We start from the raw sequence: 225481 nt of genomic DNA on the forward strand, positions 1-225481 counted from the left end.
GTCGGCGCCGACCTTGACGAGCTGCCACTGCTGGTTGGTGCCGCCCCAGTCGTCGTACTGGACGATGTTCGCGTTGTCGGCGGTGGAGGCGCCCTGCACTTCGAGGGCCTTGTTGGTGTGGCGCGAGATGAGTCGTACGTAGCCGTCAGAGCTGTCGGCCAGCCGCCATTGCTGGTTGGTGGCGTTCAGGTCGGTCCACTGGACGATCGAACCGCCGTTCGCGGTGGACCAGTTGTAGAGGTCCAGCACCTTGCCCGAGTGGCGGGACTTGATGCGGTAGTAGCCGTCCCCGGAAGCGACGAACTGCCACTGCTGCTGGGCCTGGTCGTTTCTCGTCCACTGGGTGATGCGGGCACCGTCGTTGGTCGCCAGGTTGTAGACGTCGAGGGCTTTGCCGCTGTTGCGGTTGACCAGTACGTACGAGGCGTTGGGATCGACGGTCGCCGCGTGGGCGGGCTGTGCGCCGAGGAAGGTCGCCACGAGCAGGAGCGGCGAAAGGACGGCGAGTAAGCGTCTGAGCGGGGCCGTGAACGGGTGGCGCAACCACATCTGAGGGCCTCCTTGGCGTGCGGGGCGAGGTGGCGTCGGCGAACCGCGGAGCGGCAGGGCCGGGAAGAATGAACTCCTCGAAACTTTCGAGGAGTTCACTGATCTTTCGACGCCACAACATAGAAATGCGGGGTCCCTCGGTCAAGGTCTGCGGCTGTTCTGGCTGCAAATAGTTCCGCACCTCCATGGACCAGGGGGTGCGGACCATTTCGAATGTTTCGAATAACCGAAGGAAACTTTCTTTGCGGAATGCCTTGACGATCCACCGTCAATGCCTCAATCATCCGTCACCAAGGGTCGACCAAAGTTCGAAATATCGAACCCTGTGCCTCCGGCCGAGCCGCGTCGGAGTGCCCCTGATGTCGATTTTGGAGACACAGCCATGAGCTTGTACGCCCTACCAGGCCCCGGTGTCCGCCGGAGAATCCGCAGCTTGCAGCTGGCACTGCTCATCGGCGTCCTCAGCGCGGTCGCCGCTCTGGTCACGCCGCCGCCGGCGCACGCCGCCGAGAGCACACTCGGCGCCGCGGCGGCCCAGAGCGGCCGCTACTTCGGCACCGCCATCGCCTCCGGCAGGCTGGGCGACTCGGCGTACACCACGATCGCGGGCCGCGAGTTCAACATGGTGACGCCCGAGAACGAGATGAAGATCGACGCCACCGAGCCGCAGCGGGGCCAGTTCAACTTCACCGCCGGTGACCGCGTCTACAACTGGGCGGTGCAGAACGGCAAGCGGGTCCGCGGACACACCCTGGCCTGGCACTCCCAGCAGCCCGGCTGGATGCAGAGCCTCAGCGGCAGCACCCTGCGCCAGGCCATGATCGACCACATCAACGGCGTGATGAGCCACTACAAGGGCAAGATCGCCCAGTGGGACGTCGTGAACGAGGCCTTCGCCGACGGCAATTCGGGCGCCCGGCGCGACTCCAACCTCCAGCGCACCGGCAACGACTGGATCGAGGTCGCCTTCCGCACCGCGCGCGCCGCCGACCCGGCCGCCAAGCTCTGCTACAACGACTACAACACCGACAACTGGACCTGGGCCAAGACCCAGGCCGTGTACAACATGGTCAAGGACTTCAAGCAGCGCGGCGTACCGATCGACTGCGTCGGCTTCCAGTCGCACTTCAACAACGACAGCCCGTACAACAGCAACTACCGCACCACCCTGCAGAGTTTCGCTGCTCTCGGCGTGGACGTGGCCGTCACCGAACTCGACATCCAGGGCGCCTCGGCCACGACGTACGCCAACGTGACCAACGACTGCCTGGCCGTTGCGCGTTGCCTCGGCATCACCGTGTGGGGCGTGCGCGACACCGACTCCTGGCGTGCGGAGCAGACGCCGCTGCTGTTCAACGGCGACGGCAGCAAGAAGGCCGCCTACACCTCTGTGCTCAACGCGCTCAACGGCGGCACCACCACGCCGCCTCCGTCGGGCTCCGGGCAGATCATCAAGGGGGTCGGTTCGGGTCGCTGCCTGGACGTTCCCAACGCCGGCACCGCCGACGGCACCCAGGTCCAGCTGTGGGACTGCAACAACGCCACCAACCAGCAGTGGACGTCCACCAGCGCCGGTGAACTCAGGGTCTACGGCAACAAGTGCCTGGACGCCGCCGGCACCGGCAACGGCGCCAAGGTCCAGATCTACAGCTGCTGGGGCGGCACCAACCAGCAGTGGCGCCTCAACTCCGACGGATCCATCGTCGGTGTCCAGTCCGGTCTCTGCCTCGACGCCGTCGGGAACGGCACCGCGAACGGCACCCAGATCCAGCTGTACAGCTGCTCGGGCGGCAGCAACCAGCGCTGGACCCGCACCTGACACACCCCGCGACAGACAAAGCGGCCAGGAGCTGGGCGGTGTGCTCAGCTCCTGGCCCTCTTGGCCTGTGTCACCGGGAATCAGGCGGCGACGAGCTCCCGCTCGCGGTCCGGCGTGGTGACCTCGGGCTTCTTCTTGTTCGGCAGCGAGAGCCGGACGACCTTGCGCCACGCGGAGAAGACCTGCTTGGGCAGCGGACCGGTGACGTACTCCAGCTCGTACTTCTCGAACAGCGCGCGCACCTTCACCGCGACCTCGGCGTACCGGTTGCTCGGCAGGTCCGGGAAGAGGTGGTGCTCGATCTGGTGCGAGAGGTTGCCGGTCATGAAGTGCATGGCCTTGCTGCCGCTGATGTTCGCCGAGCCCATCATCTGGCGCAGGTACCACTGACCGCGCGTCTCGCCCTTGATCGACCGGCGCTCGAAGACCTGCACGCCCTCGGGGAAGTGCCCGCACATGATCACCGAGTGGGACCAGAGGTTGCGGACCACGTTCGCGGTGAAGGTGGCGGCGAGCGTGGGGAGGAACGACGGGCCCGACAGCAGCGGGTGGATCACGTAGTCCTTGAGCACCTGCTTGCGGATCTTGCGGCCCACGGCCCTGGCCCGCGCGCGGAACTCCGGGTTCTTGCGGCGGCTCTTGCGCAGGTTCTTGCCGAGCTCCAGGTCGTACGCCGCGATGCCGTACTCGAAGAAGCAGGCGTTGATGAAGTTCCACAGCGGCTGGCCGAGGTGGAACGGGTACCAGCGCTGGTCCTCGTCGACGCGCATGATGCCGTAGCCGAGGTCGTTGTCCTTGCCGATCACGTTGGTGTACGTGTGGTGCAGCTCGTTGTGCGAGTGCTTCCACTGGTCGGCCGGCGAGACGTGATCCCATTCCCAGGTGGTGGAGTGGATCTTCGGGTCCCGCATCCAGTCCCACTGGCCGTGCAGGATGTTGTGGCCGATCTCCATGTTGTCCATGATCTTGGCCACGGACAGGCCGGCGGTGCCGAGCACCCACGCGGGCGGGAAGAGCGAGAACAGCAGCACACCCCGGCTGACCAGCTCCAGCTTGCGCTGCGCCGAGATGACCTTGCGGATGTAGGCGGCGTCCTTCTCGCCGCGGCCGGCGATCACCTCGTCGCGGATCGCGTCCAGCTCGCGGCCGAGCTCCTCGATCTGCTCCGCGGTCAGATGGGCGGTGGGGTCGATGGCGGTCAAGGTGCTCCTACCGTTCGATGTCGCAGGGGCCCGCCGCGGCGGACACGCAGGTCTGGATGAGGACGCCCGGCTCGGCCTCGGTGATCTCGCCGGTGCGCAGGTCGCGGACGACGCCCGCCTTGAGGGGCGAGACGCAGCCGAAGCAGATGCCCATGCGGCAGCCGGAGGGCATGAGCACGCCGGCCTCCTCGCCGATGTCGAGCAGCGGCGTGGCGCCGTCCGCGTCGACGGTCTTGCCGGTGGCGCTGAAGGTGACCTCGCCGCCGTCACCGGCGGCGACGATGGTGGGGCGGAAGCGTTCGGTGTGCAGGCGCTCCGGGATGCCGTGCTCGCTCCAGTGCTTCTCGGCGGCGTCGAGCAGGCCCGCGGGCCCGCAGGCCCAGGTCTCGCGCTCGGCCCAGTCGGGCACGAGTGCGTCGAGACGGGCGATGTCGAGCATGCCGTCCGTGTCGGTGTGCAGCTCGGTCAGGCGCAGCTTCTCGGCCGCGACCAGGTCGTGGAGTTCCTTGCGGAAGATCACGTCGTGCGGCTGGGGCGCGGAGTGGACCATGACGACGTCGTCGAACTCGGTGTCGCGCAGCATGCCCATCACGGGCGTGATGCCGCTGCCGGCCGTCAGGTAGAGCACCTTGGCGGGCTTGGCCCGCGGCAGTACGAAGTCACCGGTCGCCTGGTCGAGCTGGATGAGCGTGCCCGGTGTGGCCCTGCGGACCAGGTGGTTGCTGACCTTGCCGTCCGGGATCGCCTTCACGGTGATCGTGACGCGGCCGTCCTGGCGGTCGGTCGGCGAGGTGAGGGAGTAGGCGCGCCACAGGCGCACCCCGTCCACGTCGACCCCGATCCGCACGTACTGACCGGCGGTGTGGCCGCGCCAGCCCCGTCCCGGCCTGATCACGATGGTCGCGGCGTCACCCGTCTCGGGGTGCACGGCCTCGATGCGCCCTCGCAGGTCGGCGCCCGCGCGCAGCGGGCTGACCAGGTCGAGGTAGTCCGACGGCAGCAGCGGCGTCGTGACCATCTCCAGCAGTTTCCACGCCCTTGTGCGGAGGGCTGTACTCGTCATGGCTTCAGCTTGCTGTGTCCCAGGGCGTAAAGTCCTGACCGCAGGACGTGAATCTGGTCGGCTGAATTGTTCGCAGGGAATAAGAGACGTGAGCCATGCCATGCGGAGGGTCAGCGAACTGGCCCTGGATGAGACGACGGTCACCGCGCTGCGGGCCGCGCTGAAGACCACCGCCGACGAGGTCGTCCAGGCGATCATCGACGAGGTCCCGCCCTACGCCAACGCCCTGGCGGGCCACATGGGCGCCACCATCCGCCGGGCCGTCCGCACCGCCCTGGGGCACTACCTGGACCTCGCCAGCGGGAACGCCACAGGCGGCGACGCCAGTGACGCTGCCTACGAGCTGGGCCGCGGCGAGGTCCGCGACGGCCGCTCGATGGACGCCCTGCTCAGCGCCTACCGCGTCGGCGCCCGCGTGGCTTGGCGCTGTCTGGCGGCGGGTGCCGTACCCGCGGGCCTGCCCGCCGCCGAGGTCGCCAAGTTCGCCGAGCTGACCTTCGCCTACATCGACGAGCTCTCCGCCGCGAGCGCCGCGGGCCACGCCGACGAACTGGCCGCCCGGGGCCGCGCCCACGAGCGCCACCTGGAACACCTGGCCCGCGACCTCCTCGCCGGCGCGAGCCCGGACGTACTGCTGGCCTCCGCACAACGGGCCGGGTGGCAGCCACCGGTCTCACTGACCGCGGTCCTGCTGCCCACCGCCCAGGCCCGGCCCGCCTACCGCACGCTCGACCCGAGCACCCTCGTCCTCGACGACCTGCCGGACGCCACCGGTGTGCTGCTCGTCCCCGACGCCGACCGCTCCCATCTCCTGCGGCAGCTCACCGACCGCACCGCCGTGGTCGGCCCGGCGCGGCCGTGGACCCGCGCGTCCGCCTCGTACGAACGCGCCCTGCGCGCGCGCTCCCTCTCCTCCGACATCCGCGACACCGAGGACCACCTGCCCGAGCTGGTGCTGACCGCCGACGCGGACGCGTTCGCCGACCTGCGCGCCCGTGCCCTGGCACCGCTGCGGACCTTGCCTGTCGGGACCGCGCGGCGGCTGGAGGAGACGTTGCGGGAGTGGCTGCTGCACCAGGGCAGGCGGGACGAGGTGGCGGCGGCGTTGTTCGTCCATCCCCAGACCGTCCGGTACCGGATGTCGCAGCTGCGGGAGCTGTTCCCGGATCTCGCGTCGCCGCAGCGGGTCCTCGAACTGACGCTGGCGGTCGGTCTCCGGGCCGGCTGACGCGTCAGGAGCTGACGCCACGCGGTTCGAGTGCCGCCGAATCTAGGCCGTGGGCGCTCCCGTGCTCCGGCGGGCCACGAGTGTGGGGGAGAGCCTGATCTGCACGGACGCCTTCTGACGGTCCGCGAGCCGCTCCATGAGGAGGCGGGCGGCATTGCGGCCGATCTCCTTGCCGGCCTGGTCGACGCTGGTGAGCGAGATGGGGCCGAGCGCGGCGAGGGTCGTGTTGTCGTATCCCACCACCGAGAGATCACCGGGGACCGTCAGCCCGGCTTCGGCGAACGCCTCCAGCACTCCCATGGCGACGATGTCCGCTCCGGCGAAGACCGCCGTGGGCCGGCGGGCGCGCGTGAGCAGCTCCTTCGCGCCCTCGTAGCCGCCCGGCTGGCTGTAGGTCGTGGAGACGACGTCGATCTCCTCGTCCAGGCCGTGCTCCCGCATGGCCCGCCGGTAGCCGTCGGCGCGCTGGGCGTTGGGCATCTCGACGCTTCGGATCGGATCGGTCTCGCGGTGTTCGATGTGGGCGATCCGGCGGTGCCCGAGTCCGACGAGGTGGCCGACGACCAGGGCCGCGCCGGCCACGTCGTCGTCCGCGACGGTGTCGTACACCGAGGAGTGCCCGTGGCGGCCGACCACGACGGTCGGGACGAGCGAGGCGACGTGCTCCAGGTGGGCGCGGGGCGACACCGGGGCGACCAGGACGAGACCGTCCATGCCGCGGTCGATCATGGCTTCGGTGACCCGGGCTTCCGCCTTCTCGCCGTTGCAGCCCGGGCCGAGGAGGACCTGGTAGTCGGTGTCCTCCAGGTGCGCGGTGATGCCGTCGAGGATCTCCGGGAAGAAGGGGTTGCGGATGTCCGGGAGCATCACGCCGATCGTGTACGTCTGCCCGCGCAGGCCCCGCGCGGCCGCCAGAGGGCGGTATCCCAGCTCGTCGATGGCGCGCCGCACCTTGGCCCGCATCTCGGGGCTCGCCCCGTAGGCGTTGCGCAGCACCTTGGAGACGGCGGTGGTGGACACCTGCGCATGGCGCGCCACATCGACGATGGTCACGCGACGCGGCGGCTTGGGCGGTGCCATGCGGCTTCCTCCGGTCCCGTGGGCAACGTTGGCGGAAAGTGTACGGAGAAAGTCCCCGTCCGGTAAGTGGGATCACGGGTGCGCGGACCGGCGCCTGAGGACTTCGCCGTAACAATCGTGCAGCGTGCGCGGCATCTTGACGACACGCATGGGGCTCTCTAGGGTCTGGCACCACCCGATGGAGAACGTTACCCAACGGCGGGAATCGTAGTGCCCGTCCCGCTGTCGTTCGCAGCCCACAACCCGACAACCCGGCAGGTGCCCTCCCTCCGCCGATCCGCCCCAGCCCGTACCAGGCGTGCTTTGAATCGTTTCAAGGAAGCAGGTCCGTCGCCGTGACCCTTGCACCGAACGCTCAGCTCCCGGATCGCGACCACTCTCCGGACCGCTCCCCGGCGCCACGCGTCCGCCCCGCACGCACCGCGCCACCGTGGTGGTTCATGGCGCCGGCCCTGCTGCTCTTCGCCTTCGTCGTCCTCGTCCCCAGCGTGCGCGGGCTGTACTACGCGTTCACCGACTGGGACGGCCTCGATCCCGACTTCTCCTTCGTCGGCCTGGACAACTTCGCCGACATGTTCCGCGACGAGGACGCGCAGCAGGCCATCTGGCACACCCTGCTCATCGCCGCGTCGATCACGGTCGTGCAGAACGGGGTGGGCCTGCTGCTGGCCCTCGGCGTCAACTCGGCCATCAGGTCCCGCAACGTGCTCCGGGTGCTCCTGTTCGCCCCGGCCGTGATCACCCCGATCGTCACCGCCTACCTCTGGCGCAATCTGCTCGGCCCGGACGGCGCGGTCAACAGCATGTTCGGCGCCGTAGGTCTCGACGGCTGGCAGCAGGACTGGCTGGGCAGCCCGGACCTGGCCCTGTGGACGATCGTCGGAGTGATCGTCTGGCAGTACGCGGGCTACTCGATGGTCATCTTCCTGGCCGGACTGCAGTCGGTCCCCCAGGAGATCCACGAGGCGGCCGCACTCGACGGCGCCGGCCCGGTACGCCGCTTCTGGTCGGTCACCAGGCCGCTCCTGGCCCCCGCCTTCACCATCAACCTGATGCTGTCGATCATCGGCGGACTCAAACTCTTCGACCAGGTCTACGCGCTGACCGGCGGCGGCCCCGGACACGCGACCGACACCATCTCGACGCTCATCTACAAGGACGCCTTCACCCTCGGCGAGTTCGGCTACAGCATCGCCCTCGCCGTGATCCTGACGGTCATCGTCGCCGTCGTCTCCACCGGCCAGTACGCCATGCTGGCCCGCAGCGAGAGGGCCGCCTCGTGAGCCGCTACCGCCCCCGCACCCTCGCCCTCGAACTGTCGATGATCGCCATCGCCCTGCTCGTCGGCTTCCCGGTCTACGTCCTGGTCAACCTCGCCCTGCGACCGGCCTCGGACACCTCGTCCCCGATCAGCCCGACCAGGTCGCCGACCCTGGACAACTTCACCCAGGCCTGGCAACAGGGCGCACTCGGCGGCGCGCTGGCCAACAGCCTGCTGGTGACGGCGTGCAGCGTGGTGATCGTCCTGGCCGTCTCCTCGCTCGCCGCCTATCCGCTCGCCCGCATCACGGCCCGCTGGTCCCGCGGCACATACCTGCTGGTCCTGCTCGGCCTGGTGCTGCCCTTCCAGCTCGCCGCGCTCCCGCTGTACCAGACCATGCGCGACCTCGGCCTGCTCGGCACCCCCTGGGCGCTGGTCCTGTTCTACTCCGGCCTCCAGGTCCCGTTCACCGTCTTCCTCTACGTCGGCTTCCTGCGCGCCCTGCCCCGCGACTTCGAGGACGCCGCACTCATCGACGGCTGCACCCCCCTCCAGGGCTTCCGGTACGTCGTCCTGCCCATGCTCAAGCCCGTCACCGTCACCGCGCTGGTGCTCAACACGGTCGCCGTCTGGAACGACTTCTTCACCCCGCTGCTATACCTCAGCGGCAGCGCCCAGCAGACCATGCCGGTCGCGATCGCCGGCTTCGTCGGCCAGTACGTCACCGACTGGAACCTCATCTTCGCCGCACTCGTGATCAGCATCCTGCCGGTCCTGCTCGTCTACTTCCTCCTGCAACGCAGCATCATCAACGGCTTTGCCGGAGGCCTGCGGGGATGACGCCTCGCCCGCGCCCCGCCTTCCGCTCCGCAAGGGAGACACGATGAAGACACGCACACTCACCGCCCTGGTCGCCACGACGACGGCCGCCGCTCTCCTGGCCGCCTGCAGCGGCGGCACCAAGTCCGCCTCCGACAGCGGCGGTTCGAAGACCCTGACACTCGCCTCGGTCGACCAGGGCTCCATCGAGGACGTCGTCAAGGCGTTCGAGAAGGCCAACCCGGGCGTCAAGGTCCGCTACACCACCAGCGGCGCCGACCAGTACCAGCAGCAGATCCGCACCCAGCTCGCCTCCGGCACCGCACCGGACGTGATGTCCGTGTGGCCCGGCAACGGCAACCCCGGCGCCACCCACGTCCTCGCGAAGCCCGGCTATCTGCGCGACCTCTCCGACCAGCCCTGGGCCGCGAAGATGCCCCCGGCGATCAAGTCCGTCGCCCAGTACGAGGGCAAGACGTACAACGCGATCTTCGGCCAGAACGGCATCGGCGCCGTCTACAACGAGCAGGCCGTGCAGAAGGCCGGCCTCACGCCACCCGACACCTGGACGAAGCTGCTCGCCTTCTGCCGCGACGCCAAGGCCAAGGGCACCCCCGCCTTCGCGCTGGGCAACCAGGACAACTGGGTCACCCAGCTCGTGCTCTACGCGCTCGTCGCGACGACCGTGTACGGCCCGGACCGCAACTTCGACCAGAAGATGCAGGCGGGCCAGGCCACCTTCGCCCAGTCCGAATGGGCCACCGCCCTGGACAAGTACCTGACGATGGAGAAGACCGGCTGCTTCCAGAAGAACCCGCTGGGCACCAACTACGAGGCCAGCCAGCAGCTCGCCGCCACCGGCAAGACCCTCGGCATCGTCCAGGGCAACTGGGTCATCGCCCTGCTCAAGGGCAAGAACCCGCAGGGCACGTTCACCCTCAAGGCGCTGCCCGCGACCGACACCCCGTCCGAGACCCTCATCCCGGCCGCGGCGGGCGCCGGGTACGGCGTCAACGCCAAGGCGAAGAACCCCGAACTGGCGCTGAAGTTCGTGAACTTCGTGATGTCTCCCCAGGGCATGAACCTGTTCGTCAAGAAGCAGGGCGGCCTGCCCTCCCTCCCCGACACGGGGTTCGCGGCCGACGCCTCGCTCACCGAGCTGTCGACGTTCATCACCTCCAACCGCACCGTGCCGTTCATGGACCAGCTGTGGCCCAACGCCAAGGTGCAGCAGACCATGCTCAGCGGCCTCCAGGAGATCTTCAGCGGCCAGAGCACACCGCAGGCCCTCCTCAAGGACATGGACAGCGACTACAAGGCCGGCTCCTGACCGTGGTGCCGGCGCCCGAAAGGACTCCACGGAGTGACCCATGCAGCACCTGAGAACCGAAGGAGTGGCGATGCCGAAGGACAGGCGGGACCCCGCCGCCGCACCGTGCTCGCGGCGAGCGCCGGCGCGGTGCCAGTGATGGCCGGCGTATTGGGCGGGACGCCCGCCGGGGCCGCACCGCAGCGCCCCGTGGAGGAGGGCGAAGTGTACGGACTGACCGTGGAACACCGCACCGACCCGCTCGGCGTGGACGCCGCCCACCCCCGCTTCGGCTGGCGGATGCGGTCCGCCGGCCGCGGCCGCAGCCAGGGCGCCTACGAGATCCTCGTGGCGAGCTCACCGGGCAAGCTGGCCGGGGAGCGCGCCGACGTCTGGAGCAGCGGCCGCATCCCGTCCGCCGACTCGGTGGCCGTCCGCTACCGGGGCAAGCCGCTCGACGCCGCGACCCGCTACCACTGGACCGTCAACGTCTGGGACACCGAGGGCCGTTGGATCGGCAGCGGGCCCGTGGCCTGGTTCGAGACGGGCCTGATGAGCACCGACGGCGTCACCGGCTGGGACGCCGCCGAGTGGATCGGGATGCGCGGCAAGGCGCCCCACTCGCCCGGCGCGCCCATGCTGCGCACCGAGACCCGGCTCAAGGGCCGGGTCCGCGAGGCCCGGCTGTACGTCTCCGCCCTCGGTGTCTACGACGCCTACGTCAGCGGCCACCGGGTGACCGTCCCGCAGGACGGCGGCACCACCCTCGAACTGCTGCCGTCCGGCTGGACGAACTACGACGTGCGCGCCAACTACCTCACCTACGACGTCACCCACCTCGTGGCCCGGGAACCGGTCGTCACCCTGGCGGCCGTCCTCGGCAACGGCTGGTACAACGGCCGGATATCCGAGGGGAGCACGTACTACTCCGAGGACGGTAACGCCCTCGCCCTCAAGGCCAGGCTGCTGATCCGCTACGCCGACGGCACGAGCGAGTCCGTCGTCACCCGGCCGGACGGCACCTGGAAGGCCACCGACACCGGCCCCTACCGGGCCGACGACATCTACGACGGCCAGACCTATGACGCCCGCAAAGAACTGCCGGGCTGGACCTCCTCCGGGTACGACGACTCCGGCTGGTCCGACACCGAAGGCATCCCCTACACGGCCAAGTACCCGGACGCGCGACTCCTCGCCTACCCGGCCGACACCGCCCGCCTGATGAGTCGCTGGGACCGCCGACCGCAGTCGATCACCGTGTACACCGGCGTCACCGGCGAGGGCAGGGGCCGTATCGTCGTCGACCCCGACCGGACCGTGACCGACCCGCACCGGGCGGCCTCCGCCCACGTCACCCTCGGCGCCGGCGACACGGCTGTCTTCGACCTGGGCCAGAACATGGTCGGCGTACCCCGCTACAGCGTGCGCGGCCCCGCCGGAGCCCACGTCACCTTCCGGTTCGGGGAGATGCTCAACGACGACAGCGCCGGCGCGGACGGCCCCGAGGGCTCGGTGTACCGGGCCAACCTGCGCAGCGCCGAGGCCACCAGCACCTACATCCTCAAAGGTGACCGCGACGGTGAGACCCACCAGGACTCCCTCACCTTCTACGGCTTCCGCTACGCGTCCGTCACCGTGACCGAGACGGTCACGATCACCCGTCTGACGGGCAAGGTCGCCACCTCCGCCGTCCAAGAGACCGGCACCCTCACCACGAACGACCCCGACACCAACCAGCTGATCAGCAACATCCGTTGGGGCCAGCGCGGCAACTACCTGTGGGTGCCCACCGACTGCCCCCAGCGCGACGAACGCCTCGGCTGGACCGGCGACACCCAGGTCTTCGCCACCACCGGCCTCTACAACGCCGACGCCGCCCCTTTCCTGACCCACTTCCAGGACACCGTAGTCGACTCGGCGGTCATCTACGGAATGGACAAGGCCCAGTTCACCGGAGTCGCCCCCGGCGGACGCTACAACTTCCCCGGCGGCGGCAGCGGTTGGGCCGACTGCGGAGTCGTCCTGCCCTGGACACTGTGGCAGATGACCGGCGACCCGACGGTCATCGAACGCAACTGGCCGGCCATGACCCGCTACCTCGACTGGATCCGGCAGCAGACCGGCGATACCTTCGCCGGCCAGGGCTCCCTCACCGGCGACTGGCTCGCCCCGCAGAAGACCAGCGCCCAGCTCATGAGCGACGTCTACTACGGCTACGTCGCCCACCTGATGGCCCGGATGGCCCGCGCCGTCGGCCGCCCGACCGAGTCTGAGGCGTACGGGCAGCTGTTCGCCGACATCAAGAAGGCATTCATCGGGAAGTACCTCAGCACCGAGAACGGCACGGTCACCGTCAAGTCCAGCCTCGGCGAGGCGTCCCCGATCGAACCGGGCGCCGACCCGAACCAGAAGACCGAGGACAACACCCAGTCCGCCCTGCTGTGGGTACTCAAGCTCGGCCTCTACGAAACGGAGGCCCAACGCCGGGCTCTGGTAGGCCACTTGGCGGACAACATAGGCAATAACGCGGCCTACAAGGCGGCCCACCCGACCAGCAGTCGGGTCAAGTACGCCGAGAACACGCTGTCCGTGGGCTTCCTCGGCGTCAACGTCCTCGCCCCCGTCCTCAGCGACGAGGGCCGCGCGGACCTGGCGTACCGGCTGCTCCACCAGGACGCCATGCCGTCCTGGCGGTACTCGGTGAAGAACGGCGCCACCACGGTCTGGGAGCGCTGGAACTCCTACTCCAAGGACGACGGCTTCGGCCCGGTCAGCATGAACTCCTTCAACCACTACGCCTACGGCGCCGTGATGGAGTGGATGTACGCCTACATGGCCGGCATCGCCCGCGACCCCGACAGCCCCGGCTTCAAGCACTTCGTCCTCCAGCCGCACCTGGACCCCACGGGCCGGATCACGCGGGTCGCGGCGGCGTACGAGTCGCCGTACGGGCGGATCAAGAGCGAGTGGACGGTCACCGACGCGGGCGCGGCCTTCTCGTACGACGTCCAGGTGCCCGCGAACAGCGAGGCCACCCTGCGCGTTCCGGCCGCCTCGGCCGACACCGTCCGCGAGGGGCGCACCCCGCTGGCCCGCGTCGACGGGGTGCGCTTCCTCGGACATGCCGAGGGGGTGGCGTCGTACCGGCTGCCGTCGGGCTCGTACCGGCTCACGAGCGGGCTTCGCTGATCCCGCACGGACTCTGCACGCGCATGGTTGAAACGTTTCAAACATCCCACTTCAATTCCGGAGATCTCACATGGCAGACAAGACGAACGGCACCCCGAGCCGCAGACAGGTGGTAGGCACCATGGCCGTGTCCGCGGCGGGACTCGCCCTCCCCCTGACCCCCGGGCTCGCCGCACAGAACGCGTACGCCCAGCCGCAGGACGCCGACGCCGGCGGAACCCAGGTCGTGGGCCTCGCGATCGACGGCCGGGAGGACCACCCGCTCGGCGTCGACGACCCCGCACCCCGCCTGAGCTGGCGGGTCGTCCACACGGACGACGGCTGGCTGCAGAGCGCCTACCAGATCCGGGCAGCCCGCACGGAACGCGACCTCGACGCCGGGCGCCTGCTGTGGGACAGCGGCAAGGTCCGCTCGGCCGCGCAGACCGACATCGCCTGGCGGGGGCCCGCGCTGGGCTCACGGGAGCGTGTCGTGTGGCGGGTGCGGGTGTGGGGCGAGAAGGGCGGCGCGACGCCGTGGAGTCGCCCGGCCTCGTGGGAGATGGGGCTGCTGCGGCGATCCGACTGGGGCGAGGCGCGCTGGATCGAGCACGCCGGACGCACCGTCGACCAGCCGCTGCCGGTGTTCGCCCGCGCCTTCCGGGTGGACGGCCGCGGGGGAGAAGTCACCAAGGCCAGGCTGTACGTCTCCGGCGTCGGACTCCAGGTGGCCCGGCTCAACGGCCGCCCGGTCACCGACGAGGTGCTCGCCCCCGGCAACTCCAACTACCAGCTGTCCGTCGAGTACCGGGCCTACGACGTCACCCGACTCGTCAGGAACGGCGACAACACCCTCGGCGTCGAACTGGGCCACGGCACCGCACTGGTGACCCGGTCGGTGACCAACCCCGCGACCGGGCGCGGCGCCCCGTACAGCTGGTGGCAGAGCCAGTTCAAGGGCACCGGCAGCCTGGTCGAGGCCGCCGCCCGGGGCGCGTCCACCGTCAAGGTGAGCAGCGTGGCCAACTACCACGTCGGCGGCACGGTCAACATCGACACCGGGGACGGGGGACAGCGGCTGGAGTCACGGACGATCACGGCGCTGGACACCGTCGGCAGCACCATCTCCTTCCAGCCCGCACTGTCCTCCGACCACGCCGCCGGCGCGGCCGTCTCCGCCTCGGGCAACTCGCTGGCGAGCACCGACCCCAGCGCGGGCGCCGCCGTCACCCCGCGTCTCATCGCCCGCCTGGAGCTGACGAAGGCCGACGGCACCGTCCGGACCATCGTCAGCGACCCCTCCTGGAAGACGGCCCTCGGCCCCACGACCACCGCCAACTGGTATTCCGGCTCCGACTACGACGCCCGCCGGGAACAGCCCGGCTGGACCGCCCCGGGCGCGGACCTGAGCGCGACGGCCGAGCGCCGAGACGGCACTCCCACGGGATGGGCCGCCGCCGGCATCGCCCCGCCGCCCAACCTGACCACCGAGCTGGTCTGGCGGACCGCCGAACCCCTCAAGGTCGTCGACAAGCTGCGGCCCGTCAGCGTCACCCAGCCCCAACCCGGTGTCTGGGTCTTCGACTTCGGGCAGAATTTCGCCGGCTGGCCCCAACTGAACCTGGACGGCCCGGTACCGGCCGGAACCACCGTGAAGCTCCAGCCCGCCGAGTCCCTGAACGCGGACGGCACCGTCAACCAGGCCTCGATCCGAGGCGGCGGCGCGGCCCGCGGAACCGACATCTTCGCCACCTACACCACCCACGGTGAGGCCCCCGACGAGACCTGGCACCCGCGGTTCCACTACTTCGGCATGCAGTGGCTCCAGGTCACCGGCCTGCCCGAGGGCTACACCGCCACCCAGGACACCATCACCGGCCTGCAACTCCACGCGGATGTACCGCCCGCCGGATCCGTGCGCACCTCGAACGACCGCATCAACCGCATCCACCGCATGTCCCGTTACTCGGTCATGAGCAACGTCATGTCGACCTTCACGGACTGCCCCGGCCGCGAGAAGCTCGCCTACCCGGCCGACTACCTCCAGCCCTTCGCCTCGCTGCACCGCATCTTCGGCTATGGCGCCTATCTGCGCACCATGGAACGGCACTTGGCGGAGGGCCAGTCCAAGGCGGGCGACACCATCGGCAACGTGGCGCTCAAGGCGCCGGTGTACGACTGGGGTTACACGGGCCGCTTCGGCGACGAGATCAACTGGGGCGACGGCATCGTCCTGACGCCGTGGTTCCTGTACGAGACGTACGGCGACACCCAGACCATGGCCCGCTACTACCCCCAGATGCAGGCCTTCCTCGCCTACATTCGCACCAAGAAGGCTGGCACCGGCCAGGACGCGTACATCGTGGACGCCGCCCTGGCCGACTGGATCTCCAGCGAGCAGACCTCCGGCCGTATCACCGGAACCTGGGGCTATCACCAGGTCGCCGACCGGATGGCCCGCATGGCCGAACTCCTCGGCCGTACGGCCGACGCCGCCGAGTACCGCAGCCTCGCCGCCACCATCAAGAAGGCCTTCAACGACGCCTTCTACAACAGCACCCTCGGCCGCTACACCGCGCAGGGCGAGCAGGGCAGCAGTGGGGCGACCCAGGCCGCACAGGCTCTGGCCCTGGACGAGGGACTGGTGCCGGAAGGCGAGCGGGAAAGGGTCCTCGACGCGCTGGTGGAACTGGTCCGCGCCCATCAACCCTTCGGCGGGGGCCCGCACTTCAGCGGCGGCACCATCGGACTGGCGCCCATCGTCAGAGCGCTCCACGAAGGCGGCCGCGACGACGTCCTGTGGGACGTACTCCAGGAGGACACGCGCCCGAGCTACGGCTACTTCATGCAGCCGACGACGGCCAACCCGGGCGGCCTGACGACCCATCCCGAACAGTGGGACATGGGCAACTCCAAGAACCACATGATCCTTCTCCAGATCGAGGAGTGGTTCCACAGCGGCCTCGCCGGAATCCGTCAGCCGCGCGGCGGCGTGGGCTACCGCGAACTCGTCATCGACCCGAGGCCGGTGGGCGACCTGACCCACGTGGAGGGCGCCTACCGCACCCCCTACGGCGAGGTGTCCTCGGAGTGGACGCGCAAGGGCGGCGTCTTCCGGCTGCGGGTCGAGATCCCGCCCAACACCACGGCGGAGATCCGGATCCCGACAGGGGGCGCCAAGCCGGAAAACATCCCCGACGGGGCGAAGTTCGAGCGCGTCGACGGGAACCGGGCCGTGTACCGCGTCGGTTCCGGCACGTACGTCTTCCTCGCGCGCGAGCAGCGGTAGCCGACGCGGCTCCTGTATGAGGGGAGAGGGTTCCGGAACGGAAGCCCTCTCCCCGACAGGGGTTCTGGAAGTAGACGTCCTCAGACGGAGTCCCAGAACACCCTTTCGGCCTTGTCCGGATCATCGACGATCTTGCACTCGGCGTCGAGCCACATCGTGGAGCGCCTCTGCGGCGTGTAGGGCGGCCATGCCGGTACCCCCGTCGCGGTGGGACGCCCCCGGTGGGCGAAGCCCGCCCACAGCCCGCTCATGTGCCGTGCGGTCGCGAGGCGTTGGGGCGACTGGTCCTTGTTGAGGATGTAGTCGAGGTTCTTGTCGGTGTTGGCGAACTTGAGGTTGATGTCCGACGCGTGCGGCGAGCCGATCGGAAAGTCGGTGCCCGGCACCAGGGTAGGGCTCGGGTAGGCGAGCTGGTACATGAACACGGGTGCCGCGTGCTGTGCCGCTTTGGCTTCCGCGATCTTGAGCGCGTCGCGCCAGATCGGTGAGGTGGTGATGGCGAAGTAGAGCTGCGCGGGCGTCGCTCCCGGCCGCGATCCGCGGAAGACGTCGATGATGCGGTCGAGTTGGGCGCCCTGGTACGTCCGGCTCAGTTCCCTGCGCAGGCCGGCCTCGTCGATGCGGAAGATGTCGGGCGGCCCGAAGAGGCTGAAGAACACCGTCTCGTCGCGGCAGGTGCCGCACATCAGCGGCTTGCCGGCCGAGAAGGGCGCGGCGCCGTCGGCGAAGGGATGCCGGGGGATGACGGTGCCGTCGACGAAGGCGCCGAAGCCGGGGAGCGGGCCGGGGTCGCCCCAGGGCGGAGCGCCGTTCGCGGCCTCGGACTGCTGGATCGCGAGCAGCCGCTCGGCGGGTATGTCGCGCAGCCGGGGGATGTCCGCGGTGGTCAGTCCCAGGAGCTCCAGCGTGCGCTCGGCGCGGGCGGTGGCGCCTTCACGGGTGGGGAAGCGCAGCGGCGCGGCGCTCTCGATGGAAGCCTTGTGGAAGAGGTGCGTGGCGTCCGGCATGGTGTAGATCGCGGCGGTCTTGGCGCCGCCACCGCTCTCGCCCCAGACCATGATGTTGTCGGGGTTGCCGCCGAAGTTCTCTATGTTCTCCCGGGGCCAGCGCAGGGCCGCGAGGATGTCCAGCATTCCCTGGTTGGCGGCGTAGTCGCCGCCGGTCAGATCGCCCAGGTACAGGTAGCCCAGCAGGCCGAGCCGGTGGTTGGACTCGACCACCACCACGTCGTAGAGCTGGGCGAGACGGGTGCCGTCCTGGCCCGTGGCGGAGCCGGAGCCGATCATGTAGCCGCCGCCGTGGTTGTAGAACATGACGGGCCGTCGTCTGCGGTCCGCGGCCGGGGTCCAGATGTTGAGGTAGAGGCAGTCCTCGGAGGGCGCCGGCATCCGGCCGTTGCCGTTCGGACCCATCTCGCCGCCCGGTACCTGGAAGGCCGGGTTCGGGAAGTCCACCGCGTCGCGTACCCCATGCCAATTTCTGGGCGGCCTCGGGGCTTTGAAGCGCAGTTCGCCGAGCGGCGGGGTGGCGTAGGGCACGCCGAGGAACTTCACGATGCCGTCCTCGCATCGCCCGCGCACCCTGCCGTAGCGGGTGGCCGCCTCGTCGGTGTGCCGCGCGCCTCGCGCGACGGCCTGCGACGGCATGCTCATCCCGGCGACGGCGGACAGCGCCCCGCCGATCACCGTCCTGCGGGTCATCCTCGAACCTGGCATCGGACCTCCTCCTGAGGAGCGCGCGCAGGGTTTGCCACGGGTGCTCCGCTGCGCGCCTCACCTGTTCTCGACTCGGACCTCGTGCAGATGCCGCGACCCTTCACTGGAACGTTTCAATGCATGGCTGCGACAGCTCCGTTCGAGCTGCGCGGTGAAGGTTCCCGGCCGTGCGGGTGACGCGTGTCGGTGCTCGGCGGCGGCCTGCGCGTACCGACTGGGAAACGTTATCCACGGGTGCGGGCCGGCACAAGAAGTTCGTCTGAGACGGCGTCACGGGCGCGGATTCCGGCCCGGTCCTCAGAGAAACACCACCCCGATCGTCGCCGTCGCCGCCAGTAGCGCCACGATCGTCAGGACGCTGACTGTCACGTCCTGATTCCGCGAGCGGTTTTCGGCCTCGCTGGATGAAACGCGCTGAGGCGAAGTCGCCCTATCGGTGCGGGTCTCCGGGTTGTGTCGGCTGATCAGCTGTGTGCTGGGAGCGGTCTTGGCGCCGGGTGGCGTGGAGGGAGCCGAGGAGGTGGAGGGAGTGGGCGCTGGGGCTGCCCGGTTCGGCGTGGTAGATGACGAGCTGCTGGCCGGGGGCCTCACGTACGTCGAACGCCTGGTAGGTGAGCGTGAGCGGGCCGACATCCGGGTGGAGGAAGTGTTTGGCGTCCCGCGTCTTGCCTCGCACGGTGGGGGACTGCCACAGGCGCGCGAAGTCCGCGCTGTGCTCGGTGAGGGTGCCGACGAGTTCGCGCAGCCGCGGGTTGTCCGGTTCGAAGCCGGTCGCCTCGCGGAGGTTGGCGACGGTGGCTTGTGCCGCCCGGTTCCAGTCCGCGTGGAAGGTGGGGCCGGCCGGGTCGAGGAACGTCATACGGGCGAGGTTGTCCGCCGGGGTGAACGCCGAGTAGAGGGCTTGGGCCAGCGCGTTGACCGCGAGGAGGTCGAGGGTCCTGTTCATGACGAACGCCGGGGTGTCGGTGTAGCCGTCCATCAGCTGTCGCAGGGCGGGGCTGACGCGCTCGGTGCGGCGAGGCGACAGCCGGTCGGCGGGAGCGGCCCCGGCCAGCCGGTACAGGTGCGCCCTGGCGTCCTCGTCGAGGTGCAGCGCATGACTGAGAGCGTCGATCACCTGGGGCGAGGGGTTGCGTTCGCGGCCCTGTTCCAGGCGGGTGTAGTAGTCGGCGTTCACTCCGGCCAGGACGGCGACCTCCTCGCGGCGCAGCCCGGCGACTCTGCGGGTCCCGTGGCTCGGCATCCCGACGTCGTGCGGGCGCAGGGCGGCGCGGCAGGCGCGCAGGAAGTCCCCGATGCGGTTGTCGTCCATGCCCTCAGGCTAGGCGGCGCGCCGCCGCGCAGCCTGGGTGTGGTGCACCCAGGCAGGAAGCGTCCTGGTCGGTCATCGCTGACCTGCGCAGACTCGGTGGAGCGGGAACGACCGCACCGTTCGAGCAGAGGAGGCCGCCATGGCCGCGATCGAGGACGGCCACGTGGACGTGGTCGGCATGTGGGTGACCGAGGACGGGCACATCCGGCAGGAGCTGCTGCCGGACGGCCGTTACGACGAGGCTCGCGGCGAGCGGGCCAGTGCGTACACCGGCCGCTACACGGTCACCGGTAGTCACCTGGACTACGTCGACGACACCGGGTTCACCGCCACAGGGGACATCCGCGACGGAGTGCTCTACCACGAACACCTCGTGCTGTACCGGGAGTCGAGCCCGTCGTAGCGGGGCGGCGAGCGCAGCGGGACAACGGGGGTTGGGGCAGCAGCTGCTCCGGTCGGGGAGACCGACTCCTCGTGGGGAGCGGACCGACTGGCCGACGGCGGCCCCACCGCACACTGAACAACCCGCCCCGGCCGCGGTCCGCGCCGACGGCCGAACGAGCCCGACCTCGTCGTAGTGATGCAGCCTTCGGGCCCTACAGCGATGAGTTTTGCCGTGACCTCTTGTCTGAATCCAGGTACCCGCCGCACCACACCCGAGGAGCGGCGGCCGAGCGGCCCCGCCGGGAACACCCGGTCCGGTCGGCGAGGTTGCACCGGTCGGGGACCGGCGCCGCACGGTCGGGGAACACGGAGGCCATACGGTCGTCCGCTCCGCCAAGATCGGTACCCCAGGACCGCGGCACACCCGCCGCACCGCTTGGACCAAGACGTATTTCGCAGGAGGACTCCTTCATGACCGATCACCGCCCCTTGACGCTCATGGCCGTGCACGCCCACCCCGACGACGAGGCCACCGGGACCGGAGGAGTTCTCGCGCGGTATGCGGCGGAAGGCATCCGCACGGTGCTCGTGACGTGTACCGACGGCGGTTGCGGTGACGGACCGGGCGGCGTCAAGCCGGGCGATCCCGGGCACGATCCGGCGGCGGTCGCCCTGATGCGCCGTGAGGAACTGGAGGCGAGCTGTGGCGTCCTGAAGATCAGCGACCTGGAGATGCTCGACTACGCCGACTCCGGGATGATGGGCTGGCCGAGCAACGACGCCCCCGGATCCTTCTGGCAGACGCCGGTGGAGGAAGGCGCGGCCCGGCTTGCCGAACTCATGCGGTACTACCGGCCTGATGTGGTCGTCACCTATGACGAGAACGGTTTCTACGGCCACCCCGACCACATCCAGGCCCACCGGATCACGATGGCGGCGCTGGAGATGACCGAGCTGACACCGAAGGTGTACTGGACGACGATGCCCCACTCTGCGATGCGTCGGTTCGGCGAGGTCATGCGCGAGTTCAGTGAGGACATGCCGGAGCCGGACCCCGCCGAGGCTGCCGCGATGGCCGAGATCGGCCTCCCCGACGACGAGATCACCACGTGGGTGGACACGACCGGGTTCAGCGACCAGAAGTTCGACGCGCTGGCCGCGCACGCCAGTCAGGGCGAGAACATCTTCTTCCTCAAGATGGGCAAGGAGAGGTTCGGCGAGTTGATGGGCATGGAGACCTTCCTCCGCGTCCAGGACCCCACCGGCGCGCCCGTACCCGAGAACGATCTCTTCGCCGGGCTGCGCTGATCCACCCGTGCGTTCCTGGGGGAGTTAGTGCTCTGACCGCAGATGTTCGCCGGATCCGGTGGCTCGACGGTCGGCGTCCGTGGTGTGAGGATCCGCGGATGCCGGCTGGCGGCGGTAGGCGCCGGGGGTCAGGCCGTGCTCCCGTTTGAAGGCCGTGCTGAACGCGAACTCGGATGTGTATCCGACCCGGTTGGCCACAGTCTTCAGCGGAGCGTCGTAGGTGCGGAGGAGCCGGGCCGCGGTGGTCATGCGCCACCACGTCAGGTACGACAGCGGTGGCTGGCCCACGAGGGTGGTGAACCGGCGTGCGAAGGCCGCGCGGGACAGCCCGGCCAGTGCTCCCAGCTCTTCCACCGTCCACGGCCGGTGCGGGGCGCCGTGAATGCCCTGGAGCGCGGCGTGGATGGCCGGGTCGTGCAGCGCCGCGGTCCAGCCGGTGGCCGCCTCGTGCCGGGGCCGCTCGTCGAGCCAGGCCCGCATCACGTACAGCAACAGGGCGTCGAGCAGTGCGGGCAGCAGGGCGTCACTTCCGAGACGGGGCTCCGCCAGTTCCGTCGCGAGGAGTTCGGTGGCTCCGCGCAGTGACGAGTGCTGTCCGAGGTGGGCCGGCAGATGAACGAGCTCCGGGAACTCGCCGAGCAGGGGGTGGGGCCGGGCGCGGTTCATGAGGTACGCGCCGCAGAGCATCACCGTCGGGGACCCCGCCCTGGCGTCGTCGGGGTGATCGTCCTGATGGGGATCGGCGAGCGGCGAGGAGGGGAGGTCGGTCGGCAGCACGGTGGGATCGGCGGCCACGGCGTGGGCACTGCCGTGCGGGAGGAAGGCGAGGTCCCCGGCCCGGAGTTCGATCGGTGAGCCGTCCTGAGGGATCAGCCAGCTCCTGCCCTCCAGGACGAGGTGGAAGCCGGCACCGTCGAAGGGCCGGTGGCGTACCGCCCACGGCGCGCGCCGCTCGGTGCGCGCGTAGTGCGGCTGTCCCCTGCGCATGGCCGTGATCACGTCACTGAGCAAGTCCACTCGGCCAGCGTATGCGAATCCTCGGTGCCCGAGACGATTGCGTATGTAGAGGGGACGCTGACGCATTAACCGTCTTGTTCTGGAGCCATACGCTGCCTTCGGAGCGCGTGGAAAGGACTTCGGACATGCGGATCGCCGTATACGGCGCCGGTGGCTACACCGGCAAGCTCGTCGTCGCCGAATTGGCCCGGCGGGACATCGAGACGGTGTTGGTCGGCCGGAACGTCGAACGCCTCAGCGAGGCAGCCGCCCGAGCCGGCCTCGCCCCAGTCGACGGCGCCGCGATACGGCGCGCCGAATCCGGCGACCACGCCGCACTCGTCCATGCCTTCCAGGACTGCGCCGCGGTCATCAACTGCGCGGGGCCATTCGTCCTGTCCGGCGAAGCGGTCGTGCGGGCCGGCGTCGCCGCCGGATGCCATTACGTCGACATCGCTGGTGAACAGCGCCACCTCGACCGCGTCTTCAGCGACTTCGCCGCGCCCGCCGCGGCGGCCGGGGTGACAGTCGTCCCGGGCGCCAACGACGATGGCCTGCCCAGCGACTTGCTCGCTCACCTCGTCGCCGCGCGTGTCCGTCCCGTACGGGAAGTCGTCATCGGCCTGGAACTGGTCCGCACCGGCGCGATGCCGTCCCGCGGAACTCTCCGGTCGGCGTTGGAGAACATCGACACGTTCACCGGCGGCGGCCTCGGCTATGAAGACGGCCGCTGGCATCCCGATATCGCCGCAGGGCGTACGGCACTCACCTTTCCGGACCGCTCCGATCCGGTGCCGGTGGTGAAGTTCCCTCTTCCGGCGCTGGTCACGGTTCCCCGGCACGTCGTGGCACGGCGGGTCGAGGGCGTGGTCCGTGCGGAACTGGCGGCCGCATTCGCCGACATCACCCCCGCGCTCATCGGCAGCGTTCCCGAAGGACCGCCCGCGGACAACCGCCGTACCGCGCGCTGGATCATCGTCGTTGAAGCGACCAGTGAGGACGGGCGGCGCGCTCGCGGCATTGTCCAGGGCGTCGACATGCAGGGGACCACAGCGGTCATCGCGGTCGAAAGCGCGCGTCGGCTCGTTGCCGACGGTGCCAAGCCCGGTGTCCTTGCCCCGGCCCAGGCCTACTCGCCCGCCGACTTCCTGGAGTTCCTCGTCCGGCACGGCGTCCACTGGAGTGTCGATGCCACGGGCGGTGCCGCCGACGCCCGTCAGATGCCGTGACGGCACAGGCTCGCCGCACTCGGAGGGGCTACGGCTTTGAGGGGCCCGTCCATCTGCCTGCCGAGGCGCCACTACGGCAGGGCGCGCTCGTCGCCGTCTCCCGGGGCCTGCGCAGCAAACGATTGAGGATGGCTGCTGCCGCCCTCGTCCGGTCCGGGGGCGCCGGAGGTAGCTTGGTGGTGAAGGCCTTCGAAGGAGGGCGATGGGATGCCATGGTTCGTATGGCTGCTCCTTGCCGCGGCGCTGGGCGTCGCGGAGTTTTTCACCCTGACACTGGTTCTGGGGCTGTTCGCGGGCGCGGCCCTGGTCGCCGCCGTGGTCGCCGGGGTGGGCGTCGGGACGCTCGGACAGCTGGTGGCGCTCGGCGTGACGGCGGCGGCGGGTCTGGTCCTCGCCCGGCCTGCCGCACTGCGGTACATGGCACAGCCGCCGGTGATGCGCGACGGCAGCGACGCGCTGATCGGCAGACGCGCCGAGGTGGTGCAGGAGGTGACCGCGACCCGCGGCCTGGTCAAACTCGGCGGCGAGGAATGGACCGCCCGGGCCTTCGACGAGAGTCATGTGATCCCGGTGGGGGCACTGGTCGACGTCATGGAGATCCAGGGTGCCACCGCCGTCGTCTACCCCCGCGAGCTTCTTCCATGAGCGGCTGAACGCAGAGCTGCGGCTGAACGCAGAGCTATGGAGGCACTGTGGAACCCGTTGTCATCAGCATTGTCGTGGCGGCCATCGTCATCGTCTTCCTCGTCGCCTCCACGGTGCGGATCGTCCCGCAGGCGCGCCGCTACAACATCGAGCGGTTCGGCCGGTACCGCCGCACGCTGCAACCCGGGCTGAACCTGGTGCTGCCGGTGGCGGACCGCATCAACACCAAACTCGACGTGCGGGAGCAGGTCTATTCGTCCGACCCGCGGCCGGTGATCACCGAGGACAACCTCGTGGTGAACATCGACACCGTGCTCTACTACCAGATCACGGATCCGCGGGCGGCCGCCTACGAGGTCGCCGACTACTTGCAGGCGATCGACCAGCTCACGGTGACGACGCTGAGGAACGTCATCGGCAGCATGGACCTGGAGGAGACGCTCACCTCGCGTGAGGAGATCAACTCCCGGCTGCGGGCCGTCCTCGACGACGCCACCGGCAAGTGGGGCATCCGGGTCAACCGCGTGGAGATCAAGGCCATCGACCCTCCGCACACCATCAAGGAGGCGATGGAGAAGCAGATGCGTGCCGAGCGGGACAAGCGCGCGGCCATCCTGCACGCCGAAGGGGAGCGGCAGGCCAAGATCCTCACGGCGGAGGGCACGAAACAGAAGGACATCCTGGAGGCGCAGGGCGCCCAGCAGGCCATGATCCTGCGGGCGGACGGCGAGGCGAAGGCGGTGGAGCTCGTCTTCCAGGCCGTGCACCGCAACAACGCCGATCCGAAGGTCCTGGCCTACAAGTACCTGGAGACGCTGCCGCACCTGGCGAGCAGCGACAACAACACGTTCTGGGTGATCCCGGGGGAGCTGACCGAGGCGGTACGGACCGTCACCCGCGCCTTCGGAGACGACGGGGCGTCGACCGCTCCCGCTCCCTCCGCGGAACCCTCCGCCGGTGCCGAGGCAGCGCCGGACGAGGCCCGCAGCCCCGAGCTGGAGGCGGGCTCGTCGCTGCTGCTCGACGCCGCCGCGGCCGCCGACGAGGCCGAGAAACAGGCCGCCGCGGCGGTGAGCGACGCCAAGGCGGAGGCCGAGGCAGCGCAGTCGCCGCAGGTGCCGCGCCGGGCGTAGCGGTACGGCGGTCCGGCGCGGTCGCCCCCCGGGAATGAACCGCCGGGGGGCCGCGTTACAGACACTGCATGACATGACCGGGTCAATCGGCCCGGTGGTGGTGGAAGGAGAACCTCATGGCACGCAGCACCGCGCGGCCCGTGGTCAAGCTCAGGTCGACAGCCGGTACCGGAGTGACCTATGTGACCCGCAAGAGCCGTCTGAACGACCCCGACCGACTGGTCCTGCGCAAGTACGACCCGGTGGCCGGCCGGCACCTGCTGTTCCGCGAAGAACGATGACCACCGCCTCGGCCGCCGAGTCGAGGCACACGAAGGAGGCACCACCCATGAGGCCCGGCATCCACCCCGTCTCCCGCCCGGTCGTCTTCCGCGACCGCATGGCAGGCTTCCGACTGCTCACCCGATCCACCCTCGACGCCCAGGACACGGTCGAGTGGGAGGACGGCACCATGTACCCGGTCGTGGACGTGGACATCTCGTCCGCGAGCCACCCGTTCTACACCGGCACCTCGCGGGTCATGGACACCGCGGGCCGGGTGGAGCGTTTCGAGCGGCGCTACGGCCGTACCGCTCCCGCCCGCCACTGACGGCGCCCGAGCCATCACACTCCCTCCCTGGAACTCTCTGGAAGGAGACCGCCGTGAAGGTACGCAAGTCCCTGCGTTCCCTGAAGGCCAAGCCCGGCGCCCAGGTGGTCCGCCGACGCGGGGTGACCTTCGTGATCAACAAGAAGGACCCCCGCTTCAAGGCCCGCCAGGGCTGACGCCCCACCACACCGCATCCCCTGATCACCTGATCCCCGCAGCCCGGCACCGCACCAGCGGTGGCGGGCTGCTGTGCCTGCCTCCAGTGTCGAGAACGTGCCGTCGGCTCCGTCCCCGGTACATCAGCGGCCACCACCGGCCGCACGACGAAGGAGGAACCACCATGGCGATTCAGCGGATGGACAACGTCGGCATCGTCGTCGAGGACATGGACGCCGCCGTCGCGTACTTCATGGAACTCGGTATGGAGGTGGAAGGCACGGCGCAGGTCGAGGGCCTCTTTGCCGACCAGTGCACGGGACTCGACGGCGTCCGCTGTGACATCGCGATGCTCCGGACCCCGGACGGTCACGGCCGACTCGAGCTGGCCAAGTACCGGAGTCCGGCGGTGATCAGTGACCTGCCCCGCGACCGGCCGCACAACATTCTGGGCACGCACCGTGTGATGTTCGCCGTCGACGACATCGAGGACACCGTCGCCCGCCTGCGCACCCATGGCGCAGAACTCCTCGGTGAGATCGCCCGGTACGAGGACAGCTATCTGCTCTGCTACGTCCGCGGCCCGGAGGGGATCATCGTCGGACTGGCCCAGCAACTGAAGTGAGAAAGCCGCAGGCCCACCCTGCTTCGGTACTCAGTGGTCGTCGGACCGCCACGACCAGCGCAGGGCATCGGGCAGCAGGACGCCGCCGTGGTTGGGACTGTGGCCGCCGTCGCCCAGCACGAGGCGGAAGTCGTATCCGGCCTCGGCGAGCGCGGCCGCGACACGCAGGTTGTGGGCGAGCCAGTTCGCTTCGGGCTCGTTCCAGCGCAGGTCGCGGTGGCCCGCTTGCAGGAAGACGCGCAGCGGCTTACGGGGGGTGCCGGGGATCAGTTCGGGGTAGGGATTGCCGCCCGGCATCTGCGTGAAGCTGGACAGGTACCCGATGACGCGACGGAACCTGTCCGGGCGCAACCACGCCGCGGTGAAGGCGCAGTTGCCACCACTGCTGCCACCACAGATGCCCCATCGGTCGGGATCCGTGGTGATCGCGTACCGCCGCGTGACCTCGGGGATGATTTCGTCCAGCAGGAAAGTGACGTAGCGGTCGTCGAAGGCGTCGTACTCGGTGTTGCGGTTCTTGGGGTTCTCGGCGTCGAGGAAGACGCCGGGGTCGACGAACACGCCGATGGTGACCGGGATGTCGCCGCGATGGACGAGATTGTCCAGGACGATCGCGCCGCGGACCTCTCCGTCGGGGTCCAGGTACCACCACCCGTCCTGGAAGACGATCAGTGACGCCGGCTGTGCGGGGTCGTAGCCGGCGGGTACGTGGACCCAGAACTTCCGGGACGTGCCTGGGTAGATCGCGCTGTCGTTCCAGTCGAACGCGATCGTCTCGCCAACTGGCACGCCGGGCTGGACAGTTGAGTCGGGGCCGTGGGCGTAGCGGACGTCCGATTGGTCAACCGGCAGCGACTGGTAGGGCACCTCGATCGTCATGCGGGCCAACCTAGGAGAAGATCACAAGCCCTCTCAAAGGCATTTGGTGACCGTGCCCCAATAGGCCCCTCAGGGCGTTTCGGGCTTGCGGGCCAGCAGGCAGGCGTGCGGTCGGTTCACGCGGCCGCCGGGCTCCTGCTCCAGCTTCGCGGTGACGACGAGTCCGGCGTGTTCCAGTAGGCCGATCACGCGGTCCAGGGGCAGGAGGTACGACTCGTAGGACACCGGAAGGCCGTAGCCGTGGGTCGGCTGGAGGCGTTCGTCGCCGGCGTAGTTTCCCCAGAGCAGGTAGCCGCCGGGTGCGAGTGCGCGGTGGAACTCGGCGAACACCGCCGGGAGCCACTGCGGGGGCGTGTGGTGGGTGGAGTACCAGGCCAGGATGCCGCCGAGTTCGTCGTCGCCCGTCTCCAGCGCGGTCATCGAGCCCTCCGTGAACCGCAGGTCCGGGTAGGCGTGCCGGGCCAGCCCGATCATGTTCGGTGACAGATCGACGCCGAAGGCGGGCACTCCCAGACCGGCCAGGTGCGCGGTCACGAGGCCTGGGCCGCATCCCAGGTCCGCGACCGGTCCCAGACCGGCTGTGCGCACGAGTTCGGCGAACCCGGCCAGCATCGCGCGTGACAGGGGGTCCATCTCGCCGGGACGCGGGACGCGTTCGAGATAAGCGGCGGCGACTGTGTCGTACGACTCGCGCACGGCGGTCAGGAAGGAGGGCTCGGTCATGCGGGCGACCCTAGAGCAGGCCACTGACAGGCCGAACGTCACTGGCGTCCGGCGTCCGGCGTCCGGTGGGGCCGTGGCCCTGCCGGTGTGCGGCTTCAAGCCTGTGCCGGTACGGCGGGGCGCTCCAGGCGGATGATGACGCTCTTCGACGTCGGGGTGTTGCTGATGTCGGCGACGCTGTCGAGGGGGACCAGGATGTTGGTCTCCGGGTAGTAGGCGGCGGCGGAGCCCGGGGGAGTGGGGTAGCCGACGACGCGGAAGGCGTCCGCTCGGCGTTCGACGCCGTCGGACCAGATACTGACCAGGTCGACGACACTGCCCTCCGCGAGCCCGAGGTCGGCCAGGTCGGCCGGGTTGACGAGGACCACGCGCCGGCCGCCCTTGATGCCCCGGTACCGGTCGTCCATGGCGTAGGGGATGGTGTTCCACTGGTCGTGCGAGCGCAGGGTCTGCAGGACGAGATGGCCCTTGGGCGCTTGCAGCAGCGTGAAGTCGTTGACCGTGAAGACGGCCTTGCCGCTGGGCGTGCGGAACACCCGGGAGTTCACCGGGTTGGGCAGGCGGAACCCGCCGGGGCGGCGTACCCGCTCGTTGAAGTTCTCGAAGCCGTCGACGACGCGGGCGATGCGGTCGCGGACGAGGTCGTAGTCGGTCTCGAAGTCCGCCCAGGGGATGTCGGGTGTGGAGCCCAGCACCTTGCGGGCGAGGCGGGTGATGATGGACACCTCGCTCAGCAGGTGCGGGGACGCGGGGGAGAGGCGGCCGCGGGTGGCGTGGACCTCGCTCATGGAGTCCTCGACCGTCATGAACTGCTCGCCGCCCGCCTGGAGGTCGCGGTCGCTGCGGCCCAGCGTGGGCAGGATCAGCGCGGTGCGTCCGCACACCGCGTGTGAGCGGTTGAGCTTGGTGGAGATGTGCGCGGTCAACCGGCAGTTGCGCAGGGCCTGTTCGGTGACGTCGCTGTCGGGCGTGGCCCGGACGAAGTTGCCAGCGACCCCGAGGAAGACCTTCGCGTGTCCGTCGCGCATGGCCCGGATCGAGTCCACGGAGTCCAGGCCGTGGCGGGTGGGCGGAGTGAAGCCGAACTCGCGTTCCAGGGAGTCCAGGAAGGCCTGCGGCATCCGCTCCCAGATGCCCATCGTGCGGTCGCCCTGGACGTTGCTGTGTCCGCGCACCGGGCACACGCCCGCGCCCGGGCGGCCGATGTTGCCGCGCAGCAGAAGGAAGTTGACGACCTCGCGGATGGTGGGCACGCCGTGCTTGTGCTGGGTCAGGCCCATCGCCCAGCAGACGATCACGCTCCGGCTGGCCAGCACCCGCTCGTGGACCCGCTCGATCTCGTCCCGGGTCAGCCCGGTGGCCTCCAGTACGGCGTCCCAGGAGGTCTCACGGATGTGCTCGACGAAGGCGTCGTACCCGGTGGTGTGCGCCTCGATGAACGCGCGGTCCAGGACGGTGCCCGGCTCCTTGTCCTCGGCCTCGACCAGCATCAGGTTCAGCGCCTGGAACAGGGCGAGGTCGCCGCCGGGCCGTATCTGAAGGAACTGGTCGGCGATGTCGGTGCCGCGGCCGATGATGCCGCGGGCCTTCTGCGGGTGCTTGAAGCGCAGGAGTCCGGCCTCGGGCAGCGGGTTGACGGCGACGACGTGGCCGCCGCGGCGCTTGGTCTCCTCCAGGGCGGACAGCATGCGCGGGTGGTTGGTGCCCGGGTTCTGGCCGACGACGAAGACGAGGTCGGAGTCGTAGAGGTCGTCGAGGCTGACGCTGCCCTTGCCGATGCCCAGGGTCTCGCCCAGGGCCGAACCGCTGGACTCGTGGCACATGTTGGAGCAGTCGGGGAGGTTGTTGGTGCCGAAGGCCCGCGCGAACAGCTGGAGCAGGAAGGCGGGTTCGTTGGCGAGGCGGCCGGAGGTGTAGAACAGCGCCTCGTCCGGGTGGTCCAGGGCGCGCAGTTCGGCGGCGAGGAGGTCCAGTGCCTCGTCCCAGCCGATCGTCTCGTAGTGGCTCGCGCCCTCGCGCAGCACCATCGGTTCGGTGAGGCGGCCCTGCTGGTTGAGCCAGTAGTCGGACTTCCGGGCGAGCTCGTCGACGGAGTGCTGCCGGAAGAAGTCGGCGGTGACCCGGCGGGAGGTGGCCTCGTCGGCGATGTGCTTCGCGCCGTTCTCGCAGTACTCGTTGCGATGGCGCTTCCCCGGGGCGGGCTCGGGCCAGGCGCAGCCCGGGCAGTCGAAGCCCTTCGTCTGGTTGATGTTCAGCAGGGTCAGCGCGGTCCGCTTCGGCGAGGTCTGGCCCAGCGCGTACTGCAACGCGTGGACGACGGCGGGAGCGCCGGTGGCCCAGGTCTTGGGGGCCGACACCGACAGCCCGTCCTCACCCGGTTCGTCGTTGTCGAAGTCCCGCATCGCGCCACGCCCTTTCCGCCCCGTCCTCCCGCCCACTCTTCGCCCGACGTCGGGCCAGGTCAAAGCGGAAGTTCCGATCACGTGAGAGGTGTAGCCGATCAACCCCGCGAAACGGCGGCCCCCGATGCTGCCGCGCCGCAGGCCATGGATCATGGGTGGGTGCTGCTGCGCCAACTCGAATACCTCGTCGCCCTCGCCCGCGCCCGCCATTTCGCGAAGGCGGCCCAGGCCTGCTACGTCTCCCAGCCGACCCTCTCCGAGGGCATCCGGAAACTGGAGGACGAACTCGGCGTGCCGCTCGTGCAGCGAGGACGCAGATTCGAGGGCTTCACACCGGAGGGCGAGCGGGTCGTCATGTGGGCCCGGCGCATCCTCGCCGACCGGGACGCGATGCAGGGCGAGCTCCAGTCCCTGCGGGCCGGGCTCAGCGGGCGGCTGCGCATCGGCACCGTTCCCACCGCCGCCACGGCGGTCGCCCTGCTGACCCAGCCGTTCTGCGCCGCCAACCCCCTCGCCACCGTCCAGGTCTTCGCCGACCTGCGGTCCGAGGACATCATCAACCGGCTCAGGACGTACGAACTCGACGCCGCCGTGACCTACCACAGCACCGTCGCCGAACACGGCTTCACCTTCGTACCGCTGTACCAGGAGCGGTACGTCCTCCTGATCCAGCGCTCCGTCCCCGAATCGGGCCTCGCGGAGATTGCCTGGGCGGAGGCCGCCCAGTACCCGCTGTGCCTGCTGCACCCCGGGATGCAAGGGCGTCAGGTCATCGAGGCGGCGTTCGACTCGGTGGGTGTCCGAGTGACCCCGAGAGTGGAGACCGACTCGATCGCCTCCCTGTTCGCACAGGTCAGGGCCGGCCACTGGGCGAGCGTCGTACCGCACGCCTGGCTGCACGTCTTCGGCGTCCCGCCCGGCATGCACGCCGTCCCGCTCGTGGACCCGGTACGCACCGAACAGATGGGCCTGGTGCTCCCCGCCCGCGAACCGGTCTCCCCGATCGGCCAGGCACTGCTCGACGTCGCGGACCGAGCCGTGATCGCGACGACGCTGGAGGCGCTGCCCGGCTGACGGCGCCCGCTCCCGTGGGTCCACGAGCGGGTGCCGTCCGGTACATCGTCGGTCCGTCACGCCAGGCCGGTACACGCACTGCGACCGTGACGAACCCGTACGACTCGATCGGCCCCCGGGTCCCTGACCCGGGCGGCTCACAAGGCGTCGATCAGCGCCTTGGTGACGTCCTCCGTGGCGGCGGTGCCGCCGACATCGTGGGTGAGGATGCCGGCGGCCGTCGTGGCCTCGATCGCCTTGTTGAGGCGGGCGGCCTGGTCGTGCAGGCCGAAGTGGTCCAGCATCAGCGCGGCGCTGCCGACCGCGCCGATCGGGTTGGCCAGGCCCTGCCCCGCGATGTCCGGGGCGGAGCCGTGGACGGGCTCGAACATGCTGGGGAATCGGCGTTCGGGGTTGAGGTTGGCGCTGGCGGCGAGCCCCAGACTGCCGGCGAGGGCGCTGCCGAGGTCGGAGAGGATGTCGGCGTTGAGGTTGGAGGCGACGACGACGGAGAGGTCTTCAGGCTTCAGCACGAACTTCGCGGACATCGCGTCGACGAGGACGCTCTCGGTCTCGACGTCCGGGTAGTCGGCGGCGACGCGCTTGAACACGTCGTCCCACAGGACCATGCCGTACTGCTGCGCGTTGCTCTTGGTCACGGACGAGACCTTGCGGCGGCTGCGGGTGCGGGCCAGGTCGAAGGCGAAGCGCATGATCCGCTCGCAGCCCACCTCGGTGAACAGGGCGGACTGGACGGCGACTTCACCGCCGGGGCCGCGGCCGCCGAGGTTGCGGCCGCCGAGGCCCGCGTACTCGCCCTCGCTGTTCTCGCGTACCACGACCCAGTCGAGGTCGGTGTCGTCGGCCTTGCGCAGCGGGCTGGTGACGCCGGGCAGGAAGTGCACAGGGCGGACGTTGGCCCACTGGTCGAAGCTCTGGCAGATCCGCAGCCGCAGCCCCCACAGGCTGATGTGGTCGGGGACGCTGGGCCAGCCGACGGCGCCGAAGTAGATCGCGTCGAAGTCCTTGAGGCGGTCGAGTCCGTCCTCGTCCATCATCGTCCCGGTGCGCTCGTAGTACTCGCAGCCCCAGGGGAACTCCTGCCACTCGAAGGCGAAGGCCCCGCCGGAGCCCTCGGCCAGGGCGTCGAGGACGGCACGCCCTGCGGCGACGACCTCCTTGCCGACGCCGTCGGCGGGGATGGCGGCGATACGGAAGGTGCGGGGTGCGGTGGTCATGAAGTGCCTCCGGCCGGCTGTGTTTCGGGGTTGCTTCGAGGTCGGTTCGAGTCAACACAGCAGCCTGGTGGTGCGTCCAAGACGTGGATTCGATACGACGTATAGGCGGGGCCGATCGGTCGTGCGCCCCCTCGTCGGTACGTCAGGTGTCGCGGACCCGGCGTTGCGCGAGTGACTTGGTGAGGGTCAGGAACGCCCGCGCGGCCGGCGTCAGATGTGCGGGCAGACTGACCATCGCCACGTGGAGGTGGGCGGTCGGTTCGATGGGCGCCACCACCGCCCCGCACCGGCGGGCCAGACGGGTCCAGGAGGAGGGCAGCACGGCCACGCCCACGCCCGTGAGGACGAGCGGCAGGATGGAGGTGCGGTGGTCGACGATGGTCACGATCTCCGTGCCGGTGCCGCCCGCGGTGATGTCGTCGACGATGGTGCGCATCAGGCTGCCCGTGCGCGAGGCGATCAGCTTCTGCCCGGCCAGGTCCTCCGGCCGGATCGGCACGTCGTCCTCGATGGCCCCGCCGGGGGCGGCGACGACCACGAAGGGCTGGTCCTCGACGTGCAGGACGTCGATCCCGGACGGGTTGACCGGACTCGCGGAGCCCAGCAGGCCCAGCTCGCAGGCCCCGCTGCGGACCAGCGAGACGACCTCGTCGGGGGTGAACGCGGCCTGCGTGCTGACCGTCACGGACGGGTGCAGTTCGGCGAACCGGTGGACGAGGGTGGTCAGCGGTTCGATGCCGGGGGAGGGCATGGTGGCGACCTCGACCGTGCCGCCGTGCAGTCCGGCGAGCGCGGCGGCGGTGTCGCGGACGGCGGCCAGGTCGCGCAGGACGCGGCGGCTGGGCTCCAGCAGTTCGGTGCCGGCCTCGCTGAGGACGACACCTCGGCCCACCCGATGGAAGAGGGCGACCCCCAGGTCGGCCTCCAGGTTCGCCATGGCCTGTGACAGCGACGGCTGGGCCACATGGAGCGCGGCGGCGGCCTTGCTGAAGCCGCCGTGCTCCACGATGGCCAGGAAGTACTCCAGCTGCCGCGCGTCCACGGTGCCTCCGCCGCTCGCATCGTCCTAGGTCAGGGTCAACCTAGCCGCCGGGGCCGCCTCCTCCCCGCAGCCGATGATCCAGCGCTCGGCGAGCGCCCGGCCGTACCGCGTGAGCAGCCGTGCGGACAGTGCGCTGTCGGTGGCGCAGTCCTGATCGGTGAGGTCCGTCAGGGCCTGGACGGAGCGGAAGTGGGCGGCGGTCTGCTCGGGGGACAGGGCGCACCGGCCCGCTACGGCATGCACGGGAACGCCTTGGCGACGGGCGCGCCTCGCCAGCGCGACCGGCAGTTTGCCGGACAGGGTCTGCTCGTCGAGGCTGCCCTCCCCGGTGACCACGAAGTCGGCGTCCGCGAGCAGTCGGTCGGCGTCGAGGAGGGTCAGGAAGTAGTCGGCTCCGGAGCGGATGCGGCCGCCCAGCAGCATCCCGGCGTACCCGAGCCCGCCGGCCGCCCCGGCTCCGGCGGTACGGGCGAGGTCGGCCGCGTCCCGGACGCCGGCCGCCTCCAGCCGTCGTACGAACCCCGTCAGCGCCGCGTCCAACTCGCGTACGTCGTCGGCGGCCGCCCCCTTCTGGGGCCCGTAGACGGCGGCGGTGCCGTGGGCCCCGAGCAGGGGGTTGTCCACGTCGGTGGCGAGGACCAGGTCGACTCCCGCGAGCGCGGCGCGGGCCTCGGTGAGGTCGACGTGGTGGAGGTCGGTGAGACCGCGGCCACCGGGGCCGACGGGGGTGCCGTCCGCGCGGGCGAGGACGGCACCCAGGGATTGCAGCAGACCCGCGCCGCCGTCGGTGGTGGCGACCCCGCCGAGGGCGAGGACGATCGTCTCGGCCCCGCCGGCCAGCGCGTAGTGGAGGGCCTGCCCGATGCCGCGGCTGGTGGCCGTCAGCGGGGCCGTGCGGCCGTCCGGCAGGACGCCCAGACCGCAGATGGCGGCGGCCTCGACGAGGACGGTGCGGCCGTCGACCGCGACGGCGGCCGTGACGGGCCGCCCGGTGGGCCCGGTGACGGTGACGGTCTCCGGCTGGAAGCGGCCCGTGCAGGCGGCGGCCACGCTGCCCTCGCCTCCGTCGGCGAGGGCGAGTCGGGTGACGCGGGTGTGCGGAGCGGCCGCCAGGATGCCGTCGGCCACGGCGCGGGCCACGGCGCCGGCGGTCAGGGAGCCCTTGAACTTGTCCGGAGCGATGAGGACGGCCGGCATCAGGACGTCACCTCGGCGGGCTGTACGGCGGCCGGCCGCTGTTTGTCGAGTGCCACCTGGGGCTCGGACTCGGGCTCGGTGTCGAGCGACGGCTCACCCGCCCGACCGGCCAGCACCGCCCGGGCCCGCTCCAGATCCAGGCCGTCCTCCCACTTCGCGACGAACAGCGTGGCGACGGCGTTGCCGAAGAAGTTCACCAGGGCCCGGCACTCCGACATGAACTTGTCGATGCCGAAGATGAGCATGATGCCCGCGGCCGGCACCGACCCGACCGTCGACAGCGTCGCGGTGAGCGCGATGAACCCGCCGCCCGCGACGCCCGCCGCACCCTTGGAGGTCAGCAACATGACGGCCAGCAGCCCGAGTTGCTGGCCCAGGGAGAGGGAGGTGTCGGTGGCCTGGGCGATGTAGAGGGTGGCCAGCGAGAGATAGATCGCCGCGCCGTCCAGGTTGAAGCTGTAGCCGGTGGGCACGACGAGGCCGACCGTCGAGCGCTCGGCGCCCATGAACTGGAGCTTGCGCATCAGCCCGGGCAGCGCGGGCTCGGCGGTCGAGGTGCCGAGGATCAGCCAGAACTCCTCCTTGAAGTAGCGGAAGAGCTGGAAGATGTTCAGCCGCACGTACAGGGCGAGCACCCCGCCGAGCACGACCACCACGAACAGCGCCGAGGTGACGTAGAAGAGGAGGATCAGCGAGCCGAGGCTGGTCAGCGTGGACAGGCCGAACTTCCCGATGGCGTACGACATCGCGCCGAAGGCGCCCAGCGGTGCCGCCTTCATCACGAAGGACAGGACCTTGAAGACCACCTCGGTCAGGCGTCCCACGGCCGCGATGATCGGCTCGCCCGTCCTGCCCACCAGCTTGATCGCGATGCCGAAGACGACGGCCAGGAAAATCACTTGGAGGATCTTCCCCTCGATGAACGGGCCGAAGAAACTGTCCGGCACGATGTTGGTGAGGAACTCCCACCAGTGCTGGTGCTCGCCCTGCTCGACGTACTGGCTCGCGTCCCCCGTGGTTCGGAGAGTTGCCGGATCGGCGTGGACCCCGTCCCCGAGCCGGAAGACGTTGATCGCCACCAGGCCCGTCAGGAGGGCGACGATCGTGCCCACCTGGAAGTAGGTCAGCGCCTTGATTCCGGTGCGGCCCACCTTTTTCAGATCCGCGACGCCGGCGATGCCGCCGATGATGGTCAGGAAGACGATCGGTCCGATCAGCATCTTCATCGCGGTGATGAACGTCGTGCCGATCGGCTCCATGTCGGTGGCCAGATCCGGCCACTTCCAGCCCAGCACGATGCCGATCACGATCGCCACCAGCACCTGGACGTACAACTGCCGGTACCACGGCTTGGCCGCGATACGCGCGGCCTGCTCGGCTCGTCCGTTGCCCGGGGTATGCGTCATTGCAGCCTCCCTGATCGCGCGCCACCGAGCCCGATCGGTCCGCGCCAGCTTTGGGCCACAGTGAACCCGCGCCCGGAGCCGGGGGTCCACGACCAAAAATCGATGCCCCGCATAGGCATGGCCTATCGGTCTGCGCCCCCGCGGGACCCGACGGACCTCCTACGCGACGGGGAAGTCGAAATAGGTGTCCGGATACGGTTCGTCGTCGAGCGTGTAATGCCACCATTCGCGCTCGTACGCGCTGAAACCGCAGCTCTCCATCAGGCACCGCAGGTGTTGGCGGTTCCGCGCTTCGACGGGCTCGATCCCTGGTGCGCCATGGTGCGAAACGGGGTCCATCAGGTCGTGATCGCCGCCCATGGGAACGAGTTCACCCAAGGCCAGATCGAAGAGCGTGAGGTCGACGGTGCTGCCCCGGCTGTGGCCGGACCTGGCGGCCACATATCCCTGCTCGAACATCTCGGCCCTGGCGATACGGGGATAGTGCCGATGCTTCGTCCGGCCGTCCTCCGGCTGTTGCGACCAGCGCAGAAAGCAGTCGACCGCGTGCTGCGGGCGATAGCCGTCCCAGAGCAGCAGACCGAAACCCAGTGACGCGGCCTTCTCCTGCGCGTTCTTCAGGGCCGCGCAGAGAGCGGTCGTGCCGACGACTCGATTGACCAGGTATCCGTCCACCGGTTTGCCGGTGAAGTTGTCCCACGTGGCGTACTTGGCGTCCCAGCGTATTCCGGAGGTCACGTCGTCCACGAAGACGAAGTCGTCCTTCATCGACTCCGTCATCCCCATCCGCTTCATCGGATCTTCCCCGTCAGGGCGAGGGACACCATCCGGTCGATCACCTCGGAGAGCGGCAGGCCGGCGGCCGCCATCATCCTCGGGTACCGGCTGTAGGAGGTCATGCCGGGGAAGGTGTTGACCTCGTTGAGGACTATTTCTCCGTCCTCCTTGAGGAACATGTCCACCCGCGAAAGACCGCTGCACCCCAGGGCGCGGTACACGGTCTTGGCCGCCTCCTGGACGCGTAGCCGTGACTCTTCCGGGATGTCGGCGGGCACGATCGCCGTGGAGTTGTCGGAACCGGCCTCGGGGGTCTCCTCCTGGTGGATCCTGAAGAATCCGTGCGAGAGCGCGATCCGGTCCACCTCGCCCGCCACGAGATCCGTTCCGTTCCCGAGAATGGCGCAGCCGATCTCGCTGCCTACGACAGCCTTCTCGATCAGCACCTTCGAGTCGTACCGGCGTGCCGATTCCACCGCGCTCGGAAGTTCCTCTTCCCGGGAGACCTTGGTGACGCCGAAGGATGATCCCGACCGGGCCGGCTTCACGAAGACCGGATAGGTGAGCTGGGCCGGATCGATGGTCTCGTCCGCCGTGACGGTCCAGAAATCCGGTGTGGTGATTCCCGCGCTTCTGGCGATGACGTAGGCAAGCGATTTGTCCATGGACACGGCGGAGCTCTGGACGTCGCAGCCGACGTAGGGGATGCCGGAGAGTTCCAGCAGTCCCTGCATCGCGCCGTCCTCGCCGAGTGTGCCGTGCAGTACGGGCAGTACGACGTCCAGCCGGATCGTTCCGTAGCGCCCCTGCTCCAGCGTGAGCAGTCCGTGCATGTCACTGTCCGGAGACAGCACGACGGGGCGGCAGTCGCCGTTCTCCCACTCCGCGTCGGGCCCGTCGCAGAGTTTCCAGGAGCCGCTCTTCGTGATCCCGATGTAGAAGGGTTCGTACTTCTCGGGATCGAGGTTGCGGGCCACCTCGCGAGCGGACTTGACGGAGATGGGGTGTTCCTCGGAGCGGCCCCCGAATATGATGCCGAGCTTCAACTTAGCCATTCTGGTTCCTGCTTTCGAATGTCAGGCAGTTGGTGAGCGAGTTCTCCACGGCGTCGCGCAGGGCGTGGTCCGTGTAGTACGCGGTGTGCGGGCTGATGACAGCGTTCGGCAGTTCCTGCAACCGCAACAGCGCTTTGCTTTCCAGAGGTTTGTACCGGCAGTCGCAGTAGAAGACGCCTTCCTCGCCCTCGACGACATCCAGCGCCGCGCCGCCCAGCTTGCCGATTTCCAATTCCTGGACGAGGGCCTCGGTGTCGATGAGCCCCCCACGCCCGGTGTTGACGATCAGCGCGTCGTTCTTCATGCGTGCCAGGCGCTGCCGGTTCAGCAGATGGTGAGTCGCGGTGGTGAGTGGGGTATGCAGCGTGACCAGATCGCTGCGCCGCAGCAATTCGTCGAGCGGAACGTACTCGACAGCGGAACCGGGGAGGTTCACGGGACGATGATCATGGGCCAGGATGCGGCAGCCGAAACCCCGCAACCGGTCCATGACGGCGGCGCCGATACGGCCCGTTCCGATCACTCCGACCGTCAGATCGCGCAGTTCCCTCCCGCGCACCTCACTGAGTCGGTAATCGTGCATGTCGGTGCGGCGGACGGTGGATTTCGCATCCCGTAGCGCCATCAACATGAGCATCAGCGTGTAGTCGGCCACGCTGTCCGGCGAGTAGGAGACGTTCTCGACGAGAATGCCGATGCTGTCCGCGTATTCCACGTCGATGTGGTTGCAGCCGATGCTTCGTGTGGATATGTATCTCACGCCTGCTCGACCGAGCGCACGCAGTGTGGCAGGGCTGATGGGCGTCTTGTGGCCGACGCTGATGCACCGGCTGCCTGCGGCGAGTTCGGTATTGGATTCGGACACCGGCGCGGTGGTGATGGTCGGCCGCACACCGAGGCCGGGCGCCAACTCGCGGAAAAGAACAGCTTCGTCCGGGCCGCACCCGTACATGGTGATGCGGGTCGTTTCGCTGTAGGTCATGCCGTCAGTCAAGGCTGCGCGCTGTTGCCGGAACGTATGCGGTTTTCGATATGCCCGCGATACGTCCAACTGTCTTGACTGAGGGCATGACTTGCACACCTTCAGGCACGACCTCCGGGGAGGCCGCGTGATTCCGCTCAGCCTCGGCGAGATCGCCGAAATCGTCGGCGGAAAGGCCGAGGGCGACAGCTCGGTGACCGTGACCGCGCCGGCCGTGCTCGACAGCCGGCAGGCCGAGGCGGGCGGCCTCTTCGTCGCCTTCACCGGCGCACACGTCGACGGCCATGACTATGCGGAACAGGCCGGGCGCGGCGGCGCGGTGGCCGTGCTCGGCTCCCGGTCCACGCCGCTGCCCACCGTCGTCGTCGTGGACGTCCAGAACGCGCTGCAGATGCTCGCCGCCCACGCAGTGGCCCGGCTGCGCGATCAGCTGACCGTGGTCGGGGTGACCGGCTCGCAGGGCAAGACCGGCACCAAGGACCTGCTCGCGGCCGTGTTTTCGGCCGCGGGGCCGACCGTCGCCACGGCCGGCTCGCTCAACAACGAGCTCGGTGTGCCGCTCACCATGCTGCGCGCCGACCGGGCCACCCGGTTCCTCGTCCTGGAGATGGGAGCCCGCCATGTCGGCGACATCGCCGAGCTCACCGGCCTGGTCGCGCCCGACATCGGGGTCGTCCTCAACGTCGGGCTGGCCCACCTCGGCGAGTTCGGGTCACGCGCCGCCATCGCGCGGACCAAGGGCGAACTGGTGCAGGGGCTCGCGCCCGGTGGCACCGCCGTCCTCAACGCCGACGATCCTCGGGTGGTCGCGATGCGCGCGCTCACCGACGGCCCCGTGCTGACCTTCGGCCTGGCGGCCCATGCCGACGTACGGGCCATCGACCTGACCCTCGACCGGCTCGGCCGACCGTCCTTCACGCTGCGGACCGGCGCCGCCTCGGCTCGCGTCACGCTGCCGCTGCTCGGCGCCCACCAGGCGCTCAACGCGTCGGCTGCCACGGCGGCAGCACGTGCGGCCGGTGTACCTCTCGACCTGGCCGGGGCGGCGCTGACCACCGCCTCGCTGTCCCCCTGGCGGCTGGAGCCGCGCGACCTCGCCTGCGGGGCGACGCTGCTCAACGACTCCTACAACGCCAACCCCGACTCGACCCGCGCCGCCCTGGACGCACTGGCGGCCGTGGAGGGCGGGCGCCACATCGCCGTACTCGGCGAAATGCTCGAACTCGGCGACGACAGCGAGGCCGAGCACCGCGCCGTCGGGGCGTACGCCGCCGCCCGGGCCGACGTGGTGGCCGCCGTCGGCGAGGCCGCCCGGTCGATCGCAGACGGCGCGGGCGAACGGGCGGTGATCCTCGCCGACAACGACGCGGCCGTCCACTGGCTGCGCGAGCGGCTCGCCGCCGGCGATGTCGTGCTGGTCAAGGCGTCACGCGGAGCCCACCTCGACGAAGTCGCCGCCGGACTCGCCTAGTTCAGCGCCCGCGTCGTCTCATGTAGAGGCCGAAGGCCCGGTAGACCATCGGCCGCAGCGGCAGGTCCCACTCGCCGACGTACCGCACTGCCCGGCCGCCGGTGCCGACCTTGAACCGGACCAGGCCGACATGCGGGTCGTCGGCGTCGAGGGTGGGCGTGATGCCGCGCAGGTCGTAGACATCGCATCCCGCCGTGAGCGCGTCGCGGATCATCGCCCACTGGCAGGCGTTGGAGCCACGCACCTCGCGCTTTTCGGTGGCGGAGGCGCCATAGGCGTACACCGCGTGGGCTCCGACGCGGACCAGGACGGTGGCGGCGACCAAGTCGCCCTGGTGGCGGGCCAGGTAGAGCCTGATCCTCTCAGGATCCTCGGCGCTCAGCGCCCCGAACATGGTCTCGAAGTAGCGCAGCGGGCGGGGTGTGAAGCGGTCGCGCTCGGCGGTGTGGACGTAGAGGTCGTGAAAGGCCTTGAGGTCTTCCGCGCTGCCGTGGCCGACCGTGACCTCGACGCCCTCCTTGGCCGCCTTCCTGATGTTGCGGCGCCACTGCTGGCTCATGCTGCCGAGCAGTTCGTCCTCGGTCCTTCCTGCCAGCGGCACCTGGTACTTGAACTGCGGATGCCCGACCCCGAATCCGTCCTGCGGGTTCTGGGGCAGCCACCCCGCGTCCCTGAGCCTGCTGCTCACGTGGGCGCCGGCCAGGTCGCCCCACTGCCCCGGCAGGTCGGTCAGCCGCCGGACGTCCGGGGCGGCGATGCCCTCCTTGACCTGGGCGGCACTCCAGGCGTCCGTGACCACCGGCGGGCCGAGGCGGATCGCGAACGCGCCGTGCGCCTTGAGGTACGCCGCCAGCGGATCGAGCCGCGCACCGATGTCGCCGCTCCAGTCGATGACCGGGCCCTCGGGCAGATACGCCAACGTGAAGCGGTCGAGCCGCGGCACCGGGCGGTGCAGGACGAGCCCGGCACCGACCATGCGCCGCCCGTCGAACCAGCCGAGGGACTCGCTGCGCCACTCGGTCTTGACGCGGCCCCACGCCGGGGTCTGGAGAAAGCTGACCGACCGCTGGGCCCGTACGAACGCCAAGTGCTCGGCGGCGCTGATCGGTCTGACGGCCGGGATTCCGGCTGGTGCTCGTAATGGTTCGCTGGAGGAGTTGTCGGAGCTGTAGGACATGCGACGAGCCAAGGCGGCGGGGTGTTGTCCGGGCGTATGCAGTTCTTGATACGCGGACGATATGGGCCGCCTCATAGCTTCGATGTATGTGTGTCTTGCAGCCGGCACCAGGCATGGGGGTGGTGACCATGGACAGACGGCAGCCCGGCCTGAGCGTCCGTCTCAAGCTCACCCTCAGCTACGCCGGATTCCTCATGCTCGCGGGTGCCCTCCTGCTTGTCGCCGTGGGGGTCTTCCTCCTGCGACAGGGGTGGTTGCAGACCAATGAGGCGGGGGCCGTGAGGGTGACTCCCGGCACCCTCTTCTTGCGCGGTTTCGCCCCGACGGCAGCCGTAGTGGTGGTCTTCCTGCTGGTGTTCGGCCTGTTGGGAGGATGGATCCTCGCCGGACGCATGCTCGCCCCCCTGGACCGGATCACCCAGGCCACCCGCACGGTCGCGGCCGGATCGCTGTCCCACCGGATCCGGATGCCGGGCCGCGAGGACGAGTTCCGCGAACTCGCCGACGCCTTCGACATGATGCTCGCGCAGCTCGAAACGCACGTCGCGGCACAGCAGAGATTCGCCGCCAACGCCTCGCACGAGCTGCGTACCCCGCTGGCGATCTCGAAGGCACTCATCGACGTCGCCCGCGCCGATCCGAACCACGACACCGGTGAACTCGTCGACCGCCTTCACACCGTCAACACCCGGGCCATCGACCTCACCGAGGCACTGCTCGTGCTCAGCCGCGCCAACCAGCGGTCCTTCGCACGAGAACAGGTCGACCTGTCCCTCGTCGCAGAGGAGGCGGCCGAGACACTCCACCCGCTCGCGGGGAAGCACGGTGTCACCCTGGAGACGAGCGGTGACATCGCCCCCACGACCGGTTCCCCCGCGCTCCTGTTGCAGCTCACCACGAACCTCGTGCACAACGCGATCGTCCACAACCTGCCGCAGCAGGGCACCATCTGGGTCCACACCGGTGTCCGCCCGCACACCGTGGTGCTCACCGTCGAGAACACCGGCGAGCAGCTCACCCCACAACTGGTCGCGACCCTCACCGAACCCTTCCAGCGCGGCACCGAGCGCATCCACTCCGACCAGGCAGGCGTCGGCCTGGGCCTGGCCATCGTCAAGACCATCACCGAGGCACACGACGGAACCCTCACCCTCACCGCGCGCCCGGCCGGCGGTCTCCGCATCACCGTGGAACTGCCGGTGGCGTCAGGAGGGTGAAACCCGGGCCGTGCTCCGGTCCGCACGACACCGCCAAGAAGCTGCGGCCGGGCTGGAGTTGAGTCAGCCCAGTCGCACCGGCAGTGCGGCCAAGCCGCGCAACAGCGTGCTCGTGCGCCAGGTGAGTTCCGTCGGGTCGGTCGCGAGGGCGAGTGCGGGGTGGTGGTGCAGGAGCCGGCGGACGGCGACGGAGGCCTCCAGCCGGGCCAGCGGGGCGCCGAGGCAGTGGTGCAGGCCGTGGCCGAAGCCGAGGTGGCCCTGGGGGCGGCGGGTGATGTCGAAGCGGTCGGGGCCGGGGAAGTGCAGGGGATCGCGGGAGGCCGCAGCGAGCGAGACCAGGACGGCGTCACCGGCGGCGATCGGGGTGTCCGCGAGATCCAGCGGCTCGGCGGCGAACCGGAACGCGGTGGTGTGCACCGGCGCGTTGTGGCGCAGCGTTTCCTCGACGGCGGCCTCGGTCAGTTCCGGGGCGCCGTGCAGGAGTTGGAGCTGCCCGGGATGGGTGAGCAGGTTGTGGAGGACGGCCGAGATCAGGTTCACGGTGGTCTCGTGGCCGGCCACGAGGAGCAGGAAGGCCATACCGAGGAGTTCCTCGCTGTCGGGCGCATCGGGTCCGAGGGCGAGATCGCCGAGCAGGGTTCCCTCGCGGCCGGTCAGCTCGGTCAGGCAGGCGGTCAACGCGGTCGCTGCTGCGGTCGCGGCCTCCTGCGAGGTGGGCATGACCAGTTCGGCTGACCAGGCATGGAAGGCGGCGCGGTCCTCGGCCGGGACCGCCAGCAGGTCGCAGATGACGGTGACCGGCAGCGGCAGCGCATACGAGGCGACCAGGTCCGCCGTGCCCCGTCGCGGGAGTACGGCGATCAGCTCCTCGGCGATGTCCTCGATCCGCGGCCGCAGCCCGGCGATGCGCTGCGGCGTGAAGTGCCCGGCGACCAATCGGCGCAGCCGGGTGTGCTGGGGCGGGTCGCTCTGCAGCATGTTCCGCCCGAGGGCGTGGCCGCCGTCGCTCTGCCAGGACGCGGAGTGCCGGATGTCGTTGCACAGCCGCGGATCGGTGAGCGCGGCGCGGGCGGCGTCCCGGCTCACGACCAGCCAGGCCTCACCGCTGCCGGGTACGCGGATGCGGTGCACGGGGCCTTTGCCGCGCAGCGTCGCGTAGACGGGGTACGGGTCGGCCGCGAAATCGTGGCCGGTGGGAGAAAGTTCCTCGAGGGTCAGGACGGGCACGGGCACCTTCCGTTCGTCGTGGTCGGTCTCTGACGTGGCCGCGCAGGGCCGTGGCCGCACAGGACCGTGCGCGCTCCCTCGGGATGTGCTCCTTCAGCCCTGCAGCCCATCAGCCCTGCCACGCCGTCCCCACCGCCTCCGCGGCCCTGGTCGCCTGCGCGTGGCCCGCGAGCGCCGCGCCCACCCGGTGGGCGTCGGACGTCAGGTCGCGGCCCATGGCCCGGCGGGATGCGGCGTCCGGGACCAGCAGGCTGACGAGGGAACCCTCGGCGGTGAGGTCCATGGCCTGCTGTGAGGCGCTGGGGTGGGGGCCTACGGCCTTGTCGATCGGGGCGACGGCCAGTACGCGCTCGTAGCCGCGAGCCAGGTGGAGGTTGGCGGTGGAACGGGCGCCGCCGTCCATCCAGTGCTGCCCGGCGGCGGCGACGGGGGCGAGGACCAGGGGGACCGCGCAGCTGGCGGCGACCGCCTCGACCATCGTGAGGCCGGAGTCGGAACCATGGGCGGCCACGACCCCCGTACGGGCGTTGACGGCGGCCAGGCGAAGATCGCGGGCGGGCCAGTCCTCGGCGCCGCGCAGCACCTGCCGTACGAGCATGCGCGCGTCGGGACCGGAGCGTGCCCCCAACGCCGCGCGCCCGAGGCGCCGTATCGACCGCTCGGGGTCCCGGGAGCCCAGCGCCGCCCACAGGAAGCGGAGCGTCTGCGCGGCGGTGACCTTGAGGAGCAGCCGGTCGGCACCGGCGAGTTGGCGTACGTACAGCTCACGAGGCGGTTCGCCGTGCGCGAGCCGGGTGCCGAAGACGGCCCCGGCGGAGGTGCCGATGAACACGTCGGCACGGGCGAGGTCGACGCCGGCGTCCGCGAGCCCGGCCAGCACCCCCGTGAGCCACGCCCCGCCGACCGGACCTCCGCCGCCGAGCACCAGTGCCGCCCCGCCCATGCCACGCCCCCTCATCAGAAGTGGGGAGCGCTCCCCACTTCGTGATCCGACGATAACATGCGGACCGGGGAGTACTCCCCACTTGGGGCTGGAGGACGACGATGAGCGCACTGCGGCGCGACGCGCGACGCAACCGGGAGCTGCTGATGGAAGCAGCCCACGAAGTCTTCGCCGAGCAGGGCCTCCAGGCACCCCTGGACGTCATCGCCCGCCGCGCGGGCGTGGGCAACGCGACCCTCTACCGCCACTTCCCGACCCGAGCCGCCCTCATCGACGCCGTCTTCCACGACCAGCTGACCGACACCATGACCGCCGGCGCACAGGCCCGCAGCGCACCGGACGCCTGGACCGGTCTGACCGCCTACCTGGAGACGGTCTTCACGACCCTGGCCGCCGACCGCGGCACCAACGACCTCATGACCACCCGCCTCGACGGCGTCGACTCCCTTCAGGCGGTGCACGCCCACAACCGCGAGACGGTGGAACTCCTGTTGCGGCGAGGCCAGAAGGAGGGCACGGTCCGCGACGACGTCCCCGTCGAGGACGTCCTGTTCACGCTGGCCGCCCTGGGCCGCGCGGTCCCGGCCCTGACCACCACGACCACGCCCGACGCCTGGCGCCGCCCCCTTCACCTGTTCCTCTCCGGCCTGCACACCGCGCCGACGCCGCAGCCCCTGCCCGGCCAAGCGCTCACCGCCGCCGAACTGGCCGACGTACTCCAGGACTTGGGCCCCCAGCGCATGGCGTGAAGGCGGCAGAGGAACGACAGGAGCCGCTCCACGTCCGTGACTGACTGACAATCAGGCTGACGTTGTTTGGCGCCTATCCTGGTCCCCATGACTGCCTTGGGGGACGGTGTCGATGCGCTGGCACGCGAGAGCGGGTTCAGCGGGGTCGTGTCAGTGGAGCGGAGCGGCGAGCCGGTTTTCGCCAAGGCGTACGGCCTGGCCGACCGACGCCACCAGGCTCCCAACACGCTTGCCACCAGATTCGCGATCGCCAGCGGAACCAAGGGACTGACCGCACTGACGGTGGTCAGCCTGATCGAGCACGGTGCGCTGAGCCTGTCCACGACCGCCCGTTCCGTGCTCGGCCGGGACCTGCCGCTCATCGGCGAACAGGTCACCGTGGAACAGCTGCTCGGTCACCGCTCGGGCATCGGCGACTACTTCGACGAGGACGCCGGGCAGGCGATCACTGACTACCAACTGAGCGTCCCTGTACATGAGTTGTCGAACACCGAGGCGTATCTCGCGGTGCTGGACGGCTATCCGGCCAAGTTCCCGCCCGGCGAGCGGTTCTCGTACTGCAACTCCGGGTACGTGGTGCTCGCACTGATCGCCGAGCGCGTGGCGGGGCGGCCGTTTCACGAACTGGTGCGTGATCGGGTCTGCACGCCCGCGGACATGCGGGGCACCGAGTTCCTGCGCTCCGACGAACTCCCGCGGGGCACGGCAACCGGGTATCTCTCCAATGACGGGGTGAGCCGGACGAACGTGTTCCATCTGCCGGTGCTGGGCAGCGGCGACGGCGGGATCTACTCCACCGCCGACGACATCAGCGCACTGTGGCGTGCCCTGTTCGCCGGGAAGATCGTGTCGCGCGACTGGGTCGCCAAGATGACGCGCCCGTGCAGCGACGTGCCCTCGGAAGGCAAACGGTACGGCCTGGGCTTCTGGCTGCACGCCACCAACGACACGGTGATGCTGACGGGATACGACGCCGGAGTCTCGTTCCGCAGCGTGCACGATCCCCGCGCCGACCTGACCCACACGGTGCTCTCCAACACCTCGGACGGCGCGTGGCAGCTCACCCGATACCTGGAACAGAATCTCGGCCCCCACCCTGAGTAGCGTCTCCAACGCACCAAGCTCCCGGCGAAAACCGCGGCTCGCTCAGCTGCGCCTGCCGACGCTTTCTCGACGCGGCTCCCAACACCGCTGCCCAGACGGGGCGTTGAGAGGCTGCGTGGTGTCAGTGGTGGCTGCGACCATGACCTGTTGTGCGGGGAACACGACGAGGGGGGCAGCGCAATGCCATGGATCGACCGGTACAAGCGCTGGGGAGTCGGCCGGTGAACCGGCGGCGGTCGCGACGGAGCCGTCGCAAGCGGCAGGACGAGGATCTCCTCGTCGCGTTAGGCGCCATCGCCGTGGCGGTGTGTGTCGTGGTGGCGGTGGTCCATTGGCTGATCGTCCACTGGTGGGTCCTGGTCCTCGGCACCGCGCTCACCACGGTCGCCGGTGTGGGCTGGTGGCAGCACCGCACACAGCAGGCGGCTTGGAGAAAGGTGAAAGACCGCGCGGTGCGGTACGGACTGGGACAGCTGGACGCGCTGACGCACCGGCAGTTCGAGTATGCGGTCCGTGACTTGATGCACCGCGACGGTTGCGCGAACGCCGTGCAAGTCGGGGGCAGGGGCGATCTCGGCGCGGACGTGAAGGCCGTCGACCCGTTCGGGCGGCGCTGGGTGATCCAGTGCAAACATCGAAGGAACGGTGAGCAGGGTGCGCCGGTGGGTACTCCGGAGTTGCAGGTGCTCAACGGCACCGGCCGGCCGGTGCGCAGGGCGGACGTCGTGGTCCTGGTGACGAACGGCAGGATCACTCAGCCCGGCCGTGACTTCGCCGCACAGCAGCGACTGCACCTGGTCGACCGGGATCTGCTGGGGGAGTGGGCGACGGGAGCGCACCCCTTGTGGGAGTTGCTGCGGGCCCTGCCGCCCCCGGGTAAACCGTCGGCGCTTCCCTGATATCGCGTGCGCTCGTCGTTATCCGGGATGGCGGCCCGCGGCGATGGACTGCGGGTTGCGGAAGAGGCCGGTGGGGTCGTAGCGGCGCTTGATCTCGCTCAGGCGGTCGTAGTTCGCGCCGTAGTAGGCGTGCTGCCAGTTCCTGAGGTCCGGGTCGGGGAAGTTGACGTAGGCGGTGTCGGTGTCCAGGCGGTGGCGGAGTGTCCGGTGCACGGTGCGGGTCTGTGCGAGCAGGTCGTTGACCGTGCGCTGCCCGGTGCCGGGTTGCCAGTGGGTGCCGATGTCGATGACGTACGTGGCGTCGCGGTGGGGGTAGGCGGTCTCGTCGGGCCGGAGCCGGTCGCTGGTGCCGCCCATGGCGAAGAGCGTGACGTAGCCGGTCGCCTTCGCGGGCCCGGGGCGCCAGGCGCGGGTCCATTCGGCGATGTGCGTCACGGTGTCGGGGCTCAACCAGGTGTCGGGTACGAGGGACTTGGAGGCGTAGGAGTCCTTCGCGCCGGGCTTCTCCATGAGGTAGTCCTGGGCGGCCCAGAAGCCGCGTTCCTCGACGAGGGAACGGGTGGGCTCGAGCGCGATCAGGGGTGCCAGGAGCCGACGCAGCGTGTCCTCGGAGCCGATGCGCTGACCGAGCACCCACAGGCTGGTGGTGCCGTCGCCCGCGTGCTTGAAGCCGACGCGGACATCGAAGTCGCCCGTGTGGTCGCGGACGAGGATGTCCTGGACCTCCTGGACGACGTCCACGGCTGATGCCAGGTTGAAGGTGAGGTCGAAGACGGTGGCCCGCAGCGACCCCACGGGCACGGCGTCGAAGGTGAAGGCGGTGTTGATGCCGAAGTTGCCGCCCGCCCCGCCGCGGCACGCCCAGAACAGGTCCGGGTTCTCGTCCTCGGCCGCGCGGACCAGTGTGCCGTCGGCGAGCACGAGGCGCGTCTCGGCCATCCGGTCGCAGGTCAGTCCCCACTTGCGGTCGTTGAAGCCGAGGCCGCCGCCGAGCGTCAACCCGGCGACACCGACCCCCGGGCAGCGCCCGCCGGGGAAGTACAGCCCGGCGTCGCGGGCCGCGTAGACATCGGAGTTGGTGGCACCACCGCCCAGATGCAGTCGGCGTCCCCGCGCCGCCACCTCCTTCATCGCCCGCAGGCTGATGACGAGACCCGTGCTCGTGGAATGGCCGGCGTAGTTGTGTCCGCCGGAGCGGGGTACGAAGGGCACGCCGTGCTTCGCGGACCACCGCAGCGCCGCCCGTACGTCGCTCTCGGTTGCGCATGCGACGACGCCGGCCGGCAAGGTCATGGCGTACCGCTGATTGTCGGCCGTCGCCTGGGAGACGTAGCCCTGGTCACCGGGCCGGTAGAGGCGCGCGGCCGGGCTCAGGCTGCGGCGCAACTCCCGCCACGCGGCCCGATCAGGACTCTGCGCGGCGCGGAACGCCGGGGCTGCCTCGGCTCGGTGGCCCGCGTACGCCGGCGGGAGTGCGGCCCCGGGGGCGAGGGCACCGGAGCGAAGAACGGCTCGACGGGTGAGCGGCATGGCGGGCCTCGTTCCAAGGGGTTGGTGCGGGCCGGCCCCGCAGCGCGTCGTGCCAGCGTGGGCTGCCGCGACCTCGCTGACCTGCCCTGACACTCCGAACGCGTGCACGGTTCACGCAAACGCCCGACCGGGCCGACGTTTCTGCCGTCCCGTCTCAAGCGCTCCGGTGTGCGTACAGCGGAAAAACTCAGTTGATCTGAAACCTGGCCCATGAAGACTGGCTGTCGGGCCAGTTGATCCGGTCCGCTTCCGGCGTATTGAACCGGACCAGGGAAAGGGCCCGCGGGAATGACCATGCACGATGACCAAGTGGACGTGACCACCGACATCGTGGCGACCTTGATCCGAGAACAGTTCCCCGAGTGGAGCGGCAAGCCGATCCGACTCCTGTCCTCGACCGGGACGGTCAACGCCATCTTCCGCATCGGTGACGACCTCTGCGCGCGTTTCCCCCTGCGTCTGACCGATGCCGCCGAGGCGCTGGCGGTTCTGGAACAGGAAGCCCAGGCGAGCGCGGAGCTGGCACAGGTGTCCCGGTTCCCCGCACCGGAACCCGTCGCCTTGGGCAAGCCTGGAGCGGGTTACCCCATGCCGTGGTCGGTCCAGACATGGCTACCGGGAACGGTCGCCTCTGATGCCGACCCGAGTGGTTCGGACGCATTCGCCGAGGACCTCGCGCTCTTCATCGTGGCCCTGCGGGGCGCCGAGACGCGGGGGCGGCGTTTCAGCGGCGAAGGCCGTGGCGGCGTTCTCGCCCATCACGACGAGTGGATGGCGGAGTGCTTCACGGAGAGCGAGGGGCTGCTCGACGTGCCCCGGCTGCGCCGGATGTGGAGCCGCTTTCGGGAGCTGCCCCGCGCGAGCGCCGACGTGATGAGCCACGGCGACCTGATTCCCGGCAACGTACTGGTCGCCGGAGACCGGCTCACCGGCGTACTCGACACCGGCGGCTTCGGCCCCGCCGACCCGGCGCTGGATCTGATCAGCGCCTGGCACCTGTTGCAGCCGGGCCCGCGGGACGTACTCCGGCGGACACTGGCCTGTGACGATCTGGAATGGGAGCGCGGCAAGGCGTGGGCGTTCCAACAGGCGATGGGCCTTGTCTGGTACTACGCCGTGACCAATCCGGCGATGAGCGGATTGGGGCGCCGGACACTCGACCGCCTTCTGGAGTCATGACGGTGATCGCTGGCCGATCCCGCCTCGGCGAGCGGAGCTGTCGAGCCCGGCCTGACCTCGCCCGCGCCTTCCGCTCTGCGGGTCCCGCCACGGAGAGCTCTTTCGGCGTCGGCGTTCGGTCGGCAGGCTCAGGGGTAGAGGCCGGCACGGAAGGTGAATGAGACGAGTTGCGCTCGGTCCCGTGCGCCGACCTTCGTCATGGCCCGCACCGCATGCGTCTTCACGGTGAACGGCGACACGGACATCTGGGCCGCGATCTCGTCGTTGCCGAGACCGCTCGCGACGAGAACGACCACGGCCCGCTCCCTGGGCGTCAACGCGTCGAAGCGCCGTAGCAGTTCCTGGTCGATCACCGGGGGCGGGTTGTCGGTCATGTGGCCGATGAGCGCGGCCGTCGCGGCGGCGGACAGCGCACCGCCACCGCCGACGACCTCGGTGATACCGGCGACGAGTTCGGCGGGGCTCACGGTCTTGCTCAGGAAGCCGTTGGCGCCCGCCCGCAGCGCGGCGAGAACGATGTCGTCCTGGTCGAAGGTGGTCAGCACGATCACCCGCAGCTCTTCGGGCGGGTGGTCTTTGCGGATGCGGCGGGTGGCTTCGACGCCGTCGATGCCGGGCATCCGGATGTCCATCAGGACCAGGTCGACGGGATGGTCCCGGAGGTAGGGGGCGACCTGGAGTCCGTCGGAGAGGTCACCCACGACCACGAGACTCGGGTCGAGTCGGAGCATCGTCCGGATCCCGGCCCTGATCTCGTCCTGGTCGTCGACGATCAGAATCCGCGTCGTCATACGACGGCTCCCAGGGGGCTGAACTCCGCATGGACCCGGAATCGCCCGTTGTCGCTGTCGATCGTCAGCCGCCCGCTGGAGGACTCCACGCGTTCGCGCATTCCCACCAGTCCGAGTCCGCTGCCCGAGCCGGTGCCGTGCGTGCCGTGAGGTGAGCGACCGACGCGGTTCTCGACGGTGACGCAGATCCTGCCGTCGCGTTCGCGTACTTCGACCGTCGTCGGCCCCTCTCCGTGCCGGTGGGCATTCGTGAGTGCTTCCTGCACGACGCGGTAGACCGTCACGCCGACGCTGGGCTCCACGAAACCGGTGGGGATGTCGAGGGAGGGCCGGACGTCGAGGCCGATGCTCTGGAAAGAGGCGACAAGGCCTTCCAGGCCGCTGAGGGCGGGGGTCGGCCGGAGCGCCTCGTCGTCGCGGATGCCGTCTGCGAGGCGGAGGAGTTCGAGGATCCGTTGCGTTTCCACGACGACGGTGCGGGCGCTGGACCTGGCCGAGACGAGGGCCTGCCGGGCGGGCTCGGCGCCTTCGGGCAGCCCGATCTCCGCGGCACCGAGATGCATGCTCAGCATCGCGACCTGGTGGCCGATGACGTCGTGAAGGTCCCGGGCGATGCGGAGCCGTTCCTCGGTCACCCGTCGGATGGCTTCGATCTCGCGGGTGGCGATGGCGCTTTCGGCCCGCTCCTCCAGGGTCCGCCAGTGCTCTCGATGGATGCGCAGCGCGGCCCCTGTCGCCCCTCCTGCCACGGCCGAGAAGATGGCGGCGGCTCCTACGACCGCGCCGCCACGGAATCCTCCCACCGTCATGAAGGCCCCCAGGAAGAACGCCGCCACGATGCCGGTCGCGGTCAGCGGCTGCTTTCCCCTGAGGGTGACCGAGAACAGCACGAGCACCGCCATCATCCACACCGACAGCGGGTCGTGGCCCACCGCCGTGACGGCGAAGGACGCGGCGCTCGCCACGACCAGTCCCGCCCACGGCCTCCACCAGGAGAGGGCGACACCGCCGCCGGCGAGGAGGACGGAGAGGGCCGTGGGCCAGTCCGCTCCTCGCAGGAGCACTGCCACGACCTGGCCGGTGAACACCAGAGCGGCCACCGAGTACGCGGCGAGGTGCAGCGCCTCGGGGCGGCGGACCCACAGAGGTGCCACGGGACCGTCGTGATGGTTCTGCGCCTTGCCCATGGACTGATTCTCGTGCACGGCTGCTGCGGCCGTGTACTTCGCTCGAAGTACGCGGCCCTTCCAGAAGCCGCTCAGACTCCTCATCGAGGCGACCGTCTCACACGATCACCATCACAAAACGGGACAGCCCATGACTCAGACCATCGCGACATCGAGCAACAACACGACCACGACAACGGCCTCCGGGCTCCGCTCGCTCCACCTGATCCGAGTCGCCTTCTCCCTGATCTGGGTGGCACTCCTCGCCACGACCTCCGCCTCGCTCGTGGCGGCGGACAGGCCCACGGCGATCGCGGCCGTGCTGCTCGTCATCTACCCCCTGTGGGACGTCGTCGCCACGCTCCTGGAGCGCCGCATGGCCGGCGCCGGTCCCAGGGATCGCGTCGGTACGGCCAACATGGCTCTCGGCCTCGCCACCACCGCCGGGATGATCATCGCCGTCTTCTCCACCATCGGGACGGCCCTGCTCTTGTTCGGCGTCTGGGCCCTCCTCTCCGGAGCGATCCAGCTCGTCGTGGCGATCCGGCGCCGACGCACGGTCGGTGCCCAGTGGCCCATGATGATCAGCGGCGGACTGTCCGTCCTCGCCGGTGTCTCCTTCGCCGCCATGTCCGCCTCCGCGACGAGCGGCCTGTCCTCCATCGCCGGATACTCGGCCTTCGGCGCCTTCTGGTTCCTTGTCTCCGCGATCGCCCTGAGCATCCGCAGCCGACGCGAAGGGCGTTGACGACGCCGTCCGAGTCACCGCCCCTCCGGGAGGCACGGGCCCTTTCGACCCGTGGACACCGCACCGGGCCGACGCCGGTCAGGAGTTCCTGTTCGCTGGGCTTGCTGAGACGTGAACGGGAACGGGCGTCGGCTTCGCAGCGGTGTGAGTCCTTCGTGCCGGGAGCGCCGTCGGGAGCCCGGCGGCGGTCAGGCAAGCACGCGGTCAGGCAAGCACGCGGTCAGGCAAGCACGCGGTCAGGCGAGCACGCGGTCGGCGGTGAGCTTGCGGGAGGTTTCGGCGAGGAGCGTGCGCAGCTGTGCCGCGGGCAGCGGGGCACCCGGGTCGTCGGAGGGCGGCATCTCCATCGGGGCACCGGAGCGGATGGCCTCGGCGAGCTTGGCCCAGCCGGCGCGCGTGGCGTCGGGGTCGGTGAAGTACGGCGCCGTGTAGGGGTCGGTCTCCGGTTCGAAGCGCCAGCTTTCGGCCAGGGGGCCGGCGTCGACGGTGTCGAAGCCCAGGCGGCTGATCAGGTCGGCGGCACTGGCCTTGGCCTGCGGATCGTCACCGGCGATGGGCAGGGCGGTGCGGTCGGCGGCGTCGACGGGGCGGGCGAGTGCGGGGATGTGGAAGTCGCTGATGTTGTTGAAGGCCTTGACGAGCTTCGCGTCGGCCAGGTGTTCCTGGACGAGCTCGCTGGTGGTGGTCTCGCCCGAGTCGAGGACCTCGAAGTTCCCGTCGCGCATCGGGTAGTAGTTGCTCGTGTCGAGCATGACCTTGCCCGCCAGCGCGGCGGCGGGAAGCTTGCGGTAGGCGGCCAGCGGGACGCTGACGATCACCCAGTCGCCCGCCCGGGCCGCCTCCTCGGGCGTCGCGGCGCGGGCCCGCTCGCCGAGCTCGGCCACCGTCTCGGCGAGGGTCTCGGGGCCGCGGGAGTTGGACAGGACGACGTCGATACCCGCCGAGACCGCGAGCCGGGAGAGGGCCGTGCCGATGTTGCCGCTGCCGATGAAGCCGAGTGTTGCCATGGAAGGGATCTCCTCGTTCCGCGGACCGTGCGGTCCGCTGTGGATATGCGGGGGAACCGGTTCGGGCGGAAACAGGCAGGCGAAGGCCAGGGCCTCCCCACCACAGAACCGGAGCGAGTGCTCCTCTTGAACGTAGCACAACCGGAGCGAGTGCTCCGCAATGGTGGGGATCGCTGTACCCTGAGGGGCGTGACCCTCGCCGACCAGTCCACTCCCGCACCCGAGCAGCCCGCCCGGCGTGGCCGCCGCGCCGACGCCGAACGCAACCGTGCCGCGATCATGGAGGCGGCGGGCGCCGTCTTCGCCGAGTACGGCGGCACTGTCGACGTCCGGGAGATCGCCCGCCGCAGCGGCGTGGGCATGGGCACGCTCTACCGCCACTTCCCGACCAAGGACGAGCTGCTTCTGACCGTCCTGGAAGAGCAGTTCGGCTCCTGGCTCACCGAGGCCCATCAGCAGGCCACCGCCACCGAAGACCCGTGGCAGGCGCTGACCGGGTTCTTCGAGCAGATGCTCACCACCCAGGCCCGCAACCGCGCCGTCGTCGAGAGCTACACCACCAACGGCGGCCCCACCGCCTCCTGCGCCCAGCGCTGCTACACCTTCATCGACGAACTGCGCACCCGCTGCATGGACGCCGGCCTCCTGCGCCCCGGCGTGACCACGGAAGACCTGGTCCTGCTCAGCGGCTCCCTGAGCCAGGCCGTCCTGACGACCGGCGACAGCCATCCGGGCCAGTGGCGCCGCCTCCTGCGCATCTCCCTCGACGGCCTCACCAGCCGCAACACCGAACCCCTGCCCGCATCCGAGGCCTAAGCCGACGCACCCGACAGCGACGAACCGAGACGGCGCTGATCGGGGCGCTGACGGCGTGCGCCCCCGGTCGTCGAGCAGGGCCGGTGCGACACGGACGACCCGCTGTGCCGCTTCCGGCGGGGCGATCCCGGCGACGCCGCATTCCGTCCGCGTCAGCCCACGCACTTTGTCCTCTGTGTGGAAAAAGAAGTGCCCAGCTCCTGCACAAGTACTTCCCAGTCCGGAAAATCGTTGTTACGTTCCTCTCCGACAAGCCAGGCGCCGGCGCCCCGGCCGCGGACTCAGGGAGAGGAGGGAACATGCGACGGATGACTGCTCGACCTGAGAACGCGCATCAGGCACGGCTGTTGCGCCTGCTGCGGGACAACGGGTCCAACTCCCGTGCCCAGCTGGGCGATCTGGTGGACCTGTCCCGTTCCAAGCTCGCTGTCGAGGTCGACCGGCTGCTGGAGACGGGCCTGGTCGTCGCGGACGGGCTGGCCCCCTCACGGGGCGGTCGGCGGTCGCACAACATCCGACTCGCGCCGACGCTGCGTTTCCTCGGGGTGGACATCGGCGCCACGTCGATCGATGTCGCCGTGACGAACGCGGAGTTGGAGGTCCTCGGGCATCTCAACCAGCCGATGGACGTCCGTGAGGGCCCGGTCGCGGTCTTCGAGCAAGTCCTGTCCATGGCCGCCAAGTTGAAGGCGACGGGGCTGGCGGAGGGTTTCGACGGCGCCGGTATCGGTGTCCCGGGGCCGGTCCGTTTCCCCGAGGGGGTTCCGGTGGCGCCGCCGATCATGCCGGGCTGGGACGGTTTCCCGGTGCGGGAGGCGCTCAGCCAGGAACTGGGCTGTCCGGTGATGGTCGACAACGACGTGAACCTGATGGCGATGGGGGAGCAGCACGCGGGCGTGGCGCGCTCCGTGGGTGACTTCCTGTGCGTGAAGATCGGCACCGGTATCGGGTGTGGCATCGTCGTCGGCGGTGAGGTGCACCGCGGGGCGACGGGCAGCGCGGGCGACATCGGGCACATCCAGGCCGTGCCCGACGGCCGCCCCTGCGCCTGCGGCAACCGGGGGTGCCTGGAAGCCCACTTCAGCGGCGCCGCACTGGCCGCTGACGCGGAACAGGCCGCGCGCGAGGGCCGGTCGGCGGAACTCGCGGCCCGGCTGGAGACGGCCGGGCGACTGTCCGCAGAAGACGTGTCGGCGGCCGCTGCGGCGGGGGACACCGTAGCTCTGGAAATGATCAGGGAGGGCGGAAAACGCCTGGGCCAGGTCATCGCCGGGCTCGTCAGCTTCTTCAATCCGGGACTGGTGGTGATCGGCGGAGGTGTGACCGGACTCGGACACACGCTGCTGGCCAGCGTCCGGACACAGGTGTACCGGCAGTCGTTGCCGCTGGCCACGGGCAACCTGCCGATCGTTCTGGGCGAGTTGGGGCCGGCGGCCGGAGCCATCGGCGCCGCCCGGCTCATCAGCGACCACGTCTTCTCGCCCGCCTGACCGCTGCTCGACGCCGTCGGCGACCCCGACGGCGTAGAACAGCACGGCACACCGCCGTAACTCCACGGCGCTTCTTCGAGCACGTGTCATCGCCACCCGACGGCCACGCCTTCGGCGACCGACCCCACCAGACCCGGCCACCGGGCCATCAGCCCTGCTCTGCCTGTTCCGCCTGCTCTGCTCTGCTCTGCCCTGCCCTGATGTGCCCGGCCCTGCTCCCTCCTGCCACGCTCCGTCCTGCCCGCTCACGGCCCGCATCCGCCGAGGGGATTCCTCATGGCACCACAACCACCCCTGCTCACCATGTCCGGCATCACCAAGTCGTTCCCGGGCGTCCGCGCCCTGGACGGTGTGGATCTGGAGGTCCAGGCCGGTGAAGTCCACTGCCTCCTCGGCCAGAACGGCGCCGGCAAGTCCACCTTGATCAAAGTGCTCGCCGGAGCCCATCAGCCGGACGAGGGCGAGATCACCTGGCAGGGCGAGCCGGTGACCCTGGGCTCGCCGATCGCCGCGATGCGGCTCGGCATCGCCACCATCTACCAGGAACTCGATCTGATCGAGGGCCTGTCCGTCGCGGAGAACGTCTTCCTCGGCCACGAACCCACCTCCGCCGGATTCGTCGTACGCGGCTCCGCCGCCCGCGCCGCGACCGCGCGGCTCCTGGAACGGCTGGGGCACCCGGAGATCGAACCCGCGCGGCTCGTCGGCGAGTTGTCCGCGGCGCAGCAGCAGATCGTCTCCATGGCCCGCGCACTGTCCCACGAGGTCCGGCTCATCGTGATGGACGAGCCATCGGCGGCACTCGACCCCGAGGAAGTGGACAACCTCTTCAGGATCGTCGCCGATCTGACCGCCGACGGCGTCGCCGTCATCTACATCTCCCACCGCCTGGAGGAGATCCGCCGCATCGGCGACCGGGTCACGGTCCTGAAGGAGGGCCGGTCGGTCGCGGGCGGTCTGCCCGCAGAGTCGACGCCGACCCAGGAGGTCGTCGCCCTCATGACCGGGCGGAACGTGGAGTACGTCTTCCCCGAGCGCCCCACCGCCGGGTTCGCCGCGGAAAGGGCACCGGTGCTGGCGGTCCAAGGGCTGACCCGGCGAGGGGAGTTCGCGCCCGTCGATCTGGAGCTGCGGCCCGGTGAGATCGTGGGTCTGGCCGGGCTCGTCGGGTCCGGGCGAAGCGAGATCCTGGAGACGATCTACGGGGCGCGCAAGCCCGACGGCGGCCGTGTCCTCGTCGACGGCACGCCGCTGCGCCCCGGCAGTGTCCGTGCCGCCGTCCGCGCCGGCATCGGCCTGGCGCCCGAGGAACGCAAGGCGCAGGCGCTGCTCATGCTGGAGTCCGTCAGCAGCAACGTCTCCGTCTCCACCCTGTCCCGGTTCGCGCGTGCGGGCTGGATCGACCGGCGTACCGAGCGGACGGCGACCCACCAGGCGGTCCGGGAACTGTCGCTTCGGCCGGACAACCCCGACACCGCGATCAGGACGCTGTCCGGCGGCAACCAGCAGAAGGCGGTCCTCGCCCGCTGGCTGTTGCGGGGCTGCAAGGTGCTGCTGCTGGACGAGCCGACCAGGGGCGTCGACATCGGAGCCCGGGCGGAGCTCTACGCGGTGATCCGCCGGCTGGCCGACGAGGGCCTGGCCGTACTGCTCGTGTCCAGCGAGGTGCCCGAGGTCCTGGGCCTTGCCGACCGGGTGCTGGTGCTGCGGGAAGGCAGCGTCGTGCATACGGCGGACGCCCGGGAGCTCGACGAGCACCGTGTACTCGATCTTGTGATGGAAGGGAGCCCGACGCCATGACGCAGCCGGTCACCGCGGCGCAGCAGGAAGCGCCGACGTCCGCCGCCAAGTCCGCGGGGGAGCAGGGGAGTTCGCGCCGACCGTGGCTGCGGTGGGATGTACGCACACTGTCCCTCCTCGGCGTTCTCGCGGTCCTCGTCGCCGTCGGCGGGATCACCGCGCCGGACGAGTTCCTGGCGACCAGCAATCTCCAACTCGTGCTCACCCAGGCGTCCGTGATCGGCGTCGTCACCGTCGGCATGACGTTCGTCATCACCAGCGGCGGCATCGACCTGTCGGTCGGCGCGATGGTCGCGCTCGCCTCGGTGTGGGCGACGACCCTGGCCACCCAGGACTTCGGCTTCGCGGGCATCCTCTTCACCGCCGTGATTGTCGGCGTGGGCTGCGGTCTCGTGAACGGCCTGCTGATCGCCTACGGCAGGATGGTCCCGTTCATCGCGACGCTCGCCATGCTCGCCTCCGCCCGGGGGCTGGCGTTGCAGATCACGGACGGCAGCACCCAGGTCGTGACCGTCCAGTCGGTGCTCGATCTCGGCGGCCGCGATGCCTACGTCCTCGGCATCCCGCCCCTGGTGCTGATCTTCGCCGCGGTCACCGTCATCGGCTGGCTGCTGCTCAACCGCACCACCTTCGGCCGCCGCACCGTCGCGGTCGGCGGCAACGCGGAAGCGGCCCGCCTGGCCGGCATCGACGTCCGCCGCCAGCGCCTGTATCTGTACCTGCTGTCCGGACTGTGCTGCGGCATCGCCGCGTTCATGCTGATCGTGCTCGCCGGCTCGGGCCAGAACACCAACGGCAACCTCTACGAGCTGGACGCGATCGCCGCGGCGATCATCGGCGGCACGCTGCTCAGCGGCGGGCGCGGCACCATCGTCGGCTCCGTCCTCGGGGTGCTGGTCTTCACCACGATCACCAACATCTTCGCCCTGAACAACCTGGAGACCGCTGTCCAGCAGATCGCGAAGGGCGCCATCATCGTCGCCGCCGTGCTGGTCCAGCGCCGCTCGCTGCACGGCGGCGACGCCTGACGCCGTGCAGCGCACCGCCGGACGGCGGCCCCTGACACCGCCGTCCGGCACCCGCCCCCGCTTCCTCCATCTGACGCACACTGCCCAGTCGAAGGGTCGATCCGCCATGCCCAGAACCCCCAACACCAGCCGCAGAGCTCTGCTGTTCGGCACCGCCGCCGTATCCGCCGGCGCCCTGCTGACGGCCTGCACCAGCAACGAACCCAAGGACCAGGGCCAGACCGCGGACAACGCCGCCCCGGTCGCCGACGACAAGCCCGGCAAGCAGGTCACCATCGGCTTCGCCGGACCGCAGGCCGACCACGGCTGGCTCAACGCCATCAACGACAACGCCAAGAACCGGGCGAAGAAGTACTCGGACGTCACACTGGAGATCACCGAGGGCTCCAACGACACGGCCGCGCAGATCGGCCAGATCCAGACGCTGATCAACAAGAAGGTCGACGTCCTGGTGATCCTGCCCGCCGACGGCAAGGCGCTCACCCAGGTCGGCCTCCAGGCCATGCGGGCGGGCATCCCCGTCGTCAACCTGGACCGGGTCTTCGCCTCCCCGCAGGCCTACCGCTGCTGGATCGGCGGCGACAACTACGGCATGGGCCTCAACGCCGGGCACTACATCGGCGAACAGCTCAAGGACAAGAAGAACGCCAAGGTCGTCGAACTCGCCGGACTCGACAACCTGGAACTGACCCAGCAGCGCACCAAGGGCTTCGACGACGCCCTGAAGAACTACCCGAACATCAAGAAGGTGGCCCGCCAGGCGGCCGACTTCACGGTCGAGTCCGGACAGGCCAAGATGGCCCAACTCCTTCAGGCCCAGTCGCAGTTCGACGCGCTGTGGAACCACGACGACGACCAGGGCGTCGGCGCGCTGCGCGCCATCGACCAGGCCGGGCGCGACGACTTCCTGATGGTCGGCGGCGCGGGCGCCAAGTCCGCGATGGATGCCATCAAGGCCGGCGACAGCGTGCTCAAGGCGACCGTCCTGTACCCGCCGACGATGGCCGCCTCCGCCATCGACCTCGCCCGGGCGCTAGGCCAGGGCAAGGGTGTCGGCGGTCTCGCCGAGTTCGAGATCCCGTCCTCGCTGACGCTCTACTCGGCCGTGGTCACCAAGGACAACGTCGACCAGTACCTGCCCACCGGCTTCATCTGACCGGGCCGGGCCACGGGCCCCGCGAGACAGCGAAGAGTCAGTGACTCTCCAAGACACTCCGACTCTCCAAGACGCTCCGACGAGGAGGATTCCGTATGGACCAGAGGGACAGCCGCACCGCACCGCCGACCCTCGGCGTGGGCATGGTCGGTTACGCGTTCATGGGCGCCGCGCACTCCCAAGGGTGGCGCACCGTCGGGCACGTGTTCGACCTGCCGCTGCGGCCGGTCCTGGCCGCGATCGCCGGCCGCGACGCGCACGCCGTACGGGCGGCGGCCGACCGGCACGGCTGGGCCGCGGCGGAGACCGACTGGCGCGCCCTCATCGCCCGCGACGACGTGCAGCTCGTCGACATCTGCACCCCGGGCGACAGCCATGCGGAGATCGCGATCGCGGCGCTGGCCGCGGGCAAGCACGTGCTGTGCGAGAAGCCGCTGGCCAACTCGGTCGCCGAGGCGGAGGCCATGGTCGCGGCCGCCGAAGCGGCGCGCTCGCGCGGGCAGTTGACCATGGTGGGCTTCAACTACCGCCGGGTGCCCGCCCTGACCTTCGCCCGTCGGCTCATCGGCGAGGGCAGGCTCGGCGCGCTGCGCCATGTGCGGGTCAGCTACCTCCAGGACTGGCTGGTCGACCGGGACTTCCCGCTGACCTGGCGGCTTCAGCGCGAGCACGCGGGGTCGGGGGCGCTCGGCGACCTCGGCGCGCACATCGTGGACCTCGCCCAGTTCCTGACGGGGGAGGTGCTGGTCGGTGTCTCCGCCCAGATGGAGACGTTCGTCAAGGAGCGCCCCCGGCTCGACGGTGCCTCCTCGGGCCTGACGGCCTCCGGAGGCGACCGGCGCGGACCGGTGACCGTCGACGACGCGGCGGTCTTCACCGGCCGGTTCTCCTCGGGGGCGCTCGCCGTGTTCGAGGCGACCCGGATGGCATCGGGGCGCAAGAACGGTCTGCGGCTGGAGGTGAACGGCGAGTTCGGCTCGCTCGCCTTCGACCTCGAACGCCTCAACGAACTCTCCTTCCACGACCACCGGGAGCCCGCCGCGACGGCCGGGTTCCGCAGGATCGACGTCACGGAGCCCGAGCACCCCTACCTGGAGGGCTGGTGGCCGCCGGGCCACGGCCTCGGCTACGAGCACACCTTCGCCCACCAGGCGCGCGACCTCATCGAGGCCATCGCGTCCGGCATCGACCCGATGCCGTCGTTCGCCGACGGGCTGCAAGTGCAGCGGGTGCTCGCCGCGGTGGAGGAGAGCGCCGAGAAGAACTCCGTCTATACGCCCGTCGACGTCTGAGGAGGGTCTCCGAGATGCCACGGCAAGGCCCTGATGGACCCGTCCTGTTCGACCCGCCCTCGGCATCCTTCGGTACCGCTTTCGCAGGCGGCGACAACTAGCAGGCTGCGAGCGGGGGTTGCCTTCGCCCCGCTTCCTTTGTCCTGATCCTGGAAGAAGTTCGTCTTCTTCGTGCACAAGGGGTTCCCGCCACAGACGAACGGGGCTACGGTCCCTTTCGTGCACAGGAACCACACAGTGGTTCGAGACTGACGGCGCAACAAGGGCGTACCGCACTGCGCCCCAAGAGACCGACTTAACCAGGACGTCCCCGCGTACCGCAGGGCCAACAGCCCCAGGTATCCCGCATTTCTCATCGGCGGCCCCCCAACGCCGCCCACTCGCACACGCCGTAGCCGCCCCCCTCGGGAGCAGCCCTCCCGGGCCACGGCCGAAGACGACGCCCCAAGGCCGGCGGTGGGCGGGAGGCACCCGAGCCCCGCCCACCGTCCTCCAACCGCATCGGCACCCCTACATGGCAGGGAGGCAGCCCGTGAACAACGACGGGAACGCAGCGCAGCCCCGGATCGGCGAGCGGACCGCACGCACCGGTGTCTGGTTCGTCGGAGCCCGCGGATCGGTGGCCACCACCGCCGTCGCCGGATGCGCGGCCGTCGCCGCCGGACTGCATCCGCCGACCGGCATGGTCACCGAAACCCCGCCGTTCGACGGCACCGGCCTGCCGCCCCTGTCCTCGCTCGTCTTCGGCGGCCACGACACCGCCCACGCCCCGCTGCCCAAGCGGGCCGAACACCTCACCGACGCGGGCGTCCTGCCGCACGGGCTCGCCCCCGCCGTCCGCGCCGAACTCCAGGCCGCGGACGAGGAGATACGCCTCGGCGGCCCCCTCCCCGACGACGCGCGCGACGACGAGGAACTCATCGCCGACTTCGCCGCCGACCTCATCTCGTTCCGCACCCGCAACGCACTGGCACGGGTGGTCGTCGTCAACGTCTCCTCCACGGAGGCACTGCCCGCGCCCGACGCCGTACGACTGCCGCCCAGTTCCCTCTACGCGGCCGCCGCCGTGCGAGCCGGCTGCCCCTACGTCAACTTCACACCGTCCACCGGACTGCGCACCCCGGCCCTCACCGACGCCGCCGCGGCCCGCGGACTTCCGCACGCGGGCCGGGACGGCAAGACCGGCCAGACACTGCTGCGCGCCGTGCTCGCCCCGATGTTCGTCCAACGCGCCCTGGAGGTACGGGCCTGGTCGGGCACCAATCTGCTGGGCGGGGGCGACGGGGCGGCGCTCGCCGACCCCGGCGCGGCCGCGGCGAAGAACGCCGGCAAGGAACGCGTCCTGGCCGACACCCTCGGGCACACACCGCAGGGCCAGGTGCACATCGACGACGTACCGGTGCTCGGCGACTGGAAGACCGCCTGGGACCACATCGCCTTCGAGGGCTTCCTCGGCTCGCGCATGATCCTCCAGACCACCTGGCAGGGCTGCGACTCGGCCCTGGCCGCACCGCTGGTCCTGGACCTGGCCCGGCTGGTCGCCCGCGCCCACGAGGCGGGCCTGTCCGGCCCGCTCCCGCAACTGGGCTTCTACTTCAAGGACCCCGACGCGGGACCGTCGGGCCTCGCGGAGCAGTTCACCGCGCTGCTGTCGTTCGCCGACCGCCTGCGGGACGCCCCCGCTCCCCGTCGTACCCCTTGATCCCTCACCTCTGACTTTCTTGGTCCCTCCCTTTTGAGCGGCGGCCACGGCCGTCTCCCCACGAGCGTCGACGAAGGTCCGCTCGTCCTGAACTCCACCCCCCGCGCGCAGTGTCCGGCCGCACCGCGGCCACCGAAGTGAAGTCCCTGCGCCTGCGGCTCACCGGCCTCCGCGAAGGCCGCGTCCGTCAGGCACCCGCAGCACGCTCGCGACAACGAAAGAGAGAACCACTGTGACCGCGTTCAACGACGAAGCCGTCACCGGCGACGCCCTGCGCCGCACGCTCGGCGTCAGCCGCCGCCGTTTCCTCAGCACCTGCACGGCCGTGTCCGCCGCGGCGATCGCCGCACCGGTCTTCGGCGCCGCACCCGCCCTGGCGCAGGACAGAGCCGAGGCGGCCGCCGGTGACCGGGGCCGTTCCGCGCTGGTCCCGCCGGACAAGCGCGGCATCATCCTCTACACCGTCCGCGACGCCGTCGGCCGCGACCCGCTCGCCTCCGACCTGCCCTCCGGTTTCCGCGAGGTGTTCCGGCAGTTGTCCCGCTTCGGCTACCGCCAGGTGGAGTTCGCCGGCTACGGCCAGCACGCCAACGCGCCCGGCGGCGCCGACCTGGGCACGGTCGCGGGCGCGAAGCTGATGCGCTCCTGGCTCGACGAGTACGGCCTGCGGGCGCAGGGCAGCCACGGCTACATCCCGCCGTCCTGGCCGCTGACCTCCTCCGACCTGGACACCTTCAAGCGTTTCCTGGAGATCGCCAACATCCTCGGCATGGAGCACATGGGCACCGGCGCCGACCCCACCAACACCCGCTACCGGGCCGACTGGGACGTGGCCGCGGAGAAGTGGAACACGCTGGGCGCCATCGCCCGCGGCGAGGGCATCAAGCTCTACACCCACAACCACGACGCGGCCTACGACTTCCTCCTCGATGGCGGCCCGCTCGACGCCCAGGGCAAGCCGACCCGCAGCTCCGGCATCCGGAAGCTGGAGTACTTCCTGAAGGTGACGGACCGCAAGAACGTGTACCTGGAGCTGGATGTCTTCTGGGCGCACGTGGCCCAGTACAAGTTCCACACGTACACCGCCCACGACGGCTCGCAGCAGGAGAACGTCTTCGACCCGGCCGCGCTCGTGGTGCGCAACACCAACCGCTACCCGCTCTTCCACGCCAAGGACGGCGTCGTCAACCTCCAGAGCGGCCTGGGCTACGACATGGTGCCGTTCGGCACGGGCGACATCGACTACCGCAGGTTCTTCACCCGGGTGGGTGCGAAGAACTACCACAACCCGATGGTCGAGCAGGACAACGCACCGAGCACGACCGTGCCCGGCCAGTCCCTGGACTTCGCCAAGATCGGCTACGACAACCTGGCGGCCCTGCGCGCCTGCAACTGACGTCCTGTCACCCGCTGGTCAGATCAAAGGAGTTCTGAGTGCGTAACAGACGGATCGTCACCCTCTTCGGGGCGGCCGCGTTGGCCGGAGCCATCGGGCTGCTGCCCCTCCCCGCAGCCCAGGCCCACCCGTCGGACCCCACCCCGCCGACTTCGTCGGACTTCCAGAAGGTCACCCTCAACGATCGCCCGGGCGAGCCCATGGCGCTGGCCGTCCTGCCCGACCGGCGCGTGCTGCACACGGCACGCACCGGCGAGGTCCGCATCCACGACCCCAAGAGCGGCGTCAACTTCCTTGCGGCGGACATGAAGAAGAGCCCCGCCGGGCTCTACCAGCACGACGAGGAAGGCGTGCAGGGCATCGCCATCGACCCCGCCTTCGCCAAGAACCACTGGGTCTACCTCTATTACTCGCCGCGCCTGGACACGCCCATGGACGACCCGGCCACGCCGGGCGTCAACGAGGGTGATGCCCCGCAGTTCGGCACGGCCGCGGACTTCGCCAAGTACAAGGGTTTCACCCGGCTTTCGCGGTTCAAGCTCGTCGGCAACAAGCTCGACTACAACACCGAGCAGAAGATCATCGACGTACCCGCCGACCGCGGCATCTGCTGCCACGTCGGCGGCAAGATCGACTTCGACCACAAGGGCAACCTGTTCCTGTCGACCGGCGACGACTCCAACCCGTTCTCCTCCGACGGCTACGCCCCGCTCGACGACCGCGCCGACCGCAACCCGGTCTACGACGCGCGGCGCACCGCGGGCAACACCAACGATCTGCGCGGCAAGGTCCTGCGCATCAAGGTCAAGCGGGGCGGCGGCTACGCGATACCCGACGGCAACCTCTTCGCCCCGGGCACCGCGAAGACCAGGCCCGAGATCTACGCCATGGGCCTGCGCAACCCCTTCCGCTTCGGCGTGGACGACAAGACCGGTGAGGTCTACGTCGCCGACTACTCACCCGACGCCCGTACCGCCAACCCGGGCCGCGGCCCCGCCGGCCAGGGCCGCTGGATGGTCATCGACCGCCCCGCCAACTACGGCTGGCCGTACTGCGTGACCACGGACCAGCCCTACCAGGACTACGACTTCGCCACCCAGACCTCCAGCGGCGCCTTCAACTGCGCCAAGCCGGTCAACGACTCGCGCCACAACACCGGCCTCAGCGAGCTGCCCCCGGTCGAGAACGCGGAGATCGTCTACGGCTACGGCGCCTCCACGCAGTTCCCCGAGCTCGGCACCGGCGGCATCGGCCCCATGGGCGGACCGGCGTACCGCTACGACAAGCACAACAAGTCCGCCAACCGCTGGCCCGAGTACTTCGACGGCAAGCCGCTCTTCTACGAGTGGACCCGCGACCAGATGAAGGCACTCACCCTCGGCAAGAACAACGAGGTCCAGAAGATCGAGGACGCGATCCCCGGGATCGTCACCGACGGCCCGATCGACGCCGAGTTCGGCCCCGACGGCGCGCTGTACGTCCTGGAGTACGGCACCGGCTACTTCGCCGAGCTGCCCGAGGCCCAGCTCTCCCGCATCGACTTCGTCCGGGGCAACCGCACCCCGGAGCCCAAGGCCGCCGCGGACGTCGTCAACGGCACCCGTCCGCTGACGGTCCAGTTCTCCAGCGCCGGCACCAAGGACGCCGACGGCGATGCCCTGCGCTACGCCTGGGACTTCGACGCCGACGGCACCGTGGACTCCAGGGAAGCGAACCCCCAGCACACCTTCACCGAGAACGGCGTCTTCGACGCCACGCTGAAGGTCACCGACAGCACCGGGCGTTCGGCCTCCGCCTCCGTTCCCGTCGTGGTCGGCAACAAGGCGCCGGTCGTGTCGCTGACCACCGACCCGGCCCCGCACGGCGGCACCCCGTTCCACTGGGGCGACACCGTCACCTGGCAGGTCACCGTCACCGACGACCAGCCGGTGGACTGCTCGAAGGTCAGCGTCTCGTTCATCCTCGGCCATGACACCCACGGCCACCCGCTGTCCACGAGCAACGGCTGCTCCGGATCGTTCGTGACCTTCGTCGACGGCGGTCACTCCGGTTCGGACAACCTGAAGGCGGTCTTCAACGCCTCCTACACGGACACGCCCCCCGCGGGCCTTCCGGCTCTCTCGGGCAGCGCCGAGGTCGCACTGACACCGGCCGACTGACCGTCGTCGACACCACTGAGGCAGGGGAGCGCCATGTGTGACGGCGCTCCCCTGCCCCGGCATGTCCCGGAAGGTTCGTCAGGTGGCGGAGGGCCGTGGCTGCTCGGGCGGCACCGACGTCTCGGCCAATGCCATCCACTGGTCGAGGTCGGCTTGGGTGAACTCCGTCCAGGGCGGAATCTCCGGCAGCCGGCGCAGAAGATCGAACGCCTCCGCGATACGGGGTCCGCGGAGCACCGGCGAGTGGCAGCCGGCGACTACCTTGGCGTCCAGCCGCTGGAACTCATCCACCACGGTCCGGAACTTCTGGCCGTCCAGCAAGGCCACCCACGGCGAGACCAGCCGCCCGCCGAAGAACTGCCCATCCCGGAATTCATCCGCCGACAGGTCGGCGATGTCGGGCAGGGGAGTGGGCACATTCGTCGCGAAGGTGTCCACCGACCACAGGACATCGGTCTTCGTGTCGAAGAGGGCGCGGGTCGTCGGGTTGTCGTACAGCGGTGGCCGTTTGGCCACCAGAGTGCGGTCACCGATATCCACCGTGTCGCCGTCGACCATGAAACGGCACCGGTTGATCGGTGTCTCCCACTCCTCGGCCATGCGTCCGATCGAGAACCAGGTCGTCAGCAGGGTCGCGTTCGGGCATTCGGCGAGGGCCGCCAGGAGATTGCCGGCGTGATCACGATCGTCATGGGTGAGGAAGATCCACCGAACGTCCAACGGATCCACCACCGACCACGCGGCCTCCAGCCACTGGGACCGCACCGCCGGCGCCCCGGTGTCCACCAGCACCGGTTCGGCTCCCCGGATCACCATCGAATTCATCGGGAAGTGGCCGACCGGCGGAGCCTCCAAGGCCCACGGGATGACAAACGTCTCTTCGGCGATCTTGTACGGCTCGAGAAGCTTGAAGGTTTCCGTAGTAGTCATCGCTGCCCTCCTCGCCATGGAGTCCGGCCGCAGCGCCCCATTAATCCAGTCCAGCCCCATCCGGCGCCTACGTCAAACGCAGGGCGGGCACGTCGGCGACGGACACGCCTCCCGTCGGCGGCCCAGGACCCGGATCGCTCGGTACTGCTGCTGGAGGCGGGACCCGACTTCGAGCGGGCCCGTGCGCGCCGGGCCTGTCCGTCCGGCGCCGGGGTGTGGAGGCGTACGGCGGACCGGTGTGAACGGCAGGCGGACTGTGGTTGAGATCCAGGGCAACGATCGGGCCGGTTGGGTGGTCGTAGGAGGTGACACAGATCCGACTTTCCGTGCTTGTCCGTCAACTGCCGTCGTTCGAGCAGTGGTTGGGGGCATGGCGTGTTTCCCGTGGAGGATTGATGAGCCGAAACGTCGTGCTGATGGGCGACAGACAGACCGGCGGCGACGAGGACTCCTCGCCGGCCCGTACCGGGAGCACCTCGTGGCACCGGCCCGTCCGGAGCGCAGCGAGGCGCGGTGCCGTGGTGGGAGCCGTCGCCGTCGTCCTGGTGGGAGTGGGGGCTTCGGCCGACGCCACGTCCGCCGCCTCGACCGACGAGCCGGTGGTCAGTGGCGCGGTGGTCAACTCCGGACACGACGTCATCGTGGGGATCACGCGCGACGTGGTGTTCCCGGTCACGGTCACCGGCTCGGATGACTCCGGGCTGTCCTACGTCGATGTGGACCTGAAGGGACCTCACGGAGGCTTCTACACCACCGACGCGTTCTGCGAGACCCCGACCTCCTGCACGACGGCGTTCACCGTCAACGCCCATCTGGCACCGGGCAGTGACGATCCGGTGGACCTGGCCAACGCCAACGCGGGCACCTGGTCGGTGGACGCCTTGGCCGACGCGGTCGACGGCGATTCCGTCTTCGCCCCCGGCGCAGGGTCGTTCGCCCTCAAGCGTGCCGCGCGGCTGACCGTCAACGCGGCACCGGAGCCGGTGGCGAAGGGCGCGCAGATCACCGTCACCGGCAAGCTGGTTCGGGCCAACTGGGACACCTACCGGTACGCGGGATACGCGGGCCGGGCGGTGAAGCTGCAGTTCCGCCCCAAGGGCAGCAGCACCTACACCACGGTGGCCACGGTGAACACCAGCAGCACGGGCACCCTGCGCGCCACCGTCAAGGCGGTCAAGGACGGCTACTGGCGCTGGAACTTCACCGGCTCGTCCACGACCGGCCCCGCCAAGGCAGCCGGTGACTACGTCGACGTACGCCCCTGAACCACCCGGTCATACCGAGCCGTTCATCTTCAGTCCGGCCGGGATCGCCCTCGGTGCCGTGCGCCCGGGGTCGTACCGGCGGGCTGGGGGTGTTTGGGGGCGGCGTCGACCGTGTCGCGGATCCGGGCCAGCAGGGTGCGCAGGGTGGCACGGTCCTCGGCGGTGAGGGTGCCGGTGGCCGTGCTGAGGGCCTCTCGGTCCAGGTCCTCCGCCTCCTGGTGGCGGGTGCGGCCCGCGTCGGTGAGGGCGAGCAGATGGGCGCGGCGGTCGGTGGGGTGCGGCAGGCGCGCCACCAGGCCGTCCCGTTCCAGGGCGTCCACCAGGCTGGTCGCGGTGCGGGCGGCGATGCCGAGCATGTCGCTGAGGTCGCGCATCCGCATCGGCTCGGCGGTGTGGGCGAGGAGGCGCAGGGCGCGCAGCCGCGCCACGGAGGTGCCCTTCTCGGCCAGCCGTCCGTCGACGTAGGACCGCAGCCGGTGGGTGGTGGCGAACATCTCGTCGATCAATGGATCGCTGCTGCCCGGTACGTCCCTCACCGTGGCGCTCCCGTCCTCGTCGGCGTGTCTTCACAGGCCACAACTGCTGTGCCCCGCGTGTCCGTTCCTATCGCATACGGGCGGCGGGCTGTCGGGCGACCGGCCGTCCCGGTGCGGCGGTAGGACTCCAGGAAACATTGAGGTTACTCAAACTGAGTATGCTCAGTATGTGTCTGTACGTCTCAACCAGCGCATCGTCGTCCCCATCGTCTGTGTGGTCACCGCGTTCATGTCCATCGTGGACGGCGCCGGAACCACGGTCGCCCTGCCCTCCATCGGACGGGACTTCGGGCTCGCCACCGCGGGCCTGGACGCCGTCGTGGTCGTCTATCCCGTCTGCGTCGGCCTGGCCGTCCCCGTCTCGGCGTGGCTCGGGGACCGCTTCGGCGGCCGGAGCACGGTGCTCGTCTCCTTCGCCGTCTTCACCCTCGCCTCCGGGCTCTGCGGCGCCGCCGGATCACTCGGCGAACTCGTCGTCTGGCGCGCTCTTCAGGGCCTGGCGGCCGGCATTCTGCTGCCGGTCACCGCCGCCCTGCTCTACCGCACCTTCAGCCTGTCCGAGCAGGTCAAGGTCTCCCGCTACATGATCATCCCGCAGCAGGTGGCACCCGCCCTGGCCCCGATGGGCGCGGGCTGGCTCGTCGACCACCTGTCATGGCGCTGGGTGTTCTACGCCAACCTCCCCATCGGCGCCGCGGTGCTGGTCTTCGGGCTCCTCTTCCTCGACCGGCACCAGGACCACGTCCCCGGGCGCCTCGACGTGCCGGGCCTGGTACTCACCGCGTTCGGCACCGCGGGGCTGATGTTCGGTGTCAGCGAGGGCGCCGAGATGGGCTGGGGGAGTCCGCTGGTGCTGGCCGGACTGATCGGCGGCGCGGCCCTGCTGGCGGTGGCCGTGGTGGTCGAGCTGCGGGTGCCCGAACCCGCCCTGCGGGTCCGCCTCTTCGCCGACCGGCTCTTCCGCGACACCAACATCACCGCGTTCCTGGGCTTCATCGGCTTCATGGGGGCGATGTTCCTCGGCCCGCTCTTCCTCCAGGAGGGGATGGGGCTCAGCGCCTGGGAGTCCGGTTCCGCGACCTTCGCCGAGGCCCTCGGCGTGCTGCTGACCGTCCAACTCGTCGGCCCGCTCTACGCGCGGGTCGGTCCGCGCCGTATCGCGGGCTGCGGGCTGCTCGGGGTGGCGCTCGTGCTGGTCGCCTTCTCGCGGCTGGACGCGGAGTCCTCGCTGTGGGCGTTCCGGGGACTGATGTTCCTGCTGGGCGCGGCCATGGGCGGGGTGTTCATGCCCACCACGGTCGCCTCCTTCACTGCCATCGCGAAGGCCGACGTCTCGCACGCCTCCACCCTCAACACGGTGGTACGGCAGGCCGCCAACGCCGCCGCCCCCGCCGTGGTCACCGTCGTGCTGGCCTCGGCCACCGCAGTCGGCACGGGCACCGACGCCCACCCGCCGCTCTCGGCCTTTCAGCACGCCTACCTGGTCCTCGCGGCCGTCTCCGCGGTCGCCGCGCTCTTCGCCTTCACCATGCCGGACCGCGCGGCCCGCATCGCCGCGTCGGCCCAGCCGGCCACACGGCGCGAGACGGTCGAGGCCTGACCATGTGGACGGCGACTGGGCGGTTCGCTGCCGGTGACGACGACGTCCGAGGCTGCCGGGTGATCATCGGCTGTCCACACGACACCCGATGAGCAACGGCGGCCCGGCCCGGCGCCGGGCGGTACTGCGCCGGCGGGGAGCAGGTTGACTGGGGGCGCGGGTTCACTCAAGGAGCCGTGCGAGCCAGTCGGTGCGGGTGCGGCGGGCTGTGCTGGAGATGCGTGCTTGCGGATACAGGGCGTCGAAGCCGTGGAAGCCACCGGCCCACACGTGGAGTTCGGCCTGGCCGCCGGCCGCCCAGATACGGGTGGCGTAGTCGGTGTCCTCGTCACGGAAGACCTCTGCGGAGCCGGTGTCGATGTAGGCGGTCGGCAGGTGGGAGAGGTCCTGGGCCAACGCCGGCGACATGTAGGGGGAGACCTCGGCGTCGGTGAGGTCACCGAGCAGCGAGCGCCATCCGAACGCGTTCATCTCGCGGGTCCAGACGCCGGGGGAGCCGGAGTACTGGCGGCTGGAGGTGGTGGCGTTGCGGTGGTCGAGCATGGGGCAGATCAGCATCTGTGCGGCGATCGCGGGGCCGCCCAGATCACGGGCCAGCAGACCGACCCCGGCGGCGAGACCGCCACCCGCGCTGGCGCCCGCGACGATGATCCTGTCGGGGTCGACGCACAGGTCGGCGGCGTGTTCGGCGACCCAGAGCAGCCCCTGGTAGCAGTCGTCGACCGGGACGGTACCGGTGGCCTCCGGCGCGAGCCGGTAGTCCACGGAGACCACGACCGCGCCGAACCGGTCCAGCCACTCCAGCGGGATGTCGATCTGCGAGAAACGGTCGCCCATGACCATCCCGCCGCCGTGGATCCAGTAGACGCAGGGGGCGGGTGTACGGCGATCGATGTGGGCGGGGCTGAGGACCGAAAGGGGGATCGGGGCACCGTCCTTGGCCGGCACGGTGATCTCGCGCCGCTCCACCTGCCGGTGTGCGAGGAGGGACTCGACGGGCGGCGAGGGGAGTTGGCGCAGTCGGGCGAGGAGTTCCGGCGTGAGCTCGGACATGAGAGGCATGTCGGCGAGGAGTTCACGCAGTTCGGGGTCCAGGGCGGGGCGTGCGATGGTCATGGTCGTCGTCTTTCGTCGGGTGCCGGACAGTGGGGCGGAGCGGGTGGCGCCGGGGCGGGTTCCGCGGCGGCGGCTGGCGGATCGACTACGGCTTCACAGGCCCGGCTTTGCCGCCGACGGGGACGAAGTCGGTGTACTCGGGCTCCTTCGCCAGCAGCGGGTCGATCCGCGCCACGATGGCCCGAGCGGCCTCACCGGCGAAGATCCGGTGGTGGTCCTCCTCGCTGGTCCAGCCCTCGGTGACGTGGACGACGTCGGGGTCGGAGGCGGAGCGGGAGACCAGGTAGACGAGGCAGTGCTCGCTCGCGCCCGGGCTGCCCGCGTTCAGGCCGGTCAGCAGCAGGTCGATGAGCCGGTCTCCTGCGGAGGGCTTGGCGGTCAGGGTGGCAGTGAAGCCATATGTGGCGATCATGGTCGTCCTCTCGGGCAGCGGTGGAGTGCGGTGATTCCATTCAACCGGTCTGACCTGCGGAAACGTTAGAACGATGCTCGCCCGCACTTGCACGATCCTCGCGAGTGCGGGAGCCGTGGCCGACAAGGGTGCTGCAATGGCCCCATGCCTCTCGAAGAGCTCCGCACCCTGCTCGCCCGGCACGCCGGGCCGGGCTGGACCACCGCCATCGACGGCGTCCTCATCTCCAAGGTCGACCGCCCCGACCCGCCGGCCCCGTCCATGACCGGCATGGTGCTCGCCGTCATCGCCCAGGGCGCCAAACGACTCGCTCTGGGCGACCGGGTCTACGCATACGGCCCCGGCCAGTTCCTGGTCGCGTCCGTCGACCTCCCCGTCACCGGACAGTTCACCCAGGCCGCCCCCGAACAGCCGGCCCTCGGCTTCGGACTCACGCTGGATCCGTCCGCCGTCGCCGAGCTGCTCCTCCAGGCCGGTCCCGGAGACACCCCCCGCACCGGCGCGGGCGCCCCCTCGGCGATCGCCGTCAGCGACGCCCCGCCCGCGCTGCTCGACGCGGTGGTCCGGCTGCTGCGGCTGCTCGACGAGCCCCGCGACCGGGCCGTACTCGCACCGCTCATCAAACGCGAGATCCTGTGGCGGCTCATCACCAGCGAACAGGGGGCGACGGTCCGTCAACTCGGCCTCGCCGACAGCAGCCTCAGCCATGTCTCCCGGGCCGTGCGCTGGATCCGCGAGAACTACGCGCAGCCCTTCCGGGTCGAGGACGTGGCCCGGATGTCGGGCATGAGCGCGTCCGCTTTCTACCGCAACTTCCAGGCGGTGACCGCGATGAGCCCCATCCAGTTCCAGAAGCAGATCCGGCTCCAGGAAGCCCGGCTGCTGCTCGCCACCCACCCCGGCGATGTCACCGGCGTCGGCCAGCGCGTCGGCTACGACAACCCCTCTCAGTTCAGCCGGGAGTACCGCCGCCAGTTCGGCGCACCGCCCAGCCGGGACGCCGCACGCCTGCGCGAAGCCGTGCGCGCCCCCGTCGGCGTCCTGCCCTGAGCGGCAGCGCAACCGCGCAGGAGGATCCGGCAAGGGGAAGCGAGGATAGTTCTATCGTTCCCGCAGGTCAGAGCGATCCAATGGGATTGGCGGTTCTCCAGCGGAGCAGGAAAGCGCAGATGCTCCGCACCTCCCATCACATCGCCGAGGGACCCAGCATGAAGACCGTTCTGATCACCGGTACGTCGTCCGGATACGGCCGGGCGACCGCCGTCCACTTCCACGCGCAGGGCTGGAACGTCATCGCCACGATGCGCACTCCCCGTACGGGCGTCCTGCCCGAGTCGGACCGGCTGCGCGTCGTCGAACTCGACGTCACCGAGCCCGCGAGCATCACGGCCGCCCTTGAGGCGGCGGGCCCCGTCGACGTCCTGGTCAACAACGCGGGCCTGCCCTCGATCAGCGTGTTCGAGGGCACCCCCATGGCTCAGGTGCGGGAAGTGTTCGAGACCAACACCTTCGGCGTCATGGCCACCACGCAGGCGGTGCTGCCCCAGTTCCGCGAACGCGCGTCGGGGGTGGTGGTCAACGTGACCTCCAGCGTGGTGCTGGGGCACATGCCGCTCTCCGCCGTGTACAAGGCGAGCAAGATGGCCATCGAGGGCTTCACTTCGTCCCTCGCGCTCGAACTCGCGCCCTTCGGCGTGCAGGCCAAGACGGTCCAACCGGGCGCCTGCCTGACGACGAACTTCGCCGCCCGGGCGACGCATGGCGCCGCACCGGACGAGCTGGTCCCGGCCCCCTACGCACCGTGGGCGAAGAAGGCCATGGACTCCTTCACGGGCCAGGACCTGTTCACCAAGGAGACCGACGTCGCCGAGACGGTATGGCGAGCCGTGCACGACACGACCGGCCAGCTGCGATTCCCGGCCGGCCCCGACGCGCTGTGGCTGGCCCAGGCGAAGTGACCCACGAGCGGGGCGGGCGGAGCAGGCCTTCGCCGGCCTCGTCGGACGCCCAGCGTCGGGCCGTCCCAGCGGCGAACCACGCAGAAGCGCTTCTCCGGCGCACCGCCCAGGGGCGGCAGCCGGTCAGCTCTGTTGTGGCGCGGGAACCGGCAGCACCGCCTCCGGCGATTCCGGCAGGGTCTGGCCGCCGTCGACGGTGATGACCTGACCCGTGATGAACGACGCCCGCTCCCCGGCGAGGAACTCCACCGCGTCGGCGATCTCCTGGGACTGGGCGAGGCGGCCCAGCGGGATCGACCGCGTCATCTGCGTGAGGTACTCCTCGCCCATGCCGTCGAGGCCCTCGGTCGCCACGTTCCCGGGGGCCACCGCGTTGACGGTGATCCCGTGCGGGGCGAGTTCCAGCGCCGCGGTGCGCATGAAGCCGAGCTGGGCGGCCTTGCTCGCGCCGTAGTGGCTCCACCCGGGGAAGCCGGTGAGGGGGCCGGTGATCGAGGAGGTGAGCACGACCCGCCCCGCCGTCGACTCGCGCAGCAGCGGCAGACACGCGGCGACGGCGAGCATCTGGCTCTCGACGTTCACCGCGAACACCTCACGCACGTCGGTGTACGTCATCTCCGCGAGCGGCTTGTTGGGGAAGACACCCGCGTTCAGGCACAGCACGTCGAGGCCGCCGAGCAGTGAGGAGACCGCGGCGGCGAGCCGCTCGGCGGAGTCCGGCGCGGCGGAGTCGAGGGCGAAAGCCTCGACGGCCTGGCCCTCCCTCGACGCCTCGGTACGGAACTTCTCCAGGACGACGTCAGGGACGGTGCGCCCGGTCAGCAGGACGTCGTGTCCGGCGCGGATGAAGGTGGAGGTGATGGCGGCGCCGATGCCTCGGGTGCCGCCCACGACGGCGATCTTCCGGGCCTGGGGCTGGGGGCTCATGTCAGGTCCTGCCTTTCGAGGTCGAGGAGACGTGGAGTTCGGTGCGGTCGGCCCGGAAGAGGTCGTAGGAGAACTCCAGGGGCTCGCCGTACTGGTCGTGGGACGTGCGGGTGATGGCGAGCAGCGGCTGGCCGACCGACACGTCCAGGTGGTGGGTGTGGTGGCTCTCGGCGAGCCGGACGCGGATGCGTTCGGAGACCTCGCGGGCCGTGACGCCGTAGGTGTCGCGGAAGACCTGCGACAGGGAGCCGGTCAGGTCCTGCTCCAGGAGACCGGGAAAGCGTGCCGCCGAGACGAACAGCCGCTCCCACGACAGCGGCACCCCGTCGGCGAACCGCACCCGCTCGATCGCCACGGTCCCCGCCCCCGCCCGCAGACCGAGCCCGGCGCAGACCTCCGGATCGCCCCGCCGCAGCCCCGTGGACACGACCCTGGTCGCCTCGGTGAAGTCCTGGTGGCGCAGCAGCGCGGGGACGCTCACGTCGACGCCCGGCTGCCGCGCCACCACCCGGTCACGGCCGCTCGCGAGCCGACTCCAGCTGTAGACGGGCCAGTTGGGGTTGGGACGCAGCGCGAAGGTCCCGCCGCCCTTCCCGCGCCGCCTGCGCACCTCGCCCTCCGCCTCCAGCCAGGCCAGGGCCCGCCGTACGGACTCCCGGCTGGCGCCGAACAGTTCCGTCAGCCGGCGCTCGGGAGGCAGCCGGCCGCCCATGCGCACGTCACCGCGCTCGATCATGTCCAGCAGCCCCTCCGCGACCCGCCCGGCGGCCGGCCCGAGCGGGTCACGGCCCCGTTCAGCGCTCATGGCGTACGTCGGTGAGGTAGTCGTCGGCCAAGTAGCGGCGGGCCACCTCCACGGACCCCACCGCAAACGTCGGCCGCAGCGAGGCGGCGAAGGGCGCCTCCCCGCGCGCGTGGACCCAGGCGACCAGCGCCAGCCGGCGCAGCATCACCAGGGCCGGTATGGCCCGCACGTCCTCCTCCCGCAGCGGCCGGACCGACCGGTAGCCGCGCAGCCACGCGGCCACCCAGTCCGCCACCCGCGGTTCGTGCTCGACGAACGACAGGGAGCACGCCAGGTCGTACAGGAACCAGCCGGTGCCGCAGTCGTCGAAGTCGATGAGGCGTACGGCGTCCGGTGCGACGAGCAGGTTCGCGGCGCGCAGATCGCCGTGGATGAGCCCGAAGACGGCCTCACTCCTGCCGTACGCGTCGAGTTCGCGGGTCAGCTTCTGCTCGGCGAGCGCGAGTACTTCGGCACCACCGGGAGGCACATCGGGGTTGTCCCGCCAGTGCCCCCACAAGGAGGCCGCACCGATCACGTCGTCGAGGTCCACGCCGGGCCGGGTGAAGGAGTCAGGCCGGTGCCACTCCACCGCGTGCTGGTGCAGGGCGGCGGTCTGCCGGCCGACGATCGTCATCACGTCGGCGAAGTCTGTGCTGTCGGGTTCGGCGCCGGGCACGAACTCGAAGAGCGCCGCATGCTGGAGCGCCCCGTCCGCACCGGGGAAACTCGCCGCCGGCTCACCCGACGGGGCCGGTACCACCGCGGGCGTGGCGACCGTTCCGTCGGCGCGCAGCCGCTCGATCCACATCAGTTCGCTGCGGATCTGCGGGAGGGTGCGAAAGCCGGGTCGGTGCAGGCGCAGCACGAGGGGTTCCGGGGTGTCGGTGAAGGTGCACAGGTAGGTGGCGTTCTCGGAGAGGCTCAGCAGCCGGGCGTCGGCCAGGGTGGCGGCACGGCCGTACGCGCCGAGCGCGGCGGTGACCTGCCGGGCCCAGGGGAGGCCGACGAGAGGGTCAGACATGGGGTCAGACATGGATGGCCACCTTTCGTACGGCGTCCCGCAGCCGGGTGAGGATCTCGGCCGTCTCCCGCTCGGTGAGCAGCAGGCCGGGCTTGAACTGGAGGACGGCCGGATCGAGCGTGGAGAAGATCGCCCACACGCCCTGCCGGTAGAGCTCGACCATGACCGCCTTCGCTCCGACGGCACCGAACTCCAATCCGATGACCAGCCCCTTCTGCCGGATCCCGGTGAGCGTGCCGGGGACTTCGGCACGCAGCTCCGCGAGACCGTCGGTGACCTGGTCGATACGCCGGCGGATGTTGTCGCGGGTCTCGTCCCGCTGCGTGATCTCCAGGACCTTGGCGGCCACGGCACAGCCGAGTTCGGCGCCGCCGAAGGTGGCCATGTGGGCGAAGCCGTCGCGCTCCAGCCAGCCGCTCGCCGCCGGGCCGAGCAGGGCGGCGCTGACCGGGTAGAGGCCCCCGCCGAGGCCCTTGCCGGTCACCAGGATGTCGGGGGTGACGCCCTCGCCGTAGACCCCCCACAGCTCGCCGGTCCTGCCGAGGCCGGTCTGGACCTCGTCCGCGATGTAGAGGGTGCCGGTGGCCTCGCACGCCTGCTTGACGCCGGCCAGGTAGCCGGGTTCGGGCATCGGGAAGCCGTAGGTGGCCGGGACGGTCTCCATGATCACGGCGGCGGTGTCGTGGGCGGCGAGCGCGGCCTGCATCCCGTCGAGGTCGTTGAAGGGCACCTGCACGAACTCGTCGGGGCTGTCCGACCGGAACAGTTGCGAGAACCGCGAATCCCCGGTGGCGACGGCCAGCCCGGTGTGCCCGTGGTACGCCTTGACGACCGACACGATCTTGCGTCGGCCGGTGGCGTACCGCGCGCTCTTCAGCGCCACGTCGACGGCTTCCCCGCCGCTGGACCCGAAGACGACCTTGTCCGCGCCCGGCGTCGCCTCGACCAGCCGCCGGGCGAGGGCCGCACGGCCCGGGGTGGGGAAGTGGTGGTTGCCGATGTCGACGTGCCGCACCGCGTCGGTGAGCGTGTCCACCAGCTCGGGGTTGCGGTGCCCCAGGTTGTAGGTGCCGCCGTTGAGATGGACGTCGATCACCTCATGCCCGTCGACGTCGGTCAGCCGGTACCCGGACCGGTCCCCGATGACGAGCGGTACGCCCTCGTCCTGCCAGAACGACGTCTTGTCCGGGTTCCAGTAGCGCCGGGCGTCGGCGAGCACCTCCGCCTTCGACGTGTACCCGTACATGGACAACTGCGCGATGCCCAAGGCCCGACCTCCTCGCTGCTGCCGCGAGGAGTCCCCGCCGGCGGTTCCGTGAACGACTTCACGGTCGGGCAGGGTGTTTGCGTGTCTGTGTGGTCGCTGGTGCGGGCGCGTAACGCTTGTGGTCCGGTTGTGGTCCGGTCGGCGACTTTGGGGGAGTGCGGCGGCCGATAATTTCGTTGAGCCTGCCCCTTGCAATCGTGTTGGCTGGCGGCACCGGACTGTCAGTACCGCAGGTATCCGCTTGGCCGGAGCAGGGAGTTGAACGTGCAGGACATGGCTGTCGACCCGGTCGCCCACAATCGGGCGGCCTGGGACAAGTACGTCCAAGAGGGCAACGAGTGGTCGACGCCGGTGACGACTGAGGAAGTCGAGCGCGCCCGCGGGGGTGACTGGTCGATTGTTCTCATCGGGCATGAGCCGGTCGACCGCTCCTGGCTGCCCACGGACCTGACCGGCAAGGACGTGCTGTGCCTGGCCTCCGGCGGTGGCCAGCAGGGTCCGATCCTCGCCGCCGCGGGTGCGAGGCTCACCGTGTTCGACAACTCACCGCGCCAACTCGGCCAGGACCAGATGGTGGCGGCGCGCGACGGACTCGAACTGCGCACCGTCCTGGGCGACATGCGCGACCTCAGCGCCTTCGCCGACGCGACATTCGACGTCGTGTTCCATCCGGTCTCCAACCTGTTCGTACCGGACTTGGCGGTGGTGTGGAGTGAGTGCTTCCGCGTCCTACGACCGGGCGGAACACTGCTCGCGGGTTTCCTCAACCCCGATGTGTACTTGTTCGACCACGAGGCGCTCGACGAGCGCGGCGAGCTGAACGTCGTACACAAGCTGCCCTACAGCGATGTCACGCACTACTCCGCCGAGGAACGCGCCACGAAGTTCGGCGCGGATGAGGCTCTCGAATACAGCCACACCCTCACCGACCAGATCGGCGGCCAACTCGCCGCGGGGTTCGTCCTGACCGGCTTCACGGAAGCGCCGCACCAGTCCAACGCGTCCGCTCAATACATGTCGCACTACTTCGCGACGCGGGCGGTCAAGCCGGGCTGACCCAGCGGTGCCGTGATGCCCGAGCTCAGCCTGCCGACGGGACGTCGACGATGTCGCCGTTCTCGTCGAGGGTGTGGGTCTCCCAGTACACGTCCCACTTGTCACCGACCTCCTGCGGCACCTTCCCCTTGGGGTATCTCGCGTATCCCGCGGCAGGTTCGTCTTCGTCCGAGACGCAGGCGGAGCCGGTCGAGCCCACGGCAAGGACGGGGTACTCACCACTGCTGCAGATGTTCTCCTTGTACTCCCAGCCCGCGCATCCGGTGAGCGCCAGGACTGCGGCCGCGCTCGCCAACACGGCGGCGACGCGTATCTTTTCGGGCCGCAGGGCGGAAGCGGCGCGGCTCTTGCTGCGGGGCGTGGTCATGGTGTGTCTCCCGTCGTTCGGTGTGCCTCCACTCTCGGTGCCGGACGGCTGCCGCTTCCTGAGTGCGCGTACTCAGAGACAGCCGCGCAGATGCTCAATGTGCCGCGTCCTGACGGTCGGTGCCGGAGCCCGCTGTGTGCGTGCCGGGCGGCGACGACAACCGTGAGCCGGCCAACTTCCTTCCGGGACAGGGCCATTACGGACTTCGGGTATGGCAGGTGCATGACGTAATGAGCTTCGGCGGCATACCATCGCAAGGCCCCGGAGGGGTGCTCCACGGTGCGTCCGGCCCCACCGGACCACCCGTGCCACTCCTTCGCGCGCCCGGCCCCGCCGGGGCCGGAATCCCCCCACGGATGAAGGAGCAGCAATGCCCCTCGGCACATGGCTCAAGGCGGGCACCTCCGCCGCGGCACTCGTCCTCGCCATGGCGAGCGCCGCGACCGCCGCCCCCGCAAGCGAACCGCCCACCGCCCAGGCGGCAGTGGTGACCCTCCGCTACGACGACACCCGCGCCGCAGGCTGGGAGGCCGCGATCACGGCCGGAGTCGCGTCGTGGAACGCGAACGTGAGCAACGTCAGACTGGTCGAAGCCGCGCCCGGCGCCACCGCCGAAATCGTGATCGTCGCGACCACGGGTTGGCCCCAGGCCACCCTCGGCCCCGTTCGTCCCGGCCGACAGGTCCGCGTCGAACTCGGCAGCCAGGCCGTGAGCCAGGGCTACGACAAGACCCGGATCGCCGCCCACGAACTGGGGCACAGCCTCGGTCTTCCGGACACCAAACCCGGCCCCTGCTCACAACTGATGTCGGGGTCGAGTGCCGGCACGGCCTGCACCAACGCCGTACCCGACGCGACCGAGCGCTCGCGCGTACAGTCCGCCTACGCCAGCGGCGTCGCCGCACTCGTACCCGCTGACGGCCGGAACCTCGTCGACGCACCCTGAGCACACCGCCACGGAGCGACGGCCTCCCGGGAACCTCGATGAGATCCTCGGGACGTCGTCGCTCTGTGGGCGTGCCGGGTGGCGCTGCTGTCCCGGTCCTGGCCGCGGGAAGGCCCGGCTTCGGGAAGGAGGCCTGGCTGGGGTCTTGCTGCTGTGCGCGGCGCCGGGCGAGATGGCGGGAGCCGGTTCAGACTCGCTTCGACCAAGCGCCGAGAGAGAGGCATCTGCCATGTCCGACCTCGACAGCCAGATTCCCTACTGGGATGCCGCCGCGGCCGCGAAGAAGTTCACTCACCCGCTCCATCCGCCCTGGCTCGACGGGATCAGCAGGCACACCGCGATCCTCGACTACGGATGCGGGTACGGCCGCAGCATGGAGGAGCTCGAACAGCATGGTTTCGGCAACCTCACGGGCGTCGACGCCTCACCGGAAATGATCAATCGGGCGCGCCGTCTGCACCCCACCCTGCGTTTTGCCGCCCTGGACGCGCCACCCGCCTTGCCTCACCCAGACGCATCCTTCGACGTCGCTCTCCTCTTCGCCGTGCTGACCTGTATCCCCGGCGACGAAGCCCAGCACCGGTTGATCGCCGAGCTGAACCGCATCCTCAAGCCTGGCGGGATCCTGTACGAGTCCCTCGGCGGCGGGCTTGCCGCACAGGGCCGCCTCACCCGCCGCACTGGTCCGGATCGTTGAGGGCGTACCGACCCCGGCCGCGCCGCCACGCCCCCGGTACGGCGATTTCCCGGCCGCCACGGAAACCGGCTGACCGACAGGACATCTCACCGATCGCGAGGATCGTTCACGCGTGACGCTCGATTCGATCGTATTCGCGCTTGATTAGCGCGTTGCCATCCGGCATTGTGCTTGAAACGAGTGCGATGCCTGCGGCTCCCGTAGGCGGGAGAGGTGCTGAATGGACGAGATCGACCGCGCCATCCTGCGGGAGCTGCAGGTCGACGGCCGGATCCCGTACGCCGATCTGGGGCCGAAGGTGGGTCTGTCGCCGTCGGCCGCCAGGCTCCGGTTGCAGCGGCTGATCGACACCAAGGCGGTCCAGGTCGTCGGAGTCACCGACCCGATGACCCAGGGCCAGCAGACGATGGCGCTCTTGGGCGTACGTGTCGACGGAGATCCCCGGGCGGTCGCCGACGAGCTGTCCCGGCACGACGAAGTCGTGTACACGGTCCTGACGGCCGGCGGCTTCGACCTGTTTGCGGAGGTGGTGTGCGGCCGGCCGCGGGACCTGCTGGACTTCATCAACGACGTCGTACGCCCCGTCGAGGGCGTCGCGGCCGTGGAGAACTTCCCTTACTTCGGCATCCACACGCACCGCTTCCTGTGGCATGTCGACTGAGGTCCCCGAGCGTCTCAGCCCTGTCTGCCGCACCAACTGAGGAACCCCGCATGCTGCCCGACGAGCACCGCACGATCGACTTCTTCACCGAGGACGCCCTCCCCGTACCCCGTGTGACGCCGACCGAGGCAGAGCGCATCGCCGCCGAGCATCTGGGCGTCACCGCTCGCGCGGAAGCGCTGGGCAGCCAGCAGGACGCCAACTTCCTGCTGCGCGCCGCCGACGGGACGCCCGAGGCGGTGCTGAAGATCGCCAACCCCGCCTTCGGTGCCACGGAGATCGACGCCCAGGACGCGGCCGCCGATCTGATCGCCTCGGCCCACCCGGAACTGCGCATCGCCACGGTCCTGCGCCGCACCGACGGCTCCCCGCGTCGCACGACGGTGGACACCGAAACCGGCCCGGCCGTCGCGCGCCTGCTGCGCTACCTGCCCGGCGGCACGCTCTCGGGACCCCGGCACCTGTCACCGGCCACGGTGGCGGCCATGGGCACGATCGTCGCAAAGGTCAGCACCGCCCTGCGTGCCTTTCAGCACCCGGGTCTGGACCGCGTGCTCCAGTGGGACCCCCAGCACGCCGATCGCGTCGTCACCAAGCTCGCCGAGCACATCGCCGAACCCGACCGGCGTGCCGCCGTCCAGGACGCGACCGCCGAAGCCTGGGCCCACGTCCAGAAGCTCGCGGCCGCACTCCCTTCGCAGGCCGTGCACCTGGACCTCACCGACGACAATCTGATCCGCCGCCCCGACACCCGTCCGCCGCTGCCGGACGGGGTCATCGACTTCGGTGACGTGACCCGGAGCTGGGCAGTCGGCGAACTCGCCGTGTCGCTGTCCTCTCTGCTGCACCACGACGGCATCGAGCCGCACCACCTGCTGCCCGCCGTCCGCGCCTTCCACGCCGTCCGGCCGCTGTCGCCCAAGGAGGCGGAGGCGCTGTGGCCGCTGGTCATCCTGCGCGCCGCCGTCCTGGTGGCCAGCGGGCGCCAACAGGCAGCCATCGACGAGGACAACGCCTACGCCAAAGCCGCACTCGACCGCGAATGGCACATCTTCGAACAGGCCACCCGGCTCCCCATGCCAGTGATGATCCGCCTCGTCACGGATGCGGCCGGCGACCTGACCGACGTACCCGCCCGAACCGCGCACACCGATACGCCGGCCCGCCCGCTCCTGCGTGGCCTCGCCGCGGGCGACATCACCCTCCTCGACCTGTCCACCGACGCCGAGTCCATGGACCGGGGAGCCTGGCTGGACGCCGGCACCGAGGCCCGGCTGGCGGCCTCCGCGCTCGCGGAGGGAGCGGCCGCGGTCGCCATCCGGTACGCCCGAGCGCGGCTCGCTGGCGCGCAGCCGCTGTCGGCGGTGTCTACGGCCACGGTGCCCACCGGAATCGACCTCTGGCTCGGCCGTGACGCCGTGCTCCAGGCACCCGCCACGGGCACGGTCCTCACCGCGGCACCGGGCCGCATAGAACTCACCTACGGCGCCCATCTGTTGTCGCTGTCCTTCGCCCGCGACGTCCGGCCCGTGGTCAGCGCCGGTGCGACGGTGCGGGCGGGGGAGGACATCGCCCACCTCGGCTCCGGCACCACGGTGCACATCGCGCTGCGGGCCGCCGACGGCCCCGCCGTTCCGCGCCTGGTCCGGCCCGAGTACGCCGCCGGCTGGCTCGCGCTCACCGCCGACCCGGCCCCTCTCCTCGGCCTCCCGGCCGACTCCGACCCCGCGCGCGACAGCGATCTGCTCGACCGGCGCGACGCCGCGTTCGCCACCGTGCAGGGGCACTACTACGCCAACCCTCCCCGCATCGAACGCGGTTGGCGCCACCACCTGCTGTCCACCGACGGCCGCGCATACCTGGACATCGTCAACAACGTCACCCCGCTGGGCCACGCCCACCCCCGCGTCGAGCAGGCAGTCGCCCGGCAGTTGCGCCGACTCAACACCAACTCACGCTTCCACTACGCCTCCGTGGTGGAGTTCACCGAACGCCTCGCCGGACTGCTCCCCGAACCCCTGGACACGGTGTTCCTGGTCAACTCCGGTTCCGAGGCGGTGGATCTGGGCCTGCGCCTGGCGATCGGGGCCTCGGGGCAGCACGACGTCGTCGCACTGCGCGAGGCGTACCACGGCTGGACCTACGCCTCCGACGCCGTCTCCACCTCGCTTCAGGACAACCCCAACGCCCTCGCAACCCGCCCGAGTTGGGTGCACACCGTGGACTCGCCCAACTCCTACCGAGGCCGGCACCGCGGCACGGACGCCGTACGCTACGGGCCCGAGGCGGTCGCGGTGATCGACGAACTGGCCGCTGCCGGCCGTCCGGCAGGGGCGTTCATCGGCGAGACCTACTACGGCAACGCCGGCGGCGTCGCCCTCCCCGACGGCTACCTCGCCCAGATGTACGAGGCGGTGCGCCGGCACGGAGGCCTCGCCGTCGCCGACGAGGTCCAGGTCGGCTACGGCCGCCTGGGGCACTGGTTCTGGGGCTTCGAGCAGCAGGGGGTCGTGCCCGACATCGTCTGCGTCGCCAAGGCCATGGGCAACGGACACCCGCTCGGTGCCGTCATCACCTCCAAGGAGATCGCGGACCGCTACCGGGAGCAGGGCTACTTCTTCTCCTCCACGGGCGGCAGCCCGGTCTCCAGCGTCGTGGGCCTGACCGTCCTGGACACCCTGCGCGACGAGGATCTCCAGGGCAACGCGGTACGCGTCGGCGGCCACCTCAAGCGCCGACTGGAGGCGCAGGCCGACCGCTACGGCATCGTCGGCGCCGCCCACGGCTCAGGCCTCTACCTCGGCCTCGAACTCGTCCGCGACCGCACCACCCTGGAACCCGCCACCGAAGAGACCGCCGAACTCTGCGACCGCATGCTCGACCTCGGCGTCATCGTCCAGCCCACCGGCGACCACCTCAACATCCTGAAGATCAAGCCCCCGCTGTGCATCGACACCGCCGCCGCGGACTTCTTCGCCGACATGCTCGACCTGGCCCTCGGTCAACTCGGCCATGGCCCCACCCCGTGACACAGCTGGGTCCGGTTCGGTCAGCCGATTGCGGGCGGGGTCCCAGCTACGGCCTGCCGTGTAGGGCCCCGCCACGCTCAGCTCAGTGACCGGTGTACTCGAAGATGTAGAGCCCGAAGTCGCGGTCGGAGGCCGCCACGTACTCCTTGCCGTGCGAGGTGAAGGTCTGGACGCCCCAGAAGTTGTTGCCGCCTTCGTCGATGAAGCGGCCGACCTCCACGAGCTTGTCGTTCTTGACCTTCGTGACCCGGAAGCCGCCCGCGTAGTAGGCGAAGTACGCCAGGTCGGGCCGGACGCCGGAGGCCGCCACCTCGTGCACTGTCAGGTCACCGAAGCCGGAGGCGTAGGCGGGGTCCTGGCCCTCCGGGATGGCGTAGGTGTCCAGCTCGGTCATCTTGCCGCTCTTGTTGAGGTAGAGGTGCGCGTACCCCCAGCCGTCGAAGTACGACGAGAAGGTCAGCCGGTCACCTTTGGTGCCGATGGCCACCGGGAGGGTGGCGGGCCCGGTTCCGGCGAGGCAGTCCTCGTTGCTGTAGGGCTGGTCGAAGGCGGCGAAGCCCTGGCTGCGCGGGGCGACGCCGAAGGTCGGCACGGTGCCCTCGACCGTCATGCCGCTCTGCGCGTCACAGGCGTCCGCGCCGGTGCGGTTGAAGACGAGTACGGCGTCGTAGCCGCCTGCCGCCTCCACGTTGGCGACCTTCTCGGTGAAGGTGCAGGTGCCGCGCTCGACGACGGCGATGTCGACGGCCGCCGGGTCTCCGGCCGGGACGGCGGGTCCGCCGTTGCAGGCCAGGCCGGCATAGGTGGTTCCGCCGGTGAGGGTCTCGCCTGTCTCCAGCGGGATGCCCTGTCCGGCGGTGACGGCGGTGTCGTCGTCGAGGTTGCGGGCCGAGAGAGCGTAGGGGCCGAAGTCCTCGTCGGCGCCGATGACGTAGCGGTTGTCGAGGGTGAACTCGGCTTCGTGACCATTGCCTTCCGGCACCACGGTGCGGCCCCGCTGCGCGCCCTCCGGGTCGGGGTTCGTGAAGTCGGTGTCGCCGATGTACTTGATGTTCTTCGGGTCGGTCACGTCCAGCGCGACGTAGCCCGCGTCCCAGTAGGAGGCCAGCATGACCTGACGGCCGCGGATGTTCTTGACGACCATGTCGTGCAGGAAGACCTCGGTGAGGTTCTCCGGTGCCGCCTGGAGGATCTGCGGGAAGGTCTCGTCGAGGTCGTACTCGGCGACGAGTAGGGGCTTGGTCGGGTCGGTGATGTCCATGATGTCGACGTCGGTGCCCTCTTCGTTGTCGACGATCACGGCGTAGGCCTTACGGCCCGCGTCCCAGGCGAACACGCTGTGGATCTGGCGGGCGATCTCGGTCGTCTCGCCGCCGAGGGTGAAGTCGCCGATGCCCTCGGCGAGCGTCTTCGGCTTCGTGGGGTCGCTGACGTCGTAGATGTTCATGCCGCCGACGCCGGTGTCGCCGCAGATCTCGTTGTTGCTGACCAGGATGTCGCCGTTGAAGGACGGCGTCGAGATGTGCACGGTCTGAATGCCTTCACCCGGTGCACTGCCCGCCGGGGCCGGGATGAAGCCGACTTCCTTGGGCAGGCTGGGCTTGCGGATGTCGACGACGTGCACACCGGTGTTGTCACAGCCGACGCCGCCCCAAGAGGCGAGATAGGCGTAGCCCTTGAAGACGCCGACGTCGGCGATCTTCCCCTCGACGACGTTGCTCAGCTTGAGCTTGCTGACCAGGCGGACGTTCTTCTGCGTGGCAGGCAGGTGCCCTCCGCTGCCGCCGTGCTGATCGTGGCCGTGTGTCGCGGCGGCGTTGTCGATGGCGCCGTCGGTCGCCGAGACGCCGTCGTGTGCCTGTGCGGAACCGGCGAGAGCGGTCGTGACGAAGAGCGCCGCCGCGAACACACCCACGCCGGTCCGTCTGGGGGACTTGCGCATGCTTGACCTCCACTCGTGCGGCCGGGGTCCCCGGCCCCTGACGAGATGCTGCCGGTCACCAACTGACCGGCATCGCGAAGGTACTTAGTGGATTCATTGACCGGTAGGCGTTTAACCAGACTGTATTTTGCCGGTGGTTGGCGAGGGGTGGTGTGACGGCTGCGGGGCTGGGGACTGACCAGGTGCGCGTCGAAGTGCGGCCGTGCCAGCTGTAGTTGATGGCGCTACTGATCGCGGCCCCTGTCGGCCCCTACCTGGCAAGCATCAATTAAGCAGGTTAGTATTCAGGCGTGAAATGGAGAGGGCGTGGCGGGTTCGGATCCGTTGCCCGGCCGCGGAACGTCGACCGGCGAGGCCGCTGGCGGCCGGAGCCCCGATCCTGAGTAGCCCATCGGCTGCGTGCGCGGGCGGGGGAGGTGCCACGTCCTCCGAAGAGCCTGCCCGCGCGCGCACCTTCCGTAGCGCCGTGGGAGGCCGGGACGTGCAGCGTCCGTATCGGCGGAGCGATACGTCCCGGCGCGGGGAGGAATTCGCGTACCCGGGCCCGGCCGGCCCGGGGTGGACGGTCAGGCGCGGCCGACGAGTTCGTAGCCCGCCTCGTCGACGGCGGCGCGGACGGCCTCCTCGTCGAGCGGAGCGGCGGAGGTGACGGTCAACTCGCCGGTCTCGGCCACGGCCTGGACCGCGGTGACGCCGTCCAGCGCGGAGATCTCCTGCGAGACCGCGCCCTCGCAGTGGCCGCACGTCATGCCGGACACCTTGTAGACGGTGGTGGTGGCCCCGGCGCCCTGGATCTGGACGTCGGACGTGGTGCCGGAGCCGCAGGAGCCGCCAGTGCCGCAGCAGGAGCTCGTGCTGGTGTTCGTCTCGGTGGTCATGGCTTCTTCCTCAGGTTTGGGTGCGTGGGTCGTCGTACGGGGGAAAGCGCCGCTTCTCCGGCTCCGTCCGCACGACGAGACTATACCCCCCTAGGGTATGAGTGCCACTTGTGGCACCGCCCGCACGATCTGCCTGAGGCTGCCCTTGTCCACTAACCCGCCTAGGGCGTTAAACCGCTGTTTCAGCCGTGGATGTGGCGAGTACGGTGTGGCCGTGGCCGTGGCCGGTGATCGCGTGCAGCGGCGGCTCACGGAGACAGGCCCTCGGACGCGAAGGAGCGAATGATGCCAGGCGCTGTACTGCGAGGGGTGACTCTGGACTGTGCCGACCCGCAGGCGCTGGCGGGCTTCTATGGTGCGCTGACCGGGATGCGCGAACTGTTCAGTACCGACGAGTTCGTCGCCCTGACGGACGACTCCGGCTGCGATCTGGGATTCCAGAGGGTTGACGGATACCGGGCTCCGCAGTGGCCGGGGCAGGACGTGCCACAACAACTCCACCTGGATTTCCGCGCTGACGACCTCGATGCGATCGAAGAGCTGGCCCTGGAACTCGGCGCGGCCAAACCGGACCATCAGCCCGGCGACGGACGCTGGTTGGTACTCCTGGATCCGGCTGGCCACCCCTTCTGCCTGACGTCTTCCTGACACCACCGGCGCTGACTCGGGTCGCCGCCTTCGGAAGATGCCCCGCAGGCAGCCCGCGCTGGAATACGAATCTGCTTCGCAGATTCCGGTGCTCATCCCCGCCGGTGGCGATCCGCCGTCGACGAACGTGACCTGCGCCCGACTGCGGAGGCTTCCGGCCGCCAGCGACAACCGCAGCCCTCACCTCACCCGGCCATCATCAGCAGCATCGCGGACATGGTCCCGCCCATCCCGATATGAGCGGCCAGCGCCGCGTCCGGTGCGGCTCCGAGCTTGCGGCGCCGACCGTGCCTCGGCTGCTGTGCCGTCCTGCCCTTGTCCCACACCGAGAGCGTCAATGACGCCAGGAAGACGAACACCGTGTCCGGCATGGCGAGCAGCCACCGGCCCGGGCTGAACCCGGCGCTCGTCCGCGGTCCCTTGTCGCCTGTGCCACGGGCCCTGGCCCATACGGACGCGCCGATGGACAGCAGGAAGTACACGGCGAGCGCCGCGATCACGAACCGCCACACGGATCCGGACCCGCCGGAGGAGCCCGCGGCGGCAGCGGAATCGGCCGTCCCGGACATGTCCATCCCGGGCATGGAACCCATCCCCTCCATCGAGCCCATCCCCTCCATGGACTCCATGCCGGCCATCTCGTGTGCGCCGTTCGTGCTCACCATGTTCTCCATGCCCGGCATGCCCGCCATGGAGGAGCCCCCCAGGGCGAGCACCGGTCCGGATGATGTGCTCGTCATGGCGAGCGTCATGATCACCATGCCGACGCTGCCGACGATGAGGTGCACCCAGTGGCGGCCGTGCTTCCACCCGCAGGTGCGCGTGTGCTTGACCGCCATCGCCACGGCGCCGACCCCGAGGACACCGAACGCCGCCGCCCACCACACGCCGTAGCCCGCGTACCAGCCGACCGTCGCAGGCAGTGCCATGGCCGCCATGCATAGCCCCATCAGCAGATCGCCGCCCGCGGCGAACCGGGCCTCACCGTTGGTGGTTGCCATCCGAACCGCGCTGACGGCGGCGACCAGAGCGGCGATCCCCGCCACGGTCCAACTGAGCGCCAGAGTTCCCATCTTCACCTTCCCAGTCGTCCGAGCACGTCAGCCTCGCGCCTCCGGCGCCGTCCCCGGCGTACGAAGCGCCGACCGGCGCCGCACGGGCATTAGCTGCTAATGCCCTTAGTACGTCGCAGGGGTGGGCGGTGTTCAAATGACCCAGGGGATTCGTGTCGAGACCACGCCTGACGTCATACTCCGCCGGAGAGTTCTGTGGACGGCCCGCTCGCGCGAACGGGCCGCAGGCCGCATCAACCGAAGTCGTTGACCTGGTCGAACGTCGTGGGACGGGTCTCCTGCCACTGCTGGGGGCTCAGCAGGCGGGTGCGCTCGGCTATTCGGCGCAGGGCGGCCACGGCCCCGTCGTCGAGAACCGCACCGCTGTAACCGACGTAGGCGACGACGCCGGGCTCCGGCTCCCAGGCGAGGACGGCGTTGCCGCCGAGTCCCGCGGACACGACCGCGGGCTTTCCGTGCACGGTGCCGGCGGGCTGAGTGTCCTGGGTGTACAACCGGTCCTCGATGCCACCGCATCGGGCCACGCCGGTGAAGGTCAGGCCATTGGAGAGTTCTCCGGACTCACCCACCTGGTCCGAGCCGTAACGCGCCTCGCGCAGGACGTGCGTGCGCAAGGAGCCCGTCGTCACCACCGAGAGTCCCGACGGAGCCCTGACCTCCGGGCGCCCGGACACGACCGTGGTCGCGGCGGCGACAGCCACGAGCTGCGGGCGCGGCAGGTCCCCTCGGACGCGCGCGTACGCGTCGGCCAGAGGCCAGATGATCTCCCCGTCACGGTCCCACCCCGTCACGCCGCCGATCCGGGCCGGGCGGCCGGTTCGAGGCTTCGGAACGGGGAACGTCACCACCGCCCCGTCACGCGCCAGCGAGCCGTAAGGGCGCCGGACCGTCACCGTCCAGGGGCCGGCATTCGCCGTCCGGTCGTGCCGGTTCAGCGAGCCCTGCCTCAAGTCGACTCCCGTGATCACCAGGCCGGGAGTGTCGTCCCGCGCGGCGGACGCGTCCGAACCATCAGGGGACAGGCCGCTGTTGGGCAGCGATGATGAGGGCGAGGGCGAGGGCGAGGGCGAGGGCGAAGGCGAGGGTGAGCTCTGGGGTGCCGCCGACCTCCGGGTGTCATCGCCGTTCACGGTGATGAGGCCCGCCACGAGCGCCGCAACCGCCAGCACGGCAACCCCTGCCACGATCAACCAACGCGGTGGCTTCCACGGCGGCCGCTCGGAACCGCCGCTGAGAACATCGCTCACGCCCCAACCTCCTCCCCGACGAAACACTCGCGCTCATCGGGCCGCGCGTCGACAAGAACCCTGTCACCTTGTGTACACCGCTCACGGCCCATCGGTTCCCGACCGTGCGCAGCCCGTCTCCTGCGTCGGGTTCGAGGCCGTGAGTGCGCAACCACGCCAACGCAGTTCTGTCCGTGGCCTGGGGATGTGACGACGGGGATGTCACGACGGGGCGCCACGTTTCCGTCCGGCAGGGTTGGCTCAAACGGGGATCACCCACGTCCCCGTGGGGCGATCCCCCACGGGGGCGTGGGCTGCGGCTGTCAGTAGCCGATGGTGAAGCGGCGCTGGACGAAGCGCGGCAGCTCCGCCTCGTCGATCAAGGCGATGGCCGCGTCCTCCACCGAGATGCGGCTGCGGCCGTCGGCGTCCAGGACGGGCTGGTCGCCGCCGATCCGAAAGCGGCCGGTGCGCTCGCCGGGGCCTATCTCCTCCGCGGGGCTGAAGTAGGTCCACAGCCGGTTCGATGTCCGCAGGACGGCCAGGGCGTCGCGGTGACCGCGTACCGCCGCGGCGTATTCGCGGGGCAGCCCAAGCTGGTCGAGGGCGGCGTGCAGCAGTTCGTCGGAGTCCGCTCGCACCACTCCCGGTTCGATTTCGAGGCTGCCGGCGCCGCCGATCACGATGAGCCGGGTCCGTGGGCGGCTCTCCAGGGCCTTCAGCAGGGCCTGCGCCGCCGTCGCATAGACGGTCGGGTCGGCGATCGAGCGCCGGACGGTGTCCGCGAAGTCGTTGGCGGCATTGCCCGGCTGGAATCCGCTGATCAGGACGTCGAGTCCGGGCAGGACGCCGGCGATGCTCTTCGGGTCCAGGACGTCGACACTCGTCCAGGTGATGTTGTCCCGACGCTCCTCGCGCTGCGCCTGAACGGCGTTCCGGCTGAACGCCTTGACGCTGTGGCCGCGGTCGAGGGCCTCGCTGACGACCCGGCTGCCGATGGTGCCCGTGGCTCCGATGACTCCGATGTGCATGGTTCTCCCCGGTGCATGCAGAAGTGGGACGCCACTGACAGTGACGCCGTGTAGAAACTATACGCCGTGAAGTTTGTATACGATGCTGAGTAACTCGACGCTGTAGAGTGCCTGTTGTGACAGTCACGGGAACCGGGGGAAGGCGTGAGCGGCTACGGGCCGAGACCACTTCCGAAATCAAGAAGGTCGCACTGGCGTTGATGACCGCGGGCGGGCCGGACGCCATCACCCTGCGAGCCATCGCCCGCGACATGGGCATGACCGCCAACGCCATCTACGGGTACTTCCCGACCAGGGACGACCTGGTCACCACGCTGATCAACGACGTGTACACCGCCCTGGCCGACGCCGTGGACACGGCATGGCAGACCACGCCCTCCGCCGAGCCCGCCGTCCGGATCGAGGCATGGGCCAACGCCTTCCGGACCTGGGCCCTGGTCAACCCCCAGGGGTTCCGCCTCATTTACGGCGACCCCGTGCCCGGCTACCAGGCCCCCGAGGGAGGCGCCGCCCCGGATGCCGCACGCCGGGTCTGCATCGGCCTCACCGCTCTCGCGGCAGCCGCCTGGCCGCACGCCGGGCATCTCTACCAGGACAGTGCCTTCGACTGGCCTGACTTCGACCCCGGGCTCCTCGAGAAGGTGCGGCCCGCCTTCCCCGACCTGCCGCCCGCAGCCGTCGCCCTCGCCCTGCGGATCTGGGGGCATCTGCATGGACTGGTGTCACTGGAGGTCTACGGCCACATGGGCAGCCAGACCACCAGCCCGGAGAAGCTCTTCCGGGAGGAACTCGCCCAGCTCATACAGGCACTCGGCATCCCGCGCCGACGCTGAGCGTCTGCGCGACGCGCCCCCAGCGGCTTGGCAACTCAAGAAACAAGCGGCGCGAGTTGAGCGAACGACCTGCCGCCGTCACGTGACTCATACACGCCCGTCGCCGTCGCGGCGAGGACGTGATCGGCGTTGACGGCGGTCAGCGCCTGGGGCTGTCCGCCGGGCAAGGACGTGAGCCGCTTCCAGGTCTTGCCGCCGTCCGCACTGCCACTCAGGGTCCCGGACGTGCCGATGCCGAACAGGGACCTCTCCGCAGGCCAGGACAGAAACGCCTGTACCTGCCCGGAGCCCTCACCGAAGGTCCGGCCCCCGTCGGTGCTGGTGACGACACCCTCCGCCGTGGTCGCCAGCAGCGTGTCGCCGCCGGGGCTCACCGCGAGGTCGAGAGCTTCCAGCGTTGCCCGGTCGTCCCAGCCCTTCAGGTCGTCGCTGACCCGGATCCGCCCGCCCTCGTACCCGTAGACCGTGCCCTTGACCGACTCCAGGGAGTGGAAGTCGGCATCTCCCGACAGCGACCGTGGTGTCCAGGTGCTGCCCGCGTCATGGGTCTCGATCAGGCCGAGATCGCCCGGTTGGCCGCCGCCCGGGGCGCCGTGTCCGCTCGCGACGAAGGTCTTCTCGCCGGTCACGGTGAAGCCCATGAAGTCGTCCCTGCGGTCGCCGACGAGCTTCGGCTTCTCGCCTTTGGTGACCGTGTACAGGCCGCTGTGGGTGGCCACGTACACGCGGCCGTCGGCCGGGTCGACGCCCAGCCCGTGCACGTGGGAGAGCACCTCCGGGGTTGCCGCTGCCGCCTCGCCGGTGTCGGAGGACGCGCTTTCGCAAGCGGTGAGGGCAAGTGAGGCGAGGGCAATCCCCGCGGCGGTGAGCAGGCGGCCTGGGATTGGGCGGCGGGGGATGCGGGAGGTCACAGAAGTTCCTTGAGCAGTGCGGGAGGTGAGGTTCAGGGCCTGCTCGCGGCGTAGAACGGCATGTAGCTCACCTGGGTGATCTCGATGTTCTTGCCGGTGCGCGGGGCGTGGATGGCTTTGCCGCCGCCGATGTAGATGCCGTTGTGCTGGCTGTCGTTGTACCAGTAGATGATGTCGCCGGGCTGGAGGTCGGCCTGGGACACCTTGCGGCCCGCGTCGTACATCTGCTGGACGGTGCGGGGCAGGGAGACGCCCGCCGAGCGCCATGCCGCGCCCACCAGGCCTGAGCAGTCATAGGAGTTGGGGCCGGTCGAACCCCACTCGTAGGGCTTGCCGAGCTGGGCGTAGGCGAACTCGATGGCGGTCTTGGCGCGTCCGCCGGCGGGACCGTTGTAGGAGGCGGGGGAGTCGCTGGTGCCCGCGGCGGCGTCCTCGCGGTCCTGGTCGGCTGCCATCTTGGCGCGCTGTGCGGCGGTGAGGCTGTTGAGGAGCTTGCGGGCCTTGGTCAGCTTCGCCGTGACCTCGTCCTTCTTCTCCTTGGCCTTCGTGCGTGTCTCTCGCAGGTCCTTGAGCTGTTCGGCGGCGTCGGCGCGGTCCTGGGCGAGCTCTCGCTGTTTGCTTTCCAGGGCTCGCAGGGCGGCGGCCTGCCGGTCGCCGGTGCGGCCGAGGGCTTCGGCTTTCTCCAGGTAGTGGTCCGGGTCGCTGGAGAGGAACAGCTGCAGGCTGGGGTCGACGGCGCCGGTGCGGTACTGCTCGGCTGCCAACGGGCCTGTCTTCTCGCGGAGTTCGTTGATCTCCTGCTGCTTGCGGGCCAACCGGTCCTGGGCGCTGTCGACTTCGTCCTGGAGCTTTTGCTGCTGCTCCAGGACGCCGTTGTACTCCTCGGTCGGAGCCTCGGCCTCTTCGTAGAGCTTCTCGACCTGCTTGCGGACCTCGTCCACCGAGGGGTTCGGCGCCGCCTGGCTCTGGGACGGAAGGAGGCTGACCGCGCCGACCGCCATGCCGAGCGTGGCGATGCGGGCACGGCTGGGGGGCTTCGGCCGACGGTGCGTTCCCATCGCGGGGTGACTCCTTAGCGCGTCTGTGGACCGAGCGACGAGGTGTGGCCGTCGTCGGGTCGGTGCCGCGGCAACGGCCGGGCAAGCGAGATAGAACTTAGTAGCTTAGTAGATTGAGTCGCAAGCGAGTCCGAATCACAGCAGCCCCATCAGGAGCGTTCAGCCGAGTTCGGTCAGAAGCGTTCAGCCGAGTCCGGGCGGGCAGGCGACCAGGAGCGGCAACAGCGGCACCGCCAGGGCCAAGGTCGCGACCGAGCCCCACAAGGCGGGGTGCGCGGCCTTGCGCGGACCGAGGACCCGCTTCAGGCGGATGAGGGCGTTCGGCCCGCCCGCCGCCAAGGCGCCCTTCGGCGTGCGGGCCGTGGCCATCTCATACATCGCGGTGGCCAGGGCTTCGTGGGAGTGGCTGCGCAGCGCGCGGTCGTCCGCGATCATCTCCAGCAGCAGCGCCGTCTGCTCCCGCGCGTGGCGTGCCAGCGGCACCCACCGGAAGACCGAGTGGAAGGCCTCCGCGGTGGCCAGGACCAGGTGGTGCCGGCCCGCGATGTGGGCCTGCTCGTGCTCCAGTACGGCGCCGAGCTGCTCCGGGGTCAGCTGACGTACGGCCGCGTCGCTGATCACGATCCGGGCGTGGCGGCCGGGCAGGCAGTAGGCGGCGGGGGTGTCGTACGGCAGTACGGTGGCGCACAGCCGGGCCGAGCGGCGGCCGACCAGGTCAAGGGCTTCCCGGTGCTCCGCGCGCGCCCGGCCGGCCCGAACGACCTGAAAGGCGAAGCTCGCGAGGAGAGCGATCCCGAGCACCGCGGGGGCGCCGACCGCCAGGCGGCCGGCCATCTCGGGGCCGGGCTGCGCCGCGCCGGCGTCCAGCCCGCAGGTGTGCAACAGGCCCACCAGGCCCGTGTGCAGATGCTCCGTCGGCGCGGCCAGGCTGGCCGCGGAGAGTGCGACACCGATCGAGAAGGAGACCGCCAGCGCGTGCCAGACCGCCGCGGCCAGTGCCGGGGCCCGGTGCGGCCAGCGGCTGCGCAGCAGCAGTTGCGGGACGACGAAGCCGACTGCTGCCGTGTAGCCGATCAGCGCCGGGGCCGCGGTCACGGCTGCGCCTTCGCCTGCCGGTTCACGTTCCGCAGCGCCCTGCGCAGGGCGGCGACCTCTTCCTCGGACATGTTCTCCACGAAGTGGACCAGCGCGGCCGGGCGATCCTTGCTCTCTCCCAGACCGTCTTCCATGAGCGCGGCGGCGTACGCCTCACGACTGCGGACCGGCGAGTACAGCCAGGCCCGGCCCTGCTTGCCGCGCAGCAGCCAGCCCTTGTTGTACAGGATGTTGGTGACGGTCATCACCGTGGTGTACGCGACCTGGCGGGTCTTGTTTATGTCGTCCACCACCTCGCGTACCGTCGCGGGACGGTTCCACGTCCAGAAGCGGTCCATGATCTCCGCTTCGAGTTCCCCCAGCCGCCGCATGGTCCTGACTCCTTCTCGCCGCCGAATACGCAAGGCCATAGTAGAGGCCTGTTCTTGGCGCGAGAGGCTGAAAGATCCATGCCTAGGATGAGGCTGTGATCCGCCTCGGACAACCCACGACACCGCACTCCACAGTGCGGGCCCGCGGGCTGCTCGTGTGCGCGCTGCTCCTGGGTCTGCTCGGCATGCACGGGCTCGGACCGATGCCCGGCGCCGTCACCGTCACCGCCACCGCCACCGCCTCGTCCGGGCACGAGCGCATGGCCGTGGTCGCGCACACGGATGTCATGGCGTCGGCGCCGGGGGAGTGCGATCACGGCGGCGGTGGTTGTACGGGCCACTCGGACCACGCGGATGCGACCTGCGCCTCCGCGTCCGTCACCGGGACTCCCGTCATCGTGCCGGTTCTCCTGCCCGACACCGTGTCCTGCGCCGAGTCGTCCCAGGCGGCCACGTCCCTGGCGGGCAGCGGCCCCGACGGCGGCCGGGCCCCGCCCTCACTCTCCGAACTCCAGCTCCTGCGGATCTAGAGCGGCCCGCGCGTCGCCGCCTGCTCATACGCACGCGTGTGCGGCGAGGCGCTTCGGCATGCCATCCACCGCATCTGGACACAGGAGCTCAACCATGACCGCACACCGAAACCTCATCCGTCGTACCGCCCTCGCTGTCACCGCTGGAGCGGCCGCACTTGTGCTGGCCGCGTGCAGCAGCGGCGGCCACGACATGGGGGCGATGGACTCCGACTCCGGGCCGTCCGCGACCGCCTCGGCCAAGGCCGGCGACCACAACGACCAGGACGTCTCCTTCGCCACGGAGATGATCCAGCACCACCGTCAGGCCGTCGAGATGGCCGAACTGGCCGCCGACCGCGCCTCCTCGCAGGACGTCAAGGACCTCGCGACGAAGATCAAGGGGGCGCAGGACCCGGAGATCGAGACGATGTCCGGCTGGCTGACCTCGTGGGGCGAGGAGGTCCCCGAGGACATGTCCGGCATGGAGGGCCATGACATGTCGTCCGGCATGCCCGGCATGATGAGCGGCGAGGACATGGCCAAGCTGGAGAAGGCGTCCGGCGCCGAGTTCGACAAGATGTTCCTGGAGATGATGGTCGAGCACCACACGGGTGCCGTCGAGATGGCCAAGACGGAGAAGGCCGACGGCTCGTACGGCCCGGCCACCGAGCTCGCGGACGACGTGATCACGGCTCAGACCGCCGAGATCGAGGACATGAACAAGATGCTCGGCAAGAGCTGACGCATCGCCAGGAGACGGTGCGGCCGTCGGCGCGAACAGCCCGACGGCCACACCGTTCTCCGTGTCGCCGCAGGAAGCCGACCGGACCGTTTGCGATAGGTGAACTGATCGGCGGTTCCATGAGATGGGGCCTATCGGGTGGCGACCGTATCGGCATGTGGCTTGTTCACACACCGTTCCCGTAGCCCTGAATGCCAGGGCCGCCGCGCCGGGTTACGATCACGGCGTGATTACGGCCTGGTCTCCTTCCGGCATGCAGCGGAGCCGCTCATCAGCGGCTCTGTGGCGGGTGCTGGGTCTGGGCCTGTGCCTCTTCGGTCTGCTCTACACGCATGCCGTCAGCCCTGGTGCGACGGTGAGTCACCTCACGGCCGAAGGAGGCGTCTGGGCCGCGGACGCTCACTTCGAGCCCTTTGCCGACGACACAAGCGTTGCGAGTGCCACCCCGGCGCAGCCCGCGCACGAGGAACCCGCCGACCACCACGACGGGCACGGTCAGCAGCACACCGGCGAGGACTGCGCGCTGGGACAACCTCCGCAAGGCCCGGCCGTGGCCTTGCCCTGCCTGTCACCGCTGCACTCGGACACCGGTGACGACGCCGGGGCGCCCCGGCCTGCGCACTCCCGCCACTCCTCGGCACGCGACGCCGTAGCCCCCATAACGCATGCGGCGCATTCGGCGGTCCTTCGTATCTAGGCCAGGCTTCCTGGACCGATCGACGTCACAGGGGTTCGCGGACTCGGCCCACGGCCGTGCCCCCGTATGTCCCCGTCGACCGGTCCATGGCGTCTGACCTCCCGCGCACGGCGTTCCACGGTGCGGCGCGGGGATGGTCGACGACTTCTTCCCTCACCCCCCACTGATCTCTGTCCCCGCCGAGGGCGTTCCGGTGCGGACAGCAGCCGCGCGGAGGATGTGTGCCGCCTACCCCTGTCATCTCCAATGCCCTTGTCTCAGGGGCGAGTTCGCTGCGCCGGAGCCTGCTGACCGGCAGCACGCTGTACGCCCTGCTGTTCATGGTGCTGGCGTGTGTCGGCGACGGATTCCACGGGCCGGAGCAGCCCTACGAACGTTCTTCAGTCGTCGCATCGAGGCAAACGCCCCTGCCTGATGCGCATCCCGAGGGTGAGATCGTCGACGCGCCCGAGTCCTTCGATCACTGTCTCGGATCCCGCCCATGGGCCAGCGCGCTCCTGCGCACCTCGGCTCTTGTCCCGCCGCACGCCGCCATCACGTCGGCAGCGACCGGCACGACGGACCGTGCCTCGGTCGAACTCCCTGATGCCGTACGAGGACTGCCGCACCGTGGCGGTCGGTCCGCTCTCACTACCACGTGCCGGTGGCGCATATAGATGCCGGCCCGCAGGCCGGCCTCGGCCGGTCTGCCGCCCGTCGCGCCTTGCGCGCCGCGCGAGATGAGCATCCGCACGCGTCGATACCGAACGAGAGCGAACGACATGCACTCCCTGACCACGAGTGACTTCACCCCCGCCGGCTCCACCCTCCAAGGGCTCGTCGGCAACACCCCCGTCTTGCGCGTCTGCCGGCCCTTCACCCCGCCCGACCGCGGGTTCTGGGCCAAGCTGGAGGGCTTCAACCCCGGCGGAATCAAGGACCGCCCGGCCCTGCACATGGTCGAACGAGCCAAGGCCCGCGGTGAGTTGCGGCCCGGTCGCCCGATCATCGAGTCGACCAGCGGCACGCTCGGCCTCGGCCTCGCCCTGGCCGGAATGGTGTACGGCCACCCCGTCACGCTGGTCACCGACCCGGGCCTGGAACCGTCGATGAACCGTCTGCTCGCCGCCTACGGCGCGACCGTCGACATGGTGACCGAGCCCCATCCGGCCGGCGGCTGGCAGGAGGCCCGCCGCGAACGTGTCACCGAACGGCTGGCGCAGAGCCCCGGTGCCTGGTGCCCCGACCAGTACGGCAACCCCGACAACGTCGCCGCCTACACCCCCTTGGCCCTCGAACTCGCCTCCCAACTGGGCCATATCGACGTCCTCGTATGCAGTGTCGGCACCGGAGGCCACTCGGCCGGCATCTCCCGCGTGCTGCGCCAGCTGTATCCCGGGATGCGGCTGGTGGGCGTGGACACCGTCGGCTCGACCATCTTCGGCCAACCCGCCCGATCCCGTCTCATGCGCGGCCTCGGCTCCAGCATCTACCCGCGCAACGTGGCGTACGAGCACTTCAGCGAGGTGCACTGGGTGGCACCCGGCGAATCGGTCTGGGCCTGCCGCCAGTTGGCCGCCTCGCACTATGCCACCGGCGGCTGGAGCGTCGGCGCGGTCGCCCTCGTGGCCGGCTGGCTCGCGCGTACGACCCCTCGGAGCACCCGCATCGCGGCGATCTTCCCCGACGGGCCCCAGCGGTACCTGGAGACCGTGTACGACGACCAATACTGCGCCGAACACGGGCTGTTGGACGTGACACCGGCAGCCGAGCCGGAGGTCGTGGGCCGCCCGGACGAAAAGGAGGTCACCCGCTGGACCCGTTGCACGGCCGTGAGCGACCCGCTTTCCCTGACGGCCGAGACGGCCGGTGCGGAGGGCGGCGCGCAGTGAAGGCGACGTTCACTCAGATCCGCTCCTACGAGCGCAGCGTTCAGCTGCTCCTGGTGAACCAGTTCACCATCAACCTCGGCTTCTACATGCTGATGCCGTACCTGGCCGCCCATCTGTCCGGCACCCTCGGCCTGGCGGGCTGGCTGGTCGGACTCGTCCTGGGCGTACGGAACTTCAGCCAGCAGGGCATGTTCCTCGTCGGCGGCACCCTCGCCGACCGGCTCGGCTACAAACCGTTGATCGTCGCCGGATGCGTCCTGCGCACCGTCGGCTTCGCCGCGCTCGGCCTGGTCGACTCGGTCCCGGCGCTGCTCGCGGCGTCCGCGGCCACCGGCTTCGCGGGCGCGTTGTTCAACCCGGCCGTGCGGGCATATCTCGCGGCCGACGCGGGGGAGCGGCGGATCGAGGCCTTCGCGCTGTTCAACGTCTTCTACCAGGCGGGCATCCTGCTCGGCCCGCTGGTGGGGATGCTGTTGACCGGCTTCGACTTCCGGCTCACCTGCCTCGTCTCGGCGGCGATCTTCGCGCTGCTGAGCGTGGTGCAGATCCGTTCGCTGCCGTCCCGCCGATCGGACCAGGCGTCGGCCCCGGACACCGACGCAGGGGAGCGCGTGAGCGTGCTGACGCAGTGGCGGGGCATCCTGCGCAACCGCGCGTTCCTGCTCTTCGCCACGGCCATGATCGGCTCGTATGTCCTGTCCTTCCAGGTCTATCTGGCACTGCCGCTGGAGGTCCGGCGCCTCGGCGGCGACGGCGAGTTCGGGACCGGGGCCGTGGCGCTGCTGTTCGCCGCTTCTGGCCTGTCCACGATCTTCGGCCAGACCCGGGTGACCGCGTGGTGCAAGGCACGGTGGGAGCCCGGACAGGCGCTGTCCTGGGGGCTGTTGAGCATGGGACTCGCCTTCGTGCCGCTGCTCGCGGCGACGGCCGTGCCCGTGCCGGACGGAGGAATCGGACGCCGGCTGCTCGCCGCCGTACCGCCGACGTTGGCCGCGCTGTTGCTGGCACTGGGCACGATGATCGCGTACCCCTTCGAGATGGACACGATCGTCAGGCTCTCCGGCGACCGCCTCGTCGCCACGCACTACGGGCTGTACAACACCATCTGCGGCATCGGCATCACGCTGGGCAACCTGCTCACGGGAGCGGCTCTGGACGCCGCCCGCGCGGCCGGCATGTCCGCGCTGCCGTGGCTGGCACTGCTTGTCCTCGGGTTGGTCTGTGCCGGCTCCCTCTACGGACTGCACCACAGCGGCCGCCTGACCCGCACGCTCGCTGAACCGGAACCCGCTGTGGGCTGACGGGGGGTTGTCCTCGCGGCTGGGTGAGCGGCCTGTGTCTGCTCGCCCAGCCGCAAGGTACGGCCGGAGCCACGAAGCTCAGACATGCTCACATCCGGGATCTCAGCACGTCGACCTCACAGCCCGGCGCGAAGGGGTCGAAGCCGTGCTCGACCAGCCAGCGAACCCCCAGCAGGCTTCGCATCGACCACCACGCGCGGATCACGTCGAGGTCGACGTCGGTGCCGTACCCGGCGAGGAGGTCACCGAGGTGCTCCTCGTGTCCGAGCGTCAAGGTGGCGAGGTCGAACAGGGCATCACCCCGGCCCGCCTCGGACCAGTCGATGATGCCCGTGACCTCGTCGCCGTCGACGAAGACGTGCTCGATCTGAAGGTCGCCGTGGGTGAACACCGCGGTCCATGGCCGGAGCGCGGCCTCGGCGACGCGGCGGTTGCGGGTGACGAGGCCAGCGGGCAGGACACCGTTCGCCACGAGCAACTCGCACTCGCCGTCGAGTTCCGCCGCCAGCTCATCGGGATTTCGGCGGCGGCGACCGGGCCAGGGCGGCAGCGGCGCGTCGTGCAGCTTGCGGATGGCGGCACCCGCCGCCGCCCACGCCGTCGGCGACCCGGTCGACGGCCCGCCGAGGCGCCCGAGCGGCGTCCCCGGGAGCGCGGCGATCGCGAGCACGGGCGGCTTGCGCCACAGGACCTCCGGGGTCGGGACCGGCGCGAGGGACATCGCCTCGACCTCGACGTCGATGCGCGCCTGATCGGCGTCCACTTTCAAGAACACGTCACCGACGCGAAGCGTCGCGCGCTCGGAGTGGGCGACGACGACCTTGACCTCATCCATGGGCGACCAGTATCCCGGGGATGATCTACGACGTCGCCGGATTTGTCGCCTGCGACAACGCGGCTGACCGCGTCCCGCCACCCGGCGCGTCGTGCCCGAGACCGGCCCCTGACGAGGTCAAGGCCACCACTTCCGCGAGGAGTCCTCAGGCGGCTACCTCACCGCACCTCCTTCGCGTACGGCGCCACGCTGATCCGGTCGATCAGCGGGGCGTACCGGGAGCGGAGCAGCACGCCCGGAAAGGTGTCCGAGGCGTAGGTCGTGCCGTCGAAGTTCGGCAGTTCCTCGGAGCGGAAGGTGATGGTGTTCTGTCCCTTCTTCAGCTGGACGGGGACGGTCAGCTCCCAGAAGTTGTTCTGGTGGAAGCTGTGCGGGAAGCCCACGCGCTTTGTCTCGCCGCCGTTGACGGCGATGTCGGCGTGCCGGGCCAGCGGGTCCGGGTTGTAGTGGGTGGCCTCGGACTGCTCGGGGTTGGAGTAGCGCACCCGCAGCGCGTACAGGCCGGCCCGGTCCGCGGTGACGGTGAACGTGGCGGTGTTGCCGTTGCCCGGGTCGCCGCCGATCCCGGTGATCGCGGTCCCGTCCGTCGCCAGCGACAGCGGGGCCAGCGCGGCCGTACCCGCCAGATGGGCGTCTTGCGCTTCGTACGTGCGCACCGGGAGCGTGCCCTCAGTCGGCGTGACCGTGAGCCGGTCGACGAGGGTCGGGGTCGAACCGCCGGTCAGCGTCACCTTGTTGACGCCGCCCGAGAGGGAGACCGCGACGCTGCTCCGGCCCTTGGCCAGGCGCAGGACGTCATGTCCGTTGACGGAGAGCCGGGCGCCGGTGCCGCCGAGGGTGTTCACGTCGATCGTGGCTTCGCGGTCGGCGGGGGAGTAGACCCAGAACGTGGCGGTCTGGCCCTTGGCGAGCCGGGCCGCACCCGATCCGGTGGCCGGAGTGTTGTTCTTCGGCAGGTCGTAGACGGGCTTCGCCCCGCCGCCCAGCCAGCCCAGCTCACCCTCGTACACCCGGGTGTCGGCCGAGGCGTCCGGCAGGGACAGGGTGAGGCGGTCGACGATGGCGTCGCCCTTGGTGACCCGCTTGCCGTCGAGGCTCTTCGCCGCGAGCGTCAGGGTGTGCCTGCCCTTGGTGAGCTTCACCTCGGTGTCGGTGTGGTCCCACACCACCCACTTGTAGCCGAGCGGCAGATGCAGTTCCTGCTCGCTGTCCGCCTGGCCGTCCACGCGCAGGAAGACATTGGTGGGGCCCTGTTCCTTCACCTGGTCGTAGGTGTTGAGGGAGTTGGCGAAGACGCTGAGGTCGTAGGTGCCGTCCTCGGGCACGTCCACCGTGAAGTCGAGCGTGACGTCCGAGCCGGTGCGCAGACCGCCGACGTCGTAGCCGCCGGAGGTGTAGAACTTCGACACGTCGCGCGGTGAGCCCTCGGGGCCGTTCTTCGAGTAGCCGGACCCGGTGTGCGCGGCGTCCTCGGCCTCGTACGAGCCCTGCCAGCGAGTGGGCGCGGCCTGAGTGCCCTTCGCGTTCCCGGCGGGGCTGAGGACGATCTCGTACGCGGAGGACTCCTTGAGGGCCGGCAGAGTGCCGTCGCCGAAGTCGACGATCACCTTGCCGTCGTCACCGACCTTGAGGTTCGTCTCGGTCAGCAGCTTCGGGCCGGAGTTGTCGCCGACCTGGCCGCTCCACTCGATCTCCCGCACCCAGGCGTGCACTTGGCCGCCGAAGACCTTCTTCGGGATGTCGTCGAAGACGATGTGGCCCTTGCCGTTCGAGCCGCCGAAGATCAGCCGGGCTTGTTTCTTCTTCTCGTCGAGGGTGGCGACCCCCTGCATACTGTAGTTCTCGCCGGGGAACGGCGGGCTGACGGCCACCGTGTGGCCGCTCATCGCGGCGTATGAATTCAGCAGCCACCACTGCCCGTTGCCGCGGTTGGACTGCACCGCGGAGTCGGAGAGGTTGCCGTCGATGTTCCAGTACGCGATGTCGGCGTCGACTTTGGACTCCTCGATCGCGGAGACCCACTGGATCATCTGGCCGGGGACCGAGGTGTGGTAGTTGAAGGCGTACTCGTTGATGTTGACGGGGAGTTGGGTGCCTTCGCGGTCCGTGCCCTGGAACAGGGCCTTCTCCCACGTCCGGTACTTGGCGACGCTCTCGCGCACCGCCTCCGGGTGGCTCAGCTCGTGCCAGGTGATGACGTCGGGGAGGGTACCCGCGGCCAGCGCGTGGGTCAGGAAGTCCTTCACCTGGTCGTACAGGACACTGGTGTTGGGGCCGGCTATCCGGGCGTTCGGCATCCGGCTCTTGATGAGCCGGTAGGCGGAGTCCCAGGCGGCGAAGTAGTCGTCGGGGTCGCTCAGCCAGCTGACCTTGTCGTAGCTCCACTCGCCGGTGCCGAACATGTTGCCCTCGGGCTCGTTGAACGGCACGAAGACGACGTTGTCCTGGTACTCCTCCGGCAGCTGGAGGACCTGGTCGACCTGCTTGGCGAGCTTCTCCTCGTACAGCTTGACCTTCTGCGCGGGGGTGTCGCCCGGCCACTGGTACGGGAAGCCGCGGTGGATGTCGGTCATGTAGATGTACACATCACCGTCGGTGGAGTCGGCCAGCGGCTTCACCACCTCCAGCGCGTCGGCGCCCGGGTGCTGCGGGCCGTCCTGCGCCTTGGTCGAGACCGTGCGCAGGCCCATGCCCTCCATGAGGTTGTTGGTGGGGACGTCCGGTCCGTACACGCCGTAGAGGGTGCCGGAGGCGCCGCCGTGGAAGGCGCCGGTGTCCGAGCCGAGGTCGACGGTGAGCTGGCCCTCGCGGACCACCGTGACCGTCGCCTTCACCTCCCGCCCGGCCGCCGTGCCCGTGACGGTGAAGGTTCCCGGCTGGGCGTACTTCTCCGGCGGGACGGCGTCCCAGGTGACCGGCGTGTCACGGTCGTAGCCGTCGGAGAAGGTGGAGCGGACGGCGGCGGGCAGGGCGGGCGCGGTCCCCGTCGTCGTACGGACGTCGAAGGAAGTCCGGGAGAGTTCGCCGACGGTCGGTGCGGCGTCGACCAGGCTTGCCACTTGTGCGGAGCTCAGCGCCGAGTGCCACACGGTGAAGTCGTCGATCGCGCCCTTGAGCAGCGGGTCCGGCCAGAAGGACTTGCCGATGTAGCCGGCCGCGGTGGCCGAACTCTCCAGCAGGTCCTTGGCCTTGATGTCGGTCGCGGAGGAGGAGACCGCCACGCCGTCGAGGTAGGTGGTGAGCCGGCCGGCGGCGGTGTCGAGGGTGACGGTGACCGTGCGCCACTCGTCCGCCGGGAGCATCGCGTAGCCGCGGACCTGGGTCTCCGCACCGCCGCCGCCCGTGGTCACGGAGGTTTGGAACAGGCCGCCGCCGTTGTACGGCGTGCTGAACAGGTACTTGGTGGTGTTGGTGCCGAGGTCGAAGATGCGCTGCCAGGACGACTTCTCGCCGCTCCACTTCACCCGGGCGGAGACCGTCAGGTCGTCGGTGTCGCCGACCACTTCGCGGGGGAGGCGGACGTAGGCGCCGTCCGAGTTCGGTGCCCCGCCGGGGAGGGAGAGGGCTTTGCCGCCGCCGGTGCCGTCGACGGACTGGGCGGTGGAGGGGTTCACCAAGGTCGCCGTGAGGCTGTTGCCGGAGCTGTCGGTGATCCGGCCGGAGGCCAGGTCGTCCTGGTCGAAGGTGTAGTGGGCGGTGGGCTGCGGAGTCTCCGCCGCCTGGGCGGGCACGGCGGGTGCGGCCAGCAGGCCTGCGCCGAGCGTCAGGGCCACGGCGGCCGGGGCACGGCGCCGGGCGGGTCTTTCGGGGGATGTCATGGATTGCGTCCTCAATCCTTGAGTAACGGCACAGGTCCTTGAGCGACGGCCGAGATCCTTGAGCAGCGGCGCGGATCTTTGAGCAATGGCGCCGATCTTTGAGCAATGGAGCAGATTCTTGAGCAGCGGCTATGTGAACCGGTTCGACGGCGCGGGGTCCGGGCGCCGGGTCACTCAAGGGATCTTCCTGTCGAACCGGTTCGGCAAGCTAGCACCGGGGCGGCGGGCGGGCAATCCCCTCAACACCAGGAAATCTCAGTGCTGTCGGAGGTGTTGACAGCCGTCCGGGCCCTTCCTACCGTCACTTCACGCGAACCGGTTCGACAGCCGGTGCGCCGCTCACGAAACGGTTCGACGAAGGAGTCCCGTGAACATCGGTGAGATCGCCCGGCGGGCCGGTGTCTCGCGGAGCACCGTGTCCTACGCGCTGAGCGGCAAGCGTCCGGTCTCGGAGGAGACCCGGCGGAAGATCCAGCACGTCGTCGACGAACTGGGCTACCGGCCCAGTGCCAGCGCACGCGCCCTGGCCAACGGGCGGACCAGCACGATCGGGCTGGTCTTCCCGCCGGCCGGGAACCACTACACCGGGATGCAGCTCGACTTCATCGGCAGCGTGGTGGAGGCCGCCGCGGCCTACGACTACGACGTGCTGCTCTCACCCAGCGGCGTCGACAGCGACCGTTCCTTCCAGCGGATGCTGGGGGAGCGGCGGGTCGACGGCGCGATCCTGATGGAGATCAGGCTGGCCGACGACCGGGTCGATCACCTGGCCGCCCTGGACTTCCCCTCCGTCGCCATCGGCCGCACCGCCCACCCGGAGGGCAGCTGGTGGGTCGCCCTGGACCACACCGCCCTCGCGGCGGCCTGCGTCCACCACCTGGCGGACCTCGGCCACCGCCGGGTCGCCTTCGTCAACCGGCCCGAGCAACTGCTGCGGGCCGGGTACGAATCCGCGCAGCGGGGCCTGGACGGCTTCACCAAGGCCGCGGCCGAACGCGGGCTCACCGTCCGGACATACTGCTGCGGGGACGACGCGGCCTCCGGCCAGAGCTGCGTGGAACGGATCCTGCACGACGACCCGGCCACCACGGCCCTGGTCACCCTGAACGAGGCCGCCCTCGGCGGCATCTACCGGGGGCTCGCCCAGGCGGGCCGCCATGTTCCGCGCGACTTCTCCGTCACCGGGGTCGTCGCCGGCCGCTGGGCGGAGACGGTGACCCCGCAGCTCACCGCGGCGGACGTACCGGCCGCCGACCTGGGACGGCTCGCCGTCGAACTGCTGGTGGAGCGGCTGGACCATCCCGGCACACCGCCACGGCACCATCTGCTCACACCGCCGATCTCGCTGCGGGCCAGCACCGGGCCCGCGGGAGTCGGCACCGCCTGACCCCGGCTCTCCCCAAACCCCTTCTCGACGCCATCGCACCAGGGCGCCCTCCGCCGTGCCCGTTTCCGCCCGGCACCCCACTGCCCCGGCACCGCCCTGCCCGACAAGTCCGTGCCTCGGCACCCGCATGCCGAAAACCGTAAGGAACCCGCGATGAACAGCACCTCCAGGCACCGTCGCCTGACCGCCGCCGCCCTCACCGCCCTGGCTCTCGCCGGCACCGTCACCGCCTGTGGCTCGGGCTCGGGCGGTGGCGGGTCGAACGCGGCGGACAGTGGGACGTACACCGTCTGGGACCCCTACCCGCAGTTCGACAAGACCTCGGCCTGGGCCAAGCTGCTGGACCAGTGCGGCACCGAGGCCGGAGTGAAGATCAAGCGGACCGCCTTCGACACCAGCGACCTGTCGAACAAGGCGCTGCTGGCGGCGCAGCAGGACAACTCCGCGGACGTCCTCATCGTCGACAACCCCGTGGTGTCGACCCTCGCCGAGGCGGGCGTGCTCACCACGACCGACGACAACAAGCTCGACACCACCAAGGTCGACCCGAACCTGCTGGCCGCCGGCCAGACCGACGGGAAGACCTACGGCACCCCGATCGGCGCCAACACCCTCGCCCTCTACTACAACAAGGCGGTCCTGAAGAAGGCCGGCGTCGACATCGCCTCGATCAAGGACTGGGCCACGCTCACGGCGGCCCTGGCCAAGGTCGACAAGGCCGGCAAGAAGGGCATCACCTTCTCCGCGATCGGCACCGAGGAAGGCAGCTTCCAGTTCCTGCCCTGGTTCTGGGGCTCCGGCGCCCAGCTGACCCGACTCGACTCCGCCGAAGGCGTGTCGGCGCTCGCGCTGTGGAGCGACTGGCTGAAGAAGGGGTACGCGCCCAACTCGGTCATCAACAACACCCAGACCACCAGCTGGCAGGAGTTCGCCAGCGGCGACTACGCCTTCGCCGAGAACGGCACCTGGCAGCTCGCCAACGCGAAGAAGGCCGGCTTCGACTACGGCCTCCTGCCGATACCCGGCGCCAAGGGCGGCAGCGCGGCGGCCCCGACCGGCGGCGAGTTCGTCACCGTCCCGGTCCAGAGCGACACCGACCGCTACGCCACCTCGCAGAAGCTCGTCACCTGCCTGACCAACACCGAGAACCTCTACGACACCGACACCACCCTGTCGTACGTCGCCCCTACCACCGAGGTCCAGGACAAACAGGTTGCGGCGAACGCGGAGTTGAAGCCGTGGGTCGACGCGGTCAAGGCCGCCAAGGGCCGCACCAGCGACGACCTCGGCACCAAGTACCCGAAGATCTCCGAGCAGATGTGGAAGGCGGTCCAGTCCGCCCTCAGCGGCGCACAGTCCCCGAAGGACGCGCTCGCCGCCGCCCAGTCCGCCGTCAAGTGACCACACCTCAGGGCCCGTTGATGAGTCATACGACCCAAGTGCCGCGCCGCGGGCCGGTGTCCGGCCACACCGACGCGGCACCCGCCGCCCCACCGTCCCGGCCGCGGCGCCCCACCTCCCAGCAGTGGGCCGCCTGGGCCTTCCTCGCCCCGGTCACCCTCTACCTCGTCCTCTTCTACGCCTATCCGCTCTACCGCAACCTCGACCTGAGCCTGCGCCACTACACGGTCCGCTCCTTCGTCCAGGGCGACGCCCCCTTCACCGGCCTCGCCAACTACCGCACCGTCTTCGACGACCCGACGTTCGCGCCGGCGCTGCTCCACACCGCGGTCTTCACCGCCGTATGCCTGCTCTTCCAGTACGCCATCGGCCTCGCCCTCGCGGTCTTCTTCAACCAGCACTTCCGGCTCTCCGCCACCCTGCGGGCCCTGTTCCTGGTGCCCTGGCTGCTGCCGCTGATCGTGTCGGCGTCCACCTGGTCGTGGATGCTCAACAGTGAATCGGGTGTCGTGAACGCCCTGTTGGGCGCCGTCGGCATCGACTCGGTCAACTGGCTGACCTCGCCGACCTGGTCGCTCACCTCGGTGATCATCGCGAACATCTGGATCGGCGTCCCGTTCAACCTGGTCGTCCTCTACAGCGGACTGCAGTCCATCCCGGCCTCGCTGTACGAGGCGGCGGCCATCGACGGGGCGAACGCCTGGCAGCGCTTCTGGCGGATCACCTTCCCGCTGCTGCGCCCGGTGTCCGCGATCACCCTCCTGCTGGGCCTGGTCTACACACTCAAGGTCTTCGACATCATCTGGATCATGACCAAGGGCGGTCCGGCGGACTCGTCCACGACCTTCGCCACCTGGTCCTACCAGCTCGGCTTCGGCAACCTGGTGCCCGCCTTCGGCCCGGGCGCGGCCGTCGGCAACCTGCTCGTGGTCGCCGCGCTGGTCTTCGGCCTGATCTACGTCCGGGTGCAGAGAAAGCAGGCGCTGTCATGAGCCGAAACGGCAGGCGCAGTTGGGGAAAGACCGCGATCGGCGTCGTGCTGACCGGGATCATGCTGTTCCCGGTCTACTGGATGGTCAACGTGTCCTTCACCCGCGACCAGGACATGCGCAAGAGCCCACCCGGCCTGTTCCCCACCCACGGCACCCTGGACGGCTACCGCAAGGTGCTGGACGAGCAACTGCCCTACCTCGGCACCAGCCTCGTCATCGGCCTGGGCACCGTCGTGCTGACCGTAGCCCTCGCCGCGCCCGCCGGCTACGCCCTGGCCAAGCTGCGCCCACGCGGCGCGGGCATCCTCAACTTCCTTCTGCTGGCGGCCCAGATGATCCCCGGCATCATCATGGCGATGGGCTTCTACGCCATCTACCTCCAGCTCGGCATGCTCCAGTCCGTGCCCGGCCTGATCGTCGCCGACTCCACCCTCGCCGTCCCCTTCGCGGTGCTCATCTTCACCGCGTTCATGACCGGCATCCCCGGCGAACTCCTCCAGGCGGCGAAGACCGACGGCGCCGGCGCGCTGCGCACCTTCTGGTCGATCGTCCTGCCGATGAGCCGCAACGCGGTCGTCACCGTCTCGCTGTTCGCGTTCCTGTGGTCCTGGTCGGACTTCGTCCTCGCCAGCACCCTCGCGGGCGGCGGCGCCCACGAGCCGATCACCCTCGGCATCTACCACTACATCGGCAACAACAACCAGGAGTGGAACGCCATCATGGCCACCGCCGTCGTGGCCTCACTGCCCGCCACGGTCATCCTCGTCCTCGCCCAGCGCTACGTCGCTGCCGGCGTGACGGCCGGGGCCGTCAAGGACTGAGCCTCCGTCTCCTCCCTGTTCGAGCCGTGGTGCTCGAGAATCGAGTCGCACTTCATGACCGCCGCCCCTTCCGGCCCGGCCTTCTCCGTCCATGACATCCCGTTCAGCACGTACGGATCCTGGTTCGACATCTCGCCCGTCGTGGCCGAGAAGACGTACGCCGACGATCTCCACCTCGTCTCGCACCAGAACGGCATGCACGCCGTCCTGCGCCTGATCCCCCTGGCCGAGGGCGAGCGGGTGCGGACCGACTGGCGGGCGACCCCGGGACTGCTCACCTGGACCGGAGAGCGCGGTCGCGTGGACCTCGCCTACGAGACGCCGGACACCGTCCGGCTGCGGGGGAGCGGCCTCGACATCGGGGTGTTCGCCGCCGCACAGGCCCTCACCCCATTCAGCGGCACGTACTTCTTCCACGACCCGGCAGCGGACGCGCACGTCTTCACGTCGTACGAAACCGGGCGCCGCTACCGGGTCACCGTGCTCAGCGGCACTGTCACCGAGGTGGCCGGGAACCAGGCCCTGGGCAGCGCCGGCCGCGGCCTGACGGTGACCGCGGGGGCGGACGGGGTGTGGGAGATCGCCGTCGAGGAACTCGACACCGCGCGCCCGCCGTTCACATCCGAGGTGTCCTTCGACGAGGTCGTGGAAGCGGCGCGGACAGCGTTCGCGGACTTCGTCGACGCCGTCGCGCCCTGGCGTTCGGCAGCCATCCCCGCCGCCGAACTCGCCGCCTACGTCGTCTGGTCGGCGACCGTACGACCGGCGGGCCTGGTCACCCGGCCCGCGGTGCTGATGTCCAAGCACTGGATGGACAAGGTCTGGAGCTGGGACCACTGCTTCAACGCCCTCGCCCTGGCTCCGGGTTGCCCCGAGCTCGGCCTCGACCAGTTCCAGCTGCCCTTCGACCACCAGGACGCCAGTGGCGCCCTGCCCGACTCGGTCACCCACTCCGAGGTGCTGCACAACTTCGTCAAACCGCCCATCCACGGCTGGGCCTTCGGCCGACTGCGCCGCCGGTTGCCGACGCCGCCGAGCCAGGCCGAACTGGCCGCGGTGTACGAGCGGTTGGAGCGCTGGACCCACTTCTGGCTCACCGCCCGCCGCGCCCCCGGCGCCGAACTGCCCTACTACCAGCACGGCAACGACAGCGGCTGGGACAACGCCACCACCTTCGACCCCGAGCGGGTGGTCGTCACCGCGGACCTGGCCGCCTTCCTGATCCTCCAGATGCATGAACTCGCTTCCCTCGCAAAGGAGTTGGGCAGGGAGGACGACGCGCGCCGGTGGACGCGAACGGCCGCGGAGACGCAGGCCACGCTCCTCGACCAGCTCTGGACCGGGGACCGCTTCGTCGCCCAGGGAGTCGCCACCGGGAACACATGGAGCACCTCCAGCCTTCTCGACCTGATGCCCGTCGTGCTGGGCGAGCATCTGCCCGCCGAGGTCGGCAGCACCCTGGCCGACCACATCAAGGCCCACCTCACGCCGTACGGCCTGGCCACCGAACTGACCACCTCCCCGCACTACCTTGCCGACGGCTACTGGCGCGGCCCCATCTGGGCCCCCGCCACCGTCCTCATCGAGGACGGCCTGCGCCGGGCCGGCCACCACCGGCTCGCCGACGACATCAGCGCCCGCTTCCGGACCCTGTGCGAGACGCACGGCTTCGCCGAGAACTTCGACGCCGTCACCGGAACGGGTCTGCGAGACCGCGCCTACACCTGGACCGCCGCCAGCTATCTCCTGCTGGCCGAGGCGCACGCCCACAGAGACGGCCGCTGACCGGCCGCCTCCTGCACCACCCCGGGTCCGACCGGGCCCGGGGTCCACCCCCCCACCCTTGCAGGAGCCGCACCGTGACATCGCCCCGCGCACCCCGCAGAGCCCGACGCCGGTCCGCCGCCTCCCTCGCCGTCTTCCTGGCGGCCCTGGCCACGACCCTGCTCCCCGCCGTCCCCTCCCGGGCCGCGGACACCGCCGTCACCGTCGACTTCGCCACCGCCGGAGGCGACCCCACCTACCGTGCCTCCGGCATGATCTACGGACTGACCGTCGACGGGTCGCAGCCGCCGGACCACTTCTTCAAGGACATCAAGTGGCACTTCGAGCGGGCCGGCGGCGCGCAGCTCAACGGTGGCGGCTACGCCACCAGCCTCGCCGAGTACCGGACCCGCTGGAACGCCACCCTCGCCCAATACCAGCGCACCAAGGCGCTCGGCGGAACCTTCGTCATCCTGCCGCACGACCTGTGGGGCGCCGACGGCACCACCAGCACGGGCTTCCCCGGCGACAACGGCAACTGGACGCAGTTCGACAACTTCGTCAACCAGCTCATCTCCGACGTCAAGGCCAACAACATGACGGTGGAGTGGGACCTGTGGAACGAGCCGGACCTCAGCGGCTTCTGGGGCCGGTCCCAGAGCCAGTACCTCCAGATGTGGTCCCGCTTCCATGCCGCCGTGCGAGCCAACCTCCCCGGGCAGCTCATCGTCGGCCCCAGCATCGCCAACCCGCCCAGCTCGTCCAACAGTTGGTGGACCACCTTCCTCAACCACGTCAAGGCCAATAACGTCGCCCCCGACATCTACAGCTGGCACGCCATCCCGCACGACCCCGTCACGGCCGTCAGCAACGCCAACTCGACCCTCGCCGCCGCAGGTCTGCCCCACACCCGCCCGTACCAGATTAACGAGTATGCCGGGCGCGAGCAGCAGAACCCCGGTGGCGGCGGCTGGTTCATCAGCCGCCTGGAGCGGGCCGGCGCCGACGGCCTGCGCTCCAACTGGGGAGGCGGCCCCAGCCTGCACGACTACGCGGCCGACCTGCTCACCAAGAACAGCTCCGGCCAGTACCTGCCGAACGGGGAGTGGTTCCTGTACCGGTACTACGGCTCCCAGACCGGGAACATCGTGAACCTCACGCCCGGTACGAACACCGACGGGCTGGCGACCAAGGACAACACGGCCCGCAACGCGAAGATCCTGCTGGGCAGCAACGGCAACACCGGCAACGTCACCGTCAACCTCAACCGCCTCGACACCACCTCGGTGGTGGAGAACAGCCGGGTGCGCGCGATTGTCCAGCGCATACCGAACAACGGCGGCGGCGCGGTGACGGGCCCGGTGACGGTCTCCGACCAGACCCTGACCGTCAGCGGCAACTCGGCCTCGGTGAGTGTGCCGTGGACGGACGCCGCCGACGGCTACACCGTCACGCTGCTGCCCCCGACGGACACGACCGTCTCCACGGTCGCGGTGGTGCAGCACAGCGGTCAGTGCCTGGACGACACGAATCTCAGCACCGCCGACGGCACGCAGTACCAGCAGTACCTCTGCGAGGGCGGCTACCAGCAGATGCTCGACTTCAAGCCGGTCGCCGGCCGGGCGAACACCTACACCATCGTGAACGAGCGCAGCGGCAAGTGCCTCGACGTCTCGGGCGCCTCCACGGGCGACGGTGCCGCCGTCATCCAGTGGCCCTGCAGCGGCGCCGCGAACCAGATGTTCACCCTGAAGCCGGTCACAGCGCTCGGCAACGGCAAGGACTACCAGCTGGCCGCGGTGCACAGCGGCAAGTGCGTGGACGTCAGCGGGGTTTCGACCACACCCGGCGCGGTGATCCACCAGTGGACCTGCGACCCGGCGAGCGATCTGGCCTCGAAGCGGAACCAGATCTGGCGGCTCCTCGGCAAGGGCTGAGCGCAGGGGCGGAGCGGGCGCAGCGGGCGGACGCCGGTGCGCTCGCTCCGTGGTGCACCGCCGTCACCGACGCAGATGTGGGTTGTGCAGCCGGCATCGTCCGTGCCTCCGCGGCCGGGTCAGTCCAGAGACGCCAGCGTGAAGTGCCGCACCTGGAGGGGCGCGACGAGGTACTCGTCCTCGCCCGGCAGAACCACGGGCTGGTCACGCCAGTGCTCGCCGGCGTAGCCGACCAGGTCCTGCTCGCTGCGCCAACGGCTGACATAGAGCAGAGAGTTGGGCGGCGCGATCAATACCTCGTGGTCCACCAGCCCTGGGTAGCGACCGGGAAACTCACGTACCGCGGCGACGATCATGTCGTGGAACGCCTCGAACCGCTCAGGCCGTACGCGTGCCTCGCTCACCCTGATGATCACAGTCAGCAGACTGCCATGCGGGCAGATGTGGCGCCACCGTCCTGCATTGCCGGGGAGTAGTCAGTTCGGTCAGACTCGGTGTATGGGAGATGGCGCCCAATGGTCGCTGGACGATGACTGGGATTGGCAGATGCAGTGCGCACGGTCTCATGACGCGTCGCTGTGTGACACGGACTCGTGGGTGGCTCCTGTCGAGGAGGAGCTGGTGCCGGCAGCACGGGCGAGCGCGTTGAGCCAGTGGTATCCATCCACCAGTCACAACTACCTCCGGTTCGCGGACGGTCCCGGTGAAGGTTCTGACATCTGGTCGGCGAGGTGATCCGGAGGGAACTCTCCAGCGCTGTCAGTGCTCGTTGATAGCGTGCTTCAACGAGTCGTGGAGTTCATGAAGGGGCGGGGTACGTGCGGAATGTGGCATGCCATCAGGTCGGCGAGCAGCGGTTGGCGGAGGCGCTCGACGACATCGAGGGGCGGGCCTATACGCGGTGGCATTCGCTGCGGTACGGCAGCATCTCGCCGACGCTGATCCGGGCGATGGCGGACGAACTGCTCGACCATGTCGCCGCGCGAACGGTGACGAAGCCGGGGCTCGACGCCGCGGCCGGCACGGTCGCCGTCACTGCCGCGGAGTGTGTGCACGGAGTGCTGAGCATCATGTGCTTCCCGAACGGGGACCAGGAACTGCGATTCCCCCTCGTCGGGGAGCGGATCAGCACGGACCCGGACGACGACGAGTTCGGCGACGGGCCCATCACCTTCCGGGACGTCGTCAAGGAGGCGCCCACCGCGCGGACGTGGCTCGACATGTTCGAGATGTGTGTCGTCAGTGGGCATGTGTGGGACTGGGAGCGGGTCACCGGGCTGCTGCTGCGCGGCGACTACGCGCCCGCCATCCGTGACGGCGTGCCCTACAACCGGTACACCTCCGTCTCCGACCCCGCCGATCTGGCCGCCATGGACGCGCTGTGCCCCTATCTCACCGAGGCGTCCGGGCATCTGCCCCGCGACTGGCCTACTGTTCCGCTGCGCAAGCCGGATGCCGGGGAGCGCGCGGAGGCCGCCCGCCGGCTCGACGAGGTCGGTGACGCGCTGAGTGCGGACCAGCGACTGCTGCGCGTACTCCTCGACGACGACCAGCACGCCTTCGAGGACGCCCTCGTCGCCCGGCTGGTCGCGTACCGGGAGAGCGTGGAGGCCGATGCCGGTGATCCCGCGCCGCGGTCCCTCCTCCCTCTCGGCACCCTCGCCCTGGCCTGTCTCGCCGTCCAGGTCCATGGGTGGGAACTCGGCGTCCGGTCCGGGTACCTGCCGTACGGTCTGCTGGGATCGCCGGACGCGCCGCGCCGGGCGGCGGAGGGGAACCGGAACACCTTGGGCTATTGGGCCGCCAAGTAGGCCACCCCGGGGTGCGGAAGTGGGCCTGGCCCGTCTCCCAGACGCCGTCGCGGAGACGGACTCGTCCCCACCGGGGCAGCGGGTCCGCCCGTGCGACAGCCAAGGACGGAAGACCACCCATCGGGCGGAGCGAGCCGTGAGCCCTTTGCGCTTGGCGCGGACCACCCCGGACAACCGGCCGCGGCTGAACGACCGCATGCGCCTGCTGTGGCGGCGCGGCGGCACGATGCGAGTTGACCTGCGTGAACGGATCCGGGTGCGGAGCCGTCTTCTCCCAACTCCCAGTCGGCTGGCACCGCGAGATGGCGCTGCACCCGGCGAACCGTCGGTCCTTCGGGGGCGACTTCACGGACGCGGCCTCCCGCGCGCTGCTGTTGTCCGGCGCCTTCATCGGCCTCCTGGGCTCCGTTCCGCCCGAGGAGTTCCTCCCCGCCGCGAACCGCAATCCACTGAGACAGGACTGGGACGAGGGCTTCGCCACCACGATCCACCTCGTTCTCGACCTGCACTGTCTGAACCACTTGCGCCCCTGGGATTCGTGGGTTGCGCGGCACAGCGCGCAGAGCACCGGCGAGTTCCTCGCAACGGCAGAGTTCACGTCCGCCTGAACTTCGCCACCTCTCAATCCGTCCTGACGGAGACGATCACTCGCATGGGACGCGCCGCCGCGATCCACAGGAGCCGACAAGGAAAGTGACGATCAAGAAGATCTGGAACACCGCCCCGGAAACGAGAGCCTCTGCCATGCCCATGCCCATGCCCCCTCCCTCCCGTACCGACGCCCCGGACAACTCTCCCAGCACACCGATGCTCGTAGAAGGCTTCGGACTGGACCAGAGACTGCGGCCGCCGGAGATGACCTCCTTCCTCACGCCCGAGGCCGACCTGTTCGCTGTCTGGCACCTGGGTATCCCCGATGTCGCCACCGACAGCTGGTCGTTGACGGTCGGCGGAGCGGTGGCACGTCAACTGACCCTGTCTCTCGACGACCTGCGAGCCCTTCCCCAGACGGAGATCACGTCGGTGCACGAATGCGCCGGCAGCCCTCTCGCGCCGTCGGTCCCTCAGCGGCGGGTGGGGAACGTCCGCTGGGGAGGGGTCCGCCTCAGCGAACTCCTCGGCCTCGCCGGTCCGGAGGACGAAGCGGCCTATGTGATCTCCGTCGGCGTGGATCACGGTCGGTACGACTCCGCCTACCACGATCACTACGAGAAGGACCTGCCCCTGGGGAAAGCCCTGGACGGAACCACCCTCGTCGCGCTGACCGTGAACGGGGCCCCACTGCCCGTACGGCGCGGAGGACCTGTCCGCCTCGTCGTGCCCGGCTACTACGGAACCAACTCGACCAAGTGGCTGACGTCGCTCACGGTGTCGGACCGTCGTAGTACCGGCGCCTTCACGACCAAGTACTACATGGACCCGACGGCGGACGCCCGTGCCCAGGCCACCCCGGTATGGGAACTGGCACCCAACTCCATCCTCGTCGCCCCCGCCGACGCACACGTCCATGTCGGCAAGCCCGTCGAGATCTGGGGCTGGGCCTGGGCACACGAGCCCGTGACGGAAGTCGACGTCAGCGTCGACGGCGGGCACACGTGGACATCGGCCCAGGTCGCAGGCCGCACGGGACACGCCTGGCAGAGGTTCAGCTTCGCCTGGACGCCCTCCTCGGTCGGCGAACACATCCTCGCCTGCCGCGCCACGACAGACTCGGGCACGACCCAGCCCTCGACCCCACGCCGCAACCGCATCCACCAGCGGATCATCTTCGTCACGCAGGAGTAGCCATGGGCAGTACCGTCACCGTCGCCGCGGCACACCTCGAGCCCGTGCTGCTCAACAAGCGGGACACCGTCCGCAAGGCGATCGACGCGATCGGCGAAGCCGCCGGCAACGGCGCCCGGCTCATCGCCTTCCCCGAGTCGTTCATCCCCGGCTTCCTGGTCTGGACGGCGCTCCGCGCGCCGATCCACAACCACCGGCTGTTCACGACCTTCGTCGAGAACTCCGTCTATGTCGACGGCCCGGAGATCGAACAGATCCGTCAGGCGGCCCGCCGACACGACATCCTCGTGTCGGTCGGGTTCAGCGAGCGCAATCCCGCGAGCCTGGGCAGCATCTGGAACTCCAACGTGCTCGTCGGAGCGGACGGGACCATCCTCAACCACCACCGCAAGATCGTCCCGACGTTCTACGAGAAGCTCGTGTGGACGCCGGGCGACGGGCACGGACTCCGGGTCGTCCCCACGCCCCTGGGGCGCCTCGGAGCGCTGATCTGCGGCGAGAACACCAACCCGCTCGCCCGCTACACGCTGATGGCCGAAGCCGAGCAGGTACACATCTCGACCTACCCGCCGCTGTGGCCGACCCGCGATCCCAGCTCGGCAGGCAAGAAATACGACCTGGAGAACGCCATCCGCATCCGCGCCGGCGCCCACTCCTTCGAGGCCAAGGTCTTCAATGTCGTCGTCTCGTCCGTCTTCGGCGAGCAGTCGGCGAAGACGCTCAGTAGCTTGGGCGAGGAGGCCGCACGGATTGCCGAGGACAGCGCGAGGGGAGTGTCGCTGGTCCTCGACCCCTTCGGGGACGTGATCAGTGACGTCATGCGCGAAGAGGGCCTGCTCTACTGTGCGTTCGACCCGGACGACGTCCTTGAGCCCAAACAGTTCCACGACCTGTCGGGCGCGTACAACCGGTTCGACATCTTCGACCTGCGGGTGAACCGACGGCGTGTCGAGCCCATCTCGTTCTCTCACAGCGCATCGACGTCCGGCGACTCGCCACAAGCCGCCTCGCCGAACGTGCAGTTCGGATAGGCCCGCTCTCGCTCAGGCGCCTGTGGGCGGGGCTCTATGGGGCGACAGGGGCGGGCATCTCGTTGAGTGACTCGACGGTGAGGGGGACGGTGCGCTCGCAGGCGCGTTCCTCGTTGTCCTTGAACTCCAGTCCTGAACCCCCTGCATCGCCGTCCCCCGAATGTTCCAAGTGGATGTGGAGGTGCCGCCCCTTGACGCGGCGCAGTCCGAACCTATTACGCTCGGTAAGACCCAGCGTCGGTCAGCAACCAACAAGGGGCGCCCGCCATGATGGTGAAACTGCTGTCGCGGTTTCTGGTGTTGGCGGGAGTTTCGGGTGCGCTCATTTGGTGGCTCGGGCCAGGCACTTACCTTTATGGCCTGCTGATCCTCTACGTTCCGTATGCGATCCTGAGAATGTGCCTCTTCCTGCGGCAGCGCGACGCTGTGCCGTCGTTGCTCACCATCGTGGTGACGGCGGCCGCCGCCTTCAGTTGGCTGGGCTTCATCGAGCTGCTGGACATCTCCTGGTATTTCAAGGCGATTCTGGTGTGCTTCGTTTCCCTGCCGCTGGGAGCCGCCAGCAAACAATTGATGCGCGTGGACATCCGAGGGGCCGATGCGTATCGCGGCGAGTTCGCCGCCCGCCTGGTCAGCGAGTTGTTGGACGGTGGCCGGCAGGCTCGGCCGTTCTCGCTCTACCTCCGCCCATTCGCGTCCTCCGACCGGCTTCCCGCGCAGATGCTGGGACCCGGCCCCGTTCCTGGCGACATCGCCTCGTACGTCGACGTAGAGACGTTGCTGGTCCGGGCGCTGCACCGGACCTATCCACTTGTCGCGCTCGGCCGACCGGGCGAGAAGAGCGAGGGAGCCGGCCGTGTCCTCACCGACGAGGAGTCCTGGCGCACGGCCGTCATCCGCCTGGCCGCCAGTGCCGACCTCGTCATCATGGTCCCGTCGGCCAACCCCGGAACGCTTTGGGAGTTCAGTCATCTGCTGACGTCGGGACAACTCGGCAAGACATTGTTCGTCATGCCAGAGACACCTCAGGAAACGCCGTCGGGGATCGCTCAGACGGTGGAGCACGACAGCGGCATGTTCGGCATGCAGGTGCGTCACTACGCGATAGCCGACCATTCCTTCGATTTCGCAGGAGAATGGGCGCGGGCCAGGCAAGCGGTACGGGCGTTCAGGATCGACTTGCCGCCGTACACCGAGACCGGCGCACTGTTTACGCTTGACCCGGAAACAGGCCAGGTGGCCCGGATCGTTCCGCTCGCGCTGTCCCTGCTCGCAGATCGCGTCAACTACCTCCGGGCGGCCGTCATCGAGTTGGGCCTTCTTCCGCCGAAGGGCGGCAAGTTCACGGGTATCGCGGATGCCTTCGAACGCTGCCTCGTACCGCACCGCAGGACACGCGTATACGCCCTGACGGTGGCCGCCGAAGCCTGTCGGGGGTGGGGAGACCAGGCACTGGCAGCGGCGTTGATGGACCGAGCAGATCGGGTCGCGGGCCGAAAGCGGTCGCTTTGACCGGGGTGGTGTCACCGCGGGCATCGCCCAGTGCCCCGTGACTGCGCACCGCGGGGCAGGCGCATGTCGGTTCATTTTGAAGACACCCGGGGGCTTGCGACGGGATGGCGTGAGGCGCTTCTGCCACTGGGAGCCCATCGGGACGCGGCAGTCGGAAGGCGATCGCTGTGCCGCGTGCACCACGCCTGACGCGTCGGCGAGTCGCAGCGGGTTTGGAAGTGCGCGCCCAACGGCGTGCCTCGCTGTCGCATGATGAGATCGTGCGTGCTCACCTTTCGTACCAGCCCAAGGACGAGCGGCAGGCCTCGTCGCTCGCCGCCGCACTGGCGCGTGCCGGTGCCGAGGTCGTGCCCGGTGCCGACATCGGCGCAGCCGGGACGGACGCCGTCGTCCTGCTGTGGTCGTACGCAGCCGAGGCCGCCTGGGGCGCCGCCCGGGTGGAAGGTGAACGCGTCGTACCCGTCCGCCTCGACGACACTCCACTGCCGCCCCCGCTGAACCGCCTGCCCCAAGTGCGCCTGGCCGTCGGCGTGACGGATGCGGCAGCGGCCACGATTGTGCGCCTGGGCTCCACCGCCGCGCTCCCCGACGAGCATGTGCGCGAACCCGAACTCCCGGGCGTCATAAGCGACTTCGGCCCTCTGGGGCAGTACGAGACATGCCCACGGTGCGGTGTCGGCAGTGACCGGCTGCGCCCCTACGTCACCGTCGATCACCGCGACGACCGTGCCCTGCGCCTCGTCATCTGCGGTTCGTGCGGCTGGCAGGACTACGGCGACCTCTGACGATCCCACCCGAAGCGGGGGACATGTGCGTCGCAGATGAGCGCGGCGGTGACCGTCACCGCTGGAATCCTCGCCCTCAACACGGCTGCCGGCAGTGCCCGTTGGAGGCGGCGGTCGGGGCGCCCCCTCCCCCGGCCCCTCGCCGCGAATGAGCTGGTGCACTCCAGCTGGTGCACTTCTCGGCATCCCGGCTGCGACGCCCCTGCGCCCGCGTCGCCGCGCCGGGACGCAGTACGTCGCTTTTCGGCCATGCCTCTGCAACGTCCCTGTACGGAAAGGTACTTCCCTATGCGGGCATGAACCTGACATCTTGCTCCCACCACTGGTTTCGTACGGCTCGGTCGGTGCCACCAGCACAGCCGGGCCGTCTACGGAGGATGCTTTGATACCCCACAGATCCAGCCGACCGAGACGCGTGTTGGTGCTGGCGGCCACGCTCGGCGCCGCCCTCGCATTCGGCGCCCCGGGCGCCCTCGCGGGTACGCTCCCGGTCGTCCCCTCCACCGCGCCGGCCGCCAAGGCCCACGCGTCGGCCGCCACGACGGCTTCCCAGAGCGCGGCCTGGGTGGCCGGTACGCGTGCCTACCTCGTGATCACCACCCCTGGTGACACTTCGGCGGTCCGCTCCGCGATCGCGGCCAACGGCGGCACCGTCTTCTCGAGCTTCGACGCCATCGGTGTGATCGTCGCCCACTCGGCGTCCAGCGGATTCGCCGCCACCATGCGCGGCGTCTCCGGCGTGCAGCAGGTCGGCGCCACGCGCACCTCGGACGTCCCGGCCGACGCCTACGACCCGGCGCTCCCGGCCAATCCGGCTCAGTCCACGACGCCGGCCGGAGAACCGGTCCGGGCCGACATGAGCCAGATCAAGGCCGACCAGGCCTGGGCCGTGAACCCGGGCTCCGCCTCCGTCACGGTCGGCATCCTGGACACCGGTGTGGACGACCAGCACCAGGACCTGGCGCCCAACTTCGACGCGGCCGACTCGGTCTCCTGCGCCTACGGCAAGCCCGACACCCGGACCGGCGCCTGGCGGGACGTCGACACGCACGGCACCCACGTGGCGGGCACCGTCGCCGCGGCCAAGAACGGCAAGGGCGTCGTCGGTGTGGCACCCGGGGTGAAGATCGCCGCGGTCCGGGTCGCCGAGCCGGGCAACTCCTTCTTCTTCGCCGAGAACACCATCTGCGGCTTCGTCTGGGCCGGTGACCACGGCTTCAAGGTCACCAACAACAGCTATTACACGGACCCGTGGCAGTTCAACTGCCCGGACAACATCGACCAGGCCGCCATCATCGAGGGCGTCAAGCGCGCCCAGGAGTACGCCGAGAGCAAGGGCTCCCTCCAGATCGCCGCCGCGGGCAACGAGAACTACGACCTCGCCCACAAGACGACCGACTCCGCGAGCCCGAACGACTCGACGCCGGTCACCCGCACCATCACCAACGCCTGCCTCGACATCCCGACCGAGCTGCCGGGCGTGGTCACGGTCGCGGCCAACGGCACGGGCGTCACCAAGGCCTCGTTCTCCAACTACGGTCAGGGCGTCATCGACGTCGCGGCGCCGGGCAGCAGCGTGTACTCCACCGTCCCCGGCGGCGGCTACGGCAGCAAGAGCGGCACCTCGATGGCCACCCCGCACGTGGTCGGCGTCGCGGCGCTCATCGCCAGCGCCAACCCGGGTATCACCCCGGCGCAGATCCGCGCCAAGCTGGCCGAGCAGGCCAACGACATCGCCTGCCCCTCGGACAGCCGCTGCACGGGCACGACGGCCAACAACTCGTTCTTCGGCGAGGGACAGGTCGACGCCCTCAAGGCCGTCGGGACCACCCCGCCGCCCGGCAAGTACTTCGAGAACCTCGCGGACTTCGCCATCAGCGACAACGCGACCGTGGAGAGCCCGATCACCGTCACGGGTGTGACCGGCAACGCCCCGGCCACCCTCAAGGTGGGTGTGGACATCAAGCACACCTACATCGGTGACCTGAAGGTCGACCTGGTGGCGCCGGACGGCACTGTGTACACGCTGCACAACCACACCGGCGGCAGCGCCGACAACATCGCCCAGACCTACACCGTGAACGCCTCCTCGGAGGTCGCCAACGGCACCTGGAAGCTGCGCGTCAACGACAACGCCGCCTCCGACACCGGCAAGATCGACGCCTGGAACCTGACCTTCTAGCACAGGGCCCCGGCAACGCCCGCGTCCAGGAAGGCCGCGGACGGCATGGAGAGGTGTGCAGCCGGCGGACGCCTACGACAGTGGTCTTGGACCCTCTGTCGTAGGCGTCCGCAGGGGGCCGAACTCGTCCAGGCCGAAGACGACTTGAGGCGAGCCGTCCGCGGGCATGACCCGCCGGGGGAGGGGCGGTGTCATGCGGGGGCGCCGAGCGGGGGGTGTTCGAGCACACGGGGCCTGTACTCGACGAGTTGGATGCGGCCGTCGAAGGTGCGGTGGTCGGTCATCTCGAGGGCGACGTCGGGGTAGCCGTCGTAGATGCGTTCCTCGCCGGTGGCCCCGGTGATTACGGGGAACATCACGACGCGGAAGCGGTCGACGAGTCCGGCTCGGAGCAGGGCCCGGCTCAGGCTGAGGCTGCCGATGGTGCTGAGGAGCCCCGAACCGCTCGACTTCATGGCGCGGACCGTCTCGACTGCGTCGTCGCGGACGAGGGTGGAGTTGGCCCACGTCAGTGGCTCTTTGAGGGAGGAGGAGAAGACCACCTTGGATGCTTGCGTGAGTTCGTCGACGGAGGCTTCTTCCTCGGGCCTGAACTCGTCCTGGCCGGCGGGGACCTCGCCTGCGGCGAAGCCCGACATCAGGCGGTAGGTGTTGGCCCCCATCAGGTAGGTGACCTTCGGCTGCTCGCCGAGCCATGCGAGGTACTCCGGGCCCTCGAGGCCCCAGAAGCCGGGCCATCCCTCTCCCGAGGCGTAGCCGTCGAGGGAGGTGATGAAGTCGACGAGAAGCTCCGACATTGCGGTGTCCTTTCGTGGGGTGTCACGAGTGTGGACCGGCCGAGAGCCGCAAACTCATCGGCCGCGCTGGGGCCGAGCAGAAAAGGCCCCGGGCGCGCACCGTGTCGTCGGTGTCAGGGATGGCGACGGCAGCGGCCGCGCACCTCGTCGAGGCCGGCGTCGACGCCTCGACCCGCACTGTGGGCGATGTCCTGGATGACGCGGTCCGGTCGCCGCCACAGCGGTCGCTGATATGAGGGGACGGCGGCGGGTCCGGTCACGGCTGTTCGCGTAGTTCCCCGCGCCCCTGACCCGGCGTCGTTCCCGCCGTCTGCGAAGAGAAGCCCTCGCGCAGTTGCAGCGGTGCCATGCCGTGCCAGCGGTGGACGGCCCGGCGCAGGGCGCGTTCGTCGGAGAAGCCCGCCTGGCGGGCGACCTCGCGGAGGGTGAGGTGAGGGCGGTGCAGGAGCAGTTCGACGCGCTCACGGCGTACGCCCTCGACGATCGCCTCGTAGGAGGTGCCGCAGTCGGCCAGGCGGCGGCGCAGCGTCCGCTCGCTCGACGCGTGTCTGCGGGCCTGCTCGGAGAAGGAGGGGACGACCGGGAGACTCTGCGCGACGGAGATCTCCAGGATCTCCAGCAGGTCCTGCTGACGGCGGCGGGAGGCCATCTGCCCTTCGAGGAGTTCGAGGGTCGAGGCGTAGGTGACCGGATCACGGCCCGGCATCGGCCGGTTGATCCATGCCTGCGGTACCACCAGCCGGTTGCGGGAGGCGCCGAAGCGCAGGGGGCAGCGGAAGAGGTCGCGGAAGGGCTGGACGTCGCGCGGGGTGGCGAAGGCGAAGTGGACCTCCTGGGGTGCGAGGCCGGTGTCGGCGGCGAGGCGGCCCAGGGTGACGACGCTGGAGAACGCCTCCTGGACGAGGAAGACGGCGACGTGCGGGTCGATCATCGGGTCCGGGAGGTCGGCTCGGACCACATAGTCGGAGCCCTCCCGGCCCGCCGACCAGACCGTCATCGCCCCGGACACGTTCTGGAAGCGCACCCCCGCCTCGATGGCGGCCTGGAGGGTGTCGCCGGCGAGCATGGCGAAACCCACCAGCCCCCAGGCGGTGAGGTGCTGCGCGGCTCCGACCCGCAGGCCCAGGTTCTCGTCCCCGGTGAGTTCGACAGCGCGCCGGATGACGGCACTGCCCTGGCGGTAGGAGACGCGCAGGGCCGCCGAGCGCATCAGGGTCTCGGTGAGACCGACCTGGTCCAGTTCCGGTTGCAGGTCGACTCCGTACTCCTCGGTGATCTGGCTCAGGTAGCGCAGAATGTTCGGGGAGATCGTCGCTGACGTGCTGCGGGTGGTGCCGCTGTCCGGATGGGTTGCCTCGGTCATGGCTGCTCTCCAGGGCCGTACTCGCGACCACCTTAGGCATCTGTGGCCGGTTTCTGTCGCGCTAGCGGGTACGGATCCAGACGGTCTTCTCCCTGGTCCACTGCGCGAAGGCGTCGGTCGACCGCTCCGCCCCGCCGAATCCTGACTGTTTCCAGCCACCGAAGGGAGTGGTGATGTCCCCCTCGCTGTAGGAGTTGACGGAGACCACTCCGGCCTGGATGCCGCGGGCGAGGCGGAAGGCGGTGTCGAGGTCGTGGGTCCACAGGGAGGCGGCGAGGCCGTAGGGGGTGGTGTTCGCCGTCTGGATCGCCTCCTGCTCGGAGGTGAAGGTCTGGACGGTGACCACGGGGCCGAACAGTTCCTCGGTGAGGACCCGGCTGCCGTTGGGGGCGCCGACGACGACGGTGGGCGGGTAGTAGGCCCCGTGCGGGTGGAGCCCCGCCGGCAACCCGGCGGTGTGGGCCACCGCTCCGGCGGCGACCGCCTCGTCCACGGCGCGGGCGACCCTCTCTCGCGCGGCAGTGCTGATCAGCGGTCCCGTACGGGTGTCCGGCTTGGCCGGGTCGCCGATGACCAGGGCCCCGGCGGCGGCCGTGAACCGTGCGACGACCTCGGCGGCGATGTCCTCGTGGACCAGGATCCGGGAACCGGCCGTGCAGTTCTGCCCCATCGTCAGGAACGCGGCCTCGATCATGTCGTCGATGAGGTCGGCGCCGAAGCCGAGCGCGTCCGGCATCAACACCTGGGGGCTCTTGCCGCCCATCTCCAGGGAGACCCGCTTGAAGTTGGTCTCCGCGGCGTCGGCCAGGATCCGCCGTCCGGTCGCCGTCGAGCCGGTGAAGGAGAGCGCGCCGATCCCGGGGTGGCGGGCGAGGGCCCGGCCGGCCTCCGCGCCGTAGCCGGGCAGCACGGTGAGCACGCCGTCCGGGAGCCCTGCTTCCGCCGCCAGCCGGGCCACGTGGAGGGCCGAGCGCGGGGTCGCCTCGGCCGGCTTGAGCAGCAGGCTGTTGCCCGCGGCGAGGGCGGGCCCGATCTTCCAGGCGGCCATGGCGAGCGGGTAGTTCCAGGGGAGGATGGCGGCGACCGCTCCGACGGGTTCGCGGCTCATCAGGCCCAGGTGGTCGTGGCCGGTGGGGGCGGTGCGGCCGAAGACCTTGTCGGCCGCCTCCGCGAACCAGCGGATCGACTCGATCGCGCCCGGCACATCGCCGGTACGGCACTCCGTGATGGGTTTGCCCGCGTCCTCGCAGTCCAGGCGGGCCAGGGTCTCGGCGTCGCGTTCCATCAGTTCGGCGAGGCGCAGCAGGACCGCGGCCCGCTCCCGGGGCGGCTGGCCCGCCCACACCCCGCTGTCGAAGACGCGGCGTGCCTGGTCCACGGCCGTGTCGACCTCGTGCGCGGTGGCGGCGGGCAGGGTGTCGAGTGTCTCGCCGGTCGCCGGGTTGACGACGGTGAGCAGGCGGTCGTTCGTGTGCGTGGTCACGGTCATGCCTCCTGTACCAGTTCCCAGCGGCCGTCGACCTGCCGGGCCAGTCCTCTGCGGCGCAGATCCTCCAGATACCGGGCCAGGCCGCGCTCGCCGCGTTTGCGGAAGAGCGGCAGAAGCCGGGGCAGCAGGTTCGGCATGAGCATGGAGAGGCGGACGAGGACCGATTCGCCGAGGCGTGGATATGCCTCGAACCGCGGCCGGTCGAGCATGCTCACCACGGCGGCGACGACGTCGGACGGCTGCTGCGGAGGGTCCTGGAACTGCAAGGAGTTGCCGCCGTCGACGGCCTCGCGGCGCAGCATCGGGGTGTCGGTGGCCGACGGCAGGACCGAGCCGACGCGGATGCCCTTGGTGCCCAGGTCGAGGGCGATGGACAGCATCGCGCCGCGCAGTCCGAACTTCGACGCCGCGTAGATGGGGGTCTCGCCCTGGGGGAAGATGCCCGCCAGCGACACCGTCGTGATGACGCGGGGGTCGGCGGCGGCCCTCAGCAGGGGAATGGCGAGCCGTGTGGCCACCAGCGGGGAGATCATGTTGAGGTCGATCTCCCGCTCGATCGTCTCCACGGCGCGCACGTCGAAGCGCTCGGTGCTGGTCATGCCGACGTTGTTGACCAGCACGTCGAGGCGGCCGAAGGCGGCGGAGACCTGTGCGAAGAGGTCCGCGACCCCGGCCCGGTCCAGCAGGTCGCAGCCGAGGCCCAGGTGACCGGCGCCGGGAAGGCTGTCCGCGACCCGCTTCGCACGTTCACCGTCGATGTCGACGACGACGCACACCGCGCCGCCGTTCGCGAACCGCCGGCACAGCGCGCTGCCGATGCCGCCCGCGCCTCCGGTCACCAGCATCACCTTGCCGGTGCAGTCGTAGCCGCTCATGCCACCGTCTCCTTGCTGCGGATCACCGGCACGGCCGGGGCGCGTCCCTCGGTGGGCCAGCCCATGGCGGCGGCGACCTTGGTCAGGTATTTGGTGTACGCGGCGCTGTCGACGTAACCGGTGTGGCGCGGGGAGTCCACGAACCTCAGACCGCCCGACAGGTCCGGGCGGTCACCGCGGATCATGCCGGCGAACCGGGCGGCGTTCGGCGTGCCCCGGCGGCTGTCCTGGACGAAACCGGCGATCAACTGGGCCTGAGCGTCGAAGAGTTGGTAGGCACCGGAGTTGGTCTCGATGAAGCCGACGCCGAACAACCCCTCGTGCTCGCGGGAGAACGACGACAGATACAGGTCAGGGTGCTGCTCGTCGCCGAAGTAGCGCTGGGCGACGGGCACTTTGTGGACGTAGCCGGTCGCCAGCAGGATCAGGTCGAAGTCGTTGCTGCTGCCGTCGGTGAAGTGGACGGTACGGCCCTCGGCGCGCACGATGCCGGGCCGCGCGGTGATGTCGCCGTGCTGAAGGTGATGCAGCAGCATCGAGTTGACCGTGGGGTGGGTCTCGAAGAGCTTGTGGTCCGGCTTCTGCAGACCGAGGCGGGTCGGATCGCCGTTGACGATCCGCAGGAGCGTGCCGAACAGCCGCTGCTCCAGCCACTTCGGCATCCGGGGGCCGACGCCTTCGAGGGTGTCCACGGGCCTGCCGAACAGGTGCTTGGGGATGAACCAGTAACCGCGGCGCATGCTGATCTCCGCGTGGTCGGCGGCACGGGCCGCGTCGCAGGCGATGTCGCAGCCGGAGTTGCCCGCGCCGACCACCAGGACCCGCTTGCCGCGCAGTTCGTCGCTGCTGCGGTAGGACACCGTGTGCCGGATCTCGCCGCTGAAGTCACCCGGGATCTCGGGCATGTTGGGGTGCCACTGCGAGCCGGTACAGACCACCACCTGCGCGTGCCGGCTGGTGCGCCCGTCGGCACGCGTGACCGTCCAGGTGCCGTCCGCGTTCTTCGCCACGTCGCGCACCGCGGTGCCGAACTCGATGCGTTCCGACAGCCCGTACGCGTCGGCGAACGACGTCAGATACGACAGGATCTGCCGCTGCGGCGGGTAGTCGGCGAAGTGGTCGGGCATCGGCCAGCCGCCGAAGCCCGAGAGGGTCTTGCTGGAGATGAAATGGGCCGACTCGTACATCGGGCTGCCCGGGTTGTCGATGTCCCACAGGCCGCCCGGACCGGTGTGCCGCTCGATGTGCGTGTAGGGAAGCCGTCGCTCACCGAGCGCCCGTGCCACGGCCAGCCCAGCGGGACCGGCACCGATGACACACGTGTCGAATTCGGACTCCTTCACGAGCCCACCTCCTCTCGTCGCCACTGTCGGCGTGGGAGGAACTTAGGCAGCACGCGAGCACCGGCGGACTGGCCCGTGCGGCCACAAAGGGGGCCGCAGCGGCCAGCCCACTGACCGCCCCGCCGCGCCACACCCCGATGCCGCCGCCCGAATGGCCGGCTCCTCGGCACCAGCCGCTGTGGCCCCTTGACCCCGAAGTCATCGGCTCCCGGCCCCGGGCCCCTCCGGGCTGCTGGCCTCCAGGGTCCCCCGTGTGGCCGTCGGTGTCCTCCGGCGGGACGGTCCGGATCTCTACGGTTGCTCCACTCGAGCACGCCGGCCGGTCCGCGGTCCGTGACAGGAAGAGGGTCCCCGATGACCGCATCCGTCGAAGCGACGGCTCCGTCCCCGCCCGCGAGCGGCCGCTCGCTCGCGGGAGCCCGTCGGGTCACGGCCACGGTGTTCGTCGCCCAGGGCGTGGCGGTGGCCGCCGTGTCCACCACCGTGCCCGCCGTGGAGAGCCGTCTGGGGTTGTCGTCTCTGGCGATGACCGCCCTCACGGTCGCCCTGACCCTGACCGCGAGCGCCGGCAGCTTCGCGGGTCTGGCCGCCGTACGCCGCTGGGGTCCCGTCGCTGTCATGCGCGCGGCGGTGCTGACCGCGGCCGCGGCCCTGGTGTCCGTGGCGTGGGCACCCGGCCGGGCCGTCGCCGCGGCGGCCTACATCCTCTTCGGGCTGACGCTGGGCGCCATCGACGTGTCCGTCAACACCCGCGCGGCCACCGTCGAACGCCACCACGGACGCAGCATCCTCTCCTCCTTCTACGCCGCATGGAGCGCCGCGGGCGTGGCAGCCGCGCTGCTGACGGCGGGCGTCTCACGACTGGGCTGGCCCGTCCAGTACGTCCTGACCGCGCACGCCGTGCTCGTGGCCCTCCTGGTGCTGACCGTCCGGCCCCACGTCCTCGCGCCCGAGCCCTCGTCGTCAGGCGACCGACCGGCGCGGGACGACGAGATCCCGGAGCGGCGGGTGTGGGCGCGGCTCGTCCCCTTCGGTGTCGTCCTGCTCGTCGCCTACGTCGTCGACTCCACGGTCTCGGCCTGGTCGACGGCCTACCTCCACCAGACGCTCGGCGCGTCCTTGGCCGCCGCGCCGCTCGCCTACGCGGCCTACCAGGCGGGCACGGTGACCGGCCGGGCGGGCGCCGACCTCATGGTGCGCCGGGTCGGGCCGGTGGCGGTGGTCCGCGCCGCGTCCCTGCTCGCGGCCGTCGCTCTGACCGGTCTGGCAGTGGCTCCGAGTTGGCCGTACGCGGTCGTCGCGGCGTGCTGCGCGGGCCTCGGAGTCGCCGCTCTGATCCCGTTGTGCGTCGCCGCGGCCGGCCGGCTGCGACCCGGCGCCCCCGAGACGGTGCTGGCCCGGCTCAATGTCTTCAACTACGTCGGCGTGCTCGTCGGAGCCGGCGCGAGCGGGGGTCTGGGGGCTACGGGCCACTTCCGTATCGCCTACGCGATACCCGCTGCCCTCGTTTTGGCCCTGGTGGCCATGGCGCGCTTCTTCCGCCCGACGGCACCCGGGCCGCCGTATGCGTGGACAACCCGTCGCCGAGGCTCGGCCCGCGACCTCCGCGTGGCCGTGGACAGCGGTCGTAGGCCCTGACCGCGGTGTCGCCTCAGTACCAGACGGAGAACGTGGCGTCGGCTCTGCCGGTGGTGGTGGAGATCGGGTCGATGCGCAGCCCGTAGTTGTAGTGGCGGATGTAGCGGTCCGGGTGGCTGTGAGAGCGGAACGACGACCAGGACGGGTCGGCGAGCCCGGCGGTCCTGTGGAAGGTGGCGTCCTGGGCGAACCTCATGGCCAGGGTGGGCCTAGGGCACAAGGCGTCGTCGCGGCCGTCGGCCCTGTCCGGCGGCCAGCAGCAGCGCGTCGCCATCGCCCGCGCCCTCGCCATGAAGCCGGAGCTGATGCTCTTCGACGAACCGACGAGCGCCCTCGACCCCGAGATGGTCGGCGAGGTCATCGCAGTGATGAAGGAACTCGTCGACGACGGCATGACGATGATCGTCGTCACTCACGAGATGGGGTTCGCCCGCTCGGCCGCGGACCGGCTGGTCATGTTCGACCAGGGGGCCGTCCTGGAGGAAGGCCCCCCTGAGCAGCTCATGACCGACCCCGCCCACGAACGCACACGCGCCTTCCTACGCCGTATCAATGAGAGCGGCTGAGCACACGCGGGCCGGACGCCGGGCTCGGCGCCCTGGGGAGTCGTGGGAGGATCCGGAATCTCGTGCCCGGTCTTGCGGCGCCTGCGCCGTGCCTCGGGGCGCGGGCGGCCGGCCGGGGTGCCTGCCGCCCGGGGTCGGACAGCGCGCACATGTGCTCTCGTCCGTCACTCGGTGGACCGCAGGTGCTGGGACACCGCGTCGGTCGCTTCAGCTGTCAGCCTGTGCTCCGTCCGTGGATGTCTCCGGCTGTGCGGGGGCGTCTGCGGCGGTGTAGAAGACGGAAGAACCCTGCTTGGTGCGCTGGACCTGGCTCTTGGCCACGAGTCCTTCGAGTGTGCTGCGTACGACGGTGGTCTTGATGCTGCGGTCGGGATGGGTCTGTCCGAGCGCGGTGGCGACCTCTGCCGCCGAGCGCGGTTCGTTCTGCTCGGTGAGGTGGCCGCGGATGAGTTCCACGAGGGTGGGCTTGGCCGTCTTGGCGGTCGCGGTCTTCGCCGCGGTCTCCTTGGTTGTCCTGCTGCCCTGCTCGGTACCGGCCTTCTTCGCGCGGCTGCGCTTGCCCGTCGCGGGCTTGGCAGGCGTCTCGTGCCGGGGAGAGGGGACTGCGGCGTCTTCCGGTGACGGGGCGGCCTCAGTCGGCGAGTCTGCGGTGCCGAGCGCCTTTTGGATGTTCACCAGAACGGTGTGGTCATGTTGCAGGGCGAGCAACTGTTCCTGCAGTGCGGCGATTTCCGCTCCGATGCGTTCTTGTTCCTTGGCGTTGCGTTCGAGGTCGCTCGCCACCTGGGCGGTGTATTGCGAGGTGAGTTCGGTGCTCGGGAACGTGGTCTCCGGCATGATGCTGGCCTTTCCTCGGTTCGCGGCCGCGGTGACGTCGTGCACTGGCGTCGGCGTGGGCGGCCGTGACACCTGCTGTGTCAGGTCCTGGCGCAGAGATAGTACGCAGAGTTGGAAGTGTTTGTTCCTGTGAAGCGATGCCTTGCGCTCATACCGCGAGGCATTCATGGGCGGCTGCCTGGTCTGACGTCGTCCAGCCCACGTCCCGGCGGGAGTTCTCGGCGGAAGCGGCACCCAACAAGCTCGACTCGTCGCAGTCGCGGGTCAGGGCGTTGGTGACGGCGCATAGTGGCGGGCGAGATCGGTGGCGAGGTCGCGGAGATGAGCCCTGGCTTCGATGGGGCCGTGGACAGTGATGGCGCTCCCGAACGGCAGTAGTGCGCGCACGTCCTCCAGACGCAGGAAGCGGATCGTCACCTTGCGGCCGGTGTCGGATTCTTCCTGGCCGTCCAGGACGAGTCGTAGGCCGAAGATCCGTTGCGCTCGCTCGATCTGGGTGTGGTCGATGGTGGCGCTGACTTCTATCGCGTGGTTGTGCTCCCACTGTTCGATGAGCGCCGCAGTGACGGTGGCGAGGGTCTGGCTCTCGCGGATCCGTCGTGGCTGGTCGACTTCGTTCCATGTCGTGATCCGTTCGAGTCGGTACATCCGTGCCACTCGGGCACAGTCGGCGACGAGGTACCAGACGCCGGCCTTGGCGAGCAGCCCGTAGGGATCCACGACCAGGTCGCGTGGGCCCGAGGCGCGTGGGCTGTCGTATTCGATCCGTAGCCGGCGACCTCGCCGCACCGCGCCGATCAGCGAAGCCGGAGTCGTGCCGGACGCTCGTACCTGACGCCAGGGACGGCTGTCGACATGCACCACGTCGGTGAGCGGCAGGAGCTCATCAACTCGACGCGGCTGTGCGGCGGCGAGCTTGGAGAGCGCGCGCCGGCTTTCAACCGATGCGTCGAGCTCGGCACGTTGCCGCTCGTCCAGCCCGGTGAGCGAGAGATGATCACGCTCGCCCGGCGTGAGTCGCGTGAGGTCGAGCCCGGACCCGGCCAGCATGGTGACACCTCCGAGACGGCCCCGGTGTGCGATCACCGGCAGACCGGCGTCGCGGAGCCAGTTCAGGTCCCGTGTGATGGTGCGAAGGGACACCCCGAGTGCTGAGGCGAGTTCCTGTGTGGTCACGGCATCCCTCGATTCGAGGAGCAGCATCAGGGCGAAGAAGCGATCCGGAGTCACCCACCAACCTTTTCAAGAATTGCGACACGATGTGGCGCATATCCCGGCGAGGCTGGTGGCTGCGTACCTACGACCCGACCCGTGAAAAGGATTGCCCATGACCACATCCGTCGTGTCCATCGTCTACGTCAACGACGCTCCCGCCGCAGCTCGTTTCTACGGTGACCTCCTCGGCCTGAGCCCCTCGTTCGAGACTCCGGGATACATCACCTTCGACCTCGGCCCAGGCGCTGAACTCGCTGTGTGGTCCGGCCAGTTCGAGGACCTGTCACCGGACGTCCCGCGCACCGGTGAGATGTGCCTGGCCATCACTGATGGGCCCGACGAGATCAACGCGATCTTTGAGCAGTGGAAGTCGAAGGGGGTCACGATCCTGCGCGAGCCTCATGACGCGGGGTTCGGGCTGACCTTCCTCGCAGCCGATCCTGACGGGAACCGTATCCGCGTCGCACCGCGGGACTGAGAGGCCGCGATGCGGCAGGCGCGCACGACAGGTGTCGCGCCTGCCGCCGCCTGGCTTCGAGCGGACGACGAGTGCCCCACGCTGATGCGCCCCTGAGCGTCGAGGGCCGTAGGTGGCTCGACAAGCCGTGCCGGCCACGTCCCATCGCTCGCCCACGTCACCGCTGAGACGGGTATCTCTCGCGCATGCGCCGACAAGTCGGCAAATCGCTGGCAGCTACACGGTGACGCGGGATAGCAGGACCAGCCGTCGACCGCACTGGAGTCGAATACGACTCCAGCATGGGTCATCGAGCAGATCGAGTCCTGGCGCACGCACGCCCCGGGATCAATGGCCTTGCTGCGGTGGCGCCAGGACAGCGATGCTGGACCCGTGCCGGGACAGCGCAAGAGAAAGCGTCAGCAGGGCGGGGGGCGGCAGGCCGCCGTCAGCACCGGGCCCGGCGCCGGTCGTTGGCAGGTGATCTTCGAGACCCAGGACGAGTCGGAGTGGCATGCCCATCTGCGTCGTCTGCGTGCCGGGTCGGAGCGGATCGACTGGGCAAGAACCCGGATCGACACCCTCTGCGGGCGCCTGCTGCACCCAACCACCTATCGGCTGAGTCTCTTCGTGCCGGGCCCCGTCTGCGATCCCAACCAGGACCACCCTGATCATTGATCTTGTGTCTAACGGATGCTTTGTCAGCTACCGGCCGAGAGGGCGGTGTTGATCGGCGAGCAGCCCGCCCTCCCCTCCGGAACTCGCGAACACCACCGGCCGGCGCCCGTTCTGCTCGGCACACAGGAAGTACGCCCCGCCGACGGACTCACCGGCGATCACCGGTCAGCGCGGCCCAAGGGCCTCTCAGGCCGCCATCAACGCAGCCAGGGCGCGGTCCATCGCGGCGTTGAACTCTTCCGGTGTCAGCGGCAGTCGGGACTTGACGTCCCGACTCCATTGGTCGGCGAGGACCTCGGCGGAGCCCGCCTCGACACCGTCGAGCGCCGCGTCGGCCAGGTCCGACGGAGCGATCTTGTCCACGGGCCAGCCCGCCGCCATGTCGGTGTCGGCCAAACCGAGGTGTACCGCTGTGACGAGCGTGCCCTGCTCGGTGAGTTCCAGGCGGACACCGTTGGTCATGGCCCAGGCGGCGGCTTTCGTGAGGTGGTAGGCGTTGGCGCCCTTGCCCCCGAACCACGACATGGCGGAGAGGACGTTGACGATCGCGCCCCCGCCGTTCGCGGCGAGCGTCGGCGCGAACTCCCGGATCATTCCCAGGTGGCCGAACATGTTGGTCTCCAGCTCGTGCCGCACCGTGTCCAGCGAGCCGGTCACCAGGTCGGTCCCTGTACTGATTCCCGCGTTGTTGATGAGGAGCGAGACGTCCGGGGCGGCCTCGGCGGTGGCCCTCACGGATGCGGGATCGGCGATGTCGAGGGGCAGTACCTCGACCCCGGGCAGGTCCACGGTCTCCGGTCGGCGGGCCGTCGCGTAGACCTTGTGTGCGCCTCGTTCGAGCAGGCGCTGGGCGAAGGCGCGGCCCAGGCCGCGGTTGGCTCCGGTGACAAGGGCGACGGAGTTGTTGATATCCATGCCCGGTACGCTAAAACCTGACGCTGACGTCAGAGGCAAGTGCTGGCCGTCAGGACCGGGGCGAGAGGAATCACCATGACCGTCACGGAGGCTGCGGCCGAGCGGCTGGTCCGCATCGGCGAGGTGGCACGGGACGCCGGCGTCTCGGTACGGGCCGTGCGCTACTACGAGCAGCAGGGGCTGCTCATCGCGGAGCGCAGTCCGTCAGGCCAGCGCCTCTACCGGCAGGACGCCGCCACCCTGGTGCGCTTCTTCCAGCAGATGTTCGCCGCCGGTCTGACCAGCCGAAGGATCGCGGAACTCCTTCCATGTTGGGACACCGGGCACACCGACGCCGAGCAGCGAGCCATGCTGCGCGCCGAGCGCGACCGCATCCAGGCCAAGGTCGACGACCTGCAGGCCGCCCTGGATCGCCTCGACGAGGTCATCGCGATCACGGACACGCACCCGTAGGCGCGGTCGGTCGGGCGTCGCACCAGCGGACTACGGCGGGGGTACCAGGGGAGGGAGACGTCTGGCTCGGGCGCGAACTCGTGTGTCGCGATGCGGAACTGATGGGGCCGCAGCCTGGAGGAGAGGGGCTGTCCAGGGCCGCTTCGACGCGGTGACCGCCGGGGGGGGACCACCGGCTGGAACGGACCGCCCGCGCCGGCTCGATCGCCAATACCGGTCCGCTCATGGCGCCGGAGCCCGGCCAGTCGGAGCTGCCGCTCCCAACTGATGACCCACCGTGCACGCTTCACGGAACGCGTGCCAGACCTTTGATTCGGCTCCGCTGGAACGGGGTTGAGCAACTGCCTCGGGCCGATCAGGCGGTTGACGCCTTGTCAGTAGGTGCAAGCTGGGTCTGCAGAGTGTGCTGATGGTGCTGTTGGTTCTGTGCCCAGCGGACAGCGGGTGGTGCTGCCAGGCCGGTCAGCGCGAACATGGCTCCTGCGACATACCAGCCAGGGCGGCCCCAGGTGATGCAGAGGGCGATGAGCAGTCCTGGTCCGAAGGCCTCGGCGAGGCCGGCGCCGAGGCCGAACACGCCCAGGTACTGGCCGGTGGCGTGTCGCGGGGCGAGGGCGAAGGAGACCTCGAAGCCTGCGGCGGAGTGCCATAGTTCGCCGATCGTGTGGATCACCACCGCGGTGATGAGCAGGGTCGCGGCGGCGCACGCCGGTATGCCTGCGGACAGCGAGATCAGTGCGCAGGCGATGAGAAAGGCCGCGCCTGCCCGGCGGTAGGCGTGTGCGCCGGCTGCGGGGGAATCGATGTTGCGGCTGGCCCGGACCTGGAAGGCGACGACGATGATCGTGCCGGTGAGCATGGTGGCCGAGATGAGCCAGTGCGGGGCGGTCGTGGCACCGACGATCCAGAGCGGGATGGCCACGGTGAGCACCTTGAACTGGACGGCCATGATGCCGTCGAGGACGGTCAGCAGCAGGTAGGGGCGGTCTCGCAGGGCGATCCAACGAGGGCCGCCGGTGGTGGGGACGGGCGCGACGGGCGGCAGGAGGATCAGGATCACCGCGGAGACCACGAAGGCGATCGCGTTGCCGACGACCATGAGGTGATAGGCGGTGAGCGTGCCCACTGCGACAACCCCGCCCGCCAGCATGGCACCGAAGGAGATGCCGACGTTGGTCACGGCACGCAGGTATGCCCGGAACTCTTGCGGCCGGTCGCCGCCGTAGTGCCGGATGAGCGGGGAGCGGGCGGCGATTCCGGCGGCTTTCGCCGCGGCGGCGGCGCAGACGGCGAGGACGAACGGCCAGAAGCTGTCCGCCAGGACGAAGCCGGCCGTGGCCAGCGCCTGAACGACGAGGGTGGCCCCGTAGATGCCGCGTGCTCCGTGCCGGTCGGCCAGGTGACCGACCGCGACGCCCAGGGCCAGCGCGAGGAAGCCGGCGATGCCGAGCCCGAGGCCCACCTGGCTGGCCGGAAGGTGAACCGCCTCGGTGAAGTACAGCACTCCAGCGGTGAGGTAGAGGCCGCTGCCGACGGTGTAGATGAAGTTCGAGGCCGCGAGAACGCGCTGCGGTCCGGTGTCGGGCATCAGGCGGGGCATGACAAGGCTCCATGTCCTCGGCAGGCGGCAAGGGCCCGAATAGCTTGTTGCATACTACTTGCAATAGCAAGAAGATTGCCTCAGTGGGTGACTCGGCCGTCTTCGGTGCACTGGGGAAGGTGGCTATTTCGCCCCGTTGGCCTTGTTCGCCCTGGTGCTTGGCAGTCCATCAGGACTCGGTGCCGGCCTCGATGAGGGTGGAGTTGAAGGTGCCCCGGTCGACGATCGCCGCCACCGTCTACCGCAAGGGCACCCCATACAGGACGCCGACCGAGCATGCATCATGCTCGGATACGGGCAGTTGATGAAGCGGGGGAAGACGATGGCGGCTCCACCAGCAAGTGGATCGCACGGGACTGCGGGCTCGGCGGGCACTTCGCAGCCATCCGGCGGACTGATCATCTTCCTGAACGGGACGTCGAGTTCGGGGAAGTCGAGCATCGCCAAGGCGCTCCTTACGCTCCTGGACGATCTGTACTTCCACATGCCGGTGGACCTCCTTGATGACCTGCGCTCGCCGCGGCCCATCGCTCCGGACGAACTGCCCTCGGCGCGCAGGCGTGCGTTGATGGGTTTCCACCGTGCGGTCGCCGGTATGGCTGCGGGCGGCAACAACGTCGTGGTGGACCACGTCCTGAGCGAACCCTGGTGCCTGCTCGACTGCATCGCGCTCTTCGCCCCCGAAGACGTGGTACTGGTGGGAGTGCACTGCCCTCTGCCCGAACTGGAACGGCGTGAGCAGGAGCGCGCAGACCGCGCACCGGGGCTGGCCGCACGCCAGATCGCCCAGGTCCATGCCCACGGTCTCTACGACATCGAGTGCGACACGAGCACCGCCAGTCCGGCCGACTGCGCTCAGAGATCAAGGACTTCCTGCCGCACCGCTCGACGCCCACCGCATTCGAGAAGCTGAAGGCGAACCCCCCAGCCGAGCAGCCACCGGCCGCTTGACAGCGGTCCAGGCAGGCGGTCCAGGCAGGCGGCCCAGGTGGCGAACTCCTCGACGGCGAACAACGCTGTCCAGGCTCAGCATCGCTTCGGTGTGCGGGACGTCCCCGTCGCGGCTCCGCTGCCGCATCAGCCTGACTCTCTCGGTTCTGCCTGACCTCGCACGCCGGGCCATCCGGAGACTCGGGGGCATAAGCGGTCTCTCGTATCAGGCGGTTACCGGTGGCACACATCCGTCCGTGCCGAGGGGCTCACCACGGCGACCATGCTGGTGGGACTCGCACACGAAGAGTTCGTCGGGTGCGGCAAGGCGGAAGCCCCTGTAACCACCGTCCTGAGGCACCACAGTCAGCGAGCTGCGCGGCCAGGGCGGCGCGGTCGACGTACGGGTGGGGTCAGTCAGGTCCCGTGCACCCGCAAGTCCTGGCCCCCCGTCAGGTCCCGCGCACTCCACCACAGACGCAGCTCGAACCCCGCGGGCGGCTCGACGAAGAGTGCAGTGGAGGGGTGGACGGCAGCCAGCTCTGCCAGGGCGTATGCCCGGATGTCGTGGCCGTCGCCGGCCACCGCGTGCCAGTGGCCGGACTCCAGCACGATCCCGTACGGCATCAGCGTCCGTTCCGCACCGTCCGCGCATACGGCCTGCACCGTCGTCGACTCCTTCACCGCCTGGGTCAGGGCGGGCAGCAGCTCGGTGCCGGGGGCCGCCGGCTCCCACGACGTCGCGTCCAGCAGGAAACGCTGGCCTATTCGGGCTGCCCGCTCGCCCATTCCCGGCGGTAGCGCCGCCGCCATCTTCAGGCGGGCGGCCATCGCCTCCGCGCCGAAGCCCAGGTCCGTCGCCGGTCCCTGGGGCGGGAGCATGAACAGCGTCTCCGCCTCGCAGTCCGTGAGGCCGGTCAGCCTGCTGCGGTAGCCGTCCACCAGCCGGTAGCCGCCGTCCAGCCCGCCTTGGCCGTACACCGGCACCCCGGCCGCCTGCAGCGAGGCGATGTCGCGGTACACCGTCCGTACGGAGGTCTCCAGCTCCTGCGCCAGTTGCCGAGCCGTCACCCGGTCCCGGGTCTGCAGCAGGAGCAGCATCGACAGCAGACGGCTCGCCCGCACCCTGACCTCCCCTCACCGGCCGACAACGCGTAGCCGGTCCTGATCACGCTACAGACTGACACAGGGTGGCAGTCGGTCCCTCCTACCGTCCGAACATGACCTACCACCCGAAGCACATACGCTCCCTCCCCCCGCTCACGCTCCGCGGACGGCAGATGAAGCTCTACCACGTGACCAACGAACCCGGCACCGAACTCCCCGCCGAGATCACCGACGCCGCCTATGCCGCGGCCGCGGAAATGGTCGTGGCCCCCGACGACGGCACCCCGCCGGTGGGCTGGCTGGTTCTGCACCAAGGGCGCGACGCGATGTACCTGTGCGTCTACAGCTGGGTCTGGGACAACGTCGTACTCACCCGTACCGCCTCTGCGGGCGAGCCCCATCTCGGCGGCACTGCGGGTGACTTGACCCGTTACGTCGTCAACGCCGAGCCGTACACCGGCTGTGTCTGGGAGCTGCCGGCCCTGGGTCACGAGCGCACGTCCTTCGTCCGGCACATCCTGCGGCCTCCGGCGCCCGACATCGCCGCCTACCTCGCCGATGCCCTCGCGGACGGACCGACGGACCAGCCGCTGGTCGACGCGGTGCGCTGACCCCGGGCCTGTCTTTCGGATCCTGCCGGGTCCCACGTCGTCCCGCGCGCCGATCGCTCGCACCGGACGACGCTTCCGAGGCGGGCGCTGCACCGTCACCAGAGTTGTTCGACCCCTCGACGTCTGCGGCAAGATCCGAAAGGCGGGCCCCAGTGCCGTGACCGGGAAGGTTCACGGGTGAGAGCGAGGTGGTTGGCCATTGCTGCGCTCGGGGAGGGCATGTCGTCTGTTCAGTCGAGGATCGCGGTGGCTTCGATCTCTACCAGGTGGTCGGGGACGTCCAATGCCGCAACGCCTATGAGCGTGGTGGGCGGTGCGGGGGTGATCCCCAGCTTCGCGGCTGCCTTGGAGATTCCTTCCAGGAGCGGTGCCATCTTGTCGGGGGTCCAGTCGACGACGTAGAAGGTCAGCTTCGCCACGTCGTCGAAGGAGCCGCCGACCTCCGTCAGGGCTGTGCCGACGTTGAGATAGCTCTGCTCGACCTGGGCGGCAAGGTCGCCTTCGCCGATCGTGATCCCGTCGGCGTCCCATGCGACCTGCCCGGCGATGAAGACCAGCCTCGACCCGGATGCGATCGACACCTGTCGGTAGACATCGATCTTGGGCAATCCGCTGGGGTCCACAAAGGTGATGGCCATGCTGCTTGTCTCCTCGGCTGAGCGTCTGAGCGTCTACGGGGTCGGGTCCGCCCCGACCAGGACACTCTGGGTCTCTTGTGGTTACTCAGGAACCATAGGAGAGTGGTCGCTGACGTGGAAGAACGCACTTTTCAGTGACTGGAGAACCTGATGGTGACCAAGCAGCTCACAGGCTCGCCCGAGGACACGGACCTGGCGCGTGCGGGCTCTTTGGCGCGGGAGATCTTCTCGGACGTCGCCAACAAGTGGGCGTTCCTGATCGTCGAGGGTCTCGGTGACCGCACCTTGCGCTTCAGCGAGCTGCGGAACGAGATCGAGGGGATCAGCCACAAGATGCTCACCCAGAACCTGCGCATGCTGGAACGCAACGGCCTGGTCGAGCGCACCGTGTACCCCACCGTCCCGCCGCGGGTCGAGTACACCCTCACCGAGCCGGGCCAGGCTCTGCGAGCGACGGTCGATGGGATGTGCGGCTGGACCCGCCAGTACTTCGGTGACATCGAGGCTGCCCGTCGTCGCTTCGACGCCTGACTTCTGCGGCCGACCAGTGTGCGACCAGACTCGGCCGTCTGGTCATGCCGCCTTGGCGAGGGGGCGTTTGTCCCAGCGGATGCCCTTCTGCGGGCCGAAGCGCGCCTCGATCGGATTGGCCCAGGACGCGTAGGTCGAGGTGAAGCACAACTCGGCAACTCGGCCTTGTTCTTCTTCGCCCAGCGGTGGATGTCCGCGCCGGTATGAGCGGAGAGATGGCCCAAGACGATGTAGACCGGGGCGCCTTCGGGCCGGGCAGCGCGGATCGACGTCAGGGCGGCCAGGGTGGTGGCAGTGCCTTTGCGACGACGGTTGACGCCTCACAGGAGGTCGTGGCCAACGGAGTAGCAGCCGTGGAAGTAGGTGACACCATGGCCGCGGTGCTATGTCGCCGGTAAGCGGTCGGGCTCGCCTTGTCCGGCCCTCCAGCCTCCGACCTAGGACCACGGCAGGCAGGTCACACGGCCTCGCATCCCAGAGGTGGAGCATGACGTGGCGTTGGCCCTGGGGAAAGTCGGGCTCTGTCGTGGATCTTGTGATGGCGATCAGCGAGGCGGATAGAGTTGTCCCGCAGGTTGAGAGGGGTGACGTTGAGCTCGACAGGGGCGCGGGTGATCGGCATCATCCCTGGCGCGGAGGCTCGGGAACTCCCGGACCGTTGCGTCCAACTCATACGGCCACGTCGGTCGTTTATGGATTCGCGGACTTCATCGACGACGCCCACGGGTCCACCGCGGCCACGGACGCGGCGAACGGCGGCGCTGGTCGCGTACTCCTCCCCGCAGATCGGCCGCGAACCCAGCCCCGATGACCCGTATCGCTGAGGAGGCCGTCCCATGGAACCCGCCACGCTGATCACCGGTGGCTCGACCGGAATCGGCGCCGCCACCGCCCGCGCCCTGCTCAAGCAGGGCCACCGCGTGGCCGTCACCGGACGTGACGCGGACAAGCTGGCCGCGTTCGCCGCGTCGGCCGGAGCGGGCGAGCGGCTGCTGACGATCACTGGCGACGCAAGCGACGCGCACGACGTCGCCTCCGCCGTGCGCCGCGTGGTGGATGCGTGGGGTCGGCTGGACAACGTCATCGCCAACGCCGGTTTCTCACTGCCCGGCAACCTGGAGAGCCATGCCCCCGAGGATATGCGCGCCATGGTCCTCACCAACGTCCTGGGCCCGGCCCTGCTGGTGCGGGAGACCCTGCCGCACCTGAGGGAGTCCAAGGGCCGGATCGTGATCCTCGGTTCGGTCGCCGGGGTGCGCAACACGCCTGGCAACCTGTACTCGGTCACCAAGTGGGCCGCGCACGCGCTGGCCGAGAACACCCGACTGCTGGTGGGCAAGGATGGAGTCGGTGTGACCGTCGTCGCCCCCGGGGTGGTGGACACCCCCTTCTGGGACGGGCGCGGTGGCACCCCCGAGGCGGCGCCGGCGATGACCGCCGAGCACATCGCGGACACGATCGTCTTCGCCGTCAACCAGCCCTCGGGCGTGGACATCAACCACATCACCCTGCGGCCGACCGGGCAGATCGGCTGACGCCGCGCTCCCAGCGAACCGTACGACAAGGCGCCTTGGGCCCCCGCCGCATACCAAGCGGTGAAGGCCGAGGGCGCCTTCGGGTGTCCGGGGGACGCGCGGCGTCAAGGGGAGAAGTGGGCCCCCGGAAGGATCACCCCGGACCCTTCGAAGGCGGCCACGGCGAGCGCCCCCATCCGGCCATGACCTCCTCGAACTCACCCATGAACAGTCGCAGGACGTCCGCGACCCCCTCCGCGCCGGAGCGGACGAGCTCCCACAGGGGGCCGGGCCGGGCGTCCGACCGACCCAGGAGGCTGGCGGGCGGGCGAGGCGTACGGCTTTCGGCTGCCCTCCCAGGGGCTGCTACCACCCTGCTACCATCGCGGGGTGAGTTCCGCGAAGAAGCAGACGCAGGTCCGGCTGGAAGAGGAAGTGCTCGCCGCCGGCAAGGCCGCAGCGGCCGCCCGCCACCTGGACTTCAACCGGTATGTGGAGCGCCTCATCATTGAGGACACCACAGGTGCCCGCGCTGCCGGAATGGCGGCCGCGCAGCGGTTCATCGACGAGCACGGCTCCTTCCTCGACGACCTTGAGGAGCAGCTGGACGCCCCGTACGCCGGGCAGCGGCCGGGTGCCGCCGCGTGATCGTGCACGTCGACGAGTCCTGGATCCTCGAAGTGGCCGAGCGGGCAGGTCGGCGTGACCCGGCCGCGGACGACTACGGGGTGCCCATCGCGGCGGCCGCCCGGCATCGCGGCGAGCTCCTCGACACCCCCGTGTACGACGGTGCCTACGCCCGGGCCGCCGCTCTGGTGCACACCCTGGGCCGGTGCCGCTGGCTGGAGCGCTCGAACCTGACCGTGGCCTGTGCGGCCGCCGTTATGTATCTGGAGGCCAGCAACATCCCCGTCAGCCCCACCCGGGAACAGCTCACCGCACTCGCCCACGAACTGAACAGCCCCCGCTGCACCGCGGCCCGGATCGCCTCGTTCCTGCGCACCTGGAAACCCTGATCCCGCCGCGGGCAGCGACCACGTCAGAGCACGTCCGCGGGCAAGCCTCGACTGGATCCTGGCCAGAGTCCGTCGGACGGCCTTGCCGGATCACGTGGTGGTGGGGATGCCCCCAGGAGACCCAGGTGCCGCGCCGAACAGGAGGGTACGGGGTCCGGGAGGCGTCCTGGGTGAGGCGCTGGAGCGGGTCTTGGCGCTGTTCACGGGCCATGGTGTGTGGTGAGCTGTCGCGTCTGCGCGGCAGTTCGTTCTCCCTGGCGCCAAGGCCGGGAGGTTGTCCGTGGTGGCGGCGGAAGGCGGCGGCGAAGGCGAAGGGGGAGGCGAAGGGGGAGGCGTAGCCGACGGCGTTGGCGATCCGGGGCAGGCCACTGATGCCGGCGAATTCCGGGACGGTCCACGGGTGGGCCGCCTTCTCGTGGATGGCTTGCAGCGCGGGCCCCAGCCGCGGATCCGCGGCGGCCCGATTGCCTGACTCCCGTTGACGGGCGACCATCACCGGATGGATGGAGACGAGGGTCTGTTGCTGGTGCGGGTCGTGCAGACGTGTTCTGCCTACCCGTCCCAGTGGGATGCGTGGACGGCGGAGGGGCAGTATCTGTCCCTCCGTTATCGACATGGTGAGGGCTCCGTCGAGCGGCATCCTGGGCCTGACATCGACACACCGGACTCCTGGAACGAGGGTCTCTCGGAAGTCCTGGCCGAGTGGGACGACGGCACCGGCAGCGGGGTGATCAGTCTTGAGGCCTTCCTCGCGGCCTCCGGCTTGGCGTTGGCTTCGGGCGCATCGGTGAGTTGACGTCGTCGAGCCCACGGCTCTGGCGTTCTGGGGCCTGTTGACGTCCCGCTCGACGGCGCTGCCCTTCTTGTACCGCTCCTCGTCGAAGCGCGGTGGCCGTCCGCTCGCGATCCCTTGCGCAGGCGGGCCGGGGGACCCGGATCGTCTCCAGCACCGGCACGAACTGGGTGAAGCCCCCTCCCGAACGCCCCAACCCCCCCAAGCCCTCGCCTCCCGCACACCTCCACCAGTCGGACGGCGAGGCTCTGCCACGGAGTTTCGTCCCGGTGTTCCGGCGCCTCGTCCCCCTTCGAGCCGGCAAGGACCGGCGGCAGATCGCTGCGGGCGCCCACGGCATGCGCTATGCCGAGCCGGACGCCTCGTCGGCGCCGGCCAGGGACTTGAGGGCGCGGACGAAGCGCGTGGCGTCTGCGTCGGACAATGGGGCGAGGAAGCGGTCCTCCATCTCCTGGCGGGCGGATTCGGCGTCGCGCAGGCGTTCCTGTCCGGTCGGTGTCAGCCGCACCGTGTTCTTGCGCCGGTCTTGAGGGCTACGGCGCCGCTCGACGAGTTCCTTGTCCTCCAGCGCGTCGACGAGGGCCACCATCGTGGTGCGGTCGATGCCCAGCTTGCCCGCCGCCTCCAGCTGGGACAGGCCGTCGTGCGCGTCGAGGACGGCGAGAACCGCCAGTTCGCGGCCGTCGATCCCGTGCGGGGCCAGGACTCGCGAGGACTCCTCGGCCAGCCGCAGGTACGCGTGCTTGAGCAGGTAGCCGAGGCGGGAGGAGAGAACCTCGGGCGGTACGTCGCGCGTCATGGCCGCCAGCGTAGCCAGAAGCTGATAGTCAGTAGAGCTGACCATCGGCTAGGGTGACGAAATCGTCGCCCTCAGCGGTGACGCGTCGACTTGAAGGGCGCGTGCCAACCATGTCCGACCAGCACCCCTCCTCCGTGGCGTTCGGGATCAAGACCACCCCGATGCGGGTCTCCTACGACGACGTCCTCCGCGTGTGGCAGGAGGCCGACGACCTCCCCGAGATCGCGGACGCCTGGCTGTGGGACCACCTCATGCCGATCGCCGGACCGAAGGACGGGCAGATCCTCGAAGGCTGGACGCTGCTGAGCGCTCTGGCCGCCAGGACCCGGCGACTGCGCCTCGGCCTGCTCGTGACGAGCAACCGGATCCGGCCGCCCGCCGTCCTCGGCAAGATCGCCACGACGGTCGATGTGATCTCCGGGGGCCGCCTGATCATGGGCCTCGGCGTGGGCGGCACCGTGCAGCCGCCGAACACGGGCGGAATCACCGGCGAGAACCCGGCCGTCGCGGAGTACGCGGCCTACGGCCTCCCCCTCGTCCCGCCCGCCGAAGGCATCGCCCGCCTGGAGGAGACCATCGCCATCCTGCGCGGCATGTGGACACGGGACGTTTTCGACTTCCACGGCCGCCACTACACCCTGACCGGCAACCGCAACGAGCCGAAGCCGGTTCAACAACCAGGCCCGCCCCTGCTGATCGGCGGCTGGGGAGACAGGACGCTCCGCCTGGTCGCCGAGCACGCCGACATCTGGAACATCCCCGGACCACCGCACAACACGCTCGACCGCATCGCCGACCGCAGCGCCGTCCTGGACGGCCACTGCGCGGCCATCGGCCGTGATCCGCGGTCGATCACCCGCTCCGTGCAGTACATCGTTTCCTACGACGACCCGGCCGCCGACCGCAAAGTCATCACGGAGCTCATAGCCGCAGGCATGACACACATCGTGCTGAGCCTGCGAAGCCCCTATCCCTCACGAGTCGTTCAATGGCTCGTCGACGAGATCATCACGCCGGTGCGGGCCGACACCGGGGAATTCCGCTGACGTGGCTGCCGACAACTGCCTTCGTCCGTTGCCGGGTTCGGCTTTCCTCAGCCGTGCCGCAACCCGTCGACCGGGTCGTCGCGGAGCCGCGCCACGTGCCTCCGGCTCGCCGCAGCCCGACGCGCCCGCGGGGTGGGGCGCTCGCTCATCCGACCGGCACCGTTGGTGAAGGCAGCAGTGCCGGGTCCTGGCGCAGTACCCGCGCATGCAGGGACCGCAGCGCAGGTCCCGGGTCAGCCCCCATCGCCTCCGCGAGCCGCTGCCGTACGCCTTCGTAGGCGGTGAGTGCGTCAGAGGGGCGGCCCAGACGGCACAGGGCGAGCATCAGCAGCTCGACCAGGCGCTCGCGCAAGGGGTGCGTCGCCACGAGGCGGACCAGTTCGTGGACGTACGCGAAGGACCGGCCGAGGGCTATCTCGCCCTCAAGGCGTGCTTCGAGCACGGTGAGCCGTTTCTCGGTCCAGCGCAGCCGCTCCGCCGCAAGCCCCGGCGCCCGCAGGCCCTCCGCGAAGTCGCCGCGCCACAACTCCTCTGCCTGGCCCGCCAGTTCCACCGCGCGCCGCACCTCGCCGAGGTCACGTGCGGCGAGCGCTTCGTCGACCAGGAGCCGGCGTTCGGCCAGATCGCCGATGACGGCTCCGGTGAGTCGGTATCCCGCGCCGGTCCACTCCAGCAGTACGTCGTCGCCGAGTGCACGGCGCAGCCCGGAGACGTACTTCTGCACGAGGTTGCGCACATGCACCGGCGGCGCGCCGCCCCACACCGCCTCGACCAGCCCGTCGTACGACAGGGGACGCCCCTCCTGGAGCAGGAGCACGGCGAGGACCGCGCGCTGCTTCGGCGGGCCCAGCGGCACCTCGACGCCGTCGCGCAACGCCCGCAGCGGGCCCAGCAGTTCGAAGCGCACGGTTCCGACAGTCCCCTCACCCATGCGTCGAGCGTAACGCCGCCTGTGTCGTCACTCGGGCTCGTGCACCCAAGCCATCCCGAAGCCGCCTTCCAGTGGATCTTCCAGCGGGCCTTCCAGCGGATGGGCGGACGGTGGGCCGGTCACCCGGATCCCGACTCCTCTGGAAGGGCCGCCCCATGCTCACCCGGCTCGGCCGACTGGCGGTGCGGCGCAGTCGCGGCGTACTGATCGGCGCACTTCTCGTCCTGCTCGGTCTCGCCGCCTACGGCGCGGGAGCCCAGGAGGACCTCGACCTCTCGCGCTGGAGCTCTCCCGGCACCGAGTCCGTGCGCGCAGGCGACCTGCTGCGCGACGACTTCCGCACCGGGAACCCCAATCTCGCCCTCCTGGTCACGGCCCGCGACGGAGACGTGGACAGTGCGCGCACCGGGCGGGCCGCACGGCAACTCACCGCCGAGATCGAGGAGTTGCCGCGCGTCACGGACGTGACCTCCTACTGGGACGCCGGCAGCCCCGCCCTGCGCGGTGAGGACGGGCGGCGCGCCCTGATCCTCGCCCACCTGGACGGTGACGCCACCCAGACGCGCAAGGAACTGGCGTCCCTCTCACCCGAGTTGACCCGCACCACTCCCGAACTCGATGTCCGGGTCGGCGGTCAGGAGGAGATCTCCCGGCAGGTGGGTGAACAGGCCCGCGCCGACTTCCTGCGCGCTGAGGCCCTCGCCCTGCCGGTCGTACTGCTCCTGCTGATCCTGGTCTACCGGCGCACCACGGCCGCCCTGCTGACCGTTGGGGTCGGTCTGTTCTCCGTCCTCGGCACGCTCGCGGGCCTGCGCCTGCTGGCGCGGTTCACCGAGGTGTCGACGTTCGCCGCGAACCTGGCCCTCGTGCTCGGCCTCGGACTGGGCGTGGACTACAGCCTGTTCGTCATCAACCGCTACCGCGAGGAGCGCGGCGCCGGCCGGGACCGGGATGTGGCTGTCCTCGCGGCGACCGTCGCCGCCGGCCGTACGGTCGTCTTCAGCGGGATCACCGTCGCCGTGTCGCTGTGCGCGCTGCTGGTGTTCCCGTTCTTCTTCCTGAGCTCGTTCGCCTACGCCGGTGTCCTCGTCGTGCTCAGCGCGGTTGCCGGAGCCGTGCTTGTCCTGCCGGCCGCGCTCGCCCGCTGGGGCCACCGCGTGGAACGGCCCACCGCACCCGCCTCCGGTTTCTGGCACCGCACCGCCCTCGCGGCCATGCGCCGCCCGCTCCTCGCCGGTGCCGGGGTCCTCACGGTCCTGCTCGTCGCCGCGGCGCCCCTGCTGGGCCTGCGCTTCGGCCTGCCGGACGAACGCACCCTCCCGGCGGGCACGTCCTCGCGCACCACCTCCGAGATCGTCCACCGCGAGTTCGCCGCCGAACCCACCGACACCGTCCAGGTCGTCCTGACCCGACCCGCCGAAACGCGCGCCTACGCCGCCCGGCTCTCCCGGCTCCCGGGCGTCTACCAGGTCGACGCCCCCGATGGCGCCTACCGCGACGGACGCCGCACCGGAGCCCCCGGCCAGGACCGGCTGACCGCACCCGACGGACGCGCGCGCCTGGCCGTCGTACCCACCCAACAGGCGATGTACGGCGACGTCCCCGCCCTCGTCGAAAGCATCCGGGAGACCGCCGCCCCGGCCCCCGCGCTGATCGGCGGCTACCCGGGCGAGACCACCGACTTCCGCGCCACCCTCCTGGACCGGCTGCCGCTCGCCGTGGGCCTCGTCCTGGCGGCGACCTACGTGATCCTCTTCCTCATGACCGGCAGCGTGCTGCTGCCCCTGAAGGCGACCGCGCTCAACCTGCTCAGCCTCTCGGTCATGTTCGGCTGTCTGGTCTGGGTCTTCCAGGACGGCCACCTGTCAGGACTCCTCGGCTTCACCGCGACCGGCTCCATCGAGCCGAGCATCCCGGTACTGATGTTCTGCGTGGCCTACGGGCTCTCCATGGACTACGAGGTCTTCCTGCTGGCCCGCATCAAGGAGGAGCACGAGCGGACCGGCGACACCGAGCTGGCGGTGGGGGAGGGCGTCCGGCGCAGCGCACCGCTCATCACCGCCGCGGCCGGCATCCTCGCGCTGTCCTTCCTGTCGTACGCCTCCGGAGGCGTCGTCTTCCTCAAGGAACTCGGCGTCGGAACAGCCCTGACCATCCTCGTCGACGCCACCCTCATCCGGGTCGTGCTGCTGCCGGTGACCATGCGGCTCGCGGGGCGCGCGAACTGGTGGGCGCCCAAGAGGCTGCGGCGGCTGCGGGTCAGGGAGGACGACGTCCTTCGGGGCGAGTACGTGTGATGTCCTCGTCCGGCGGGTTCGTGGAAGGCGCCGTCGCGGAGCATCGCGAACAGCACGTTGATGCGTTGGCGGGTGAGGCGGAGCAGTGCCTGTGTATGCGTGAGCGGTCGGCCGCGCCGGAGGAGAGGGCGGGCCGGGACCTTCGGTGAAAGCGCTGGTCACAGCCGCTTGTGAGGGACCTCGACCGACAGGGTCGTCGCGACCGGACCCGCCACGTCGTGCCGTCCATCCGCTCTCCATGGTCGCGGATCCCGGTGGGGAATGAACTCCGACCTTGATTGTTGAAAGCGGTATGAAAAAGATCGGGTTCCTGTCTTTCGGCCATTGGACGCCGTCGCCGCACTCGCAGACGCGCTCGGCCGCGGACGCCCTTCTCCAGGCGATCGACCTCGCGGTGGCCGCGGAGGAGCTGGGCGCCGACGGCGCGTACTTCCGTGTCCATCACTTCGCGCGGCAGTACGCCTCACCGTTCCCGCTGCTCGCCGCCATCGGCGCGCGCACCAGCCGCATCGAGATCGGCACCGGCGTGATCGACATGCGCTACGAGAACCCGCTGTACATGGCCGAGGACGCCGGCGCCGCCGACCTGATCTCCGCAGGCCGACTGCAGCTCGGCATCAGCCGGGGATCCCCGGAGCAGGTCATCGACGGCTGGCGCCACTTCGGACACCTGCCGGCCGAGGGAGCCACCGACGCCGACATGGCACGCGCCCACACCGAGCGCCTCCTCGACGTACTGACGGGCGAGGGCTTCGCGGAGCCCAACCCCAATCCGATGTTCTCCAATCCGCCGGGGCTGCTGCGCATCGAACCGCACTCCGAAGGCCTCAGAGACCGCATCTGGTGGGGATCCGCGTCGAACGACACCGCGGCGTGGGCGGCCCGGCTCGGGATGAACCTGCAGAGCTCGACCCTCAAGTACGACGAGAGCGGCGAGCCACTGCACGTCCAGCAACGCAAGCAGATCGAGACCTACCGCGAGGCCTGGCGGGAAGCGGGGCACACCCGCGAACCGCGCGTCTCGGTCAGCCGCAGCATCTTCGCGCTGGTCGACGACCGCGACCGCGCCTACTTCGGCCGCGAGGGCAACTCCAAGGACCAGATCGGCTACATCGACGCCGACACCCGGGCCATCTTCGGCCGCTCCTACGCCGCCGAACCCGACGTGCTCATCAAGCAACTCGCCGACGACGAAGCCATCGCCGCCGCCGACACCCTCCTCCTCACCGTGCCCAACCAGCTCGGAGTCGCCTACAACGCCCACGTGATCGAGAGCATCCTGACCCACGTCGCTCCGGCCCTGGGCTGGCGCTGAGCACGGCGGGAGGCCGTGCACGGGAGGTGGTGAGCCCGGCGCGCCCACTCGCCTGATCCGTCGACCCCGCCGGCCCGCACCACGGGGAAAGGGGGCGGCAGCGGAGAGGTTTCTTGTGGGCGTGCGCCGGTGCGTTCGTGGTTGCGGATGTCGCGCGTAGGAGCGAACTGGATGCCCGCGCCGAGGAGTTGACCAAGCAGCTTCAGGAGGTCGAGGTCGAGCGGGACGAACTGGCGATCGCGGAGCGGGTGTTGAACCGTATGGAGGCCGACGGCCCGGTGCAGGTCAGGGCGGGCGGCGAGCGGCTGGGCCTGGATGCCTCGGTGTGCGGCATGCCGGAGCCGCTGGGGGCGAAGATGACCAAGCTCGTCGCCCCGCGGCTGGCTGCACAAACGGGGCGACGGGCGGTTCACCGCACGTCCGTGACCGCGTGAGCGGGCCGTAACTGGCTTGCCCCCGGCGGCAGTTGAGTTCGGCGTGAAGAAAAACAACGGTCTCGCCGAGGGTCCTGACGGCCTTGTTGACACCGCCCGCCTGCCGCCGTCGAGCGCGACCTTGAACTATCTCGTCGGCCTGCTGGCCGGCCGTGCCCGGCGCCTGGACCGCGCGTTGAAGAAGATCGCCCGAAAGGGCGGTGGCGTGGTCCTGCTGGACGGCTCCCTGATGCGCCCGCCGGCGCACCGGGACGGACAACCGGCCGAACTAGTCAGGCAAGCACAAATGCCATGGCCTGCTCGTGATCGCGCTCACCGACGACCGCGGCCGACTGGTGTGGATCTCCGCGGTGCGGCCCGGAGGCACATCCGAGATCACCGCCTGCCGCCACGACAAGCCCACCGCCCACCTGCGGGCCGCCGGGCTCGGTGCCATCGCCAACCTGGGGTTCGTCGGCCTCGACGACGGTCCTCCTGACGCCGACCCCCCGGTGATCTGCGGCTACAAGGGGGCCCGGAACCGGCCCCTGACCCGCGGCCAGAAGCTGTCCAACAAGGCACTGGCCGCGGTGCGGGCCTCGGTCGAGCACGGTTTCGCCCATCTCAAGAACTGGCGCGTCCTCACCAAGGTCCGCACCGACCCGAAGTGGGCGACCGCGCTGGTCAGAGCCCTGCTCATGCTGGCGAACCGGGAAGTCATGCGCTGACGGATGGGCTTGTCGCTGGACTAACGCCCGGACCTGCCCGAATCACCCGACGCCTACGCACACCAGACCATCTGACGTGCAGCTTTCACGATGCATCGGCCTCACTGGGGTGCGGATTGAGGCTGGGCATGGACGAGCCTCTTGCCCAGTTACAGCAATCCGTTCCGCTGGCACCAGGACTCGGCGTCGTGGCCTGCGGCTTCGAGGATCTGTCGCCAGTGGCCGTCGGCTGTAATCGCGTCCGGGACCGTCGGGTGAATGGCGAAGACCTTGACCAGTCCGGTGATGCGGAAGATCCGGATGATCCGGTCGGAGCTGATGACGAGGCGCAGCGAACCGTCCTGCGTTCGCGCCCGGTTCAGGGCGCCGACGAGGGCGCCGAGCCCTGTCGAGTCCAGGAACTCCACTTCACGCATGTCCACGATGATGTGCATGGCACCCGCGCCGAGGAGTTCGATCACTCCCTCCCGTAGCTTCGGTGCGGTGTACACGTCGATCTCGCCGCCGACGCGCAGAACGGCACCACCGCCTTGTGCGCCTACGGACTCCAGATGAAAGTGCTGCACTTCGGCCTCCAAGGGACCGGGTTGACTGGGCGATCGCTCCGACAACCGCCATGGCTTGGTCGGTAGTTCCCGGCCGCGCGTCATCACTCAGATTGACGGCGCAACTCCTGCAATGACGGTAGGGGCCGTGCCGAGCACTGTCAATGTCGGGCTTCATCTGTCATCCTGGGTAATGACAGATGGGGAGTGGTCATGAAGGTCGAGGAAGCCGTCGGGCACCAGATCGCGCGCCTTCGGGAAGCCAGGCGGATGTCGCTGGCCGAACTGGGCGAGGCGCTGGGCCGGTATCTGGGCAGGCCATGGAGCCGACAGGCGGTGCATCAGGCCGAACGCGGCCGCCGTGCCTTCACGGCCACCGAGTTGACGGCCATCGCCCTGGCCCTCGACACATCGGTACCGGCGCTCTTCGTCTCTGATGCCGGTGACGAACCGATCGAGATGCCCGGCAGGGCGGTCCCGGCCGAGGAGTACCGAGCAGTCCTCCTGCACGCGGACAAGGACACGCCCTTGGACGGCGTCGAGGAATTGATCTCCGCCCTGCACGACATCGAGGAGGTGCTCTCTCGGCCCGCCTTGATTCGCCTGGCGAAGATCGGCAGGGTGGCCGAACAGGTCGCCGCCTCCCAAGGCGGACCCGCCCGATGATCTACACCAAGGCCATCTGCTGCCGACCGGCGCGAGTACCCCATTCCTCATTCACACCAGACCCGCGGCCTGCGATTTCATGATGCGCACCCCTCAATGAGTGGCTGTGACCTGACCTTTCACTTGAGAGTTCTGGGGCTGCGTACCTCTGGATGCAGGGAGTCGGTGTGTCCTGCTGTTGGATAGGCGTGTGCCGAAGAGCGATGACTACGTGAGAACCAGCGCCCGTCTGACTGTCTGGGGCTGTCTTGCCGGGCTGGCTGTGGCACTGGTTCTTCCGGTGACCGTAGTGGTGACCGTCCTCCTCTTCGGGATGCCGACCCCCTAGAGCTGTCGGTGTCCCGGTGTCCCGGCTTCTCGTTGTCCAGGTGGTGGACGGAGTGGCTGCCCGAGACGCACAAGGGGTGGGCGGGGGCCAGCTGTCGGGCCACGTTGTTTCCGGGGTTTGGTCGTCGCGGAGGATGGCGCAGCCTGCGCCGCCCAGTGGAGTTACGCCGGGGACGCGGAGGGCGTGGTCCTGGGACCGTCATCGGGAGCCAAGAGGTGGCGCTCTCGCGCCTGCGGGTGTCGGCGTTGCTCAAGGGAGAACGCGCTGGCCTTTCAGGGGCGTTGGGCCTGTTGGAGTCGCTGGACTTGCCGGGTGACGAGGTCGGTGGGGAAGGAGGCAGTGCCGCCGACGTTGAGCTTTTGGAAGGTCGCGATGGTGTTCCCGGCCCGGACGATGGTGAACTGTTCGTTGCGGTCGCCTGGTTGTTCGGGTCCCATGGGGATGGTTTCGTGGAACCGGACGGCTTCGTCTCCGACGGCGGGGGCGTCTTCCATGGTGAGGGTGGCCGTGAAGGGGCCGACCCACCCGGTTCCTTCGTAGGAGTGGCAGGCGCCGAGTGCTTTGGTGAGCTGTGCGAAGGCCTGGTGGGCCTTGCCGTCTTCGTAGGCGGCGAGCGTTGAGGTGCCGCCCCAGATGTCGCCTTTCCAGTTGAAGGTCTGCAGGACGACGGTGGCTGCGTTGTCCGCGCCGCGGATGTCGAGCATGGTCTGGCAGGCGGGGTCGGACACAGGAGGGAAGGAACGCCGTTCCTGTTCGGGCACGGGATCCTTGACGGGGTTGCCGTATTCGTGGGCTCCCGCGACCTCGCCGTCCTTGAACGCGAGCGCCCGCAATTGCGCCCGGGTCAGGGGTACCGCGGCAGTCTTCGCCGAGGTGCTCGCCTGCGCTCTCGCTGTGTCTTGTGGTGCGTCGGAGCCTGTGGTGCAGGCGGACGCCATGAGGATGCCGGCCATGACGACACCGAGTGCCGGCACAGGCCGCAGTGTGCGGACGCGCATGAATGTTCCCCCGTGGGCTGTGTGAGCCAGGAGGCTGACGGTAGCCGTGGGTCGTCGTTTATGACCAGCACCTTTTGCGACGAAGGAAACGGCACCCTCCAACATCGAGACCGCCCACCGGACCTGCTCCTCGCAGCACATTGACGCGTATCTGCTCTTCGACACAAGCCGTCGGGCCGGACCGCCGCCGCAGCCGCAGACGCGGAGGAGTCAACGACTGGCCTCGGCCACCGCACTGTTCAGTGTCGCGGCCCCATGCACTGCGTCTGGCCGTCGGCCGGCTTTCACAACATCGCGGTACGCACGACTGGTGCGCACACTATGAACAGAATCACGCGGCACATGGTGCACCTACGCATGCGTTCCTAACATCACAGCGCTCGGCGCGAACTGCGCCCCTGGAGTTCAGGAGCATCGCTGTGAATCGCTCAGGCCGGACCCCTTTCCCCTCCCGTCGCCACCGGACCCGCGCACGACATCTCGTGACGCTGACTGCCGGTGTCACAGGCCTCGTTGCCGGGTCACTCAGTGGCATCAGCCCGGCCCACGCGGCCGCGGAGACGCCCCCAGCAGTCGTCTCCTGCCCTGCGAACCTGGCCGAGAAGGCCACCTGTTACACCGGTCAGGACTCCAACGGCGCCTTCTACGCGATCGCTGTTCCCAAGCGGTGGAACGGCTCGCTCGTCGTGCACGCACACGGTGGCCCTGACTTGGGCGACGTGTCCGATCCCGAGCGGAGCGTCGACGACCTGGAACGTTGGTCGGTGATGGTGGACCAGGGCTATGCGTGGGCGGGCTCGTCCTATCGGCGCGGGGGATACGGGACCCGTATGGCCGCCAGTGACACGGAGAGTGTTCGCCGGCTCTTCGTGAAGGAGTTCGGTGATCCCGAGCGGACCTACGTACACGGCCAGTCCTGGGGCGGGAACGTTGCCGCCAAGGTCGTAGAGGTGTACGGCAAGCATGGCGCCTATGACGGTGCTCTGCTCACGAACGGAGTGCTGGGTGGCGGCTCGCGTGGCTACGACTACCGTGTCGACCTTCGCGTGGTCTATCAGTACTACTGCCAGAACCTGCCCCGCCCCACCGAGCCCCAGTACCCGCTGTGGCAGGGACTGCGGCCCACATCGACGCTGACAACGACGGGGCTACGGGCCCGTCTTCAAGAATGCACGGGATACGCGTCGGCACCGCAGGACCGGACCGCTCTGCAGCAGCGCAACCTCGACGACATCCTCGCAGTCACACGCATTCCGGAACGCACCCTCGAATCACACCTGCGCTTCTCCGTGTTCACGTTCCGCGACATCGTGCACAACCGGCTCGGCGATCGGAACCCCTTCAGCAACACGGGTGTGTGGTACTCCGGTTCACACGACGACGAGGCGCTCAACGAAGGTGTCGAGCGCTTCTCCGCCGATCCTGAAGCCCGGCGGGACCTGTCCTACGACAGCGATCTCACCGGCCGGGTCTCGATCCCCGTACTCACCTTGCACGCCATTGACGACCCCACCGCGTTCGTCGAACACGAGGCCGCCTATCGCGCCGGCGTTGAAGGCGCGCACCGGGAGAAGAACCTCGTACAGACCTTCACGACGGAACACGAGCACAGCGAACTGAGCAACGCCGAGTACGCCAACTCCATCGCCGCGCTGTCCAATTGGGTACGTACGGGAAAGAAGCCCAACCCGCAGTCCGTCGCGTCCTCCTGTGCCTCCTACGACCGCACCTACGGCACAGGCTGCTTCTACGACCCCGACTTCCATCCTCAGCCGTACGCCTCTCGCGTCGAGCCCCGGCCGGGGGGCACGTCGTGGCCGGCCATGACAGCGCAGCAGGAAAGGAACTGGAGCCGGATCGACGGGGTGGGCATCGCGCCGTAAGGGGGCTGGCGCTCCAGTGACACTTCCCCATGGGCGCTGGTCGGCGGTGGTCTTTCGAGCCTGGTGGGGTGACGGTGGTACGTATGTCAGTGCCCGAGAAGTTCCGAGAAGTTCTCCGAGACCGGACCCGGCTTCTCGGTCGTCCCGCAGCCGCTCCGGTTCGATGCAACGCCGTATCGCCTACAAGGACCGGCACCTCGGCGAGCCCCTGGTGCCCCGGGTGACCAGTGCCTCCCTCAGCGCCCTGACCTCCGTGCCGATGCTCTTCACCTGGCTCGTTCCGAAGAGCGGGGAGCGCCTTCCGGCCGCGTTGCTGCACGACGGGCTGATCCATCCGCTGGACGGTCTTCCCGCAGGCCGGCGAGAAGCCGTGGATTTCTGTCGTCGCTACCTGACCCGTCACTTCGAGCCGCTCCGCTACGACGTTGCTCTGGCTGCGGGCTGGCCGACCCCCACCGGCGCGATCGAGGGTGCCAGCCGGCAACTGACGGCGACCGTATGGACATCGCTGACGTCCGCGGAGACCTGGCAGGCGCCGAAGCCGTGCTCAGGCTCCCCACGTTGATCGGATCGACAACGGTGGCTTCGATTCCTGCCGACCTCACCACACCGCACACGAGCACCAGCGTCTCTGTCCGCCGGCCCGGCCAGCAGGAATTCGCCCTCACCGCTTGATCGCGGGGCCGTGCGGCGACAGACTGCGCCGGTGAGCCTCGACCTTCCCGTGTTCCGCTATCACCCCGATCCGCTCACCAGCGGCTCCATCCGCGAAAGCGCCGAGACCTGCGCATGCTGCAACCGGGCCACGGGCTGGATCTACACCGCGACCTTCTACACCGCCCACGAAGTCAGCGGGGGCCTCTGCCCGTGGTGCATCGCCGACGGCAGCGCGGCCGAACGGTTCGCCGGAGAGTTCACGGACTCCTACGGACTCGCCGACGTCAGCGAGGAGATCCTGCACGAGGTCACCCGCCGCACCCCCGGATTCCACGCCTGGCAGGACCCACACTGGCTCGTCCACTGCCACGACGCAGCCGCCTTCATCGGCGAGATCGGCTACACCGAACTGGCAGCCCACCCCGAAGCCCTCGACCAGCTCAGGCAGGACCTGCGCACCGGCGGCTGGCACGACGCGGCCCAACTCGAGCAATTCCTCTCCCACCTCGGCGAAGGCGCCAGCGCGATGCTCTTCCGCTGCACCGTCTGCGGCACCCGCCTCGCCTACGCCGACGCCTCATAACCGCCACGGAGCTCGGCAGCCCCCGAAACCGAGCCGGTCATCCCTTCAATGGAACCGTGTCCGGCGGGGCCGTACCTGGATATCAGGTGGGCGAAGGACGGCGGCATGCTGCTTCCTGGACCGGGGAGGGGATGTCAGCGTGGTCCGGGAGCGCGTCGTTGCGGGTTCTCGAGCTGACATCGGCGAAACCCGCCTATCGAGGGGTTTCGCACAGGCGACCGGCCTATCTGACCCCCCGGGCCGTGAGATAGGCGAGAACCGCCAGAACGCGGCGGTTGTGTTCCGTGCTCGTGCCGAGGTTCAGCTTCGCCATGATCGAGGCGACATGGGTCTCCACGGTCCGCTCGGTCAGCCACAGGCGTCGTGCGACGCCCAGGTTGGTGTGGCCTTCGGCCATCAGGGCCAGGACCTCCAGTTCGCGTGAGGTGAGTGCGGCGAGGGGGTCGCGGCGGACGCCGATGACGCGGGCGACGACTTCGGGGTCCAGCGCGGTGCCGCCCGCGGCGACCCGGACCAGGGCGTCGAGGAAGTCGTCGACGTCGAAGACCCGGTCCTTGAGGAGGTAGCCGAAGCGGCCCTGGGCGACCAGTTCCACGGCGTTACGGGTCTCGATGTGCTGCGAGAGCAGCACGATGCCGAGTTCGGGACGGGTCTGTCGGATCTGCCGGGCTGCGCGCGCGCCGTCGTCGGTGAGGTCCGGCGGCATGCGGATGTCGATCACCGCCAGGTCGGGATGGTGCTCGGCGACGGCGGCGACGAGGGCGGGCGCGTCGGCGGCCAGCGCGACGATGTCATGGCCCGCGTCCGCGAGCAGCCGTGCCAGGCCCACCCGGAACAGGGCGGAGTCCTCACCGATCACGATACGCACGGCAGCACCGCCTCCACTGTCGTACCGCTGCCCGGGCCGGTGGTGATGTGCAGTCTGCCGCCGAGTGCGGCGACCCGGTCCCTGAGCCCCGCGAGCCCCGATCCCCGGTGGGCGTCGGCGCCGCCCCGCCCGTCGTCCTGGACGGTCACGCGCAGCGTCCCGTCACCGTCCTCGCCCACGACGACCCCGATGTACGTGGCCTGCGCGTGCTTGACGGAGTTGGTGACGGCCTCGCTGGCGACGTAGTACGCGGTCGTGGCGACGTCGTCGGGCAGTACGCGTCCGTCGAGCCGCCAGTCGAGCTGCACCGGGGCCCTGAGCGCCAGGGACTCCAGGGCGGGGCCGAGGCCGTCGTCGAGGGAGCTAGGCCGCAGGCCGTGCGCCAGTTCACGCAACTCCGCGACAGCCGTGCCCAGTTCGGCCACCGCCTGGTCGAGGAGTCCGTCGAAGTCGACGCTGCCGTCGTCGAGATGGCGCTGTGCGAGCCGCAGGGCCATGCCGAGGCTGACCAGTCGCGACTGGGCGCCGTCGTGCAGGTCCCGCTCCAGGCGGCGGCGTTCGCGGTATCCGGTGCTCAGCAGCCGGCCTCGGCTGGCCTCCACCTCGCTGAGGGCCTGACGCAGTTCGAGTCGCAGCCGTACCGTCTCGACGAGCAGTGCGCCGGCGGTGGCCACCTCGTGCGGACAGGGTCCGTCGATGATTCCGATGGGGCGTCCGGCGAGCCGTACTTCGGTGCCTCCTGCCACCGGTGTGCCGGCCGTGTCGCGGAACTCCGTGCCGCCCGGCAGCAGGAAGCCGACCCGCAGGGAGGGTTGGCGCAGGGCGTCCCGCAGCACCTCCTCCAGCTGCTCGGGCCGCGCCCTTCCCGCGTGCACCTCGCGCTCCAGCGCGGCCACGGCCGCCAGAGCCCGCTCCCGCACAGGGTAGAAGCGCCGGTCGACCGAGCGGCGTAGCCGGTTCTTGGCCGGTACGAGGACGACGGCGACCAGCGCTGTCACACCGGCCGACACCACCGCGCTGCCCCGCCCCAAGGCCAGGCCGCCGGTGAGCGACACCGCGCTGTACACGGCGAGCAGTCCGGCGGTCAGCAGGCCCCAGGTCACGACGGCGCTGGTGGTGCGGTCCACGTCGTAGAGGTCGTGGCGCAGGATCGCGAGTGCGGTGAGCGAGGGCACGCCGAGCGAGAGAGCGGCCAGGCCCACCCAGATCAGCGCGGTGAGCTCGCCGAACAGCAGGTAGTTGACCCAGCACAGCAGGAGGGTGCCGGGCAGTGCGACGACTCCCAGGCCGAACCACTTCAACTGAGCCCGTTCCACGGGGCCGCCCGCACGGTAGCGATGGCGCATCACGAGCGCCGAGGACACCAGCAGCGCCATGAGCAGTCCGAGCAGCGGCAGCGCGAGGAACCAGATCACGGACTCGGGCAGGGTGGGCAGGGGATGCCCGAAGCGCTCGAACGGAGGGTCGTACGCGGTCGGGTCGAGTGCGGCGACGAGGATGAAGACAGGGGTGACGGTCAGCACGCCGTACAGGACCAGCCGCGGGAAGCGGCCCGGGGGCAGGCGTCCGCCGGGGAAGTACAGCATGAGCAGCAGGACCGGCACGTACCAGAGGATCCACAGTCCCGCGGCCAGCTGGTGGACCGCTTCGGCACCCGGCATCGGGCGGGAGAGGCTCACTTCGCCGTGGATGTCGAGGAGGGTCTCCAGGGGCGGCACCAGGCCGATGAGCGTGAGCAGGAATCCCACGAGGTTTCCGGGGCGGCGGTGCGCGACGAACAACCCCATTGCGGTGGAGAGCGTGCCGGCGACCACGGCCGAGACCAGCCCGAACACGAGCTCGGCCGAGACCTCGGGTGCGGCGGCCGTCAGTCCGCAGCAGGCCACGACCACCACCGCGGTCAGCAGGGCGGTGACCGACGCGAGACCACGAGGCCAGGACATGGGCCAACGGTAGTGGCGGAGCGAGGCGCTCGGTATCCGTGCTGACACGCAGAGCAGCCCCCGTGCCGGCACCGATGTGGTGCGGGCGGTCGCTTCGGGACAGTTCAGGGACCGGCATCCTTCCGGACGGTTCGACCACCGGACGGACGACCCATCGAAGGGAATCTCCTCATGACCGCAACTGTCCGACGGACCGCCTACGCCCTCGCGGCCGCCGTCGCCGCCCTCCTCGCGCTGATCGTGGTCACCTCGACCCAGGCCGACGCGGCCGCCTCCTCCTCCGTCGTCAGGTCGAAATACTTCACGTCCGGGGAAGCGAGGATCGCCTGCCCCAGTGGCTGGGTGGCCACGGGAGGCGGCGTCGGCGCGGACCTCACCGCCACCATGCGCGTGACGCGTACCGAGCCGCTGCAGAACTCCGCGCACACGCCGATCGGTTGGAAGGCCGACGTGCGGACGACGAGCGGCGGCGCGGGCAGCGGCACGATCTACGTGATCTGCGCACGCTGACGCATCGCGCACCACCCTCCGTCCGGCGGCGCCACGCCCATCGTGGCGCCGCCGCCTGCGATGACCCGTCGGCACCAATCTGCCGGTCAGAACACTGCGATCCGCCCTGGCGGCGCATCGCAGCCCCGTGCCCCGCTCCGCAGGAGTCCGTTTCCTCTCCGCCCTGAAGGACGGAGTATCCACGGAGGAAACCCGATGACGCCACCGCCGCCCCCCATGTACGCCTCGACGCCGGAGCGTTGAGCTGACCTCTGCGGCAAGTCGTCCAGGAACAGGGCGACGTGGTAGGCGTTGACCCCGTCGTTGGCGAGCAGGTCCCAGTTGGTGCCGGTTGCGCAGGTGAAGTCGTTGGCAGCCGCCTGCTGCGGGAACCAGACGTTCGCCTCCTTGTCGGGGTCGACGTGTCCCGGTCGGCTCGCGAGGTCGAGGCGTGCACACGACGGTCAACGGCCTGCCGAGCAAGGGGTGTTGGGGCGGTAGGGGCAGGCGTGGCGATCTGCCGCGTGCGGGGCGTCCGTCGGCCACCCCCCGCTTGTTCGCCGTTCATCTATCGCCTTGATCCTCCACACACGCGGCGCGGTCGCGCGGCGGAAGGCAGCCGCGGAAGGCAGCGGCAACCAGGAGGCGTCATGGGACACGGACATCACCACCACGGACACGACCACGACCACAGCCACGATCACGCGCACGAGGCTGCTCCCGCCCTGCCCGCGGCGTTCGACACCTCCGTGCCCGACGAGGCCCTCACCCCCGAGCAGCAGTCGCGCCGCACCTTGCTGCGCCGGGCCGGACTGCTCGGCGCGGGACTTGCGTCCGGCACCGTCCTCGCCACCGCCACTCGGGCCGCCGCCGCACCCGCCTCCGGCGGTCGGCGGCACGAGGGCTTCCTCTGGCTGGCCGGCGACCACCACATCCACACCCAGTACAGCAGCGACGGCAAGTACCGCGTCGTCGACCAGGTCCGCCAGGGCGCCCGGCACGGCCTGGACTGGATGGTCATCACCGACCACGGCAGCACCACGCACGCCAAGATCGGCGTCGACAAGGTGAACCCGGACATCAGACAGGCCCGCGCCGCCTACGAGGACACGCTCGTCTTCCAGGGCCTGGAGTGGAACATCCCGGCCGCCGAGCACGGCACCGTCTTCGTGCACCCGGGCAAGAACGAGGTCGCCGTCCTCAAGCAGTTCGAGACCGACTACGACGGCAGCGTGAACAGCGCGAGCGACTCCACGCCCGCCAATGAGGCGCTGGCCGTCGCGGGCCTGAACTTCCTGGCCGAGCAGGTGCAGCGGCGCAAGGTGAAGGACGCGCTGATGCTCGCCAACCACCCGGCGCGGCGCGGTGTCGACTCCCCGCACGAGATCCGCGGCTGGCGGGACGCCACCGGCTCCGGCCGCCAGATAGCCGTCGGCTTCGAGGGCGCCCCCGGCCATCAGGCCGCAGGCATCCCCGTACCGCTGGGGATGGCACGCGCCCGTGGCATCTACGACAACAGCCCCAGCGCCAACTCCTTCGCCGGCTACCCCCTGGAGAGCTATCGCACCTGGGGCGGCTTCGACTGGATGACCGCCACCGTCGGCGGACTGTGGGACAGCCTCCTCGCCGAAGGCAAGCCATGGTGGATCACCGCCAACAGCGACAGCCACCAGGTCTACGCCGACACCGCGGTGCGCGGACCCGGCGGGGACTTCAACGCCGACGGCCGCTACGAGGACCCGGTCTACGGCGGCAAGATCGACATCACCCAGGGCGACTACTGGCCCGGCCAGTACAGCCGTACGCATGTGGGAGCCGACGACTTCTCCTATGCCGCGGTCATGGACGGCATCCGCGCGGGCCGGGTCTGGGTCGATCACGGACAGCTCCTCAGCGGCCTGGACGCCCGGGTCGCGGGCGGCGGCCGGTGGGCCACGCTGGGCGGCGCCCTGCACGTGAAGAAGGGCACCAGCGTCACGCTGACGGTCGATGTGGCGCTCGCGGGCGGCCCCAACTGGGCCGGTTACGTGCCCCAGTTGGCGCGCGTGGACGTCATCCAGGGCGATGTCACCGGAGCGGTCGCGGATCAGGACACGTTCACCGCGCCGACGGCGAAGGTGGTCCGCTCCTACGAGGTCGGCAAGTCCTCCGGTGTCGTCCGGCTGACCTACCAGCTCGGCCGGGTGGACCGGCCGCTGTACGTCCGCCTGCGCGGCAGCGACGGCAACCGGAGCGCCGTCGGAGCGATGGGCGCGGCGGTCGACCCGGCGGGTCCGGCGATCGACGTGGTGGGCGACGCCGACCCGTGGCTCGACCTGTGGTTCTACTCCAACCCGATCTGGGTCCTGCCGTCGTGATGCGCTACGCCCTCACGGTGGACCCCGGGGTCCGGGACCTGCGTACGGCGGACCACCTGCTCCGGGAGCTGGCCGCCGAACTCGCCCTCGCCGAGGACGTGTTCGGTTGCACGCACCTGGTGCGCGGTGACCGCCCGCGCGTCGCTCTCTCCCTGGTCCTGCCGTCCGAGCCGCTCCTGAGCACCGTCCGGGAGCGGCTCGCGGCCGGGGGCCATGAGGTGCGCGACGGCCTGCCCGATCCGGCGGGCCGGGCGGTCCTCTACCCGGGAGCCGCCGCCGTCACCGCCACGCTGACGATCGCGCAACTGCTCACGCGCTCAGCGATCGACCGCGTGACGGTACTGGGCGCCCCCGGCCCGCCCGCCCCCGGCACGTCGCTGGTGACGCGCGATCACGTCCGCCCGCAATGGCAGGACGGCGAACTCGTGCTGACGGCCATGCCGGCGGCCGGGGGAGTCCTGGTCCCGTTCGAGGTCCCGGAGCCGACCCCGTGCTGCGCGGACCACTGACCCAAGTGACTTCTCGTACGGGGGCCGTCTGCGTCAGGGGGTGAAGATCTGCTTGAGGCTGTCGATGGCCCCGTCCGCGCCGAGGTGGTACTGGAAGACCAGCCCGCTGTCGGGGTTCGCTTCCAGCCAGTCCAGGAACTCCTGGACGCCGATGTGCTGGTTCTCGGTGCTGGCCACGATGGGGTTGGTGACGGTGACGTACGCCGCCTGGTCCATCGGCAGATAGGTTTCCTTGCCCACGGTCTCGAACGGGGCGCCGTCGGAATCGGGTGTGCCACAGCCCCAGTTGCCGTACCGGACGATCAGGCTCAGAGAGCCGCCTTCGGGCGTGTAGCGGTAGACGGCGATCTCGTCCGGCGAGATGGGCATCTTGTGGTCGCAGCCGTCGTCCTCGCCGCCGGTGCCGGCGGCGATCGGCGAACTCGAGACGGGAGATGTGGCGGAGGCCGGGGGAGGGGTCGCCTTGGAGGCGGGCGGCGTCGAGACCTTTCCGGCGGGCACGGCTGTCGCGGGTGCGGTCGTCTTGGTCCCGGTCCCGCCCTTCGCCGACGAGGCGGTGGCGGCCGTCGCCTCAGGTGCCGCGTCCGAGGAGTTGGAGGAGCAGGCGGTGAGCGCCAGGACGCCGGCCGTGCAGGCGCTCAGGGCGAGCGTCCGGAGCGCGATCTGTCTGCGGCGATGCGTGATCTTCATGATGTCCCCCGAGGGTGGTTGCAGCGGCCACCTGTGCGACCGCGTGAGCTGGAGAGACCATATTCAGCCACCCCGCGGCGCATTTGATCACCCTGGCGCCGTCTGTTGCGAATCGGTGACCAGCTCCGCGCAATGTCGTGAGACCGGCTGACGCCAGGAGGGGACGACTGCCCTGCTACTCCAGCAGGAGAAGGTACGAGGTACCCCAACGGCGCAGACCGCTCAAGGCCGCTCACGCTGACTTCCGCTCGCAAGGGCGTCGGTGTGCAAGGCGGATGGTCGCAGCGGCCGGGAAGGGCGATGGGCCGTCACCAGAGGCGTGTCGGCAGAGAATGCGGAGAACACCAGCGACCGCCCGGCCGGAGAGCGGTCGTTGACGCCGGCAGCAGTGTGCGTGGGTCGGTGAAGTCGAGCGCCCGAAGACGCTGTAGTGCACGTCGTAGGTGCCCGGACGCGCCGTCAGATGGCTGACGGCGTCGCACGGGACGGTGCGCAGGCGCGGCGCGAGGTGTGGCCGAACAACGCGGTGGCGATCCCGCACTCGCCCCGGTGGCGCATCGCTGTCAGCAGGCAGGCGTAGCCCTGGTCGAGGACCTGGCCGCCATGACCGTGTCGTACGGGTGGTCCCGCACGAGAAGTTGGACCTGCTTCGCCCACTGCTCCGGCGGGACGACCTCGTGGGCGGAGCGGACCGGGCCGGGCCGAGCGCCGGGTCGGTGGCCCATGTGGCCGCGGCTGCGCTCTCGTTGCCTGTGCGCACTGGGCCTCGTACGGCGCAGGCGTGTGGCCGGGAGTGCACCCCCCCATCGCTCCGAAGGGGACCGGGTGCGCACCCGGGGCGTTGTTCAGGCCCGGGTGTAGCCGCCGTCGGCGAAGAGTTCGGCGCCGGTGACGAACGACGAGGCGTCCGAAGCCAGGAAGAGGGCGGCCTCGGCGATTTCCTCGGCGTCGGCCAGCCGCCCCAGTGGCACCACGGCCTCGGCGAACCGGTCGACGTCCGGCCCGGCGGCGCCCAGCAGGCCAGGGGTCCGCGTGGGTCCCGGGCTGAGCACGTTGACCCGGAATCGGCGCTCCCGTGACTGCCGGGCCCAGTTGTGCACGAGGTTGCTCAACGCCGCCTTCGAGGCGCTGTAGATCTCGAGTTGTTCATTGGGGCGCACGCTGTTGCTTGAGCCGATGACCAGGATGGAGGCGTTCTCCGCCAGTAGCGGAAGCGCCTTCTGGACGGTGAACAGCGGGCCCTTGACGTTGACGGCGAGCGTCAGGTCGACGTTCGCCTCGGTGTGGGCGCCGAGCGAGGCGTCCGCGACGATTCCCGCATTGGCCACCAGCACGTCGATGCGTCCGGCCTCCTCGCGGACTCGCGCGTAGAGCGTGTCCAGGTCGGCCAGGACCGAGACGTCGGATCGTACGCCGGTGGCCGCGGGGCCCATCTCCTTGACTGCCGCTTCGAGGCGGTCGGTGTCGCGGCCGGTCACGAAGACCCGGGCGCCCTCCCGGACGAAGCGGTGGGCGATGGCCAGCCCGATCCCGCTGGTCCCTCCGGTGATCACGGCCACCTTCTCGTGCAGCACGCCTGCCATGTCGAACCCCTTCAGTTATGGAATGGATCGTCCATAAAGTAGGCCGTAATGGACGATCGAGTCAAGAATGGATACGCTGAGACGGTGCCGAGACCACGCGCATTCGACGAACGCCAAGTCCTGGAGCGGGCCCGGGAGCAGTTCTGGGCGACCGGCTATGCGGGAACCCGGATGGACGACATCGCCCAGGCGACCGGCCTGGGCAAAGGAAGCCTGTACGGCGCATTCGGCGACAAGGGCAAGCTGTTCCACCGTGTGTTCGGCGACTGGTGCACCGCAGTCGTCGAAGTGGCCGAAGGGCGGCTGACCGATGGCCCGGACGCAGAGGCCCTGGACCGGCTGTCGGGATACGTACACCTCATGGCGGACAACACCGCCTCCGACACCGAGCGCCGCGGGTGCCTGTTGGCCAAGGGCGCGGCGGAATTGGCCCAGCACGATCCGATGGTCGCCAGGCGGTCGGCGGAGACGATGACGGCACTGCTGGCCCTGCTGCGGACGGAGATCAGTGCTGCCCAGCGCCACGGCGACATCGACAGCGCCGCGGATCCGGAGCGGTTGGCGGCACTGCTGCTGACGGTGGTCCGCGGTATCGAGGCGGTAGGCAAGGCCGGCCTGGACGCGGAGACGCTGCGGAACATCGCGGACACCGCACTGGGGGTCCTGCCCAGGCCCGATGGGCAGAAACGCCTCGCAACCGGGCGCAGCACGGTCCGCGAGAACCAACGTGGTGCCATCACGGTCACATGATCCGCGGACAGCGCCCAACAGTCCGGCCGGTGCGGCGCGCACAGGGCGGAACGGGCCGGGCCCCCGCCTGGCGCCACGGGCCGGCGCAGTTGGACGTGTGCTCCCACCAGTGGTTCGAACACGTTGCGCGGGACCTGATGCGCCGGGACGGCCGGACCGACGGCACGATCCCCCGGTCCTGTGCCCGCCAGTAGCGGCGGCACCGCGGCGACCGTTAACTCCGCTGTCCCAGCCGCTGTGAGAACTGCTTGCGGCCCTTGTCCCGCCCGTCGGCTCCCCTCACCGCCGTAGGCACTCGCGTGCGCTTCTGTCTTCCTCGTCCGCACACGGACGTTCCGTCATACGACATGCCGCCCCTGGCGGTTGAGGGAGCTGCGCAGGGGCCGACCGGCCCGGGGATCAGTCGGCGGCGGTCACATGGGGCCGGTCGGCGGTGTCCTGGACGAGGACCAGGGCGGTCACGAGCGCGGCCACGAGGGCCAGGGCGACGAGAGAGGGGGCGAGGGTGACGGCGGGTCCGGCGACGAGGCAGACGGCTCCGCCGGCGAGGAGGAGCGGGGAGCGGTGGCTCGTGGTGCGCAACAGCAGGGCGGCCGAGGCGAGGAGGAACACACCGACGCCGCCGGGCAGGGCCCAGGCGACGACACCGTGGAGGGGGTCGGTCAGGTCGTAGTGGCCGGTGTCGGCGATCTGCGTGAGGGCCTTCTTCATACCGAGGGCGGTGAGGACGATTCCGGCCACGAGGGGAAGGTGGAGGAAGGTGTACGCGTCACGGGCCAGGCGGGTGCGGTCGTCGCCGGTCACGGTGGTCAGCCGGTGCTCGACCGTCTCGGCGAGTTGACGGAAGTACAGGCGCCACAGCCCCGCGGAAACGAGCAGCCCCAGGGCGGCACCGGCCACGACCGGGGTGCTCAGCGCGAAGCCGGAGACACCGACGCCGATGGCGACGATCGACTCGCCGAGGGCGATGATGACGATCAGTCCGTGGCGTTCGGCGAAGTGGCCGGGTGAGGCGACCCGCCAGCCCGACTTTCCGGTGAGGAAGATGCCCAGGTAGTCGATGACCACGGCGGCGAGCCAGAGCAGGATCTGGGTGGTGCCGGTGAACGCCGCACCGATGAGGAGCAGGGCGAACGGCGGGGCCACCGAGAGCAGGGCGGTGCGACGCAGGACGCGGTGCAGTGCCTGATCGGTGGGGTCGGACAGCCAGTACGTGACCAGGTGAAGGACGCGGACGGCGCCGTAGCACAGGACGAAGACCAGAGGGGCGGGCAGTCCGCCGGGCGCGTCGTCGTAGATCTCGGGCACGGTCAGCGACACGATCAGGACGACGGCCATGACCGACACCAGCACGGTGAACATCGCGCCGGAGTCGGCCCGTACGACGTTCCCCAGCCAGGCGAAACAGCACCAGCACCACCACAGCAGCGCCAGCGCGACCATCCCGCCGAGCAGCCGCAACCCGCTCGGGTCGGCCGCCATCAATGCTGTGACCTGAGTGATCGCATACACGAACACCAAGTCGAAGAAGAGCTCGGCCGGTGTCACTCGGTGGCCGCCCTCGGTCGCGACCAGCCGCGACCCCCCGCCATTCGCTACCACAACTCCCCCTACCGGGGCGCCCCATCGCCCCCGGCGGAACGATAACCCACTGGCTATGGCCAAAGATGGTTGTTGCGCTTCCCTCTCATGCCGTGGCCCACGCTCGGGTGGCACCCCGTCGGGGCGCCACCGGGCGATCAGTCACGGAGTGACCGTGTACGTCTGCACGTCGAAGGTCTGACCGAGCGAGTTCGTCGGCGTCACGGTCACCGAGGTGCCGTCCACGGTCACCTTCAGGAAGTGGTACACCTGCGCGTCGTCCGTGGGCACCGACGCGGCACCGCAGGCCGAACCCCGGTTGCGGCTGTAGGACCAGCCGATGCCGTAGGCGTCGGTGGCCGAGCAGCCGTTCTCGCCGACGGAGTGCACATCGGCCCCGCCGCCACCGGTGACATAGGACGCGATCCGGCCCGTACCCGGGGTGTTGCGCTGGTAGAGGTGCGAGTGGCCGTTGAAGACGAGGTCCACGCCGCCGTCCAGCAGGGTCTGCTCGACGCCCGTGAGGAAGGTGTCGCTCGGCTCGCTCGCGCTGTCCGAGCGCAGCGGGAAGTGGAAGAAGGCGAACTTCGGCACGCCCGGATGGGCGGCGAGGTCGGCCTTCAGCCACTCGTACTCGGCGGTTCCGTCCTGCCAGTGGGCGTGCGCGTCCTGCTCGTAGATCGCGCAGTGCGAGCCGCACGAACCGCCCGTGGCGGCACCGGTGTTGGAGTTCCCCCACGCGGTGTCGAGCAGGTAGAAGCGGACGCCGCCGGTGGTGAAGGCGTAGTACGTCGTCGGATAGCTGATCGGACTCGAGCCCAGGTACGACGGATAGTCCACCAGCGCCCACACCCCGCCGGAGGCCGCCGCCAGCGCCGACTGCTTCCACACCTGCAGATAGGTGTTGGTCATGCTGTGGTTGCCGACGGTGCCGAGGAGCGGAATGCGCATGCCGGGCTGCGTCCAGTACGACGGCCCGAACCATGAACTGACGTCCGCGCCCGTCTGGTTGAGGTCGCCGTACTGGGTCTGCGAGGTTCCGGGGTGTGTGTTGTCGCCGGTCTGGACGACGAAACGGGCACCGCTCGCCGCGATCTGGCTCATCACGTTCGCCTGGTTCACATTCAGTGAGCCGTCGTCGACGCCGGAGTTGGTGGTCTCGCCCGTGTCGCCGAGGACGTCGAAGGTGAACGGCGTGGTGGAGCCCGCGGTTTCGGGCGTGGTGAAGTTCGGGGTCGGCAGGGTGCCCAGCAGGTCCGTGCCGGATGCGGTGTAGACGCGGTAGCAGTAGGTGGTGCCGGCGCTCAGGTCCGTGACCGTCACGGAGTTGGCGTACTCCCGGGTCGAGTCGACGGTGATCGGGCTGCCCAGGGTCGGGGAAGTGGCGGTGTTCGCCGCGCAGTTGCCCAGGGGGCCGTAGCGGACCGAGCCGCGGCTCTGTGTCGTGGTCGCCCAGCTCACCTGGACGGACGTCGTCGTGGCGTCCGAGAGGTAGGGGGCGCGTGTCAACTGTGCGTCGGCGCCCGGCAGTTCGGCGTGCGCCGCCGGGGCGAACGACAGCGCCGTGCCCGCCCCCAGGACGAGGGCGAACACGGCGCTGCTTGCGTGCTTCAAGGAGAGTCTGCGGTGCTGGGCAGGGATTCTTCTGGTCATGTTCCTTCTTCCTTTCTCATTCTGATCCCGCGCAGCCGGGCCAGTGCCGCGACGGCGGCCACCAGCAGCGCCGCGCAGCCGGTGATCCGCAGCAGACCCGGCCAGTAGCCGAGCGGGTCATGACGGGCCGCGGAGGAGGGCGCTGACGGCGAGGCTGACTCGGGGATGCCGCGCAACTCGCGCAGCACGTCCAGGGATTGCGTGCCCTGCCGGACCGACGGCTCCACATGCGAGTTCTCGCTGAACTCGTTCCAGCTGATCAGCCCGAGCACGTCAGGAGCCGAGGCCATGGCGGCCGCGTACTCGGTGCGCAGCGTCCGGCCGCCGTCCCGTGGCACCGACTTGGTGCCGCCCACCAGGCGGGCGTCGAAGCCGGGGGCGAACGGCGCCATCCAGTAGCCGTGGGCCGCGTGTGCGGTGGCGGCCATCGCGCGCAGCTTGGTGGTGTGCCGGTCGTTCGTGTCCGGGTTCACCGACGACCAGTAATAGGCGTCCCCGTCGGTGACCTGCGCCAGCCTGCGGATGCCCTGCGGGTTCTTCTCGGTGCCGAGCACCAGCATCCCTTTGCGCACCGGCCCGGTGATGCGCGCGATGTCCGCGGTCGAGTACTGCCAGGTGCCGCTGAACACCGTCAGCGGCCTGCCGTCGAGGCGGAAGAAGGCCGGGTCGCGGGCGTAACGGCCGTACAGCAGACGGAAGTCGGCGGCGACCCGGTCGGTGGCGAGAGGCCGGCGCTGGAAGTCGAGCCCCTGATAGATGACCGCTACTTTGAAGTCTCGCGCCCGCGCCACGTCCAGCAGCAGCCGCAGCCGTCGGTTGTTGACGGCCGAGGATTTCCAGCTCACCACGAAACCGTCGATGCCCGCGGACCTCGCCCAGTCGACATGTGTGCGGAGCACGGTGGCGTCGTCGCTGGAGTAGTGGCCCAGACGGGGGTAGTCGGTCTTCGCGCGCTGCCACGACGACGGTTCGAACCACTGGTAGTAGTACGCCAGCAGGGGCACCCGGCGCCCTTCGGCCGAACTCGCGGACGCCGGGAACAGCCCCGCCAGCACCAGTACCAGCACGGCCAGCAGCCCCGGTCTTCTCATCCGCGCTCACCACCCCGCCGTCGCCGCATCCACCGCCCGACCAGCAGCAGCCCTGCCGCCAGCACCCCCGCCGTGCCCGCCGCCAACGCCAGATCGGCCCGGCTGACCACTCTCAGCTGCGTGCTCTGCGTCCGTGACAGCCGGACCTGCTGCACAGCTCGCAACCCCTGGCCGCCGGTCACCTCCACCTCGTACTGCCCGTGCGGCAGATCCTTCAGCGTCGCTTCCCGGCCCGCACCGAAGGTCACCTCCCGCACCGACCCGTCCGGCAGCGTGATCCGCACTCCCCGCCCGGCCGCCGACCCGAACACCGCGTCCCGCGCCGACACCGTCAGGTCGTGGAAGGGTGTGATGAAGACGACCTCCTGAGCCGACGCCGGCTGGAACCGCTGCCGCCCGGCGTCCACCGTGTTCGTGCCGTACGCGTCCGCCGACAGCAAGGCGTATCCGACCTTGCGTGAGGTCAGCACGCTCTTGCGGTACACCGGCAACAGCCCGTCCAGCCAGACCGGCTGCCCCACCGGCAGCCGCTGGGTGTGTCCCGTGTCGCTGCGCACGCTCACATACGGCACCCGGTCGCGGGGTACGGCGCGGCCGTCCTGGTCGACGCAGCGCACCGTCACCCGGAAGCGGGCCGTGAACGCCGCCGTCACCGTGTAGTCCCGACGCAGCGGCAGCCCCCGTACCGTGCGCCGGAACGCCTGGTCGGGATCGCGCTGCCCGGCCCACCGGGAGAACGTGAACTGCCGTTCTTCCGAGGCCAGTTCATGGTCGTCGACGGCCAGCGCATGCCCCGCGAAGTCGTGCGCGCCGGTGAAACTCACCGTCCCGTCCGCCCCGGTGACCGCCGTCCGCCCGTCGAACGTGAACGGCACACCGGCGAGCCGGGGCGTCGTCCGCACCGTGACGGTGACCGTCGTGACGGCCACCGCCGGATTCGGCGCCAGCCCCACCAGCACGACCCCGACCAGCACCAACCACCTCACGACGTACGCCATTTCGGCCGCACCGCCCCCCACAGCAACCCTGCCACCAGCAACGACGCGGCCCCGTACACCGCGTACACGGGCACCGGCGAGGGCCGCCGTGCCACCGGAAGCGCCGCCTCCCGCACCCCCGCCGGAATCAGCTCGGCGCGCCGGGGTGGCGCCGAGAAGTCGAAGGCGTCGGCGAGACTCCGAGCCTGCGCAGTGCGGCCGCCCAGTGGCCGCAGCCGCCAGTTGTCCACCACGAACCGCAGCGCACTGGCCGCCTCGAACTGCCCGTGCTGCACCTTCCCTCGCGACACATAGGGGCTGACCAGCAGCGCCGGCACCCGCAGCCCGCGCCCGGCCGGCGGCTTCACATGGTCGTACCAGCCCCCGGAGCCGTCGTAGGACCACAACAGTGCGGATGACGACCAGTACTGACTGACCATCAGCTGCGAGGCGAGCTCCCGCACCAGCCGCTGTCCAGCCGGCACCGAGCGTGCCGACCGCTCGCCCGCGCCCGACGACGCGACGAACGCCACCGAGGGCAGCGTCCCGCGGTCCAAGTCCCGGTAGTACTCGCCGAGATCGACGATGTGCGCGCTGAGCCGCCTGTTGTCGACGAAGCGCGGAATGTCGAGGAGCGGGACGCGGACAGTCTGGGTGGTCAGGTCGTCGGGGGAGTGGTAGGTCTGCTTCGGATCGTAGTTCTGGACGTAGAACTTCCAGCTCACACCCGCCTCTTCGAGCCGGTCGAAGACGGTGGCTCCGCTCAGGTCCGGTGTGCCCGTGACCCAGTGGGCGCGGTTGGCGCGGGTGCCGTCGAGCGAGGACGCGAAGAAGTGGTCGAAGAGCTCGTAGCGGTCGGCGGCGTTCCAGTAAAAGGGCAGGTCACGGCGGTCGTAGTGGCCCATGGCCACGCGTCCGTCCCGGCCCTGCCGTTCGAAGGCGCCGACGAAGTTGTCCATGCGCCCGCCGTCGTACTGCTGCCGCACCAGGCGCGGCCCGGCGCCGGGGGACAGGGGCGGTGAGCCGTGCAGCGGGTACGGCGCCACCGTGCCTGCGCCCGGGTGCGCCGGATCGCGCGGCTGACTCATCCCTGCGGTGAGGCCGTCGGCTCCCGGGTAGGTGCCGAAGTAGTGGTCGAAGGTGCGGTCACCCTGCATGAGATAGACGAAGTGCTGAACGGGTGTACGGGGGCGGGGAGTTGCTGCCATCGCTGTCCCGCTGCCCGTCAGCAGCAGGACCAGTGCCACCAGCAGCACCCTCATGACACCCTCACCCGGTAGATCACGACCACCTTCACCCCGTCCCCGTTGCGCGCCGTGAACACCGCCGTCCCGTGGTAACGCCCCACCAGGCCCTGCAACTTGGCGGTGAAGAACGGCGTACGGCGGGCCGTGTACGCGTCCCACACCAGGTACTGGAAGTCGCCGTCCCTGAGGGCCCGGTCCGGGTTCGGGACTGCCCGGTAGCTGGGGTTGCGGCGGGCCGGGTCGGGCGAGACGGAGAGCGCGGAGACCGGGCAGAAGCCGTAGTACTGCACCACGTTGGCCATGGACGGCCCGATGGCGAGCAGCCGCGAGCCCTCCGGCGCGTGCTCGCGCACCCACAGCCCGGCCTCCCGGCCGCCCGGCAGCCCGCCCGTCCCGGCCAGGAAGCGGGTGCTCGTCTGCGGCTGGATCCGCATCCAGCACGGCACCGCGAGCGACACCACGACCAGCCAGATCGCCGAAGCCGCAGCGACCCGTTGCAGCCGGTCCACCCGGGGGAACGAGGTGAGCGTCCGCCCCGCCAGCACCGCGAACACCGGTGCCACGGGCAGCAGATACTGGAATCCCTTCACCGGCCACACCGTGAAGAACAGCGCGGGCACCACGACCCAGCACACCAGCAGCCGCTCCCGCCAGGTGTTCTCGCGCCGCAGCCACACCAGCCCCGCCAGGGCCGCCGCAACCACCAACGGCCCGACAGCCCACGGCACTTCACGGCCGTAGAAGGAATAGGGGTGATTGGCGCGGCGGAACATCTGCCACAGCAGGTAGTTCCCGCCCGCCCGCGCGTGCCCGGCCAGCAGCTGGGACAGCGGATGGGCCACCGCCACCACCCCGATCACGCCCAGCGCGGGCAGCAGATGCCGCCAGCGGGTGCGCACGGCCGGGGTCAGTGCGAAGAACGCGTACAGCGACCCCAGGAAGACGATCGAGGTCTCCTTCGCCAGGACAGTGAATCCGAGCATTCCGCCGGCCGCCAGCAGCCAGCGCGGGGAGGGTGATTCGGCGTACCGCACCACGCAGTACAGGGCGCTGGTCGCGCACAGTGTCATCGGCGCATCCAGCAGCACCTGGCGGCTGACCACGACGTGGTACGGCATTACCGCCAGCAGCAGCGCCCCGACGAGCGCGGCCCGCCGCCCGTACAGCCGCCGCCCCAGCCCGTACGTCACCGCCACCGTCGCCACACCCAGCAGCGCCGGCACCGCACGCGCCGCCCAGTCGCTCTCGTGGACGCGCAGCGCCAGCGACACGAGTGACTGGAACAGCACCGGATGCGCCCGGAACACCGGGAAGAGCGAGCCGAGTTGGCCGTCCCCGGCGAGTGAGGCCGCCGTACCCGTGTACACCGCCTCGTCGCTGTTGAAGCCGGTCGCGGTGAGCTGCCACAGACGCAGGAAGGCCGCCAGCAGCAGTACGGCGGTCAGGGGTGCGGCAGCCCGCACCCCGGCGCCGGAGGGGGCCGGCGCCGGGGCGGTGCGGGATGCTCCTCTGGGGAGCACGGACCGGTCGGTCATGCGGCCGAGCCGGCCTGCAGTTCCCACCGGGGCCAGGCCTCGGCGGCGGTACGCGCCGTCGGACGGTGTTCCTCGCCCGCCAGCAGTCGCGGGATCTCGTCGGCCCAGCTGAAGCAGTCGGAGGCGAGCACCCGGGTACGGACACCGGACAGGAATCCGGCGAGGATCTCCCGCTCCCGGGCGCGCAGTTCGGCATGGTCGAGGCCGTCGATGCGCAGCGCAGGGGCGAGATAGCGGTAGGGCGGGAAGCCGTAAGCGTCCTCGGTGTTGGCCAGCATCCGCTCCAGGGCCACGTCGTCGTCGAGGTCGTACAGGGCGGGCGTACCCCGCTCGATGACGAACAGGTCCCGCACCTCGGTGCTCGACCCCAGCCGGCAGGGCACCAGGCGGTCGACGCTGTATTTCGGCGGCGGCACCAGGATCTGTGTGAGCGCGTTGATGCCCATGATCGGCAGGTTGAAGCGGGACAGCATCAGCGCGATCGAGCGACCGCCCTTGGAGTGCAGCCGCGATTGCAGGTTCAGCCGGCGCCACTCCTTCTTCGTCAGGTCCTCGGCCTGCACGGCCCGCAGGGTGTGCGCGCTGATGGTGAGCGGTTTCGGGAAGCAGACGGCGCGCCCGGTCGCGTCCACGACCGTCATGTCGTCCGAGAGGAACCGTCCGCCGTGCTCGCGCAGCAGTCGCAGTACGGTCGCGGTCTTGCCGGTGTCGGTGAGTGCCGACAGCATGACCCCGCGTCCGTCGAGCTCCACGCAGGCGGAGTGCAGCAGCATCCGTCCGCGTGAGATCAGCACGAACCGCAGCAGTGCCTCGACGATGTTCGTGTACACGACGTGCGGTGATCGGGCCAGCAGCGGGCCGACCTCCACCGTGATCGGTGGGCCCAGCCGCACCCGGAAGTTGGCGCCGAGGCGGCCCAGGTGCTCCTCGTAGCGCAGTGCCGCCGTGTCGCTGTGGTCCTCGGTCAGTGCGGCCCGCCCGCGTGGCCTGCGCCGCCCGACGTCTCCGACGCGTACGGCGATGTCGACGTCGGCGTCGGGGATCCACTGCGCGCGGAAGAACTCCAGCTCGGGGAGCCGTATTTGGGAGCCGATGGTGACGGTCCCGGCGACGTCGTAGCGGTAGGGCAGGTACACGGACCGCTTCTTGCTCACCGGCGCGGTCGGGGCATCGGCGTCGACGAGCATCTTCACGGGGTCGCGCCGCCGGACCTTCTTCTCGCCGCCGCTGTAGATCATGCGGTCGCTGATCAGGAACCGTAGGACGAAGAGCAGAACGAGGGTGAGCGCGTTGGCCGTCAGGACGCCCACGCCGGCGACGACGAGCCACTGCAACAGCGGGAGCCGGGCGAGCAGCAGCAGGTTGTTCATCGCGAAGAAGCGACCGGCCCGCCCGCCCCAGCTGCCCTTGCGCTGTGCGTTGCGGTAGACGGCGGCGTCGGTGAGGACGAAGTTCCAGGCGGTGGAGAACTGGGTCGCGAGCGCGGCCCCCACCAGGTGGTGCACCCCGAGCACGTCGAAGAACAGCCACAGGGCGGCCGTGTTGACGGCGATCCCGGACAGGCCCACGAGCCCGAACGCGACCATCCGCGCCAACTGCCGCTGCCCGCCGGCCACCGAGCGCCGCAGCCGTACGACATGCCGTACGAAGGCCAGGCCCTCTCGGACGGAGGCCTTCGACCGGCCTGCCTCGCGGGGTGCGAAGGTGTACGCCACCTCGGCGACCCGGGCGGCCGGGTGCCGCACCAGGATCTCCAGCAGGATCTTGAAGCCGACCGGCCGCAGCCGCTCGGTGTCGATCGCGTCCCGGCGGAACGCGAACAGCCCGCTGAGCGGGTCGCTGACGGTAGCCAATCGGCGTGGGAAGGCCGCCTTGACCAGGCGGGTCGCGGACGACGAGGTCGCCTGCCGGCCCGCGCCCGCGAGCCCCTCGGACTGGCCGTTCCCGGCGTACCGGGTGCCGACGGCGATGTCGACGCCCTCCCGCATCGCGGTCCTGGCCAGCAGTGCGGCGGCCTGCGGCGGGTGTTGCAGGTCCGCGTCCATGACCAGCACCCAGGCGCCGCGCGCGGCCCGGATCCCGGCCACGACGGCCCCCGACAGACCACCGCTGCGCAGTCCGGAGGGCCGGTGCAGAGCCCGCACGGGGACGGGGCAGTCCGGCGCGAGGGCGGTGATCTCCTGGACGGTCGCGTCGTCGCTGTCGTCCACGAAGAGGATCTCGGCGCCGAGCGGGGCGAGGGCCGGCCCGAGCCGGTCGAGCAGCAGCGGGACGCTCTCCTGCTCGTCGCGTGTGGGTATCAGGACGGTCAGCCGGGGCGTGGCAGCCTTGCCGTCGCCTCCGCCTCCGAGTTCCCGGACACCCGTCGGCACCCCGTCGGGGGCAGCCGAAACGGAATCGATCACGTGCGTCATGGAGTCCCCCCAGAACGCGTGCCGTCGGCCGAGCGGCGCGACGGACACCGACGACCGCCCGTGAACACGGGCGGAGGAGTGAGCGGTGACCCTCGCGGGCGTACGGTCTCGACGCGGCGCGGGGAGGTGCGGGACGTGCCAGAGGTGCGCAATGCAACGGCGAACGCGCACCGGGCTCCACGGTCAGGAGCGGATGCCAGAGGCTAGCAGCGGAGTTGACGCGTTCGCCGGGCATTCGGCCTGTATCCGCCGGTAGTTATCCTGCTGTTTACCTGATGCGATCGCATTGCGCCCCATGCGTGTACTGCGACCCCGTTCGTCACGGTCAAACGTAGCCAGATCTACGCCTTGATTACGTGGAGGTGAAAGTCACCGCATTCTTCTCAGAACCCCTGCTGAACCTGTGATTCCGCGACAAGCATGACCTCCATGTCTTACGACGGACCACCCGGTCCCTCGCCCCGAGAGGGCCGGGACCCTGCGGCCACCCTCATGGACGCCATGCGTGCGGCACTCGCCCTCATCGACGACGTAGAGGCACTCAGAGTCGAAAACCGCCAGCTCAGAGAGGCACTGGAGGGGCGCGCCCTGATCGAGCGCGCCAAGGGCATACTCATGGCCCGCCGCGGCTGCGACGAGGCCACCGCCTTCGAGATACTCGTCAGCCTCTCCCGCAAACAGCGGCGCAAGGTGCGGGCGGTGGCGGCCGACTTCACGGACGACCTCGGGTTCCAGCCGCTCATGTGAAGCGCGCGAGGCGTCGCGATCCGACCAACACCCGTAGGCGCACCGTCACCTCACCTCCGGCGACACGTTCCGCTGCCCGCGCCCGGCCGCGCACGAGGTCGCCGACCGCGGGGCGGACCATCGTGTCTTGGCCAGCTGCCGCCTGGCGGGACGAGAGGGGAGGGTACGGAGTGTAAGGAGTTCGCGAAGACGGCCGAACCACCCCCGCCTCGGCGGGGACCACATCAGTCCACGGCGTCCTCGACGGCTCGAACGCGATGCGGGGGTGGGGCCGTATCCATTGGTGCGGCATCTGCTGGACGCTGTGGCGATGGCGTTGTTCCTGTGGGCCGGGGAGATCATCGGTGGGCGCCACGGCCGTTTCCACGAGTCGAGGACCGTGCTCGATCACAGCCTGGTGGCCAGCCAGATGGTCACCGCCGCGGTGGCGGTGAGCCCGACGTTGAGTGCGATCCGGCGGTCTTCTCCGGTCAGGTGGACGGCGATCGCGCCGGTCTGCAGGAGTACGAAGCCGATGGCCGCAGCTGGTGCGAGCGAGGGAGCGATGCCGGTCAGCGGTGGCAGGATCAGGCCGGTCGCGCCGAGTATTTCGACCGTCCCCAGCGCCCTGAGGGCGGGCAAGGGTACGCGGTCGACCCAGGCCATCATCGGTCGGAGTTGCTCCCGGCTGCGGATCACCTTCAGCGTGCCGGCGTAGAAGTAGAAGAGGGCGAGCAGTCCCGCGAGGATCCAATAGGCGATGTTCATGGTTCCCGTTCATGGGCCACCGGTTCGCGGCGGCCCGTCGATTACGTCGATTGCCAGGGAGCCCTGGCAAGGCCCGGGCTGCCGCCCGAGGGACTCGTGCACCGAAGGGCGGGAGCGTCACAGCTCCGCAGGTGGCAAGGAGGGCGACCGCCGTGCGTCCCGTCGACTTCGAGCGAGGTCGGTGGCGGGCTCGGTGGCGTAGGGGCTCAGTGAATGCGCTGAGCGTGACGGCGGGTTGGTCGGTCAGGTCGGCGAAAGCGTGGGAGAGGCTGTGGAAGCCCTCGTCGTCCTGCCGTCGCCGGGACCGACCACCGATACGGCGGGGTCGGTCTGCGGCTCGCTGTTCCATGCTTCTTCGTTCATGCTCACGAGTGCACCGCCGACGCCCTGCGGGTGTCCAAGACCCATTCCGCAGCGCTGATACTTCGTGGGTATCGTTGCAGCGTGGAGCTACGGACCTTGCACTACTTCGTGGCGGTCGCCGAGGAACGCCACTTCGGCCGGGCCGCCACCCGACTGCACATGAGTCAGCCGCCGCTGAGCCGGGCGATCAAGCGGTTGGAGGCCGATGTTGGGGCGCTGCTGTTCGCCCGTTCGCCTGCCGGCGTCGCGCTCACGCCGGTGGGCACGGTGCTGCTCGACGAGGCGCGGGCCCTGCTCGACCATGCCGACCGTGTCCGTGTGCGCGTGAGCGCGGCGGCCGGCGCCGCGAACCTCACCGTCGGCATCCTGGGCGACGGTACCGACCCGGGAATGTCCAGGCTGGCCGCCGCCTACCGCCGAAGCCACCCCGGCATCGACATCCGCATCCGCGACACCGATCTGACCGACCCGACGTGCGGGCTGCGCGCCGGTCTGGTCGACGTCGCCTTGACTCGGGCGCCGTTCGACGAGACTGCCCTGACGGTGCGTGTGCTGCGGACCGATCCGGTCGGTGTGGTCCTGCGCGCCGATGATCCGCTGGCCGGGCGGGAGCGGCTGCGGCTGGCCGAGCTGAGTGACCGTCGCTGGTTCCAGTTCCCGCGGGGCACCGACCCCATCTGGCAGTCGTACTGGAATGCCGGCAGGCTGCGCGAGGGCCCGGTGGTGCGCGCCGTCCAGGAATGCGTGCAGGCCGTGCTGTGGAACGGCACGGTCGGCCTGGCCCCGCTCGGGCACGACCTGCCCGCCGAGTTGGCCGTGGTGCCGCTGGCCGACATGGCGCCGAGCCGGGTGGTGGCGGTGTGGAACGAGGGTGACACCAACCCGTTGATCCGATCCTTCGTCGAGAGCGCGACAGCCGCCTACCGCCACTGGGGCGATGGTGCTGGACTCGGACCAGGGCGTATCAAGTCGTGATCATCCGGTGGTCCTGGTCGTATCGGGTATCTCTCCATGTCCGGGGGGACTCACGGGACATGGCCCGGCACCCGGCTCAGGTCGCGGGGAGGATACGGCGCGTTTCGTAGGCCCACATCGCGATCTCGACCCGGTTGCGGGCGCCGAGTTTGGCCATCAGGCTGGCCAGATGCGTCTTCACCGTGCTGAGGCTGATGTGCAGGGCATCGGCGATCTCGGTGTTGGTCAGCCCGCGGGCGACGGCGAGGAGCACCTGTTCCTCGCGGGCGGTGACGGGGGAGACCGGCTGGGCCGCGGGCCGGCCGGCGGGCAGGTCCGCGAATGCCTGGAGCAGACGGACGGTGACGCTGGGCGCGATGAGCGCCTCACCGTCGGACGCCGACCGTACGGCCTGGCCCAGCAGGTCTGGTCCCGTGTCCTTGAGGAGGAATCCGCGGGCGCCGGCACGCAGCGCGCCGTAGACGTACTCGTCGAGGTCGAACGTGGTGATGACGACCACCGTCAGCGGGTCGGTGACGCCCGGGCCGGCGATCAGCCGGGTGGCCTCGAGTCCGTCGAGTACGGGCATGCGGATGTCGAACAGGCAGACGTCGGGGCGTAGTTCGCGGGCCAGACGTACCGCTTCGTGTCCGTCGGCGGCCTCGCCGACCACCTCGATGCCGGGCTGGGCGTTCAGCATGATCCGCAACCCGGTGCGGATGATCGTCTGGTCGTCAGCGACGAGGACGCGAATGGACACCGCTCTCGCTCCTCGCTCTCGGCAGTTCGGCTTCGACATGCCAGCCCCGGTCGGGGCCCGGGCCGGCTCGTAGTGTGCCGCCGAGCAGGGTCGCGCGCTCGCGCAGTCCGGTCAGTCCGTATCCGTCGCGACCCCGTCCGGTGCGCCGGCCGTTGTCGCGCACGCTCACCCGTACCGTGTGCCGTTCCGCGGCGATCCGGACGACGAGTTCGGTCGCGTCGACCGCATGGCGCAGCGCGTTGGTCACCGACTCCTGCACGATCCGGTAGACGGCCGCGTCCACGGCCGGTGGCAGCGCGTCCAGTTCGCCGTCGAGCCCCAGGTCGACCTTGAGGCGGCCACCCGGGGTGCGCACCAGGCGCTCCAGATCCGCGACTCCGGCAGGGGGCGCCAGCTCGGCGCCGACCCCGCGGTCGCGCAACGCGGCGACCATGGCACGCATTTCCTCCAGCGTGCGCGCCCCTTCCTCCTCGACCTCCTCCAGTGCCTTGACGGCGGCGGACGGGTCGGCGCCCGCGAGCACCCCGCCCGCCTGCGCGATGATCACCATGGCCGACACGTGGTGGGCCACCGTGTCGTGCAGTTCCCGGGCGAGCTGCTCGCGCTCGCGGGAGCGCACCTGCTCCACCTGCCGCTCGCGAGCGGTCACCCAGAACCGCACGGCGGCCCCGAACACGCCGGGCATCAGCAGGAAGACCAAGCCCACGACGTTCTCGACGACCGGCGTGTCGTCCGTGACGGAACAGAACACGCCGGTCGCGAGGATCACCGCGCCGCCCAGTACGACCTCGCGTCCCGATCCCCACCGGGGCAGTGCGTACACCAGCACGAGCACGACCATGCCGGTGTAGAGGCCGACGGGCTCGCGCGGTGTGGCGACGAGCGAGGCCACTTGAAGCAGGCTCAGCGAGCCGAACGCCAGCGTGGCCATCGCCAGGGGGCGGGTCCGGCGCCACAGGGGCAGCAGGCACAGCCATACGGCGAACACCACCGCCACCGGCCGCCACACGACGTTCTCGCGCAGGGTGGCCTCCAGCGCCACACCGCCCAGGCCGGCAGTGAGCAGGGCCCAGTCCCGCCACACCCGGGCGGGCGCGTCGGGCGGCCGGGGTTCGGTCCACAGGTTTCGCAGGTCGTCTCGGAGCACGGTTCTCAGCGTAGGGACCGCGGCGCGGTGCGCATCGGCCGAAAGGACGGTTCGTCACTCCGCCCCGGGGCCGATGGATCCGCGGCCCGCGGGCCGATGCCGCACAGCGCCGTGGCGGCGAACCTCGGCATCGGCGGCCGTACAAGGACGGCCGGCGAGGTGGTTGGAGGACCCGATGCTCTCGAAAGCCCTGTTGCGCCTGGGCGCAGGCGCCGCCCGTCATCCCTGGCGGGTGATCTCGGCATGGCTGATCGCCGTCACGCTAGCCGTCCTCGCCGCGGTCGCCGTCGGTGGGCGGACCGCGGACTCGATGACCGCTCCGGGACTGGACTCCCAACGGGCCGCGGAACTGATCGAGCGGGCCGGGACCGGCCAGGAGGGGATGACCGCCCAAGTGGTCGTCACCCCCCTCGACGACGGTGCGACGTTCTTCGACCACCCCAGCGCGCGCACCGCCCTCAAGCGGCTGCAGACCGAGGTGCGGCGGCTGCCGCACGTGCTCGGCACGAGCGACCCGGCGGGCGCGCTCGACGCACGCGGGGACACCGCCGTGCGCGACGGCCTCGTCTCGGCCGACGGGCGGATCGCGGTCGTCCGGGTGCAGTACCCCGACCAGAGCCGGCTGTCGGCCGAAGACCTCGACGCCCTCGTCGAACTCGGTGACCGGCTGCGCGCCGAGCTGCCGCTGCGCATCGAGATGGGCGGGAGCCTCTTCTACGCCTTCTCCGACGCCGACGGCGGCGTAAGCGAGTTGATCGGGCTCCTCGCCGCGGCCGCGATCCTGTTCCTGGCGTTCGGTTCGCTCGTCGCCGCCGCGCTGCCGATCGGCATGGCGGTCTTCGGACTGACCGTCGGGGTCGCCACGATGACGGTACTGGCGGGGGTGACGGACGTCCCGACCTTCGCCCCGGTCCTGGGCAGCATGGTCGGGCTCGGAGTGGGCATCGACTACGCGCTGTTCGTGCTCGCCCGGCATCGGGAGTACCTCGCGCGCGGGCTCGATCCCCGCGAGGCGGCGGGGCGAGCGGTGGCCACGGCGGGGCGGCCGGTGGTGTTCGCCGGCGGCACCGTCGTCGTATCGATCCTCGGCCTGGCGGTCGCGAACGTGCCGTTCATGACGGTGGGCGGGTTCGCCGTCTCGATCGTCGTTCTGATCATGGTGGTCGCGTCGGTGACGCTGCTGCCGGCCTTCCTCGGCGCGGCCGGCCCACGCCTGGCCCGGGCCGGCCGGATCGGCCGGGCTCTGCGGACCAGCAAGCTGGGCCGCCTCGCACGGCGGCGGGACCCGGTGGCTGGCGCCGCTCACGCCGTCGGGTGGCGGCGCTGGATCGGGCACGTCAGCCGGCACCCGGTGCCGTACGCGGTCGGCGCGGCGGGGCTGCTGCTGACGGCGACGCTGCCCGTGCTCGGCCTGCGCGTCGGCCTGCCCGACGACGGCTCACTGCCGCACAGCCGTACCGAGCGCCGTGCCTACGACCTTGTCGCCGAGGGGTTCGGCCCGGGCACCAATGGTCCCCTCGTCATCGCCGCGGACCCCGCAGGTGATCCGGGAGTGCTGGACCGACTCGTCGGGGCGGTCGCGGCCGATCCGGGCATCGCATCCGTCGCCCCGACGCACATCGACCGGGCCACCGGCATCGCGACCCTGGTCGTGTTCCCGACCACCAGCCCGCAGGACAAGGCCACGGCCGACACCATCGCCCGGCTGCGCACCGACGTGCTGCCCACGGCGATCGGGCACGGCCCGGCCAGGGCCCACGTCGGCGGCGCCGCCGCGAGCCTGTCCGATGTGGGCCGACGCACCAGCGAGCGCCTGCCGGTGCTCGTCGCCACCGTGCTGGCGATGTCGTTCCTGCTGCTCATGCTGGTCTTCCGCTCGATACTCGTACCGCTCAAGGCGGTACTGCTGAACCTGCTGAGCATCGGCGCGGCCTACGGCATCATGGTCGCGGTCTTCCAGTGGGGCTGGGCAGGCGCACTCATCGGGCTGGAAGCGACGGTTCCGATCGTGTCGTTCATCCCGATGTTCCTCTTCGCCATCCTGTTCGGCCTGTCGATGGACTACGAGGTGTTCCTCCTCTCCCGCGTACGCGAGGAGTACCTGCGCACCGGCGACAACCGCACGGCGATCGTCGAGGGCGTCTCGGGCACCGCCCGGATCATCACCTCGGCCGCCCTCATCATGGTGGCGGTCTTCCTGTCCTTCGCCGTCGCCGAGGACCCCTCCACCAAGATGTTCGGGCTCGGCCTGGCCACCGCGATCTTCATCGACGCCACGGTCGTCCGCATGGTGCTGGTACCGGCGACCATGACACTCCTCGGCCGGACCAACTGGTGGCTGCCGAAGTGGCTGAACCGGATCCTTCCCCACGGCCCGGTCGGCACCGACGACGGCGACGGCGCGGCATCCACGGGCGAGACCCCGCGTCCATGGCTGGTCGACCGCTGACTCCACTCCTGATGATCGGGTGGTCCCGGTGAGGTCTTTGATGCAGATCATCAAGCCGAAGGCCCGACAGACGGTGCTGGACCTGGCCCGGCGGCCGGCAGCCCCTGCCTTCCTCGCCCCGACCGGCACACTGTCCGCGGCGACCGCGACCGTGTCGGTGGGCGTGGGCTTCCTGCGGTGTTCAGAGGTCAAGGTCGGCGGCGGTACGGATTCTTTGCAAGAGAAGTAACCGCAGCCTGCGCACCTGAACGACCCCTACCGTACGGCGAACTCCAGCCTGGCGCACCTCGATTACGCCCCGCCTGACGATTCGTTGAATACGTCCTTGCACCCGCACCGGGCCGGGTGACCGTCGTCATCGCCGCCCGCGGGGGAGAGGAGGGTGAGGTCGGCGTCCAGACCCTGCGTGGTGGGGCGTGCGAGGCCGGAACTGGAAAGTATTTTCCGTTGACGAGTCCGTTACGTGCCGGGCATCCAGGTGCAACGCGCAGGCCGTTGTCTGACCCATCAGCCGCCCGGTGCGATGCCGGAGGCAGATGTCGGAGCCAGCACCAAGGAGCACCACATGACGGCGACGGACAGCGCGGACGCGGACAGAACTGCCACCCCGCCGGGGTATTCCCCCCGTCTCTACAACGAGGATCTCGCCCCGGCCACCGAGCGCAAGTGGGGCGCCTTCAGCATCTTCAACGTCTGGACCTCGGACGTACACAGTCTCTACGGCTACTTCCTGGCCGCCAGTCTGTTCCTCGTCGCGGGCAACACGCTCAAGTTCCTCATCGGCATCGGCGTGGGCTCCCTGGTCATCTACTGGCTGATGACCCTCATGGGCAGGGCCGGCGTCAAGACCGGCGTCCCCTATCCCGTCCTCGCCCGCGCCTCGTTCGGCACCTTCGGCGCCAACGTCCCGGCGCTCGCCCGGGCCGTGGTCGCCACCTTCTGGTACGGCGCCCAGACCAGCGCGGCGGCCGGCGCCATCGTCGCCTTCCTCGTCCGCTACGACGGCCCCAGGCATCTGCACGAGACCACTCACCTCTTCGACCACAGCGGCCTCGAAGTGCTGTGCTACCTCGGCGTCTGGGCCGCCCAGCTGCTCATCATCAGCAAGGGCATGGAGACGGTGCGCCGCTTCCAGGACTTCGCCGGACCCGCGGTCTGGCTGATGATGCTGGTGCTGGCGATCGCGCTGTCCGTGAAGGCCGGCGCGCTGTCCTTCTCGGTCGACATGCCGGCCAAGGACCTGGCCGCACTCGCCAAGAACGCCACCGGACTCGACGTCAGCCCCGGCTCGTTCGCCGCCATCGCCGCGATAGCCGCCACCTGGGTCACCTACTTCGCCGCCCTGTTCCTCAACTTCGGTGACTTCGCCCGCTTCACCCCCGACGTGAAGACCCTGAAGAAGGGCAACATCTGGGGCCTGCCCGTCAACCTGATCCTCTTCTCCCTCGTCGCGGCCATCACCACGGCCGCCGCCAGCAAGGTGTACGGCGAGGTCATCCTCGAACCGGCCAACATATCCGCCAAGTTCGACAGCGCGGCCCTCGTCCTGCTCGCCGCCCTCACCTTCGCCGTCGCCACGCTCGGCATCAATGTCGTCGCCAACTTCGTCAGCCCCGCCTTCGACTTCGCCAACGTGGCACCGAAGTACGTGACCTTCCGACGCGGCGGCCTCATCGCCGCCGTCATCGCGCTGCTGCTCTACCCGCTGCACCCCTGGGACAACGCCCCCAGCTTCGTCAACGCCATCGGCTCGACGATGGGCCCGCTCTTCGGCGTCCTCGTCGTCGACTACTACCTCATCAGGAAGACCCAGCTGAACGTACCCGCGCTCTACCAGGAGAACGGGGAGTTCCGCTTCCAGGGCGGCTGGAACGTCCGGGCGCTCGTGGCCGCCGCGGTGGGCTCGGTCTTCTCCAGCATCCTGCCCGTCTACGGCCCGTCCGGATACGGGGCCAACCTGGGCCCGTACTCCTGGTTCATCGGCGTCGCCGTCGCCGGAGCGATCTACCTCGCCCTCAGCAGGGTCAGAAGCCCCCTCACCGCCGAAACCCCCGACGCTCCGGCGGCGCAGGAGGAGACGGACGCCGCCACCGGATCGTAGACAACGCAGGCGGAACACAACATGCGGCGAGGAGCGACCGGTGCGGCACACCGGCCGCGCCTCGCCGCCTTCCTCGTCCGTCGGCAGCCGCACCCTGCCGTGGTGGCGGCGGGAGGGTTGGTCCCACCTCACAGCATTGCCGGGTACGCCTTCCCCTGGCAGTGGGCGGGGAAGATCGGTGCGGTGGCATGGACTTCACCGGATACCAGTACAACGCCGCCACGGTTCCATCGGAGATCAATTGTGACGCCACCCATCACCAACAGACCACAACAAGAGCCGCGGCATTGGCTCCCGGAGCAGCTCGAAGCGATGGGCTCAGACGGGAAAGCCTTGTGCCGTTGTCCCGTCTCATGAGGGGGATACGGAGCTCAGCGTCGGGCCGGGTGTCGAGTCCGGGGCGAGGTCGAAGTGGAGCTGGTGGCCTTGGGCGTCCTTGGTGCCCAGCAGGTTGACCTCGACGGTGTAGCCGACGACATCCTCGTAGTGGCCCTCGGGCGTCGGCCGTGAATCGGAGAGCCGGAAGTGGAGGACGGTGCTGCTGCTCGGGTTCAGCGTGAGAGGGATCGGGGCCGAGCCGGACGGGGAGTCCTCGGCTTCCTGCCGCATCCAGGTGGGTATCTCGCACCATCGGTCGCGGTAGTGGATCTGGAGACCGCCGCTGAATGTGGGGATTTTCTCGGGGCCGCTGATGGTGAAGGCGAGCGCGACGCGACGGGTGGTCCGTGGAGTGGGATTGGTGACGGTGACGTCGAAGCGGGCCGGTCGCCGGCCGGGTGCGACGGCCTCGTCGAGGCGGGAGAGCCGCCCGAGGCGGGCTGGCGAAGTGACCTGGCCCGGCCAGGGGTTGAAGAAATCGCCGCGAGTCTTCGGGCAGCCGGAGCCGGCGGTCTGGAGGACGTCGGAGGTGGCGGACGCCTTCGTGGCGTCGGAACCGCCGCAGCCGGTCAGGGCGATGGCGAGCAGGAGCAGCGCGACGGCCGACGCGGCAGATGTGCGTCGGCCGCCCGTTGCTGGTCCGAACTCGAGGGACACCTATGCCACGTCCTTGGTCGGTGATCCATGGTCGATCGGTTTGCCGAGGCGTCAGACGCCCGGCGCCGACGGTTCGGTTCCGTCGGACACGGACGGAGGCCTCTACGGCTTGCGGACGGGGGTGACATGATCTTGGCGTGATGCCTCCCACCGGGTTCACGTCGGGTGCGCAGGAGGGCAGTTGGACGAGGGTGAGTGAGTCGTGTGCACGGTGGCGAGTTTCGGTGCGCTGGCCGGCCGGGGGGGGGCTTTCCTGTGGAGGCGGCGAAATCCCCGACGGACACGTGCGGGTGGGAGGCGCCCTTGACGTGCGGGCTGCTTCCAGGGTTTGCGGAGGTCTTCTGCGAGAGGCCGCGCAAGACGGGGTTGGGTGTGTGCGGCAACGACGAGCCAGGTCCAGCGGTCGGCGGCAACCGGCTCGCGGAGTTTGGGAGTGGTCCACCCCCAGCGTCTGCTCGAACATCCTGAAGACGCGCCAGACCGGCCTGAGGCTGGGTTCTCCCGGGACCGGACTGATCACCGAACCTGAGATCAAGCCAACGGACATCACCAACTCAAGCTGAGTACTGCGGTGGGTCAGACGGCGGGTTCGGTGGTCGGCGCGGCCGCGGTGGCCGCCGCCTGTGCCACGGCGGACCGGCCGGGCAGAGTGAGCACGGCCAGGAATCCGGCGACCGCCACGGCGGCGAAGAAGTAGAAGCCCCAGGGGTGGCCGATGCCTGCCGCCACGAGGGCACCGGTGATCGACGGGCCGACGATGGAGCCGATACGGCCGATGCCCGAGGCCGAGCCGAGGGCGGTGCTGCGGACCGAGGCCGGATAGAAGTTGGTTATATACGCGTAGATCAGCACCTGGGCGGAGAAGACGAACACGCCGGTGTTCGAGGAGCAGGTCGCTGTGCATCGTGATGCTGAGGCAGGCCAGGCACGGCCACCGATATCGCGAACCAGCCGAGCACAGTGGGCTTGATGCCGCGCCGGTCGGCCACGAAGCCGCCCAGCACGAGGCCGGCGACCCCGCCGACGTTGAGGATGAGCAGTTGGGTGACCGCCGTGGGGATGGGGTCGCCGGTCGGCAGGGGGCGGCACACATCTCCCCAGGGCCTGATGAGGGTGCCGCCCGCGCCACCGGCCGGACCACGGCCGACAGACCTGGCTCGCCCCAGGTGCTCAGGCGTTTCCAGGGCTCCTGGAGTGCCGGCGCCGCCGAACCGTGTACGCGCCTGCCAGTGCAACGGCCCCGAGGACAAGGCCGACGCCGAGCACCCGCTCGAAGTCGCCGGGCCCTGTGGCGCCTCCGAGGCCGCCCTGGACGCCGAGGGTGGGCACAGCGGTGACCGTCGCTGGGGCCGTGGTGTTCCTGCGAGGGAGGATCTCGCAGGCGATGCCGTCGTCCGGCCCCTGGTCCTCGTCCAGCCGGTACGGGTCGTTGAGGTTGCGGTCGAACTCCGCTTGCGCGTCCTCCTGGTAGGTGAAGTCGCTGCAGTCCAGGTCGGTTTGAGCGTGTGCGAGGCCGCCGAGCGGGCCAGTGGCGAAAATGACCGTCGCGGCGAGGAGGCCGGTGACGCGTATGCCCATGAACGTCTCCTTCGGGGTGGTGGTCGTCACCGTGCCCCTAGGAACGCGGCTCCTGTCCGGCGCGCGGTGCTGCTCTGAATGGCGGCGCGTGGCACATGGCAGGTCGGTCGGACGGTGCCGCACCGCTTGGTTGCGGATCCCGGGTGCCCGGTCTCGGTTCGAGTGTCGTTTCAGGTATCGGGAAGGGGGGAGACCTGCGGTGTTTGTTCGGCGCCCAGGCGTGTACGCGTAGGACATGACCGAGTCCCAGCGGGAAACAGAGCGAAAGCACGAAGCCCCGTCGGCCGACGGCACCACTTGGCTGCCCGACCTCGCAGGTGTGGGCGGGATCGAGTCCGTCGTGGACCAGGGCACCGAGGAATTGGACGCCGTGTACTACGACACCGACGACCTGCGGTTGGCCGGTGCCTCGGTGACGCTCCGCAGAAGGACGGGCGGGGCGGACGAGGGCTGGCATCTCAAGCTGCCGCTGCCGGGAGACAGCAGGGAAGAGGTCAGGGCCCCACTCTCCGACACTCTTCCGGACACGCTGAGGGACCTGGCTCTCTCCCGTACCCGGGGCGCGGACCTGCGGCCGGTCGTCCGTATTCGTTCCACCCGTGGTGTGCGTCAGCTCGTCGGTTCGCAGGGCACCGTCCTCGCCGAGCTGAGCATCGACGCGGTCCGCGCCGAGTCACTGCGCGCCACCGGCACGCCGGTCGCCTCCTGGACCGAGATGGAGGTCGAGCTCGCACCGGACGGCGATCCGGCGCTTTTGGACGTCGTGGACAAGACGCTGCGCAAGAGCGGCGTGGAGCGTGCCGACTCCCCGTCGAAGCTGGCCCGGGCTCTGGAGGAGACAGCGGTGGGAGCGCCCCGTCTTGCGGGCGAACGCGCCGCAGAGACCGTGGCCGGCGGATCCGCCGGCGAAGCGGTCCTCGGCCATGTGGCGGATCAGATCAGCACCCTGGTGAAGCTGGACCCCGCGGTACGGCGTGACGTGCCCGACTCCGTGCACAAGATGCGCGTCGCCTGTCGGCGGCTGCGCAGCGTCCTGCGCTCCTACCGGACGGTCCTGGACCGGAAGTCCACCGACCCGGTCCGCAAGGAGCTCAAGTGGCTGGGCGGTGAGCTGGGCGCGGAACGCGACCAGGAGGTCCTTCTGGAACGGCTGAGCTCAAGGCTCGAGGCGCTGCCTCAGGAGCTGGCCTTCGGGCCCGTTTCGGCCCGGCTGCAGATCTGGGACGCCGGCAGGAGTTCCGAGGCCCGCCGACGCACTCTGGACGCCCTGAACTCGGACCGCTACCTGGCCCTTCTGGACTCTCTGGCAGCGCTGACGGAACAGCCACCGCTACGCGCCAAGGCCGCCCGGAAACCGGCGAAAGTCATGACCAAGGCCATAGTGAAGGAGTACGGCCGGCTGTCCGACCGCGTGACATTCGCGCTGGACCTCCCGCCCGGCACGGAACGCGACACGGCCCTCCACGAGGCCCGCAAGGCGGCCAAACGGACGCGGTACGCCACGGAGCCCGCGCGCGACGACCTCGGAAAGCCCGCCAAGCGACTCGGCAAGCGTGTCAAGGCCGTCCAGAAGGTGCTCGGGGACCACCAGGACAGCGTCGTGGCACGGGACGCCCTGAGAGAGATAGCCCTGACAGCCCACGCGGCCGGGGAAACCGGCTTCGTCTGGGGTCTGTTGTACGGACAGGAACAAGCCGTGGCCGACCGCCGCGAACGGGAGCTGCCGGCCGTATGGGCAGACGCGTCGCGAAGCGGCCTGCGCAAGGCGCTCGACCGCTGAGGACGACCTTCGAGGCTGCCCGGACCCCAACTGGCCCGTGACAACGACCCCTTCACGGTCCCCGGCCGATCGCCCGCCACCGGCCGCCTGGCCGGTGCTGCTCGGTGTCAGCTGCACAGCGGCACACAGCCGAACTCCGGCAGCGTACGGTGCCACCGGCGTTCGGTCAGCGGGGCGCCGCCCGTGCCGCAGATGAGGGATGCGGTGAGGGGTGCGTTGGTGGTCCAGTGCCGTGCGGTGGAGCCGGCGGTGGTCCAGGCCCGGGTTCCGTCCGTACTGCTTTCTTCACGCACCTGGCCGAGCACGCGGGCCTGTACCGCGGCCTCCTGGGACCGACGGGAAACGCCCGCGTCATCGAGCACGTACGCGGGCGCACCACGGTGGCCGCGCACTTCTCCGCGTACCTCGGCGCGACGGGCCGACGCCCCGTCGGACGCGAGCGATCCCTCCGACGTTCCGCACGACGTCCCTGCGGCCTTCGTCGCCGGTGCGCTCCTGGGCGTGGCCGTCGACTGGCTGCAGCGGGGGTGCCCGCGAACACCGCTCGAGATGACCATGCTGACCAAGCTGCTGCTGCTCGCCTTGTCAGCGGCCGCCTGCACGCTGCCTGCGCCTTAGCGCCTGGTCCGGGGTGCGCTCGCAGTAGCCCTGCCACAGCACAGCGCATTCCCACCCGCCGCCGCGTTCTGCCTCGCAGGCCCCCCGGCCAGGCAAGAGCCCGGGACCGTACGTGCAGCGAGCACGGCACCTGTGACTAGGCTGCGCTGACGGGGCGAGCGGCCAGCCGGGGGATCCGGGAGGTGAGCCGATCGAGCCGTTCGCCTGTGACCCGAGCTCCACCCGGCCGGCTTCCTCCATGGGCGGCGGTGGGACATCCACTTCTGGCTCGTCGAGGACGAGCCGAGGGACGACGGGCTCGCCGTCTCCATCGTCAATGAGCGCACCGAGATCCCCGGTTGGGATCCTCGCGTCGGAGTCGGCTTCTTCCACTCGCAGACACGGCGCACACCACATGCGTGAGGACGGCGCCGCCGGACCGTGAGACGGCCGCCTTCACCTCGGCGCACAGTGAGTCCCGTGCCTTCGTGGAGGGGAGACGGCTGTCGGGGGCCAGGGCGCTGGGGCGGGCACTCTTCCCTGGCGGAAGCGGCACGGCCACAATGGACGGCCGTGTCGGTGAACCGAGCCCGGGGAGGTCCCGTATGGCGTCGCTGCCTGTGCCTCGGCCGGAGGACGGTGAGGCCGGCCCGGTGGATCGCCGGTCCGGGCCGCTTCCCGTTCCGGGGCGCGCCGCGGGGGTGGAGGCTCCCGTGCACGACGCCGCGACGCTCGGGTTCGTCGAGCGGCCCGGACGCGAGTACTGGTGGCGTCAGCTGGGCGTGGGGGTCCGCGATCGGATGGTCGCCAGGGTCGGTCCGATCGTCGAGTGGTGGGCGTACTGCCACCGTACGGACAACGAGCGCCCGTATGCGGTGGTGTTCGGTGAACGGGGGCTCGCCGTGGCCACGCCGACCGTCAACGACCGGGGCGGGCCTGCCCAGTTGCTCACGGTCGTAGCGTTCGTACCGTCGTCGTTGCGGCATGCGGTGGTCGTACAGAAGCCGAGACGGCCGTCACTGGGCCGTACCGCGTTACCGGGCGGCGCCGCGCCGGAGCCCGCTGGCGAGCAGCTGCCGCTGCCGGCTCGTCTGCGCGGGTTCCTCGGCAATCTGCCGGGGGAGGCGCAGTCGCGGCTGCAGTGGCCGTTCGTCAATGGCGATGACTTCGATCGCGGGGACTTCTTCTACTCCGGTGGCGAGGACGAGCTGGACGTCTGGTGTTATCTGGCCGGGCGCCGGTATGTGACGTTCGTGTCCGGGCACGGCACCGGACTGTCGGGCCCTGCGCACCGCGCGTCGTGGCGGCTGGTGTGCCGGCAGGCCGAGGTGGCGGTGCGATGACCGCGGCGGACGAACCGGACTTCTACGCGGCGCTGGGCGTTGCGGCCGATGCCACCAGGAGGGAGATCGTGCGGGGGTTTCGCCGGAAGGCGCTGGCCCACCATCCTGACCGAGGCGGCGATCCGGAAGTCTTCGACGGCTTGCACCGGGCCTACGAGACGCTGTCCGACCCGGTGCTGCGCGCCGCGTACGACGGCCGCCGCAAGCCGCCGTCGCCGCCCCGTGCGCCCAGGGCCTCCAGCGAGCCGCCGCCGACGGCAGCCGACCCGTTCACATGGGTGCCTGGTGCCGGCCCGCGCACTGGCGCCCGCTCGGGTCACAGCGCTGACCAGGGTGTGTACGCTGCGGCCTTCCCGGCGCACGACCCGACCTGTTCGTGGCGGCGGGCCGACCGGTTCGCCTGGTGGAGACCGGTCGACGAGCCGCGGCCGAAGCGACGCCGTCGCTGACTCCGCGTCGGTCACCGGCAGTCCGCTGCCCCGTTCCCGGAGTTCTGCCTGCGCGTCGGTACCAGCAGCGTCTGTCCCGCCGTGAGGTCGGTTCGCCTTCCCATGTCGTTGAGTTCCTGGAGGTCTTCGACGGTGGTGCCGTACTGGCAGGCGATGCCGGTCAGCGTGTCACCGGGTCGGACGGCATGGCTGCGGAAGGAGAAGTCCAGCGACGGGAGCGGGATCGGCCGGGTGAGGCTCGGCACGGGCAACGGCATGCTGAGGGCCGGATCCGGCAGGAGATCGGTGAAGAGGGGCTGTGGTGTGTACTGCGGGGTGGCGAGGAGGGGAAGCTTCGGCCGGTAGGACTGCGGGTAGGGCTGCGAGGAGTCCGTGTTCACGAGGGCGATGCCCCACACCATCCCGGCGGCGATCAGCGCGCCCATGGTCACCTTGGCGACCTTGCGTTGCCGAGCGAGTTCCTCGACGACCAGGTCCGGGGCGCTCCTGGAGCTTTGAGGAACCCTCGTTCGTCCGGCCGGTGCCGCAACGGTCCGCAGGGCCAGTACGACCGGTGCCTCGATGTTCAGGCCGAGGCGTGCCAGTTCGCCGCGCAGGGCCGACACCGCCGTGCGGTCGCGGGCTGCGGCCGTGACGAGATTCTCCAGGCGCCCGCCCGGGTCCTGTGGGCAGTCCAGCAGGTAGCCCTGGGTCCAGCTGAGCACCCAGCGCGCCCGGCCCGTGCCGGCCAGTGCCTGCCCGGCCAGCGCGTACAGGGCTTCGGCGAGCTGTTCCTCGGGCCGGGGCGCGTCGGTGAGGTGGCGTACCAGGTCTTTCTGCTTTCCGCGTTCGAGTATGTCGAGGACGGTGGCGAGCGTGGGCCGTGCGGTGACGCCGGTGTCGCGTGCCGCGTCCAGCAGGAGGCTCGCGAGTTCGATCGCGAACGCCTCGGCGGCCAGATCGGCCCACGTTGTCCAGGACAGCGCGGTCGCCGAGCGCCAGGCGTCGCCGAGCAGCTTGCGCTGCACCCGCGTCACCGGCGAAGGATCGGCGACCAGCGGCCCCACCTCGAAGCGGACCGTGGGCTGTGCGGCGGGCCGCGCCTCGATCAGGGACAGTCGCCGGGCCAGCGGGGGGTGGGAGTCCAGCGGGGTACGGCCCGCCTCGACCGGGTGCGCGCGCAGCTCGGCCATCCGCTCCCGTACGAACGGGTCGTCGACCATGGCGGCGAACGCCTCGAACACGTCCTCGGGCACGAACCCGAGACGCTGCACCGGCAGCAGATACCGGCTCACGAACCCGGCCCATGTGATGCCGAGCGCGTGGACGGCGCGCAGGGCCTCGGCCGTCACCTCCGGACCGACCACGGCGACGGCCTCCGCGTCAGCCTCCAGCTCCTGGCGCCGGCGCACCGCGAGCGACAGACGCAGAAACACCCACGCGTAAGCGCCGATCACCGCCTGGAACAGCCAGGCGTACCCGAAGGTGGCCTGCTCCGACCGCGCGGTCATCCGCAGCCGGAACAAGGTCGAGCGCAGCGACACCGCGCCCCGGTAGGTGATCGCCCCGAACCGGGTGTGCCGGCCCGCGTAGTGGCCGAGTTCATGGCAGAGCACGGCCCGCAGCTCCACGGGCTTCAGCCTCATCAGCAAGGGCACGCCGAGATGCATGCTGCGCTCCCCGACGGCGAAGCCGAGCAGCCGCGCCTCCTCCGACACCGACGCGTTGGCCTCCGGCGTCAGATAGATCCGGCTGGGCGGCCGGGTGCCCAGCTGCTGGGCCAGGTCCTCGACCAGCTGCCACAGGCCGGGCGCCTGGGCGCGTCGCAGAAGGACCGCGTCGGGCGGAGGCTCCTCCGCCCGACTCACCGTGCCGATGCCGTAGAGGAGCGCGAAGATCGCCGGGATGCTGCCGCCGATCGCGAGTGACCAGTTTCCGGCCTGCGAGGGGACCTCGACCATCCCCCACAGCATCAACCCGACGAGTGCCGTGTCGGCGGCGAGGAGCACGAACGCCACGACGTAGAACCCGGCGAGCAGTCCCACGGCGAACAGCCCGCGCACCCACCCCAGGACGGCGGTCACCGTCTCTCCTCCAGCCGGCGGGCCAGGGCGGCCCGCGCACGATCGAGCCTTGCCGGGTCCGCCTCGACGGCAGCACCCAGCCACGCCTGGGTGTTGCGCAGAGCCGTGAGGACGGGGTCAGCGCCCAGACCGATCCGGCCCGCCTCGATCCGGCCCAGCCCGGTCGGCTCCGGACCGGCCATGAACGGGTCCCGGCGGCTCGTGCCGTCCGCGGCCATGTCCAGTGCCTCCTTCAGCGTCTGACGCGCCTTGGACACGTTCGCGGCGACGCCGCCGCGCGTCATCCGCAGCGCCTTGGCGATCTCGCCCTGGGACCAGCCGTGCAGACAGAACAGCACCATGGTGATCCGCTGCCGCGACGGCAGGGCCGCGAGCAGCCGCAGCACCTCACGCGCCTCGGCGCTCTGCTCGGGGCCCGCCTGGACCGGCACCGGCACATCCGGCAGCCGCTCCTGGCCCGTTCTGCGCCTGCGATGTGTCTTCCACAGCCGCTGGCCCGCGACCCGGTACACCCACGCCTCGGGCAGGTCGTACCCGGTGATGCGGTCCCAGGCCCGGTAGGCCTCCAGGAACGCCTCCTGGGTGGCGTCCTCGGCGTCCTCGCGGCTGCCGCAGAGCATGATGGCCTGCGCCAGAACTCGTGTGTACGCGGTGGCGAAGAAGGTCTCGAAGTCCCGCGGCCGCGCGGCCTGTTCCGCGCTCACCGGCACTCCGCCCCGGTCGGCTCGACGGCCCCGGCCGAACGCGCGCTCACCACGTCGCCGTCGGCGCGCGTCACCTCCACCGTGCCGCCGGGCCCGGCCGCCCGCACGACGGTGGCCATGGCGTGCCCCCACGCGCGCTCCCGCGCCGGCCGCAGCCACAGCGCCGCCAACGCATACACCAGCCGTGCACAGACCGGTACCACGACCACCACCACAGGGTCGACAACCATTCGAGAGTCCCTCCACAGGATCACAGCAACGACACCCTGATACAGCCGTCAGCGCCCAACTGGTTTACCCAGGACCGGAATTCGCGGTCCTGGGCGAAGTGGCGGAGCTCCGGACCGGTGCCGTGAGCAACAGGCTCACCGACGTTCACCGCCCCCTGCGGACTTGAGGTCGAAGTCCGCCGCCCGGACGGACTACAGCAAGTACCACGACGTGCGGATCGATCGTCAGCCGGCCACCGGCACCCTGGTGCCGGACGTCACCCACCTCCAGACGACCTTCGACTACCCGCGTTGGAAGGACCTCGGGGTGCTCCTGCGGGCATGCTCACCGGGGCGATCAAGGGGTGAGGCGAGGGCACCGGGGAGCTTGAGGCGTCATCCGGCGCGTGCCTCGCTCGGGGTGAGACCGAACCGCGTGCGGAAGAGGCGGGTGAAGTGGGCCTGGCTGGAGAACCCCCAGCGGTGCGCCACGTCGGCGATCCGGGTCTCGCGCGCGCCGGCGGCGACGAGTTCCCGGTGCGCTCCGACCAGGCGCCGTTCCACGATGTGCCGGGCCGGCGTCGTGCCGGTCGAGGCGAAGATCCGCCCCAGGTGCCGTACCGAGATCCCCATGACGTCCGCCACCTGCGCCGCTCCGAGCCGGGGGTCGTGCAGATGCCTTTCGATGTAGTCCTGCGCCACGATGAGCTGCGACCGGTAGGTGCCGCTGCCCGTCGGCTGGCCGGTCCGCTCCTCGGTGAGCCGGCCCAGCAGACCGAGCACCGCACCCTCGGCGTCCGCGGGAACGTGCGGCCCACGCTCCACCGCGGTCAGCCCGCCGAGCAGCGAGACCAGTGCGGCCACGAGTGCGCCTTCCCGTGCCGTTCCCCGGCCGAACAGCATCGGTCCGGGGAGCCGGTCCGTCCCGCACACCTGGGCGAACAGCTCCCGCGGTACGTCCACCAGGATCTGCCGCATCGAGGAGGAGAACCCGAACAGGTACGGCCGTCGTGTGTCGTAGACGCACAGGTCGCCGGAGGTGACGGCGAGGCAGCCGTTCTCGTGCAGGAACACCGCCTCGCCGGTGAGGAGGAGGGTCGCGAACACCGAGTCCTTGGGCGCCGCCTTGACCGTCTGCGGGGTGCGCTCCACGGCGTGGGCGTTCCCGGAGATGTCGGCGAGGCGCAGTGCGCCGAGCTCGATGTTGGTCTGCCTGGCCAGCAGGCCCTGCTCGGAGTACGAGGTGCAGGACAGACCCACCAGGGCCCGCCGGTTGTACTCCTCCCAGTACCGGATGCGCTCGGCGGGTTCGACGTGCTCGGTGGTCGCCCGGGAGATCACGGAGAGAGCGGACATGCGATCTCCTCACGAGGCATGCGCGGGCAGGGGCCTCAGCCTAGGCGAGGGTCACGCGGTCAGAAACCCTCCGTCCACGGGGACGACCGCACCCATGACGTACGAGGCCGCCGGCGAGCACAGGAACGCCACCACTTCGGCGATCTCGCGCGGTTGCCCGAGCCGCCCGGCCGGGATGCGTGCCAGCACCCGGGCCGTGGCCTCGGGGTCGTCGAGGATCCCGCGGGCCAGTGGGGTGACGACGAAGCCCGGTGCCACGGCGTTGACCCTGATGCCGTCGGGCGCGTACTCGGCGGCCAGCGACTTCGTCAGCTGCGACACGCCCCCCTTGCTCGCGCTGTAGGCGGGCCGGTCCGCGCTGCCGAAGAAGGCGAACATGGACGAGACGTTCACGACGGCGCCGCCGCCCATGGCGAGCGCGGGGTGGGCGGCCTGGCAGGCCACCATGGTGGCGGTGAGGTTGATCTCGATCACCCGCTGCCAGCGGGCGAGGTCGTACTCCTCGCGGTCGTGGCTCACGCCCGCGCAGTTCACCAGCACGTCCAGCGTCGGCTCGGCGGAGATCAGTCGGGTCAGCCCGGCGTGGTCCAGCACGTCGTGCTCCGCGACATCGACCCGTGGATGGCCTGGCAGATCCGTGGGGTCGGCGGGCGGCAGACAGAGCGCGGTCACCTCGGCACCGAGTTCCGCCAGGAGTACGGCCGTGGCCGCGCCGATCCCCGAGGTGGCGCCGGTGACAAACGCCCGCCGTCCCGCGAACCCGGCGCTCACGGGCGCCGCCCTCCTGGCCGTACCAGCACCTTGACCTGCTCCTCTCCGCGCAGCAGCGCCTCGAATCCGTCCCGCACGACCCGCTCCAGAGGGATGACGGAGGTGACGATCCCGGCCAGGTCCACGCCTTCTTCGGCCACCATGCGGATCAGCTCGGGATAGGCGTGCCGGTATCCCACGCTGGTCATGACGGTCTGCTCGTTGTTCACCAGGGCGAAGGCGTCCAGCCGGACCGTGCCGGTCAGGCCGAGGAACATGACCCGCCCGCCGCGCCGGGTGGCGGCCAGGCAGGCACGCAGGGTCCCTTCCGAGCCGACCGCCTCGAAGGTGACGTCCGCCCCCTCGCCAACGGCCAGGCCGGCGAGGTCCGTTGCCGTCTCGGCGGCGCCCAGGCGCTCGGCCAGCGCGCGGCGGGTCGCGGACCGGTCGGCGGCGACGACACGCCCCGCACCGGAGCGGGCCGCGAGCTGTGTGACGAGCAGGCCGATGGGGCCCAGTCCGAGGACGGCGACGATCTCACCGGGCCGGATGCCGGCCCGCCGCACGGCGTGCAGGGCGACGGCGGCCGGCTCGAACACCGCCGCCTGTTCCAGGGACACCGACTCGGGCAGCCGGTGCAGCATGTACGCCGGTACGGTGGCGCGCTCGGCCAGCCCGCCGTGGCCCATCAGCCCGGCGAACCCGAAGTGCCGGCAGATGTTGTACTCCCCGGCCAGGCACCGGGGACAGCGGCCGCACCGGTAGTGCGGTTCCACCGCCACCCGGTCACCGGGGACGACGTCGGTGACCCCGTCGCCCACCTCCGTGACGGTGCCGCAGAACTCGTGTCCCAGAACGAGCGGAGCGGCCACGCCCGACTCCGGGTGCGGGGTGCCCACGGGAACGGCGTGCGGACCGTCGGCGTACTCGTGCAGGTCGCTGCCGCAGATCCCGCAGTAGGCCACCTCGATGGTCACCTCGCCGGGCTCCGGTGGCCGCACCGGCACCCGTTCGACGCGCACGTCCTTCGCCGCGTACCAGACCGCCGCCGTCATACGGGTTCTCGTCATGGCGCTCAGCGGAACAGGGAGTTGACGTAGTCGGTGCCGATCCCGACCTTCTCGTAGTGCTCCCGGCACATCTTGACGTAGTCGTGGACGTCGAAGAATCCGTCCGGATCGCCGTTCTCGTCCAGCCAGATGAGCGGGCCCTTGACGATGAAGAACGCCTTCATCGGCTCGGGGCTGTCGTAGGCGACCAGGGTGTGTCCCTCACCGGAGGCCTCGTAGACGAAGTCTCCCGCGGTCGCCGTCCACGGTCGCTCCAGGTAGCCCCACTTGCCGGAGATCGTGTACGCGAACACCTGGTGCGGGTGGTAGTGCCGGTTGACCAGCCCGGCCTCCTTCGCCCGCAGGATGTCGGCCCAGCTGTTGTCCTTGATGTTGATCCACAGTGGGCGGGAGCCGACGGTCTCCGTGAACGGAACGTAGTAACGGTCGTCGTCCGTCGCCACCTTGGACAGATAGACCTCGGGCAGGGCATCGGGGCGGAAGGAGTTCTCGATCGGCCTGAGGTCCTTCCAGAACTCTCCGGTGGGTGTGTCGGGCATGGGACGGCCTCTCTCGTCGCGGACACCGCAGAGTGAAGCCCGTGGGATACGACCCCGTCTTTCCTCCGACGGACCTGAGCGCTTGCGGATTCCGGACATCCACCTCGGACTGCGCTGCGCGGTACCCGAGCCCGCGCACCGCCCTTCGCCGAGCGGATCCCTGTCCTCGCTCCGGTCCGGCAACTGCCGCATCCCCGCGGCGAGTCGGGGGCCTCGCTCAGGCCGATCCCCGGACCAGCACGCGGAGCGGATCCTCGCATACCTGTTCATCACCCATGACCTCGCCGTGGTCAAGGAGTTCGCGGCCCGCACGCTGGTGCTCCAGCACGGTCGGATCGTCGAGGAGGGCCCCAGCACCGACGTGTGCGACCGGCCGCGGCACGAGTACACCCGGCGACTGGTGGCGGCGCCCGTCCCGGACCCGCAGGCGCAACGAGCGCGCCGTCAGCGGCGGATGGCGCTGGAGGCCGCCTCCTGATTGTCCCCCGGCGCCGCGCGCATCGGCGGCGCCTGCCCCACCTGTCCACCGCAACAAGCCGGAACCAACACCATCCTGACCAAGCCCTAGTCGCTCAGCTGGGCATACCCGTTCTGCCATGCCCAGGCCGCGATCTCGACCCGGTTCCGGGCGTCCAGTTTGAGCTGGACGCTGGAGAGGTGGGTCTTGACCGTGGAGAGGGAGACATACAGCTCGGCGGCGATCTCGGCATTCGTGCGGCCGAGGGCGACCAGGCGGACCACGTCGAGCTCGCGGTCGGTGAGGGACTCGGCGGGCCGTGCGGCCCGGGTGGGAATGTCGCTCTTCGGGTCGGCGGTGAGGTGCTTGAGGAGGCGGACCGTGACCGAGGGGGAGACCAGCGAGTCGCCGGCCGCCGCGGCACGGACCGCCTCCGCCAGCAGGGTCGGCCCCGAGTCCTTCAGCAGGAACCCGCAGGCGCCGCCGCGCAGTGCCCCGTACACGTACTCGTCGAGGTCGAAGGTGGTGACCACGACCACCCGCATCGGGTCGGCGACGTCCGGTCCCGCCAGCAGCCGGGTGGCCTCCAGGCCGTCCAGCTTCGGCATCCGGATGTCCAGCAGGCACACGTCCGGCCGCACCCGGCGGGCCAGCGCCACGGCCTCTTCGCCGTCGGCCGCCTCCGCGACCACGGTGATGTCCGGCTGGGCGTCCAGGAAGAAGCGGAAGCCGGTGCGGACCATGTCCTGGTCGTCGGCGATCAGGACGCGGATGGGCGCGCCGGACGCGGGGGCGGGGCTCGTCATGGGTCGAATCATGCCTCAGGGAAGTGGGGGCGGAGCGGCCACCGCGGGTGGCCGCTCCGGGGCGTGGGTCAGTCGGCGGTCTGTGCGGGATCGGCCGTCACCTTGCGCAGCAGCGGTCTGCTGCCGCTGATCGCCGCGAACATGGCCACCGCTCCGAGGGCCACGCAGGCGAGCAGTTGCAGGGCGCCGGTGAGGTCGAGGGAGGCGCCGAACACCTTGTTCAGCCGGTAGGAGGCGTACACGCCGACGGCGGTGGTACCGCCGGCCAGGACGAGCAGCGGGAGGACCGTCTCGCGGACCCGGGCCCGGTCCAGCACCTTCAGCGGGGTGCCGGCCAGCCGCAGCAGGCCGTACACGCGACGCCGGTCCAGGACGTTCGCGGCGGCGGTCAGCCCGGCGGAGGCGGTGGCCACCAGGAAGCTCAGCGCCAGGGTGGCGGTGCTGACCTCGGCGAACCGGTCGATGGCCGAGCGGTCGCCCGCGGTGGCGTAGTCCTGGGTGTACGGCATCCGGGACGTGCCCAGGGGAGCGAGGGCGGTGACGGCGGTGTCGATGCGCTCGGGACCGCCAGAGACCCGGGCGACCAGACCCGGGGAGCCGCCGGTCAGGCCGTCGAAGTCGTCCTCCCCGACGGTGGTGACCGTCGCTTTGACGCCCGCGTCGCGCAGCAGTGTCCGTGCTTCGGCGGTGGCGTGCCGGGCCTCGGCGCCGTTCGACGTGACCACCGCGGCCTGGTCCCGGAACTGGGAGCCGTCGGTGCCGACCATGCTGACGGCGAAGAACCCGGCCGCGAAGCCGGCCAGCACCAGGCCGCTGACGGTGCGCCAGGCACCGCGCGGGTCGTCGCTGAGCCGGCGCGCGGCCAGCAGGGTGGCCGGGCGGCGGGCGAAGCGGCTCGCGATTCGTCCCAGCCGGTCCACGACCCATGGCCCGAACAGCCAGAACGCGCCGTAGAACAGCAGCAGGAGCGCGACCACCTGCCGGGTCTTCAGGCCGCCGCCCCGGGACTGGAAGTAGACGTACAGCAGGACTGCCACGAACAGCACGAGCCGGATGACCCGGGTGCGGCGCGGGTTGGCCTGCTGGGCGACGCCCAGCGGGGAGGTCGCCACCTGGCGCAGCATCGACACCGCGCTGAGGGTGATGAGCGCGGTGACCGCCAGGACGACGGCGGCGAACCAGGGCAGGCCCACCCACAGCTGTCCCGTGTACCAGCGGCCGATGCCGTACGGGATCTCGGCGAGGGCGGGCAGCAGCGCCGCGTACAGCGCGGCGCCCGCCAGTGCTCCGGCCGCGCCGACGGCTGCGGCCTCGGCGGCCGTCATGCCGATGATCTGCCGCGGGGTGGCCCCGGCCAGTCGCAGCGCGGCGAGGCGTGCCTCGCGCCGGGCCGCGCCCAGTCGTCCGGCGGCCGCGGCGAGCACGGACACCGGCATCACCAGCAGCGCGACGCCCAGCAGCGCGGTCGCCTGGTCGGTGTAGGTGAACAGGCTCTGGGTGCTGCCGTGGTAGCTGGTGATCCCGGCGCGGGCGGCCTGGTTCGTGTCGTAGATCCCGCTGTCACCTGCCGCCTTGGAGACCGCCGGGTCGCTGGGCGCCCGACCCACGACGGCGACCAGTTCGTCCGGTGAGGCGAGACCGGCGGCGCCGATCGTGCCGTAGGACGTCACCTTCGGGAAGCGGTCGGCGAGTTGGTCGGCCGGGAGCCTGTGGAGCAGCTCGGCGAGGGCGGGGGAGACGTACACCTTGCCCTTCTCGGGGAAGGCGGTCAGGCCGGGCGGTGCGGGGGTGGCCTTGCGGTCGGGGAGTTGGGCCAGGTTGACGACGGTGACGGGCTGGTGGCGGACGTAGGTCGTGGCGAGTGCCTGGACGGCGGTGGGGTGTTGGGCGGGCTCGGGTGTGCGCCAGGCCGTGCGGTCGGCGCGGGCGTCGGAACCGAGGGTGGCGGCGAGCATCACCAGCAGGACGAACGCGCCGACGGCGGCGGCTCCGGCGGCAAGCAGCTGGCTCTGCAGGCCGCGGCGGCCGGAGGACCGGGCCGTATGCCAGGTCAGGGGCAGGACGGGGGAGCGCATGTCGGTTCTCCGGTCTTGGATGCGCGGCCGGCTCAGGCGACCGTGTACTGGCTGTGGTGGCTGATCCGGCCGTCGCGGACGTGCAGGATGCGGTCGCAGTGGGCGGCGACGTCGGCGTCGTGCGTGACCATGACCAGGGCGGCGCCCTGCTCGCGGGCGACGGAGGTGAGCAGGCGTATGACCTCGGTGCTGGTGGCCTGGTCGAGGGCGCCGGTCGGCTCGTCGGCGAAGACCACGTCGGGTTCGACGACCAGGGCGCGGGCGATGGCGACCCGCTGGGCCTGCCCGCCGGAGAGCTGGCCGGGCCGGCGCTGCTCCAGGCCGTCGAGGCCGAGCGGTGCGAACCAGCGGCGGGCCTGCTGGACCGCCTGCCTGCGAGGCATGCCCTCCAGCATCAGCGGCAGCGCGACGTTTTCCTCTGCGGGCAGCTCCGGCAGGAGCTGCCCGAACTGGAAGACGAAACCGAAGCGCTTGCGGCGCAGGGCACTGAGCTTGTTCTCACTCAGGCCGTCGATGGCCTGCCCGCGCAGCAGCACGGTGCCGCCGTCCGGCCGGATGATCCCGGCGAGGGTGTGCAGCAGGGTCGACTTGCCGGAGCCGGAGGGGCCCATGATGGCCAGCGAGTCGCGCTCGCGGACCTCCACGTCGACGCCGTCCAGGGCGGTGGTCGAGCCGTACTTCTTGGTCAGGCCGAGTCCGGCCAGAACGGTGTTCACGATGGTCTCCTCGGTTCGCCGGTTCTTCTCAGCGATCGAACTTCCAGGTCACGGACTTGCTCGTGGCCTTGACCACGGAGACGCGGATGTCGACGCTCTTGCCGCCGCCGGTCTTGCCCGTGCACGTGATGGAGGCCCCCGCGACGGCCTTGAGACCGGTCGGGCACGTGACGCCGGAGACGTCCTTGCCGACCCACGGCAGCGGGTGGTACTTGCTCTCGGTGCGGCCCGCGACGATGGTGGCGGACAGCGCCTTGTGCCCGTCGACCTGCGCGGTGCTGTAGTCGTCGAGCTGGGACGTCGACTCGGTCCCGGAGAGCAGATAGGTGCCGAGACCGCCCAGAGCGACCACGGCGGTCGCCCCGCCGACGACACCGACGAGGAATTTGCCGAGCTGCATCATGCGCTCCTGATGAGTGAGGGCCCGAGAGGCCGAGTGAGGGAGTGGCTCCACCCTCGCCCGCGGGCATGTGCGTGCGCCTCGGTCATACGGCCATGGCCGGCGCCGTGGCGCCTCGACCATTCGGCCGATCCGGGCGCTGCCCGGCCTGACCTACGGTGGACGGCATGACCTCCATCTCCGGCCGCGGCTGCGCCCACGGATTCGGCGTCGGCTTCCTGGTCGCGGCGGCGGTCGCCGACATCCCGATCATGGGAGCCGCTGGCGACAGCATCGGAACCACGGCCGTGGTGCTCGTGGTCGGGCTCGCCGCCGTGCTGTGGCCGGCCCGGCGGCGCCCCGCTTGGTTCACCCCCCAACTGCGCGCCCTCGCACCGGCGTTGCTGTCCGGACTGCTGACCGTGTGCGTGCTGCTGATCGGCCGGAAGGTGCCGTTCGGCCCCGGCGAGGTGACCGTCCTGCTGTGCGTGCTGTTCATCGCCGTACGGCACTGCCCGCCCCGTTGGGCGGTGGTGTGCGGTCTGCTGGACGGGCTCGCGCTGCTGGCCATGCCGGTCCGGGACTCCCACTCGCTCAAGGACGGCGGGACCCTCGGCTTCATGGTGGGCGGCCTCATTCTGGCCGGGCTTGTCGCCGGGCTCGCGGCCTATCTCCGTTCCCTCGACTACCGCCGCACCGTCGCCGTCGCCGACACCCGCCGCGAGGAGCGGGTGGCGATCGCCGCCGACCTGCACGACTTCGTCGCCCACCACGTCACCGGGATCCTGGTGCAGACCCAGGTGGCCCGCATGATGGCGGACAGCCAGCCACAGGAACTGGACCCCGTCCTGGCCGGTATCGAGCGCGCCGCGACCGAGGCGCTCGCCTCGATGCGCCGCACGGTCGGCGTGCTGCGCGACACCGGGGAGGAGGCCGACCGCCGCCCGGTGGGCGACCTGGCGGGCATCGCCGGCCTGACGGAAGGCTTCGCGGGCCCTGTCCAGAAGGCAACCCTGCACCACGACCCCGCCGTGCCCGACGATCTCCCGCACGAGGTGCAGGCGGCCGCCTTCCGGGTCGTCCAGGAGGCCCTGACGAACGTGCGGCGCCACGCGGCCGACGCCGACGAGGTCACCGTCCAGGTGCGTTACGACTCCGGCCGCCTCTCGGTGTCGGTGACGGATGACGGCCGCGGCGGTACCCAACTACCGGCTGCCGCTCATGGCGGCGGCTTCGGCCTGGTCGGCCTGAAGGAGCGGGTGACCGCACTCGGCGGCGACCTGCACGCGGGGCCACGCCCCGGGGGCGGCTGGGAGGTACGGGCGGTCTTCCCGGCGCGCGTGCGCTGACCTCCGTCCGTCGTTCCTCGCCTGAGGCCCTGCCGTCACGGCCGACTCATGACGAAATGGGCCAGGGCCTGCCAGTTGCCGTCCTCGCCCAGCCGGACAGTCTCCGGTTCCACCGACTTGCGCCGCCCGTCCAGCGGCAGCTCCCGCAGATACAACCCGCCCCACCGGAGCTGATCCACCCGCGCGAACGGCTGACATCCCCGCCGCGAATCCTCCCGGATCCCTGTCCCCACGAGCCAGCAGGCCGTACAAACGACCAAACGGACGCATCGCACGGACAAATACATCACGGCGAGGACCAGCGGGCCGCAACAGCAGCCCCTGCACGACAGAACTCAGCCCTGCGCGAGGTCGTCCGCGGTGGGGATCGGGCCGCCGCCGTCGGGGATCCAGCGGCCGGTGTCCCGCCATTTGACGGCCTCGTAGAAGCCGTGGGTGGCGGCGAACTCCTGGAACCAGCGCCCTTCCGGCGAGTGCCGGGTGATGCCGTCGAACAGCGTCGCCAGGATCTGGGTGCGGTGCAGCCCCATGTTGTCGTACGCCTGGTTGATCATCAGTGTCTGCATGGCGAGCTGGTTCACCGGTACCCCCGCCATCCGGTCCGCCAACGCCTCCACCTGTGCGTCCAGTTCGTCGGCCGGCACCGCCTCCAGCACAGCGCTTCGCGCGATCGGGCGCCACCTCGACGTGGACCGCAACGTTGTCTGCGGCACGCCCGCACTGCCACCTGACAGGAGGTCGCTCCGACCTGGCCCCGTGGCGACAGCATCCTCGCCCCTAACCAGGGGCACCTGCACCGGCGCTGGGCCGGGGTCGAACACAACATCGCAGCCCTCGCTCGCGAGATCACCGCAAGCGGTTGCCGCGGCAGCGAGGCCGTGCCGCTGTTCGCGACCCGCGCCGGTGGGGCAACCGGGCCTGCCGGGTCAGTCCGCGCCGCGGTCGGCGATGGTGACCAGTGCGAGAACGCCGTCGACGTCGATGTCGTCGGCGTCCCCTTCGGCGAACAGTACGGCGTCCAGGCGGTCGAGGCGGACGGCTTCCCGGGCGAGGGTGGCCGACCCGTGAAGGACCACTGCGAGCACGCAGGTTGCGGCTTCCGGCCGCACCGTGAAGCGGTCGCGGATGATCCGGACCCCTGCCGTCGCATCAGCGCGCCGCACCATGACGTTGAAGTCGACGATCGGGCCGCCGAGCAACTCGCACTCCGTTTCGGAGTCACCGCGGAAGGCGAACGGTTCGTACGGGGCGGCGATCTCGTGCGAAGTGCCGTCGACCGTCAGGGCCATGCCGGGACCGTCGACGACGGTGATGATCCTGTCCACGCCCTCGAAGACGGAGAACGGTCCGCTCTGCGCGACGTCGGCGATGCTGACGCGCCAGACGAAATCGCCGGTCCCCGCCCCCTCGGGGCGGGCGGCCACCTCGGAGGTGACGCCTCCGCCGTTCTTCCACGGCGCGGGTGTTCTGTCCTGCGCCCGCAGAACCTGCAGTGCCATGCGCTTTCCTTCCGGATCGGACGGCTGCGGAGCCCGTTCCCCCAGCTCGGCGGCCCGGACAGGCCTTGAGGCCTTCGACACAGCACCGTACGCGACGACCTCCGACGCCTCACAGAAGCCGGGACGCTGAGGCCAAGAGTTGTCCCGCAACGCTGGGCTCGTCCCCAGCGCCTGCTGCACGTACGTATCTCGACGGCGTAGGGGGCGCTCAGTCCAGAGCAGCGATCACGGCCTCGGACACCATGACTCCTGCCTCCTGGATCCGCTGGCGCATGTTCCCTTCGTAGAGCCAGGCGCAAGCCTCGATCGCTGGGTGGAGTTCGGAGAGGATCAGCGCCGCACGCTTCGGTACGTGGGCTTCTTCGCTCCACGCCGTCCCGCAGCGGTCGATCTGCTCGTGTAGGTGAAGGAGCGCCTGCTCATCGAACCCTTCGTTCCTGCGCAGGGGGATCACGAAACGATCCGCCGCCTCTTCCAGACGACTCACCAGGTCCGTCTCCATGTGCGCCTCCGTATCGGCCCGTTCGCAAAGCGGTGGGACGATCTTCTCGTGGCAGGCGTGATCACGGCGTCACGGCCGTCCTGTATGGGTCCGTTCACCGGGCTGAGCCCGCGCTGCTTCGGCGAACTGGTGAACCCCATGCGCCGGGCGGGAGCGGACGCGGTCCGGCGCGGCCGGCCGTGGAGCGTGCCCCTGGAGGACCGCGTCCTGCTGTCGCGTCGTGGCTCGCTCACGGCGCACAGGAAGAAATGCGCCACCTGGTGCGGCTGCTGTCGAACGGTCAGCACGCATCGGCTGCCGAAATCCTGGAGTACTCGGTCCGGGCCCAGCGCCGCATGGAGGCCGTCACCGCGGGCCTCGTGCTCTTGGCCGGGCGCCGGCGTATCCCGTGGGAGGCCCTTGGACGATCCTGAGCATCAGCTCGGAGACCGTCCGGCACAAGTACCACGAGCGGCACGTCCAGCGCTGCCTGGACCAGTACGCCCCCGGACGCGCCCCCCGCCGCCAGGCGCCGAGCCGGTGGCTCCGGACGGTGACGGCGAGCGCGCCCCCGCGCAGCCGCCGGCCCGCCCGGTCCTGCGGGCCGCCCACCAGCTCGTTCCCGTCCTGTGCAAGTTCCAGGTCGCCGGCGGCATCCCGCTGCGCCGGCTCGGACTGCGCACTCAGGTCTCTGCCAACTCCCTCTCCCGCATGCTGAGCGGCGAGAAGTCCCCCACCTGGGACCTCACCGCGAAACTCGCCTACGTCCCGGGCGCCGACTGCGACGTCGTACGCAGGGTGTGGCTGGCCGAACGCGACCGCAAACGGCACCCGCACCCGCCGGCCACATCCTCAACCCCAGTCTCCCGAGGCCGAGTTGAGCTCGGCTCTCCCAGCCGTCCTGCGCACCCTGCACGGGTGCGCCGCCGGCCGCGCCCCCTACAGCCTCGCGGCGGCCATATGGCCGCCAAGGCCCTTCACGTGCCCGGCCGGGAGGTCTCGTCCGGCACCTGCGACACATGGGCGCTGACAATGCGCCAGCCGACGGGGAAGCGTGTCCACGACTGCGTCTGGCGGCCGACGGCGTTGCCCCCGGGGTAGGCGAACAGGGTGGTGACCACCGCGTAGTCGGTCCCGAAGGTGCTGATTCTGGTGTCGAAGAGTTTTCTGCCCGGGGGAAGCGGCGGTTGGTGCCGTCGCCAGTTCCGGATTTCCTCGATCCCGGCCTGCCGGTCGGCGATACCGAAGCGGACCGTGTCGGGTGAGGTCCAGAAGTACCCGGTGACGCCTTCGTGGTCGTCGGTGACCAGGGCTTCCTCGTAGCCGGCGAAGGCCGCCGTCACTTCGGCGACCGTCTGTGGCAGGTCCACATCCATCCGCTCTCCGTTTGTCATGGGGCCGATCCGTCCTCGCGTGGCCGTGCAGCCAGGTGGACACCCGGCTGCACGGGAGGCGCCTTCGTCGTCGTCGGTTGTCTGAGCTACGTCAGTCGGTGGCCGCCGATTTGTGCGGCTCGGCGGTCTCGTCCGGCAGGGCGCCGACGCCGGCCGGCGCGGGTTCCGGGACCGGGGCAGGTCCCTGCTCGTCCTTGGGCTCTGGTGCCGCAGCCGCGGAGGAGCCGCCGCCGTGCAGCCGTTCGAGTTCCAGTTCCTCGGCGTCCGGCTCGCGGGGCGTGGGCCGGGTCAGGGCGAAGGCTGCGCACAGGACGGCGGCGAAGAGGTAGCCGAGGCTGACGCTTCCGCTGGCGTTCCAGTCGATCTTCGGGGCGTGGATGAGCCCGATGAAGGAGAGCGCCGCTCCGGCCAGGGCCACCGCTGCCGCCGGGACGAACCGTTTGTCGATGACGAACGCGACGAGCGCGCCCAGGATCAGGCCCGCCAGGATCGCGCCCTGGCCGAGGACCATCAGCCCGTGGTAGACGACACCTGACGACTCCAGACCCGCTTCCCCGACCTTGGAGGCGTTGGTGCCGGCGGCCGCGAGGGCGTTGTCGATCTGGCCGACGGCCCAGGAGGCCAGGTTCGGCACGAGTGCGGCGACGACGGCCGCTGCGTGTGCCTTGGGTGACAGCTGGAAGGCCTGGGCGCCGATGAGCAGGCCGATGTACAGCAGGATGGGCACGATCGCGGCGACCGGGAAGATCGCACCCAACAGGCTGAACATGCCCAGGAAACACATCAGGGCGATGACCGCGCCGGTGGCCAGCGAGTAGCCGGTGCGCCCGCCGGCCGCCTTCCACCCGGGATGACCGACGTACACGGCGGGCGGGAAGGGTGAGCCGAGCGCCGAGCCGATGACGGCGCCCGCGCCGTCGGCCAGCAGTACCGAACGCAGGTTGTAGTTGTCACCGGCGGCAGCGGCGCTCTCGACGTTGCTCATGCCCTCGGTGAAGTTGTAGACGCCCAGCGGGATCGCGGTGGCGAGCAGCGGTGCGACGTCCGAGAGGCCGGAGAACAGTGTGTCGAGGTGGAGACCGGGGAGGGCGAAGGTGATGTCGTCGGCCGCCGCCGAGACCGCGTCGCCGTCCATCGCTCCGCCGGCCCAGCCGATCGCGGTGCCCACCAGGAGCGCGGCGAGTCCGATGGGGATGTTGCCGGGCAGCTTCAGATCGGTCATGAGGCCGATCAGGAGCAGCAGGAAGACCGGCAGGGCGATCCACAGGTGGTCCCACATCTGGCCGGCGGGCCGCATGGAGATGAAGGAGACGGAGATACCGGCGAGGGTGCCGAGCAGGGCGGCCCTGGGTGCGTACCGGCGTATGTACGGGCCCACGAAGGCCCCGATGAGGACGATGACACCGATGATGAAGGCCCAGGCGATACCGGCCTTCCACGCCAGCAGCGGATCCTTGGTCTTGAGGTAGATCGGCAGCATGATGACGAACACCACGATGAACATGTGCGGCACGCTCGGCCCGTAGGGCATCGCGGTGACGTCCTGCCGGCCCTCCCGCCGTGCGAGTCGGCGGCCGAGGTAGGCGTAGTAGATGTTGCCCGCGATCAGGGCGATGCCCAGCGCCGGCAGGATGGTGTGGAAGACGTCGTCGTCCGGAATCTTGACGACGCCCAGGCACAACCCGGTCAACGTCAGCACATTGACCAGGACGTTGACGGCCAGTCCGAAGAACGCGTTGGTGTCGCCGCGCACCCACAGCGGGAGGGGCAGGGGTCGGGTCTCGGCGGGGGCGGTGCGGCGGAGTGACAGCATGGTGGGATCACCCTTCGTCGGGTGGAGCGGTGGATTCCGGCGCGGGGTACGCCCGGTGACGGGACACTGGTGGACGGTGGGCACCGTCGAGGTGGCGGCGTGGTCGGGCGGCCGGGGCGCGGTGACCGGGCGCTGGTGACCTGTCAGCGCGGCTGTGGCGCCGTTTCGCGGGAGGTTTTCGGAGCGTCGGGGCCGGCGGGTGACGCGGTGGCGAGTGCCGCCAGGAACGCGGCCGACTCCGCGGTCCAGCCGAAGATGCCGCCCTGAGCGGCCACCATCTCCAGGCCCGCCTGCTGGAACTGGGGGAAGTAACTGCCGACGCAGTCCGACAGCACCAGGCACTCGTATCCACGGTCGTTGGCTTCGCGGACCGTCGTGTGCACACACACTTCGGTGGTGACGCCGGTGACTACGAGACGGCGGATGCCGCGGGCGGTGAGCAGCTCACCGAACTCGGTTGCGTAGAAGGCGCCTTTGCCCGGCTTGTCGATCACCGGCTCACCCGCCACCGGGTAGAGCTCCTCGATGATGTCGTGGCCCTCCTCACCGCGGACCAGTATCCGGCCCTTGGGGCCCGGGTCGCCGATGCGCATGCTGGGGTTTCCTCGCAGCAGCTTGCTGGGGGGACAGTCGGACAGGTCCGGCAGGTGTCCCTCGCGGGTGTGGATGACCGCCATGCCCGCGGCGCGGCAGGCGTCGAGTACGGCCCGCAGCGGAGCGATGGTTTTCCGCAGTTGTTCCACGTCATTGCCCAGGCTCTCGCCGAATCCGCCGGATTCGAGGAAGTCCCGCTGCATGTCGATGAGAACGAGTGCCGTGTCGGCGAGGTCGAAGGTGAACACGTACGGGGCGGCCTCGACACGGAGCGATTCCGGAACTGCCATGGCGGTTCCTGCTTTCGTCGATGGGAAGGGGAGTCGACGCGGTCGGCTCGGGCGCATGGGGACCATGCGCCCGGATGCGCAGGACTGTTCGAGCGGTGCGGGGGCCCGTCCGGTGGGTCAGCTCAGGCGGTGGCCTCGGTCGTGGCGGTGATCAGGTCGTCGGCGGTGGAGACGCATCCGAAGACGCCGCCCTGCATGGTCACCATGTGCAGCGCGGCTTCATGGTTCGAGGGGGCCGTCGCGCCGGTGCAGTCGGAGAGGATCAGACATTCGTAGCCGCGGTCGTTGGCCTCGCGCATGGTGGTGTGGACGCACACGTCCGTGGTGATGCCGGTGAGGACGAGATGTGTGATGCCCCGGGTGCGCAGTACGAGGTCGAGGTTGGTGGCGTAGAACGCTCCCTTGCCCGGCTTGTCCACGATCACCTCACCAGGAATCGGGGGCACTTCGGGCACGATCTCCCAGCCGGGTTCTCCCCGGACCAGAATGCGGCCGCACGGTCCGGCGGCGCCGATCTCCGCGCCGATCTGCGCGGACCGCCAGCGCTTGTTCGCCGGCAGGTCCGCCAGATCGGGGGCGTGCCCCTCACGGGTGTGGACCACGAGCATGCCCGTGCTGCGGGCGTGCGCGAGCAGCTTCTGCGTCGCCGGGAGCCCGGCCCGGGTCAGCGAGATGTCGTATCCCATCGTGTCCACGTAACCGCCGGGTCCGCAGAAGTCCGTCTGCCAGTCGATGCAGAGCACGGCGACACGGTCGGCGGGCACGGATGTGTCGTACGGCCATGCGTAGGGCTTCGCGGTGACCGGGCCGATGATTACTGTCGGATTTTGCGGACTTATGGGCGCACTGTCAGCCATTGACCCCCCAAGCCAGATGAAGTGGTGCATGGGAAAGTAGCCGCAATATGTCTGGTATTCCGTACACGGTGATTATGTGGAAATTGGTTTCGGCCAGGCGGTCGCCAGGTTACGCAGGAATGACGCGGCCACGGGCGGGCGCAGGGCCCAGGCCAGGGCCGGGTCAGCGTCGCGGGCGAGGTCTGCTTCCGTTCCGGCCCCCGTGCACGCCTGGTGTACCGGCTGCACGTGTACCACGGCCGCGCGGGCGAGCCGAAGTCTGCCGGGCGAGGGCGGCGTTCCGATGGTCGCTCGTGCATGCCGGAGCGGGTGGCTGTCTGCGCCCCGGTGGTCTGGTCGAAGAAGCCCTGGGCGGCGAAGCTCGAGTGTCTCAGCGACGCCTCGGCGTCAGGCCCTCAGAGTAGGTGCACTGATCTGCGACGGTGCCCCGCGCGTTCCCGAATTGGGGAAGGGGCGTTCCCGGGGGAGATTGAGAGAAGCCGCTGACCTGCGGCTCGGCAGTTTTCGGCAAGGACCGAGGTGAGCCCGTGCGGGTCGATGTGGGAGAACTGCGGCCGCTCAGTCAGGTGGAGCCGGCCCGAACGTGGCCTGGATCGCTGCACGGGACCGGTGTTCCATCAGCGCCATGGTCGGATCTTCGTGAACCCGGGCCTGTCCCCGACCCGAATGCAAACACATTTGCATATACTCTTGCTCGTGCAGTGGTGATTGCACTGCCGTGTCGATCCCTGTGAGGAGAGTGGGGCGCCGTGACCATGCATTCGGCGACCTTGGCCATCAACGAGACACTGCGGGCCCGCCGGGCGGCGGGGGAGAGGGTGTTGCACCTAGGGTTCGGCGAGGCGGGGCTGCCGGTGCCGGATTCGGTCGCGCAGGTGTTGTCGGCGGCAGCCGGGCGCAATGGTTACGGGGCTGTTGTCGGGTCGCGGGAGGCTCGCGAGGCCGCTGCCGGGTGGTTCGGCCGGCGTGGAGTGGAGACGGGACCCGAGCAGGTGCTGTTCGCCCCCGGCAGCAAGGCGCTGCTGTTCGCGCTGCTCGCCGCGCTGCCGGGGGACGTGGTGCTGCCGTGCCCGGCGTGGGTCAGCTACGCGGCCCAGACGGCGCTGGTGGGCAAGAAGACCATAAGTGTTCCGATTCCGGCGGAGGCGGGCGGCGTTCCGGACCCGGAGCTGCTGGAGCAGGTGCTGGCCGACGCGCGGGCGGCCGGGGCGAACCCCGGTGTCCTGGTGGTGACGGTGCCGGACAATCCCACGGGGACGATCGCCCGCGAGGAACACCTGCGTGCGGTCTGCGAGATCGCCGAGCGGCATGGTCTGGCAGTGGTCTGCGATGAGATCTACGCCGAGCTCTGCCACTTCGGGAAGGCGCCCAGCGCGCTCGGCTACCTGCCCGAACGCACCGTTGTCACCAGTGGGTTGAGCAAGTCGATGGCTCTGGGCGGTTGGCGCATCGGGTTCGCCCGGGTGCCGTCGGGCCCCTGGGGCGAGCGGCTGATGCGCGATCTTGTCGGGGTGGCCAGTGAGGTGTGGTCCAGCCTGGCGGCACCGATGCAGGCCGCCGCCACGTACATCCTGCAGGAGCCGCCCGAGGTGCTGAACCATATCGATGCCGCTCGCGGGCTGCATGCGACGGTCGCGGCAGCGGTGTACGAGCAGTTCACGGCGGCCGGTGCGGTCTGCCGCCGTCCCGAGGCGGGCTTCTACCTCTACCCGGACTTCGAACCGGTGCGGCCGGTGCTTGCCGGCCGGGGCATCGACACCGGTGCGGGGCTGGCCGCAGCCCTGCTGGAGGAGCATGGGGTCGGTGTGCTCGCCGGTGAGGCGTTCGGGGACACGGTCGGCGGACTGCGTGCCCGGGTGGCGACAAGCCTGCTGTACGGGGAGTCCGAGGCGGAGCGCTGGGAGGCGTTGCGCAGCGACGACCCGCTGCGCATGCCGTGGATCGCGGCCTCCCTGGAGCACCTGCGCGGTGCGCTCACCGCGCTGACGGCACAGGGCTGAAGCGTGCGGCCACCGGCCCGGCGGCTCATGCCAGGGGCGTCTCCGGGACATAGGCGCCGAACTCCTCCAGCAGCTCTTCTTCCTGCAGCAACGTCGACCGCACCTGGTGCCCGCGCCGTTGGGCGACCCCGGTGGCGAGCGCCTGGACCAGCGCGGTGAACGCGGTCAGCGACCGCAGCACCGACGGGCTGGAGGCGTCCACGAAGAAGACCTGCTCGGCCGACCCGGCCAGGGGTGAGGAGGGGTTGTCGGTCAGTGCCACGCAGCGGGCGCCGCGCGCCCGGGCCCAGGCCGCGGCCCGCACCGTCTCCGCGCTGTAGCGGCGGATCGCGATGGTCACGAAGCAGTCGCCCTCACGGACCCGGCGCAGGTCGTCGGTGAGCGTTCCCGTGCCCAGCGTGACGGTTTCGACGTCCTCGCGCAGCATCCGCAGCAGGTAGCCCAGCAGATAGGCCGGAGCATGGCACTTGCGCAGGCCCATGACGTGGACGCGGGGGGCCTCGGCCAGCGCCGTGACGGCGGCTTCCCAGGTTTCGGGGTCGATCCGGGCGAAGGTGCGGGCGATGTTGGCCCCTTCCTGCGCGGCCGCCTGCTGAAGCAGGTTTCCGCCGTCGGCACCCAGCTGCTCCAGGTTGTCGTAGCGGCGCAGCAGGTGCACCTGTTCACGCAGGTACTCCCGGCACAGTCTGGTCAGCCCGGGGTAGCCCTCAAGGCCGATGCCCGTGGCGAAGCGCACCACCGTGGCCTCGTTGACTCCGACAGCGGACGCCAGCTCCGAGATGGTCATGAACGCCACGCCTTCCGGGTCGGCCATGACGCGGTCGGCCAGAAGCCGCTGGGAACGGGTCAGCGGCGTCGCCGGGTTGCGGAGTGTGGCGACGAGTTCGTCGTAGGTCTGCGGAGGTCGCCGCGATGCTGTGGCCATGCGAGGAATTCTCTCCCGAAACGGCCGTGCCGCGGTCGCGGGTCACCCGGTGGCGGCGTGGGCACGCCCCTGCGCGAAGTCCGACAGCGCCATCTCGGCGGTCTTCCCGGCCGGTCCGCGCACCGTGATCCGGTCGGCGGTCAGGTCGGCCACCACTGAGCACAGGGTCATCAGCGGGTCGGTGCCCGCGGCCGTGCGGTGCACCCCGCGAGGCAGCGGCGCCGAGGTGAGGATGTCCAGGAACCACTGCGGGCCGGGGTCGTGGGCCGGGACCGGCAGCGCGCCCAGAACCTTGCCGCGGGCGACGCTCTCCTCGAACTGGCCCAGGCTGCGGGCCGCCCGCGCGCCGTCGTTCGCGACTGCGGAGGTGACGGGCGAGTCCGCCGGTTCGGGCAGGTGGCGCAGGTGGTTGGTGTGCCAGTGCAGGGGGTGGTGGACCGGGTCGGCCTCCACCACGGCGGTCCGTCCGGCGACGCTCTCCACGACGACGACCCGGCCCTCGGCGCGGTCGCCCAGGGTGTAGGCGAAGCCTCCGGCGCTGGGACGGGTGCGCAGATGGCCGACGGCGGCGTCCAGGTTCGGAGCCTGCTGGAGGGCGCGGGCGACGAAGTGCCGTCCCGGGGCGTCGGCGGGACGGGCGGCCTGGATGTGGTTGATGCCCCAGACCAGGCCGTTGCCGGTGGCCGTGAAGGTATTGGCGGGGAGGAAGCCGGGGTACCACTGGACCGTCACCGGCACATCCCCGTCGACGAGCAGGGTGAGCAGCATCAGCCGGCCGTCGAGTGCGGGCGCCCCGTCCTCGTTGTGCGCGACGCACGACCGCGTCCTTCGCCAGCCGAGGTCGGTGCAGCCGGTGCCGTCCTCGACTCCGAGGTCGCCGCGGAGGTTGGCCAGCAGCAGGTCGTGGAAGTCCGCGTCGGCGCCGGCGGCGAGGGCACGCAGCTCGGCCAGCTCCCGGCCGCACGCGGCGCCCGTGGCGTCGAGCAGCCGGCCGACCCGGATCCGCCCTCGTTCGGTCGCCGCCCAACGGCGCAGCGCGGAGCGTTCGGGCAGGGCGTCCTGGACCGCGTGGACCTCGGCGCGGGCGGCCCGGCCGAGGGCACGGAACACCTCCGTCCGCTCCCCGGAGACGACCAGCCACCGCAGCCCGGCGAGTTCCTGCTCACGGATGCCTGCCGCCATCTTCCGACCTCCTGCCGGTTGAGCTCTGCCGACCGCTGCCGCGGACCCGCTTGCCGCAACCCGTGACGTAAATTTAATTGCAGCGATACTACATCCTGCAATTCTGCTTGCATATCGTGTGGTCCCCGTCCCCCTCCCCAAGGTCAGGAACCCCGTGAAACCTTCCGCTCACACCACCGAGTCCGCCCCACTGCGCGGCGCGCTCGGCAACCGGCAGATGACCATGATCGCGATCGGCGGCGTCATCGGCGCCGGGCTCTTCGTCGGCAGCGGCAGCGCCATCCGCCAGGCCGGGCCCGCCGTACTGGTGGCCTACGCCGCCGTCGGCGCCCTGGCCGTCCTGGTGATGCGCATGCTGGCCGAGATGGCGGTCGCCCAGCCGGAGACCGGCTCCTTCTCCAGCTACGCGGGCCGCGAGCTGGGCCCCTGGGCCGGGCTCTCGGTGGGCTGGCTCTACGCCTACCAGTGGTGCATCACGGTCGGATTCGAAGCCATCGCCGGTGCGGCCGTCGCCCACCACATGCTGCCCGCCCTCCCCACCTGGCTGGCCGCGCTGGTCCTGATGATCGCGTTGATCGCGGTCAACTTCGCCCGCGTCGAGTCCTTCGGCACCTTCGAGTTCTGGTTCGCCATGATCAAGGTGGCGGCGATCATCGCCTTCCTGCTCATCGGACTCGCCGCCGTGCTCGGCGCGCTGCCCGGCACCGACGCCCCCGGGACCACCAACCTCCTCGGCCACGGCGGCTTCGCCCCCAACGGCTGGCTGGCCGTTCTGCAGGCGTCACTGGTCGTCTTCTTCTCCTACTTCGGCACCGAGGTCGTCACCATCGCCGCCGGTGAGGCCAAGGACCCCGCCCAGGCGGTGCGGCGCGGCATCAACAGCGTCGTCTGGCGCATCCTGCTCTTCTACATCGGCTCGATCACCGTCGTGGTGATGCTGCTGCCCTGGAACTCCACCGCCGTCACCGACAGCCCCTACGTCGCCGTCCTGGGCCACCTCGGGGTGCCCTTCGCCGATACCGCGATGAACTTCATCGTGCTCACCGCCGTCCTGTCCTGCCTGAACTCCGGGATCTACTCCTCCTCCCGGATGCTCCACTCCCTGGCCGAGCGGGGCGAAGCGCCGGCGCTGTTCGCCCGCACCACCCGGCTCGGCGTGCCAGCAGCGGCCGTGCTCGCCGCCTCCAGCATCGGACTGCTCACCGTCGTGGCCAACTACTTCCTGCCCACCACGGCCGTCTACCAGTTCCTGCTCGACTCCTCAGGCGCCGTCGCCGTCGTCGTCTACCTGTGCATCACGGTCACCCACCTGCGCGGGCGTGCCCGGCTGATGCGGGAGCGGCCCGAAGCCCTCACCGTCCGCATGTGGGGCTACCCCTGGCTGAGCCTCCTCGTCCTGGCGGCACTCGTGGCGATCATCGCCGGTATGGCGGCCGACTCCGGAAGCCGGCGATCGCTCCTGCTGACCCTCCTGGTCACCGCCGTCGCCGCTGTCGCCGGACTGATCAACCAGCGGGCCCGACACTCGAAGACCGCAACCGAACCGGCGCACTCACGCACCCTCGTCTGACGACCGCCGAGGCCGGCGTGCACATCGCGGCCATGCGGCCCGAGCACGCCGAGCAGGTCCTGGCGATCTACCAGCTCGGCATCGACGGGGGCAACGCCACCTTCGAGACCACCGCCCCGACCTGGCAGGCGTTCGACACGGCCAAGGTGCCCGCCCATCGCCTGGTCGCGATCGAGGGCTAGCCAGGTGCTGGGGCGGGTCGCCGTGGTGCCGGTCTCCGACCGGTGCGCGTACGCCGGAGTCGTCGAGCACTCCGTCTACGCCTACCCCGACGCCCGAGGCCGCGGGATCGGCCTCGCGCTTCTGGAAGCGCTGCTCGCCTCCACCGACGCCGCCGGCGTCTGGACGGTGCAGTCGGGAATCTGGCATCAACGGTCGGAACTGGCCCCACTTTTCCGGCTGCACCAACACCTCGTCGCAGCAGGGTTGTTGATGCTGAGGGCAGCCTGATCCGGGTGGTGCCGGGGAGAGCGGGAAGCGGCCCTGACAAAGCCGGGACGTGCCAGTACGGCGGCAGCATGCGTGGGACTTGACGACGGCGGCCCTGACGCCGCCCCCGCGGCCTGGTCCTGCTGCTGGGTGGCTGCGGCCTTGGAGGCGCACCTCGCACGGCAGGCACCTAGTAGGTACCATGGGGTGCATGCCCTCTCTGAATGTGTCGTTCACCGACGAGGAACTCGAAGGCGTGCGTGCGGCCGCGGCCGCCGAAGGCAAGAGCCTCAAGCAGTACCTGCATGATCTCGGGGTCCGCGAGATGCGACGCAAGGAGTTCATCACGGGGGCGGCCGCCTGGGCCGACCGGCTGCGCGAGGAGTTCGACGAGGCCTTCCCCGACGAAGTGCCCCCTGCTGAGCGTCCGGGTGGAGCTGCGGCCGCCTGATGTACCTGTACATCGATGTCTCCTGGCTCCTCGACGTCCAGGAGGCCGCCCTCGGCCACGGCGAGGACATGTCCGTCGCGGACTACTCCGCCCTGGTCGCCGCGGTCGCCCGGCACAAGACCAAGCTGCCCACTCTGCAGGCCGCCGACCCGGACGCCGCATGGCGCGCCGCCGCGCTCATGCACACCATCGTGCGTCTTGAGCCTCTCCCGTACCGCAACAGCCTGTACGCCGCGTTCATCGGGGCCCAGTACATGGACCAGTCCGGCGAGGGCATCGACCCGCCGTACGGCGCCCTGTCCGATCTCGTACGGAAGATCCGCGACTCCCGGCTGCATGTCCCGGAGATTGCCGACCAGTTGCGTTCCTGGAAGATCTAGGCGCGAGCCCCGCAGTCGCCACGGACTGTCCGAGCCGGCGGTCCAGACCGCTGAGCTGCACGTTCTGTACAGCCGCCATGGCCGGACGGGAGTTGAGCAGGTCGCAGTGGGACTGCGCCGGGCGCGGTTCATCGACTTGCCGCCGCAAGCCCTCGCCTGATCTCCAGCGGGCAGTGCGGTGGCACGCTCGGTGTGATCGTGGCCGTACGCAAGCGGGCGCGGCCGCAGCCACGCCGGGTCCCTCACCGCGTTTCGCCGGCTGTGTTCCCGGCTCCCTTGCCGAGAGCCGGGAACACGGTCAGCACCGCGGGACCAGGTGGTCCCGGATGAGCCGGACCAGCCAGTACGCGGGGGCCGAGACAGGCGCCAGCCACAACCGCACGCGTGGCGCGGTCCGGCCGGGCCCCTTGGCCTGGTGTCCTCGCTCACGGAGCATTTCCCTTCCTCCCCGGCAGCCGTCTGCCGGCCCCGGGCGCCCGGGGCCAACAGCACCCAGGGGAGGGGGCCTTGCGTGAACGAGCGGTGGCCACGCTCATCACGGTTCACAGGCCAGCACTATGGATGCGACACCTGGCACAATGACGCGTCCGGCTACCGACAGTTGCAGAGCCGTCCAGGAGTACGCGGCGACGGCCGGAGGCCGTGATCCCACTGCGCAGGTCGTTGGTGATGAGGTGGAAGTCCAGCGCTGCGATCTTCGACTCGACGTGGCGATCGACGGGGAAGTGGCCACCGAGTTCGCGGGGGACCGCGATGAGGTCGCCGATGTCGGCGGTGTTCACCCATCGCCCGAGGGCCGGAGGGTCTGCGGCACGGCCGCCTCGGGGCTCCGGCTCCAGGGCATCAAAGACACCGGGCATACCGCGCGGGGAGCCCAGTGTCACGAGCAGATCGATCTCGAGCTCCGGGTGTGCGGACAGCGCTTCGTAGGTCGATCGCCCTGCGCCGCCGTCTGTACGCGCTGTCGGTCCGGCTGCTCTGGCATCCGTACTGGTCGCGCTCGGCGGTGGCAGTGCCGATGCCGCGCGCGGAGCTGCGCCGCCAGGGGCGGCAGGTGCCTCTCCGGGGGATCGGCAGAGCCGTTGCGCTGGCGGGTGGCCGTCTGAACGACGAAGTCCTCGTCATCACGACTGAGCGGGCGGGGCCGACCTCCCGCCCGCCGAGGGTCCAGACAGGACAGACCGATCTCGTTGAACCGGTGGATTACATCCCGGACGGTGCCCTCGTCGGCCTGCACCAGCTGAGCGATCACCGCACCCGGTTCCCGCCAGCCGAAGCCAGCAGCGTCATCGCTCGCCGATAGCGCACCGCGCTGGTGCTGCCCCGGCGCACGATCTGCTGCGGCTTCTGCCCTTCCTGGTCGGTCAGTCTGCGCACACGGACAGGCTCGGCCACCGCACCTCCAGCGGTCGGATCGGACGACACCGCACATCCAACCGCCACGACCACCAACCCGGCGAGCCTGTGCGGTCACAGCACCAGAGGCTGTTGAAATCTGCCGACGCCGAGGTCACGCCTTCCGCGCCAGGCCTCCGTACATGGCGACGTCCGAGTCCTTGACCTCCCCCTCGGTGCCGGGGAGAGGCCGCCATCGGTGCACGAGTGTCACCCCCGGCTCGACGGGTTGCAGGCCGTCGAAGAACGGCTGGACTTCGTCCCTGGTGCGGTTTCGGGCGGGCATGCCGCGTTTGGTGTATTCGGCGACCACACTGCCGATCGGTTTCGGGCTGGAGTCGGTCGTGACGGTGGACAACGCGAGGAAGCTGCCGGGCGCCAGTGGCTGCAGGTATCGCTTGACGAGGTCGTATGCCTTCTGGTCGTCGAGAACGAACTGCAGTACCGCGATGATCGACAGTCCGACTGGTCGGTCGAGGTCGAGGGTGTCGTTGAGTTCCGCAGAGCGAAAGATCGCGTCCGGATCGTGCATGTCGGCGTGGATGTAGGCGATGCGGCCTTGTGGGGTGCCGGTAAGCCGGGCTCCGGCGTGCGCGAGGACGATGGGATCGTTGTCGACATAGACGACGTGGGCGTTCGGGATGATCTCCTGGGCAACCTCATGAAGATTCGGGGAGGTGGGGATTCCGGTGCCGATGTCCAGGAACTGGTCGATTCCCTGCTCCGCCAGGTAACGCGTGGCCCGCTGCATGAACTTGCGGTTCTCGCGCATGGATGTCTGAAGGCCGGGCCACGCGGCGAGCATCTGTTCCGCCGCCGCACGGTCCGGGGGATAGTTGTCTTTTCCGCCGAGTATGTAGTCGTAGACCCGTGCCGAGTGGGGAACGCTCGTATCGATCTCAGGGGGCTCATAGTCCAGAGGTCGATTGGTCCAGTTTGTTTCGTCGGGCACTCGCGTACTCCTCTTGATTACCTGCGCCAGAACGCTGCGTATTGCGCGGGCGAAGTCACTCGAGGGCGCTTCGCCGACGAACATTGTGCGGAAATCCAAGTGCCCGTCAGGAGGCCGACAGGCTGGCCTGTCCGGCTTCCCAGCCCTCTGCGAAGACGTCGAGCTCGATCTGCGTGAAGATCAGCGCCGGCCCTTCCGGGTCGCGGGACTGGCGGACCGCGAAACGGCCGTCGGGCAGTTTTCTGACTTCGACGCAGGCGCCGCCGTTGCTTCCGCTCCACGGCATGTGCCAGCCTTCCGTCCCCAGTTCCTGAACAGCATTGTGTATGCGATTCACGGGGCTACAGCTCCTTGCGAATATCACCGAGGAATTCCTTGGTACGTTTTACTGGTAGGGCCTGCGCGCATATCCGGTCCAGGGCTTCCTGGTAATTCGTCACGTCGTCGTACTCGTCGAGATACACCGCGCCGACGAGATTCTCGATGTAGGTGATGTCCGAGATTTCCTCATGCGGGAACCGGAAGATATGGAACGGCCCGTACATACCCTCGTGCGCGCACAGTCCGAACGGCATGATCTGGAGTTTGACGTGGGGCAGCTTCGTCGCCTCGATGAGGTGGTCGATCTGCCTTCGCATCACCTCGGGCGGAACCATGGGGCGGCGCAGTACGGTTTCGTCCATCACCGCCCACAGTTCAGGCGGTTGAGGCCTGCTGAGCAGTTTCTGGCGCTCCATGCGGACGACGACCCTCTGCTCGGCCTCCTCATCTTTGCCGTGGAGGCCGGCACTCAGGATGGTCCGCGCATAGTCCTCGGTCTGGAGCAGTCCGGGGATGTAGTGCGGTTCGTAGACCCGGATGAGGCTCGCCTCTTCCTCCAGGCTCACGTAAGCGCTGAACCAGGCGGGCAGGGCGTCCCGGTGGCGGTGCCACCATCCCGGCTGGTTGGCCTCCCTTGCCAGGGCAAGGAAGGCATCGGCCTCGTCTGCGGGGACTCCGTACGCCCGCAGCAGGGTCTGGACGTAGGGGAGCTTCCACTTGCCCTTGGCGAGTTCCATCCGCCGGATCGTCAGGTGATTGACGTCGAGTACCACCGCAGCGTCGTCGAATGACATCCCGGCGCGTACCCGCAGATCACGCATCCGTCGCCCCAGGACCATCAGTCGGACGGTTGAGGCACCAGCCGCCAACTGGGCCGGAGTCATCTCCTGCCTCCCCGCACAGCATTCATCGGAAGAGTGTGCCACTCCTTGGCGGATCGGCCCCCCGACCCTGTCTCCGTGAAATTATCACGGAGAATCTTGCTTCATGACCATGTCGGCGAGCATAGTGGCGTCGTGACCATGTTCACTCAAGCGTGGCAGTCGGCGGACGCGCAGGCCTGGGCGCCAGATCTTCCCGTGAGGCACCGCAGCGGGCATCGCGTATGCGGATCAGGCGTGTGGCGCTGCCGCCCGGCCTTGGCCCCGGACGCGTGCGCGCTTGGGGTTCACAACTTCGGACGAGGCACGTGCGGCTCTCATCCCCATGGCGAGGAATCCGTGGCCATCCCTGACTTGACCTCCCGGCGCGCTCCCTCACCTCCGGACTTGACCTTCGAACTTCCGGCGCACGTGGCCTCCGTCGGTGAGGCTCGCCGCCGCCTGCGAGCCCACCTCACACGTCAGAATTGCGGTGACGACCTCTGCGACACCGCGGTCTTACTGGTCAGCGAACTGGTGACCAACGCGGTACAGCACACACCCAGTACCCGGGTGAGGTGCTCCGTCGGGCTGGAGGCGGGCAAGGTGCGGATCGAGGTGAGGGATCAGGGCGAGGTCTTCATCCCTGGATCCCTGGCCCACGCTGCCGCCGAGGACGTGAACGGGCGAGGTCTGTACCTGGTGGCGGCACTCTCGCAGGAGTGGGGGGTCCGGGATCACGACAGCGGTGCCGGCTGCGTGGTGTGGGCGCTCGTGTCAGCCATCGATTGAGTCCACGGAAGACCGACGGCGAACGC

199 protein-coding genes, 1 tRNA gene and 17 pseudogenes (1 of these 217 only partly in view) are annotated in these 225481 nt (G+C 70.0%); 107 read left to right on the top strand and 110 right to left on the bottom strand.

Annotation, left to right across the window (positions count from 1 at the left end):
• Positions 1-549, bottom strand: partial view of a non-reducing end alpha-L-arabinofuranosidase family hydrolase gene (locus ABZ928_RS18560; RefSeq protein ID WP_361519631.1) — the 5' portion only. The gene continues 918 nt to the left of window position 1, outside the view; the window shows 549 of its 1467 coding nt (coding positions 1-549); the start codon lies at positions 547-549; its stop codon lies off the left edge, out of view.
• Positions 550-931: 382 nt separating this feature from the next.
• On the opposite strand from ABZ928_RS18560, the gene ABZ928_RS18565 reads away from it, so the two are divergent.
• The gene (locus tag ABZ928_RS18565; RefSeq protein ID WP_361519634.1) at positions 932-2368 is read left to right on the top strand and encodes an endo-1,4-beta-xylanase; all 1437 of its coding nucleotides are present in this window, start codon (positions 932-934) and stop codon (positions 2366-2368) included.
• Positions 2369-2448: 80 nt separating this feature from the next.
• Here the strand turns inward: ABZ928_RS18565 and ABZ928_RS18570 are convergent, their stop codons facing one another.
• Positions 2449-3570, bottom strand: a complete 1122-nt coding sequence (locus tag ABZ928_RS18570; protein WP_361519637.1) for an acyl-CoA desaturase — start codon at positions 3568-3570, stop codon at positions 2449-2451.
• A 7-nt stretch (positions 3571-3577) separates the two neighbouring features.
• A complete protein-coding gene (locus ABZ928_RS18575) occupies positions 3578-4633 on the bottom strand; it encodes a ferredoxin reductase (protein WP_361519640.1) in 1056 nt (351 codons plus the stop codon).
• 88 nt (positions 4634-4721) lie between these two features.
• Here ABZ928_RS18575 and ABZ928_RS18580 point away from each other — a divergent pair, with 88 nt between their 5' ends.
• Entirely contained in the window at positions 4722-5861 is a 1140-nt protein-coding gene (locus tag ABZ928_RS18580) for a helix-turn-helix domain-containing protein (RefSeq protein ID WP_361519643.1), read from the top strand.
• Between the two features lie 42 nt (positions 5862-5903).
• On the opposite strand, the gene ABZ928_RS18585 is transcribed toward ABZ928_RS18580, so the two are convergent.
• Positions 5904-6941 carry a LacI family DNA-binding transcriptional regulator gene (locus tag ABZ928_RS18585; protein WP_361519646.1) on the bottom strand — a complete coding sequence of 346 codons (1038 nt, stop codon included), beginning with the start codon at positions 6939-6941 and terminating at the stop codon, positions 5904-5906.
• A 440-nt stretch (positions 6942-7381) separates the two neighbouring features.
• On the opposite strand from ABZ928_RS18585, the gene ABZ928_RS18590 reads away from it, so the two are divergent.
• From ABZ928_RS18590 to ABZ928_RS18610, 5 genes are all read left to right on the top strand, one after another.
• Positions 7382-8224 (top strand): sugar ABC transporter permease, encoded by an 843-nt coding sequence (locus ABZ928_RS18590; RefSeq protein WP_361519649.1) that lies wholly within the window; start codon positions 7382-7384, stop codon positions 8222-8224.
• Positions 8221-9042 (top strand): carbohydrate ABC transporter permease, encoded by an 822-nt coding sequence (locus ABZ928_RS18595; RefSeq protein ID WP_361519652.1) that lies wholly within the window; start codon positions 8221-8223, stop codon positions 9040-9042. The genes ABZ928_RS18590 and ABZ928_RS18595 overlap by 4 nt, the downstream gene beginning before the upstream one ends.
• A gap of 43 nt (positions 9043-9085) precedes the next feature.
• Complete coding sequence (locus ABZ928_RS18600; RefSeq protein ID WP_361519655.1) at positions 9086-10351, top strand: extracellular solute-binding protein; 1266 nt, start codon at positions 9086-9088, stop codon at positions 10349-10351.
• Between the two features lie 138 nt (positions 10352-10489).
• Positions 10490-13519, top strand: coding sequence for a family 78 glycoside hydrolase catalytic domain (locus ABZ928_RS18605; protein ID WP_361519657.1), 3030 nt, complete (start codon positions 10490-10492; stop codon positions 13517-13519).
• 70 nt (positions 13520-13589) lie between these two features.
• A complete protein-coding gene (locus tag ABZ928_RS18610) occupies positions 13590-16787 on the top strand; it encodes a family 78 glycoside hydrolase catalytic domain (protein WP_361519660.1) in 3198 nt (1065 codons plus the stop codon).
• 80 nt (positions 16788-16867) lie between these two features.
• Here ABZ928_RS18610 and ABZ928_RS18615 read toward each other — a convergent pair whose 3' ends face one another.
• Both ABZ928_RS18615 and ABZ928_RS18620 read right to left on the bottom strand, forming a co-directional pair.
• A complete protein-coding gene (locus ABZ928_RS18615) occupies positions 16868-18502 on the bottom strand; it encodes a carboxylesterase family protein (RefSeq protein ID WP_361519663.1) in 1635 nt (544 codons plus the stop codon).
• Between the two features lie 430 nt (positions 18503-18932).
• A complete protein-coding gene (locus ABZ928_RS18620) occupies positions 18933-19814 on the bottom strand; it encodes a helix-turn-helix transcriptional regulator (RefSeq protein WP_361519666.1) in 882 nt (293 codons plus the stop codon).
• 139 nt (positions 19815-19953) lie between these two features.
• Here ABZ928_RS18620 and ABZ928_RS18625 point away from each other — a divergent pair, with 139 nt between their 5' ends.
• Positions 19954-20217 (top strand): Atu4866 domain-containing protein, encoded by a 264-nt coding sequence (locus tag ABZ928_RS18625; protein WP_076972001.1) that lies wholly within the window; start codon positions 19954-19956, stop codon positions 20215-20217.
• 452 nt (positions 20218-20669) lie between these two features.
• Positions 20670-21506 (top strand): PIG-L family deacetylase, encoded by an 837-nt coding sequence (locus ABZ928_RS18630; protein ID WP_361519670.1) that lies wholly within the window; start codon positions 20670-20672, stop codon positions 21504-21506.
• A 24-nt stretch (positions 21507-21530) separates the two neighbouring features.
• Here ABZ928_RS18630 and ABZ928_RS18635 read toward each other — a convergent pair whose 3' ends face one another.
• Positions 21531-22523, bottom strand: coding sequence for an AraC family transcriptional regulator (locus ABZ928_RS18635; protein WP_361519672.1), 993 nt, complete (start codon positions 22521-22523; stop codon positions 21531-21533).
• Between the two features lie 125 nt (positions 22524-22648).
• On the opposite strand from ABZ928_RS18635, the gene ABZ928_RS18640 reads away from it, so the two are divergent.
• The 7 genes from ABZ928_RS18640 (at position 22649) to ABZ928_RS18670 (ending at position 26879) form a co-directional block, all read left to right on the top strand.
• Positions 22649-23731, top strand: coding sequence for a saccharopine dehydrogenase NADP-binding domain-containing protein (locus ABZ928_RS18640; RefSeq protein WP_361519675.1), 1083 nt, complete (start codon positions 22649-22651; stop codon positions 23729-23731).
• Between the two features lie 207 nt (positions 23732-23938).
• The gene (locus ABZ928_RS18645) at positions 23939-24376 is read left to right on the top strand and encodes an NfeD family protein (RefSeq protein ID WP_361519678.1); all 438 of its coding nucleotides are present in this window, start codon (positions 23939-23941) and stop codon (positions 24374-24376) included.
• 47 nt (positions 24377-24423) lie between these two features.
• Positions 24424-25509, top strand: coding sequence for an SPFH domain-containing protein (locus ABZ928_RS18650; protein ID WP_361519681.1), 1086 nt, complete (start codon positions 24424-24426; stop codon positions 25507-25509).
• Between the two features lie 116 nt (positions 25510-25625).
• The gene (gene rpmG / locus ABZ928_RS18655) at positions 25626-25790 is read left to right on the top strand and encodes a 50S ribosomal protein L33 (RefSeq protein WP_059193627.1); all 165 of its coding nucleotides are present in this window, start codon (positions 25626-25628) and stop codon (positions 25788-25790) included.
• A 47-nt stretch (positions 25791-25837) separates the two neighbouring features.
• Complete coding sequence (locus ABZ928_RS18660; protein ID WP_361519684.1) at positions 25838-26098, top strand: type B 50S ribosomal protein L31; 261 nt, start codon at positions 25838-25840, stop codon at positions 26096-26098.
• Positions 26099-26151: 53 nt separating this feature from the next.
• Positions 26152-26274: a type B 50S ribosomal protein L36 gene (gene ykgO, locus ABZ928_RS18665; protein ID WP_006130958.1), complete on the top strand. Its 123-nt coding sequence runs from the start codon at positions 26152-26154 to the stop codon at positions 26272-26274.
• 164 nt (positions 26275-26438) lie between these two features.
• On the top strand, positions 26439-26879 hold the full coding sequence (locus ABZ928_RS18670) for a VOC family protein (protein WP_361519688.1): 441 nt from the start codon (positions 26439-26441) through the stop codon (positions 26877-26879).
• Between the two features lie 30 nt (positions 26880-26909).
• Here the strand turns inward: ABZ928_RS18670 and ABZ928_RS18675 are convergent, their stop codons facing one another.
• The 3 genes from ABZ928_RS18675 to ABZ928_RS18685 form a co-directional block, all read right to left on the bottom strand.
• On the bottom strand, positions 26910-27758 hold the full coding sequence (locus tag ABZ928_RS18675) for an alpha/beta hydrolase-fold protein (protein WP_361519691.1): 849 nt from the start codon (positions 27756-27758) through the stop codon (positions 26910-26912).
• Positions 27759-27827: 69 nt separating this feature from the next.
• Entirely contained in the window at positions 27828-28481 is a 654-nt protein-coding gene (locus tag ABZ928_RS18680) for a class I SAM-dependent methyltransferase (protein WP_361519694.1), read from the bottom strand.
• A gap of 95 nt (positions 28482-28576) precedes the next feature.
• Positions 28577-30883 (bottom strand): FdhF/YdeP family oxidoreductase, encoded by a 2307-nt coding sequence (locus ABZ928_RS18685; RefSeq protein ID WP_361519697.1) that lies wholly within the window; start codon positions 30881-30883, stop codon positions 28577-28579.
• Positions 30884-31042: 159 nt separating this feature from the next.
• On the opposite strand from ABZ928_RS18685, the gene ABZ928_RS18690 reads away from it, so the two are divergent.
• Complete coding sequence (locus ABZ928_RS18690) at positions 31043-31957, top strand: LysR family transcriptional regulator (RefSeq protein ID WP_361519700.1); 915 nt, start codon at positions 31043-31045, stop codon at positions 31955-31957.
• Positions 31958-32094: 137 nt separating this feature from the next.
• Here ABZ928_RS18690 and ABZ928_RS18695 read toward each other — a convergent pair whose 3' ends face one another.
• From ABZ928_RS18695 to ABZ928_RS18725, 7 genes are all read right to left on the bottom strand, one after another.
• Positions 32095-33174 carry a tartrate dehydrogenase gene (locus ABZ928_RS18695; protein ID WP_361519703.1) on the bottom strand — a complete coding sequence of 360 codons (1080 nt, stop codon included), beginning with the start codon at positions 33172-33174 and terminating at the stop codon, positions 32095-32097.
• A 142-nt stretch (positions 33175-33316) separates the two neighbouring features.
• On the bottom strand, positions 33317-34216 hold the full coding sequence (locus tag ABZ928_RS18700) for a LysR family transcriptional regulator (protein WP_361519705.1): 900 nt from the start codon (positions 34214-34216) through the stop codon (positions 33317-33319).
• 24 nt (positions 34217-34240) lie between these two features.
• A complete protein-coding gene (locus ABZ928_RS18705; protein WP_361519708.1) occupies positions 34241-35413 on the bottom strand; it encodes a glycerate kinase in 1173 nt (390 codons plus the stop codon).
• The gene (dctA, locus tag ABZ928_RS18710) at positions 35413-36819 is read right to left on the bottom strand and encodes a C4-dicarboxylate transporter DctA (protein WP_361519710.1); all 1407 of its coding nucleotides are present in this window, start codon (positions 36817-36819) and stop codon (positions 35413-35415) included. Before dctA ends, ABZ928_RS18705 begins: the two co-directional genes overlap by 1 nt.
• 159 nt (positions 36820-36978) lie before the next feature.
• Positions 36979-37587: a D-Ala-D-Ala dipeptidase VanX gene (gene vanX / locus ABZ928_RS18715; RefSeq protein ID WP_361519713.1), complete on the bottom strand. Its 609-nt coding sequence runs from the start codon at positions 37585-37587 to the stop codon at positions 36979-36981.
• Positions 37588-37610: 23 nt separating this feature from the next.
• The gene (vanA-Sc, locus tag ABZ928_RS18720; protein WP_361519716.1) at positions 37611-38651 is read right to left on the bottom strand and encodes a D-alanine--(R)-lactate ligase VanA-Sc; all 1041 of its coding nucleotides are present in this window, start codon (positions 38649-38651) and stop codon (positions 37611-37613) included.
• Positions 38644-39633 carry a D-isomer specific 2-hydroxyacid dehydrogenase family protein gene (locus tag ABZ928_RS18725; protein WP_361519718.1) on the bottom strand — a complete coding sequence of 330 codons (990 nt, stop codon included), beginning with the start codon at positions 39631-39633 and terminating at the stop codon, positions 38644-38646. The genes vanA-Sc and ABZ928_RS18725 overlap by 8 nt, the downstream gene beginning before the upstream one ends.
• A gap of 127 nt (positions 39634-39760) precedes the next feature.
• On the opposite strand from ABZ928_RS18725, the gene murF reads away from it, so the two are divergent.
• Complete coding sequence (gene murF, locus ABZ928_RS18730) at positions 39761-41104, top strand: UDP-N-acetylmuramoyl-tripeptide--D-alanyl-D-alanine ligase (protein WP_361519720.1); 1344 nt, start codon at positions 39761-39763, stop codon at positions 41102-41104.
• A 1-nt stretch (position 41105) separates the two neighbouring features.
• On the opposite strand, the gene ABZ928_RS18735 is transcribed toward murF, so the two are convergent.
• On the bottom strand, positions 41106-42281 hold the full coding sequence (locus tag ABZ928_RS18735; protein WP_361519723.1) for a peptidoglycan bridge formation glycyltransferase FemA/FemB family protein: 1176 nt from the start codon (positions 42279-42281) through the stop codon (positions 41106-41108).
• 128 nt (positions 42282-42409) lie between these two features.
• On the opposite strand from ABZ928_RS18735, the gene ABZ928_RS18740 reads away from it, so the two are divergent.
• Positions 42410-43498: a HAMP domain-containing sensor histidine kinase gene (locus ABZ928_RS18740; RefSeq protein WP_361519725.1), complete on the top strand. Its 1089-nt coding sequence runs from the start codon at positions 42410-42412 to the stop codon at positions 43496-43498.
• Between the two features lie 63 nt (positions 43499-43561).
• On the opposite strand, the gene ABZ928_RS18745 is transcribed toward ABZ928_RS18740, so the two are convergent.
• Both ABZ928_RS18745 and ABZ928_RS18750 read right to left on the bottom strand, forming a co-directional pair.
• Entirely contained in the window at positions 43562-44725 is a 1164-nt protein-coding gene (locus tag ABZ928_RS18745; protein WP_361519728.1) for a cytochrome P450, read from the bottom strand.
• A gap of 109 nt (positions 44726-44834) precedes the next feature.
• Positions 44835-45668 carry a patatin-like phospholipase family protein gene (locus ABZ928_RS18750; protein ID WP_361519731.1) on the bottom strand — a complete coding sequence of 278 codons (834 nt, stop codon included), beginning with the start codon at positions 45666-45668 and terminating at the stop codon, positions 44835-44837.
• 101 nt (positions 45669-45769) lie between these two features.
• Between ABZ928_RS18750 and ABZ928_RS18755 the strand changes: the two genes are divergently transcribed.
• The 3 genes from ABZ928_RS18755 to ABZ928_RS18765 all read left to right on the top strand — a co-directional run bounded on the left by ABZ928_RS18755 (position 45770) and on the right by ABZ928_RS18765 (position 48420).
• Positions 45770-46417, top strand: a complete 648-nt coding sequence (locus tag ABZ928_RS18755; RefSeq protein WP_361519734.1) for a helix-turn-helix domain-containing protein — start codon at positions 45770-45772, stop codon at positions 46415-46417.
• Positions 46418-46504: 87 nt separating this feature from the next.
• Entirely contained in the window at positions 46505-47521 is a 1017-nt protein-coding gene (locus tag ABZ928_RS18760) for a serine hydrolase domain-containing protein (protein WP_361519737.1), read from the top strand.
• Positions 47522-47706: 185 nt separating this feature from the next.
• Positions 47707-48420, top strand: a complete 714-nt coding sequence (locus ABZ928_RS18765) for a restriction endonuclease (RefSeq protein ID WP_361519740.1) — start codon at positions 47707-47709, stop codon at positions 48418-48420.
• A gap of 18 nt (positions 48421-48438) precedes the next feature.
• Here the strand turns inward: ABZ928_RS18765 and ABZ928_RS18770 are convergent, their stop codons facing one another.
• On the bottom strand, positions 48439-49950 hold the full coding sequence (locus ABZ928_RS18770; protein ID WP_361519743.1) for an FAD-binding oxidoreductase: 1512 nt from the start codon (positions 49948-49950) through the stop codon (positions 48439-48441).
• Positions 49951-50238: 288 nt separating this feature from the next.
• Between ABZ928_RS18770 and ABZ928_RS18775 the strand changes: the two genes are divergently transcribed.
• Positions 50239-51129, top strand: a complete 891-nt coding sequence (locus ABZ928_RS18775; RefSeq protein ID WP_361519746.1) for an aminoglycoside phosphotransferase family protein — start codon at positions 50239-50241, stop codon at positions 51127-51129.
• Positions 51130-51257: 128 nt separating this feature from the next.
• Here ABZ928_RS18775 and ABZ928_RS18780 read toward each other — a convergent pair whose 3' ends face one another.
• Together ABZ928_RS18780 and ABZ928_RS18785 are read right to left on the bottom strand one after the other, a co-directional pair.
• On the bottom strand, positions 51258-51920 hold the full coding sequence (locus ABZ928_RS18780) for a response regulator transcription factor (protein WP_361519749.1): 663 nt from the start codon (positions 51918-51920) through the stop codon (positions 51258-51260).
• Entirely contained in the window at positions 51917-53191 is a 1275-nt protein-coding gene (locus ABZ928_RS18785) for a histidine kinase (protein WP_361519752.1), read from the bottom strand. Before ABZ928_RS18785 ends, ABZ928_RS18780 begins: the two co-directional genes overlap by 4 nt.
• 46 nt (positions 53192-53237) lie before the next feature.
• Between ABZ928_RS18785 and ABZ928_RS18790 the strand changes: the two genes are divergently transcribed.
• Positions 53238-53834 carry a DUF308 domain-containing protein gene (locus ABZ928_RS18790; protein WP_361519755.1) on the top strand — a complete coding sequence of 199 codons (597 nt, stop codon included), beginning with the start codon at positions 53238-53240 and terminating at the stop codon, positions 53832-53834.
• Positions 53835-54070: 236 nt separating this feature from the next.
• Here ABZ928_RS18790 and ABZ928_RS18795 read toward each other — a convergent pair whose 3' ends face one another.
• Positions 54071-54841, bottom strand: a complete 771-nt coding sequence (locus ABZ928_RS18795) for an NADPH-dependent F420 reductase (protein WP_361519758.1) — start codon at positions 54839-54841, stop codon at positions 54071-54073.
• A 189-nt stretch (positions 54842-55030) separates the two neighbouring features.
• Between ABZ928_RS18795 and ABZ928_RS18800 the strand changes: the two genes are divergently transcribed.
• The 10 genes and pseudogenes from ABZ928_RS18800 to ABZ928_RS18845 all read left to right on the top strand — a co-directional run bounded on the left by ABZ928_RS18800 (position 55031) and on the right by ABZ928_RS18845 (position 67680).
• Complete coding sequence (locus tag ABZ928_RS18800; RefSeq protein WP_361519760.1) at positions 55031-55657, top strand: TetR/AcrR family transcriptional regulator; 627 nt, start codon at positions 55031-55033, stop codon at positions 55655-55657.
• Positions 55658-55965: 308 nt separating this feature from the next.
• Positions 55966-57147, top strand: a complete 1182-nt coding sequence (locus ABZ928_RS18805; protein WP_361519763.1) for an ROK family transcriptional regulator — start codon at positions 55966-55968, stop codon at positions 57145-57147.
• Positions 57148-57423: 276 nt separating this feature from the next.
• Positions 57424-58947 carry a sugar ABC transporter ATP-binding protein gene (locus tag ABZ928_RS18810; protein ID WP_361519766.1) on the top strand — a complete coding sequence of 508 codons (1524 nt, stop codon included), beginning with the start codon at positions 57424-57426 and terminating at the stop codon, positions 58945-58947.
• Complete coding sequence (locus ABZ928_RS18815; RefSeq protein WP_361519768.1) at positions 58944-59975, top strand: ABC transporter permease; 1032 nt, start codon at positions 58944-58946, stop codon at positions 59973-59975. Before ABZ928_RS18810 ends, ABZ928_RS18815 begins: the two co-directional genes overlap by 4 nt.
• Before the next feature lie 106 nt (positions 59976-60081).
• Positions 60082-61131 (top strand): substrate-binding domain-containing protein, encoded by a 1050-nt coding sequence (locus ABZ928_RS18820; RefSeq protein WP_361519771.1) that lies wholly within the window; start codon positions 60082-60084, stop codon positions 61129-61131.
• 95 nt (positions 61132-61226) lie between these two features.
• Positions 61227-62423 (top strand): Gfo/Idh/MocA family oxidoreductase, encoded by a 1197-nt coding sequence (locus ABZ928_RS18825; protein WP_361519773.1) that lies wholly within the window; start codon positions 61227-61229, stop codon positions 62421-62423.
• 532 nt (positions 62424-62955) lie between these two features.
• Complete coding sequence (locus ABZ928_RS18830) at positions 62956-64125, top strand: inositol-3-phosphate synthase (RefSeq protein WP_361519776.1); 1170 nt, start codon at positions 62956-62958, stop codon at positions 64123-64125.
• A gap of 18 nt (positions 64126-64143) precedes the next feature.
• Positions 64144-64361, top strand: a pseudogene (locus ABZ928_RS18835) (hypothetical protein); the annotation flags it as partial.
• A complete protein-coding gene (locus ABZ928_RS18840) occupies positions 64358-65521 on the top strand; it encodes a sugar phosphate isomerase/epimerase family protein (RefSeq protein WP_361519778.1) in 1164 nt (387 codons plus the stop codon). The pseudogene ABZ928_RS18835 and the gene ABZ928_RS18840, both read left to right, overlap by 4 nt.
• 38 nt (positions 65522-65559) lie before the next feature.
• A complete protein-coding gene (locus tag ABZ928_RS18845) occupies positions 65560-67680 on the top strand; it encodes a PQQ-dependent sugar dehydrogenase (protein WP_361519780.1) in 2121 nt (706 codons plus the stop codon).
• A 78-nt stretch (positions 67681-67758) separates the two neighbouring features.
• Here the strand turns inward: ABZ928_RS18845 and ABZ928_RS18850 are convergent, their stop codons facing one another.
• Positions 67759-68670: an MBL fold metallo-hydrolase gene (locus ABZ928_RS18850; RefSeq protein WP_361519783.1), complete on the bottom strand. Its 912-nt coding sequence runs from the start codon at positions 68668-68670 to the stop codon at positions 67759-67761.
• Positions 68671-69005: 335 nt separating this feature from the next.
• On the opposite strand from ABZ928_RS18850, the gene ABZ928_RS18855 reads away from it, so the two are divergent.
• Positions 69006-69875: a calcium-binding protein gene (locus ABZ928_RS18855; RefSeq protein WP_361519786.1), complete on the top strand. Its 870-nt coding sequence runs from the start codon at positions 69006-69008 to the stop codon at positions 69873-69875.
• 29 nt (positions 69876-69904) lie between these two features.
• On the opposite strand, the gene ABZ928_RS18860 is transcribed toward ABZ928_RS18855, so the two are convergent.
• Complete coding sequence (locus tag ABZ928_RS18860) at positions 69905-70411, bottom strand: MarR family transcriptional regulator (RefSeq protein WP_361519789.1); 507 nt, start codon at positions 70409-70411, stop codon at positions 69905-69907.
• 169 nt (positions 70412-70580) lie between these two features.
• Here ABZ928_RS18860 and ABZ928_RS18865 point away from each other — a divergent pair, with 169 nt between their 5' ends.
• Positions 70581-72011, top strand: a complete 1431-nt coding sequence (locus ABZ928_RS18865; RefSeq protein WP_361519792.1) for a DHA2 family efflux MFS transporter permease subunit — start codon at positions 70581-70583, stop codon at positions 72009-72011.
• A 162-nt stretch (positions 72012-72173) separates the two neighbouring features.
• Here the strand turns inward: ABZ928_RS18865 and ABZ928_RS18870 are convergent, their stop codons facing one another.
• On the bottom strand, positions 72174-73127 hold the full coding sequence (locus ABZ928_RS18870; RefSeq protein ID WP_361519795.1) for an alpha/beta hydrolase: 954 nt from the start codon (positions 73125-73127) through the stop codon (positions 72174-72176).
• 85 nt (positions 73128-73212) lie between these two features.
• Positions 73213-73539 (bottom strand): antibiotic biosynthesis monooxygenase, encoded by a 327-nt coding sequence (locus ABZ928_RS18875; RefSeq protein WP_361519797.1) that lies wholly within the window; start codon positions 73537-73539, stop codon positions 73213-73215.
• Between the two features lie 144 nt (positions 73540-73683).
• Here ABZ928_RS18875 and ABZ928_RS18880 point away from each other — a divergent pair, with 144 nt between their 5' ends.
• Both ABZ928_RS18880 and ABZ928_RS18885 read left to right on the top strand, forming a co-directional pair.
• The gene (locus ABZ928_RS18880; protein WP_361519800.1) at positions 73684-74589 is read left to right on the top strand and encodes an AraC family transcriptional regulator; all 906 of its coding nucleotides are present in this window, start codon (positions 73684-73686) and stop codon (positions 74587-74589) included.
• A gap of 158 nt (positions 74590-74747) precedes the next feature.
• Entirely contained in the window at positions 74748-75497 is a 750-nt protein-coding gene (locus ABZ928_RS18885; protein ID WP_361519803.1) for an SDR family oxidoreductase, read from the top strand.
• Positions 75498-75620: 123 nt separating this feature from the next.
• On the opposite strand, the gene ABZ928_RS18890 is transcribed toward ABZ928_RS18885, so the two are convergent.
• The 5 genes from ABZ928_RS18890 to ABZ928_RS18910 form a co-directional block, all read right to left on the bottom strand.
• Positions 75621-76424, bottom strand: coding sequence for an SDR family oxidoreductase (locus ABZ928_RS18890; protein WP_361519805.1), 804 nt, complete (start codon positions 76422-76424; stop codon positions 75621-75623).
• Position 76425: 1 nt separating this feature from the next.
• Complete coding sequence (locus ABZ928_RS18895) at positions 76426-77229, bottom strand: GntR family transcriptional regulator (RefSeq protein ID WP_361519808.1); 804 nt, start codon at positions 77227-77229, stop codon at positions 76426-76428.
• Positions 77219-78244, bottom strand: a complete 1026-nt coding sequence (locus ABZ928_RS18900; RefSeq protein ID WP_361519810.1) for a phosphotransferase — start codon at positions 78242-78244, stop codon at positions 77219-77221. The genes ABZ928_RS18895 and ABZ928_RS18900 overlap by 11 nt, the downstream gene beginning before the upstream one ends.
• Positions 78237-79499, bottom strand: a complete 1263-nt coding sequence (locus tag ABZ928_RS18905; RefSeq protein WP_361519813.1) for an aminotransferase class III-fold pyridoxal phosphate-dependent enzyme — start codon at positions 79497-79499, stop codon at positions 78237-78239. Before ABZ928_RS18905 ends, ABZ928_RS18900 begins: the two co-directional genes overlap by 8 nt.
• Positions 79500-80070: 571 nt before the next feature.
• A tRNA-OTHER gene (locus ABZ928_RS18910) sits at positions 80071-80144 on the bottom strand.
• Here ABZ928_RS18910 and ABZ928_RS18915 point away from each other — a divergent pair.
• Complete coding sequence (locus ABZ928_RS18915) at positions 80118-80555, top strand: methyltransferase domain-containing protein (RefSeq protein WP_361519816.1); 438 nt, start codon at positions 80118-80120, stop codon at positions 80553-80555. The two genes, ABZ928_RS18910 and ABZ928_RS18915, sit on opposite strands and share 27 nt — an antisense overlap.
• Before the next feature lie 25 nt (positions 80556-80580).
• Here the strand turns inward: ABZ928_RS18915 and ABZ928_RS18920 are convergent, their stop codons facing one another.
• Positions 80581-80922 carry a hypothetical protein gene (locus ABZ928_RS18920; protein ID WP_361519819.1) on the bottom strand — a complete coding sequence of 114 codons (342 nt, stop codon included), beginning with the start codon at positions 80920-80922 and terminating at the stop codon, positions 80581-80583.
• A 370-nt stretch (positions 80923-81292) separates the two neighbouring features.
• Here ABZ928_RS18920 and ABZ928_RS18925 point away from each other — a divergent pair, with 370 nt between their 5' ends.
• The 4 genes from ABZ928_RS18925 to ABZ928_RS18940 all read left to right on the top strand — a co-directional run bounded on the left by ABZ928_RS18925 (position 81293) and on the right by ABZ928_RS18940 (position 86255).
• On the top strand, positions 81293-81868 hold the full coding sequence (locus ABZ928_RS18925; protein WP_361519821.1) for a snapalysin family zinc-dependent metalloprotease: 576 nt from the start codon (positions 81293-81295) through the stop codon (positions 81866-81868).
• Positions 81869-82097: 229 nt separating this feature from the next.
• On the top strand, positions 82098-82565 hold the full coding sequence (locus tag ABZ928_RS18930; protein WP_361519824.1) for a class I SAM-dependent methyltransferase: 468 nt from the start codon (positions 82098-82100) through the stop codon (positions 82563-82565).
• A 220-nt stretch (positions 82566-82785) separates the two neighbouring features.
• Positions 82786-83226 (top strand): Lrp/AsnC family transcriptional regulator, encoded by a 441-nt coding sequence (locus tag ABZ928_RS18935; RefSeq protein WP_361519827.1) that lies wholly within the window; start codon positions 82786-82788, stop codon positions 83224-83226.
• Positions 83227-83276: 50 nt separating this feature from the next.
• The gene (locus tag ABZ928_RS18940; RefSeq protein ID WP_361519830.1) at positions 83277-86255 is read left to right on the top strand and encodes an aminotransferase; all 2979 of its coding nucleotides are present in this window, start codon (positions 83277-83279) and stop codon (positions 86253-86255) included.
• Between the two features lie 82 nt (positions 86256-86337).
• Here ABZ928_RS18940 and ABZ928_RS18945 read toward each other — a convergent pair whose 3' ends face one another.
• Complete coding sequence (locus tag ABZ928_RS18945; RefSeq protein ID WP_361519832.1) at positions 86338-88197, bottom strand: PA domain-containing protein; 1860 nt, start codon at positions 88195-88197, stop codon at positions 86338-86340.
• 566 nt (positions 88198-88763) lie between these two features.
• Positions 88764-89075, bottom strand: coding sequence for a heavy-metal-associated domain-containing protein (locus ABZ928_RS18950; RefSeq protein WP_361519835.1), 312 nt, complete (start codon positions 89073-89075; stop codon positions 88764-88766).
• A 300-nt stretch (positions 89076-89375) separates the two neighbouring features.
• On the opposite strand from ABZ928_RS18950, the gene ABZ928_RS18955 reads away from it, so the two are divergent.
• Positions 89376-89723, top strand: coding sequence for a VOC family protein (locus ABZ928_RS18955; RefSeq protein WP_361520703.1), 348 nt, complete (start codon positions 89376-89378; stop codon positions 89721-89723).
• 185 nt (positions 89724-89908) lie between these two features.
• Here the strand turns inward: ABZ928_RS18955 and ABZ928_RS18960 are convergent, their stop codons facing one another.
• From ABZ928_RS18960 to ABZ928_RS18970, 3 genes are all read right to left on the bottom strand, one after another.
• On the bottom strand, positions 89909-90796 hold the full coding sequence (locus ABZ928_RS18960; RefSeq protein ID WP_361519838.1) for a DUF5134 domain-containing protein: 888 nt from the start codon (positions 90794-90796) through the stop codon (positions 89909-89911).
• A gap of 233 nt (positions 90797-91029) precedes the next feature.
• Positions 91030-92043, bottom strand: coding sequence for a hypothetical protein (locus ABZ928_RS18965; RefSeq protein ID WP_361519841.1), 1014 nt, complete (start codon positions 92041-92043; stop codon positions 91030-91032).
• Positions 92044-92345: 302 nt separating this feature from the next.
• Positions 92346-93053: an NAD(P)H-binding protein gene (locus ABZ928_RS18970; protein WP_361519843.1), complete on the bottom strand. Its 708-nt coding sequence runs from the start codon at positions 93051-93053 to the stop codon at positions 92346-92348.
• A gap of 116 nt (positions 93054-93169) precedes the next feature.
• Here ABZ928_RS18970 and ABZ928_RS18975 point away from each other — a divergent pair, with 116 nt between their 5' ends.
• Positions 93170-93886, top strand: coding sequence for a TetR/AcrR family transcriptional regulator (locus ABZ928_RS18975; protein WP_361519846.1), 717 nt, complete (start codon positions 93170-93172; stop codon positions 93884-93886).
• Between the two features lie 35 nt (positions 93887-93921).
• On the opposite strand, the gene ABZ928_RS18980 is transcribed toward ABZ928_RS18975, so the two are convergent.
• From ABZ928_RS18980 to ABZ928_RS18995, 4 genes are all read right to left on the bottom strand, one after another.
• Positions 93922-94797 (bottom strand): F510_1955 family glycosylhydrolase, encoded by an 876-nt coding sequence (locus ABZ928_RS18980; protein WP_361519848.1) that lies wholly within the window; start codon positions 94795-94797, stop codon positions 93922-93924.
• 32 nt (positions 94798-94829) lie between these two features.
• Positions 94830-95855, bottom strand: a complete 1026-nt coding sequence (locus tag ABZ928_RS18985) for an NlpC/P60 family protein (RefSeq protein WP_361519851.1) — start codon at positions 95853-95855, stop codon at positions 94830-94832.
• 183 nt (positions 95856-96038) lie between these two features.
• Positions 96039-96950: a M56 family metallopeptidase gene (locus ABZ928_RS18990; protein ID WP_361519854.1), complete on the bottom strand. Its 912-nt coding sequence runs from the start codon at positions 96948-96950 to the stop codon at positions 96039-96041.
• Positions 96947-97321 (bottom strand): BlaI/MecI/CopY family transcriptional regulator, encoded by a 375-nt coding sequence (locus tag ABZ928_RS18995; RefSeq protein WP_361519857.1) that lies wholly within the window; start codon positions 97319-97321, stop codon positions 96947-96949. The genes ABZ928_RS18990 and ABZ928_RS18995 overlap by 4 nt, the downstream gene beginning before the upstream one ends.
• 95 nt (positions 97322-97416) lie before the next feature.
• On the opposite strand from ABZ928_RS18995, the gene ABZ928_RS19000 reads away from it, so the two are divergent.
• The 5 genes from ABZ928_RS19000 (at position 97417) to ABZ928_RS19020 (ending at position 102444) form a co-directional block, all read left to right on the top strand.
• Positions 97417-97851: a DUF6153 family protein gene (locus ABZ928_RS19000; RefSeq protein WP_361519860.1), complete on the top strand. Its 435-nt coding sequence runs from the start codon at positions 97417-97419 to the stop codon at positions 97849-97851.
• Positions 97852-97945: 94 nt separating this feature from the next.
• Positions 97946-98575, top strand: coding sequence for a DUF305 domain-containing protein (locus tag ABZ928_RS19005; RefSeq protein ID WP_361519863.1), 630 nt, complete (start codon positions 97946-97948; stop codon positions 98573-98575).
• A gap of 226 nt (positions 98576-98801) precedes the next feature.
• A complete protein-coding gene (locus tag ABZ928_RS19010; protein WP_361519865.1) occupies positions 98802-99272 on the top strand; it encodes a hypothetical protein in 471 nt (156 codons plus the stop codon).
• Positions 99273-100033: 761 nt separating this feature from the next.
• Positions 100034-101143 (top strand): PLP-dependent cysteine synthase family protein, encoded by a 1110-nt coding sequence (locus tag ABZ928_RS19015; RefSeq protein WP_361519868.1) that lies wholly within the window; start codon positions 100034-100036, stop codon positions 101141-101143.
• Entirely contained in the window at positions 101140-102444 is a 1305-nt protein-coding gene (locus ABZ928_RS19020; RefSeq protein WP_361519871.1) for an MFS transporter, read from the top strand. Before ABZ928_RS19015 ends, ABZ928_RS19020 begins: the two co-directional genes overlap by 4 nt.
• 88 nt (positions 102445-102532) lie before the next feature.
• Here the strand turns inward: ABZ928_RS19020 and ABZ928_RS19025 are convergent, their stop codons facing one another.
• Positions 102533-103279, bottom strand: a complete 747-nt coding sequence (locus tag ABZ928_RS19025; RefSeq protein WP_361519874.1) for an aminoglycoside phosphotransferase family protein — start codon at positions 103277-103279, stop codon at positions 102533-102535.
• 158 nt (positions 103280-103437) lie between these two features.
• Positions 103438-107097, bottom strand: a complete 3660-nt coding sequence (locus tag ABZ928_RS19030; protein WP_361519877.1) for a LamG-like jellyroll fold domain-containing protein — start codon at positions 107095-107097, stop codon at positions 103438-103440.
• Between the two features lie 367 nt (positions 107098-107464).
• Between ABZ928_RS19030 and ABZ928_RS19035 the strand changes: the two genes are divergently transcribed.
• The 6 genes from ABZ928_RS19035 (at position 107465) to ABZ928_RS19060 (ending at position 115399) form a co-directional block, all read left to right on the top strand.
• Positions 107465-108484 carry a LacI family DNA-binding transcriptional regulator gene (locus ABZ928_RS19035; protein ID WP_361519880.1) on the top strand — a complete coding sequence of 340 codons (1020 nt, stop codon included), beginning with the start codon at positions 107465-107467 and terminating at the stop codon, positions 108482-108484.
• 153 nt (positions 108485-108637) lie between these two features.
• On the top strand, positions 108638-109885 hold the full coding sequence (locus tag ABZ928_RS19040) for a sugar ABC transporter substrate-binding protein (RefSeq protein ID WP_361519883.1): 1248 nt from the start codon (positions 108638-108640) through the stop codon (positions 109883-109885).
• A gap of 20 nt (positions 109886-109905) precedes the next feature.
• A complete protein-coding gene (locus ABZ928_RS19045; RefSeq protein WP_361519886.1) occupies positions 109906-110877 on the top strand; it encodes a sugar ABC transporter permease in 972 nt (323 codons plus the stop codon).
• Positions 110874-111698, top strand: coding sequence for a carbohydrate ABC transporter permease (locus ABZ928_RS19050; protein ID WP_361519889.1), 825 nt, complete (start codon positions 110874-110876; stop codon positions 111696-111698). The genes ABZ928_RS19045 and ABZ928_RS19050 overlap by 4 nt, the downstream gene beginning before the upstream one ends.
• Positions 111699-111752: 54 nt before the next feature.
• Positions 111753-113483 carry a trehalase family glycosidase gene (locus ABZ928_RS19055; protein ID WP_361519891.1) on the top strand — a complete coding sequence of 577 codons (1731 nt, stop codon included), beginning with the start codon at positions 111753-111755 and terminating at the stop codon, positions 113481-113483.
• 74 nt (positions 113484-113557) lie between these two features.
• Positions 113558-115399 (top strand): RICIN domain-containing protein, encoded by a 1842-nt coding sequence (locus tag ABZ928_RS19060; protein WP_361519894.1) that lies wholly within the window; start codon positions 113558-113560, stop codon positions 115397-115399.
• A 119-nt stretch (positions 115400-115518) separates the two neighbouring features.
• Here the strand turns inward: ABZ928_RS19060 and ABZ928_RS19065 are convergent, their stop codons facing one another.
• A complete protein-coding gene (locus ABZ928_RS19065; RefSeq protein ID WP_361519896.1) occupies positions 115519-115803 on the bottom strand; it encodes an antibiotic biosynthesis monooxygenase in 285 nt (94 codons plus the stop codon).
• 414 nt (positions 115804-116217) lie between these two features.
• On the opposite strand from ABZ928_RS19065, the gene ABZ928_RS19070 reads away from it, so the two are divergent.
• From ABZ928_RS19070 to ABZ928_RS19100, 7 genes and pseudogenes are all read left to right on the top strand, one after another.
• On the top strand, positions 116218-117210 hold the full coding sequence (locus tag ABZ928_RS19070) for an immunity 49 family protein (RefSeq protein ID WP_361519899.1): 993 nt from the start codon (positions 116218-116220) through the stop codon (positions 117208-117210).
• 193 nt (positions 117211-117403) lie between these two features.
• Positions 117404-117716: pseudogene (locus ABZ928_RS19075) on the top strand (serine/threonine-protein phosphatase); the annotation flags it as partial.
• Between the two features lie 250 nt (positions 117717-117966).
• Positions 117967-118995: a molybdopterin-dependent oxidoreductase gene (locus ABZ928_RS19080; protein WP_361519901.1), complete on the top strand. Its 1029-nt coding sequence runs from the start codon at positions 117967-117969 to the stop codon at positions 118993-118995.
• 2 nt (positions 118996-118997) lie between these two features.
• Positions 118998-120026, top strand: coding sequence for a carbon-nitrogen hydrolase family protein (locus ABZ928_RS19085; protein WP_361519904.1), 1029 nt, complete (start codon positions 118998-119000; stop codon positions 120024-120026).
• Between the two features lie 267 nt (positions 120027-120293).
• Positions 120294-121538: a hypothetical protein gene (locus ABZ928_RS19090; RefSeq protein ID WP_361519907.1), complete on the top strand. Its 1245-nt coding sequence runs from the start codon at positions 120294-120296 to the stop codon at positions 121536-121538.
• A gap of 260 nt (positions 121539-121798) precedes the next feature.
• Entirely contained in the window at positions 121799-122323 is a 525-nt protein-coding gene (locus ABZ928_RS19095; RefSeq protein WP_361519910.1) for a hypothetical protein, read from the top strand.
• Between the two features lie 421 nt (positions 122324-122744).
• On the top strand, positions 122745-124505 hold the full coding sequence (locus ABZ928_RS19100; protein WP_361519912.1) for a S8 family serine peptidase: 1761 nt from the start codon (positions 122745-122747) through the stop codon (positions 124503-124505).
• Between the two features lie 191 nt (positions 124506-124696).
• On the opposite strand, the gene ABZ928_RS19105 is transcribed toward ABZ928_RS19100, so the two are convergent.
• The 5 genes from ABZ928_RS19105 to ABZ928_RS19125 form a co-directional block, all read right to left on the bottom strand.
• Positions 124697-125302 carry a dihydrofolate reductase family protein gene (locus tag ABZ928_RS19105; RefSeq protein WP_361519914.1) on the bottom strand — a complete coding sequence of 202 codons (606 nt, stop codon included), beginning with the start codon at positions 125300-125302 and terminating at the stop codon, positions 124697-124699.
• A 256-nt stretch (positions 125303-125558) separates the two neighbouring features.
• The gene (locus ABZ928_RS19110) at positions 125559-126665 is read right to left on the bottom strand and encodes an AraC family transcriptional regulator ligand-binding domain-containing protein (RefSeq protein ID WP_361519917.1); all 1107 of its coding nucleotides are present in this window, start codon (positions 126663-126665) and stop codon (positions 125559-125561) included.
• A gap of 61 nt (positions 126666-126726) precedes the next feature.
• Entirely contained in the window at positions 126727-128154 is a 1428-nt protein-coding gene (locus ABZ928_RS19115; RefSeq protein WP_361519920.1) for an aldehyde dehydrogenase family protein, read from the bottom strand.
• Entirely contained in the window at positions 128151-129029 is an 879-nt protein-coding gene (locus tag ABZ928_RS19120) for an SDR family oxidoreductase (RefSeq protein WP_361519923.1), read from the bottom strand. The genes ABZ928_RS19115 and ABZ928_RS19120 overlap by 4 nt, the downstream gene beginning before the upstream one ends.
• The gene (locus tag ABZ928_RS19125) at positions 129026-130372 is read right to left on the bottom strand and encodes an NAD(P)/FAD-dependent oxidoreductase (RefSeq protein ID WP_361519926.1); all 1347 of its coding nucleotides are present in this window, start codon (positions 130370-130372) and stop codon (positions 129026-129028) included. The genes ABZ928_RS19120 and ABZ928_RS19125 overlap by 4 nt, the downstream gene beginning before the upstream one ends.
• 354 nt (positions 130373-130726) lie before the next feature.
• Here ABZ928_RS19125 and ABZ928_RS19130 point away from each other — a divergent pair, with 354 nt between their 5' ends.
• The gene (locus tag ABZ928_RS19130; protein WP_361519929.1) at positions 130727-132010 is read left to right on the top strand and encodes an MFS transporter; all 1284 of its coding nucleotides are present in this window, start codon (positions 130727-130729) and stop codon (positions 132008-132010) included.
• Positions 132011-132023: 13 nt separating this feature from the next.
• Here ABZ928_RS19130 and ABZ928_RS19135 read toward each other — a convergent pair.
• Positions 132024-132203, bottom strand: a pseudogene (locus tag ABZ928_RS19135) (AbfB domain-containing protein); the annotation flags it as partial.
• Between ABZ928_RS19135 and ABZ928_RS19140 the strand changes: the two are divergent.
• Positions 132202-132576: pseudogene (locus ABZ928_RS19140) on the top strand (ATP-binding cassette domain-containing protein); the annotation flags it as partial. The pseudogenes ABZ928_RS19135 and ABZ928_RS19140 sit on opposite strands and share 2 nt — an antisense overlap.
• A gap of 207 nt (positions 132577-132783) precedes the next feature.
• On the opposite strand, the gene ABZ928_RS19145 reads toward ABZ928_RS19140, so the two are convergent.
• Positions 132784-133413, bottom strand: a complete 630-nt coding sequence (locus ABZ928_RS19145; RefSeq protein WP_361519931.1) for a hypothetical protein — start codon at positions 133411-133413, stop codon at positions 132784-132786.
• Between the two features lie 264 nt (positions 133414-133677).
• Positions 133678-134643, bottom strand: a complete 966-nt coding sequence (locus ABZ928_RS19150; protein ID WP_361519934.1) for a WYL domain-containing protein — start codon at positions 134641-134643, stop codon at positions 133678-133680.
• A 97-nt stretch (positions 134644-134740) separates the two neighbouring features.
• Between ABZ928_RS19150 and ABZ928_RS19155 the strand changes: the two genes are divergently transcribed.
• Together ABZ928_RS19155 and ABZ928_RS19160 are read left to right on the top strand one after the other, a co-directional pair.
• The gene (locus tag ABZ928_RS19155) at positions 134741-135106 is read left to right on the top strand and encodes a VOC family protein (RefSeq protein WP_361519937.1); all 366 of its coding nucleotides are present in this window, start codon (positions 134741-134743) and stop codon (positions 135104-135106) included.
• A gap of 372 nt (positions 135107-135478) precedes the next feature.
• Complete coding sequence (locus ABZ928_RS19160) at positions 135479-135763, top strand: hypothetical protein (protein ID WP_361519939.1); 285 nt, start codon at positions 135479-135481, stop codon at positions 135761-135763.
• 186 nt (positions 135764-135949) lie between these two features.
• Here ABZ928_RS19160 and ABZ928_RS19165 read toward each other — a convergent pair whose 3' ends face one another.
• Positions 135950-136678, bottom strand: a complete 729-nt coding sequence (locus ABZ928_RS19165; protein WP_361519942.1) for an SDR family oxidoreductase — start codon at positions 136676-136678, stop codon at positions 135950-135952.
• A 75-nt stretch (positions 136679-136753) separates the two neighbouring features.
• On the opposite strand from ABZ928_RS19165, the gene ABZ928_RS19170 reads away from it, so the two are divergent.
• A complete protein-coding gene (locus ABZ928_RS19170) occupies positions 136754-137131 on the top strand; it encodes a MerR family transcriptional regulator (RefSeq protein ID WP_361519944.1) in 378 nt (125 codons plus the stop codon).
• Between the two features lie 355 nt (positions 137132-137486).
• Here ABZ928_RS19170 and ABZ928_RS19175 read toward each other — a convergent pair whose 3' ends face one another.
• Positions 137487-138731: an MFS transporter gene (locus ABZ928_RS19175; protein WP_361519947.1), complete on the bottom strand. Its 1245-nt coding sequence runs from the start codon at positions 138729-138731 to the stop codon at positions 137487-137489.
• Positions 138732-139053: 322 nt separating this feature from the next.
• Here ABZ928_RS19175 and ABZ928_RS19180 point away from each other — a divergent pair.
• Positions 139054-139682: pseudogene (locus ABZ928_RS19180) on the top strand (AAA family ATPase).
• A 396-nt stretch (positions 139683-140078) separates the two neighbouring features.
• Here ABZ928_RS19180 and ABZ928_RS19185 read toward each other — a convergent pair.
• Complete coding sequence (locus ABZ928_RS19185) at positions 140079-140786, bottom strand: HTH domain-containing protein (RefSeq protein ID WP_361519949.1); 708 nt, start codon at positions 140784-140786, stop codon at positions 140079-140081.
• Positions 140787-140881: 95 nt separating this feature from the next.
• Here ABZ928_RS19185 and ABZ928_RS19190 point away from each other — a divergent pair, with 95 nt between their 5' ends.
• Positions 140882-141379, top strand: a complete 498-nt coding sequence (locus tag ABZ928_RS19190) for a hypothetical protein (RefSeq protein WP_361519952.1) — start codon at positions 140882-140884, stop codon at positions 141377-141379.
• A 230-nt stretch (positions 141380-141609) separates the two neighbouring features.
• Here ABZ928_RS19190 and ABZ928_RS19195 read toward each other — a convergent pair whose 3' ends face one another.
• On the bottom strand, positions 141610-142017 hold the full coding sequence (locus ABZ928_RS19195; protein WP_361519955.1) for a RidA family protein: 408 nt from the start codon (positions 142015-142017) through the stop codon (positions 141610-141612).
• A gap of 150 nt (positions 142018-142167) precedes the next feature.
• On the opposite strand from ABZ928_RS19195, the gene ABZ928_RS19200 reads away from it, so the two are divergent.
• Positions 142168-142548: a helix-turn-helix domain-containing protein gene (locus ABZ928_RS19200; protein WP_361519957.1), complete on the top strand. Its 381-nt coding sequence runs from the start codon at positions 142168-142170 to the stop codon at positions 142546-142548.
• Between the two features lie 42 nt (positions 142549-142590).
• Here the strand turns inward: ABZ928_RS19200 and ABZ928_RS19205 are convergent.
• Positions 142591-142979 (bottom strand): annotated as a pseudogene (locus ABZ928_RS19205) (transposase); the annotation flags it as partial.
• A 405-nt stretch (positions 142980-143384) separates the two neighbouring features.
• Between ABZ928_RS19205 and ABZ928_RS19210 the strand changes: the two are divergent.
• The 4 genes from ABZ928_RS19210 (at position 143385) to ABZ928_RS19225 (ending at position 145874) form a co-directional block, all read left to right on the top strand.
• Entirely contained in the window at positions 143385-144083 is a 699-nt protein-coding gene (locus ABZ928_RS19210) for an SDR family oxidoreductase (protein WP_361519959.1), read from the top strand.
• Between the two features lie 369 nt (positions 144084-144452).
• Positions 144453-144710, top strand: a complete 258-nt coding sequence (locus ABZ928_RS19215; RefSeq protein ID WP_361519962.1) for a hypothetical protein — start codon at positions 144453-144455, stop codon at positions 144708-144710.
• Positions 144707-145078 carry a fic family toxin-antitoxin system, toxin component gene (locus tag ABZ928_RS19220; RefSeq protein ID WP_361519964.1) on the top strand — a complete coding sequence of 124 codons (372 nt, stop codon included), beginning with the start codon at positions 144707-144709 and terminating at the stop codon, positions 145076-145078. Before ABZ928_RS19215 ends, ABZ928_RS19220 begins: the two co-directional genes overlap by 4 nt.
• 499 nt (positions 145079-145577) lie before the next feature.
• Complete coding sequence (locus ABZ928_RS19225; RefSeq protein ID WP_361519967.1) at positions 145578-145874, top strand: hypothetical protein; 297 nt, start codon at positions 145578-145580, stop codon at positions 145872-145874.
• A 340-nt stretch (positions 145875-146214) separates the two neighbouring features.
• Here ABZ928_RS19225 and ABZ928_RS19230 read toward each other — a convergent pair whose 3' ends face one another.
• A complete protein-coding gene (locus ABZ928_RS19230) occupies positions 146215-146670 on the bottom strand; it encodes a MarR family transcriptional regulator (RefSeq protein ID WP_361519970.1) in 456 nt (151 codons plus the stop codon).
• Between the two features lie 110 nt (positions 146671-146780).
• Between ABZ928_RS19230 and ABZ928_RS19235 the strand changes: the two genes are divergently transcribed.
• Positions 146781-147716 carry an LLM class flavin-dependent oxidoreductase gene (locus ABZ928_RS19235; RefSeq protein ID WP_361519972.1) on the top strand — a complete coding sequence of 312 codons (936 nt, stop codon included), beginning with the start codon at positions 146781-146783 and terminating at the stop codon, positions 147714-147716.
• A gap of 145 nt (positions 147717-147861) precedes the next feature.
• Here ABZ928_RS19235 and ABZ928_RS19240 read toward each other — a convergent pair whose 3' ends face one another.
• The gene (locus ABZ928_RS19240; RefSeq protein WP_361519975.1) at positions 147862-148647 is read right to left on the bottom strand and encodes a BTAD domain-containing putative transcriptional regulator; all 786 of its coding nucleotides are present in this window, start codon (positions 148645-148647) and stop codon (positions 147862-147864) included.
• 155 nt (positions 148648-148802) lie between these two features.
• Between ABZ928_RS19240 and ABZ928_RS19245 the strand changes: the two genes are divergently transcribed.
• The 4 genes and pseudogenes from ABZ928_RS19245 (at position 148803) to ABZ928_RS19260 (ending at position 153400) form a co-directional block, all read left to right on the top strand.
• Entirely contained in the window at positions 148803-150944 is a 2142-nt protein-coding gene (locus tag ABZ928_RS19245; protein ID WP_361519978.1) for an MMPL family transporter, read from the top strand.
• 292 nt (positions 150945-151236) lie between these two features.
• Positions 151237-152259, top strand: coding sequence for an LLM class flavin-dependent oxidoreductase (locus tag ABZ928_RS19250; RefSeq protein ID WP_361519981.1), 1023 nt, complete (start codon positions 151237-151239; stop codon positions 152257-152259).
• 137 nt (positions 152260-152396) lie between these two features.
• Positions 152397-152685 (top strand): annotated as a pseudogene (locus ABZ928_RS19255) (hypothetical protein).
• A gap of 310 nt (positions 152686-152995) precedes the next feature.
• Positions 152996-153400 (top strand): transposase family protein, encoded by a 405-nt coding sequence (locus tag ABZ928_RS19260; RefSeq protein WP_361519984.1) that lies wholly within the window; start codon positions 152996-152998, stop codon positions 153398-153400.
• A gap of 227 nt (positions 153401-153627) precedes the next feature.
• Here ABZ928_RS19260 and ABZ928_RS19265 read toward each other — a convergent pair.
• Positions 153628-153951: pseudogene (locus ABZ928_RS19265) on the bottom strand (STAS domain-containing protein); the annotation flags it as partial.
• A 207-nt stretch (positions 153952-154158) separates the two neighbouring features.
• On the opposite strand from ABZ928_RS19265, the gene ABZ928_RS19270 reads away from it, so the two are divergent.
• Positions 154159-154611 carry a helix-turn-helix transcriptional regulator gene (locus tag ABZ928_RS19270; protein ID WP_361519987.1) on the top strand — a complete coding sequence of 151 codons (453 nt, stop codon included), beginning with the start codon at positions 154159-154161 and terminating at the stop codon, positions 154609-154611.
• A 600-nt stretch (positions 154612-155211) separates the two neighbouring features.
• Here the strand turns inward: ABZ928_RS19270 and ABZ928_RS19275 are convergent.
• Positions 155212-155937, bottom strand: coding sequence for a hypothetical protein (locus tag ABZ928_RS19275; RefSeq protein ID WP_361519990.1), 726 nt, complete (start codon positions 155935-155937; stop codon positions 155212-155214).
• 482 nt (positions 155938-156419) lie between these two features.
• Here ABZ928_RS19275 and ABZ928_RS19280 point away from each other — a divergent pair, with 482 nt between their 5' ends.
• The 3 genes from ABZ928_RS19280 (at position 156420) to ABZ928_RS19290 (ending at position 159060) form a co-directional block, all read left to right on the top strand.
• Positions 156420-157820 carry a hypothetical protein gene (locus tag ABZ928_RS19280; RefSeq protein WP_361519993.1) on the top strand — a complete coding sequence of 467 codons (1401 nt, stop codon included), beginning with the start codon at positions 156420-156422 and terminating at the stop codon, positions 157818-157820.
• Positions 157821-157983: 163 nt separating this feature from the next.
• Positions 157984-158385, top strand: a complete 402-nt coding sequence (locus tag ABZ928_RS19285; protein WP_361519996.1) for a DUF1353 domain-containing protein — start codon at positions 157984-157986, stop codon at positions 158383-158385.
• A 141-nt stretch (positions 158386-158526) separates the two neighbouring features.
• The gene (locus ABZ928_RS19290) at positions 158527-159060 is read left to right on the top strand and encodes a CbrC family protein (RefSeq protein ID WP_361519999.1); all 534 of its coding nucleotides are present in this window, start codon (positions 158527-158529) and stop codon (positions 159058-159060) included.
• Positions 159061-159283: 223 nt separating this feature from the next.
• On the opposite strand, the gene ABZ928_RS19295 is transcribed toward ABZ928_RS19290, so the two are convergent.
• Positions 159284-159928: a response regulator transcription factor gene (locus ABZ928_RS19295; RefSeq protein ID WP_361520002.1), complete on the bottom strand. Its 645-nt coding sequence runs from the start codon at positions 159926-159928 to the stop codon at positions 159284-159286.
• Positions 159916-161871: a histidine kinase gene (locus ABZ928_RS19300; protein ID WP_361520005.1), complete on the bottom strand. Its 1956-nt coding sequence runs from the start codon at positions 161869-161871 to the stop codon at positions 159916-159918. The genes ABZ928_RS19295 and ABZ928_RS19300 overlap by 13 nt, the downstream gene beginning before the upstream one ends.
• 171 nt (positions 161872-162042) lie before the next feature.
• On the opposite strand from ABZ928_RS19300, the gene ABZ928_RS19305 reads away from it, so the two are divergent.
• Entirely contained in the window at positions 162043-162381 is a 339-nt protein-coding gene (locus tag ABZ928_RS19305; RefSeq protein ID WP_361520007.1) for a hypothetical protein, read from the top strand.
• Between the two features lie 188 nt (positions 162382-162569).
• On the opposite strand, the pseudogene ABZ928_RS19310 reads toward ABZ928_RS19305, so the two are convergent.
• Positions 162570-162785, bottom strand: a pseudogene (locus ABZ928_RS19310) (1,4-beta-xylanase); the annotation flags it as partial.
• A gap of 225 nt (positions 162786-163010) precedes the next feature.
• On the opposite strand from ABZ928_RS19310, the gene ABZ928_RS19315 reads away from it, so the two are divergent.
• Together ABZ928_RS19315 and ABZ928_RS19320 are read left to right on the top strand one after the other, a co-directional pair.
• Positions 163011-164717 carry a PHP domain-containing protein gene (locus ABZ928_RS19315; RefSeq protein WP_361520010.1) on the top strand — a complete coding sequence of 569 codons (1707 nt, stop codon included), beginning with the start codon at positions 163011-163013 and terminating at the stop codon, positions 164715-164717.
• Positions 164717-165226 (top strand): hypothetical protein, encoded by a 510-nt coding sequence (locus ABZ928_RS19320; RefSeq protein WP_361520706.1) that lies wholly within the window; start codon positions 164717-164719, stop codon positions 165224-165226. The genes ABZ928_RS19315 and ABZ928_RS19320 overlap by 1 nt, the downstream gene beginning before the upstream one ends.
• Positions 165227-165259: 33 nt before the next feature.
• Here ABZ928_RS19320 and ABZ928_RS19325 read toward each other — a convergent pair whose 3' ends face one another.
• From ABZ928_RS19325 to ABZ928_RS19340, 4 genes and pseudogenes are all read right to left on the bottom strand, one after another.
• A complete protein-coding gene (locus tag ABZ928_RS19325; RefSeq protein WP_361520013.1) occupies positions 165260-165916 on the bottom strand; it encodes a hypothetical protein in 657 nt (218 codons plus the stop codon).
• A gap of 347 nt (positions 165917-166263) precedes the next feature.
• Positions 166264-166427 (bottom strand): annotated as a pseudogene (locus tag ABZ928_RS19330) (SAM-dependent methyltransferase); the annotation flags it as partial.
• Between the two features lie 52 nt (positions 166428-166479).
• The gene (locus ABZ928_RS19335) at positions 166480-166641 is read right to left on the bottom strand and encodes a hypothetical protein (protein ID WP_361520015.1); all 162 of its coding nucleotides are present in this window, start codon (positions 166639-166641) and stop codon (positions 166480-166482) included.
• A gap of 120 nt (positions 166642-166761) precedes the next feature.
• Positions 166762-167499 carry an SDR family oxidoreductase gene (locus ABZ928_RS19340; protein WP_361520018.1) on the bottom strand — a complete coding sequence of 246 codons (738 nt, stop codon included), beginning with the start codon at positions 167497-167499 and terminating at the stop codon, positions 166762-166764.
• Positions 167500-167583: 84 nt separating this feature from the next.
• Here ABZ928_RS19340 and ABZ928_RS19345 point away from each other — a divergent pair, with 84 nt between their 5' ends.
• On the top strand, positions 167584-168249 hold the full coding sequence (locus ABZ928_RS19345) for a TetR/AcrR family transcriptional regulator (RefSeq protein ID WP_361520021.1): 666 nt from the start codon (positions 167584-167586) through the stop codon (positions 168247-168249).
• A gap of 399 nt (positions 168250-168648) precedes the next feature.
• Here ABZ928_RS19345 and ABZ928_RS19350 read toward each other — a convergent pair whose 3' ends face one another.
• From ABZ928_RS19350 to ABZ928_RS19380, 7 genes are all read right to left on the bottom strand, one after another.
• Positions 168649-169797 carry a low temperature requirement protein A gene (locus ABZ928_RS19350; RefSeq protein ID WP_361520024.1) on the bottom strand — a complete coding sequence of 383 codons (1149 nt, stop codon included), beginning with the start codon at positions 169795-169797 and terminating at the stop codon, positions 168649-168651.
• Between the two features lie 195 nt (positions 169798-169992).
• Positions 169993-171483 (bottom strand): metallophosphoesterase family protein, encoded by a 1491-nt coding sequence (locus ABZ928_RS19355; RefSeq protein WP_361520027.1) that lies wholly within the window; start codon positions 171481-171483, stop codon positions 169993-169995.
• Positions 171480-172574, bottom strand: coding sequence for an endo-1,3-alpha-glucanase family glycosylhydrolase (locus ABZ928_RS19360; protein WP_361520030.1), 1095 nt, complete (start codon positions 172572-172574; stop codon positions 171480-171482). Before ABZ928_RS19360 ends, ABZ928_RS19355 begins: the two co-directional genes overlap by 4 nt.
• The gene (locus ABZ928_RS19365; protein ID WP_361520033.1) at positions 172571-173560 is read right to left on the bottom strand and encodes a hypothetical protein; all 990 of its coding nucleotides are present in this window, start codon (positions 173558-173560) and stop codon (positions 172571-172573) included. Before ABZ928_RS19365 ends, ABZ928_RS19360 begins: the two co-directional genes overlap by 4 nt.
• Entirely contained in the window at positions 173557-174813 is a 1257-nt protein-coding gene (locus tag ABZ928_RS19370; RefSeq protein WP_361520036.1) for an alkaline phosphatase family protein, read from the bottom strand. Before ABZ928_RS19370 ends, ABZ928_RS19365 begins: the two co-directional genes overlap by 4 nt.
• The gene (locus ABZ928_RS19375) at positions 174810-176333 is read right to left on the bottom strand and encodes a glycosyltransferase family 39 protein (protein ID WP_361520038.1); all 1524 of its coding nucleotides are present in this window, start codon (positions 176331-176333) and stop codon (positions 174810-174812) included. Before ABZ928_RS19375 ends, ABZ928_RS19370 begins: the two co-directional genes overlap by 4 nt.
• A complete protein-coding gene (locus ABZ928_RS19380; protein ID WP_361520041.1) occupies positions 176330-178738 on the bottom strand; it encodes a glycosyltransferase in 2409 nt (802 codons plus the stop codon). Before ABZ928_RS19380 ends, ABZ928_RS19375 begins: the two co-directional genes overlap by 4 nt.
• 438 nt (positions 178739-179176) lie before the next feature.
• Here ABZ928_RS19380 and ABZ928_RS19385 point away from each other — a divergent pair, with 438 nt between their 5' ends.
• Positions 179177-179494 carry an ANTAR domain-containing protein gene (locus ABZ928_RS19385; protein ID WP_361520044.1) on the top strand — a complete coding sequence of 106 codons (318 nt, stop codon included), beginning with the start codon at positions 179177-179179 and terminating at the stop codon, positions 179492-179494.
• Between the two features lie 387 nt (positions 179495-179881).
• Here the strand turns inward: ABZ928_RS19385 and ABZ928_RS19390 are convergent, their stop codons facing one another.
• On the bottom strand, positions 179882-180241 hold the full coding sequence (locus ABZ928_RS19390; RefSeq protein ID WP_361520047.1) for a DoxX family protein: 360 nt from the start codon (positions 180239-180241) through the stop codon (positions 179882-179884).
• A 444-nt stretch (positions 180242-180685) separates the two neighbouring features.
• Here ABZ928_RS19390 and ABZ928_RS19395 point away from each other — a divergent pair, with 444 nt between their 5' ends.
• On the top strand, positions 180686-181579 hold the full coding sequence (locus ABZ928_RS19395; protein WP_361520050.1) for a LysR substrate-binding domain-containing protein: 894 nt from the start codon (positions 180686-180688) through the stop codon (positions 181577-181579).
• A gap of 76 nt (positions 181580-181655) precedes the next feature.
• Here ABZ928_RS19395 and ABZ928_RS19400 read toward each other — a convergent pair whose 3' ends face one another.
• Positions 181656-182318, bottom strand: coding sequence for a response regulator transcription factor (locus ABZ928_RS19400; RefSeq protein ID WP_361520053.1), 663 nt, complete (start codon positions 182316-182318; stop codon positions 181656-181658).
• Positions 182293-183465 (bottom strand): histidine kinase, encoded by a 1173-nt coding sequence (locus tag ABZ928_RS19405; RefSeq protein WP_361520056.1) that lies wholly within the window; start codon positions 183463-183465, stop codon positions 182293-182295. The genes ABZ928_RS19400 and ABZ928_RS19405 overlap by 26 nt, the downstream gene beginning before the upstream one ends.
• A gap of 175 nt (positions 183466-183640) precedes the next feature.
• On the opposite strand from ABZ928_RS19405, the gene ABZ928_RS19410 reads away from it, so the two are divergent.
• The 3 genes from ABZ928_RS19410 to ABZ928_RS19420 all read left to right on the top strand — a co-directional run bounded on the left by ABZ928_RS19410 (position 183641) and on the right by ABZ928_RS19420 (position 188015).
• A complete protein-coding gene (locus ABZ928_RS19410; RefSeq protein WP_361520059.1) occupies positions 183641-185914 on the top strand; it encodes an MMPL family transporter in 2274 nt (757 codons plus the stop codon).
• Between the two features lie 40 nt (positions 185915-185954).
• Positions 185955-186143: a hypothetical protein gene (locus ABZ928_RS19415; protein WP_361520062.1), complete on the top strand. Its 189-nt coding sequence runs from the start codon at positions 185955-185957 to the stop codon at positions 186141-186143.
• Positions 186144-186479: 336 nt separating this feature from the next.
• Entirely contained in the window at positions 186480-188015 is a 1536-nt protein-coding gene (locus ABZ928_RS19420) for a cytosine permease (protein ID WP_361520065.1), read from the top strand.
• 351 nt (positions 188016-188366) lie between these two features.
• On the opposite strand, the gene ABZ928_RS19425 is transcribed toward ABZ928_RS19420, so the two are convergent.
• The 4 genes and pseudogenes from ABZ928_RS19425 to ABZ928_RS19440 all read right to left on the bottom strand — a co-directional run bounded on the left by ABZ928_RS19425 (position 188367) and on the right by ABZ928_RS19440 (position 190628).
• Positions 188367-189050, bottom strand: a complete 684-nt coding sequence (locus tag ABZ928_RS19425) for a hypothetical protein (RefSeq protein WP_361520068.1) — start codon at positions 189048-189050, stop codon at positions 188367-188369.
• A gap of 219 nt (positions 189051-189269) precedes the next feature.
• A pseudogene (locus ABZ928_RS19430) lies at positions 189270-189519 on the bottom strand (transposase); the annotation flags it as partial.
• 107 nt (positions 189520-189626) lie between these two features.
• A pseudogene (locus tag ABZ928_RS19435) lies at positions 189627-190120 on the bottom strand (MFS transporter); the annotation flags it as partial.
• Between the two features lie 100 nt (positions 190121-190220).
• A complete protein-coding gene (locus ABZ928_RS19440; RefSeq protein WP_361520709.1) occupies positions 190221-190628 on the bottom strand; it encodes a hypothetical protein in 408 nt (135 codons plus the stop codon).
• Between the two features lie 235 nt (positions 190629-190863).
• Here ABZ928_RS19440 and ABZ928_RS19445 point away from each other — a divergent pair, with 235 nt between their 5' ends.
• On the top strand, positions 190864-192408 hold the full coding sequence (locus ABZ928_RS19445; RefSeq protein WP_361520071.1) for a CYTH and CHAD domain-containing protein: 1545 nt from the start codon (positions 190864-190866) through the stop codon (positions 192406-192408).
• Positions 192409-192515: 107 nt separating this feature from the next.
• On the opposite strand, the gene ABZ928_RS19450 is transcribed toward ABZ928_RS19445, so the two are convergent.
• Positions 192516-192800: a hypothetical protein gene (locus tag ABZ928_RS19450; protein WP_361520073.1), complete on the bottom strand. Its 285-nt coding sequence runs from the start codon at positions 192798-192800 to the stop codon at positions 192516-192518.
• Positions 192801-193718: 918 nt separating this feature from the next.
• On the opposite strand from ABZ928_RS19450, the gene ABZ928_RS19455 reads away from it, so the two are divergent.
• Positions 193719-194348, top strand: coding sequence for a hypothetical protein (locus ABZ928_RS19455; RefSeq protein ID WP_361520076.1), 630 nt, complete (start codon positions 193719-193721; stop codon positions 194346-194348).
• Entirely contained in the window at positions 194345-194797 is a 453-nt protein-coding gene (locus ABZ928_RS19460) for a J domain-containing protein (protein ID WP_361520079.1), read from the top strand. Before ABZ928_RS19455 ends, ABZ928_RS19460 begins: the two co-directional genes overlap by 4 nt.
• Before the next feature lie 11 nt (positions 194798-194808).
• Here ABZ928_RS19460 and ABZ928_RS19465 read toward each other — a convergent pair whose 3' ends face one another.
• Genes ABZ928_RS19465 through ABZ928_RS19475 form a run of 3 tightly spaced genes read right to left on the bottom strand, consistent with a single transcriptional unit; the run spans position 194809 to position 197794 of the window.
• Positions 194809-196860 carry a M48 family metalloprotease gene (locus tag ABZ928_RS19465; RefSeq protein ID WP_361520082.1) on the bottom strand — a complete coding sequence of 684 codons (2052 nt, stop codon included), beginning with the start codon at positions 196858-196860 and terminating at the stop codon, positions 194809-194811.
• Entirely contained in the window at positions 196857-197564 is a 708-nt protein-coding gene (locus ABZ928_RS19470) for a sigma-70 family RNA polymerase sigma factor (protein ID WP_361520084.1), read from the bottom strand. The genes ABZ928_RS19465 and ABZ928_RS19470 overlap by 4 nt, the downstream gene beginning before the upstream one ends.
• Positions 197561-197794: a hypothetical protein gene (locus ABZ928_RS19475; RefSeq protein ID WP_361520087.1), complete on the bottom strand. Its 234-nt coding sequence runs from the start codon at positions 197792-197794 to the stop codon at positions 197561-197563. Before ABZ928_RS19475 ends, ABZ928_RS19470 begins: the two co-directional genes overlap by 4 nt.
• Positions 197795-197984: 190 nt before the next feature.
• Between ABZ928_RS19475 and ABZ928_RS19480 the strand changes: the two are divergent.
• Positions 197985-198110, top strand: a pseudogene (locus ABZ928_RS19480) (ABC transporter substrate-binding protein); the annotation flags it as partial.
• Between the two features lie 59 nt (positions 198111-198169).
• On the opposite strand, the gene ABZ928_RS19485 reads toward ABZ928_RS19480, so the two are convergent.
• From ABZ928_RS19485 to ABZ928_RS19500, 4 genes are read right to left on the bottom strand one after another with little or no spacing between them, the layout of a single operon-like run.
• A complete protein-coding gene (locus ABZ928_RS19485; RefSeq protein WP_361520090.1) occupies positions 198170-199129 on the bottom strand; it encodes a helix-turn-helix domain-containing protein in 960 nt (319 codons plus the stop codon).
• Between the two features lie 51 nt (positions 199130-199180).
• Positions 199181-199900, bottom strand: a complete 720-nt coding sequence (locus ABZ928_RS19490; RefSeq protein WP_361520093.1) for an SDR family oxidoreductase — start codon at positions 199898-199900, stop codon at positions 199181-199183.
• The gene (locus ABZ928_RS19495; RefSeq protein WP_361520095.1) at positions 199897-200949 is read right to left on the bottom strand and encodes a 2,3-butanediol dehydrogenase; all 1053 of its coding nucleotides are present in this window, start codon (positions 200947-200949) and stop codon (positions 199897-199899) included. Before ABZ928_RS19495 ends, ABZ928_RS19490 begins: the two co-directional genes overlap by 4 nt.
• Before the next feature lie 5 nt (positions 200950-200954).
• Positions 200955-201488: a 2,4'-dihydroxyacetophenone dioxygenase family protein gene (locus ABZ928_RS19500; protein WP_361520098.1), complete on the bottom strand. Its 534-nt coding sequence runs from the start codon at positions 201486-201488 to the stop codon at positions 200955-200957.
• 82 nt (positions 201489-201570) lie between these two features.
• On the opposite strand from ABZ928_RS19500, the gene ABZ928_RS19505 reads away from it, so the two are divergent.
• A complete protein-coding gene (locus tag ABZ928_RS19505) occupies positions 201571-201966 on the top strand; it encodes a hypothetical protein (protein ID WP_361520101.1) in 396 nt (131 codons plus the stop codon).
• Between the two features lie 86 nt (positions 201967-202052).
• Here ABZ928_RS19505 and ABZ928_RS19510 read toward each other — a convergent pair whose 3' ends face one another.
• The 4 genes from ABZ928_RS19510 to ABZ928_RS19525 form a co-directional block, all read right to left on the bottom strand.
• Positions 202053-202751, bottom strand: coding sequence for a response regulator transcription factor (locus ABZ928_RS19510; protein WP_361520103.1), 699 nt, complete (start codon positions 202749-202751; stop codon positions 202053-202055).
• Positions 202752-202819: 68 nt separating this feature from the next.
• Positions 202820-204826 carry an FtsX-like permease family protein gene (locus tag ABZ928_RS19515; protein ID WP_361520106.1) on the bottom strand — a complete coding sequence of 669 codons (2007 nt, stop codon included), beginning with the start codon at positions 204824-204826 and terminating at the stop codon, positions 202820-202822.
• A 32-nt stretch (positions 204827-204858) separates the two neighbouring features.
• Positions 204859-205542 carry an ABC transporter ATP-binding protein gene (locus tag ABZ928_RS19520; protein WP_361520109.1) on the bottom strand — a complete coding sequence of 228 codons (684 nt, stop codon included), beginning with the start codon at positions 205540-205542 and terminating at the stop codon, positions 204859-204861.
• Positions 205543-205570: 28 nt separating this feature from the next.
• Positions 205571-205945: a DUF4333 domain-containing protein gene (locus ABZ928_RS19525; protein WP_361520111.1), complete on the bottom strand. Its 375-nt coding sequence runs from the start codon at positions 205943-205945 to the stop codon at positions 205571-205573.
• A 164-nt stretch (positions 205946-206109) separates the two neighbouring features.
• Here ABZ928_RS19525 and ABZ928_RS19530 point away from each other — a divergent pair, with 164 nt between their 5' ends.
• On the top strand, positions 206110-207270 hold the full coding sequence (locus ABZ928_RS19530) for a sensor histidine kinase (protein ID WP_361520114.1): 1161 nt from the start codon (positions 206110-206112) through the stop codon (positions 207268-207270).
• Between the two features lie 50 nt (positions 207271-207320).
• On the opposite strand, the pseudogene ABZ928_RS19535 reads toward ABZ928_RS19530, so the two are convergent.
• From ABZ928_RS19535 to ABZ928_RS19550, 4 genes and pseudogenes are all read right to left on the bottom strand, one after another.
• A pseudogene (locus tag ABZ928_RS19535) lies at positions 207321-207503 on the bottom strand (transposase); the annotation flags it as partial.
• Between the two features lie 102 nt (positions 207504-207605).
• Positions 207606-207983: a hypothetical protein gene (locus tag ABZ928_RS19540; protein ID WP_361520117.1), complete on the bottom strand. Its 378-nt coding sequence runs from the start codon at positions 207981-207983 to the stop codon at positions 207606-207608.
• Positions 207984-208196: 213 nt separating this feature from the next.
• The gene (locus ABZ928_RS19545) at positions 208197-208769 is read right to left on the bottom strand and encodes a HutD family protein (RefSeq protein ID WP_361520120.1); all 573 of its coding nucleotides are present in this window, start codon (positions 208767-208769) and stop codon (positions 208197-208199) included.
• Positions 208770-208977: 208 nt separating this feature from the next.
• Positions 208978-209271, bottom strand: coding sequence for a hypothetical protein (locus ABZ928_RS19550; RefSeq protein ID WP_361520123.1), 294 nt, complete (start codon positions 209269-209271; stop codon positions 208978-208980).
• A gap of 48 nt (positions 209272-209319) precedes the next feature.
• Between ABZ928_RS19550 and ABZ928_RS19555 the strand changes: the two are divergent.
• Positions 209320-209484, top strand: a pseudogene (locus ABZ928_RS19555) (IS5/IS1182 family transposase); the annotation flags it as partial.
• A gap of 743 nt (positions 209485-210227) precedes the next feature.
• On the opposite strand, the gene ABZ928_RS19560 reads toward ABZ928_RS19555, so the two are convergent.
• Both ABZ928_RS19560 and ABZ928_RS19565 read right to left on the bottom strand, forming a co-directional pair.
• A complete protein-coding gene (locus ABZ928_RS19560) occupies positions 210228-210644 on the bottom strand; it encodes an AtzH-like domain-containing protein (RefSeq protein WP_361520126.1) in 417 nt (138 codons plus the stop codon).
• Between the two features lie 91 nt (positions 210645-210735).
• Positions 210736-212457, bottom strand: a complete 1722-nt coding sequence (locus ABZ928_RS19565; protein ID WP_361520129.1) for a regulator — start codon at positions 212455-212457, stop codon at positions 210736-210738.
• Between ABZ928_RS19565 and ABZ928_RS19570 the strand changes: the two genes are divergently transcribed.
• Positions 212456-212596 carry a hypothetical protein gene (locus ABZ928_RS19570; RefSeq protein WP_361520132.1) on the top strand — a complete coding sequence of 47 codons (141 nt, stop codon included), beginning with the start codon at positions 212456-212458 and terminating at the stop codon, positions 212594-212596. The two genes, ABZ928_RS19565 and ABZ928_RS19570, sit on opposite strands and share 2 nt — an antisense overlap.
• A 4-nt stretch (positions 212597-212600) precedes the next feature.
• On the opposite strand, the gene ABZ928_RS19575 is transcribed toward ABZ928_RS19570, so the two are convergent.
• Entirely contained in the window at positions 212601-213341 is a 741-nt protein-coding gene (locus ABZ928_RS19575) for a cysteine hydrolase (protein ID WP_361520135.1), read from the bottom strand.
• A gap of 122 nt (positions 213342-213463) precedes the next feature.
• Positions 213464-214105 (bottom strand): isochorismatase family cysteine hydrolase, encoded by a 642-nt coding sequence (locus ABZ928_RS19580; protein ID WP_361520138.1) that lies wholly within the window; start codon positions 214103-214105, stop codon positions 213464-213466.
• Between the two features lie 848 nt (positions 214106-214953).
• Here ABZ928_RS19580 and ABZ928_RS19585 point away from each other — a divergent pair.
• On the top strand, positions 214954-216198 hold the full coding sequence (locus ABZ928_RS19585; RefSeq protein ID WP_361520712.1) for a pyridoxal phosphate-dependent aminotransferase: 1245 nt from the start codon (positions 214954-214956) through the stop codon (positions 216196-216198).
• Between the two features lie 25 nt (positions 216199-216223).
• Here the strand turns inward: ABZ928_RS19585 and ABZ928_RS19590 are convergent, their stop codons facing one another.
• Together ABZ928_RS19590 and ABZ928_RS19595 are read right to left on the bottom strand one after the other, a co-directional pair.
• Positions 216224-217123 (bottom strand): MurR/RpiR family transcriptional regulator, encoded by a 900-nt coding sequence (locus ABZ928_RS19590; protein ID WP_361520141.1) that lies wholly within the window; start codon positions 217121-217123, stop codon positions 216224-216226.
• A gap of 42 nt (positions 217124-217165) precedes the next feature.
• Positions 217166-218305 (bottom strand): C45 family peptidase, encoded by a 1140-nt coding sequence (locus ABZ928_RS19595; protein ID WP_361520144.1) that lies wholly within the window; start codon positions 218303-218305, stop codon positions 217166-217168.
• A gap of 154 nt (positions 218306-218459) precedes the next feature.
• On the opposite strand from ABZ928_RS19595, the gene ABZ928_RS19600 reads away from it, so the two are divergent.
• The 4 genes and pseudogenes from ABZ928_RS19600 (at position 218460) to ABZ928_RS19615 (ending at position 221135) form a co-directional block, all read left to right on the top strand.
• Positions 218460-219875 (top strand): amino acid permease, encoded by a 1416-nt coding sequence (locus tag ABZ928_RS19600; protein WP_361520147.1) that lies wholly within the window; start codon positions 218460-218462, stop codon positions 219873-219875.
• 32 nt (positions 219876-219907) lie between these two features.
• Positions 219908-220241 (top strand): annotated as a pseudogene (locus ABZ928_RS19605) (GNAT family N-acetyltransferase); the annotation flags it as partial.
• A 274-nt stretch (positions 220242-220515) separates the two neighbouring features.
• Positions 220516-220755: a hypothetical protein gene (locus ABZ928_RS19610; protein ID WP_361520150.1), complete on the top strand. Its 240-nt coding sequence runs from the start codon at positions 220516-220518 to the stop codon at positions 220753-220755.
• Positions 220755-221135, top strand: coding sequence for a toxin Doc (locus ABZ928_RS19615; protein ID WP_361520152.1), 381 nt, complete (start codon positions 220755-220757; stop codon positions 221133-221135). Before ABZ928_RS19610 ends, ABZ928_RS19615 begins: the two co-directional genes overlap by 1 nt.
• A gap of 1093 nt (positions 221136-222228) precedes the next feature.
• On the opposite strand, the pseudogene ABZ928_RS19620 reads toward ABZ928_RS19615, so the two are convergent.
• The 4 genes and pseudogenes from ABZ928_RS19620 to ABZ928_RS19635 all read right to left on the bottom strand — a co-directional run.
• Positions 222229-222530, bottom strand: a pseudogene (locus tag ABZ928_RS19620) (helix-turn-helix domain-containing protein); the annotation flags it as partial.
• A 115-nt stretch (positions 222531-222645) separates the two neighbouring features.
• Positions 222646-223482: an SAM-dependent methyltransferase gene (locus ABZ928_RS19625; protein ID WP_361520154.1), complete on the bottom strand. Its 837-nt coding sequence runs from the start codon at positions 223480-223482 to the stop codon at positions 222646-222648.
• Positions 223483-223588: 106 nt separating this feature from the next.
• Positions 223589-223768, bottom strand: a complete 180-nt coding sequence (locus tag ABZ928_RS19630) for a DUF397 domain-containing protein (protein WP_361520715.1) — start codon at positions 223766-223768, stop codon at positions 223589-223591.
• Positions 223769-223823: 55 nt separating this feature from the next.
• Positions 223824-224687, bottom strand: coding sequence for a helix-turn-helix transcriptional regulator (locus tag ABZ928_RS19635; RefSeq protein WP_361520157.1), 864 nt, complete (start codon positions 224685-224687; stop codon positions 223824-223826).
• A gap of 384 nt (positions 224688-225071) precedes the next feature.
• Between ABZ928_RS19635 and ABZ928_RS19640 the strand changes: the two genes are divergently transcribed.
• Positions 225072-225455, top strand: coding sequence for an ATP-binding protein (locus ABZ928_RS19640; RefSeq protein WP_361520160.1), 384 nt, complete (start codon positions 225072-225074; stop codon positions 225453-225455).
• The last annotated feature ends 26 nt before the right edge of the window (positions 225456-225481 follow it).

It is taken from the genome of Streptomyces sp. NPDC046909 (assembly GCF_040644695.1).
Lineage (GTDB): Bacteria > Actinomycetota > Actinomycetes > Streptomycetales > Streptomycetaceae > Streptomyces.

Excerpts from the sequence above, each read along its gene's own strand:
- ABZ928_RS18565 (WP_361519634.1), top strand. The coding sequence starts at position 932 with ATGAGCTTGTACGCCCTACCAGGCCCCGGTGTCCGCCGGAGAATCCGC.
- ABZ928_RS18575 (WP_361519640.1), bottom strand. The coding sequence starts at position 4,633 with ATGACGAGTACAGCCCTCCGCACAAGGGCGTGGAAACTGCTGGAGATG.
- ABZ928_RS18585 (WP_361519646.1), bottom strand. The coding sequence starts at position 6,941 with ATGGCACCGCCCAAGCCGCCGCGTCGCGTGACCATCGTCGATGTGGCG.
- ABZ928_RS18590 (WP_361519649.1), top strand. The coding sequence starts at position 7,382 with ATGGCGCCGGCCCTGCTGCTCTTCGCCTTCGTCGTCCTCGTCCCCAGC.
- ABZ928_RS18600 (WP_361519655.1), top strand. The coding sequence starts at position 9,086 with ATGAAGACACGCACACTCACCGCCCTGGTCGCCACGACGACGGCCGCC.
- ABZ928_RS18605 (WP_361519657.1), top strand. The coding sequence starts at position 10,490 with ATGGCCGGCGTATTGGGCGGGACGCCCGCCGGGGCCGCACCGCAGCGC.
- ABZ928_RS18610 (WP_361519660.1), top strand. The coding sequence starts at position 13,590 with ATGGCAGACAAGACGAACGGCACCCCGAGCCGCAGACAGGTGGTAGGC.
- ABZ928_RS18615 (WP_361519663.1), bottom strand. The coding sequence starts at position 18,502 with ATGCCAGGTTCGAGGATGACCCGCAGGACGGTGATCGGCGGGGCGCTG.
- ABZ928_RS18620 (WP_361519666.1), bottom strand. The coding sequence starts at position 19,814 with ATGGACGACAACCGCATCGGGGACTTCCTGCGCGCCTGCCGCGCCGCC.
- ABZ928_RS18625 (WP_076972001.1), top strand. The coding sequence starts at position 19,954 with ATGGCCGCGATCGAGGACGGCCACGTGGACGTGGTCGGCATGTGGGTG.
- ABZ928_RS18630 (WP_361519670.1), top strand. The coding sequence starts at position 20,670 with ATGACCGATCACCGCCCCTTGACGCTCATGGCCGTGCACGCCCACCCC.
- ABZ928_RS18640 (WP_361519675.1), top strand. The coding sequence starts at position 22,649 with ATGCGGATCGCCGTATACGGCGCCGGTGGCTACACCGGCAAGCTCGTC.
- ABZ928_RS18645 (WP_361519678.1), top strand. The coding sequence starts at position 23,939 with ATGCCATGGTTCGTATGGCTGCTCCTTGCCGCGGCGCTGGGCGTCGCG.
- rpmG (WP_059193627.1), top strand. The coding sequence starts at position 25,626 with ATGGCACGCAGCACCGCGCGGCCCGTGGTCAAGCTCAGGTCGACAGCC.
- ABZ928_RS18660 (WP_361519684.1), top strand. The coding sequence starts at position 25,838 with ATGAGGCCCGGCATCCACCCCGTCTCCCGCCCGGTCGTCTTCCGCGAC.
- ABZ928_RS18670 (WP_361519688.1), top strand. The coding sequence starts at position 26,439 with ATGGCGATTCAGCGGATGGACAACGTCGGCATCGTCGTCGAGGACATG.
- ABZ928_RS18675 (WP_361519691.1), bottom strand. The coding sequence starts at position 27,758 with ATGACGATCGAGGTGCCCTACCAGTCGCTGCCGGTTGACCAATCGGAC.
- ABZ928_RS18680 (WP_361519694.1), bottom strand. The coding sequence starts at position 28,481 with ATGACCGAGCCCTCCTTCCTGACCGCCGTGCGCGAGTCGTACGACACA.
- ABZ928_RS18685 (WP_361519697.1), bottom strand. The coding sequence starts at position 30,883 with ATGCGGGACTTCGACAACGACGAACCGGGTGAGGACGGGCTGTCGGTG.
- ABZ928_RS18695 (WP_361519703.1), bottom strand. The coding sequence starts at position 33,174 with ATGACCACCGCACCCCGCACCTTCCGTATCGCCGCCATCCCCGCCGAC.
- ABZ928_RS18705 (WP_361519708.1), bottom strand. The coding sequence starts at position 35,413 with ATGCCGGCCGTCCTCATCGCTCCGGACAAGTTCAAGGGCTCCCTGACC.
- dctA (WP_361519710.1), bottom strand. The coding sequence starts at position 36,819 with ATGACGCATACCCCGGGCAACGGACGAGCCGAGCAGGCCGCGCGTATC.
- vanX (WP_361519713.1), bottom strand. The coding sequence starts at position 37,587 with ATGAAGGACGACTTCGTCTTCGTGGACGACGTGACCTCCGGAATACGC.
- vanA-Sc (WP_361519716.1), bottom strand. The coding sequence starts at position 38,651 with ATGGCTAAGTTGAAGCTCGGCATCATATTCGGGGGCCGCTCCGAGGAA.
- ABZ928_RS18725 (WP_361519718.1), bottom strand. The coding sequence starts at position 39,633 with ATGACCTACAGCGAAACGACCCGCATCACCATGTACGGGTGCGGCCCG.
- ABZ928_RS18735 (WP_361519723.1), bottom strand. The coding sequence starts at position 42,281 with ATGTCCTACAGCTCCGACAACTCCTCCAGCGAACCATTACGAGCACCA.
- ABZ928_RS18740 (WP_361519725.1), top strand. The coding sequence starts at position 42,410 with ATGGACAGACGGCAGCCCGGCCTGAGCGTCCGTCTCAAGCTCACCCTC.
- ABZ928_RS18750 (WP_361519731.1), bottom strand. The coding sequence starts at position 45,668 with ATGGGCGGGGCGGCACTGGTGCTCGGCGGCGGAGGTCCGGTCGGCGGG.
- ABZ928_RS18755 (WP_361519734.1), top strand. The coding sequence starts at position 45,770 with ATGAGCGCACTGCGGCGCGACGCGCGACGCAACCGGGAGCTGCTGATG.
- ABZ928_RS18760 (WP_361519737.1), top strand. The coding sequence starts at position 46,505 with ATGACTGCCTTGGGGGACGGTGTCGATGCGCTGGCACGCGAGAGCGGG.
- ABZ928_RS18765 (WP_361519740.1), top strand. The coding sequence starts at position 47,707 with ATGGATCGACCGGTACAAGCGCTGGGGAGTCGGCCGGTGAACCGGCGG.
- ABZ928_RS18770 (WP_361519743.1), bottom strand. The coding sequence starts at position 49,950 with ATGCCGCTCACCCGTCGAGCCGTTCTTCGCTCCGGTGCCCTCGCCCCC.
- ABZ928_RS18775 (WP_361519746.1), top strand. The coding sequence starts at position 50,239 with ATGACCATGCACGATGACCAAGTGGACGTGACCACCGACATCGTGGCG.
- ABZ928_RS18780 (WP_361519749.1), bottom strand. The coding sequence starts at position 51,920 with ATGACGACGCGGATTCTGATCGTCGACGACCAGGACGAGATCAGGGCC.
- ABZ928_RS18785 (WP_361519752.1), bottom strand. The coding sequence starts at position 53,191 with ATGAGGAGTCTGAGCGGCTTCTGGAAGGGCCGCGTACTTCGAGCGAAG.
- ABZ928_RS18790 (WP_361519755.1), top strand. The coding sequence starts at position 53,238 with ATGACTCAGACCATCGCGACATCGAGCAACAACACGACCACGACAACG.
- ABZ928_RS18795 (WP_361519758.1), bottom strand. The coding sequence starts at position 54,841 with ATGGCAACACTCGGCTTCATCGGCAGCGGCAACATCGGCACGGCCCTC.
- ABZ928_RS18805 (WP_361519763.1), top strand. The coding sequence starts at position 55,966 with ATGACTGCTCGACCTGAGAACGCGCATCAGGCACGGCTGTTGCGCCTG.
- ABZ928_RS18810 (WP_361519766.1), top strand. The coding sequence starts at position 57,424 with ATGGCACCACAACCACCCCTGCTCACCATGTCCGGCATCACCAAGTCG.
- ABZ928_RS18815 (WP_361519768.1), top strand. The coding sequence starts at position 58,944 with ATGACGCAGCCGGTCACCGCGGCGCAGCAGGAAGCGCCGACGTCCGCC.
- ABZ928_RS18820 (WP_361519771.1), top strand. The coding sequence starts at position 60,082 with ATGCCCAGAACCCCCAACACCAGCCGCAGAGCTCTGCTGTTCGGCACC.
- ABZ928_RS18825 (WP_361519773.1), top strand. The coding sequence starts at position 61,227 with ATGGACCAGAGGGACAGCCGCACCGCACCGCCGACCCTCGGCGTGGGC.
- ABZ928_RS18850 (WP_361519783.1), bottom strand. The coding sequence starts at position 68,670 with ATGGGGCTGGACTGGATTAATGGGGCGCTGCGGCCGGACTCCATGGCG.
- ABZ928_RS18855 (WP_361519786.1), top strand. The coding sequence starts at position 69,006 with ATGAGCCGAAACGTCGTGCTGATGGGCGACAGACAGACCGGCGGCGAC.
- ABZ928_RS18870 (WP_361519795.1), bottom strand. The coding sequence starts at position 73,127 with ATGACCATCGCACGCCCCGCCCTGGACCCCGAACTGCGTGAACTCCTC.
- ABZ928_RS18875 (WP_361519797.1), bottom strand. The coding sequence starts at position 73,539 with ATGATCGCCACATATGGCTTCACTGCCACCCTGACCGCCAAGCCCTCC.
- ABZ928_RS18880 (WP_361519800.1), top strand. The coding sequence starts at position 73,684 with ATGCCTCTCGAAGAGCTCCGCACCCTGCTCGCCCGGCACGCCGGGCCG.
- ABZ928_RS18885 (WP_361519803.1), top strand. The coding sequence starts at position 74,748 with ATGAAGACCGTTCTGATCACCGGTACGTCGTCCGGATACGGCCGGGCG.
- ABZ928_RS18890 (WP_361519805.1), bottom strand. The coding sequence starts at position 76,424 with ATGAGCCCCCAGCCCCAGGCCCGGAAGATCGCCGTCGTGGGCGGCACC.
- ABZ928_RS18895 (WP_361519808.1), bottom strand. The coding sequence starts at position 77,229 with ATGAGCGCTGAACGGGGCCGTGACCCGCTCGGGCCGGCCGCCGGGCGG.
- ABZ928_RS18900 (WP_361519810.1), bottom strand. The coding sequence starts at position 78,244 with ATGTCTGACCCCATGTCTGACCCTCTCGTCGGCCTCCCCTGGGCCCGG.
- ABZ928_RS18915 (WP_361519816.1), top strand. The coding sequence starts at position 80,118 with ATGCGCGACCTCAGCGCCTTCGCCGACGCGACATTCGACGTCGTGTTC.
- ABZ928_RS18920 (WP_361519819.1), bottom strand. The coding sequence starts at position 80,922 with ATGACCACGCCCCGCAGCAAGAGCCGCGCCGCTTCCGCCCTGCGGCCC.
- ABZ928_RS18925 (WP_361519821.1), top strand. The coding sequence starts at position 81,293 with ATGCCCCTCGGCACATGGCTCAAGGCGGGCACCTCCGCCGCGGCACTC.
- ABZ928_RS18930 (WP_361519824.1), top strand. The coding sequence starts at position 82,098 with ATGTCCGACCTCGACAGCCAGATTCCCTACTGGGATGCCGCCGCGGCC.
- ABZ928_RS18935 (WP_361519827.1), top strand. The coding sequence starts at position 82,786 with ATGGACGAGATCGACCGCGCCATCCTGCGGGAGCTGCAGGTCGACGGC.
- ABZ928_RS18940 (WP_361519830.1), top strand. The coding sequence starts at position 83,277 with ATGCTGCCCGACGAGCACCGCACGATCGACTTCTTCACCGAGGACGCC.
- ABZ928_RS18945 (WP_361519832.1), bottom strand. The coding sequence starts at position 88,197 with ATGCGCAAGTCCCCCAGACGGACCGGCGTGGGTGTGTTCGCGGCGGCG.
- ABZ928_RS18950 (WP_361519835.1), bottom strand. The coding sequence starts at position 89,075 with ATGACCACCGAGACGAACACCAGCACGAGCTCCTGCTGCGGCACTGGC.
- ABZ928_RS18960 (WP_361519838.1), bottom strand. The coding sequence starts at position 90,796 with ATGGGAACTCTGGCGCTCAGTTGGACCGTGGCGGGGATCGCCGCTCTG.
- ABZ928_RS18970 (WP_361519843.1), bottom strand. The coding sequence starts at position 93,053 with ATGCACATCGGAGTCATCGGAGCCACGGGCACCATCGGCAGCCGGGTC.
- ABZ928_RS18985 (WP_361519851.1), bottom strand. The coding sequence starts at position 95,855 with ATGGGAACGCACCGTCGGCCGAAGCCCCCCAGCCGTGCCCGCATCGCC.
- ABZ928_RS18995 (WP_361519857.1), bottom strand. The coding sequence starts at position 97,321 with ATGCGGCGGCTGGGGGAACTCGAAGCGGAGATCATGGACCGCTTCTGG.
- ABZ928_RS19005 (WP_361519863.1), top strand. The coding sequence starts at position 97,946 with ATGACCGCACACCGAAACCTCATCCGTCGTACCGCCCTCGCTGTCACC.
- ABZ928_RS19015 (WP_361519868.1), top strand. The coding sequence starts at position 100,034 with ATGCACTCCCTGACCACGAGTGACTTCACCCCCGCCGGCTCCACCCTC.
- ABZ928_RS19025 (WP_361519874.1), bottom strand. The coding sequence starts at position 103,279 with ATGGATGAGGTCAAGGTCGTCGTCGCCCACTCCGAGCGCGCGACGCTT.
- ABZ928_RS19030 (WP_361519877.1), bottom strand. The coding sequence starts at position 107,097 with ATGACATCCCCCGAAAGACCCGCCCGGCGCCGTGCCCCGGCCGCCGTG.
- ABZ928_RS19040 (WP_361519883.1), top strand. The coding sequence starts at position 108,638 with ATGAACAGCACCTCCAGGCACCGTCGCCTGACCGCCGCCGCCCTCACC.
- ABZ928_RS19045 (WP_361519886.1), top strand. The coding sequence starts at position 109,906 with ATGAGTCATACGACCCAAGTGCCGCGCCGCGGGCCGGTGTCCGGCCAC.
- ABZ928_RS19050 (WP_361519889.1), top strand. The coding sequence starts at position 110,874 with ATGAGCCGAAACGGCAGGCGCAGTTGGGGAAAGACCGCGATCGGCGTC.
- ABZ928_RS19055 (WP_361519891.1), top strand. The coding sequence starts at position 111,753 with ATGACCGCCGCCCCTTCCGGCCCGGCCTTCTCCGTCCATGACATCCCG.
- ABZ928_RS19080 (WP_361519901.1), top strand. The coding sequence starts at position 117,967 with ATGCCCCCTCCCTCCCGTACCGACGCCCCGGACAACTCTCCCAGCACA.
- ABZ928_RS19085 (WP_361519904.1), top strand. The coding sequence starts at position 118,998 with ATGGGCAGTACCGTCACCGTCGCCGCGGCACACCTCGAGCCCGTGCTG.
- ABZ928_RS19090 (WP_361519907.1), top strand. The coding sequence starts at position 120,294 with ATGATGGTGAAACTGCTGTCGCGGTTTCTGGTGTTGGCGGGAGTTTCG.
- ABZ928_RS19105 (WP_361519914.1), bottom strand. The coding sequence starts at position 125,302 with ATGTCGGAGCTTCTCGTCGACTTCATCACCTCCCTCGACGGCTACGCC.
- ABZ928_RS19110 (WP_361519917.1), bottom strand. The coding sequence starts at position 126,665 with ATGACCGAGGCAACCCATCCGGACAGCGGCACCACCCGCAGCACGTCA.
- ABZ928_RS19115 (WP_361519920.1), bottom strand. The coding sequence starts at position 128,154 with ATGACCGTGACCACGCACACGAACGACCGCCTGCTCACCGTCGTCAAC.
- ABZ928_RS19120 (WP_361519923.1), bottom strand. The coding sequence starts at position 129,029 with ATGAGCGGCTACGACTGCACCGGCAAGGTGATGCTGGTGACCGGAGGC.
- ABZ928_RS19130 (WP_361519929.1), top strand. The coding sequence starts at position 130,727 with ATGACCGCATCCGTCGAAGCGACGGCTCCGTCCCCGCCCGCGAGCGGC.
- ABZ928_RS19145 (WP_361519931.1), bottom strand. The coding sequence starts at position 133,413 with ATGCCGGAGACCACGTTCCCGAGCACCGAACTCACCTCGCAATACACC.
- ABZ928_RS19155 (WP_361519937.1), top strand. The coding sequence starts at position 134,741 with ATGACCACATCCGTCGTGTCCATCGTCTACGTCAACGACGCTCCCGCC.
- ABZ928_RS19165 (WP_361519942.1), bottom strand. The coding sequence starts at position 136,678 with ATGGATATCAACAACTCCGTCGCCCTTGTCACCGGAGCCAACCGCGGC.
- ABZ928_RS19170 (WP_361519944.1), top strand. The coding sequence starts at position 136,754 with ATGACCGTCACGGAGGCTGCGGCCGAGCGGCTGGTCCGCATCGGCGAG.
- ABZ928_RS19175 (WP_361519947.1), bottom strand. The coding sequence starts at position 138,731 with ATGCCCCGCCTGATGCCCGACACCGGACCGCAGCGCGTTCTCGCGGCC.
- ABZ928_RS19190 (WP_361519952.1), top strand. The coding sequence starts at position 140,882 with ATGACCTACCACCCGAAGCACATACGCTCCCTCCCCCCGCTCACGCTC.
- ABZ928_RS19195 (WP_361519955.1), bottom strand. The coding sequence starts at position 142,017 with ATGGCCATCACCTTTGTGGACCCCAGCGGATTGCCCAAGATCGATGTC.
- ABZ928_RS19200 (WP_361519957.1), top strand. The coding sequence starts at position 142,168 with ATGGTGACCAAGCAGCTCACAGGCTCGCCCGAGGACACGGACCTGGCG.
- ABZ928_RS19210 (WP_361519959.1), top strand. The coding sequence starts at position 143,385 with ATGGAACCCGCCACGCTGATCACCGGTGGCTCGACCGGAATCGGCGCC.
- ABZ928_RS19225 (WP_361519967.1), top strand. The coding sequence starts at position 145,578 with ATGGATGGAGACGAGGGTCTGTTGCTGGTGCGGGTCGTGCAGACGTGT.
- ABZ928_RS19230 (WP_361519970.1), bottom strand. The coding sequence starts at position 146,670 with ATGACGCGCGACGTACCGCCCGAGGTTCTCTCCTCCCGCCTCGGCTAC.
- ABZ928_RS19235 (WP_361519972.1), top strand. The coding sequence starts at position 146,781 with ATGTCCGACCAGCACCCCTCCTCCGTGGCGTTCGGGATCAAGACCACC.
- ABZ928_RS19240 (WP_361519975.1), bottom strand. The coding sequence starts at position 148,647 with ATGGGTGAGGGGACTGTCGGAACCGTGCGCTTCGAACTGCTGGGCCCG.
- ABZ928_RS19245 (WP_361519978.1), top strand. The coding sequence starts at position 148,803 with ATGCTCACCCGGCTCGGCCGACTGGCGGTGCGGCGCAGTCGCGGCGTA.
- ABZ928_RS19250 (WP_361519981.1), top strand. The coding sequence starts at position 151,237 with ATGAAAAAGATCGGGTTCCTGTCTTTCGGCCATTGGACGCCGTCGCCG.
- ABZ928_RS19270 (WP_361519987.1), top strand. The coding sequence starts at position 154,159 with ATGAAGGTCGAGGAAGCCGTCGGGCACCAGATCGCGCGCCTTCGGGAA.
- ABZ928_RS19275 (WP_361519990.1), bottom strand. The coding sequence starts at position 155,937 with ATGCGCGTCCGCACACTGCGGCCTGTGCCGGCACTCGGTGTCGTCATG.
- ABZ928_RS19285 (WP_361519996.1), top strand. The coding sequence starts at position 157,984 with ATGCAACGCCGTATCGCCTACAAGGACCGGCACCTCGGCGAGCCCCTG.
- ABZ928_RS19300 (WP_361520005.1), bottom strand. The coding sequence starts at position 161,871 with ATGTCCTGGCCTCGTGGTCTCGCGTCGGTCACCGCCCTGCTGACCGCG.
- ABZ928_RS19305 (WP_361520007.1), top strand. The coding sequence starts at position 162,043 with ATGACCGCAACTGTCCGACGGACCGCCTACGCCCTCGCGGCCGCCGTC.
- ABZ928_RS19315 (WP_361520010.1), top strand. The coding sequence starts at position 163,011 with ATGGGACACGGACATCACCACCACGGACACGACCACGACCACAGCCAC.
- ABZ928_RS19320 (WP_361520706.1), top strand. The coding sequence starts at position 164,717 with ATGCGCTACGCCCTCACGGTGGACCCCGGGGTCCGGGACCTGCGTACG.
- ABZ928_RS19325 (WP_361520013.1), bottom strand. The coding sequence starts at position 165,916 with ATGAAGATCACGCATCGCCGCAGACAGATCGCGCTCCGGACGCTCGCC.
- ABZ928_RS19335 (WP_361520015.1), bottom strand. The coding sequence starts at position 166,641 with ATGGGCCACCGACCCGGCGCTCGGCCCGGCCCGGTCCGCTCCGCCCAC.
- ABZ928_RS19340 (WP_361520018.1), bottom strand. The coding sequence starts at position 167,499 with ATGGCAGGCGTGCTGCACGAGAAGGTGGCCGTGATCACCGGAGGGACC.
- ABZ928_RS19355 (WP_361520027.1), bottom strand. The coding sequence starts at position 171,483 with ATGACCAGAAGAATCCCTGCCCAGCACCGCAGACTCTCCTTGAAGCAC.
- ABZ928_RS19360 (WP_361520030.1), bottom strand. The coding sequence starts at position 172,574 with ATGAGAAGACCGGGGCTGCTGGCCGTGCTGGTACTGGTGCTGGCGGGG.
- ABZ928_RS19370 (WP_361520036.1), bottom strand. The coding sequence starts at position 174,813 with ATGAGGGTGCTGCTGGTGGCACTGGTCCTGCTGCTGACGGGCAGCGGG.
- ABZ928_RS19375 (WP_361520038.1), bottom strand. The coding sequence starts at position 176,333 with ATGACCGACCGGTCCGTGCTCCCCAGAGGAGCATCCCGCACCGCCCCG.
- ABZ928_RS19385 (WP_361520044.1), top strand. The coding sequence starts at position 179,177 with ATGTCTTACGACGGACCACCCGGTCCCTCGCCCCGAGAGGGCCGGGAC.
- ABZ928_RS19390 (WP_361520047.1), bottom strand. The coding sequence starts at position 180,241 with ATGAACATCGCCTATTGGATCCTCGCGGGACTGCTCGCCCTCTTCTAC.
- ABZ928_RS19410 (WP_361520059.1), top strand. The coding sequence starts at position 183,641 with ATGCTCTCGAAAGCCCTGTTGCGCCTGGGCGCAGGCGCCGCCCGTCAT.
- ABZ928_RS19415 (WP_361520062.1), top strand. The coding sequence starts at position 185,955 with ATGCAGATCATCAAGCCGAAGGCCCGACAGACGGTGCTGGACCTGGCC.
- ABZ928_RS19420 (WP_361520065.1), top strand. The coding sequence starts at position 186,480 with ATGACGGCGACGGACAGCGCGGACGCGGACAGAACTGCCACCCCGCCG.
- ABZ928_RS19440 (WP_361520709.1), bottom strand. The coding sequence starts at position 190,628 with ATGGGCATACGCGTCACCGGCCTCCTCGCCGCGACGGTCATTTTCGCC.
- ABZ928_RS19445 (WP_361520071.1), top strand. The coding sequence starts at position 190,864 with ATGACCGAGTCCCAGCGGGAAACAGAGCGAAAGCACGAAGCCCCGTCG.
- ABZ928_RS19460 (WP_361520079.1), top strand. The coding sequence starts at position 194,345 with ATGACCGCGGCGGACGAACCGGACTTCTACGCGGCGCTGGGCGTTGCG.
- ABZ928_RS19475 (WP_361520087.1), bottom strand. The coding sequence starts at position 197,794 with ATGGTTGTCGACCCTGTGGTGGTGGTCGTGGTACCGGTCTGTGCACGG.
- ABZ928_RS19485 (WP_361520090.1), bottom strand. The coding sequence starts at position 199,129 with ATGTCCGCTCTCTCCGTGATCTCCCGGGCGACCACCGAGCACGTCGAA.
- ABZ928_RS19495 (WP_361520095.1), bottom strand. The coding sequence starts at position 200,949 with ATGACGAGAACCCGTATGACGGCGGCGGTCTGGTACGCGGCGAAGGAC.
- ABZ928_RS19500 (WP_361520098.1), bottom strand. The coding sequence starts at position 201,488 with ATGCCCGACACACCCACCGGAGAGTTCTGGAAGGACCTCAGGCCGATC.
- ABZ928_RS19510 (WP_361520103.1), bottom strand. The coding sequence starts at position 202,751 with ATGACGAGCCCCGCCCCCGCGTCCGGCGCGCCCATCCGCGTCCTGATC.
- ABZ928_RS19515 (WP_361520106.1), bottom strand. The coding sequence starts at position 204,826 with ATGCGCTCCCCCGTCCTGCCCCTGACCTGGCATACGGCCCGGTCCTCC.
- ABZ928_RS19525 (WP_361520111.1), bottom strand. The coding sequence starts at position 205,945 with ATGATGCAGCTCGGCAAATTCCTCGTCGGTGTCGTCGGCGGGGCGACC.
- ABZ928_RS19530 (WP_361520114.1), top strand. The coding sequence starts at position 206,110 with ATGACCTCCATCTCCGGCCGCGGCTGCGCCCACGGATTCGGCGTCGGC.
- ABZ928_RS19545 (WP_361520120.1), bottom strand. The coding sequence starts at position 208,769 with ATGGCACTGCAGGTTCTGCGGGCGCAGGACAGAACACCCGCGCCGTGG.
- ABZ928_RS19550 (WP_361520123.1), bottom strand. The coding sequence starts at position 209,271 with ATGGAGACGGACCTGGTGAGTCGTCTGGAAGAGGCGGCGGATCGTTTC.
- ABZ928_RS19560 (WP_361520126.1), bottom strand. The coding sequence starts at position 210,644 with ATGACAAACGGAGAGCGGATGGATGTGGACCTGCCACAGACGGTCGCC.
- ABZ928_RS19570 (WP_361520132.1), top strand. The coding sequence starts at position 212,456 with ATGGTGGGATCACCCTTCGTCGGGTGGAGCGGTGGATTCCGGCGCGGG.
- ABZ928_RS19565 (WP_361520129.1), bottom strand. The coding sequence starts at position 212,457 with ATGCTGTCACTCCGCCGCACCGCCCCCGCCGAGACCCGACCCCTGCCC.
- ABZ928_RS19575 (WP_361520135.1), bottom strand. The coding sequence starts at position 213,341 with ATGGCAGTTCCGGAATCGCTCCGTGTCGAGGCCGCCCCGTACGTGTTC.
- ABZ928_RS19585 (WP_361520712.1), top strand. The coding sequence starts at position 214,954 with ATGCATTCGGCGACCTTGGCCATCAACGAGACACTGCGGGCCCGCCGG.
- ABZ928_RS19590 (WP_361520141.1), bottom strand. The coding sequence starts at position 217,123 with ATGGCCACAGCATCGCGGCGACCTCCGCAGACCTACGACGAACTCGTC.
- ABZ928_RS19595 (WP_361520144.1), bottom strand. The coding sequence starts at position 218,305 with ATGGCGGCAGGCATCCGTGAGCAGGAACTCGCCGGGCTGCGGTGGCTG.
- ABZ928_RS19610 (WP_361520150.1), top strand. The coding sequence starts at position 220,516 with ATGCCCTCTCTGAATGTGTCGTTCACCGACGAGGAACTCGAAGGCGTG.
- ABZ928_RS19615 (WP_361520152.1), top strand. The coding sequence starts at position 220,755 with ATGTACCTGTACATCGATGTCTCCTGGCTCCTCGACGTCCAGGAGGCC.
- ABZ928_RS19630 (WP_361520715.1), bottom strand. The coding sequence starts at position 223,768 with ATGCCGTGGAGCGGAAGCAACGGCGGCGCCTGCGTCGAAGTCAGAAAA.
- ABZ928_RS19635 (WP_361520157.1), bottom strand. The coding sequence starts at position 224,687 with ATGACTCCGGCCCAGTTGGCGGCTGGTGCCTCAACCGTCCGACTGATG.